Source organism: Variovorax paradoxus, from assembly GCF_022009635.1.
In the GTDB taxonomy this organism is placed as follows: Bacteria; Pseudomonadota; Gammaproteobacteria; order Burkholderiales; family Burkholderiaceae_C; genus Variovorax.
Genome location: NZ_CP091716.1, coordinates 2,131,074 through 2,355,430 on the forward strand (window position 1 = coordinate 2,131,074; position 224,357 = coordinate 2,355,430).

201 protein-coding genes, 1 tRNA gene and 4 pseudogenes (2 of these 206 cut by a window edge) are annotated in these 224,357 nt (G+C 68.0%); 112 read left to right on the plus strand and 94 right to left on the minus strand.

Annotated features, from left to right (window positions below):
• Positions 1-377: the 5' end (the start) of an AraC family transcriptional regulator gene (locus L3V85_RS09955; RefSeq protein ID WP_237679145.1), read on the minus strand. 562 nt of this gene lie to the left of the window's left edge; only the first 377 of its 939 coding nucleotides appear in the window; it begins with the start codon at positions 375-377; the stop codon falls past the left edge of the window.
• A gap of 298 nt (positions 378-675) precedes the next feature.
• Between L3V85_RS09955 and L3V85_RS09960 the strand changes: the two genes are divergently transcribed.
• On the plus strand, positions 676-1,251 hold the full coding sequence (locus L3V85_RS09960) for a helix-turn-helix transcriptional regulator (RefSeq protein ID WP_237679146.1): 576 nt from the start codon (positions 676-678) through the stop codon (positions 1,249-1,251).
• 10 nt (positions 1,252-1,261) lie between these two features.
• On the opposite strand, the gene L3V85_RS09965 is transcribed toward L3V85_RS09960, so the two are convergent.
• From L3V85_RS09965 to L3V85_RS09975, 3 genes are all read right to left on the minus strand, one after another.
• Entirely contained in the window at positions 1,262-1,609 is a 348-nt protein-coding gene (locus L3V85_RS09965) for a DUF1161 domain-containing protein (RefSeq protein WP_237679147.1), read from the minus strand.
• 118 nt (positions 1,610-1,727) lie between these two features.
• Positions 1,728-3,965 (minus strand): NADP-dependent isocitrate dehydrogenase, encoded by a 2,238-nt coding sequence (locus L3V85_RS09970; RefSeq protein WP_237679148.1) that lies wholly within the window; start codon positions 3,963-3,965, stop codon positions 1,728-1,730.
• A gap of 134 nt (positions 3,966-4,099) precedes the next feature.
• Positions 4,100-4,744 (minus strand): ABC transporter ATP-binding protein, encoded by a 645-nt coding sequence (locus L3V85_RS09975; protein WP_237679149.1) that lies wholly within the window; start codon positions 4,742-4,744, stop codon positions 4,100-4,102.
• Positions 4,745-4,768: 24 nt separating this feature from the next.
• Here L3V85_RS09975 and L3V85_RS09980 point away from each other — a divergent pair, with 24 nt between their 5' ends.
• A complete protein-coding gene (locus L3V85_RS09980; protein WP_237679150.1) occupies positions 4,769-5,569 on the plus strand; it encodes a hypothetical protein in 801 nt (266 codons plus the stop codon).
• 12 nt (positions 5,570-5,581) lie between these two features.
• Here the strand turns inward: L3V85_RS09980 and L3V85_RS09985 are convergent, their stop codons facing one another.
• Together L3V85_RS09985 and L3V85_RS09990 are read right to left on the minus strand one after the other, a co-directional pair.
• Positions 5,582-6,898 (minus strand): CynX/NimT family MFS transporter, encoded by a 1,317-nt coding sequence (locus L3V85_RS09985; RefSeq protein WP_237679151.1) that lies wholly within the window; start codon positions 6,896-6,898, stop codon positions 5,582-5,584.
• Positions 6,895-7,575: a FadR/GntR family transcriptional regulator gene (locus L3V85_RS09990; protein ID WP_237679152.1), complete on the minus strand. Its 681-nt coding sequence runs from the start codon at positions 7,573-7,575 to the stop codon at positions 6,895-6,897. Before L3V85_RS09990 ends, L3V85_RS09985 begins: the two co-directional genes overlap by 4 nt.
• A 347-nt stretch (positions 7,576-7,922) precedes the next feature.
• On the opposite strand from L3V85_RS09990, the gene L3V85_RS09995 reads away from it, so the two are divergent.
• Positions 7,923-8,816: a LysR family transcriptional regulator gene (locus L3V85_RS09995; protein ID WP_237679153.1), complete on the plus strand. Its 894-nt coding sequence runs from the start codon at positions 7,923-7,925 to the stop codon at positions 8,814-8,816.
• Between the two features lie 6 nt (positions 8,817-8,822).
• Here L3V85_RS09995 and L3V85_RS10000 read toward each other — a convergent pair whose 3' ends face one another.
• Positions 8,823-10,283, minus strand: coding sequence for a TPM domain-containing protein (locus L3V85_RS10000; protein WP_237679154.1), 1,461 nt, complete (start codon positions 10,281-10,283; stop codon positions 8,823-8,825).
• Positions 10,284-10,291: 8 nt separating this feature from the next.
• Positions 10,292-12,541 carry a penicillin-binding protein 1C gene (gene pbpC, locus L3V85_RS10005; protein ID WP_237679155.1) on the minus strand — a complete coding sequence of 750 codons (2,250 nt, stop codon included), beginning with the start codon at positions 12,539-12,541 and terminating at the stop codon, positions 10,292-10,294.
• A gap of 186 nt (positions 12,542-12,727) precedes the next feature.
• Here pbpC and L3V85_RS10010 point away from each other — a divergent pair, with 186 nt between their 5' ends.
• Positions 12,728-12,937 (plus strand): hypothetical protein, encoded by a 210-nt coding sequence (locus L3V85_RS10010; RefSeq protein ID WP_237679156.1) that lies wholly within the window; start codon positions 12,728-12,730, stop codon positions 12,935-12,937.
• 12 nt (positions 12,938-12,949) lie between these two features.
• Here L3V85_RS10010 and L3V85_RS10015 read toward each other — a convergent pair whose 3' ends face one another.
• The 18 genes from L3V85_RS10015 to L3V85_RS10100 all read right to left on the minus strand — a co-directional run bounded on the left by L3V85_RS10015 (position 12,950) and on the right by L3V85_RS10100 (position 31,546).
• Positions 12,950-13,576, minus strand: a complete 627-nt coding sequence (locus tag L3V85_RS10015; protein ID WP_237679157.1) for a LysE family translocator — start codon at positions 13,574-13,576, stop codon at positions 12,950-12,952.
• Positions 13,577-13,628: 52 nt separating this feature from the next.
• Positions 13,629-14,030 carry a GFA family protein gene (locus tag L3V85_RS10020; RefSeq protein ID WP_237679158.1) on the minus strand — a complete coding sequence of 134 codons (402 nt, stop codon included), beginning with the start codon at positions 14,028-14,030 and terminating at the stop codon, positions 13,629-13,631.
• 85 nt (positions 14,031-14,115) lie between these two features.
• The gene (locus L3V85_RS10025; protein WP_237679159.1) at positions 14,116-14,394 is read right to left on the minus strand and encodes a DUF2277 domain-containing protein; all 279 of its coding nucleotides are present in this window, start codon (positions 14,392-14,394) and stop codon (positions 14,116-14,118) included.
• 35 nt (positions 14,395-14,429) lie between these two features.
• Positions 14,430-14,924: a GNAT family N-acetyltransferase gene (locus L3V85_RS10030; protein ID WP_237679160.1), complete on the minus strand. Its 495-nt coding sequence runs from the start codon at positions 14,922-14,924 to the stop codon at positions 14,430-14,432.
• Entirely contained in the window at positions 14,921-15,523 is a 603-nt protein-coding gene (locus L3V85_RS10035) for a GNAT family N-acetyltransferase (protein WP_237679161.1), read from the minus strand. The genes L3V85_RS10030 and L3V85_RS10035 overlap by 4 nt, the downstream gene beginning before the upstream one ends.
• A gap of 68 nt (positions 15,524-15,591) precedes the next feature.
• A complete protein-coding gene (locus L3V85_RS10040) occupies positions 15,592-16,941 on the minus strand; it encodes an amidase (protein WP_414080202.1) in 1,350 nt (449 codons plus the stop codon).
• 2 nt (positions 16,942-16,943) lie between these two features.
• Positions 16,944-17,663 carry a DUF2848 domain-containing protein gene (locus L3V85_RS10045; protein WP_237679162.1) on the minus strand — a complete coding sequence of 240 codons (720 nt, stop codon included), beginning with the start codon at positions 17,661-17,663 and terminating at the stop codon, positions 16,944-16,946.
• A gap of 7 nt (positions 17,664-17,670) precedes the next feature.
• Positions 17,671-18,996, minus strand: a complete 1,326-nt coding sequence (locus L3V85_RS10050; RefSeq protein WP_414080203.1) for an MFS transporter — start codon at positions 18,994-18,996, stop codon at positions 17,671-17,673.
• A 42-nt stretch (positions 18,997-19,038) separates the two neighbouring features.
• Entirely contained in the window at positions 19,039-19,722 is a 684-nt protein-coding gene (locus tag L3V85_RS10055; protein ID WP_237679163.1) for a DUF4286 family protein, read from the minus strand.
• Between the two features lie 144 nt (positions 19,723-19,866).
• On the minus strand, positions 19,867-20,784 hold the full coding sequence (locus L3V85_RS10060) for a LysR family transcriptional regulator (RefSeq protein ID WP_237679164.1): 918 nt from the start codon (positions 20,782-20,784) through the stop codon (positions 19,867-19,869).
• Positions 20,785-20,842: 58 nt separating this feature from the next.
• Positions 20,843-21,955, minus strand: coding sequence for a serine hydrolase domain-containing protein (locus tag L3V85_RS10065; protein WP_237679165.1), 1,113 nt, complete (start codon positions 21,953-21,955; stop codon positions 20,843-20,845).
• Between the two features lie 11 nt (positions 21,956-21,966).
• A complete protein-coding gene (gene blaOXA, locus L3V85_RS10070; RefSeq protein ID WP_237679166.1) occupies positions 21,967-22,833 on the minus strand; it encodes a class D beta-lactamase in 867 nt (288 codons plus the stop codon).
• Positions 22,834-22,974: 141 nt separating this feature from the next.
• Positions 22,975-23,343: a nuclear transport factor 2 family protein gene (locus L3V85_RS10075; protein WP_237679167.1), complete on the minus strand. Its 369-nt coding sequence runs from the start codon at positions 23,341-23,343 to the stop codon at positions 22,975-22,977.
• A 60-nt stretch (positions 23,344-23,403) separates the two neighbouring features.
• Positions 23,404-23,841 carry a hypothetical protein gene (locus L3V85_RS10080; RefSeq protein ID WP_237679168.1) on the minus strand — a complete coding sequence of 146 codons (438 nt, stop codon included), beginning with the start codon at positions 23,839-23,841 and terminating at the stop codon, positions 23,404-23,406.
• 1 nt (position 23,842) lies between these two features.
• Positions 23,843-24,436 (minus strand): hypothetical protein, encoded by a 594-nt coding sequence (locus L3V85_RS10085; protein WP_237679169.1) that lies wholly within the window; start codon positions 24,434-24,436, stop codon positions 23,843-23,845.
• A complete protein-coding gene (locus L3V85_RS10090) occupies positions 24,433-24,846 on the minus strand; it encodes a VOC family protein (RefSeq protein ID WP_237679170.1) in 414 nt (137 codons plus the stop codon). Before L3V85_RS10090 ends, L3V85_RS10085 begins: the two co-directional genes overlap by 4 nt.
• 3 nt (positions 24,847-24,849) lie before the next feature.
• Entirely contained in the window at positions 24,850-25,497 is a 648-nt protein-coding gene (locus tag L3V85_RS10095) for a hypothetical protein (RefSeq protein WP_237679171.1), read from the minus strand.
• 22 nt (positions 25,498-25,519) lie between these two features.
• Positions 25,520-31,546, minus strand: a complete 6,027-nt coding sequence (locus tag L3V85_RS10100; RefSeq protein WP_237679172.1) for an alpha-2-macroglobulin family protein — start codon at positions 31,544-31,546, stop codon at positions 25,520-25,522.
• Positions 31,547-31,721: 175 nt separating this feature from the next.
• Here L3V85_RS10100 and opgC point away from each other — a divergent pair, with 175 nt between their 5' ends.
• Positions 31,722-32,864 (plus strand): OpgC domain-containing protein, encoded by a 1,143-nt coding sequence (opgC, locus tag L3V85_RS10105; protein WP_237679173.1) that lies wholly within the window; start codon positions 31,722-31,724, stop codon positions 32,862-32,864.
• Positions 32,865-32,879: 15 nt separating this feature from the next.
• On the opposite strand, the gene L3V85_RS10110 is transcribed toward opgC, so the two are convergent.
• The 3 genes from L3V85_RS10110 to L3V85_RS10120 form a co-directional block, all read right to left on the minus strand.
• Positions 32,880-33,644, minus strand: a complete 765-nt coding sequence (locus tag L3V85_RS10110) for an SGNH/GDSL hydrolase family protein (protein WP_237679174.1) — start codon at positions 33,642-33,644, stop codon at positions 32,880-32,882.
• Between the two features lie 95 nt (positions 33,645-33,739).
• A complete protein-coding gene (locus L3V85_RS10115) occupies positions 33,740-34,510 on the minus strand; it encodes an anti-sigma factor (RefSeq protein WP_237679175.1) in 771 nt (256 codons plus the stop codon).
• A gap of 28 nt (positions 34,511-34,538) precedes the next feature.
• Positions 34,539-35,114, minus strand: coding sequence for an RNA polymerase sigma factor (locus L3V85_RS10120; RefSeq protein ID WP_237679176.1), 576 nt, complete (start codon positions 35,112-35,114; stop codon positions 34,539-34,541).
• A gap of 181 nt (positions 35,115-35,295) precedes the next feature.
• Between L3V85_RS10120 and L3V85_RS10125 the strand changes: the two genes are divergently transcribed.
• Together L3V85_RS10125 and L3V85_RS10130 are read left to right on the plus strand one after the other, a co-directional pair.
• Positions 35,296-35,835: a hypothetical protein gene (locus L3V85_RS10125; RefSeq protein WP_237679177.1), complete on the plus strand. Its 540-nt coding sequence runs from the start codon at positions 35,296-35,298 to the stop codon at positions 35,833-35,835.
• A gap of 49 nt (positions 35,836-35,884) precedes the next feature.
• Positions 35,885-37,192 carry a hypothetical protein gene (locus L3V85_RS10130; RefSeq protein ID WP_237679178.1) on the plus strand — a complete coding sequence of 436 codons (1,308 nt, stop codon included), beginning with the start codon at positions 35,885-35,887 and terminating at the stop codon, positions 37,190-37,192.
• A gap of 5 nt (positions 37,193-37,197) precedes the next feature.
• On the opposite strand, the gene L3V85_RS10135 is transcribed toward L3V85_RS10130, so the two are convergent.
• The 6 genes from L3V85_RS10135 to L3V85_RS10160 form a co-directional block, all read right to left on the minus strand.
• Positions 37,198-38,631, minus strand: a complete 1,434-nt coding sequence (locus tag L3V85_RS10135; protein WP_237679179.1) for an efflux transporter outer membrane subunit — start codon at positions 38,629-38,631, stop codon at positions 37,198-37,200.
• Positions 38,631-41,801, minus strand: coding sequence for an efflux RND transporter permease subunit (locus L3V85_RS10140; protein WP_237679180.1), 3,171 nt, complete (start codon positions 41,799-41,801; stop codon positions 38,631-38,633). Before L3V85_RS10140 ends, L3V85_RS10135 begins: the two co-directional genes overlap by 1 nt.
• Positions 41,802-41,810: 9 nt before the next feature.
• Positions 41,811-43,055: an efflux RND transporter periplasmic adaptor subunit gene (locus L3V85_RS10145; protein ID WP_237679181.1), complete on the minus strand. Its 1,245-nt coding sequence runs from the start codon at positions 43,053-43,055 to the stop codon at positions 41,811-41,813.
• Positions 43,056-43,253: 198 nt separating this feature from the next.
• Positions 43,254-44,723, minus strand: coding sequence for a rhomboid family intramembrane serine protease (locus tag L3V85_RS10150; protein WP_237679182.1), 1,470 nt, complete (start codon positions 44,721-44,723; stop codon positions 43,254-43,256).
• Positions 44,724-44,750: 27 nt separating this feature from the next.
• Positions 44,751-46,148: an argininosuccinate lyase gene (gene argH / locus L3V85_RS10155; protein WP_237679183.1), complete on the minus strand. Its 1,398-nt coding sequence runs from the start codon at positions 46,146-46,148 to the stop codon at positions 44,751-44,753.
• 31 nt (positions 46,149-46,179) lie between these two features.
• The gene (locus tag L3V85_RS10160) at positions 46,180-46,335 is read right to left on the minus strand and encodes a hypothetical protein (RefSeq protein WP_237680729.1); all 156 of its coding nucleotides are present in this window, start codon (positions 46,333-46,335) and stop codon (positions 46,180-46,182) included.
• Between L3V85_RS10160 and L3V85_RS10165 the strand changes: the two genes are divergently transcribed.
• The 6 genes from L3V85_RS10165 (at position 46,280) to L3V85_RS10190 (ending at position 52,303) form a co-directional block, all read left to right on the plus strand.
• Positions 46,280-47,278 (plus strand): sensor histidine kinase, encoded by a 999-nt coding sequence (locus tag L3V85_RS10165; RefSeq protein ID WP_237679184.1) that lies wholly within the window; start codon positions 46,280-46,282, stop codon positions 47,276-47,278. The genes L3V85_RS10160 and L3V85_RS10165 overlap by 56 nt on opposite strands.
• Positions 47,279-47,280: 2 nt before the next feature.
• Positions 47,281-48,030 (plus strand): LytR/AlgR family response regulator transcription factor, encoded by a 750-nt coding sequence (locus L3V85_RS10170; protein WP_237679185.1) that lies wholly within the window; start codon positions 47,281-47,283, stop codon positions 48,028-48,030.
• Positions 48,027-49,307 (plus strand): AI-2E family transporter, encoded by a 1,281-nt coding sequence (locus L3V85_RS10175; protein WP_237679186.1) that lies wholly within the window; start codon positions 48,027-48,029, stop codon positions 49,305-49,307. Before L3V85_RS10170 ends, L3V85_RS10175 begins: the two co-directional genes overlap by 4 nt.
• Before the next feature lie 55 nt (positions 49,308-49,362).
• Positions 49,363-49,436: transfer RNA gene (locus tag L3V85_RS10180), tRNA-OTHER, on the plus strand.
• A 199-nt stretch (positions 49,437-49,635) separates the two neighbouring features.
• Complete coding sequence (locus L3V85_RS10185) at positions 49,636-51,807, plus strand: hypothetical protein (RefSeq protein WP_237679187.1); 2,172 nt, start codon at positions 49,636-49,638, stop codon at positions 51,805-51,807.
• 100 nt (positions 51,808-51,907) lie between these two features.
• Complete coding sequence (locus tag L3V85_RS10190) at positions 51,908-52,303, plus strand: tautomerase family protein (protein WP_237679188.1); 396 nt, start codon at positions 51,908-51,910, stop codon at positions 52,301-52,303.
• On the opposite strand, the gene L3V85_RS10195 is transcribed toward L3V85_RS10190, so the two are convergent.
• Both L3V85_RS10195 and L3V85_RS10200 read right to left on the minus strand, forming a co-directional pair.
• Positions 52,297-53,553 carry an MFS transporter gene (locus L3V85_RS10195; protein WP_237679189.1) on the minus strand — a complete coding sequence of 419 codons (1,257 nt, stop codon included), beginning with the start codon at positions 53,551-53,553 and terminating at the stop codon, positions 52,297-52,299. The genes L3V85_RS10190 and L3V85_RS10195 overlap by 7 nt on opposite strands.
• A gap of 8 nt (positions 53,554-53,561) precedes the next feature.
• On the minus strand, positions 53,562-54,086 hold the full coding sequence (locus L3V85_RS10200; RefSeq protein WP_237679190.1) for a GNAT family N-acetyltransferase: 525 nt from the start codon (positions 54,084-54,086) through the stop codon (positions 53,562-53,564).
• A gap of 48 nt (positions 54,087-54,134) precedes the next feature.
• Between L3V85_RS10200 and L3V85_RS10205 the strand changes: the two genes are divergently transcribed.
• On the plus strand, positions 54,135-55,058 hold the full coding sequence (locus L3V85_RS10205; protein ID WP_237679191.1) for a LysR family transcriptional regulator: 924 nt from the start codon (positions 54,135-54,137) through the stop codon (positions 55,056-55,058).
• A gap of 16 nt (positions 55,059-55,074) precedes the next feature.
• Here L3V85_RS10205 and L3V85_RS10210 read toward each other — a convergent pair whose 3' ends face one another.
• The 6 genes from L3V85_RS10210 to ppc form a co-directional block, all read right to left on the minus strand.
• Entirely contained in the window at positions 55,075-56,331 is a 1,257-nt protein-coding gene (locus L3V85_RS10210; RefSeq protein WP_237679192.1) for an MFS transporter, read from the minus strand.
• A 168-nt stretch (positions 56,332-56,499) separates the two neighbouring features.
• Positions 56,500-57,045: a hypothetical protein gene (locus tag L3V85_RS10215; protein ID WP_237679193.1), complete on the minus strand. Its 546-nt coding sequence runs from the start codon at positions 57,043-57,045 to the stop codon at positions 56,500-56,502.
• The gene (locus L3V85_RS10220; RefSeq protein WP_237679194.1) at positions 57,042-57,443 is read right to left on the minus strand and encodes a GFA family protein; all 402 of its coding nucleotides are present in this window, start codon (positions 57,441-57,443) and stop codon (positions 57,042-57,044) included. Before L3V85_RS10220 ends, L3V85_RS10215 begins: the two co-directional genes overlap by 4 nt.
• A gap of 64 nt (positions 57,444-57,507) precedes the next feature.
• Positions 57,508-65,673, minus strand: coding sequence for a GH36-type glycosyl hydrolase domain-containing protein (locus L3V85_RS10225; protein ID WP_237679195.1), 8,166 nt, complete (start codon positions 65,671-65,673; stop codon positions 57,508-57,510).
• Complete coding sequence (locus L3V85_RS10230) at positions 65,670-65,888, minus strand: hypothetical protein (RefSeq protein ID WP_237679196.1); 219 nt, start codon at positions 65,886-65,888, stop codon at positions 65,670-65,672. The genes L3V85_RS10225 and L3V85_RS10230 overlap by 4 nt, the downstream gene beginning before the upstream one ends.
• A 166-nt stretch (positions 65,889-66,054) precedes the next feature.
• The gene (gene ppc / locus L3V85_RS10235) at positions 66,055-68,898 is read right to left on the minus strand and encodes a phosphoenolpyruvate carboxylase (RefSeq protein ID WP_237679197.1); all 2,844 of its coding nucleotides are present in this window, start codon (positions 68,896-68,898) and stop codon (positions 66,055-66,057) included.
• A 103-nt stretch (positions 68,899-69,001) separates the two neighbouring features.
• Between ppc and hemC the strand changes: the two genes are divergently transcribed.
• From hemC to L3V85_RS10255, 4 genes are read left to right on the plus strand one after another with little or no spacing between them, the layout of a single operon-like run.
• Positions 69,002-69,907 (plus strand): hydroxymethylbilane synthase, encoded by a 906-nt coding sequence (gene hemC / locus L3V85_RS10240; protein ID WP_237679198.1) that lies wholly within the window; start codon positions 69,002-69,004, stop codon positions 69,905-69,907.
• A gap of 16 nt (positions 69,908-69,923) precedes the next feature.
• The gene (locus L3V85_RS10245; protein ID WP_237679199.1) at positions 69,924-70,694 is read left to right on the plus strand and encodes a uroporphyrinogen-III synthase; all 771 of its coding nucleotides are present in this window, start codon (positions 69,924-69,926) and stop codon (positions 70,692-70,694) included.
• On the plus strand, positions 70,691-71,785 hold the full coding sequence (locus L3V85_RS10250; RefSeq protein WP_237679200.1) for a uroporphyrinogen-III C-methyltransferase: 1,095 nt from the start codon (positions 70,691-70,693) through the stop codon (positions 71,783-71,785). The genes L3V85_RS10245 and L3V85_RS10250 overlap by 4 nt, the downstream gene beginning before the upstream one ends.
• Before the next feature lie 7 nt (positions 71,786-71,792).
• Complete coding sequence (locus tag L3V85_RS10255) at positions 71,793-73,076, plus strand: heme biosynthesis protein HemY (RefSeq protein ID WP_237679201.1); 1,284 nt, start codon at positions 71,793-71,795, stop codon at positions 73,074-73,076.
• Between the two features lie 6 nt (positions 73,077-73,082).
• Here L3V85_RS10255 and L3V85_RS10260 read toward each other — a convergent pair whose 3' ends face one another.
• Entirely contained in the window at positions 73,083-74,651 is a 1,569-nt protein-coding gene (locus tag L3V85_RS10260; protein ID WP_237679202.1) for an MFS transporter, read from the minus strand.
• A gap of 108 nt (positions 74,652-74,759) precedes the next feature.
• Between L3V85_RS10260 and L3V85_RS10265 the strand changes: the two genes are divergently transcribed.
• A complete protein-coding gene (locus tag L3V85_RS10265; RefSeq protein WP_237679203.1) occupies positions 74,760-75,626 on the plus strand; it encodes a LysR family transcriptional regulator in 867 nt (288 codons plus the stop codon).
• 47 nt (positions 75,627-75,673) lie between these two features.
• Here the strand turns inward: L3V85_RS10265 and L3V85_RS10270 are convergent, their stop codons facing one another.
• Positions 75,674-78,880, minus strand: coding sequence for an Rne/Rng family ribonuclease (locus tag L3V85_RS10270; RefSeq protein WP_237679204.1), 3,207 nt, complete (start codon positions 78,878-78,880; stop codon positions 75,674-75,676).
• Between the two features lie 554 nt (positions 78,881-79,434).
• Here L3V85_RS10270 and L3V85_RS10275 point away from each other — a divergent pair.
• The 4 genes from L3V85_RS10275 to L3V85_RS10290 are packed head-to-tail and all read left to right on the plus strand — an operon-like array spanning position 79,435 to position 82,607.
• The gene (locus L3V85_RS10275; protein ID WP_237679205.1) at positions 79,435-80,535 is read left to right on the plus strand and encodes an RluA family pseudouridine synthase; all 1,101 of its coding nucleotides are present in this window, start codon (positions 79,435-79,437) and stop codon (positions 80,533-80,535) included.
• Positions 80,528-81,199 (plus strand): HAD family hydrolase, encoded by a 672-nt coding sequence (locus L3V85_RS10280; protein WP_237679206.1) that lies wholly within the window; start codon positions 80,528-80,530, stop codon positions 81,197-81,199. The genes L3V85_RS10275 and L3V85_RS10280 overlap by 8 nt, the downstream gene beginning before the upstream one ends.
• A gap of 21 nt (positions 81,200-81,220) precedes the next feature.
• Complete coding sequence (locus tag L3V85_RS10285) at positions 81,221-81,589, plus strand: Rieske (2Fe-2S) protein (protein WP_237679207.1); 369 nt, start codon at positions 81,221-81,223, stop codon at positions 81,587-81,589.
• 1 nt (position 81,590) lies between these two features.
• A complete protein-coding gene (locus L3V85_RS10290) occupies positions 81,591-82,607 on the plus strand; it encodes a S49 family peptidase (protein WP_237679208.1) in 1,017 nt (338 codons plus the stop codon).
• A 4-nt stretch (positions 82,608-82,611) separates the two neighbouring features.
• Here the strand turns inward: L3V85_RS10290 and L3V85_RS10295 are convergent, their stop codons facing one another.
• From L3V85_RS10295 to L3V85_RS10305, 3 genes are read right to left on the minus strand one after another with little or no spacing between them, the layout of a single operon-like run.
• A complete protein-coding gene (locus tag L3V85_RS10295; protein ID WP_237679209.1) occupies positions 82,612-83,763 on the minus strand; it encodes an MFS transporter in 1,152 nt (383 codons plus the stop codon).
• Between the two features lie 2 nt (positions 83,764-83,765).
• A complete protein-coding gene (locus L3V85_RS10300; RefSeq protein ID WP_237679210.1) occupies positions 83,766-84,527 on the minus strand; it encodes an SAM-dependent methyltransferase in 762 nt (253 codons plus the stop codon).
• Positions 84,524-85,105 (minus strand): Maf family protein, encoded by a 582-nt coding sequence (locus L3V85_RS10305; RefSeq protein ID WP_237679211.1) that lies wholly within the window; start codon positions 85,103-85,105, stop codon positions 84,524-84,526. Before L3V85_RS10305 ends, L3V85_RS10300 begins: the two co-directional genes overlap by 4 nt.
• A gap of 82 nt (positions 85,106-85,187) precedes the next feature.
• On the opposite strand from L3V85_RS10305, the gene L3V85_RS10310 reads away from it, so the two are divergent.
• The 22 genes from L3V85_RS10310 (at position 85,188) to nagZ (ending at position 104,808) form a co-directional block, all read left to right on the plus strand.
• Entirely contained in the window at positions 85,188-85,757 is a 570-nt protein-coding gene (locus tag L3V85_RS10310) for a YceD family protein (RefSeq protein WP_237679212.1), read from the plus strand.
• A gap of 146 nt (positions 85,758-85,903) precedes the next feature.
• Positions 85,904-86,086: a 50S ribosomal protein L32 gene (rpmF, locus tag L3V85_RS10315; protein WP_007830466.1), complete on the plus strand. Its 183-nt coding sequence runs from the start codon at positions 85,904-85,906 to the stop codon at positions 86,084-86,086.
• A 61-nt stretch (positions 86,087-86,147) separates the two neighbouring features.
• Positions 86,148-87,245: a phosphate acyltransferase PlsX gene (gene plsX, locus L3V85_RS10320; protein WP_272934782.1), complete on the plus strand. Its 1,098-nt coding sequence runs from the start codon at positions 86,148-86,150 to the stop codon at positions 87,243-87,245.
• The gene (locus tag L3V85_RS10325; protein ID WP_237679213.1) at positions 87,245-88,225 is read left to right on the plus strand and encodes a beta-ketoacyl-ACP synthase III; all 981 of its coding nucleotides are present in this window, start codon (positions 87,245-87,247) and stop codon (positions 88,223-88,225) included. Before plsX ends, L3V85_RS10325 begins: the two co-directional genes overlap by 1 nt.
• 53 nt (positions 88,226-88,278) lie before the next feature.
• Complete coding sequence (gene fabD, locus L3V85_RS10330; protein ID WP_237679214.1) at positions 88,279-89,232, plus strand: ACP S-malonyltransferase; 954 nt, start codon at positions 88,279-88,281, stop codon at positions 89,230-89,232.
• Between the two features lie 26 nt (positions 89,233-89,258).
• Positions 89,259-90,002: a 3-oxoacyl-ACP reductase FabG gene (gene fabG, locus L3V85_RS10335; RefSeq protein ID WP_106935307.1), complete on the plus strand. Its 744-nt coding sequence runs from the start codon at positions 89,259-89,261 to the stop codon at positions 90,000-90,002.
• Between the two features lie 99 nt (positions 90,003-90,101).
• Positions 90,102-90,341: an acyl carrier protein gene (gene acpP / locus L3V85_RS10340; RefSeq protein WP_007830471.1), complete on the plus strand. Its 240-nt coding sequence runs from the start codon at positions 90,102-90,104 to the stop codon at positions 90,339-90,341.
• 99 nt (positions 90,342-90,440) lie between these two features.
• Complete coding sequence (gene fabF / locus L3V85_RS10345) at positions 90,441-91,685, plus strand: beta-ketoacyl-ACP synthase II (RefSeq protein WP_237679215.1); 1,245 nt, start codon at positions 90,441-90,443, stop codon at positions 91,683-91,685.
• A 127-nt stretch (positions 91,686-91,812) separates the two neighbouring features.
• The gene (locus L3V85_RS10350) at positions 91,813-92,181 is read left to right on the plus strand and encodes a hypothetical protein (protein ID WP_237679216.1); all 369 of its coding nucleotides are present in this window, start codon (positions 91,813-91,815) and stop codon (positions 92,179-92,181) included.
• A 10-nt stretch (positions 92,182-92,191) separates the two neighbouring features.
• Positions 92,192-92,869, plus strand: a complete 678-nt coding sequence (gene rpoE / locus L3V85_RS10355; RefSeq protein WP_237679217.1) for an RNA polymerase sigma factor RpoE — start codon at positions 92,192-92,194, stop codon at positions 92,867-92,869.
• 17 nt (positions 92,870-92,886) lie between these two features.
• A complete protein-coding gene (locus L3V85_RS10360) occupies positions 92,887-93,564 on the plus strand; it encodes a sigma-E factor negative regulatory protein (protein WP_237679218.1) in 678 nt (225 codons plus the stop codon).
• A gap of 27 nt (positions 93,565-93,591) precedes the next feature.
• Positions 93,592-94,680 carry a MucB/RseB C-terminal domain-containing protein gene (locus L3V85_RS10365; protein ID WP_414080204.1) on the plus strand — a complete coding sequence of 363 codons (1,089 nt, stop codon included), beginning with the start codon at positions 93,592-93,594 and terminating at the stop codon, positions 94,678-94,680.
• 109 nt (positions 94,681-94,789) lie between these two features.
• Entirely contained in the window at positions 94,790-96,271 is a 1,482-nt protein-coding gene (locus L3V85_RS10370) for a DegQ family serine endoprotease (RefSeq protein ID WP_237679220.1), read from the plus strand.
• Positions 96,272-96,793: 522 nt separating this feature from the next.
• The gene (gene lepA, locus L3V85_RS10375) at positions 96,794-98,605 is read left to right on the plus strand and encodes a translation elongation factor 4 (RefSeq protein ID WP_081271196.1); all 1,812 of its coding nucleotides are present in this window, start codon (positions 96,794-96,796) and stop codon (positions 98,603-98,605) included.
• A gap of 7 nt (positions 98,606-98,612) precedes the next feature.
• Positions 98,613-99,578, plus strand: a complete 966-nt coding sequence (gene lepB / locus L3V85_RS10380) for a signal peptidase I (RefSeq protein WP_237679221.1) — start codon at positions 98,613-98,615, stop codon at positions 99,576-99,578.
• Between the two features lie 34 nt (positions 99,579-99,612).
• Entirely contained in the window at positions 99,613-99,981 is a 369-nt protein-coding gene (locus L3V85_RS10385; RefSeq protein ID WP_237679222.1) for a DUF4845 domain-containing protein, read from the plus strand.
• 17 nt (positions 99,982-99,998) lie between these two features.
• Positions 99,999-100,685 carry a ribonuclease III gene (rnc, locus tag L3V85_RS10390; protein WP_237679223.1) on the plus strand — a complete coding sequence of 229 codons (687 nt, stop codon included), beginning with the start codon at positions 99,999-100,001 and terminating at the stop codon, positions 100,683-100,685.
• A gap of 7 nt (positions 100,686-100,692) precedes the next feature.
• Positions 100,693-101,658, plus strand: a complete 966-nt coding sequence (gene era, locus L3V85_RS10395) for a GTPase Era (protein ID WP_237679224.1) — start codon at positions 100,693-100,695, stop codon at positions 101,656-101,658.
• 136 nt (positions 101,659-101,794) lie between these two features.
• On the plus strand, positions 101,795-102,565 hold the full coding sequence (gene recO, locus L3V85_RS10400; protein ID WP_237679225.1) for a DNA repair protein RecO: 771 nt from the start codon (positions 101,795-101,797) through the stop codon (positions 102,563-102,565).
• A complete protein-coding gene (locus L3V85_RS10405; RefSeq protein WP_237679226.1) occupies positions 102,562-103,323 on the plus strand; it encodes a pyridoxine 5'-phosphate synthase in 762 nt (253 codons plus the stop codon). The genes recO and L3V85_RS10405 overlap by 4 nt, the downstream gene beginning before the upstream one ends.
• 13 nt (positions 103,324-103,336) lie before the next feature.
• Positions 103,337-103,729 (plus strand): holo-ACP synthase, encoded by a 393-nt coding sequence (gene acpS / locus L3V85_RS10410; RefSeq protein WP_081271189.1) that lies wholly within the window; start codon positions 103,337-103,339, stop codon positions 103,727-103,729.
• Positions 103,726-104,808, plus strand: coding sequence for a beta-N-acetylhexosaminidase (gene nagZ / locus L3V85_RS10415; RefSeq protein ID WP_237679227.1), 1,083 nt, complete (start codon positions 103,726-103,728; stop codon positions 104,806-104,808). Before acpS ends, nagZ begins: the two co-directional genes overlap by 4 nt.
• A 17-nt stretch (positions 104,809-104,825) precedes the next feature.
• Here the strand turns inward: nagZ and L3V85_RS10420 are convergent, their stop codons facing one another.
• The 4 genes from L3V85_RS10420 to L3V85_RS10435 form a co-directional block, all read right to left on the minus strand.
• Positions 104,826-105,341, minus strand: coding sequence for a YgjP-like metallopeptidase domain-containing protein (locus tag L3V85_RS10420; protein WP_237679228.1), 516 nt, complete (start codon positions 105,339-105,341; stop codon positions 104,826-104,828).
• On the minus strand, positions 105,341-106,615 hold the full coding sequence (locus L3V85_RS10425) for an Hsp70 family protein (protein WP_237679229.1): 1,275 nt from the start codon (positions 106,613-106,615) through the stop codon (positions 105,341-105,343). The genes L3V85_RS10420 and L3V85_RS10425 overlap by 1 nt, the downstream gene beginning before the upstream one ends.
• 2 nt (positions 106,616-106,617) lie before the next feature.
• Positions 106,618-108,165: a lysine--tRNA ligase gene (lysS, locus tag L3V85_RS10430; protein ID WP_237679230.1), complete on the minus strand. Its 1,548-nt coding sequence runs from the start codon at positions 108,163-108,165 to the stop codon at positions 106,618-106,620.
• Between the two features lie 151 nt (positions 108,166-108,316).
• On the minus strand, positions 108,317-108,961 hold the full coding sequence (locus tag L3V85_RS10435; RefSeq protein ID WP_237679231.1) for an LON peptidase substrate-binding domain-containing protein: 645 nt from the start codon (positions 108,959-108,961) through the stop codon (positions 108,317-108,319).
• 49 nt (positions 108,962-109,010) lie between these two features.
• Between L3V85_RS10435 and L3V85_RS10440 the strand changes: the two genes are divergently transcribed.
• On the plus strand, positions 109,011-109,571 hold the full coding sequence (locus L3V85_RS10440) for a YggT family protein (protein ID WP_237680539.1): 561 nt from the start codon (positions 109,011-109,013) through the stop codon (positions 109,569-109,571).
• A 69-nt stretch (positions 109,572-109,640) separates the two neighbouring features.
• Here the strand turns inward: L3V85_RS10440 and accD are convergent, their stop codons facing one another.
• From accD to L3V85_RS10495, 11 genes are all read right to left on the minus strand, one after another.
• Entirely contained in the window at positions 109,641-110,513 is an 873-nt protein-coding gene (gene accD, locus L3V85_RS10445; protein ID WP_108137867.1) for an acetyl-CoA carboxylase, carboxyltransferase subunit beta, read from the minus strand.
• A gap of 25 nt (positions 110,514-110,538) precedes the next feature.
• The gene (trpA, locus tag L3V85_RS10450; RefSeq protein ID WP_237679232.1) at positions 110,539-111,384 is read right to left on the minus strand and encodes a tryptophan synthase subunit alpha; all 846 of its coding nucleotides are present in this window, start codon (positions 111,382-111,384) and stop codon (positions 110,539-110,541) included.
• The gene (trpB, locus tag L3V85_RS10455) at positions 111,384-112,670 is read right to left on the minus strand and encodes a tryptophan synthase subunit beta (RefSeq protein ID WP_237679233.1); all 1,287 of its coding nucleotides are present in this window, start codon (positions 112,668-112,670) and stop codon (positions 111,384-111,386) included. The genes trpA and trpB overlap by 1 nt, the downstream gene beginning before the upstream one ends.
• A 48-nt stretch (positions 112,671-112,718) precedes the next feature.
• Positions 112,719-113,426: a phosphoribosylanthranilate isomerase gene (locus L3V85_RS10460; RefSeq protein ID WP_237679234.1), complete on the minus strand. Its 708-nt coding sequence runs from the start codon at positions 113,424-113,426 to the stop codon at positions 112,719-112,721.
• The gene (truA, locus tag L3V85_RS10465; RefSeq protein ID WP_237679235.1) at positions 113,423-114,235 is read right to left on the minus strand and encodes a tRNA pseudouridine(38-40) synthase TruA; all 813 of its coding nucleotides are present in this window, start codon (positions 114,233-114,235) and stop codon (positions 113,423-113,425) included. The genes L3V85_RS10460 and truA overlap by 4 nt, the downstream gene beginning before the upstream one ends.
• 30 nt (positions 114,236-114,265) lie before the next feature.
• Positions 114,266-116,995, minus strand: coding sequence for a FimV/HubP family polar landmark protein (locus tag L3V85_RS10470; RefSeq protein WP_414080205.1), 2,730 nt, complete (start codon positions 116,993-116,995; stop codon positions 114,266-114,268).
• Between the two features lie 267 nt (positions 116,996-117,262).
• Positions 117,263-118,432, minus strand: coding sequence for an aspartate-semialdehyde dehydrogenase (gene asd, locus L3V85_RS10475; protein ID WP_237679237.1), 1,170 nt, complete (start codon positions 118,430-118,432; stop codon positions 117,263-117,265).
• Between the two features lie 89 nt (positions 118,433-118,521).
• Positions 118,522-119,610 (minus strand): 3-isopropylmalate dehydrogenase, encoded by a 1,089-nt coding sequence (gene leuB / locus L3V85_RS10480; protein ID WP_237679238.1) that lies wholly within the window; start codon positions 119,608-119,610, stop codon positions 118,522-118,524.
• A 36-nt stretch (positions 119,611-119,646) separates the two neighbouring features.
• Positions 119,647-120,303, minus strand: a complete 657-nt coding sequence (leuD, locus tag L3V85_RS10485; protein WP_237679239.1) for a 3-isopropylmalate dehydratase small subunit — start codon at positions 120,301-120,303, stop codon at positions 119,647-119,649.
• Positions 120,304-120,319: 16 nt separating this feature from the next.
• Entirely contained in the window at positions 120,320-121,741 is a 1,422-nt protein-coding gene (gene leuC, locus L3V85_RS10490; protein ID WP_237679240.1) for a 3-isopropylmalate dehydratase large subunit, read from the minus strand.
• A 49-nt stretch (positions 121,742-121,790) separates the two neighbouring features.
• Positions 121,791-122,735, minus strand: coding sequence for a LysR substrate-binding domain-containing protein (locus L3V85_RS10495; protein ID WP_237679241.1), 945 nt, complete (start codon positions 122,733-122,735; stop codon positions 121,791-121,793).
• A 219-nt stretch (positions 122,736-122,954) separates the two neighbouring features.
• Here L3V85_RS10495 and L3V85_RS37545 point away from each other — a divergent pair.
• Together L3V85_RS37545 and L3V85_RS10510 are read left to right on the plus strand one after the other, a co-directional pair.
• Positions 122,955-123,056 (plus strand): annotated as a pseudogene (locus tag L3V85_RS37545) (ESPR-type extended signal peptide-containing protein); the annotation flags it as partial.
• Positions 123,057-123,116: 60 nt separating this feature from the next.
• The gene (locus L3V85_RS10510; protein WP_272934783.1) at positions 123,117-127,994 is read left to right on the plus strand and encodes an autotransporter outer membrane beta-barrel domain-containing protein; all 4,878 of its coding nucleotides are present in this window, start codon (positions 123,117-123,119) and stop codon (positions 127,992-127,994) included.
• A 79-nt stretch (positions 127,995-128,073) separates the two neighbouring features.
• On the opposite strand, the gene gltA is transcribed toward L3V85_RS10510, so the two are convergent.
• The 7 genes from gltA to L3V85_RS10545 form a co-directional block, all read right to left on the minus strand.
• Entirely contained in the window at positions 128,074-129,384 is a 1,311-nt protein-coding gene (gene gltA / locus L3V85_RS10515; protein ID WP_237679243.1) for a citrate synthase, read from the minus strand.
• 24 nt (positions 129,385-129,408) lie between these two features.
• Positions 129,409-129,723, minus strand: a complete 315-nt coding sequence (locus L3V85_RS10520; RefSeq protein WP_237679244.1) for a succinate dehydrogenase assembly factor 2 — start codon at positions 129,721-129,723, stop codon at positions 129,409-129,411.
• 29 nt (positions 129,724-129,752) lie between these two features.
• Positions 129,753-130,454 (minus strand): succinate dehydrogenase iron-sulfur subunit, encoded by a 702-nt coding sequence (locus L3V85_RS10525; protein WP_237679245.1) that lies wholly within the window; start codon positions 130,452-130,454, stop codon positions 129,753-129,755.
• Positions 130,455-130,470: 16 nt separating this feature from the next.
• On the minus strand, positions 130,471-132,279 hold the full coding sequence (gene sdhA, locus L3V85_RS10530) for a succinate dehydrogenase flavoprotein subunit (RefSeq protein ID WP_237679246.1): 1,809 nt from the start codon (positions 132,277-132,279) through the stop codon (positions 130,471-130,473).
• A 7-nt stretch (positions 132,280-132,286) separates the two neighbouring features.
• Complete coding sequence (gene sdhD / locus L3V85_RS10535) at positions 132,287-132,652, minus strand: succinate dehydrogenase, hydrophobic membrane anchor protein (protein WP_081270660.1); 366 nt, start codon at positions 132,650-132,652, stop codon at positions 132,287-132,289.
• Between the two features lie 13 nt (positions 132,653-132,665).
• A complete protein-coding gene (gene sdhC / locus L3V85_RS10540; RefSeq protein WP_237679247.1) occupies positions 132,666-133,112 on the minus strand; it encodes a succinate dehydrogenase, cytochrome b556 subunit in 447 nt (148 codons plus the stop codon).
• Between the two features lie 226 nt (positions 133,113-133,338).
• Positions 133,339-134,097, minus strand: coding sequence for a GntR family transcriptional regulator (locus L3V85_RS10545; RefSeq protein WP_237679248.1), 759 nt, complete (start codon positions 134,095-134,097; stop codon positions 133,339-133,341).
• Positions 134,098-134,281: 184 nt separating this feature from the next.
• Between L3V85_RS10545 and L3V85_RS10550 the strand changes: the two genes are divergently transcribed.
• The 6 genes from L3V85_RS10550 to L3V85_RS10575 all read left to right on the plus strand — a co-directional run bounded on the left by L3V85_RS10550 (position 134,282) and on the right by L3V85_RS10575 (position 142,793).
• Positions 134,282-135,268, plus strand: coding sequence for a malate dehydrogenase (locus L3V85_RS10550; protein WP_042578072.1), 987 nt, complete (start codon positions 134,282-134,284; stop codon positions 135,266-135,268).
• Between the two features lie 12 nt (positions 135,269-135,280).
• On the plus strand, positions 135,281-136,072 hold the full coding sequence (gene tam / locus L3V85_RS10555; RefSeq protein ID WP_237679249.1) for a trans-aconitate 2-methyltransferase: 792 nt from the start codon (positions 135,281-135,283) through the stop codon (positions 136,070-136,072).
• Positions 136,069-137,070, plus strand: a complete 1,002-nt coding sequence (locus L3V85_RS10560; protein ID WP_237679250.1) for an HpcH/HpaI aldolase/citrate lyase family protein — start codon at positions 136,069-136,071, stop codon at positions 137,068-137,070. Before tam ends, L3V85_RS10560 begins: the two co-directional genes overlap by 4 nt.
• 34 nt (positions 137,071-137,104) lie before the next feature.
• Entirely contained in the window at positions 137,105-137,677 is a 573-nt protein-coding gene (locus L3V85_RS10565; RefSeq protein ID WP_237679251.1) for a hypothetical protein, read from the plus strand.
• Positions 137,678-137,757: 80 nt separating this feature from the next.
• Positions 137,758-140,343 (plus strand): bifunctional aconitate hydratase 2/2-methylisocitrate dehydratase, encoded by a 2,586-nt coding sequence (locus L3V85_RS10570; RefSeq protein ID WP_237679252.1) that lies wholly within the window; start codon positions 137,758-137,760, stop codon positions 140,341-140,343.
• Between the two features lie 170 nt (positions 140,344-140,513).
• A complete protein-coding gene (locus L3V85_RS10575; protein ID WP_237679253.1) occupies positions 140,514-142,793 on the plus strand; it encodes an acyl-CoA dehydrogenase in 2,280 nt (759 codons plus the stop codon).
• Here the strand turns inward: L3V85_RS10575 and L3V85_RS10580 are convergent.
• The 3 pseudogenes from L3V85_RS10580 to L3V85_RS10590 form a co-directional block, all read right to left on the minus strand.
• Positions 142,678-143,106 (minus strand): annotated as a pseudogene (locus L3V85_RS10580) (transcriptional regulator); the annotation flags it as partial. The gene L3V85_RS10575 and the pseudogene L3V85_RS10580 sit on opposite strands and share 116 nt — an antisense overlap.
• A 67-nt stretch (positions 143,107-143,173) precedes the next feature.
• Positions 143,174-144,900, minus strand: a pseudogene (locus tag L3V85_RS10585) (IS1634 family transposase).
• A 156-nt stretch (positions 144,901-145,056) separates the two neighbouring features.
• A pseudogene (locus L3V85_RS10590) lies at positions 145,057-145,497 on the minus strand (helix-turn-helix domain-containing protein); the annotation flags it as partial.
• 120 nt (positions 145,498-145,617) lie between these two features.
• Between L3V85_RS10590 and L3V85_RS10595 the strand changes: the two are divergent.
• Together L3V85_RS10595 and L3V85_RS10600 are read left to right on the plus strand one after the other, a co-directional pair.
• A complete protein-coding gene (locus L3V85_RS10595; protein WP_237679254.1) occupies positions 145,618-146,031 on the plus strand; it encodes a hypothetical protein in 414 nt (137 codons plus the stop codon).
• Between the two features lie 115 nt (positions 146,032-146,146).
• Positions 146,147-149,014: an aconitate hydratase gene (locus L3V85_RS10600; protein ID WP_237679255.1), complete on the plus strand. Its 2,868-nt coding sequence runs from the start codon at positions 146,147-146,149 to the stop codon at positions 149,012-149,014.
• A gap of 17 nt (positions 149,015-149,031) precedes the next feature.
• On the opposite strand, the gene L3V85_RS10605 is transcribed toward L3V85_RS10600, so the two are convergent.
• The gene (locus L3V85_RS10605) at positions 149,032-150,495 is read right to left on the minus strand and encodes a C13 family peptidase (RefSeq protein ID WP_237679256.1); all 1,464 of its coding nucleotides are present in this window, start codon (positions 150,493-150,495) and stop codon (positions 149,032-149,034) included.
• Between the two features lie 71 nt (positions 150,496-150,566).
• Between L3V85_RS10605 and L3V85_RS10610 the strand changes: the two genes are divergently transcribed.
• From L3V85_RS10610 to L3V85_RS10650, 9 genes are all read left to right on the plus strand, one after another.
• Positions 150,567-151,028, plus strand: coding sequence for a metallophosphoesterase family protein (locus L3V85_RS10610; protein ID WP_237679257.1), 462 nt, complete (start codon positions 150,567-150,569; stop codon positions 151,026-151,028).
• 156 nt (positions 151,029-151,184) lie between these two features.
• The gene (gene efeU, locus L3V85_RS10615; RefSeq protein WP_237679258.1) at positions 151,185-152,021 is read left to right on the plus strand and encodes an iron uptake transporter permease EfeU; all 837 of its coding nucleotides are present in this window, start codon (positions 151,185-151,187) and stop codon (positions 152,019-152,021) included.
• Between the two features lie 8 nt (positions 152,022-152,029).
• A complete protein-coding gene (gene efeO, locus L3V85_RS10620; RefSeq protein ID WP_237679259.1) occupies positions 152,030-153,220 on the plus strand; it encodes an iron uptake system protein EfeO in 1,191 nt (396 codons plus the stop codon).
• A gap of 19 nt (positions 153,221-153,239) precedes the next feature.
• Complete coding sequence (gene efeB / locus L3V85_RS10625; RefSeq protein WP_237679260.1) at positions 153,240-154,565, plus strand: iron uptake transporter deferrochelatase/peroxidase subunit; 1,326 nt, start codon at positions 153,240-153,242, stop codon at positions 154,563-154,565.
• Positions 154,566-154,617: 52 nt separating this feature from the next.
• Positions 154,618-155,454 carry an iron uptake system protein EfeO gene (gene efeO, locus L3V85_RS10630; RefSeq protein WP_272934785.1) on the plus strand — a complete coding sequence of 279 codons (837 nt, stop codon included), beginning with the start codon at positions 154,618-154,620 and terminating at the stop codon, positions 155,452-155,454.
• 147 nt (positions 155,455-155,601) lie between these two features.
• On the plus strand, positions 155,602-155,901 hold the full coding sequence (locus tag L3V85_RS10635; RefSeq protein WP_237679261.1) for a FeoA family protein: 300 nt from the start codon (positions 155,602-155,604) through the stop codon (positions 155,899-155,901).
• A complete protein-coding gene (gene feoB / locus L3V85_RS10640; RefSeq protein ID WP_237679262.1) occupies positions 155,894-157,789 on the plus strand; it encodes a ferrous iron transporter B in 1,896 nt (631 codons plus the stop codon). The genes L3V85_RS10635 and feoB overlap by 8 nt, the downstream gene beginning before the upstream one ends.
• A gap of 29 nt (positions 157,790-157,818) precedes the next feature.
• Positions 157,819-158,121 carry a DUF6587 family protein gene (locus tag L3V85_RS10645; RefSeq protein WP_237679263.1) on the plus strand — a complete coding sequence of 101 codons (303 nt, stop codon included), beginning with the start codon at positions 157,819-157,821 and terminating at the stop codon, positions 158,119-158,121.
• 4 nt (positions 158,122-158,125) lie between these two features.
• Positions 158,126-159,310 carry an FAD-dependent monooxygenase gene (locus L3V85_RS10650; protein ID WP_237679264.1) on the plus strand — a complete coding sequence of 395 codons (1,185 nt, stop codon included), beginning with the start codon at positions 158,126-158,128 and terminating at the stop codon, positions 159,308-159,310.
• A gap of 10 nt (positions 159,311-159,320) precedes the next feature.
• Here the strand turns inward: L3V85_RS10650 and L3V85_RS10655 are convergent, their stop codons facing one another.
• The 8 genes from L3V85_RS10655 to L3V85_RS10690 all read right to left on the minus strand — a co-directional run bounded on the left by L3V85_RS10655 (position 159,321) and on the right by L3V85_RS10690 (position 166,609).
• Positions 159,321-160,571 carry an SMI1/KNR4 family protein gene (locus L3V85_RS10655; protein ID WP_237679265.1) on the minus strand — a complete coding sequence of 417 codons (1,251 nt, stop codon included), beginning with the start codon at positions 160,569-160,571 and terminating at the stop codon, positions 159,321-159,323.
• Between the two features lie 100 nt (positions 160,572-160,671).
• Positions 160,672-161,532: a tryptophan 2,3-dioxygenase gene (gene kynA / locus L3V85_RS10660; protein WP_237679266.1), complete on the minus strand. Its 861-nt coding sequence runs from the start codon at positions 161,530-161,532 to the stop codon at positions 160,672-160,674.
• Entirely contained in the window at positions 161,529-162,806 is a 1,278-nt protein-coding gene (gene kynU, locus L3V85_RS10665; protein WP_237679267.1) for a kynureninase, read from the minus strand. The genes kynA and kynU overlap by 4 nt, the downstream gene beginning before the upstream one ends.
• A gap of 10 nt (positions 162,807-162,816) precedes the next feature.
• Entirely contained in the window at positions 162,817-163,467 is a 651-nt protein-coding gene (gene kynB, locus L3V85_RS10670) for an arylformamidase (RefSeq protein ID WP_237679268.1), read from the minus strand.
• Between the two features lie 77 nt (positions 163,468-163,544).
• Positions 163,545-163,859, minus strand: coding sequence for a YkgJ family cysteine cluster protein (locus L3V85_RS10675; protein ID WP_237679269.1), 315 nt, complete (start codon positions 163,857-163,859; stop codon positions 163,545-163,547).
• Positions 163,856-164,413 (minus strand): hypothetical protein, encoded by a 558-nt coding sequence (locus tag L3V85_RS10680; protein WP_237679270.1) that lies wholly within the window; start codon positions 164,411-164,413, stop codon positions 163,856-163,858. The genes L3V85_RS10675 and L3V85_RS10680 overlap by 4 nt, the downstream gene beginning before the upstream one ends.
• 28 nt (positions 164,414-164,441) lie before the next feature.
• Entirely contained in the window at positions 164,442-165,404 is a 963-nt protein-coding gene (argF, locus tag L3V85_RS10685) for an ornithine carbamoyltransferase (RefSeq protein ID WP_237679271.1), read from the minus strand.
• Positions 165,401-166,609 (minus strand): aspartate aminotransferase family protein, encoded by a 1,209-nt coding sequence (locus L3V85_RS10690; RefSeq protein WP_237679272.1) that lies wholly within the window; start codon positions 166,607-166,609, stop codon positions 165,401-165,403. Before L3V85_RS10690 ends, argF begins: the two co-directional genes overlap by 4 nt.
• A gap of 161 nt (positions 166,610-166,770) precedes the next feature.
• On the opposite strand from L3V85_RS10690, the gene L3V85_RS10695 reads away from it, so the two are divergent.
• Positions 166,771-167,181: a DUF3579 domain-containing protein gene (locus tag L3V85_RS10695; RefSeq protein WP_237679273.1), complete on the plus strand. Its 411-nt coding sequence runs from the start codon at positions 166,771-166,773 to the stop codon at positions 167,179-167,181.
• A gap of 96 nt (positions 167,182-167,277) precedes the next feature.
• Here the strand turns inward: L3V85_RS10695 and rpsT are convergent, their stop codons facing one another.
• Entirely contained in the window at positions 167,278-167,592 is a 315-nt protein-coding gene (gene rpsT, locus L3V85_RS10700) for a 30S ribosomal protein S20 (protein WP_007831346.1), read from the minus strand.
• A 129-nt stretch (positions 167,593-167,721) separates the two neighbouring features.
• Here rpsT and murJ point away from each other — a divergent pair, with 129 nt between their 5' ends.
• The 7 genes from murJ (at position 167,722) to L3V85_RS10735 (ending at position 174,623) form a co-directional block, all read left to right on the plus strand.
• Positions 167,722-169,275, plus strand: coding sequence for a murein biosynthesis integral membrane protein MurJ (gene murJ, locus L3V85_RS10705; protein ID WP_237679274.1), 1,554 nt, complete (start codon positions 167,722-167,724; stop codon positions 169,273-169,275).
• 77 nt (positions 169,276-169,352) lie between these two features.
• Positions 169,353-170,204 carry a SirB1 family protein gene (locus tag L3V85_RS10710; protein WP_237679275.1) on the plus strand — a complete coding sequence of 284 codons (852 nt, stop codon included), beginning with the start codon at positions 169,353-169,355 and terminating at the stop codon, positions 170,202-170,204.
• Between the two features lies 1 nt (position 170,205).
• The gene (locus L3V85_RS10715) at positions 170,206-170,634 is read left to right on the plus strand and encodes a bleomycin resistance protein (RefSeq protein WP_237679276.1); all 429 of its coding nucleotides are present in this window, start codon (positions 170,206-170,208) and stop codon (positions 170,632-170,634) included.
• Between the two features lie 142 nt (positions 170,635-170,776).
• Positions 170,777-171,208: a YciI family protein gene (locus tag L3V85_RS10720; RefSeq protein WP_237679277.1), complete on the plus strand. Its 432-nt coding sequence runs from the start codon at positions 170,777-170,779 to the stop codon at positions 171,206-171,208.
• Positions 171,209-171,245: 37 nt separating this feature from the next.
• The gene (locus L3V85_RS10725; RefSeq protein WP_237679278.1) at positions 171,246-171,671 is read left to right on the plus strand and encodes a YciI family protein; all 426 of its coding nucleotides are present in this window, start codon (positions 171,246-171,248) and stop codon (positions 171,669-171,671) included.
• A 56-nt stretch (positions 171,672-171,727) separates the two neighbouring features.
• Positions 171,728-172,960, plus strand: coding sequence for an RNA polymerase sigma factor (locus L3V85_RS10730; protein ID WP_237680541.1), 1,233 nt, complete (start codon positions 171,728-171,730; stop codon positions 172,958-172,960).
• A 52-nt stretch (positions 172,961-173,012) separates the two neighbouring features.
• Complete coding sequence (locus L3V85_RS10735) at positions 173,013-174,623, plus strand: M14 family metallopeptidase (protein ID WP_237679279.1); 1,611 nt, start codon at positions 173,013-173,015, stop codon at positions 174,621-174,623.
• 10 nt (positions 174,624-174,633) lie between these two features.
• On the opposite strand, the gene L3V85_RS10740 is transcribed toward L3V85_RS10735, so the two are convergent.
• The 5 genes from L3V85_RS10740 to purM form a co-directional block, all read right to left on the minus strand.
• A complete protein-coding gene (locus L3V85_RS10740; RefSeq protein ID WP_237679280.1) occupies positions 174,634-175,638 on the minus strand; it encodes a GlxA family transcriptional regulator in 1,005 nt (334 codons plus the stop codon).
• Complete coding sequence (locus L3V85_RS10745) at positions 175,599-176,225, minus strand: DJ-1/PfpI family protein (protein WP_237679281.1); 627 nt, start codon at positions 176,223-176,225, stop codon at positions 175,599-175,601. The genes L3V85_RS10740 and L3V85_RS10745 overlap by 40 nt, the downstream gene beginning before the upstream one ends.
• On the minus strand, positions 176,222-176,782 hold the full coding sequence (locus L3V85_RS10750; RefSeq protein ID WP_237679282.1) for a cysteine hydrolase family protein: 561 nt from the start codon (positions 176,780-176,782) through the stop codon (positions 176,222-176,224). Before L3V85_RS10750 ends, L3V85_RS10745 begins: the two co-directional genes overlap by 4 nt.
• Before the next feature lie 125 nt (positions 176,783-176,907).
• On the minus strand, positions 176,908-177,999 hold the full coding sequence (locus L3V85_RS10755; RefSeq protein ID WP_414080206.1) for an AI-2E family transporter: 1,092 nt from the start codon (positions 177,997-177,999) through the stop codon (positions 176,908-176,910).
• 51 nt (positions 178,000-178,050) lie between these two features.
• A complete protein-coding gene (purM, locus tag L3V85_RS10760) occupies positions 178,051-179,091 on the minus strand; it encodes a phosphoribosylformylglycinamidine cyclo-ligase (RefSeq protein ID WP_237679283.1) in 1,041 nt (346 codons plus the stop codon).
• Positions 179,092-179,230: 139 nt separating this feature from the next.
• Here purM and hda point away from each other — a divergent pair, with 139 nt between their 5' ends.
• The 5 genes from hda (at position 179,231) to L3V85_RS10785 (ending at position 184,004) form a co-directional block, all read left to right on the plus strand.
• Entirely contained in the window at positions 179,231-179,917 is a 687-nt protein-coding gene (gene hda, locus L3V85_RS10765; protein WP_295173997.1) for a DnaA regulatory inactivator Hda, read from the plus strand.
• 28 nt (positions 179,918-179,945) lie between these two features.
• Positions 179,946-181,577 (plus strand): polynucleotide adenylyltransferase PcnB, encoded by a 1,632-nt coding sequence (pcnB, locus tag L3V85_RS10770; protein WP_237679285.1) that lies wholly within the window; start codon positions 179,946-179,948, stop codon positions 181,575-181,577.
• Complete coding sequence (folK, locus tag L3V85_RS10775; protein WP_337250115.1) at positions 181,574-182,212, plus strand: 2-amino-4-hydroxy-6-hydroxymethyldihydropteridine diphosphokinase; 639 nt, start codon at positions 181,574-181,576, stop codon at positions 182,210-182,212. Before pcnB ends, folK begins: the two co-directional genes overlap by 4 nt.
• A gap of 123 nt (positions 182,213-182,335) precedes the next feature.
• Entirely contained in the window at positions 182,336-182,980 is a 645-nt protein-coding gene (locus L3V85_RS10780) for a DUF47 domain-containing protein (RefSeq protein ID WP_012746613.1), read from the plus strand.
• A gap of 13 nt (positions 182,981-182,993) precedes the next feature.
• The gene (locus tag L3V85_RS10785; RefSeq protein WP_237679286.1) at positions 182,994-184,004 is read left to right on the plus strand and encodes an inorganic phosphate transporter; all 1,011 of its coding nucleotides are present in this window, start codon (positions 182,994-182,996) and stop codon (positions 184,002-184,004) included.
• A 19-nt stretch (positions 184,005-184,023) separates the two neighbouring features.
• Here the strand turns inward: L3V85_RS10785 and L3V85_RS10790 are convergent, their stop codons facing one another.
• Positions 184,024-184,470: a TM2 domain-containing protein gene (locus L3V85_RS10790; protein ID WP_237679287.1), complete on the minus strand. Its 447-nt coding sequence runs from the start codon at positions 184,468-184,470 to the stop codon at positions 184,024-184,026.
• 7 nt (positions 184,471-184,477) lie between these two features.
• Entirely contained in the window at positions 184,478-185,002 is a 525-nt protein-coding gene (locus L3V85_RS10795; RefSeq protein ID WP_237679288.1) for a GNAT family N-acetyltransferase, read from the minus strand.
• Between the two features lie 180 nt (positions 185,003-185,182).
• Between L3V85_RS10795 and rpsP the strand changes: the two genes are divergently transcribed.
• From rpsP to L3V85_RS10835, 8 genes are all read left to right on the plus strand, one after another.
• Positions 185,183-185,446: a 30S ribosomal protein S16 gene (gene rpsP, locus L3V85_RS10800; protein ID WP_007831311.1), complete on the plus strand. Its 264-nt coding sequence runs from the start codon at positions 185,183-185,185 to the stop codon at positions 185,444-185,446.
• A 16-nt stretch (positions 185,447-185,462) separates the two neighbouring features.
• Positions 185,463-186,017, plus strand: coding sequence for a ribosome maturation factor RimM (gene rimM / locus L3V85_RS10805; RefSeq protein ID WP_237679289.1), 555 nt, complete (start codon positions 185,463-185,465; stop codon positions 186,015-186,017).
• Between the two features lie 16 nt (positions 186,018-186,033).
• Entirely contained in the window at positions 186,034-186,780 is a 747-nt protein-coding gene (gene trmD / locus L3V85_RS10810; protein WP_237679290.1) for a tRNA (guanosine(37)-N1)-methyltransferase TrmD, read from the plus strand.
• Positions 186,781-186,889: 109 nt separating this feature from the next.
• On the plus strand, positions 186,890-187,270 hold the full coding sequence (gene rplS, locus L3V85_RS10815) for a 50S ribosomal protein L19 (protein WP_237679291.1): 381 nt from the start codon (positions 186,890-186,892) through the stop codon (positions 187,268-187,270).
• Positions 187,271-187,438: 168 nt separating this feature from the next.
• Positions 187,439-188,158, plus strand: a complete 720-nt coding sequence (locus L3V85_RS10820) for a CoA pyrophosphatase (RefSeq protein ID WP_237679292.1) — start codon at positions 187,439-187,441, stop codon at positions 188,156-188,158.
• Positions 188,159-188,210: 52 nt separating this feature from the next.
• Complete coding sequence (locus tag L3V85_RS10825) at positions 188,211-189,212, plus strand: CobD/CbiB family protein (protein WP_237679293.1); 1,002 nt, start codon at positions 188,211-188,213, stop codon at positions 189,210-189,212.
• Between the two features lie 25 nt (positions 189,213-189,237).
• The gene (gene hisC, locus L3V85_RS10830) at positions 189,238-190,332 is read left to right on the plus strand and encodes a histidinol-phosphate transaminase (RefSeq protein ID WP_237679294.1); all 1,095 of its coding nucleotides are present in this window, start codon (positions 189,238-189,240) and stop codon (positions 190,330-190,332) included.
• On the plus strand, positions 190,329-191,372 hold the full coding sequence (locus L3V85_RS10835) for a hypothetical protein (RefSeq protein ID WP_237679295.1): 1,044 nt from the start codon (positions 190,329-190,331) through the stop codon (positions 191,370-191,372). Before hisC ends, L3V85_RS10835 begins: the two co-directional genes overlap by 4 nt.
• A 6-nt stretch (positions 191,373-191,378) precedes the next feature.
• Here the strand turns inward: L3V85_RS10835 and rsgA are convergent, their stop codons facing one another.
• Genes rsgA through L3V85_RS10850 form a run of 3 tightly spaced genes read right to left on the minus strand, consistent with a single transcriptional unit; the run spans position 191,379 to position 194,000 of the window.
• A complete protein-coding gene (gene rsgA / locus L3V85_RS10840; RefSeq protein WP_237679296.1) occupies positions 191,379-192,338 on the minus strand; it encodes a ribosome small subunit-dependent GTPase A in 960 nt (319 codons plus the stop codon).
• 12 nt (positions 192,339-192,350) lie between these two features.
• Positions 192,351-192,710, minus strand: coding sequence for a 4a-hydroxytetrahydrobiopterin dehydratase (locus tag L3V85_RS10845; RefSeq protein ID WP_237679297.1), 360 nt, complete (start codon positions 192,708-192,710; stop codon positions 192,351-192,353).
• Between the two features lie 30 nt (positions 192,711-192,740).
• Positions 192,741-194,000, minus strand: a complete 1,260-nt coding sequence (locus L3V85_RS10850) for a M48 family metallopeptidase (protein WP_237679298.1) — start codon at positions 193,998-194,000, stop codon at positions 192,741-192,743.
• Between the two features lie 60 nt (positions 194,001-194,060).
• Between L3V85_RS10850 and orn the strand changes: the two genes are divergently transcribed.
• The 6 genes from orn to L3V85_RS10880 all read left to right on the plus strand — a co-directional run bounded on the left by orn (position 194,061) and on the right by L3V85_RS10880 (position 200,751).
• On the plus strand, positions 194,061-194,657 hold the full coding sequence (orn, locus tag L3V85_RS10855; RefSeq protein ID WP_237679299.1) for an oligoribonuclease: 597 nt from the start codon (positions 194,061-194,063) through the stop codon (positions 194,655-194,657).
• Between the two features lie 248 nt (positions 194,658-194,905).
• Positions 194,906-196,789 (plus strand): DEAD/DEAH box helicase, encoded by a 1,884-nt coding sequence (locus L3V85_RS10860; protein WP_237679300.1) that lies wholly within the window; start codon positions 194,906-194,908, stop codon positions 196,787-196,789.
• A gap of 213 nt (positions 196,790-197,002) precedes the next feature.
• Entirely contained in the window at positions 197,003-198,076 is a 1,074-nt protein-coding gene (locus L3V85_RS10865) for an NAD/NADP-dependent octopine/nopaline dehydrogenase family protein (protein ID WP_237679301.1), read from the plus strand.
• Positions 198,066-199,070 (plus strand): 3-hydroxybutyryl-CoA dehydrogenase, encoded by a 1,005-nt coding sequence (locus L3V85_RS10870; protein WP_237679302.1) that lies wholly within the window; start codon positions 198,066-198,068, stop codon positions 199,068-199,070. Before L3V85_RS10865 ends, L3V85_RS10870 begins: the two co-directional genes overlap by 11 nt.
• A complete protein-coding gene (locus L3V85_RS10875) occupies positions 199,067-199,870 on the plus strand; it encodes an alpha/beta fold hydrolase (protein ID WP_237679303.1) in 804 nt (267 codons plus the stop codon). Before L3V85_RS10870 ends, L3V85_RS10875 begins: the two co-directional genes overlap by 4 nt.
• A complete protein-coding gene (locus L3V85_RS10880) occupies positions 199,867-200,751 on the plus strand; it encodes a quinone oxidoreductase family protein (RefSeq protein ID WP_237679304.1) in 885 nt (294 codons plus the stop codon). Before L3V85_RS10875 ends, L3V85_RS10880 begins: the two co-directional genes overlap by 4 nt.
• A 41-nt stretch (positions 200,752-200,792) precedes the next feature.
• On the opposite strand, the gene L3V85_RS10885 is transcribed toward L3V85_RS10880, so the two are convergent.
• Positions 200,793-201,269, minus strand: a complete 477-nt coding sequence (locus tag L3V85_RS10885) for a MarR family winged helix-turn-helix transcriptional regulator (protein ID WP_237679305.1) — start codon at positions 201,267-201,269, stop codon at positions 200,793-200,795.
• 144 nt (positions 201,270-201,413) lie between these two features.
• Between L3V85_RS10885 and L3V85_RS10890 the strand changes: the two genes are divergently transcribed.
• The 20 genes in view from L3V85_RS10890 to L3V85_RS10985 are tightly spaced (at most 49 nt apart) and all read left to right on the plus strand, a layout consistent with a single transcriptional unit that may run on beyond the window.
• The gene (locus L3V85_RS10890; protein ID WP_237679306.1) at positions 201,414-203,606 is read left to right on the plus strand and encodes an indolepyruvate ferredoxin oxidoreductase subunit alpha; all 2,193 of its coding nucleotides are present in this window, start codon (positions 201,414-201,416) and stop codon (positions 203,604-203,606) included.
• A gap of 4 nt (positions 203,607-203,610) precedes the next feature.
• On the plus strand, positions 203,611-205,116 hold the full coding sequence (locus L3V85_RS10895; protein WP_237679307.1) for an indolepyruvate oxidoreductase subunit beta family protein: 1,506 nt from the start codon (positions 203,611-203,613) through the stop codon (positions 205,114-205,116).
• Positions 205,117-205,129: 13 nt separating this feature from the next.
• Positions 205,130-206,122: a PDR/VanB family oxidoreductase gene (locus tag L3V85_RS10900; RefSeq protein ID WP_237679308.1), complete on the plus strand. Its 993-nt coding sequence runs from the start codon at positions 205,130-205,132 to the stop codon at positions 206,120-206,122.
• A gap of 20 nt (positions 206,123-206,142) precedes the next feature.
• On the plus strand, positions 206,143-207,456 hold the full coding sequence (locus L3V85_RS10905; RefSeq protein ID WP_237679309.1) for an aromatic ring-hydroxylating dioxygenase subunit alpha: 1,314 nt from the start codon (positions 206,143-206,145) through the stop codon (positions 207,454-207,456).
• Positions 207,456-207,947 carry an aromatic-ring-hydroxylating dioxygenase subunit beta gene (locus L3V85_RS10910; RefSeq protein WP_237679310.1) on the plus strand — a complete coding sequence of 164 codons (492 nt, stop codon included), beginning with the start codon at positions 207,456-207,458 and terminating at the stop codon, positions 207,945-207,947. The genes L3V85_RS10905 and L3V85_RS10910 overlap by 1 nt, the downstream gene beginning before the upstream one ends.
• Positions 207,948-207,961: 14 nt before the next feature.
• Complete coding sequence (locus tag L3V85_RS10915; protein ID WP_237679311.1) at positions 207,962-209,590, plus strand: AMP-binding protein; 1,629 nt, start codon at positions 207,962-207,964, stop codon at positions 209,588-209,590.
• Positions 209,587-210,762 carry a thiolase family protein gene (locus L3V85_RS10920; RefSeq protein WP_237679312.1) on the plus strand — a complete coding sequence of 392 codons (1,176 nt, stop codon included), beginning with the start codon at positions 209,587-209,589 and terminating at the stop codon, positions 210,760-210,762. The genes L3V85_RS10915 and L3V85_RS10920 overlap by 4 nt, the downstream gene beginning before the upstream one ends.
• On the plus strand, positions 210,759-212,012 hold the full coding sequence (locus L3V85_RS10925) for an SDR family NAD(P)-dependent oxidoreductase (RefSeq protein WP_237679313.1): 1,254 nt from the start codon (positions 210,759-210,761) through the stop codon (positions 212,010-212,012). Before L3V85_RS10920 ends, L3V85_RS10925 begins: the two co-directional genes overlap by 4 nt.
• Before the next feature lie 16 nt (positions 212,013-212,028).
• Positions 212,029-212,841, plus strand: a complete 813-nt coding sequence (locus L3V85_RS10930) for a cyclase family protein (protein ID WP_237679314.1) — start codon at positions 212,029-212,031, stop codon at positions 212,839-212,841.
• The gene (locus L3V85_RS10935) at positions 212,838-213,572 is read left to right on the plus strand and encodes an SDR family NAD(P)-dependent oxidoreductase (RefSeq protein ID WP_237679315.1); all 735 of its coding nucleotides are present in this window, start codon (positions 212,838-212,840) and stop codon (positions 213,570-213,572) included. The genes L3V85_RS10930 and L3V85_RS10935 overlap by 4 nt, the downstream gene beginning before the upstream one ends.
• 49 nt (positions 213,573-213,621) lie before the next feature.
• Complete coding sequence (locus L3V85_RS10940) at positions 213,622-214,788, plus strand: ABC transporter substrate-binding protein (protein WP_237679316.1); 1,167 nt, start codon at positions 213,622-213,624, stop codon at positions 214,786-214,788.
• A gap of 1 nt (position 214,789) precedes the next feature.
• Complete coding sequence (locus L3V85_RS10945) at positions 214,790-215,935, plus strand: ABC transporter substrate-binding protein (protein ID WP_237679317.1); 1,146 nt, start codon at positions 214,790-214,792, stop codon at positions 215,933-215,935.
• Between the two features lie 28 nt (positions 215,936-215,963).
• Positions 215,964-217,289 carry an aromatic ring-hydroxylating dioxygenase subunit alpha gene (locus L3V85_RS10950; RefSeq protein WP_237679318.1) on the plus strand — a complete coding sequence of 442 codons (1,326 nt, stop codon included), beginning with the start codon at positions 215,964-215,966 and terminating at the stop codon, positions 217,287-217,289.
• On the plus strand, positions 217,286-217,750 hold the full coding sequence (locus tag L3V85_RS10955; protein WP_237679319.1) for an aromatic-ring-hydroxylating dioxygenase subunit beta: 465 nt from the start codon (positions 217,286-217,288) through the stop codon (positions 217,748-217,750). The genes L3V85_RS10950 and L3V85_RS10955 overlap by 4 nt, the downstream gene beginning before the upstream one ends.
• Before the next feature lie 43 nt (positions 217,751-217,793).
• The gene (locus tag L3V85_RS10960) at positions 217,794-218,957 is read left to right on the plus strand and encodes an ABC transporter substrate-binding protein (protein WP_237679320.1); all 1,164 of its coding nucleotides are present in this window, start codon (positions 217,794-217,796) and stop codon (positions 218,955-218,957) included.
• Positions 218,958-218,991: 34 nt separating this feature from the next.
• On the plus strand, positions 218,992-220,047 hold the full coding sequence (locus L3V85_RS10965; protein ID WP_237679321.1) for a branched-chain amino acid ABC transporter permease: 1,056 nt from the start codon (positions 218,992-218,994) through the stop codon (positions 220,045-220,047).
• Positions 220,044-221,831, plus strand: coding sequence for an ABC transporter permease subunit (locus tag L3V85_RS10970; RefSeq protein ID WP_237679322.1), 1,788 nt, complete (start codon positions 220,044-220,046; stop codon positions 221,829-221,831). The genes L3V85_RS10965 and L3V85_RS10970 overlap by 4 nt, the downstream gene beginning before the upstream one ends.
• Positions 221,828-222,559, plus strand: a complete 732-nt coding sequence (locus L3V85_RS10975; RefSeq protein WP_237679323.1) for an ABC transporter ATP-binding protein — start codon at positions 221,828-221,830, stop codon at positions 222,557-222,559. Before L3V85_RS10970 ends, L3V85_RS10975 begins: the two co-directional genes overlap by 4 nt.
• Entirely contained in the window at positions 222,549-224,138 is a 1,590-nt protein-coding gene (locus L3V85_RS10980) for an ATP-dependent acyl-CoA ligase (protein ID WP_237679324.1), read from the plus strand. The genes L3V85_RS10975 and L3V85_RS10980 overlap by 11 nt, the downstream gene beginning before the upstream one ends.
• Positions 224,139-224,142: 4 nt before the next feature.
• Positions 224,143-224,357 carry the beginning of an SDR family NAD(P)-dependent oxidoreductase gene (locus tag L3V85_RS10985; RefSeq protein ID WP_237679325.1) on the plus strand. The gene runs 532 nt beyond the window's last position, so 215 of the gene's 747 nt are visible here — the first part of the coding sequence; it begins with the start codon at positions 224,143-224,145; the stop codon falls past the right edge of the window.

The window sequence follows — 224,357 nt, forward strand, 5'->3', positions numbered from 1 at the left end:
GGCACGAAGAAGCTCAGCACCCGGCAGGCGTTGCGATGCATGCGCACCGGCTGGCCCATGTCGAGCGCCACGAGCTTCGCGGCGGCCGGTGCGTCGCGCTGCGCGGACGAGCGCACGGTCACGCTGTCGACATCGCCTTCGGCGAACACATGGAAGGCGAAGTTGCGGACGTTGTCGGTGGAGATGCGTGCGAGGGAGCGCTCGAGCAGCATGGCGTCGGAGCGGCAGTCGGTGAAGACGATGTCGCCGACTTCGTAGCGGTCGATGGCTGCCTGGAAGGGCTTGCCGATGCCGGCAGAGGAGGGCACCACGTCGATCACGTGGCCGACGCGCTCCCGCCAGGCCTCGAGCTGCCTCTGCGGGGGTTCTGCAGCCACGTCGAAATGACTGTGGAAGATGCCGTTCCGGAGCGTGGAACGGACACCGGTTTCTAGCTCGCGCAAGCCCATCAAAAATGCTCCGAATCAGGCGGAGAGGCTCTCGAAAAATCTGAAAATAATTCTAAAGTGCCAAAAAGTAACGCATTTGAGGCGGATTCTCGCAAGAACTGAGACGCACGGTCAAGACCGTTTGTCATACGAAAGCAATCTTGGGGGTGACGTGGTTGCAGGGCCACGCGGAGACTCCGAGCCAGGGGGTCTCGCAGATTTCCACCCTTCTCGAGCGAGCGCCCACATGCTGTCCAATAAAAAGACGAAGAGGATCCCCACCGAGCCGATGTCGATGCGCGAGGGTCAGCGCGGCACCGAGCCGGCCGCGCTGTCCATGGCCGCGCAGGCACTGTATGCGGATTCGGTGGCGGCGGCGAGCGCCGTGGGTTCGCTGTTTTCCGAGGCCAACGAGGTCGAGCTGGCCTTCCTGATGCGGCTGGTTTCGGAGGGCGATACGGCGACCGCGTTGCGGATCGCGCGGCGGATTCTGGATCCACGCCGGATGCCCGAGACAGGTGCGGTGGCAGAAGTGGCGCCGACGCCGGCGCCCGCCAAGCCGAGGCGCATGCGCAACCTGCAGCCGCCGGGCCTGGACCGGGCGCGGTCTTCGCTGTCTCCGCGCGAGCTGAAGGTGCTGCGGATGGTGTCCCAGGGCCTGAGCAACCGGCAGATCGCGGAGACCAGCTACCGCTCGCTCCACACGGTCGATGCGCAGGTCAAGAACATCTACCGCAAGCTGGCGGTGAAGTCGCGCGCACAGGCGGTGCGCGAAGGCATGCAAAGGGGCCTGCTCGACCCGGAGGCCCGGGGTAGCGCCTGAGCGAAGGCGCCTACGGCTGCTTCTTGCAGTCGCCGCCGACCGACACGGTGCCGTCCTTGCATTCGGTGAGGATCGGCTCGCTGCTCGAAGATGATGGCGAACCCGCGGCCGCGGGAACGCCCTCCCGCATGGGGCCCACGTCGCGCTCGTACACGACCTTCTTGCTGCCGAGTTCGCAGCTGCCCACGACCTGGCCGGCCGCCGTTGCATTGGCATCGACGACCGTGACGGTGAAGCGCGCGACACCGGCCGCGGCGATCTTCGATTCGATCCGGGTGCGCAGCGCTTCGCAGTCTTCGGCGCCGTGGGCGGCACCTGCGAAGGCCAGCATGAGAGAAATCAGCAGACGGTATTTCATGGGGAGCCTGCCTGGAAGAGGTGAGGGGGCGGACAGTCTATTGCCGTCCCTCACGCTCGGCGAGTGAGCCGGGGACGGCGCTTGCCGCCGTCCCGTGGCTCATCGCTTCGTCAGCGCATCAGCCTTGCGCGGAAGCCAGCGCCGCGTTCAGCGTGGCGCTCGGGCGCATCACCGTTTCGAACTTCGCCTTGTCGGCCAGGTAGTAGCCGCCGATGTCCACGGCCTTGCCCTGCACGGCGGCCAGCTCGTCGACGATCTTCTTCTCGTTGCTGGTGAGCGAGTCGGCCAGCTTCACGAACAATGCCTGCAGTTCCTTGTCGTCGGTCTGCGCCGCGAGTTCCTGGGCCCAGTACATGGCCAGGTAGAACTGGCTGCCGCGGTTGTCGAGCTGGCCGGTCTTGGGCGACGGGTTCTTGTTGTTGTCCAGCAGCTTGCCGGTGGCGGTGTCGAGCGTCTTGGCCAGGATGGCGGCTTTCTTGTTGCCGGTCTTCAGGCCCAGGTCTTCCAGGCTCACGGCCAGCGCGAGGAATTCGCCCAGCGAGTCCCAGCGCAGGTGGTTTTCTTCCACCAGTTGCTGCACGTGCTTGGGGGCCGAGCCGCCCGCGCCGGTCTCGTACAGGCCGCCGCCGGCCATCAGCGGCACGATCGACAGCATCTTGGCCGAGGTGCCCAGTTCCATGATGGGGAACAGGTCGGTCAGGTAGTCGCGCAGGATGTTGCCGGTGGCGCTGATGGTGTCCAGGCCGCGGACCACGCGCTCCAGCGTGTAACGCATGGCGCGCACCTGGCTCATGATCTGGATGTCCAGGCCCGAGGTGTTGTGCTCGTGCAGGTACATCTTGACCTTGGTGATCAGTTGCGCCTCGTGCGGGCGGTAGGCGTCCAGCCAGAACACCACGGGCATGCCCGAATTGCGCGCGCGGGTGACGGCCAGCTTGACCCAGTCGCGGATCGCGGCGTCCTTGACCTGGCACATGCGCCAGATGTCGCCTTGCTCCACGTCTTCGCTCATCAGCACTTCACCGGTGTCCAGGTCGGTGATGTTGGCGACGCCGTCTTCGGGGATCTCGAAGGTCTTGTCGTGCGAACCGTATTCCTCGGCCTTCTGTGCCATCAGGCCCACGTTGGGCACCGTGCCCATGGTCTTGGGGTCGAAGGCGCCGTGCCACTTGCAGAAGTTGATGATCTCCTGGTAGATGCGGGCGAAGGTCGATTCGGGCATCACGGCCTTGACGTCCTTCAGGCGGCCATCGGCGCCCCACATCTTGCCGCCGTTGCGGATCATCGCGGGCATCGAGGCGTCGACGATCACGTCGTTGGGCGAGTGGAAGTTGGTGATGCCCTTGGCCGAGTCGACCATCGCCAGCTCGGGGCGGTTCTCGTGGCAGGCGTGCAGGTCGCGCTTGATCTCGTCCTGCGTGCTCTGCGGCAGCGCGGCGATCTTGGTGTACAGGTCGACCATGCCGTTGTTGACGTTGATGCCCAGCTCGTCGAACAGCTTGCCGTGTTTCTCGAAGGCTTCCTTGTAGAAGATCTTCACGCAGTGGCCGAACACGATGGGGTGCGAGACCTTCATCATGGTGGCCTTGACGTGCAGCGAGAACATCACGCCGGTCTTGTGCGCGTCTTCGATTTCCTTTTCATAGAAGGCCAGGAGGGCCTTCTTGCTCATGAACATGGAGTCGATGACTTCGCGGTCCAGCAGCGCGACCTTGGGCTTGAGCACGATGGTCTTGCCGCTCTTGGTGATCAGCTCCATCTTGACGTTGCGCGCGCGGTCCAGCGTCATGGACTTTTCGCCGTGATAGAAGTCGCCGCCGTGCATGTGCGAGACGTGCGAGCGCGAGGCCTGGCTCCAGTCGGCCATGCTGTGCGGGTTCTTGCGGGCGTATTCCTTCACGGCCTTGGGCGCGCGGCGGTCGGAGTTGCCTTCGCGCAGCACGGGGTTCACCGCGCTGCCGGTGCACTTGTTGTAGCGGGCGCGGATGTCCTTGTCCTCATCCGAGGTCGGGTTTTCCGGGTAGTCGGGGATCTTGTAGCCCTTGCCTTGCAGTTCCTTGATCGCCGACTTGAGCTGGGAGACCGAAGCGCTGATGTTGGGCAGCTTGATGATGTTGGCTTCGGGCTTGAGCGTGAGCTTGCCCAGTTCGGCCAGGTTGTCGGGCACCTTCTGGTCGTCGCTCAGGAATTCGGGGAATTCGCCCAGGATGCGGGCTGCCACCGAGATGTCGCTGGTTTCGAGGTTGATGCCGGCCGGTGTCGTGAACGCGCGCACGATGGGCAGAAACGCGTAGGTCGCCAGCAGGGGCGCCTCGTCGGTGAGGGTGTAGACGATGGTGGGTTGCTTCGTGCTCATGCGCTTGCGTCCGTAAATCCTGGGTTGTCGGGTGGCGTGAACTTCAGGGATGAATCAGTTCACGAGGTGGCGATTGTCGCCGGGCGGAAGGGGGGTGGCCGATCCGGGGTGCGATCTCCCCGCAGCAGGCTCTGTCAATCCAGCGGCAGAGCGATGGTAGCGGCCAGCGGCACGGTGTCGATCCGCGCCGCGCTGGCGACCAGAACGGCCCTGCGCTCCTGCGCCGCCACGCCCGTGAGCGCCTGCCAGAGACAGCGGGTCGAGCCGGCGTCGAGCCCGGCCGTGGGCTCGTCGAGCAGAACCAGCGGCCGGCCCGAGGCGAGCCCGGCCGCCATCCAGACCTTGCGCCGGGAGCCGGTGGACAGCATGAACAGCTTCTTGTCGAGGTGCGGCTCGAGCGAAAAGCCGTCGGCCAGCGCCTGCCAGGCGGCGGGGTCGAAGCCGGTGTCGCCCTCGGTCAGCTGCCGCGTGCACTCGCGGGCGGTGAGCTGGTCGAAGCGGTCGGTGGTCGGGTCGACGAAGAAGACCTGGCGCCGGTAGGCCTCGGGCGAGGCGTCCAGGCGCGTGCCGGCCACCGTCAGCCGGCCGCCGCCGGCTGGCAGCACGCCAGCGATCACCTGGAGCAGGGCCGACTTGCCGGCGCCGGTGTCGCCATGAAGCAGCGTCACGCCGGGGCCGATCGAGGCGGTCCAACCGGATGCGATGGCGCTCTGGCCGGGGTAGGCGAAGCCGATGTCCTGCAGCTGCAGGATGGGTGGGAAGGGTGGGGTGGTGTTCACGGCCCGGGTTTTACCATCGGCCCCATGAAGAAAATGCCTATTGCCGCGGTGCTGCTGGCTGCACTGCCGTTCGCGGCGCCCGCCGTTGCCGCGCCGGCGGCGCAGGTGCTCGTGGAGGTCAAGCAGCCCGAGTCGGTCGATGCCGACTGGCGTGCCCACCTGTGCGCGCTGCTGCCCCAGCCCTGCGATGCCGCCGCGCTGACGCTCCATCGTCCTCGCGGTGGCGCACCGGGCGACTACGTGGTGCTGTCGCAGGCGCCGCTTGCCCTCGGCCGGCTGAAGCGCGCGGCGGACGCCACGGAATGGAAGCTTGATCGCTTGTACGACTTCACCGGGTACGCCGGCTCGGTCAAGGAAGGCGAGGCAGGCAACGGCGAGGTCCAGCGCACGCTCGCGCCGGCGCTCTATCCGCTGGCCGACGGGCGCTGGGCCGTGGCTGTGCTGCAGCGCCAGTTCGAGAGCTACTCGGGCGGCGGCGCGTCGTTCTCCACCGCCGACTTCGTGCCGCTCGACGCCGAGCCCGCGTCCGCCAAGGCCGCGTACGAGGGCATTCCCTTCTCATGCAGCAAGATGATCCGCGCCTGCTTCACCGAGAAGGAATACAAGACCTCGAAGCATTGCCATGAAGAAAGCAACGGCAGCCTGCGCATCGCCTACGGCGAGCCCGCAAAGACCGGCGGCCCTTACGGCTGGCAGTTCACCTGGCTGCAGAGCGATTGGGCGGCGCATGTGCCGGCCAGCGCCACCGTCAACACGCGCTCGCGCTTTTCCGGCGACGGCAGCGGTGGAGGCTCGGCCGACTTCTGCGGCGGCGGGCCGCAATAGGCGGCAAAAAGGTCAGGCGCCGCGCGGCACAGTCACCGCGCCCACGTGCTTGGTGCGCCCCGCGCCGAGGCCCGCGATCACCAGCGCGATGCCCAGGCCGATGAACAGCCACGACGAAGCGCGAAAGCTCCCCGTCCATCCGTGCAGCAGCCCGGCCACCAGCGGGCCGAAGGCCGCCACCATGTAGCCCACGCCTTGCGCCATGCCCGACAGGTGCGCGGCCACGTGCGAATCGGGCGAACGCAGCACGATCATGGTGAGCGCCAGCGCGAAGGTGCCCCCCTGCGCAATGCCCAGCAGAACCGCCCACAGCCACACGCCGCCCAGCGGCGCGAACAGCATCGCCAGCATGGCCGCGACGGTGAGCATCGCCAGCGCCACGGCCAGCCCGCGCTGGTTGCGCAGCTTCACCGCCAGCGCCGGCACCACGAGGCAGGTCACCACCTGCGTCATGACCGACAGCGACACCACGTAGCCCGCCGTCTCGCTGCCGAGTCCGCGCTCGCGCAGGATCGGCGCGAGCCAGCCCATCACGATGTAGGCCAGGGCGGACTGCAGCCCCATGAAGAAGGTGACCTGCCAGGCCAGCCGGTCGCGCCACAGCCCGCGCACCGTGAAGCCCGATTCGCTCGCCACCGGCCTGACCGGCAGCGCCTGCGGCGCCCAGACCAGCGTGACCACCGCTGCGGGCAGCGCCCACATGGCCAGTGCCATGGTCCAGCCGCCGCCCAGCGCATGCTCGATGGGCACCGTAAGGCCCGCCGCGCTGGCGGCACCGCCGCACACCGCCATGGTGTAGAGGCCCATCATCAGCGCCGCCTGCTTCGCGAAGTCGCGCTTGACCAGCCCCGACAGCAGCACGTTCGACACCGCGATGCCGCTGCCCGCGATGGCCGACGCCAGGAACAGCAGCGGGATGTTGCCGGTGCCGCGCAGCATCGTGCCCAGCAGGATCAGCACCATGCAGCCGAGCAGCGTGCGCTCGGTGCCGAAGCGGCGTCCGAGCCCGGGCGCCAGCGGCGCGAACACGCCGAGGCAGACGATCGGCAGCGTGGTCAGCAGGCTCGCGGCGGTGGCCGACAGGCCCGTGGCCTTGATGATTTCCGGTAGCACCACCGAGAGGCTGGCGAACACCGGCCGCAGGTTGAACGCGATCAGCACCACGCTCGCGCCGAGCAGGATGCGCCGGCCCAGGTTGGGGGTGGGCGTGGGGAGCGGCGCGGGCCTGTTGTCGGCCTCGGTGTCGATCAACAGGTCTTCGGTGGCGCCGGGTTGCGCGGGCTGCGTACGTTGAACGGTGGCGTCGCGCGTGATGGCTGCGGCGCTCATGCCGTGCCCAGCGCCAGCGCGTTGATCATCGGCGCCATGAAGGCGCGCACCGCCGCGGCGGCGACATCGGGGTCGCGGCTCGCGATGCCTTCGATGATGGAGCGGTGCGCGGCCTCGTCGGGCTCGGGCAGCACGGTGCCCAGGGTGCTGACGATCGTTTCCTTGATGTAGCCGGTGATGAAGCGGCAGGTCTCGGCCAGCGCGAGGTTGCCCGATACGTCGACGATGGCTAGGTGAAAAGCCAGGTCGCGTTCGATGAAGCTGGCGCCGTCGTCGCTCTCGTCGGGCACGCCGCGCTTGTCGAGCAGCGTGTTCAGCCGGCGCAGGTCCTTGGCCGTGTGGCGCACCGCGGCGAGCCGGGCCGCCTCGACCTCGAGCGCGCGGCGCACTTCGAACTGGTCGCGCAGGCTGGCGCGGCGCATTTTCTGCAGGCTGGAAGAGGGGTCGAAGCCGGAACGCACATAGGTGCCTGAACCCTGGCGCACTTCGAGCAGGCCGCGCGACACCAGCGTCTTGACCGCCTCGCGCACCGTGCCGCGGCTCACGCCCAGCAGCAGGGCGAGTTGAGGCTCGATGGGAATTCGGCTGCCGACAGCCCAGCGGCCGCCGGAGATTTCGGCGCGGATGCTTTCGGCGGCGGCGTCCGCCAGGGAGGTGCGAGGGGCTTGAGCAAGCATCTGAAAGGGCCTATTCATTCAATGATTGGACGAATTTTGCCCGCTGCGCAAAGCCCGGGCCAGGAGCGCGGTGGTTGCTCGCTTTCGCGGCGCGCGACTGTCTGACCCTTGTTCGCTCGATTGTGCAAGCTGGATTCGAAGATTTGCAGCAAAAAGGTGAACTTTTCCCCACCTTCACGAAACGTTGATTCGAACGTTACCAATTGTCTGTGAGCTGCCGGAAAATGAAACTAAAGGTCACTTATGAATCTTTAAGTTGCTTTGCTCGGCGTTCGGCCCTCCCGCCGGCACGCCTCTGGGGAGCGCCCCGGGAGAGAACAGGAAAAACGGATCACGTCGAATCTGAAATGAAGGACTTTTCTTTGTCGGACGTGCGGCTGTTCACGAAAGCCGCGCAGTTGGGAGGACTGACCCCCGCCGCCGATGTGCTGAACGTACCCAAGGCCTCCGCCTCGCGCCAGCTCCAGCGGCTGGAAGCCACGGTGGGCCATCTGCTGCTGCACCGCGGCTCCACGCGCTTCGCGCTGACCGAGGAGGGGCGCGAATTCCTGGTGGCGGCGCAGCATGTGCTGACCATCCTGGACGACGTCATGCTCAACCTGTCTTCCGGCGGCGACGCGGTGACGGGCCGGCTGCGCATCGTGGTGCCGCACTACTACGGCAGGGAGCTGCTCATGAGCCATCTGCCGCCGTTCATGACAGCCCATCCGCGGCTCGAAGTGGTGGTCGAGACCGGCAACGACCGCGCGGACCTGTTCCGCGACGAGGCCGACGTGGCCATTCGCCGCGGGCGAGACGGCTGCGACGAACTCGTGGCGCGTCACCTGAAAGACGAGCCGCTGATGCTGTGCGCCGCGCCCGACTACCTGGCGCCGCACCCGGCCATCGAGAACCTGCAGGACTTTTCACGGCATGTGTTCCTGACCACCGGCGAGGAGCGGCGCAAGCGGGAGGTGAACCTCGCGACCCTCGACAAGACCCACCGCATTCGCGTGGAGAGCGTGTTCCAGTCGGACGACCTCGAGTTGATCCTGCAACTGGCGCTGTCGGCCCGCGGCATTGCCCTGGTGCCGGTGTCGCTGGCGCAACCGCAGTTGGACATGGGGCTGCTGCTGCCGGTGCTGCCGCAAGTGAAGCTGAAGCCGCAGGAAATCAACCTGGTCTATCTGCCGTCGCGCCGCAATTCCCCGAAGATCAAGACCTTCGTCGACTACGTCCTGAGCATCTTCAGGTCGTTCTAGCAGGGGCTACCAGCTGCCGGAAGCACCGCCGCCGCTGCTGGAGCCGCCGCCGCTGTCAGAGGACGAGGAACTGCTGTCCGACGAACTGCTGCTGCTGCTGCTCGAGGAACTGCTGCTCCAGCCGCTGTCGCTGTCGTCGTCGTCTCCGTTGCCGCTGCCGCCGCCGGTGGCGGGAAAGAAGCCGAACACCAGCGCGATGAAGCTCACGAGCGCCATCACGAGCCAGATTTCGTCAGGGTCCGGGCCCGGGCGCAGTTGCACGAACGCGAAACCGATGACGCCCGTCACCAGCGCCAGTCGCACCATGAAGCCCAGCACGCCGCGCTGCCAATGGACGCGCACGCCCACCACGATCGCCGCAATGCCGATGGCGATGAAGCCGGCGACGAACACGCCCGCGATGATCAACGGCACCTTGTCGGCGCCCAGGTAGAAGCCGAGCGCGATGAGCCCCGCGATCGCCAGCGCGATGCAGATGAACACATAGCGCGCGGTCTTGAACCGGCCCGACAGGTAGCCGACCCCGTACATGAAGCCGACCGGCATGAAGAGGATGAACGGCATCGCGAGGTTCATCAGCGCCAGCGTCGCGGCCACCGGGCCGGCCGCGAGCAGGCCCAGCACGGTCGGCCAGCGCCGCCGCGCCGGCGAGGCGGGCTCGGTCTTCAGGTCGGCCCAGAGAGCGCCTTCGCGCTGTGCCCGATGCGCGTCCATGCGCCGGCCTTTCCGTCCCCGCTTGCCGGTGCCGTGCGACACCACGCGCGGCGCGACAGGGCGAGGCCGGCTGCCGTGCCACACGCCCACGCCGATGGTCCAGAGCATCACCGCGAGCAAGGCCAGGTTGATGCGCGACTGGCTGGATTCGGTCGAGAACGCATCGATCACGCGGTGCAGCGGCGACGATTCCTCGTTGCGCGGTTCGGCCGGCGGCTCTTCTTCCACCGCCTGCAGCTGAGGCGCGCTGATCAGCTGCGACAGCGACTGCACCGCGGCCTTCACGCCGCCCGCGAAGTCGCCCTGGCGAAAGCGCGGCGTCATCTCGCCGTCGATGATGCGGGCCGCCTGGATGTCGGTGATGCGGCCTTCCAGGCCCGTGCCCACCTCGATGCGCATGCGGCGGTCCTTGAGCGCAACCAGCAGCAGCACGCCGTCGTTCTCGTCCTTGCGGCCGAGCTTCCACTGCGCGAAGACGCGCGTGGCGAACTGCTCGATCGAGTCTTCGCCCGTGGTCGGCACGATCAGCACCGCCAACTGGGCCTGCGTGAGCTGCTCGATGACGGAGATGTCGTAGCGCAGCGAGCTGGCGTCGTCGGCGCTCAGCGTTTTCGTGAGGTCGACCACGCGCGAACTCATCGCGGGCACGGGCACCGGCTTGGCCTGCGCGGGAAGGCCCAGCGCGAACGCCATGGCCATCAGCAACATCAAGGCGACCTGGCGAAGCCAGCCGTGCGCAGCGGAATTCGGCAAGGCCGTCCTCATCGCTTCGCGCTCTTGGTCACGACGCCCGCGCCGCGCACTTCGATGCGGCGCTGATCGACCACCTTGCCCGAGCCGTCGACCAGTTCGATCACGTGACGCCCCGGCCAGGGCAGCCACTGCGCGCTGTTGCCGCGCGCGAAATGCTTGCCGTCGATGCGCCACTGCACGCCGCGCCCTTCGGATTCGAAGCGCACGCGCTGGCGCAGCGGCGGAATGTCGGGGTCGACCGCGATGATGGTGCCGTCGGCCGGCGCGGTGATGCGCGCCGACGCGGCGCTGCCGGCCATGCCGGTGTCGAGTGCGAACAGGGGCTGCTCGGTGCCTTGCAAAAACCATTCGTCGCGCGCAGCCTCCAGCGGGCCGCCGTCGGCGCCGGGGCCGAATTCCACATGCGCCTGCACCACGCCGGCAGGCGGCGCCGGCGCGCGGCTGGGCTCGCGCGCGTGCAGGAAGCGCATCACCTCGGCCCACACCGGCGCCGCGCCGCTGGTGCCGCTCACGTCCCACATCGAAGCGCCGCTGGCGTTGCCCACCCACACGCCGACCGTGTAGCGCTGCGACCAGCCCACGGCCCAGTTGTCGCGCATGTCCTTGCTGGTGCCGGTCTTCACGGCGGTCCAGAAGCGGGTGGAGAGGATGCTGTCCAGGCCGAAGGTGCGGGTGCGCGCGTTCGGGTCGGAGAGGATGTCGCCGACGATGAAGGCGGCGCGCGGGTCGAGCAGGGGCGGCTCGGCGGCCCTGGCCTTGTCGGCGGCCGTGGGGGCCGTGGGCGTCGGCCGCGCGGTCAGCGTCGTCGTGCCGTAGCGTCCGCCGTTGGCCAGCATGCGGTAGGCGTTGGTGAGCGACAGCAGCGACACCTCGGCGCTGCCGAGCGCAAGGCTGTAGCCGTAGTAGTCGCCGCTTTCGCGCAGCGGCAGGCCGGCGGCGCGCAGCTCGCGCGCGAAGGCTTCGGGCGACACCATCACCAGCGTTCGCACGGCCGGCACGTTGAGCGAGGCGGCCAGCGCGGTGCGCGCCGACACCGGGCCCTTGAAGCGGCGGTCGTAGTTCTGCGGAATGTAGAGGCCGCTGGCGGTGCTGATCTGCGCCGACGAGTCCTCGATCAGCGAGGCGGCGGTGATGCGCCGCTCGGCAATGGCCTGCCCGTAGAGCAGCGGCTTGAGCGTGGAGCCGGGCTGGCGCAGCGCGGTCACGCCGTCGACCTCGGCCGCCTGGCTCAGCGGGCCCGAGGAGCCGACCCATGCCAGCACTTCGCCGGTGGCGTTGTCGAGCACGACGAGCGCGCCGTCCTCCACATGGCGGTCGCGCAGTTCGCGCAGGTGGCGCTGCAGCGTGTCGAGCGCAAAGCGCTGCAGCGGCGCGCGCAGTGTGGTTCGCACGCTGGCTTCCTTGTCCTTGCCTTTCTTCGCCGGGTCCGCCGCCGCGTTCGCATCCCGCATCTCGCGCAGCACCCGCCTCGCCGCGTGGGGCGCGATGCCCTCGTTCGGCTCGAAGGCCCGGCGCTGCACCGCGGCGCTGGTGAACATGTCCAGCGCCTCGCAGTCGACCTTCTGCTGCGGCTCCATGGTGCGCAGCACCTCGCAGGCGCGCTGCGCCACCAGCGCGGGCTTGGCATTGGGCGCGCGCACCAGCGCCGAGGCCACGGCGGCTTCGCGCGCGTCGAGCCCGCTCGGCGCCTTGCCGAAGAGCGTGCGCGAGAGCGCGTCGATGCCCACGATCTCGCCGCGGAACGGCACGGTGTTCAGGTAGGCCTCCAGGATCTGGTCCTTGCGCCAGTTGCGCTCCAACTGCGCGGCGGCCACCGTCTGGCCGATCTTCTGCGTGAAGCTGCGGCCACCCGAGGCGCGTCGCAGATCGTCGTCGAGCAGGCCGGAGAGCTGCATCGTGATGGTCGAGGCGCCGCGCGTGCGCGTGTTCCAAAGGTTGCCCCAGGCCGCTGCGGACACGGCGCGCCAGTCGATGCCGCTGTGTTCGTAGAAGCGCTTGTCCTCGCTCAGCACCATCGCCGTGCGCAGGGCCGGCGACACGTCGGCCAGCGGCGTCCACTGGCCGCGCCGCACGGTGGGGTCGGTGCGCACGCGCTGCAGCAGTTCGCCGTTGCGGTCGAGCACGGCGGTGTCCGACGAGCGGAAGTCACGCTTCACTTCCTCGAAGCTCACGAGGGCCAGCGCCGGTTGCGCGCAAACCGCCGCGAGCAGGGCGAAGGCCAGGGCCTTGCGGTCGAAGGAGGGAGGCGCGAACTGCATGAAGAAGGACGTCGTTTCGGGAAGTATGTGGCGGTGACATTCTCCGCGAAGCACCTCGGGATGCCGGCCTACCCGGGGACGGGGCGCGGGCCTCATGGCAGAGGTGTGCGCTTCATTCCAAAGTTCGCACACGCCGGCTCGCAGGAGGCGATCGCCGGTCCCACAACCACTATCAGGAGAACTCTCATGACGACGAAGACACTGGCGCTACTCCTGGCCGCCTCTGCCATCCTGGCCGGCTGCGTGACCCCGGTCTACGACCGCCCGCCGCCGCCGCGCGCTCAATACGGCGACCGCGACCGCGACGGCGTGCCGAATCGCTACGACCGCGACAGGGACGGCGACGGTGTGCCCAACCGCTACGACCGCGCGCCGAATAATCCGTACCGCAACTGATTACGCGCCGCTTCAGCCGGGCCTGCGCGCCATCAGCGCCCAGATGCCCGCCGCGCTCAGCAGCGAGCCGCCCGCGAGATTGAAGCGCCTCTGCGCGCGCGGCGAAGAAAGCAGCTTGCGCGCCGATGCCGCGAACACCGCGTAGAGCGTGGCGTTGGTCGCGGCCAGCGCCACGAAGGTCAGGGCCAGCACCCACATCTGCCGCGTCACGTCCACGGTCGGGCTGATGAACTGCGGCAGGAAGGCCACGAAGAAAACGATGCCCTTGGGGTTCAGCGCCGTCACCAGGTAGGTGTTGGCGAACAGCCGCCAGCGCGAAACGGGCGCCGCAGGCTTGGCGATTTCGCTCGGCGAGATGCCGGCCCGCAGCAGCTTGATGCCCAGGTACAGCAGATAAAGGCCGCCCGCCCACTTCACCACCGTGAACCAGAAGGCCGAGGCCGAGAGCAGCGCGCCAAGGCCCAGCAGCGACACCACCAGCGCGGTGGAGTCGCCGAGCGCCACGGCCGCCACCAGCGGCACGTTGGCGCGGCGGCCGTGCGACATCGAATAGCTGATGACCGTGAGGATGGTCGGCCCCGGAATGATCAGCAGGACGACGGAGGCCGCGACGAAGGCGAGCCAGAGTTCGATGGGCATGTGCTTGTCTCCAGATGGTGGTTGTTCTTGCGGAAAGCTTTTCTTCTCTTGCTCAGGTGCCGATGGCCGTTCGCGCCACGTGCCAGGTGCCGCGGTGTCCGTCCACGTAGCTGATCGGCGAGTTGGCGAGGTCGTCGAGGTCCACGTCGTCCAGGCAAGTCACGTTCACGCCGTAGGCGCTCGCGCCGGTCTCGGGCGAATGGCCCACGCCGAAAGAGCGCACGCTGCAGTGCTTGCAGACGATGTAGTGGCTGTTGCGGGTGTCGAGCATCTGCTCGCTGAGTTCGGATTCGCCTTCGATCAGCCGGAATGCGTCGGTCGCGACGATGGCCGGCCAGAAGCGGGTTTGCGTGCAGATGGCGCAGTTGCAGCGCAGGGTGCCCAGGCTGAGGTCGATGTCGGCTTCGAATCGCACGGCGCCGCAGTGGCAGCCACCGGTGTAGGTCTTTTTCATGTGCTTTTTCTCGCCGCTCCCGATCGATGGAGCAGCCGGCAAGCACCATATCAAATGCCGTGCCGTCGGGCAGCGGCGGGGTTTTTCAGCCGGGCACGGCGCCGAAGCGCGCCGCCGAGCGGGCCTTGGCGCGCTCGGCCTCGACCGCGCGGTCCTTGGGTTCGGCCGTCGTGACCATCGACTCGATCAGCCGGGCCGCGGTTGCCGCCACCTCGTCGACCGCGCGCTCGAAGGCTTCTTCGTTGGCCTTCGACGGCACGCTGAAGCCGCTGAGCTTGCGCACGAACTGCAGCGCGGCGGCGCGGATCTCCTGCTCGGTGGCGGGGGGCTCGAAGTTGTAGAGGGTCTTGATGCTGCGGCACATGGGAGCTCTCCGTTCGAAGTCGAGATCGCGCCAGTCTAGCGAAGCAGGGCCATCGCATGGGCGTCGTGATAGACGCCGTCGATCAGGCTGGCGCGGCGCACGATGCCTTCGTGCTCGAAGCCGAGCCGCTCGTACAGCGCCTTGGCGTTGAGGTTGTCCGCGCGCACGTGCAGCGCGATGCGGGTCAGCCCGCGCGCCCACGACCGGTCGATGGCGGCCTGCAGCAGCCGGGCGCCCAAGCCCTGTCCGCGCGCCTCGGGCAGGAGCGCGATGCCCAGCACGCCGATGTGCGCGCGCGAATGGCCGAAGAGGGGCGACACGTCGCACCAGCCGACCACCCGCTCGCCATCTACCGCCACGAGGTGCGGAAAGCCGCTGGCGATCACGTTGCGGTAGAAGGCGACCGATTGCGCCAGAGGCGGCGCCTCGGTCAGCGCGAGGTACTTGTGCTCGCGGGCGACGACATCGAGCGCACGGTGCAGGCTTTCGAAATGGGATTCGTCCGTGGGGACGACCTCGATCTGGCTCATGGCTTGGGCTCCTGCGATGCGTGAAGACGGGCCTCGAGCCGGGCTTTCACTTCCGGCCACTCGTCGTCGATGATGCTGAAGCGCACCGAGTTGCGCTTGCGTCCGTCCGGCATGATCCGCTCGTGGCGGACGATGCCTTCCTGTTTGGCGCCCAACCGCAGGATGGCCGCGCGCGACTTCGCGTTGATCTCGTCGGTGGTGAGCTGCACGCGCACGCAGGCCATCTCTTCGAAGGCGTGGCGCAGCATGAGGTACTTGGCCTCGGTGTTGACGAAGGTCTTCTGCCAGGAAGCCGAGATCCAGGTGCTGCCGATTTCGAGCTTACGATTGATCCGGTCGATCTTCCAGAAGCGGGTGGAGCCGATCACGCGGCCGGTCTCTCGGATCAAGGTGGCGAACGGCATCACGCTGCCCGCGGCGCGGCCGTCGAGCGCGGTTCGCAGGTAGGCGTCGACCGTCGCGGCCGAGGGCACGACCGTGAACGGCAGGTTCCAGAGTTCGCCGTCGGCGGCGGCATCGACGAGGGCGGCCGCGTCGGAGGCGAGCAGCGGGCGAAGAGCGATCCGGGGGCCTTCAAGGGTGGGCTGTGAGTGCGACATGCGCAAGACCATAGCCGATGACGGCCCCGCGGACCTGACTCCCCGGCCCGGAAAAGCGGCGCGCGCGTCTACCGGCGCTGCGCCGACAAGGCCGCCTCCACCGCCAGCGCCACCGCCGCCAGCCGCGCGTCGTCGCCGCGTACCGAAGCCAGCATCAGCCCGACCGGCAGTTCGCCCGTCGCATGGCAGGGCAGGCTGAAGGCGCAGCCGTCGAGCAGGTTGATCGCGAAGGTGTTGCGCAGCAGCAGGCCGTTGGCCTTGAAGAAGGCCGCGTCTTCCGCCAGCGCGGCGATGGGCGGTGCGACGATGGGCACGGTCGGGCACACGAGGGCGTCGAAGCCTTCGATGGCATGTTCGACGCGGCCGATCCAGTCGCGCCGACGATCCTGCATGGCGATGTAGTCGGCGGCGCGCACTTCGGTGCCGAGCGCGATGCGCGCGGCCACGCGGGCGTCGAAGCCGTCACGCTTGGCGGCAAAGCGCTCGCGGTGCACGGCGGCGGCTTCTACCGGCGAGAAACCGCCGGGTGCGTTGACGGTCGCGATCTCGGCGAGCTCGGCCAGCGTGATGTCCACCACCTGCGCGCCGGCTTTCGACAACGCCTGCAATGCGCGTTCGAAGGCGGCGGCCACTGCCGGCTCGATGTCGTCGAACATCAGCGTGCGCGGCACCGCCAGGCGCATGCCCTGCAGCGGGCGACGGCGCACCGCGAGCGGCGCGTCGGCAATGGCGGCATCCGCTGTCAGGCAGTCTTCCACGCTGCGGGCCATGGCGCAGACGGTGTCGAGCGAGCGCGCGAGTTCGAAGGCGCCGGTGCGCGGCACGCGCGACTGCGTGCTCTTGAAGCCGACGATGCCGCACAGCGCGGCGGGAATGCGGATCGAGCCGCCGGTGTCAGAACCCAGCCCGGCCACCGCGAGACCGAGCGCGACCGACACCGCCGCTCCCGACGACGAACCGCCCGGAATGCGCGGCGTCTGCGCGTCGGCCGGATTGCGCGGCGTGCCGTAGTGCGGGTTGATGCCCACGCCCGAGAACGCGAACTCGGTCATGTTGGTCTTGCCGACGATGGCCGCGCCCTGCGTGCGCAGCCGCGCGACAGCCGCCGCGTCGTGCGCGGCCGCCGGTTCGCCCGCGCACACGGCGGAGCCGGTCATGGTGGTCTCGCCGGCGATGTCGTAGAGGTCCTTGACCGACACGGGCAGGCCGGCGAGTGTTGGCAGCTCGAGGCCGGCCTTGCGCGCCGCGTCGGCATGGCGCGCGGCGGCGAGTGCCGCGTCGGCGTAGAGCCGGGTGAACACGTGCTGTGCGGCGGGCTGCCCGGCCGCTTCGAGCACCTGCTCGACCAGCGCTTCGTGCGACAGCTCGCCGCGCGCGATGCGTGCGCGCAGGAAGGAGATGGTGAAGTCGTCGTTCATCGTCAGGCCACCACGGGCAGTGCTTCGACCGCATAGCGATGCACGATGCGCCGGCGCAGCAGCGGGTCGTGCAGTTCGATTTCCATCTGCGCGGCGGGGCGGATGCCTTCGCCCTTCGCGTTGGGCAGCGCGCCGAGCGTGCCGCAGGTCATGAACAGGCCTTCGGGCGCGATGTCGGCATGGGCCATGCCTTCGCGCAGTGCGGCCAGCGGGCGGATCGATGCGAGCGTGCCGCGCTGGTAGTCGACCCAGCGGCCGTCCTCGAAGATGCGCGAGCGCAGCTCCAGCGAGTCCTGGTGCGCCGCGATGTCGGACCAGCGCCAGGCGGTCTCGGCCACCGGCTTCGCGCACATCTGCTTCGACACGGCCACGGAGTAGCTCTCGACATGCCGGTCGGTGTGGTCCGAGGCCACGCTCAGCCACCACTCGCCGCGCGAGAAGAAGAACACCGGCTCCGCCTCTCCCGAGCTCTGGTCGCCCAGTGCCTCGATGGCGGGCGACTGGGTCAGCAGTTGCGTGGCGACGCGGTAGTACAGCGGCACGCTCGAAGGGCGCGGCACGCCGAGCGCGGCCAGCTCTTCGATGTGGTGTTCGATGGCCGCGACGTCGCGGCCGGTCCAGCCGGCCACCACCAGCGCGCTGGGCGCGACGGTGTGCAGGGCGGTGGTGCGGTTGCCGTCGGCTTCGACGGTCTCGCAGGCAAAACGCAGATTCAAGCTCATGTGTGTCTCAGCTTTCCAGGGGGCGCTTGGCGGTTTCGCGGGCCACCAGCAGGGCGATCAGCGTCACGCCCAGTGCGGCCACCACGTACAGCGACACGGCGGCGGTGCTGCCCCACGACTTGAACAGGCTCGCGATGATCAGCGGCGCGAAGCCGCCGCCCAGGATGCCCGCCAGCGTGTAGGCGAGCGAGGCGCCGGCATAGCGCACGCGGCCGGGGAACTGCTCGGTCACGAAGGCGGCCTGCGGGCCGTACATCATTGCGTGGATCAACAGGCCCACCACCACCGCCGCGCAGATGGCGATCGGGTGCGCGCTGTCCATCAGCACGAAGAACACGAAGGCCCACACCATGCCCAGCAGCGCGCCGGCAATGTAGACCGGGCGGCGGCCGATGCGGTCCGACAGGCTGCCGAACCACGGCACCGCAACCGCGTTGCAGGCCGCGCCGATCATGGTGGCGGTGAGCGCCAGCGGACGCGACAGGTGCAGCACCGTGGTCACGTAGGTCAGGGTGAACACCACCACCAGCGCATACAGCACGTCGGAGCCGATGCGCGAGCCGCCGGCCACCAGCAGGCTGCGCCAGTGCTGCGTGAACACTTCCTTGATGGGCGTCTTGGCGGTGGCCTTCCTCTCTTCCATCTCGCGGAACACCGGCGTCTCGTCGACACCGCGGCGCAGCCACAGGCCGAACAGCACCAGCGCGACGCTGGAGATGAACGGAATGCGCCAGCCCCAGCTCTGGAAGTCTTCCGGGCTCAGCCAGGCCGACACGATGGCGATGAAGCCGGTGCCGATCAGCGTGCCGCACGACGGGCCGACCTGCGTGAACGAGGCATTGCGGCCGCGCTCGTCGGGTTTGCCGTGTTCCATCGACAGCAGCACCGCGCCGGCCCATTCGCCGCCGAGCGCCACGCCCTGCACGAAGCGCAACGCGACCAGCGTCACGGGCGCCCAGATGCCCCATGTCGCGTAGGTGGGCAGGAGGCCCATCAGGCCGGTGGAAACGCCCATGATGACCAGCGTGGCCACCAGCACGAAGCGGCGGCCCAGCCGGTCGCCCAGGTGGCCGAATACCACGCCGCCCAGCGGGCGCGAGATGTAGCCGACCGCGTAGGTCGAGAAGGCCAGGATGGTGCCGGTCAGCGGGTCGAACGACGGGAAGAACACCGCGTTGAAGACCAGCGCCGCCATGATGTTGTAGACGGTGAAGTCATACCACTCCAGCGTGGTGCCGATGGAGCTGGCCATGGCCAGCCGGCCCATCTTCGGGGGCGGCGCGGCGGGCGCGGCGCCAGCGGTGGCCGGCGAGGGAAGAACATGTTCGGTCATGGAGATACCTTTGTTCGGTGGAGACATGAAAGTCGGATCGGGTCAGCGCAGCTCGGCCGCGCTCAGCTTCCAGCCGAGCGCGAGCAGCCAGCCGGTGGCGGGGTCGGCGTCGAGCGCGGCGGCCGCCGTGGCGCGCGCGGCGCGGGCGGCGTCGGCGCTGCTGGTCTCGACGACCAGCATGGGCTGCAGCACGCGGCCTTCGGTGGCTTCACGCGGCAGCGGCGTGCTGAGCGTGGCGTCGGGCACGAGCAGGTACGACTGCACGAAGCCTGCCTGCTCGGCCAACTGGCGTCCGGCGCGTTCCGCGCCAGCGACAGGCGCTTCGGCTGCCGCTGCCAGCGGCAGCACCACGGCGTGGCTGCCGCTGCCGAAGCCGGTGACGGCCTGCACGGCGCACACGCGGCGGATCGGCTGGCGCATGCGGTCGAGGTTGGCGACCGACCAGGGTGTCTGCTTCTCGAATGCGGCGCGGTAGCCGGCGGAACGGAACACGGCCAGCGATTCGGTGCGGTACAGGCCCAGGTACTTGCGTCCGCCTTCGAGCGAGAAGTAGCGCGCGCCCGAGAGAAAGCCGGGGATGCGCACGCGCTCTTCCACGTGCTCGCGGTCGTACCAGCGGTTGAAGTCGGCGTCGTCGGCGGGATCGACGTCGGAGGCGACGAACAGCAGGCCGTTGATGTTCGCCGTGGCGGTTTCAGTAGAGAGGATGGAGTCGGTTGCGGTCATGGCGGCACAGGGGCGGGCGGGCCTTCGAAAAATGAAGGCGCGATCTTCCGCCGCGGGGCCGTGCTGTCACAAACGAGTTTTTCTGGGCGACAGCCACAAGAATTACTGGCCCCTTCATGGGGCATGAATGCGCTGTTTTGAGGGTTAACCCTCTGTCGTTCCGCGCCAGGTTGGTGCGACGGCGGAGGCCGTGAACTGGTCGGACGCGCGGCAGGCCAGCTCGGCCACGAGGCGGATGGCGTCGGAATCGGCCGCCTCCAGGTGGCTCACCACCAGTCGTTGCGGCGAGATGAGCGCGTCGCACTCGACGATGCGCACGTCCCCGGCCGCCACGTATTCGTACACCGGCGGCAGCGGCACCAGCGCGTTGCCGAAGCCCGCCTTCACCAGCCGCGCCAGCGCGGAGATCGAGCTCACGCAGTGCACCTTGCCCAGCGGAATGCCGACGGCGCGGTAGAGGTTCTTGAGCGCCTCGTGCGGTTGCGAGCCGGGGCTCATGGTCAGCACGGGCTGGCGCAGCAGCTGGTCGACGGTCTGCACCGGCTCCGCGCCCGGTGCGCCGACCCAGCCCATCGGCATCGGAAGGCAGGGCGTGCTCACGATGCCCGCGCCGGCGATGTGGTCGGTCTGCAGCGCGATGTCCAGCGCGCCTTCGCGCAGGCCGCGGTGCAGCGCCAGCGTGGTCTCGGAGGTCAGCTGCACCTCGATGCCCGGGTAGGTGGAGCGCAGGTTGGTGAGAAAGCCCAGCAGCCAGGTGTGGACCACGGTCTCGATGGCGCCGATGCGCACGAGGCCGAGGAGGTCTTCGCGCGGACGGCCGAGCGAGACGATCTCGCGGCGCAGCTCGAGCAGCCGTTCGCCGTAGTCCATGAGCCGCACGCCCACCGGCGTGAGCCGCAGCTCGCGCGCGTCGCGTTCGAACAGGCGCGCGCCGATGTCTTCTTCGAGGGAGGCGACGCGGTTGGACACCGCCGCCTGCGTGATGTGGAGCCGGTCGCTGGCCGCGCGGAAGCTGCCGAGCCGCGCGGCCCAGAGGAAGGCTTCGACAAATCTTGTATTCATGAGGGCACCTGCGGGGCATTTTGCCGGTATTCGATCCGGCCGCCCTCGGCAAGTGCACTTACGGTTGGCCGTGGCTGCGCCGCGGTCGATATCGCCGAACTGGCGGTTCCGCCGTGATGTCGTCCGCCATGCGCGCAGCTCCCGCCGATGCATTGCTGGCCACCATCACCGCCGCCTCCTGCGTGGCCGGCGCGAACACCAGCAGCGCGCGATAGCCGCCCGTCTGACCGGTATGAAAGTAGAGCGTGCGGCCGGCCTTCTCGCGGATGCGGATGGCGTAGCCCAACTCGTACTTGTCGTCATGGCCCAGCGGCGCGAGCGCGCGTTCCGCCGCCGCGCCCAGCGGACCCTTGCGGCCGGCCATGAGTGCGCGCGCGAACACCAGCAGGTCGGCCGCCGTGGAACGCAGGGCGCCGGCACCCGCGAGCGCGTCGAAGTCCCATGGTGCGCGCGGCGCCTTGTCCTCGTAGCCGGGCGCGAGGCGGGTGGTCTCCGAGCCGAGATGCTGCATCGTGTCCTTCATGCCCAGCGGCGCTGCGATGTTCTCCTGCACCAGCATTTCCCAGGGCTTGCCGTAATGGTCCGCGAGCACCTGCCCGAGCAGGCCCAGTCCCAGGCTGCTGTAGGGGCCATTGCAGGGCGGTGCGCGGTCGAGCTTCAGCGTCGACAGGCCCGTGAGCAAGCGATTGCGATCGGTGCGCGCGAACGGGTTGCCGTCGGTCATCGAGGGCGAACCCGGCAGCATGCCGGGCAGGCAGGCGGTGTGCGTCACCAGTTGCCGAAGCGTGATGGAGGCGACCTCGGACGGCAGCGTCACCTGGCCGGCCAGCAGTGTGCCGAGCGTGTCGTCGAGCGACAGGTCGCCGCGCTCGACCGCCTGTGCCAGCAACACGCCGGTGAAGAGCTTGCTGATAGAGCCGACTTCGAAGATCGGCTGCCCGTCCGCCGCGATCTCCCGCACCGGGCCGACCTGCGCGACGCTGTTGTGCTGCATCGCGAAGCGCGCATTGCCCTGGCGCGAGACGCCGACCACGATGCTGCCGGGCGCGTCGTGCATCACGCGCGCGGCGATCTCGGCCGGCGGCGTGGCGAAGCTCAGCGGTTCCGCCTGCGAAGAGACCGTGGCGAGCAGTGCCGCAACGGCGCATGCGATGAAGCGGGGGCGGAGCATGCTGCGCCGCATCAGCGTGTCGTGTCCGGCATCACGCCCAGGTCGGCCAGCAGCGCGCGGCCGATTGTCAGGCGCTTCGGCGCATCTTCGTCGCGGCGCATGTCCATGTTGAGCGCGAAGCTCTTCACGTTGCCGTCCGCGCCCGTGACCCATCCCACCCACCAGCCGAGCGACTCCGGCGGCTTGTAGTACCAGCCCGTCTTGGCGTGCAGCGCATGCGTCGGCGTTTTCTCGATGAGGGTGATGTCGTGCACCATGTCCTGCGTGCGTGCGGACAGCGGCAACTGGCGCTGTCCGAGCCGCGCGAGAAAGCGCGCCTGCTCTATCGCGGAAATCTTCAGCGGCCCGTCGAGCCAGAAACGGTCGACCACGTCGCCCAGCGCTTCGTTGCCGTAGTGCAGGCGCGCGATCCACTCTTTCATGCGCGCCATGCCGATGCGACGCGCCACCCCCTGGTAGACAGGCAGGTTCGACACGCGAATCGCATCGCGCAGGTTCATGTCGTGCGCCCACTCTTGGCGGCGCTGCGGCTTGCCACCGTAAGGAAGCACTTCGTCGATGTTCTTCACCGCGCCGGTCTCGAGCGCGATCAGGCTGTTGGGAATCTTGTAGGTCGAGGCGGGCACGAAGCGCTGGCCCGCGCGCTTGGCGTCGACCAGCGTGAGCTTGGTCGTGGCGGCGTCGAACAGCGCGAAGGTGCCGGGCATGCCCGCGGCGGTGAAATGCCTGGCCAGATCCGCTCGCTCTTCGATGGCTGCATCGGGCGTGGTGGCCGCATGGGCCAGGCCGCCGTGCCAGGTGGTGGCGAGCGCGGCGATGGTTGCGCCGCCACGAAGCAGCAGGGCGCGGCGTTGTTCGTCGGGTGTGAAAGAGGGCATGGAAGCGCGGGAAGCGGAAGTTGAGACGACGCGAATCTTCCGGCCACCCTCGCGCCGCGACAACGCGGGCGGCAATGCTTGTCGTCACTGCCGTAACCGGCGTAACCGTTACGCCGGTTACGCCCGTAATGGAAGGGGTGGCTAACCGCCCATCGAATAGAAAAATTCTTCCCGCACGATCGCGCCATTGCGCACCGTGTACAGGCCGGCTTCTTCCATCTTGAAACGCTGGCCGGTGGCCTTCATGGTCACGTCGAACTCGAAGCCGACGATGAAGCGGTCGTCGTGCGGCCAGGGACCCGTGATCTTGAACGAATGCACTTCGTGGTTGTCGGTCCACCACTTGCCCTTGGCCTCGATGGCCGCCAGGCCCACCGCCTCTCGCTGGCCGCCCGGCGGCGCGCCCGCCTCGACGCTCACGGCGTCATCGGCATAGAGCGATTTCGCGTCTTCGAACTTTCCCTGCCGGCACAACGCGACGAGCTGGTTCGCGATTTCAAGCGTGGTCATGGCCTGTCTCCTGAGGAAGAGGGGACAGGCAGTTTAGGCCGATGCGATGGATTCCGGCGGTTACCAACTGCACTTCTTGCCGTCGTCGGAGCCGATGTCCTGCGAGAACGAATACTGCTTGCCGTTGCGCAGATTCTTGTAGTCGAAGCCGTAGATGTTCGCGCCCTGGGTCGTCACCACGTACTGGCCTGCGATGCGCCCGTCGACGATCTCCGCCCAGGTGGTGATGTATTCCCACGGCCGCCCTTCGGGCTTGTCGCCGACCTCGCTCTTCACCGGCACGATCGGTATCACCTTCGACGAACCCTTGTACCTGACGTAGCCACCGGACCAGTTGCTGTTGGGGTCGGAAAAGATGCGCCATTCCAGGCGGATCGTCTGCGCGGCCGATTCCGTCAGGCAGCGGTAGTCGACCGACACAGGCGCATCGCCCGATGCGGCCAATGCGGACAAGGGCAGCAGCAGAAGGCCGGCGAGCGCGAAGCGCATGTCTTTCATTTCAAAGTCCTGACAGCGAGGGCGCTTGCACGTCGTACAGGTGGGCGGCGAACTCGTACTTGTATTCGTAGTCGCCCGTGTAGGCCAGCGCGATCCTGCCGGTCCAGGTGATGTTGAAGCGGTCGCTGCCCGGAATGCGGTCGAAGCGCACGCGGTGCGCCGCGGCCGCGTCGTGGCCCAGCAGGTAGATGTGGAAGACGTTGTCCTCGATGTCCTCGGGCGGCGGCTCGTCCACGACGATCTCCAGGCCGTCGAGCTTCTCGAGGCTGTAGTCGGCCAGCGCGAAGACAGCGAAGCCGTCGCCCTGGCCCCAGTGCGTCGACGAAAGCGTGCAGCGGTGGTAGTTGGTCCAGACGGAAGCGGACTGCCAGTCGCCGCGGTATTCGCCGTCTTCGGTCTCGTCCTCTTCCTCGGGGTCTTCGATCTCGCGCTCGGCCTCGTAGTCGTCGCTGCGCAGATGCAGGTCGAACCACACCTGGCCGTCGCGCACGGCGGCGGTCCAGCGAAATTCCTTCACCGGATGGCCCTCGGGCCAGGGGTTGCCGGTGAAGAAGATGCGGGCTTGGCTGGTGCCGGTGGTGCTGCTGTCGCTCATGCGTTGTCTTCGGGTTGGATCAGGTCCCACTTGTTGCCGCACAAATCCTGGAAGACCGCCACGATGCCGTGCGGCTCGTGGCGCGGCTCCTCGAGAAAGCGAACGCCGTGGGACGTCATGTGGGCGTGGTCGGACGCGAAGTCCGAGGTGTGCAGGAACAGGAAGACGCGGCCCCCGGCCTGCCTGCCAATGCTGGCTTCCTGATCGTCGGTGACCGCCTTGGCCAGCAGCAGCGCGGCACCCGCGTTGCGCGCGGGGGCGACGACCACCCAGCGCTTGCCGGGGGCGCGCGGTGTGTCTTCAATCAGCTCGAAGCGCAGCGCCTCGGTGAAGAAGCGGATCGCTTCATCGTAGTCGCGCACGAGCAGGGTGACGGTGGCGAGCCGGCGCGCGATGGGGGAGGGGTTCATGGTTCAGTTGAAGACGATCGCCGTCTTGTGCGCGATGCTCAGCCGGGCCGATTCGTAGAGCCGCAGCCACGACACGTACTCCCGGTAGAGGCCTTGGTCGGCATCGATCAGCTTGCCGATTCGCTCGGCCTCCGCGTCCGACAGCTGGCCGTCGACGAGGCTGATGCCGAGCGCGGGCGCCACCAGCACGAGTTCGTCGAGCAGGCGGTAGGAAGAGCCGAGCATGCCGCCGGCCAGTTGCTCGTCGCCGTCGGGTTCGGAATACAGCACCTCGTCGAAATCGACCGGCACGTAGAAGCCTTCCGCGTCCGAGTGGCAGACCAGGTGGCTCTGCGAGCTATAGAGCACGTCTTCCACCACCGGATCTTCCGAGGGGTCGACACCGTCCTCCACCGGCGTTGCCATCCAGCCGGGCGAGTTCGCGCGGTGCGCGTAGGCCCGGCGCAGGTAGTGGATGAACGAGTACGGAAAGCTGCCGATCCGCGCGCGCGATTGCAGCGGCGGCAGTTCACGGGGCTCGGCGTGCGGCGGAAGGCCCGCCGCCGCCAGCACCTTGTTCACCACCGCCAATTCCTCCTGGAGCCATTCGGCCCCTTCGGGATCATGTTCGAGCAGATCGGCGAGCACGCCGATGCTGATAGCGAGGCCCACGGTGTTCTCCCTTTCGAAGCGGCTACTTCGCCGCCTCGACCTTCACCCGCGCGTTCGGCGTCTCGCCGAACATCTCGGGCGCGTACATGGCTTCGACGCGGCTCGGCGGCAGTGCGAAGTCGCCGACGTTGTTCAGGCGCACGGTGTATTCCATCTTCACCACGCCCTTGGGCAGATACTCGTAGTAGCTGCGGAAGGCCTCGAAGCTGCGCTCCTCGAACGCGGGCCAGCCGGCGCCGGTCTTCTTCTCGCCCTGCGTGGCGATCTGCGAGTCGCGGCCCAGGCCGCTGCCCAGGATGGTGGCACCGCCCGGGATCGGGTCGCTGATGACGACCCAGGTCATGTCGGCGCTGGCGTTCACCTCCAGCGTCACGCGCAGCACGTCGCCGCGCGTGTACTTGCCGGCCACGGCCTGCTCGACCGGGGTGACGGTCTTCTTGATGGCGTAGCCGGCCGCGAACGGCGCCTTCAGCTGCACGGCGGCAATCGACTGCAGCGTGAGCCACGGCTTGCCGGTGCCCTGCTGTGTCACCAGCAGCGTGTCGCGCACCGGAGCGCCCGAAGGCGAAGCGGCCCACGGCAGGAACATCGTGTTGTTCTTCAGGTTGCCCGGCGAGGCGGGCGCGCCGAAGAAAGTGGTCTGGTTGGGCGCGCCGGCCGGGTCGCTGGCCTTCACGCGCTCCACCTTGCTCCAGTCGACCTGCGCCTTCACCGCGCCGAGCGTGGCGGCGGTGATGCCCGACACCGGCGTGCTCTCGAACACCTTGCTGAATTTCTCCAGCGCCAGTCCGCCCCACAGGTTGGCGGTGGTGGTGTGCCAGGCACCGTTCTGCTGGCGGCCGATGAAGCCGTTGGCCAGCTTGCCGATGTCGTCCTTCCAGCTCGGGTCGTCCATCACGCTGAGCAGCAGGCGGGCGGTGTTGACGTCGCCGTTGGTCATCAGCCACCACCAGTAGTCGTCCTGCTCGGTGCTGAAGATCAGCTTGGTGCCCTGGTACGACAGGCGCGCCTTCAGCACGTTGTTGGCTTCGTCCAGTCGCTGCTGGCGCTGCGGCACGTCCTGCACGCGCTTGAGGATGTTGAGCCAGTCGATCACCGCGCTGGTGGGCCACTGGTTCGGCGCGATGGTGATGCTGCCCAGCATGCTTCCCTTGGCCTTGCCGTAGCGCGAGAGCGCTTCGAGCGCGGCGAGCTTGCGCACGTCCAGGTCCTTGCGCGGGCTCCAGAAGTCGCGCGTGATGCGGCCTTCGACGAAGGCGATCAGGCCCGACTCCATCGGCGCGCGCACGTCGTCGGCCAGCGCGAAGGCGGGGTCGAGCGCGGCGGCTTCGTTGGTGGCCGCGAGCAGGTACGAGGTGAGGATGTCGCTGCCGCGGTTGGCCTCGCCGTCGCGCGGCGGGAAGTAGTTGGCCAGGCCGTCGCTGTCCAGGTAAGTGGGCAAGGTGGCCAGCACGCCCTGCCACATCTTCGCGTCGCGCAGGCCGACCGACTTGCTGGTCTTCTGCTCGAGGCAGATGAAGGGGTAGTTCGCGAACCAGTCGCGCACACCCGGCAGGCCTTCGGCCAGCTTGGGCTGCAGAGAGAGCTTCAGGCCGCCGCGGCCGGGCAGGGCGTCGGCGGGCGGTGCCACGTCGAGCGTGAACGGCCCGTCGAGCTGCACCAGCGTGGCCTGCTGCACCGTGAGCGGCACCGAGGGCACGATGCGCTGGCGCACCTTGAGCGCGTCGCGCGCGCCGCCGATGGTGTCCTTGGCCTCGATTTCCCACAGGATGGCTTCGGCGCGCGTCTGCGCGAGCTGCGCTGGCGCGGTCACGTTCCAGGCGACTTCACGCGCCTCGCCGGCCGGGATGTCCACGGTCTGCGGCTCCAGCGTGAGCAGGGTGGCGCGCGGCGTGGCCTCGACCTTCATCGGCTTCTGGGTGGTGTTGCGCAGCGTGATCTGCGCGCGGAACTGGTCGTCCTCGCGCACCAGCGGCGGCAGGCCGCTGATGATCTGCAGGTCCTGCGTGGCCTGGATGCTCGCCTGGCCGGTGCCGAACAGGCCCACGCCCGAGTCGGCCACGGCCACGATCTTGAAGGTGGTGAGCGCGTCGTTCAGCGGCACCGTCACCACGGCCTGGCCGTTGGCGTCGAGCATGACCTTCGGGTTCCACACCAGCAGGGTGTCGAGCAGTTCGCGCGTCTGGCCCTTGCCGCCGCCGCCGCCCGCGGGCACGGCCTTGCGCCCGTAGTGGCGCCGGCCGACGATTTCCATCTGCGCGGTGGATGTGCTCACGCCCCAGCTGCGCCGCTGAAGCATGGCGGTCAGCAGGTTCCAGCTGTCGTTGGGCATCAGCTCCAGCAGGGCCTGGTCGACCGCGGCCAGCGCCACTTCGGCGCCTGCCGCCGGCTTGCCGTCGGGCAGCTTGGCGCTGATGGTCACCTGCGCCTTGCTGCGGATCGGGTAGCTGGGCTTGTCGCTGGTGACGGTCACGTCCAGCTGGTGGGCCTGCGTGCCCACGCGGATCTCGGCCATGCCCAGGCGGTAGGCGGGCTTGCTCAGGTCGACCATGGCGGTAGGCGCCACGTATTCCTTGCCTTCGTACCAGAAGGCCGTCCACCACTCGCGCGGCGACTTGAAGCCCCAGGTGAAGAAGCTGTACCACGGCACTTCGCGCAGGCGGCCGCGCAGGGCGAGCACGCTCACGTAGGCGTTGGGGCCCCATTCGGGCTTCACTTCGAGCGTGACGGTCGGGTCCTTGCCGTCGAGCTGCACCACGTGCGTCTCGATGATGCCTTCGCGCTCCACCGCGACCAGCGCGGTCGCGAAGCGGAACGGGCTGCGCACCTGGAACTTGGCGACCTCGCCGGGCTGGTAGCTCTTCTTTTCGGGAAGCACGTCGATGCGGTCGTTGTCCTCGCCGCCGAACCAGAGTTCGCCCTGCTTGGTCACGTAGACCGAGCTCACGGCCTTGGCGTCGCGGCCGTCGCTGTCGGTGGCGCTGGCGATCAGTTCGACCTCGCCGGCTTCCTTCAGCTCCGACTCGCACAGCAGCAGGCCGCGCGCGTCGCTCTTGCCGCTGCACACGGTGCCGATGTCCTTGGTCTCGGTCTTGTTGTCGTAGGTGTAGAAGCCGCCCACCATGCGCTTGCGGCTGGTGGTGGTGATGCGCGCCACGGCGCGCACGTTCAGCGTCACGCCGGCCTGGGGCTTGCCCGTGAGGTCGAGCGCGAGCGCCTGGAACTTCAGCTTCTGGCTGGTGGAAACCCAGCCTTCGGTCTTGATGCCCGCGATGACGGAGGCCGGCCACAGCGTCTGCGTGCTGCGGATGGTCTGCACTTCGCCGTTCGGGTCGGCGTAGGTGGCTTCGAGCAGCAGCTCGCGCGCGGACTTGACCTTGGGCACCTTGTCGATCGTGACCTTGCCGGCGCCGTCCTTGTTCAGCGTGAGCGGCAGCTTGTCGGCGATCACGCGGGTGTCGCTCACGCTGTTGATGTCTTCCTCGCCGGCGTTCGAATCCGACGCGGGCGTTGCAGCCTCGGTGCCGTCGCCCTGCGTGGCGCGCGGCGGGGTGAAGCTGAAGGCGTCGTAGTCGGCAAAGCTCAGGCTCTTGCCGCGCACCATGGCCGACACGCGCACCGGCAGGTTGGCCGCGCCGCCGCCGGCCACGTAGTTGATCTGCACGTCGGTCGGCACGCTGGTGGCGGCCACCAGCGGCTTCTTCTCGGTGGGCGCGATGCGGCCTTCGAGCACGGGCAGGCGGAATTCCTCGACGCGGAACATGCCGGTGCTGAAGCTGCGGGCATAGCTCCCGTCGCCGTTATCTCCGCCGTCGCCTTCGCTGTCGCCGTCCTTGCCGCCTCCGGTGCGCAGCATCACTTCGTACACGCCGAGCTTGGCGGCGGGCGGAATGGCGAAGCTGTTTTCCGCGCTCAGGCCGCCGGTAGCGGTCTTGCGCCAGTTCAGCGGCTGGGTGAAGCGCTGGCCGCTGCCCACGTGGGTGATGACCAGGGTGTCGGGGCGGTTCTCGGGCAGGCCGAAACCCTTGCTGGTCTGCGTGCGGATCAGGCTCTTCATCGACACCGTCTCGCCGGCGCGCAGCAGCGTGCGGTCGAAGATGGTGTGGGCGATGCGGTCGGGCTCGGCCTGCAGGTTGGTCGGCACGTTGAAGCGCCAGGGCTCGATGCCGCGCTGCCAGTCGCTCCAGGTGAAGGCGAGGTCTTCCACGCCCTTGTCGTCCTTGGCGCGGGCGCTGACGAACCAGGCGCCGCTGTCGTATTCGTTCGGGCCGTTGCACGACGGCGCCTGCGGCGAGATGCCGTTGAGCATGACGATGCCGTTGGCGTCGGTGGTGCCGCTGGCCACGGCCTTGCCGTCGCAGCTGGACACGCGCACTTCGGCGCCGGCCACGACCTTGCCCTTGTCGAGCGTGGTGACCCAGGCCATGGAGTTCTCGCGGCCCAGCTTGAAGTGCACCGCCAGGTTGGTGGCCAGCGCGGTGGTGCGCACGTACATCGTGCGGCCGGCGTTGTAGCGCTCGTCGAGCAGGGCCTCGCCCAGCTTCTGCGAGGCGATCTCGAGCACGTGGAAGCCCGGCGTCAGCGGAATGCCGATGACTTCGAAGGGACGCGGATCACCGGCGTCCGACTTGGGCATGTCCAGCGTCTTCACGCCCGCCTGGCCCGACAGCAGCGACAGCATGCGCGTCTGCAGCGTGGTGCGGTCGTCCTTGTCGATCACCGGGGGCAGCGGGCCCTTGACGTCCTTGCGCGCCTGTTCGCGCGAGATGGTGTAGTTGTCGTAGCGGCGCACCTTGCGGAACCACGCGATGATTTCCGCGTCGGTCTTCGGGTTCATGTCGCTGACCTTGCCGGGCGTGAGGGCCTGCACCATCAGTTGCGGTTCCACGCGGCGCACCGTGACCGGCATCATGGCCGGGGTGTCGGGCTCGGCCAGGCGCTCGACCACGCCGAAGGGCGAGGCGGCGAACTTGGCCAGCGGCGGCATCATGCCGGTGCCCACCTTCATGGGGAAGCTGCCGGGCGAGGCCAGCGGGCGGCCCGAGGCGTCCTCGAACTTGGAGGGCAGCTCGATGCTGAACTGCGTGCTCTCGGCCAGCGGCGGGCCGAAGTACACGTCGTTGACCACGTCGTCGTCGCTCTGCGTGCCGCCGCCGTCCGACAGCTGGGCCTTGACGGTCTTGTCCCCGCCCTTGAGCTCGATCTGCGCGGCCAGCTTGCGCGTGACCGGCGCGTTGAAGTTCAGCTGCATCGGGCGCAGCGGCAGGCAGGCGGCCTGCGCGTTCTCGCGCTCGCAGGTGAACGATGCGGCGAAGGGCTCGCGCACCTGGAATTCGAGGCGGCGCTCCACGTTGTTGGGCACGCCCGAGGGCGTGGCCACGCCCTTGCCGTAGACGATCTGCACCTTGGCGCCGGGCGTCAGCGTGCGGTTGCACTGCATGGTGATGAAGCGCAGCGGTTCCTTCTCGGCGGCCTTGTCGCGGCCGAAGGCCTTGAGCAGGCCGGCGCGCTGGTCGCCGTCGAGCAGCTTGACCGGAATGCGCTCGCCCACGCCGTCGGCCGAGCACCAGACGTTCTGGCGCACGCTGTCGAGCGTGGCCGCGCCGTTGAGCTCCAGCACGAACATCTGCTGCTCGTCGATGCGGCTGTAGCTGCCCGGCATGTAGCCGCGCACGAACGGGCCGCCGCTGTTGAACTGGTAGCGCTCGGGGCCGGTCAGTTCGCCGCTCGCGGGCTTGAACGTGGGGATGCGCGTGACGGTGCAGCGCACGCCGGGGGGCAGGTCGTTCTCGAAGTCGTAGACCCAGGCCTTGGCGTCGGTCCAGCGGCCGGTGCCCTTGCCGGCCTGCGCGTCGGTGCAGCTCACGGCGAGCGGCGCGGGGGCCTTGGGGTCGCCGAAATTGACGGCGGGCTGGTCGAACTTGGCAACGATCTGGCGCACGCGCGCCACCTCGCCTTGAGGCGTGAGGCTGGTGATCTGAAGGGCATGGCCCGGACCGGACAGGAGCGCGCCGCCGGCCAGGAGCAATGTTGGAAGGAAACGGTTCACTTTTTTGTATCTCCACCTAGAGGCAGCGCGCAGCGTAGCCGATTTGAACGACGATTCGACAGTGCCAAGGGTCATATGCCCTTCGTGTCCCCGGCGCGGGTACGCCGGTCTTCTTACAATCGAGGCCCTCGTGCGTGTGCCGCGCGGACCGCCACCAAGACCTCGCCGCCGACCGATGAAACGCTACTGGGAAATAGACGCCTTGCGCGGGCTGATGCTCGTGCTCATGACCGTCACCCACCTGCCCACGCGACTGACCGATCCGCTGGGTCAGCCTTTTGGTTTCGTTTCCGCCGCCGAGGGCTTCGTGCTGCTGTCGGCTTTCGTGGCCGGGCTGGTGTACAGCCGCATCGGTTTTGCGCGCGGGGTGGACTCGATGCGCCAGGCCTTCTGGCGCCGCGTGCTGAAGGTCTACCTGTGCCAGGCGGCGATCCTGCTGTTCCTGTTCACCGTGATCGCCGCGCTCGGCCTGCACATCGACCAGCCGGCGGTGAAGAACCTGGTGTCCTACTACCTCGCGGAGCCGCGCGAGGGCTTCATCTACGGCCTGCTGCTGATCTACGAGCCGGCGCTGCTCGACATCCTGCCGATGTACATCTTTTTCATGCTCATGAGCCCGTGGGTGCTGGCCTTCGCCATGCGCCACGGCTGGTCATGGGTGATGGCGGTGAGCGCGACCGTGTGGGCCGCGGCGCAGTTCGGTTTGAGCGAATGGGTGTACGGCCTGGCCGTGCACTACCTGGGCGTGCCGGTGCCTTTCCACGAGATGGGCGCGTTCAACACCTACGCATGGCAGTTCCTGTGGTTCGCGGGGCTGTGCATCGGCGCCACGCGCAACGGGCCGGGCGCGAAGCCCCTGAAGTTTCCGGCGTGGCTGCTGCTGCTGGCGGCGGGCATCGCCCTGTACGGCCTCTACTGGCGCCACCACGGCATCAACGGGCAGGCGCCGTTCGGCGGCGACGTGGAGCTGAACCTGCTGTTCGACAAGTGGCAGCTCGGCCCGCTGCGGCTGGTGAACCTGGTGGCGCTGGGCATCCTGGCGGTGCGCTTCGGGCCATGGCTGATGCGCCGCATTCCGCGGATGCACTGGCTGGAGGCGATGGGCTCGGCCTCGCTGCCGGTGTTCTGCGCGCACCTCGTGGCGGTGCTGCTGGTGCTGGCCTTCTACGGCGACAGCCAGACCGCGCGGCCCTGGTGGGGCGACGGCCTGCTGCTGCTGGCGGTGTTCTCGGGGATGTACCTGGTGGCGCGCTTCACGCGCGGGGCCGACGTGCCGCCGCCCGCCGACGACGTCCCGACGGAGCCGGCGCGGGCCTGAGCGGCCCGGCCAGGTTCAGGGCTGCGCGGCGACGGGCGCCGCCGGCAGCGGCGGCACCGGCAGGTGCGGTGCGATCACCGAGTGCCACAGCCTGTAGCCCTCGTCCGTCATGTGCAGCCTGTCGCTGCGGAATAGTTCCATGCGCGGGCGGCCGTCGGCGCCGAGCATGGGCGTGTAGATGTCGATGTACTCGCTGTTGGGCAGCAGGTTGAGGTAGGCCGAGATCACGTGGTTGGTCTCGCGGATCTGCGGCAGCAGCTGCTCGCGAGAGGGGCTGGGCTTGACCGACACGAAGCTGATGCGCGTGTCGGGCAGCTCGGCGCGCACCGCGTTGGCAAAGCGCGCGAAGCTGTCGAGCACCTGCAGCGGCGTGCGGCCCTCGGCCAGGTCGTTGTCGCCGGCGTACACCACCACCTGGCGGGGCTTGTAGCGCACCACGAGGTCGCGCGCGAACAGGCTGCAGTCGTTCAGCGTGGAGCCGCCGAAGCCGCGGTTCACGACGCCGCCGGGCACGCGTGCGAAGTCCTGCGCGAGGCGGGTCCACATGCGCACCGTGGAGCTCCCGACGAACACCACGCCGCCGGGCGCGGGAAAGCGCTCCTGGTCGGCGCGCGCGAAAGCCGCGAGCTCGTTGTGCCAGCGCTCCTTGGCGGCCAGGTAGTCGCGCGCGGAAGCGGCTTCGGCCGCGGCCGTCTCGGACTCCTGGGGAAAGAAAGCGGGCTGGGCGTGAGCGGCGAGCGTCGCCGTCAGCAAGGCGACCGCGGCGAGCGCGGTTTTCATCGAGGGCATCGGAATGACGGGAAGAAGGACGAAGGGCAGGCGGCTTTTCTAACACGACGCCTCAAGCGCCGTGGCCGTTGACAGGCAAGCCCCGCCTAGATGGTTTTCTCGATCAGCGCGCCCTTGAACAGGATCGGGCCCTTCGGACCGCTGCCCGCCGGCACGCCGCCCTTGGCCTCGAGCGAGATGGCCAGTGCAGGCACGGCATGCACGTCGGACTCCGACGCCGCCAGCCGCAGGCCCGGCGCATTGTCGAGCACGCCCAGCGAGCGCGGTGCGCCGCCCGGCGGCAGGGCCCAGAGCTGCAGCGACTTGTCGTCGCCTTCGCTGAAGCCGCCCACCCGCTGCAGCACGAGCTGCTTCTTCTTGGGATCGAAGGTCACGAGCATCGAGGCCGCGTCCTTGTCGTCGCTCAGCACGGCCACGTATTGCACCGCCGGAGCGTTGTGCAACTGGTCGCGCAGGTTGAGGCCGATCGTCACGGCCAGCACCGTGGCCAGCGCGCCGGCGGCCGTGGCGCCGCGCCAGAGCGCGAGGCTGCGCAGCCAGCCGCCTTGTTGCGGCTGCTGTGCCTTGTCGGCGGCGCGCGCGTTGGCCGCGTCGCGCTGGCGCTCGATGGCGAGCTTGCTCTGCTCGGCGTCGATCATGTTGCGGATGCGGGTCCACACGGCGGGGTCGGGCGTGATGGAGGGCTGCAGCTCGGTCATGCTGGCGAGCCGGCCCTGCCAGACCAGCGCCGCGGCGCGCACCGGCGCCTGCTCGCGGGCCAGGGCCTCGAAGCGGCGGCGGGCGCCGCCGCGCAGGGTGCCCAGGGCATGGCTCGCGGCCAGCAGCTCGAGCAGTTCGGGATGTGCGATGAGATTCATAGGGGGACCGCCTTCGTCGTCATCGCCTTCATGCAAAGCGTCCCATGCAGACGCGCAGTTTCTCCAGCCCGCGCCGGATCCATGTCTTGACCGTGCCGAGCGGCAGCTTGAGCTGGTCGGCCAGCTCGCCGTGGCTCATTTCGCGCAGATAGGCCAGGCTGACCACCTCGCGCTGCCGGCCCTCGAGCTGGCTGAGGCATTGATGCAGCGCCCAAGCCTGCTCGCTGGCATCGGCGGTGTCCGCCGGGTTGGGTGCGTCCGATTCGAGGGTGTCGGCCATCAGCTCGTCGAATTCCTGGGTGAGCTGGGCGCGGTCGGCGGTGCGCCGGCGCAACAGGTCGAGCGCCCGGCTGCGCACGATCAGACCCAGCCATGCCAGCGGCGGACTGAGCGAGGAGCGATAGTCGCCCGCGACTCGCCAGACAGTCAGAAAGGCTTCCTGGAGAACGTCCTCGGCCCACTCGCGTTGCCGCACGACGCGCATCGCCAGGCCCATGAGCTTGGGCGAGGTCCGGTCGTAGAGCAGGCGCAGTGCGGCTTCGTCGCGATGGCCGATCCTGTCGATCAGCGCCATCAGTTCGGCGTCGGGGCTGGGTGCTGTCATCCACGGATTGTCGGGCATCGGTGCGCATGCCTGATATACGGGCGGTTCCCCGGGTCGGATTCAGACAAAAGGCCGCCTGTCTGTCAGCTCCACGGAAGCAAGCACTCGAAACTTTTGTGTGCTTGTGTGACCGTATACTGCCCCGAAAAACCGAGGGGCCGCACGCGGTCGGGGAAGAGAAATGAAGCAAATCGCGATCGTCTTGGCGCTCTGCGTGGGGGCCTGGTATTTCTTCATCGGTGGCCGCAAGCTCGACGAGTCGATGGTGCGCGACTACTACCGTAAAGAAGCCATGGCCATCGCGGCCCATGACGCCGACAGGCTGTGCAAGCAGCTCAGCCGCAAGGTGGTGATCGAAAGCAGGACCACCGTGATGGGCCGCACCGAAGAGCAGACGCACGACCGTGAAAGCGCCTGCGCGGGGGCGCGCAAGACCATCGAGAACCTGCGCGCCGTGAGCGACCGCATGGGCGCCATCCTCAGCGTCGAGTACGACTACCACCTCGATTCCGTCGAGATCGCCACCGACCGCAAGAGCGCGACCGTCAAGGGCACCAGCGTGCTGAAGATGGGCGAATCGGCGGTCCAGCTCAAGACCAGCTTCAACCAGCGTCTGGAAAGCGAACTCGGCCAGACGCGCCTGGTTCACGCCGAGGACGCCACCGTGCTGCGGCTGGGCGGGCGCGGAGCCATGAGCCAGGGCGAGTTCTTCCGCAAGTAGAAGAAGACAGACAGACACCGAAGAAAACCAAGCAAGGGAACTCGTTGCCATGATCGCCAGGGATTCGCTGCCGCCGCCTCCGCCGTTCTGGCATCGCCTCAACAGCTTCTTCGCCTTTCCCTTCCAGCTGCGGCCGCTGGCCTACGGCCTGGTGCTGTCTTTCTGCAGCCTGCTGTTCGAAGGGGTGTTCTTCCTGCCCGATGCGCTGGCGCTGGTCATCATCGAGATCGGCATCATGCTGGCGGCCAGCCGCTACAGCTTCAAGATCATCGCGCTGGGCGCGCGCGGCATCCGCGATTCGGCCGACTTCGGGCGCGAATCCAGCGACGAGTGGACCTACCTGCCTTGGAAGCTCTTCGCCATCACGCTGGTGCAGGCCCTCCTGATCGGCTGGCTCGGCTGGTATGCGCCGATCCTCGGCACGGTGGGGCTGTTCGTCATGTCCTTCACCTTTCCGGCGGCGGTGATCGTGCTGGTGCAGTCGGGCAGCTTCTTCCAGGCCATGAACCCCGGCCACGTGATGGACGCGATGCGCATCATCGGCTGGCCGTATGCGCTGCTGTGCTTCTTCCTGTTCCTGCTGAGTTCGGGCGCGCAGGTGGCGCTGGCGCTGGTGCTGCCGATGTTCGACGGGCGCATCGTGCTGCCGATCGCCAACTTCGCGTTCATCTACTTCGGCTGGGTCATGGCCAGCCTGCTGGGCTACGTGATGTTCCAGCACCACGACGCCTTCGGCTTCGACGCCGTGCCCGGCAGCGAACTGAACGACGGCGCTCCCGTGGACCGCCGCACGCCCGAGCAGATCGCGGCGCAGCGCACCGACGCCGAGGTGGCGCAGCTGGTCACCGAGGGCGACCTGATCGCCGCGCTGGGCATCGCCTACGAGGCGCAGCGAACCGCCGCCCATGACGACCTCGCCGCGCAGCGCCGCTACCACCGCGTGCTGGCCCTGATGCCCGAGAAGAAGGACACCATGCTCGACCAGGCGCGGCGCTTCATTCCGCTGCTGATGCGGCGCGACCTTTCCTCCGAGGCGCTCAAGGTCTTCAAGGCCTGCCGCGCGCAGGACAAGGCCTTCTCGCTCGACGACCCGGCCATGGTGATCGCGATGGCCCGCGCCGAATGGCGCAACGGCGACGCGCACGCCACGCTGGCGCTGCTGTCGGGCTTCGACAAGCGCTTCCGCGGCAGCGAGGCGATTCCGCAGGCCTACGAACTGGCCGCGCGCGCACTGGTGCAGGGGCTGGGCCGCTCCGACATGGCCCAGCCCATCCTCACGACCATGGAAGCGCGCTACCCGAACAGCGAGCAGACGCAGGAAGTGCGATGGCTGCTGCGGCCCGCGCCGGTTGCCTGACTCGCCTAACTCTCTTCCCAGCCGCCCCCCAGCGTCTTGTAGATCGTCAGCCGGTTGGTCTGCTCCGTGAGCTGCAGGCCGATCAGCGCCTGCTGCGCCGCGTAATAGGCGCGCTGCGCGTCGAGCACGTCGAGATAGCTGCTCGCGCCGCTCCTGAACAGCGACTGCGACAGCTCGAAGCTGCGCGAGGTGGCGCCCAGCAGCGAGCGCTGCGCGTCGAGCCGCTCGGCCAGCGTGCGGCGTTCGGCCAGCGCGTCGGCCACTTCGCGGAAGGCGGTCTGCACCGCTTTCTCATAAGTGGCGATCTGGATCTTCTGCTGCGCCTCGGCCACGCGCAGGTTGGCGCGATTGGCGCCGCCGTCGAAGATCGGCACGCTGATTGAAGGCGCGAAGCTCCATGCCTGGCTGCCGCCCGCGAACAGGCCCGACAGCGTGCTGCTCGCGGTGCCCGCCGACGCGGTGAGCGCGATGCGCGGGAAGAACGCAGCGCGCGCGGCGCCGATGTCGGCATTGCTCGCGCGCAGCGCGTGTTCGGCGGCGCGCACGTCGGGGCGCCGGTTCAGCACGCTCGACGGCAGGTCCGGCGGCGGCACGAGCAACCGGGCGGCATCGGCCGGCGCCGCGGTGTCCGAAGCGGGCGCGGCGGGCAGCAGGTCGGCCGGCGGCATGGCGCCGACCAGCAGCGCAAGCGCATTGCGGTCCTGCTCGACTTGGCTGTCGAACGCGGCCGCGTCGGCGCGCGCCGAATCGACCGTGCTCTGCGCCTGCGCGAGCGCCAGGCCCGATTGCGCGCCGAGCCGGTGGCTGCGCTGCACCAGGTCGAAGGACTTGCGCTGGCTCTCGAGCGTGTTGCGCGCGAGCAGCAGCCGCTGCTCGTCGGCCGCCAGTTGCAGCCACGCGGTCGCGACCGATGCGATCAGGCTGATCTGCGTGCTGCGCCGTGTTTCCTCGGTCTGGAAGTAGCTCTGCAGCGCCGATTCGCCGAGGTTGCGCACGCGGCCGAACAGGTCGATCTCGTAGCTCGTGAGACCGAGGTCGGCACTGTACTGGGAGCCGATGCGCGCCTCGCCGCCGGTCGACAGGCTGCCGGGCGTGCGCGAGCGGCTGCCGCCCGCGCCGGCTTCCACCGTGGGGAACAGGCTGGCGCGCGCAATGCCGTACTGCGCCCGCGCGCGCTCGATGTTGAGCGCCGCCACGCGCAGGTCGCGGTTGTTGGCGAGCGCAAGCTCGATGGTGCCGCGCAGCCGGGGCTCGACGAAGAAGCTGCGCCAGCTCACGTCGATCGGCGTCGGCGCCTCGACGCCGGAGGAGGGCAGCGCCTGCGGCACCGGCGATGCGGGCGCCGTGTATTCGGGCGCCAGGTTGACGCAGCCCGCGAGCACGGCCGAGGCCATGGCCGACAGGGCCAGCGAGCGAAGGGGGAAAGCGCGCTTGAACATCAGTGGCCTCCCTGTCCGGCGGTCGTGCCGGAGGAGATCTCCTGCACCGGCTTAGCCTTGCGCCTTCCGGCCAGCCAGCCGCGAATCAATGCGAAGAACAGCGGCACGAAGAAGATGCCCAGCGCGGTGCCCACCACCATGCCGCCGAGCACGGCCGTGCCGATCGACTGGCGGCCACCAGCGCCCGCGCCGGTGCCGATGGCCAGCGGCAGCACGCCGAAGCCGAAGGCCAGCGAGGTCATGAGGATGGGCCGCAGCCGCAGGCGCACCGCCTGCAGCGTCGCCTCGACCACGCCCTTGCCCTGCTCCTGCAGCTGCTTGGCGAACTCCACGATCAGGATCGCATTCTTCGACGACAGCCCCACCGTGGTCAGCAGGCCGACCTGGAAGTACACGTCGTTGCTCAGCCCGCGCAGGCTGGTGAAAAGCAGCGCCCCCACGATGCCCAGCGGCACCACCAGGATCACCGAGAACGGCACCGACCAGCTTTCGTACAGCGCGGCCAGGCACAGGAACACGAACAGGATCGATATGGCGTAGAGCAGCGGCGCCTGCGCGCCCGACAGCCGCTCCTGCAGCGACGCGCCGGTCCACTCGTAGCCGATGCCGGGGGGCATCTGCTTCATCACCGCGTCCACCGCGGCCATGGCGTCGCCCGAACTCACGCCGGGCGCCGCGTCGCCCACGAACTCGTAGCTCGGGCTGCCGTTGTAGCGCTGCAGCTGCGGCGAGCCGTAGCTCCAGCGCGAACTGGAGAACGACGGGAACGGCACCATCTGGCCCAGGCTGTTGCGCACGCTCCAGCGGTCGATGTCGGCGGGCAGCATGCGGAAGTCGGTGTCGCCCTGCATGTACACGCGCTTGACGCGGCCCTTGTCGAGGAAGTCGTTGATGTAGGTGCCGCCCATGGCGCTCGAAAGCGTGCTGTCGATGTCCGACGTGGCCAGGCTCAGCGCGCCGGCGCGCGCGTCGTCGATGTCCACCGCGAACTCCGGCGTGTCGTCGAGGTTGTTGCTGCGCACGTTGGCCACCTCGGGCCGCTGGCCCAGCAGCTCGATGGCCTGGTCGCGCGCCTTCACCAGCGCATCGTGGCCCAGGCCGTTGATGTCCTTCAGGTGGAAGTTGAAGCCCGCGTTGGCGCCCAGCCCGCGCACCGCCGGCGGCAGCAGCACGAAGATGCGCGCGTCGCGCACCGTCGACAGCTCCTTGTTGGCGCGCCGCGCCAGCTCGGCCGCCGACTGGCCCGCGCCGGTGCGCTCCGACCAGTCCTTGAGCTTGACGAAGGCGCGCGCCGAACTCTGGTCGCCGTTCTGGCCGGTGATGACGTTCACGCTCAGCACCTCGGCCTGCTTGCCGAAATACTGCTGCACCTGCTCGACCACCGGCTGCAGCCGCGCGTTCGAGGCGCCCGGCGGCAGGGTCACCTGCACCTGCAGGAAGGCCTGGTCCTCGTCGGGCAGGAAGGAGGTGGGCAGGCGCATGAACAGCAGCGCCATCACGCCCGCGATCAGCAGGTACACCACCAGGCTGCGCTTGCCGCGCCGCACGATGCCGCCGACGATGCCTTCGTAGCGGTTCGCGCTCTTGTCGAAGCCGCGGTTGAAGGCCGCGAAGAAGCGGTCGACGCGCCCGAGCAGCCCGCGGCGCGGCACCGGATGCTCGCCCTTGTGCACCGGCTTGAGCAGGGTGGCGCACAGCGCCGGCGTAAGGGTGAGCGCCACGAACACCGACAGCGCCATCGCCGAGACGATGGTGATCGAGAACTGCCGGTAGATGACGCCCGTGGAGCCGCCGAAGAAGGCCATCGGAATGAACACCGCCGACAGCACCAGCGCGATGCCCACCAGCGCCGGCGTGATCTCGGCCATCGACTTGCGCGTGGCTTCCTTGGGCGAGAGGCCTTCCTCGTGCATCACGCGCTCGACGTTCTCCACCACCACGATCGCATCGTCCACCAGGAGACCGATGGCCAGCACCATGCCGAACATGGTGAGCGTGTTGATCGAATAACCCGCCAGCGACAGCACGCCGAAGGTGCCCAGCAGCACCACCGGCACCGCGATGGCCGGGATCAGCGTGGCGCGCATGTTCTGCAGGAACACGTACATCACCAGCACCACCAGCAGCATGGCCTCCAGCAGCGCCTTGACCACCTCGTCGATGGAGGCGCTCACGAAGGGCGTGGTGTCGTAGCTCACGAAGGTCTGCAGCTGGTTGGGAAAGAGCGGCTTGAGCTCCTCGATCCTGGCCTTCACCGCCTCGGCCACCTGCACCGCGTTGGCGCCGTCGGCCAGCACCACGCCCAGGCCGGCGCCGGGCCGGCCGCCGAGCTGCGAGCGCACCGTGAGGTTCTCCGCGCCCAGTTCCACGCGCGCCACGTCTTTCAGGCGCACCACGGCGCCGTCGGGCGTGGAGCGCAGCACCACGTTCTCGAACTGCTCGGCCGTCTGCAGCTTGCTGCGCGCGGTGATGGTGGCGTTGAGCTGCTGCCCGGCGGCCGCGGGCAGCGCGCCCAGCTGGCCGGCGGAGACCTGCGCGTTCTGCGCGGTGATGGCGGCGCTCACGTCGGAGGGAATCAGCGCGTACTTGCGCAGCTTGTCGGGGTCCAGCCACAGGCGCATGGCGTAGCCGGTGCCCAGCGTCTGCACTTCGCCCACGCCGTCGATGCGGCTGATCACGTCCACCAGGTTGCTGGAGATGTAGTCGCCCACGTCCACCGCCGAGGCGCTGCCGTCGCCGGAGTACATCGAGACGATCATCAGGAAGTCGTTGCCGCCCTTGGTGACGGTGACGCCGCGGCTTTGCACCTGCTGCGGCAGGCGCGACATAGCCTGCTGCAGCTTGTTCTGCACCTGCATCTGCGCCACGTCGATGTTGGTGCCCGCGTCGAAGGTGAGCGACAGCCGCGCCACGCCCGACGAGTTGCTGGTCGACTGCATGTACAGCAGGTTGTCCAGCCCCTTCATCTGCTGCTCGATGACCTGCGTGACGGAGTCCTCGACCGTCTTGGCCGAGGCGCCCGTGTAGGTGGCGTTGATGGACACGCGCGGCGGCGCGATGTCGGGGTACTGCTCCAGCGGCAGCGTGCGGATGGCCATCAGGCCCGCGAGCATGACGACGATGGAAAGCACCCACGCGAAGATGGGCCGGTCGATGAAGAACTGAGCCATGGCCGGACCTCAGCGCGCCACGGTGTTGGAAGCCGCATCGGCGGCGTCGGGCTGCGCGCTGGCCACCGGGCCGGAGGGAGTGCCGTTGGCGGCCTTGGCGCCGAGGTCGACCACCTTTACCTTCTCGCCCACTTTCACCCGCTGCGAGCCCTCGGTCATCACCCGGTCGCCCGCGGCCAGGCCCTCGAGCACCTGCCAGCGCGTGCCGACCGCGCGGCCGACCTGGATGGGGCGCTTGGCGACCTTGTTCTCCGCGTCGACCACCAGCGCCGACGCGCTGCCGTCGGGCGCGCGCGTCACCGCCTGCTGGGGCACCAGCAGTGCGGTGGCGTCGGTGCCTTCCTGCAGCACGGCGCGCACGTACATGCCGGGCATCAGCAGCTTGTCGGGGTTGGGCACCACGGCGCGCAGCGTGACGCTGCCGGTGCCGGCATCGACGGTGACGCCGCTGAAGGTGAGGCGGCCGGCATGCGGGTACTTGCTGCCGTCTTCCAGCACCAGCTGTATGCGTGCCTCGGCGTCGCTCGCGCGCTGCAGGCGGCCGCTGGCGAGTTCGCGCTTGAGCCGCAGCAGCTCGCGGCTGGACTGGGTGACGTGCACGTGGATGGGGTCGAGCTGCTGCACCGTGGTCAGCGCCGCCGCCTGGTTGGCCGTGACCAGCGCGCCGGGCGTGACGGTCGACAGCTCGGCCCAGCCGGCGATCGGCGAGGTGATGCGCGTGTAGCCGAGCTGGATGCGCGCGGTCTGCTCGGCGGCGCGGGCCACGCCGAGATCGGCCTCGGCTTGTTGCTCGGCGGCCTGCGATTCGTCGAACACCTGGCGGCTGATCGCGTCGATCTTCACCAGCTCCGCATTGCGGCGCGCCACGGTGCGCGCGGTGGCCAGGGCCGACTCGGCCTTGCGCACGCTGGCCTGCGCGCTGGCGTGTGCCGCCTGCAGCGGTGCCGGGTCGAGCTGGTAGAGCACCTGGCCGGCCTTGACCTGCGAGCCTTCGGTGAAGAGCCGCTCCTTGAGGATGCCGCCGACCTGCGGCCGGATCTCGGCGATGACCGGCGCGGCGGTGCGGCCGGGCAGTTCGGTGCTTTGCGCCAGCGTCTCGTGCTTGAGGGTGACGGTGCCGACTTCCTTTCCCGGTGCGGCGGCCGCTTTCGATGTGCCGGATGTCTCCACGCTGGTGCGCGAGCAAGCTGCGAGCGCGGCGATGGCCATGGCCGTGAACAGCAGGGCGAAGCGGGAGCGGGTTTGGTCAGGCATCAGACAGGTTATGGAAGTAAGGAATCGGAGAAAAGCCTCCGGATGGAGCAGGCGAGCGCTCTCAAGTTCAACGAGACCTCGGGCGTGGAGGGCGGCTTTACACGCGGTTTACTGCAATTGCAGTGCCATGGCCGGAGATGGCGTGACAGCCCCGTGACAGGGCGTGAGTTGGCGGCCGAAACCGCCGCCGTGCCGTCTTCAGGCGCGCTGCAGGGCGCGCGTCACCATGTCGTTGGGCGCCAGGCGCAGCAGGTCGGGCAGCAGGCTCACGGCGCGGTCGCGTTCGCCCGCGTGCAGCAGGCCGTTGGCGCAGGCCGAGAGCGTATCGGGCAGCTCGGCGTGGTCGGGCGCGGTCTTCAGCAGGATGCGGCAGAGCTTGTCGGCATCGCCGAACTCGCGGATGCGCGCGAAGCGTCGCGCGAGCCGCGCCATGTCGTCGGGCTTCAGGCGCGCGCCGGGCTTGGCCTGGTCGAGGTAGGTCTTGTAGCTGGCGTGCTGCAGCGCGAGCGTGGCCGGATCGGTGGCGGGCAGGCGGAAGATGCGGCGCGCGGCATGGTGGAAGTCGTCGCTCGCGGGCTGCAGCCGCGCGGTGTTGAACCAGGCGCGCAGCGTGCCGGTGTCGCCGGGGCGCAGGGCCGCGGCGGCGCGCCATTCGGCGCAGGCGCGGTCGAACTTCATCGCGGCGCCGTACTTCTGGGCGGCGGCCACGTGCTCGTCGAAGCGGTCGGGTTCCGGGGCGGAGGCCGTTTCAGGGGCTTTCACCCGGCGCAGCAGCAGCGCGCCGGCCATCAGCGCGGCGCCGGTCAGCAGCCCGCCCAGGTGGGCCATGTAGGCGATGCCCTGGCCGCCCAGCCAGTGCTGCATCAGCTCGTTGGCGATCCATGCCGGCAGCAGCAGGAGCGCCGGCGCGGTGACGTAGTTGAAATAGAAGAACAGCTGGTAGAAGAAGCGGATGCGCCTGAGCCGGTACATCACCGCGTACATGCCCATCAGCGCCGAGATCGCGCCCGAGGCGCCGAGCCCGTAGCTGCCCTTGCCGGCATAGGCCCAGCCGGCCAGCAGCGAGGCGCCCAGCGCGCCCAGCAGGTAGAAGCTCAGGTAGGTGCCGCGCCCCAGCGCCAGCTCGACCGAAAAGCCGAACAGAAAAAGGAACAGCATGTTGCCCAGCAGGTGGCTGGTGCTGCCGTGCAGGAAGGCCGAGGTGATCCAGGTCCAGGGCCTGAACTCGGCGTCCTTGCCGTGGTCGTGCGACCAGCGCCGGGTGAACGGCTCGGGAAGCATCGCCTCGTAGTGCTGGCGGTCGCGCTTCCACTCGCCGTATTGCGGGTCGGTTGGCGTGACGACTTCGTCGGCCTGCAGTTTCCGCATGAACTGCTTTTCACCCTGCATGCCTTCGAGCAACTGCGGATAGGCCTCTTCGTGCGGCAGCATGCGGCGGGCCAGCTTGCCGCGCTTGGGATCTGCCTTTTCCAGCCATTCGACGAAGGGCGGCAACTCCAGCGCGGGCAGCACGCTCTTGACGTAATAGTCGGCGGCGCGCTCCCGCGCGTTCTCTTCGCTGCGCTGCGGCCCCCAGAACACGATCATGTTCAGGAGGATCAGCAGCACCGTCATCCACGGTGGGTTGCGCCAGCTCGGTCTGTTCTCGAGCGGGATGGCGTAGAACACGGTGCCGCTTCGATCGCGACCGGCCGATCAGCCAAGACGGGCGCGGTGGCGGGCGACCTGCGCCTTCACCTGCGCCGGGGCGGTGCCGCCCAGGATGTTGCGCGCGTTGAGCGAGCCGCGCAGGCTCAGCACGTCGTACACGTCCTTCTCGATGCTGGGGTTGAACTGCTGCAGCACGGCCAGCGGCAGTTCGGCCAGGTCGACCTGGTGCGAGGTGGCGGCCTTGACGGCATGGGCCACGGTTTCGTGCGCGTCGCGGAAGGGCAGACCCTTCTTCACCAGGTAGTCGGCCAGGTCGGTGGCGGTGGCGTAGCCGCGCAGCGCGGCGGCTTCCATGGCCTCGGGCTTCACGGTGATGCCGCCGATCATCTCGGCGAAGATGCGCAGGGTGTCCTTGAGCGTGTCGACGGTGTCGAACAGCGGCTCCTTGTCTTCCTGGTTGTCCTTGTTGTAGGCCAGCGGCTGGCCCTTCATGAGCGTGATGAGCGCCATCAGGTGGCCGACCACGCGGCCGGTCTTGCCGCGCGCCAGCTCGGGCACGTCGGGGTTCTTCTTCTGCGGCATGATCGACGAGCCGGTGGTGAAGCGGTCGGCGATCTGGATGAAGCCGAAGTTCTGGCTCATCCACAGGATGAGTTCTTCGCTCATGCGGCTCACGTGCACCATGCACAGGCTGGCCGCGGCGGTGAATTCGATGGCGAAGTCGCGGTCGCTCACGGCGTCCAGGCTGTTCTGGCACACGCCGTCCATGTTCAGCGTTTTGGCGACCAGCTCGCGGTCCAGCGGGTAGCTGGTGCCGGCCAGCGCGGCGGCGCCCAGCGGCAGGCGGTTGACGCGCTTGCGCACTTCGCCCATGCGCTCGGCGTCGCGGCTGAACATTTCCACGTAGGCCAGCATGTGGTGGCCGAAGCTCACCGGCTGCGCCACCTGCAGGTGGGTGAAGCCCGGCAGGATCACGTCGACGTTCTTCTCGGCGATGTCCACCAGCGCCTTCTGCAGCTCGACCAGCAGGTCGCCGATGAGGTCGATTTCGCCGCGCAGCCACAGGCGCACGTCGGTGGCGACCTGGTCGTTGCGGCTGCGGCCGGTGTGCAGGCGCTTGCCGGCGTCGCCGACCAACTGGGTCAGGCGGGCCTCGATGTTCAGGTGCACGTCTTCGAGGTCGAGCTTCCACTCGAAGGCGCCGGATTCGATTTCGGCGCGAATCTGCGCCATCCCGCGTTCGATCGCGGCGTGGTCCTGCACGCCGATGATGCCCTGCGCGGCCAGCATGCCGGCATGGGCCAGGGAGCCCTGGATATCGGCTTGCCACAGGCGCTTGTCGAAGAAGACGCTGGAGGTGTAGCGCTTGACGAGGTCGCTCATCGGTTCTGAGAACAGGGCCGACCAGGCTTCGGATTTCTTGTCGAATTGGTTTTGGGTCATGGGAGCCGTCCAGGAGGCAATAATGGGTTGGTCACCCGATGTAACTGATGTCTGCGATGCGCAACCCGGCGATTTTATCGGCCAGCTCTTCACCCACGTCCCCGCCATCGTCGGAAAGGGCGCGCAATGCCTTGCGCGGGGGGCCGTCGCTGTTCGACGCCTGCCGCATCGGCGTGGTTCTGCGCACGGTGGTGTTCGTCGAGGCGGTGGTGGCCATTGCCACGCTGTTCGTGGTTTCCACGCCGACCGAATGGCTGGTGCAGGCGGCCACCGTCACCGGCGGGGCCTTGCCCGCGACCCTGCTGTGGCTGGTGGCGACCTGCGGACTCAAGAAGCCGCTGCGGCGGCTGCCGCGCCAATGGCAGTACGGGGCGGGCGGGGCGCTCGGGGCCATCGCGGCGCTCTATGGTTGCGGGCTGCTGCGGCTCACCGGGGTGCTGTCGAATGCGCCGTGGCTGGCCAGCGCGCTGACCGGCGCCCTGTTCGCGGGACTGGTGATGGCCGCGATGGTGCTGCGCGCGCGCGGCCAGACGCCCGCCGCCACCACGGCCCGGCTGGAGGAACTGCAGTCGCGCATCCGTCCGCACTTTCTGTTCAACACGCTCAACAGTGCCATCGCGCTGGTGCGCGAGGAGCCGGCCAAGGCCGAGACCATGCTGGAAGACCTGGCCGAGCTGTTCCGCCAGGCGCTGGCCGACCCGGGCGAATCGGGCACGCTGGCCGACGAGATCGCGCTGGCCGAGCGCTACCTGGCCATCGAGCAGGTGCGCTTCGGCGACCGGCTGCGCATTCGCTGGGACCTGGATGCCGCCGCCAGCACTGCCCGGCTGCCGCCGCTTCTGTTGCAGCCGCTGGTCGAGAACGCCATCAAGCACGGCGTGGAGCCCAGCCCCGAGGGCGCCAAGCTGCGCATCCGCACCGAGCGGCGCGGTTCCATGGTGGTGATCGAGGTGGTCAACAGCCTGCCGCCGCTGCGCTGGGCCGACGAGCCGCTGCCGCGCGGCCACGGTATCGCGCTGGCCAATGTGAGAGACCGCCTGCGCCTTCTGCACGATATGCAGATGCAGTTCAGCGCCGGCATGGACCAGAAAAACTACCGGGTGCGTATCGCGATCCCGGCTGAATCATGAACATGAGCACACTGAAGACACTCATCGTCGACGACGAAGCCCTGGCCCGTTCCCGCCTGCGCACCCTGCTGCGGGACTGCAACTCGCCGGGCGCCGAGGTGGTGGCCGAGGCCGCGCAGGGCGCCGAGGCGCAGCAGCAGCTGGCCACGCTGGCGCTCGACCTGGTGCTGCTCGACGTGCACATGCCCGGCATTGACGGCATCGAGGTGGCGCGCGCGCTGCGAAGCCGCGCCGATGCGCCGGCGGTGGTGTTCGTCACCGCGCATGCGGCGCATGCGGTGACGGCCTTCGACCTCGACGCGGTCGACTACCTCACCAAGCCCGTGCGCGCCGAGCGCCTGCAGCAGGCGCTGCAGAAGGCCGAGCGCTTCCTGAAGGAGCGCCGCGCCCTGCAGGCCGAGGCCGCGCCGGAAACCGTGCTCATCCAGGACCGCGGCCGTGCCGAGCGCGTGCCGCTGTCCGAGGTGCTCTATCTCAAGTCCGAATACAAATACCTCACCGTGCGCACCGCCACGCGCAGCCACATCCTCGACGGCTCGCTCAACGAGTTCGAGGAGCGCTATCCGCACCGCTTCCTGCGCGTGCACCGCAACGCGCTGGTGGCGCGCGCGGCCATTCGCGCGCTCGAGAAATACGACGACGGCGAAGACGCCGAAGGCTGGGCACTGAGGCTCGACGCCATTCCCGAGCCGGTCGCGGTGTCGCGCCGCCAGCTGGCGGCCGTGCGCGAAGTGATCAAGGAAGCGCGATGAGCGGCGAGCGCGACGCATCCGCCGGCCAGACCCCGGCCTCCGACGCTCCGGAGGCGCCGAAGCCCCTGGAACCTGCCGCCGAGCCTCCGGCCGCCGAGCCCGCGACCGCTGCCGCCGCGGTGCCCGCGCCCGAAGCGCCAGCCGCCTCGCCTGCCCGCAAGCGAGAGCGCGAGCGCCTGCTGCTGCACATGCCCGTCGACGTGCGCAGCGCCTCGCTGGTGGTGCTCGCGGTGCTGGCCAGCGTGTTCGCGCTGCAGTGGGGGCAGGCCGTGTTCATTCCGCTGATGCTGAGCCTGCTGCTGACCTATGCGCTGTCGCCGCTGGTCGACCTGCTGCATCGATGGAAGCTGCCGCGCTGGATCGGCGCGGCGCTGATCCTCATGGGGCTGTTCGGCGGGCTGGGCTGGACCGGCTATTCGCTGTCGGGCAGCGCCTCGCAACTGCTCGACTCGCTCCCGGTCGCCGCGCAGAAGCTGGGCCAGGCCATGCGCCGCGACAAGAACGCCAGTGCCACGCCGCTGGAGAGCGTGCAGGCCGCCGCCGCGCAACTCGAGAAGGCCGCCGAGGAAAACTCGGCCAAGGTCGCATCGCGCCGGGGCGTGGCGCGCGTCATCATCGAGCGGCCCGGCTTCAACGTGCGCGACTACCTGCTCAGCGGCACCGTCGGCCTGCTGAGCGCGATGGGGCAGCTCACGCTGGTGGCCTTCCTCACTTACTTCGCGCTGTGTTCGGGCGACACCTTCCGCCGCAAGCTCATCAAGATCACCGGATCGAGCCTGCAGAAAAAGAAGGTCACGGTGCATGTGCTGGACGACATCACCCGCAACATCGAGCGCTACCTGCTGGTGCAGATTCTGGTGAGCGCGGTGGTGGGCGTGGCCACCGGCCTGGCGTTCTGGGTCATCGGGGTCGAGAACGCGGCCGTCTGGGGAATCATCGCGGGCGTGACCAACCTCATTCCATACATCGGCTCGGTGATCGTGCTGGTGGCGGCCGGGTTGGTTGCCTTTTTGCAGTTCAACAGCCTGCAGATGGGCATCGTGGTGGCCGGCGTGTCGCTGGGCATCCACACGCTCATCGGCAACCTGCTGATGCCCTGGCTCACCAGCCGCACCAGCCGCATGAACCCGGTGGCGGTGTTCGTGGGCGTGATCTTCTGGGGATGGCTCTGGGGCATCTGGGGGCTGCTGCTGGGCATTCCCATCACCATGGTGATCAAGTCGATCTGCGACCGGGTGGAAGATCTGCAGCCGATCGGGGAGCTGCTGGGGGAATAGGGCGGGGCGCAACGGGTGCGTGATAGAAACACGCCAAGGTTTTTCTTTTTTCTGTTCCGGGGTAGTTCAGTGGCAGAACGCTCGGCTTGGACCGAGAAGGCGCTGGTTCAACCCCAGCCCCCGGACCCACCCACTCTGCATGACCATGGACGTCGACTCGACCGGATCTCCCGGCGGCTATGCGGGCTTCCAACTGGCCCGCGCGCTGGCCGCGGCGGGGAGCCGCCAGGCATCGGTCCGCGAGGGCGCGGCCAAGCGGCTGCGTCAATGGCTCTCGGTGATCGACGGCCATCGCGACGGCTCCATCACCACCGGCTCGCGCACGCCGGTGAAAGACACGCCCGCATGGGCCACGCTCGAAGTGGTGACGGGCGGTTTCGCGACTGGCGCCTTGTTGGCAGGCGGGCCGCTGCAGCCGCATGAGCGCGCGTTGCGCACAGAGCTCGCGCCCGACGCGCCGGATGCCGATACGCGGCTCGCGCTGAACAGTTTCTTCCTCTCGGACCCGGGCCTCGAAAGGCTCCAGGCAATGCTTGCCACCGGTCGCTTCGACATCGAGCTGCCGGAAGAAGGCGCGCTGCTCGTTGTGGCTTGGCTGGTGCAGGCGGGCCATGCCGAAGATGCCTGGGAGTTGGTCGCCAAGCTGCTGCCCTGGTTCTCGAGGCTGCGCTTCTACCCGCACGAGCGCGCCGAGGCCCCAGCGGACGACGAGCGGCTTTGGGTGGACGACGCGGCGACCGCCGCCCGCGGCTTGCGGGCGATGAAGCCGAATCAGCGCATCCTGGCGCAAAAAGAGGCCATCGAAATCTGGGCGCCGATTCACGACCGAATGGCCGGGCTGATGCTCGAAACTGTGTCTGGCGACCTCCCCATCGCGCAGCGAACCGCCGCCGGCGCATGGCAGCACGGCGAGGCCGGCAAATTCGTCGTCACCGGCGGCTGGCCGTGTGCGCATTACCCCGACGGCTGGCGTGAGCGAGCGTTGGCGTTGCTCGCTCAATTCGAGGCGGCGCGTGAGGCACACCCGCACTGCAACCGCCCGGAACGCAAAGGCGACAGCTTCAGCACGTTGCGCGAGGGTCTGCTGCGCTGTGTCGATGCACCCGATGCGTTGACTGGCAGGGATGTGGGGCGCATCCGGCTGGTTCTCGCGCGCTACGTGGCCAAGCACGGCCCGTCGGAGTCGGCGGCGCGCATTGCGTGGCGCGAGCAACAACGCAGCCAGATCTCCGGCGCCACTTTCGCGCAGATCGCCGGCCAGATCGCGCAACGCCTCGACCGCCTGCCGCCCGACGAAGGGCTGGACGACGTGGCGCCCGTGCTTGCGCCGATCGACGACGCCGAACCGAGCGGCATTCCGTCGGGCATGCCGGTGCCGCCCACGGTGCGGCGCAAGGTCGGCCGTGCGCTCAAGGGCACGGCCGCCGAGTTGGTGGAGCGCGGCATCATTCCCTCGGGTGAGGTGCTTGCCAGGGTGCTGCCACGGTGGGCCGCGACGCTGAGCGTCGCGGACGTGGCCGACCCGGCATTGCGCCGGCTCCATGCGGCCATCTACCGCGCATTTCGCCGTCGGCGTTCGCTGCTGCTGGTGAACCTGCAGCACCAGGTGCGCATCGGCGAGTTGCCGTGGGTGGCCGCTATCGAGAGCTTCCGTGCACAGGACGAAGCCTCGCGCCGCGCCGCGCACCGGGCGCTGACCGAGGTATCGCAGCTCGCGCTGGGCGCGTTCCCGCAGGCCGTACTGCCGAACAAGCTGCTGCAGGAGATGACCGCCCTGGGCGAAGCCGCCGGGTTGCGGCTGCCATTGACCGAAGAGGTGGCGGCCGACATCTTCATGGGGCGCTTCTCGCCCAAGTTTCTTTCTGCCGCAAAAGTAGCGGCGAGCATGTTGCGGGCCAGACTCTATGCGCGCTATTACGACATCGACTGCGATGCGCTGATCGCCACGACCGAGCCGGCAGCGATGAAAACCGAGATGCGCTGGGACAGCAAGCCCGACGCACTGGCGCGGCTCTGCGCATCGCGCGCGGGCGTTGTTCCGGGCAGTGGCGGCACGGTTGCCAACGGCATGCTGATCGAGCAGGCGCAGATATTGACGACGCACAACCTGGCCGTGCTGTTCACTTCGCTCGATCTGGGCGAGCAGCTCGCGCCGCGACTGCCCGACATGGCGCGCCGATGCTTCAACTGGATATGCCTGCAACTGCAGATTCCCGTCGAGGGCCGGCATGCCCGGTTGATCCAGATCAAGAACTCGGCTTATGCCTGGCGGCAGATGATCTTCTTCCTGTCGCTCTGCGCTCCGGACGAGATCGATACGTTCATGGGCTGGGCAAAGGGGCACCTGGATGCACAGGGCCACGAATTCAAGCGGGTCTTTGCGCCGGCCTTGTCGGACCTCGCATTGGTCGCCGCTGCACATCTTGCCGGCGAGGTCCGCCCAGACATCCAGCCCTTCTTTGGTTGGAGCCAGGAAAAGCACTGGCTGATGCTGGACTGAAGACTCAGCAGAGTTTTTTCCGCATGATCCAGATGTCGATCAACTGTGGGCGAAGCTCGATTTCCCATTCGCCGCGTCTATCTGAAAACGGAGCCCCCTCATGCCCTACCTCCAACTCGACGTGAACGGCCACCACCCCGTGGCTGACAAGAAGCGCCTTGCCAGGCAGCTCAGCGAAACCTACGCACGGATGATGAGCGTCGACATCCGCCGCATCAGCATCGCGATCCGCGAAGTGGGCGAGGGCGGCGTGTGGCGCATGGTCGATGGCGAGCCGGTCGAGGTGTCGGTGCTGATGTGCGACATCCGGCGCGGCCGCTCCGCCGAGCTGCGGCTCGATGTGGCCAAGGCGCTGTGCCGCGACTGCATCGACATCCTGGGCCTGCGGGAGGACCGGCTCAATGTCGAGTTCACCCAGCATTCGGGCGACGAGATGTACCACCCGACGCTGGGCGGCTACAGCCCCGAGTGGTCGGAAGACGAATCGCCTCAGTGAACCGCCACGCGCGCGCGGTGCAGCCGTGAGAAGCGCGCGATCATCCACGGCCCCAGCAGCGCGCCCAGGCCGACCGAGCTCCAGGCCGCCACCCAGCCCTGCGTGCTGCCGATGCCGAAGCGCGTCTGGCCCCAGTCGAGCGCGAGGCCGAACACCCAGGGGCTGAGGGCGCCGGCGCCGAAGCCCATCACCGATCGCACCGAGAACGCGACGCCCAGCCGGTGCGGCGCCACCACATCGGCCAGCGCGGTGGAGTAGACCGACGAATCGGCGATGGCGCAGAGGTTGTAGACGGCGGCCATCGCGGCCAACAGCCACAGCGGCCAGGTCCACATCCAGCCGAACGCGAAGGACATGAAGAGGCTCGCGAGCGTCGCGGCCATCATCACCCGCGCCCGCCCGAGCCGGTCCGACGCTGCACCGCCCGCCACGCTGCCGAACACGCTGACGAGGTGGGCCAGCGCCGCCAGCGCGACGCCCGCGCCCTGCCACGACGACGATGCCTCGCCCGACGAGGCCATCAGGTAGGCCGGCAGCCATGCCCACAGCGCCATGAGTTCCCAGCAGTGGAAGGCGTAGGCCCAGTTGCCGGCCATGGCCGGCTTGTCGTGCACCGTGGCGCGCAGCGCCTGCCAGGTGCCTTCGCGCTCGGCGTGCGGCAACGGCGCGGAAGGCGGGCGCATGCGCCGCAGTGCCAGCACCGTGAGCAGCGCGCCAGCCACGGTGCAGCACGCCGCCGCCAACAGCCCCAGCGGCCAGTGCCGCGCATGGCTGAACGCGGCCACCACCGCGAGCGACAGCGCATAGCCCATCGACGATGCGCCGATGAACAGCCCCATCGCCCGCCCGCGCACCGCCGGCTGGGTGTTGCGCGCCAGCAGCTGCAGGCCCGGCGTGTACGAGGCCCCGGCGCACAGGCCCGCCAGGCCGTAGAGCAGCATGGCCGACAGGTGGTCGTGCGCGAACAGCGCGAAGGCCAGCGCCGCCATCGAACTCACGGCGCTGCCGGCGAAGAAGATGCGGTGCGGCCCGTAGCGGTCGGCCAGCAGGCCCACCGCGAACAGCGAGCTCATGTAGCCGATGTGCCATGCGCTCTGTATGGAGCCGGCCTGCGCCGCCGTCATGTGCCAGTCGGCCATCATGAAAGGCAGCACGCCGGAGTAGGCCGTGACGATCATGGCCTGCAGCAGGCGGCTCGCGCACAGCAGCGCGAGCCACCCGCGTATGGGGGCGTCGTTGTCGCCGGGCATGCGCGGGCTCAGCGCAGCGCGCGCTGCATCAGCACGGTGTCCATCCACTGGCCGAACTTGAAGCCGACCTCGCGCAGCACGCCCACTTGCTCGAAGCCCAGGCTGCCGTGCAGCCGCTGCGAGCCGAGGTTGGCGCTGTTGCCCACGCACGCGACCATCTGGCTGAAGCCGCCATCGGTGCAGCGCTGGATCACGGCGCGCAGCAGGGCGGTGCCGATGCCGTGGCCGTGCATGCCCTGCGCGACATAGACCGAGTCTTCCACCGTGTGCCGGTAGGCCGAGCGCGCTCTGTAGGCGGTGGCGTAGGCATAGCCGGCCACCTTGCCGTCCTTCAGCGCGACGAGGTAGGGCAGGCCGCGCGCGGCCACGTCGGCGCGGCGCGCCAGCATCTGCTGGGTGGTGGGCACTTCTTCCTCGAAGGAGCACAGGTCGTGCAGCACGTAATGGCTGTAGATGGCCTGCACGGCGGCCATGTGATGGGGCTCGGCGTCGATGACCGTGACGGCGGTGGATGCAATGGATGGCGATGACATGGCCCGATCTTGACGAGCCCTCATCGATAAGTGAAGCTTGGGTGAGCTATGCAAGGCATAAGAAATACTTTGGAAAAAACGCTCAACCTCGACCAGCTTCGCTCCTTCGCGCTGGTGATCGAAACCGGCAGCTTCTCCGCCGCGGCCGACCGGCTCGGCATCTCGCAGCCGGCCGTGAGCCTGCAGGTGCGCCAGCTCGAACGCCGGCTGTCAGTGCGGCTGATCGAGCGCGTCGGCAAGCGCGCCAAGGCCACGCCGGCGGGCATGGAGCTGCTGCGGCATGCGCAGCACATCGCAACCGCCGTGGACAACGCTGTCGATGCGCTGGCCGATCACGCCAGCGGCGTCACCGGCCGCGTGCGGCTGGGCACGGGCGCGACGGCCTGCCTGCACTTCCTGCCGGCGGTGCTGCGCACGCTGCGCGAACAGTTCCCGGCGCTCAGCGTGGTGGTGAGCACGGGCAACACCGAAGACCAGGCGCGCAAGGTCGAGGAAAACAGCCTCGACCTCGCGCTGGTCACGCTGCCCGTGGCGGGCCGCGCGCTGGAGGCGATGCCGGTGCTGGAGGACGAGTTCGTCGCCATCGGTCGCGCGGATGTCGCGCCGCTGAAGGCGCGCGTGACGCCGGCCGACCTGGGCGCGCTGCCATTGGTGCTGTTCGAGCCCGCGGCCAACACGCGCAAGCTGGTCGACCGCTGGTTTGCCGCCGGAGGGCTGCAGCCGCAGCCCGTGATGGAGCTGGGCAGCGTCGAGGCGATGAAGGAAATGGTGGCGGCGGGGCTGGGCCATGCCATCGTGCCGGGCATGTCGATGACGGGGCGCGGCGCCCACCCCGACCTGAAGACCAGCCGGCTGAACCCCCGCATGCACCGCACGCTGGCCGTCGTGCTGCGGCGGGACAAGCCCGTGAACAAGGCCCTGCGCGTGGTGCTCGATGCCATCGTGGCGGCCGGCAAGCCCGGCCGCCGCTAGAGCAGAAGAGAAGAAGTCATTCCGGAATCGCGGCCAGCGGCGCGCCGCCGCGCGCGCGGCCCAGCGTGCCGACGATCAGCGCCGCGATCAGCACCAGAGCGCCGCTGAGCACCATCGCGCTCGAGATGCCGTGGTTGTCGACCGTCACGCCGCCGATCAGCGCGCCGGAGGCAATCGCCACCTGGAAGCCGCTCACCAGCAGTGCCTGGCCGGCCTCGGGCGCGTCGGGCACGGCTTCCATCATCCAGCCGGTGAGCGCCACCGGGATCAGGCCGAAGGCCACGCCCCAGATCACCACCACCACCGCGCCCGGCACGAAGCCGGTGCCGATCACGGTGGACAGCAGCAGCGCCGTCGCGAGCATCAGCGCCGCCAGCAGGGTGGTGGCGCGCACGCTGCGGGCCACCAGGCTGCCGCCGAGGAAGGTGCCGATGAAGCCCACCGCGCCATACACCAGCAGCAGCGTCGACACCGAGTTGGGCGCCAGGCCGAACACCTGCTGCAGCAGCGGCTTCAGGTAGGTGTAGGCCGCGAAGTGGCCGGCAATGAAGAACAGCACCGCGAGCAGCCCGACCTGCGCCATGCGGCGCGTGAGCGGCGTGAGCAGGTCGCGCGCGCCGATGGCGCGCACCGGCGGAATCGCGGGCAGCAGCCACAGCTGCACCAGCAGCACCACGGTGGCGAGCGCGCCCGTCACCGCGAACGAGGCGCGCCAGCCGAACAGCGTGCCGAGGAACGACCCCGCCGGCACCCCGAGCACGGTGGCGGCCGACACGCCCGCCAGCACGTAAGACATGGCACGGGCCTGCGCCGCATGCGGCACCAGCTGCGTGGCGGCTGCGGGTGCAAAGGTCCAGAAGCCGCCCACGCACAGGCCGAGCAGCAGGCGGGCGACCAGCATGGTGGCGAAGTTGGGCGCGAACGCGGCCAGCAGGTTCGACGCGATGAGCAAGGTGGTGAGCGCGATCAGCACGGTGCGCCGGTCGAGCTTGCCCGAGGCGACGATCAGCGCCGGTCCGGCGAAGGCGGCCAGCACGCCGGGCATCGTGACCATCAGGCCGGCCGTGCCGTCCGATACGTTGAGGCCGCGCGCGATGTCTGTCAGCAGGCCGATGGGCATGAACTCCGTCGAGACCATCGCGAAAGTACCGACCGCGATGGAGCCGACCGCGAGCCATGCGGAGCGGGTGGCCGCCGCTGCTGGAGCCGCCGAAGCCGCGGGCACGGCGCCCACGTCGTCGATGCACGGGTTGCTGCTGGGTGAATTCATCATGGATGCTGTCCTGGAGAAGCACCGGCGACGCACGCGCCAATGCTGTTGAGAGGGCATTGGAGTGTGCGAGGCGTCGCCTTCGCGACAAAGGGGCCGGCCAGCAGTAGTCAGTTTCCCTGCGGCGAACAATCGGCACTTTTGGCGGCTATCGCCACCCGGTTGCAGGCGCTAGGAGTACGCCTGCAGCACCCGGCCGTCGGCAATGAACGAATCGCCGATCAGCACGCGGAAGACAGTGCCTTCGGGAAAGCGCGGCCGTGCCAGGGCCGGCGAGAGAAATTCGACCGGCAGCGCGGCGGGCAACCCGCGCTCCAGGGCGTCGCCGGGCGGCACCACCCAGCGCGCCGAAAACCCTTCCTTGTCGAGCACCAGCGCGCAGCGGTATTCGCCCGGCGCCACCGGCACGTCCTGCGACGGAATGGCCGGCTTGCGGAAGGTGAGCTCGACCAGCGCATGCGGCGTGAAAGCGCCCAGCGTGTCGAAGCTCGGCGGCACGTCGGCCACCGGCCTGGGCGCACGGCGCGGCCGCTTGCTGATAAGCCACGCGATGACGTTGCCGATGATCGGCACCCACAGCACCATCAGCAGCGTGGCGATGTCGCGCGTGGTCGTGCCGGGCGCCGCGTAGTGCCGCACCACCGCGCCGCCGACGGCCACGCACAGCAGGATGGCGACGATGAGCTTGCGGCGGAACTGGATCTTGGTGGTGCTCATGCCTTGGGCGGTGCCGCTTCCGGGAACGATGGAATGGCGGCGGTGTGGTCGAGCCACGGTTGCTCGTGCGAGGTCCAGATGTGCATCGACGGCCGCTCGCCCGGGTCGTCGTCGAGCGACCCCAGGCGCAATATCACCTGCGGCTGCGCCACCCATTCGGCGATCAGCTGCGTGCCGCAGCGGGTGCAGAAGTGGCGCAGCTTGCCCGGCGTCGATTCGAAGGCGCCGATCGCTTCCTCGCCCGCGGTCCAGCGGAAGTCGCCGCGGTCGACGCGCGCGGTGGTGGTGAAGGCCGCGCTGTGCGCCTTGCGGCAGGTCTGGCAATGGCAGTGGACGATGGGGCCGGCAAGGCGCGTGGCCTCGTACCGGACGGTGCCGCAGAGGCAGGAGCCCTTCATGGCTTTTCCTTTATCGGTCGCAGGATGGGAGTGGGGTTGCGAGTCTAGGCCAGCGCGGGGCCCGTCACGCGACCCGCAGCACCGCACCGGCCGGCAGCGCCTGCCAGTCGATCCATTCGCCCGCCGCCAGATGCTGCGTGGGCGCGGCGGCGCCCGGCAACTCGCCCCATTGCAGCGTGAGCGTGCGTGCCCCGAGTCGCAGTGCGATCTCGAAGCCCGGCCAGTGCGCCGGCACGTGCGGCGCGAGCGAAAGCCGGCTGCCCTTCACGCTCAGGCCCAGCAGCGTCTCGACCGCCGCGCGGTGCAGCCATGCGGCCGAGCCGGTGTACCAGCTCCAGCCGCCACGGCCGATGTACGGCGCGGCGCCGTAGATGTCGCCCGCCATCACGTAGGGCTCCAGTTCGTAGACCGGTCCGCGCTCGGGATGCTGCGCGCGGTGGGCCGGGCTCAGGCCTTCGAAGCTCTGCCACGCTGCCTCGTGGTCGCCCTGCAGCGCCTGCGCCATCAGCGCCCATACCGCGCCGTGCGAATACTGGCCGCCGTTCTCGCGCACGCCCGGCGGGTAGGCCTGGATGTAGCCGGGGTTGTTGGTCGAATTGGCGAAGGGCGGCGCCAGCAGCCGCAGCAGGCCGGCCGGTTCGTCGTGCAGCAGCTTCTTCACCGACGCCATCGCCGGACCGGTGTGGGCTGCGTCCGAGGCGCCCGAGAGCACCGACCACGCCTGCGCGATCAGGTCGATGCGGCATTCGTCGTTGGCCGACGAGCCCAGCGGCGCGCCGTTGTCGAAGAACGCGCGGCGAAACCATGCGCCGTCCCAGCCCGCGGCATGCAGCGCGGCGATCCAGCCGGTGCGCGCCGCGGTCCAGCGCGCGGCGCGCTCGTGCTCGCCGCGGGCCTGGGCGATGGGCGCGAACTGCTCGACCACGCGGCACAGGAACCACGCGAGCCACACCGATTCGCCGCGCCCCTCGTTGCCCACGCGGTTCATGCCGTCGTTCCAGTCGCCGGTGCCCATCAGCGGCAGGCCGTGCATGCCGGTCTTCAGGCTGCGGTCGATGGCGCGCGCGCCGTGCTCGAACACGGTCGCGGTCTGGCCGCTGCGCTGCGGGGCGTAGTAGGCGTCTTCGGCGCCGTCGGGAATGGCGGGGCCTTCGATGAAGCCGGCCGTCCGGTCGAGCAGCGAAGCATCGCCCGTCACTTCGACATAGTGCGCCGATGCATAGGGCAGCCACAGCAGGTCGTCGGAGAAATGCGTGCGCACGCCGGCGCCGCCGGGCATGTGCCACCAGTGCTGCACGTCGCCTTCGGGGAACTGCCGCGCCGCGTTCAGCAGGATCTGCTCGCGCAGCCGCGCCGGATCGGTGAGGGCGAAGGCCATCGCGTCCTGCAGTTGGTCGCGGAAACCGAAGGCGCCGCCCGCCTGGTAGAAGCCCGCCTTGGACCAGAGCCGACAGGCCAGCGTCTGGTACACGAGCCAGCGGTTGACCAGCGCGTCGAACAGCGGATCGGGCGTGCGCACCTGCAGGCGGCCGAGCAGCTCGTCCCAGAAGGCGTGCACCTGTGCCAGTGCCTCGGGCACGTCGCGCTGGCGCCAGCGGCGCGCGAGGCCGAGCGCGGCATCGGCGTTGTCGGCATGGCCCAGCACGAAGCTGAAGCTCGCCATCTCGCCCGCCGCCACCACGAATTCGCCGCTGATGGCCGCGCATGCGTCGAGCCCGCTGCCCGCGCGCTGGGCCAGCGTGTCGGGCACTTCGACGATGCCGCGCCCGGCGAAGAACTCGCTGCGGTCGCAGGTCCATTGCGTGGCGCCCGGCAGGCCCGCGAGCAGCAGGAATGCCGCGCTGCCGCCGAAGCCCGCGCTCGACTCGCGCTGCTCGCCGAACACGGCCGGCTGGTCCTCGGGCTTCCAGCAATGCACGGTGCGGCGCTCGCCGCGCGCCGCGCCCATCTGCCACTCGACCATCGCCAGCGCGCGCAGCCGGCGCTGGCCGGCGCCTTCGTTGCGCATGCGCACATGCACCAGCTTGACCGCGTCGTCGCGGTCCGCGAAGAAGGTGGTTTCGATCGCGAGCTCGCCCTGGCGGCACTCGAACACGGTATAGCCCTGGCCGTGCCGCACATGGTGCACGGCCTGGCCGGCGCTGCCGCCGGCGGGCGTGAGAGGCAGCATCTCGCGCGTTGCCACATCCTGCAGCAGGTAGTGCTCGAAGGCCGGGTCCTGCACCGGGTCGTTCGACCACGGCGTGACCTGGTGCATGCGGCTGTTGCCGGCCCAGGTGAAGCCGGTGCCCCACTCGGACACCTGGAAGCCGAAGTTCGCGTTGGCAATGACATTGACCCAGGGGCGCGGCGTATGCCGGCCCGCGCCGACCTCGAAGTGGAACTCGCCCGTTTCCGCGTCGAAGTCGCCCGTGGGCGCGCCGGTGGCTTGCGTCGCCGTGGCGTGCGACAGCAGCGGCACGCCGCGCGGCGCGGCCGCATCGTCGGTGCCCGGCGTCGTGTCGTTGCGTGCTTCGTGCAGCGCCGCCACCTGCACTTCGAGCGGGCGCCCCTCGGCGGTGAACACCACCCGCGCCAGGCTGGAGAGCGCGGCTTTTTCCGACGGCACCACGTCCTGGTCGCGCAGCAGGTAGAAGCCCGCGGTGTCGTTGCGCGGAAAGCTGTTCTGCGTCTGCTGCGTCACGCGCGAGCGCAGGGCCTCGATCTCTCGCTGCAGCGGCATGAGGTACGAGTTGGGCTCGCTGTTGAGCACCACCAGGTCGCAGGCCACGCCGCCGAAGCCCCACCACGGCTGCGCGCGCAGCAGCGTGTTGATCAGGCCCATGCCGATCATCGAGTGGATGTGCACCAGCACGATGGGCTTGTCGCCCGAGATGCCGAAGCGCCAGATCTGCCGCAGGTCGATCAGCCCGCGGTCGCTCATGACGCGCGGCGTGGTGTAGGTGAGGATGGTCGTCAGGTCCTGCAGCGCCACGTTCTGCGCGGGCGCGATGCTCAGGTCGCGCAGCCGCACCTGCGCCAGCGTGGCGGCCATGCGGGTGGCGCGCTCCACGTGCATTGGCTGCATGTAGCGGTCGATGCCGGGCATCAGCGCCTCGATGCTCTCGCCGGCGGCGGTGGCGAAGCTCAGGCGCGCGGTGGCGCCCGGCGCGAGCGACAGGCGCACGCGCAGGCAGGCGATGGGGTCCAGGCCGTTCACCTGCTGGCCGTTGGGCGCGAGCGGCTGCGCGTCGAGCGCCGGGTCGGCCAGCGTGCGGTTGCGGCCGATGAAGGCGCGCCGGTCGGTCATGCAGTCGATGGACAGCACATGGGCGTCCGCCGAGGCCAGGAAATGCGCGGCGGCCGCCACCGCGTCGCCGTGCAGGCGCGGCTTGCGCGACATCAGCAGCGCGCGCCACGCGGGCTCCCAGCGCGACTCCACGAACAGGTTGGCGAAGGCCGGGTGCGCCTCGTCGGCCTTGGGGTTCGACAGCACCGGCTCGAAGTACGACAGCAGCTCGAGGGTGCGCGTCTGGTCGCCGCCGTTGTGCAGCGTGATGTTGCGCAGCTCGGTGTCGTCCTCCGGGCTGATGAGCACGGTGGTGCGTACCTGCAGGCCGGGGCCGGTGGCATCGAACTGCACCTGGTCGGCCAGGAAGCGCGCGCGGTAGCGCCAGCCTTCGCCGGGCGCGGGCAGGGCGGTGAGGGAGGTCAGCGCCTGCTGCCCTTCGTCGCGCACATAGAAGAAGGTGCCGTAGCTGTCGCGCAACGGGTCGTCACGCCAGCGCGTGACGTTGAACGCGTGCCAGCGGCTCACCCCGGCGCCGTTGGCGCGCAGTGCCACGGTGTAGCGGCCGTTCGACAGCAGGTGCGTGGGCTGGAAGCCCGGCGCCATCGGGTCGACCACGCGGGGCTGGAACAGCGGCGCCAGCTCGGCCTGGCCGGGCTCGGGCGGCGTGCGCGGGTCGGCGCTGCCGATGATCTGGCGCGGCGTGCGCTCGTGCAGCAGCGACTCGTGCGCCTGCACCAGCGCGGCGCTGCCGAACCAGCGGCGCGGCGCATCGGCGCACAGCACATTGCACAGCGCCACCAGCGACATGCCCTGGTGGTGCGCCATGAAGTTGCGCACCACGGTGAAGTCCTGGCCCTCGGTCTGGCGCGAGGCGGTGAAGTCGACGGCGTCGTGAAAGCCGAACTCGCCGCGCGCGCCGAGCGATTCGAGCAGCTCCAGGTTGACCACCGCGGCCTCCGGCGTGAACGGCGCCGCCATGACGCTGGCATAGGGCGCCACCACGCGGTCTGCCGGCGGCGTGCGCCGCAGCGCGAGGCGCGGCACGCCGAAGGGCGAGTACTGGTAGGCCAGCGAATGGTCCTGCCCGAAATAGGCCGACTCCGAAACGCCCCACGGCAGGCCTTGCGCGCGGCCGAAGGCCTGCTGCTCGGCCACGGCGGCGGCGTTGGCCACCTGCAGCAGGCCGTCTTCAGGCTCGGTCATCACCAGCGCGGGCATGACGTACTCGAACATCGAGCCCGACCACGACTTCAGGCTGGGCTGGAAGCCCACCAGCAGAAAGGGCCGGCCGAGCGCCATCCAGTGGCGGCGCGGCACGTCGCCCTTGGCGATCGCCAGGAAGCTCAGCAGCCGCGACTCCGAGGCCAGCAGGTCGTAGTAGCTGGCGTCGAGCACGTTCTCTTCCACGCGCAGGCCGATGTGGAACAGGTGGCGCTTGGCGTCGTAGAGGCCGCTGAAGTCCATGCCGTCGTGCAGGGCGTCGCAGCGCCGGGCCAGTGCCTCGAGCGCCGGCGCTTCTTGCGGATGGCCGCCTTCGGCCGCGAACGCGCGGCAGGCCTGAGCCACGGCCACGAGGTGGCCCGCGAAGTTGCCGCTGTCCACGCTGGACACATAGTCGGGCGGCAGCGGGGCGAGTGTCTGCGTGTCGTACCAGTTGAAGAGGTGGCCGTCGTGCTTCTGTAGGCGGTCGACGGTGTCCAGCGTGGCCGTCAGGCGTGCCAGCAGCGCGGCGGTGTCGATCCAGCGGAACTCGCGCGCGCAGCAGGCGGCCAGCAGGTACATGCCGATGTTGGTCGGCGAAGTGCGGTGCGCAATGGTGGGCTGCGGCTCCAGCTGCAGGTTGTCGGGCGGCAGATGGTTGTCTTCCGGGCCGACCACATGCTCGAAGAAGCGCCAGGTGTCGTGCGCAAGCTTGTCGAGGTAGCTGCGCCTTTCGGCGCTGAGCGGGTCGGCTGCCTTGGGCTCGACGCGGCTGCTCCACCAGGCCGCGACCGGCGCGAGCGCCCACAGCAGGAACAGCAGGGGCCCGAGCACCGGGTAGGCGCTCCAGTGCGCCGCCACCGCGAGCGCGAGGCACAGCACGCTGCTTGCGGCCGCATTGCGCAGGAACGGCGCCAGTTGCTGGCTCGCCTGTGCCTGGGCCTGCGCCGCCGTGGTCCATTCGAGCAAGTGCCGCCGGCTCACGACCAGCCGCCACGTCGCGCGGAACCAGGCGTCGAGCAGCAGGCGCGTCTGCGCCGCCAATTGCACGAACTGCCATGCGGCACCCGCCATCGAACGCAGCAGCTCGACCGCGCCCACGTCGAAGAAGTGCCGCAGCTCGATGGCGCGGCGCGTGGGCACCAGCCCGGCCAGCGCGCCGAGCAGCGGGCCTAGCGTGAGCGCCGAGGCCACCGCGGCCAGCGCCCAGCCCAGCGGCATGGCCTGCGTGAAGATGACCAGCGCCAGCAGCGCGAAGGAGGCGGGCACGACCAGCGAGCGGCGCAGGTTGTCGCCCATCTTCCACAGGCCCAGCGCGTCGATGCCGAAGCGGCGCGCGCGCCACATCAGCGGCAGCAGTTGCCAGTCGCCGCGCACCCAGCGGTGCACGCGCGATGCCGCAACGCCGGCATGGTGCGGATGGTCCTCGACAAGCACCACGTCGCTCACCATCGCGCAGCGCGCGACCGTGCCTTCGAGCAGGTCGTGGCTGAGCACCGCGCCGTCGGGCAGGCGGCGGTCTAGCGTGGCGTGCAGGGCGCGCACGTTGAGCAGGCCCTTGCCGGTGAAGGAGCCGCTGCCGAACACGTCCTGGTAGATGTCCGATGCGCCGCTGCCGTAGGGGTCGAGGCCGCACTGGCCCGCGAACATCCAGTGGTACGGCGAGCGCTCGTTGCGTGTCGGGAACGGCGTCACGATGCGCGGCTGCAGGATGCCGAAGCCCGCCACCACGCGCCGGCTGCCTCCATCGACCTCGGGCGTGTTGAGCGGATGGGCCGCGATCGACACCAGGTCGCGCAGCGCGCCGGGCGGCAGCCCGGTGTCGCTGTCGAGCGTGAGCACGTAGGGCGTGCGGCCCACGGCGAGTTGCTGGCCCGGCGCGAGTGGCAGGAAGCCGCTGGCGTCGCCGGTCGCGAGCAGGCGCACCAGCATTTCGAGCTTGCCGCGCTTGCGCTCCCAGCCCATCCAGCGCTGCTCCGTGTCGCTCCAGGTGCGTGGGCGGTGCAGCAGCAGAAAACGCGGTGCGGCGCCATCGGCCGACGGGTACTTGGCGTTGAGCGCGGCGATGCGCTGCAGTGCGTCGTCGAGCAGCGGTGCGTCGGTGGGCAGCGTGGCTTGCGCGGCATCGGCCCAGTCGGTCAGCAGCGCGAACTGCGCGTGGTCTTCGCGGTTGGACAGCCAATGCAGTTCGAGGCGGTGCGCGAGTTGCGCGTTGTTCGCTGTCGAACTCAGCAAGGTGGGAATGACGACGAGGGCGCGGTGCCGCTCGGGAATGCCGCTGGCAAAGTCCAGGCGCGGCAGGGCCTGCACGCGCACCGACTCCGCCATGATGCGCTGGGCCAGCGCGATCAGCGCCTCGGACAATGGCCATGCCAGCAAGACCAGCGCGAGTACCGTGGTCCAGTCTCCGCGATGCGGCAGGCCGTGCACCACGGCCGTCAGCAGCAACGCGGTGCCGAGCGCCACCGAGCCCACGTACACGGGCAGGCGCCAGCCGCGATGGCTGCGTGCCTGGCCCATGCCCGCGGTGCGCGTGGCACGGCCCGTGGGGCTGTCGGCCTGCAGCGCGGCAATCAACGCGGGGCGGCCCTGGCCGAAGAGGTAGTAGCCCGCCGTGCCGTCGGCCCGGTCGGTCTCGGCCCCGGCGTCCTCGGCCGGCGCGGCGGCGGCCAGCCGCACCACGGCCTGCGCCACTTCGCGCTCGGGCCGCTCGGTGCCGCGCGCCACCTGTTCCATCGCATGCGTGATCTGCTGGCGCGTGATTTCGCTTTCGTTCGCGAAGCTCGGCAACTCGCGCAGCACGCGCAGCGAACGGCTTACCGGTTCGATCAGGTCGCTCCATTCGACCTGGCCGATCATGCGCAGCGTGGTGATGATGTTGCCGACCGTGAGGTTGGCGGCGGCCTGCGCGTTCTGCGCTTCGCCGATCAGCGCCGGGCCGTTGGGGCAGTGCTGCTCGGTCCAGCGCACCAGTGGGGGCATGTCTTCGCTGCGCTCCACCGGCAGGCGCTGCCACAGTTGCGTGAGGTAGTTGTCCTGCAGGCCGTGGCTCTGCAGCGCGCGGTAGAGCACGTCGAGGTCTTGCGTGGAGAGCTTGGCGGCGGCGTCCCAGGCGGCATGCGCGATTTCTCGCGCGACCTTGTTCTCGGCAATGCTCTCGGCCATGCGCCGCAGGTTCTCCAGCAGTACCACGCGCAGGGTGGTGGGCAGCGCCCACAGCTCGCCCAGCGTGAGTTCGTCGACGTCCTGGTAGGCGTTCAGAAAGGCGGTGAAGAGCGTCTTGTTGAGCACGCTGTCGGTGTGCGCCACATAGGCCCAGGCAATGCCGTACACGCGCGGCAGGCCCGCGAGCGGCGGCGTGGCGAGCTTGGGAAGCCGCGCGTAGTAGCTGCGCGGCACGCCGTCATGGATCTGCTGGAGCTGCGCCTCGACCAGATGGAAGTTGTCGAGCAGCCACTCGGCCGCAGGCGACACATAGCGACCGCTGAGCGAGGTCAGCGCGATGTAGTCGAAGGCACTGCGCAGCGAGGCCAGGTTCTCGTCCACGCGCGGAAAAAAGGGCGCTCCCTGGCGCGCGTGGTGGTGCTCGTCTTGCACCGGCTGTGCCTGGGCCAGGCTGCGGCCGTGCTGCTCGAAGCGTTGGACACCGAAGAGTTCGGCGCGGATCGGAAGCGCTACCGGGTCGTGCGGACCCAGCAAAAGGGTCCGGGCGTAGTGACTGAGCCCCTCGAGGCGGTCGACAACGGCTGCGGCGCTCAAGTGAGGGCGAACAGGCCGACGCCGAGGACGACGGCCACGCAGGCCATCGTGACGATGCGACCCGCAGCCAGTGCGCGCACGCGCTGCATGTGGCTGCGCACCGAGAACCATCGCCCGTGGGCGCGCGCGCAGTGGCGCATGTGGGAGGCCAGCGCTTCGAAATCGCTGCCGACGAAATCGATCTGCGAATGGGTAAGGGACTGCGGGACTGGCATGGCAACGGGCTCCTTGTAACGACTTCGAGCTGCCGCGCGATTGCGAGAACTTTGACCGTCTCCGACCGTACCCTTTTAAATGACCTTACAGGTGCCTCATTGCCGCGTGTTCACGTAGGAAGGGGCGCACAAGGCGCCCCTTTCGACATTCAGGCTCAGCGGCCCGTCAACCCGTGTTGCGCAGCCCCGCGGCCACTCCGTTGATCGAGATGTGGATGCCGCGCTGCAGCCGCTCGCCGCCGTCGCCCGCGCGGTAGCGGCGCATCAGTTCGACCTGCAGGTGATGCAGCGGGTCGATGTACGGGAAGCGGTGGCGCACCGAGCGCTGCATTTCCGCATTGCCTTCGAGCCGTTGCCTGGCGCCGGTGATGAGCGTGAGCGCGTCTGACGTGCGATGCCATTCGGCATCGATCATCGAGAACACCTTCTGGCGCAGCTTGCGGTCGGTCACCAGCTCGGCATAGCGCGAGGCCAGCGCGAGGTCGCTCTTGGCCAGCACCATGTCCATGTTCGACAGCAGCGTGCGGAAGAACGGCCATTGCTCGTACATGCGCTGCAGCAGCGCCTGGCGCTCCTTCTTGCCCGCGGCGTTGCCGGCCGCGGCCAGGAACTGCTCGACGCCCGAGCCGAAGCCGAACCAGCCCGGAATCGTCAGGCGGCACTGGCCCCAGCTGAAGCTCCACGGCACCGCGCGCAGGTCGTCGATCTTGTGGCTCGGGTTGCGCGAAGCGGGGCGCGAGCCGATGTTGAGCTCGGCGATCTCGCGAATGGGCGTGGCGCTGAAGAAGTATTCGCCGAAGCCCGGTGTCTCGTAGACCAGCTTGCGGTACGCGGCCATGCTCGCGGCCGATAGCTCGCCGGCCGCCGAAAGGAAAGCGGCAGGCGCCGACTTGCCCTGCGGCAGCAGGGTGGCCTCCAGCGTGGCGGCCACCAGCGTCTCGAGGTTGCGCCGGCCGATCTCGCGGTTGGCGTACTTCGAGCCGATGACTTCGCCCTGCTCGGTCAGGCGGATCTGGCCGCGCACCGTGCCGGGCGGCTGCGCCAGGATGGCCTGGTAGCTCGGGCCGCCGCCGCGTCCCACTGTGCCGCCACGGCCATGGAACATGCGCAGGCGGATCGGGTTGGTCTTCTTCTTGTTGAGTTCGTCGAACAGCGCCACCAGCGCGATGCCGGCGCGGTACAGCTCCCAGTTGCTGGTGAAGATGCCGCCGTCCTTGTTGCTGTCGGAGTAGCCGAGCATCACGTCCTGTTCGGCGCCGGAGCGTTCGATCAGTGCCTGGATGTTCGGCAGTGCGTAGAAGGCACGCACGATGGGCGCTGCATTGCGCAGGTCTTCGATGGTCTCGAACAGCGGCACCACGATCAGGTCGCAGGTCGCGTTGCTGTTCATCGCGCCGCGCAGCAGGCCCACTTCTTTTTGCAGCAGCAGCGCCTCGAGCAGGTCGCTCACCGTTTCGGTGTGGCTGATGATGTAGTGGCGGATGGCCGCCGCGCCGTAGCGCGCACGCGCGGCACGGGCGGCGGCGAAGATGGCCAACTCGCTCTTCGCGAGCGGCGAGTAGTCGGCGTCGGGCACGCGCAGCGGGCGGGCGTCGTCGAGCAGCTTGAGCAGAAGCGTCTGCTTGGCCTCTTCGGCCAGCGAGGCATACGAAGGCTCGATGCGCGCGGTGGCCAGCAGCTCGGCGATCACGGCTTCGTGCTTGTCGGAGCTCTGGCGCAGGTCGACCGTGGCCAGGTGGAAGCCGAACACCTCCACCGCGCGGATCAGCGGACGCAGGCGCGGCGCCGCGAGCACGCTGCCGTGCTTTTCGTCGAGCGATTCCTCGACGGTGCGCAGGTCGGCCAGGAACTCTTCGGCCGTGGCGTACGGGTTCTGCGGCGCGACCGCGTGGCGCGCGGCCTCGCCGCCCGTGAGCTCGCGCAGCGTGGCCGCCAGTCGCGCGTAGACGCCGGTGAGGGCGCGGCGATAGGGCTCGTCCTTGCGGTGCTCGCTGGTGTCGGGCGAGCGCTCGGCCAGCGCCTGCATCTCGACCGTCACGTCGACCAGCGTGGCCGACAGGGAAAGCTCGCCGCCCAGGTAGTGCACTTCGGTGAGGTAGTGGCGCAGCGCCAGTTCGCTCTGGCGGCTGAGCGCGTAGTTGAGCGTCTCGGCCGTGACGTTGGGGTTGCCGTCGCGGTCGCCGCCGATCCACTGGCCCATGCGCAGGAAGGGCGCGACCGACGGGGCATGGCCGCCTTGCGCCAGCGCGTTCTCGAGGTCGGCATACACGCGCGGGATCTCGCGCAGGAAGGTGGCTTCGTAGTAGCTCAGCGCGTTCTCGATCTCGTCGGCCACGGTGAGCTTGGAAAAGCGCAGCAGCCGCGTCTGCCAGATCTGCGTGACGCGGATGCGCATCTGCGTTTCGTTCTCCGCGAATTCGAGTGGCGAGAGAGCGTCCTTGCCGCCGGCGTAGGCGCTCTGGCGCAGCTTGATCTCGTCGCGCGTGGTCAGCAGCAGCGCGATGGCGCGCTCGGCGTCGAGAATGCTCTTGCGCTGCACTTCGGTCGGGTGCGCGGTGAGCACCGGCGACACATAGCTGTGGGCCAGCGAGGCGACGATTTCGTCGGGCTTCACGCCGGCCTTGCGGATGCGGGCCAGCGCAGTCTGCAGATCGCCTTCGGCGCTTTCGCCGGCGCGCTCGGCCTCGGTGCGGCGGCGGATCTGGTGGCGGTCCTCCGCCAGGTTGGCCAGGTGGCTGAAGTAGGTGAAGGCGCGAATGACGCGCACGGTTTCCGCGGCGCTCAGGCCCTTGAGCAGGTTCTTCAGCGCGCGGTCGGCGGCATGGTCGGCATCGCGGCGGAACGCCACCGACAGCGTGCGCACCTTCTCGACGAGCGCATAGGTTTCTTCGCCTTCCTGCTCCCGGATCACGTCGCCGAGGATGCGGCCCAACAGTCGGATATCGTCGATCAGCGGCTGGTCTTCGGCCTGGCGGCGCTTGGGAGGAGCAGTTGTCTTGCTGGCTTTCATTCGATTTTTTTCCTGATCTCTTGAATGGGTGCGCCGCCTGCGTTGTTGCGGCGCAACATGCTAGCATTCCGGCGGTTTGAAACATGTACTTTTGGGAACGGCCTTGAGCAATATCGTGATCGCCACGCGCGAAAGCCGGCTGGCCTTGTGGCAAGCCGAACACGTGCAGGCGCTTCTGCAGGAAAGAGGCCACACGGTCAGCCTGCTGGGCATCACCACCACCGGCGACCAGATCCTCGACCGCACGCTGAGCAAGGTGGGCGGCAAGGGCCTGTTCGTGAAGGAACTGGAACTCGCGCTCGAAGAAGGGCGCGCCGACATCGCCGTCCATTCGCTCAAGGACGTGCCGATGGATCTTCCCCAAGGCTTCGCGCTGCCTTGCGTGCTGGAGCGCGAAGACCCGCGCGACGCGCTCGTCTCCCCCCGTTTTGCCTCGCTCGACCAACTGCCGCGGGGCGCGGTGGTCGGCACCTCCAGCCTGCGCCGTGTGGCGCTGCTGCGCGCGCTGCGGCCCGACCTGCGCATCGAGCCGCTGCGCGGCAATCTCGACACCCGCCTGCGCAAGCTGGACGAAGGCCAGTACGACGCCATCGTGCTGGCGGCCGCCGGACTCAAGCGGCTGGGGCTCGAAAGCCGCATCCGCGTGGCCTTCGATCCCGACACCATGCTGCCCGCAGCGGGGCAGGGCGCCCTGGGCGTCGAGGTGCGGGCGGACCGCGCCGACCTCATCGAACTGCTTGCTTCCATCACCCACAGGGGCGACTGGCTTTCCACCGCCGCCGAGCGCGCCGTGAGCCGTGCCATGGGCGGCAGCTGCTCCATGCCGCTGGCGGCCCATGCCCGCTGGCAGGCCGACGGCGCGCTGCGCATCGATGCCGCCTGGGGCGACCCCGAAGGCAAGGCGCCGCTGGTGAAGGTGCATGCATTGGCGCAGGCCGGCGACTTCACGCAAGCCGACGCGCTCGGCCAACACGCCGCCGCCTTGCTGCGCGAGGCCGGGGCCCACTGATTCCGGTGGTCATCGCATGACCGCCCGTCCCGTCATCGTCACCCGCCCCGAGCGCGAGGCGGCGCAGTGGGTGAGCGAGCTGCGCGCCGCGGGGCTCGACGCGGTGGCATTGCCGCTGATCGTGATCGCGCCGGTGGCGGATGCGCAGCCGCTGCGCGCCGCCTGGCAAAGGCTGGGCAGCTATGCGGCGCTGATGTTCGTGAGCGCCACCGCGGTCGAGCATTTCTTCCAGCATGAAGCACCGGGCATGACGGCCGGCCGCCGCTTCTGGGCCACGGGCCCGGGCACCACGCGCGCCTTGCTGCGCTCGGGCGTGCCGCCGGAACAGATCGACGCACCGCCGCCCGAAGCCACGCGCTTCGATTCCGAGGCGCTGTGGGAGCGCGTGCAAGGCCAGGTGACGGCCGGCGTGCGCGTGCTGATCGTGCGAGGCGGCGACGACTCCGGGCAGCCCGCGGGCCGCGACTGGCTGGCCAGGGAAATCGACGCCGCGGGCGGCTTGCGCGACACCGTGGTCGCCTACCGGCGCCTGCCGCCGTCGCTGGACGTCGTACAACTGCGGATCGCAACGGACGGTGCGCAAGGCCGCGCGATCTGGCTCTTCAGCAGTTCCGAAGCCATCGGCAATCTGCAGCGCGCGATGCCCGGCACCGACTGGCATGCGGCAAGCGCTGTCGCCACGCATGCACGCATCGGCGAAGCCGCGCGCGCCGCGGGTTTCGGGGCGTTGCGTGTGTGCACACCGTTGCAGGATGCGTTGATCGCGTCGATAGAATCCCTCGCATGAGCGCCGCGTCCCCGTCCGACGACCTTTCTCCCCCTTCCGCCGCAACGGTGCCCGTGCCTGCCACTGTCGCCCCCCATCAAACCCCTGCCGCCCAGGCTGCGGGCGCGGTGATTTTGTCGCGTCTCGGATTCGGCCTCGTGGCCTTCATCGCGCTGGTGGCGCTGATCATGGCTATCGCGCTGTGGCAGAAGGTCAGCGGCATGAAGGAGCAGCTGGCGCGCCAGAGCGCCGATGCCCTTTCGCAGTCGATGGAAGCGCGCACGCTGGCGCGCCAGGCCAGCGACACCGTGCGCGACGCCTCGGCCCGCGTGGCACTGGTCGAGACGCGCGTGGCCGAAGTCGCGCTGCAGCGTTCGCAGCTCGAAGAACTCATTCAAAGCCTCTCGCGCTCGCGCGACGAGAATCTCGTGATCGACATCGAATCGGCCGTGCGCCTCGCGCTGCAGCAGGCCCAGGTGACGGGCAGCGTCGAGCCGCTGCTGGCCGCGCTGAAGGCCGGCGACGTGCGCATCTCGCGCGCCGCGCAACCGCGTCTCGCACCCCTGCAGCGCGCCATGCAGCGCGACGCCGACCGCCTGCGCAGCAGCGCCAGCACCGACAACGCCGAGGCACTGCAAAGGCTCGACGAACTGATGCGCGGCGTGGACGACCTGCCCACGCTCAACGCGGTGGCCCTGCGCGGCACCGGTGCCAACGCATGGCAGGCCGAGCCGATTCCCGCCGACGCGCCCTGGTGGCAGCGCATGCTGCTGGCCATTCGCGGCGAGGCGCGCTCGCTGGTGCGCGTGGGCCGCATCCAGAGCCCGGAAGCGGTGCTGCTGGCGCCCGAACAGTCTTACTTCCTGCGCGAGAACCTCAAGCTCAAGCTGCTCAACGCGCGGCTGTCGCTGCTGTCGCGCCAGGTCGATGCCACGCGCACCGAGTTGTCCCAGGTGGCGGCATCGCTCAACCGTTACTTCGACCCCGCGTCGCGCCGCACGCAGGCGGCGGCCACGCTGCTGCAGCAACTGCAGCAACAGGTGAGGACGACCGAGCCGGTGCGCATCGACGACACGCTGGCCGCCCTGGCCACGGCCGCCGCAGGACGTTGACCCGCAAATGCGCGCAGCAATCTGGCTCCTCGCACTGTTCGCCGTCGCCGCGGCAGTCGCTCTTTTCGCAGGCAACAACCAGGGCACCATCACCGTGTTCTGGCCGCCGTGGCGTGTCGATCTCTCGCTGAACCTGGTGCTGGTGATCCTGCTGGTGGCCTTCGTGCTGCTGCATGCCGCGCTGCGGGCCCTGGCGGCGCTGTTCTCGCTGCCCAAGCAGGCGCGCCAATGGCGGCTGCAGCAGAAAGAGCGCACGCTGCATGCGGCGCTGCTCGACGCGATGGTGCAGTTGATCTCGGGCCGCTTCTCGCGTGCACGCAAGGCCGCGCAGGCCGCGCTGACGCAGGAGAAAACGCTGTCGGCGCTCGGCGCCAACCTGCCGCAGGCGCAGCAGGTGCGCGTGCTGTCGCACCTGCTCGCGGCCGAAAGCGCGCAGGCCCTGCAAGACAAGCCGGCGCGCGATGCCCATCTGCAGCAGGCGCTGAACGAAAGCGCCGACCGCACCGTGCTGGCCAGCCCTGAAACGCGCGAAGGCGTGCAACTGCGCGCGGCGCGCTGGGCGCTCGAAGACCGCGACGCGGCCGCCGCACTCGCGCGCCTCGAAGAACTGCCGCAGGGCGCGCAGCGTCGCACGCTCGCGCTGCGGCTGCGCCTCAAGGCTGCTCGCCAGGATCGGCGCACGCTCGAAGCGCTCGAAACCGCGCGCCTGCTGGCCAAGCACCGCGCCTTCTCGGAAGCCGCCGCGCAGAGCATCGTGCGCGGCCTCGCGACCGAACTGCTGGCGGGCGCGCATGACCCGGCGCAGCTGCTGCGCGCCTGGTCCGAACTCGACGCCAACGAACGGCAGATGCCCGAAGTCGCGATCCACGCGGCGCAGCGCATGGTGGCGTTGCGCGGCGACTTGGCGCTGGCACGCGGCTGGCTGTTGCCGGCATGGGAGCACATGGTCGCGAATCCGCGCAGCCTGGGTGATGCCTTGCGCGTCAAGCTGGCACGCGCGCTGGAAGCGGGGCTCGACTCGGTCGACGCCGAATGGCTGGCGCGCATCGAGAGTGCGCAACGCAACAATCCGCGCGACCCCAATCTGCAGTACCTCGCGGGCATGGCCTGCATGAAGCGCCAGCTGTGGGGCAAGGCCCAGCAGCTGCTCATGCAGGCCGGGCTGGGGCTGCAGGACACCGACCTGTACCGTCGTGCCTGGCTTGCACTGGCCCGCCTGGCCGAAGACCGCAATGACACGGCGCAGGCCGCCGAAGCCTGGAAGCGCGCGGCGCAGGTCGAGAGCGCCTGAGCGCACTCAGGAACAGGCGGATTCCTTCGCCGCCTTCAATCCGCAGGCCGGCACCGGCAGCCGGCCATTGCCGAAGACCAGCAGGCTGACCCCGGCCAGCACCCACACGCCGATCGCACCGAAGAGCATCACCCAGCCGAAGCTGTGCATCAGCGCCGCGTGCACGGTGGCGCCTGACGGGTCCACCTGCGACAGCACCGGAAAGCTCTCGCCGAGTGACGCGAAGCTGCCGGCCGCGACCTTCTCCGCCAATGCGCGCAGCTGCGGCGCGTCGAGCGATGCGGACAGCGCGGCCTTCAGGTGCGAATGGACGCCTTCGAGCAGGATGAAGCCCATCACCGCGATGTTGATGGCCAGCGTAATCAGCCGTGCGCTCATGTCCATGCCCGAGGCCATGCCGGCGCGCGTGCTCGGCACCGAGCCGGTCGCGGTGTTGGTGACGGGCGTGTGCGTCAGGCCCAGCCCGATGCCGGCCAGCAGGCAGCCGGGGAGCATGGTGATCCAGCTCGCATCCGCCATGCCGCTGCCCAGGCGCATCGCCATGAAGCCCAGCCCGATGACGAAGAGGCCCAGGGGAATGACCACGCCGGGTCGCCAGCGCAGCGACATCCGCTCCGCCACCGGCGGCATTACCAGCGTGGGCAGCGTGTAGGCCAGCAGGGCGGAGCCGGCGGTGACCGCGTCGTAGCCCAGGGCGCCCTGGAAGTAGATCGGCAGGTAGATCATGAAAGGCCAGAAGCTGAAGTTCATGCCGGCCGAGCCGATCAGCGCGCCCGAGAAATTGCGGATGCGGAACACCGAGAAATCGAACATCGGATGCGGATTGATGATCTCGACCCAAACGAAGACCGCGAAGCTCGCGGCCGACGCGCCGAGGATGCCCAGCGCCAGCGGACTGCCGAAGCCGATGCCCGGCCCCTGCGTGATGAAGTAGGTCAGCCCCAGCACCGCGAGCGACAGCGTGACGATGCCCGGAAGGTCGAGCCGCTGCGCGTCGGGGTCGCTGGACTCGCTCACGCTGCCGAGCACCAGGGCGAGCGCCACGGCGGCCAGCGGAGCGTGGACCAGGAACACCCACTGCCAGTTCGACAGCGCGACGATGGCGCCGCCGACGATCGGCCCGAAGCCCAGCCCCATGCCGAAGACCACGCCCCAGATGGCGAAGGCCTTGCTGCGCTCCTTGCCCTGCTGGAACTGGTGGGAGAGCACCGCGAGCTGGCTGATCAGCATCGCGCCGCCGCTCAGGCCCTGCAGGAAGCGGCTGACGATGAGCAGCCACGCGCTCTGCGAGAGCCCGCAGATCAGCGAGGTGATGCCGAACAGCACGATGCCGATGATGAGGATGCGCTTGCGGCCGTAGCGGTCGGCCAGCGTGCCCGCGGCCATCAGCACCGTGGTGCAGGCGATGGTGTAGGCGTTCATGATCCACTGCATGTCGCTGAAATCGCCCTGCAGTTCTTTTTCGAGCGTGGGAAGAATGACCGGCACGCTGGAGATTTCCAGGCCGAACATGAGGGCGATCAGCGAAATCGCGGCCAGCGCGACCCGGTTCCTGCCGGTGTGGGAGAGAGACATCGAAGCTTTCCGAAAAATGGTTTCGGGGCGATTCTGGTGAAACCCGCTTCATGATGGAAATGATTTAATTTCCTAAAATTCATTAGGATCAATCATTTATCGGATGCCATGGACTTCGACCCCACGCTGCTGCGCGCCTTTGTCGCCGTCAAGGAAACCGGCGGCTTCACGCGCGCGGCGCAGCGGCTGCACCTGACGCAATCCGCCGTCAGCCACCAGATCCGGCGGCTCGAGGAGCAGGTGGGCCGGCCGCTGCTGCACCGCACGACGCGCCGCCTCACCGTCACCGAAGACGGGGAGGACTTTCTTCGCTACGCGCAGCAGATTCTGGACACCCTCGACGAAATGACCCGGCGCTTCCAGCCCTCGCCGATCTCGGGCGTGGTCCGTTTCGGCGCGCCGGACAACTTCATGGGCGACAGGTTGCCGCCGCTGCTGTCGCAGTTCGCGCGCGCCTTTCCGGCCACGCGCATGGAGGTCAGCGTCAGCATGCACCTGGACTTGCGCGCGATGATCCGCGCGGGCGAGCTCGACCTGGCAGTCGTGATGTCGCCGCCCGATTGCGTGGAAGGCACGCGGCTGCGGCGCTCGCAGCTGGTCTGGGTGGCGGCGGAAACCTTCGAGCCGCCGCCCGGCGCCTCGCTGCCGATGGCCTTTTCTCCGAAGCCCTGCGTGAACCGCGAGGTGGCGGGCGCCGCGCTCGATGCCGCGCCCTTCGAATGGCACGTGGTCTTCACGTCGGTGAGCCCGCACGGCATTCGCGCGGCGGTGCTGGCTGGGTTGGCTGTCACGGTGCTGGCGCGCGAGGACGTGGAGCCGGGCATGAAGATCGTCGACGGCCGCTATGGGCTGCCGCCGCTGCCGAGCGTCGATTTCTCGCTGATCTGGAGCGAGAGCGGGCGAACCGAATGCGCCTGCCGCTTCGGCCAGTTGATCCTCGAAATGCCGGACCTGCCGCTTTACGAGAAGGCATAAAAAAACGGCGCCCTGAGGCGCCGTTTTCATTTCCGGGCGGGTTCCGCTCAGAGGGGCTGTTGCTGTTGCTGCTGTTCGAACGGCAGCGACATCGAGCCGAGATCGCGGCGGGTTTCGACCAGCACCAGCGGGCCTTCGTCGAGCACCACCAGCGGCGGGCGCTCGCGCGGCACGTGCACCGGCTTCGGCTCGGCGGCGATGGCGGCGCGTGCTTGCGCGATGCGCTCGGCGTCGGAGTTGACCCACTGCAGGCCCGAGTTCTGGGCGATCTGCGCGAGTTCGTCCAGCGGCAGCTCGAAGGGCTGGACCTTCGGCAGCGCACGGCCGTTGGCGACGGGCGCCGGGGCAGCCACGGGCGCGGCAGCGACCGGCGCGGCGACGACGGCTTCGGCCACGACGGCCTGTTGCTCCGACGCGAGCGGCAGTTGCTGTTGCGGCTGGTGGCGGGGCGCCGGGGCTTCTTCCTGCACGTCGGCCGTCGTCGTTGCGGCTTCCGCCACGGCGACTTCGGCGACTTCGGCGGCTTGTGCGCCGGCTTCGTTTTCGTCGCGCGGACCGCGTTCACGGCGATCGCGGCCGTAACGGTCACGCGAACGGCCACGGCGCTCGTCGCCTTCGCGGCGGGGTGCCTGCTCGTTGCCGGCGTCGTTGGTCTGCTCTACGTCGGCTGCCGCCGCTTCGGCACCGCGTCCGTCGGCTTCGGCTTGCGGTGCGTCGTTGCGGCGCTCGCGGCGGCCGTCGTTGCGTTCGCCGCGCTCGCCGCCACGTTCACCGCGCGGAGCGCGTTGTTCGTCGCGGCCGTTGCGCGGCTGGCGCTCGCCCTGGGCTGCTGCGTCTTCGCCGGCAAGGGCGGTTTCGCCGCGCGGCTGCTGGGCGTCGCCGTTGCGTTCGGCGCGGTCGCTGTTGCGCTCGCCGCGTTCGCCACGCTCATTGCGCTCGCCACGTTCACGGCGTTCGCCGCGGGCGCGCGGTGCGCGTTCGCCTGCATTGCCTTCTTCGCCCGAAGCCAGTTGCTGGGCTTCGAGGTTCAGGTTGCCGTCGAGTGCTTCTGCCGGTGCGTTGCGGCCGTCGCGGCCTTCGCCTTCGCGGCGCTCGCCACGGCCGTTGCGGCGTTGTTCGCCGTCGCGCGGTGCGCGCGCTTCACGCGGCTCGCGGGGTTCACGCTGTTCGCGCGGCTCGCGTTGTTCACGCGGTTGCTGCGGGGCGCCGTCGGCGCGCAGTTCGCTGCTGTTGCGACCTTCACGGCCTTCGCGTCCTTCACGGCGCTCGCCGCCGCGGCCGCCGCGGCGTTCGCCGTCGCGACCACCCGAACGTCCGCCGCCTTCGCCGCGGCCTTCCGCGTTGCGGCCTTCACCGCGACCTTCGCCGCCACGGCCGCCACGGCGCTGTTCGCCGTCGCGCGAGCCGCCGCGTGCTTCACCGTCGCGGCCGGGACGGCCATCGCGGCGGGGCTTCGGCGGTTCGACCGGAATCGCGGCGGGGGCCGGCGCCGGAGCGGGGGCCGGCGTGCCGCCGAACAGGTTCTTGATCCAGGAGAAGAAGCCGGTCTGCGCCGGAACCGGCGCGGTAACCACAGGCGGAGCGACCGGTGCGGGTGCCGCGGCAGCGGGTGCGCGCACGGCTTCGGGCTTGGGCGGCACCACGGGCGCGGGCGCGTCGGGCAGCACGCCCTTGATGACCGGCGTCTGCTTGTTGGTGGGCTCTTGCGAACGGCGGGTGACGGAGGTCGGGTCTTCGATCTCGTCGGCCATCTTGTAGCTGGCTTCGATGTGGTCGAGGCGCGGGTCGTCGTGCTTCAGGCGCTCGAGCTTGTAGTTCGGCGTTTCGAGCGTCTTGTTGGGCACCATCAGCACGGTGACGCGCTGCTTGAGCTCGATCTTGGCGATTTCGGGGCGCTTTTCGTTCAGCAGGAACGAAGCGACTTCCACCGGCACCTGCACATGCACGGCGGCCGTGTTGTCCTTCATGGACTCTTCCTGAATGATGCGCAGGATCTGCAGCGCGCTCGATTCGGTGTCGCGGATGTGGCCCGAGCCGCCGCAACGGGGGCAGGGGATCGACGAACCTTCGGAGAGGGCCGGCTTCAGGCGCTGGCGGCTCATTTCCATCAGGCCGAACTTGCTGATCGAGCCGAACTGCACGCGGGCGCGGTCCTGCCGCAGCGCGTCGCGCAGGCGGCTTTCGACTTCGCGGCGGTTCTTCGACTCGTCCATGTCGATGAAGTCGATGACGATCAGGCCGCCCAGGTCGCGCAGGCGCATCTGGCGGGCGACTTCGTCGGCGGCTTCGAGGTTGGTGCGGGTGGCGGTCTCCTCGATGTCGCCGCCCTTGATGGCGCGGGCCGAGTTCACGTCGACCGAAACCAGCGCTTCGGTGTGGTCGATCACGATGGCGCCGCCCGAAGGCAGCTGCACGGTGCGGGCGTAGGCCGACTCGATCTGGTGCTCGATCTGGAAGCGGCTGAACAGGGCTGCGTCGTCGCGGTAGCGCTTCACGCGGGCGGCATGCTCGGGCATGACGTGCGCCATGAACTGCTGCGCCTGGTCGTAGATGTCGTCGGTGTCGATCAGGATGTCGCCGATGTCGTGATTGAAGTAGTCACGGATGGCGCGGATGACGAGCGAGGATTCCTGGTAGATCAGGAAGGCGCCCTTGCCGCCCTTGGCCGCGCCGTCGATGGCGCTCCAGAGCTTGAGCAGGTAGTTCAGGTCCCACTGGAGTTCGGGCGCCGAGCGGCCGATGCCGGCAGTGCGCGCGATGATGCTCATGCCCTTCGGGTACTCGAGCTGGTCCATCGCCTCCTTGAGTTCGGCGCGGTCGTCGCCCTCGATGCGGCGCGAGACGCCACCGCCACGGGGGTTGTTCGGCATCAGCACGACATAGCGGCCGGCCAGCGAGATGAAGGTGGTGAGGGCCGCGCCCTTGTTGCCGCGTTCTTCCTTTTCGACCTGGACGGTGAGTTCCTGGCCTTCGCGGATCGCGTCCTGGATGCGGGCCTGGCTGGCCGACACGCCTTCGGCGAAATATTGCTTGGAGATTTCCTTGAACGGCAGGAAGCCGTGGCGGTCTTCGCCGTAGTCGACGAAACAGGCTTCGAGCGAGGGCTCGACGCGCGTGACGACCGCCTTGTAGATGTTGCCCTTGCGCTGTTCGCGCCCTTCGATTTCGATTTCGTAGTCGAGCAGTTTCTGCCCGTCGACGATGGCCAGGCGGCGTTCTTCGGCCTGCGTGGCATTGATCAGCATCCGCTTCATGATGCGTTGTCCTTATATGTATCGTTCTACCGGCTCTTGACGAGCCAACGATGCACGGACGACGCCCGCGAAACCAGGGAATTGCCGCTTCGGCCCCGGATGCTGTCACTGCCGCGCCAGGCGCGAGCAGGCCTCTCGAGCGTTAGCTCAAGAAGACAGCCGGGGTGGGGGCGCGTGGATGGGCGCGAGCCAGATTCGGTGTTGAGTAGCTATCTTTTTGATAGCCGGTTGCGCAATGGTGGCGCGCGCTGCGGGCGATCCAATGCCTGAGGCCACTGGCATCAGCCAGCGCAGGCACATTTGAATCAGCAGCATCAACACAACAAGGGACTCGCTTCGATCCGCCGGCAGCTTGGTCAGCTGCAGGCTGGGGTATTCCGTATCGGTGTTTCGTGGGTGTCGGCTTGACTCGGGTGCCGGGCCTGCCACTTTGCGCAATTGCGCGGGGTTTGCAGCTCGGCGCCAAAGCGGCATCGACCTCACAGCGCCGCCCTGGGTATTTGATGGCAGTGGACTAAACTTCTGTCTAATCAAGCACTTACATGACCGCGCTGGTGAAAAACATTATAGGTGCGAAGCAGAGCCCCGCGGCTGCTCCAAATCCCGCAGACCAAAATGCCTCAGGTGAGCCCGGGGCACCGAATGCGGCCATCAAATTCCTCACGGTCGATGCCGAATCCGCCGGGCAGCGGCTCGACAATTTTCTGTTCCGCCATCTGAAAGGCGTGCCCAAGACGCATGTCTACCGGATCATCCGTTCGGGCGAGGTGCGCATCAACAAGGGCCGCGTGCAGGCCGAAACCCGCATCGAGGCGGGCGACGTGCTGCGGCTGCCGCCGATCCGGATTTCCGCGCGCGCGGAAGATGGCGCCACCCCGCCCGCGCCAGCGCGCGAGTTCCCGGTGCTGCTGGAGGACGACGCCGTCCTGGCCATCGACAAGCCGGCCGGCGTGGCCGTGCACGGCGGCAGCGGCGTGAGCTTCGGTGTGATCGAGCAATTGCGCACGGCGCGGCCGGGCGCCAAGTTCCTGGAACTGGTGCACCGGCTCGACCGCGAAACCTCCGGCATCCTGCTGGTCGCCAAGAAGCGCAGCGCGCTGGTCGCCTTGCAAGACCAGTTCCGCGAACGCGAGACCGGCAAGACCTATCTGGCGCTGGTCGAGGGCGCGTGGCCCGCCAACAAGAAGGTGCTCGACGCGCCGCTGGCCAAGTACCTGCTGCCCGACGGTTCGGGCGCCGGTGCGGGCGAGCGCCGCGTGCGCGTGGTCGCCAAGGACCATCCGGACGCGATGCGCGCCGTGACGCTGGTGCGCGTGCTGGCGCGGCTCACGCTGCCGGGCGATGCCACGCCGATGTCATTGCTGGCCGTGACCATCAAGACCGGGCGCACTCACCAGATCCGCGTGCACCTCGCGTCGGCGGGCCATCCGATCGCCGGCGACGACAAGTACGGCGAATCCGATCGCCAGCGCGCCCTGCAGAAAATCGGCCTCAAGCGCATGTTCCTGCATGCCTGGCGCCTGCAATTCAACCATCCGGCCAGCGGAGAACGCGTGGCGCTGCAGGCCGGCCTGCCGCCCGAACTGAATACGCTGATGCCGCCCACCGCCCTCGAGGCAATGGCCCAACACCCCACTCCCACGGCCCATGACTGACGCTTCCCGACCTCTACGCTTCGACCTGATCGCTTTCGACTGGGACGGCACCCTCTACGACTCCACGCGCCTGATCGTGCGCTGCATCCAGGCGGCGGTGATCGACGTCGGCGGCGCCAAGCCGAGCGAGAACGACGCCGCCTGGGTCATCGGCCTGGGCCTGGCCGAGGCGCTGGCGCGTGCGGCGCCCGACGTGCCGAAGGAAAAGTATCCCGAGCTGGGGGCGCGCTACCGCTATCACTACCTGCAACACCAGGACGACCTGGTGCTGTTCGACGGCGTGCTGCAGATGCTCGATGCGCTGCGCGCGCGCGGCCACAAGCTGGCCGTGGCCACCGGCAAGTCGCGCCGAGGCCTGAACGAGGCGCTGAAGTCGGTCGCGCTGCGCGACCGCTTCGACGCCTCCCGTACTGCCGACGAGACCTTCGGCAAGCCGCATCCGCGCATGCTGCTGGAGCTGATGGAAGAGCTCGACGTGACGCCCGAACGCACCCTGATGATCGGCGACACCACGCACGACCTGCAGCTGGCGCAGAACGCCGGCTGTGCCAGCGTGGGCGTGAGCTACGGTGCCCACGAGCCCGCCAGCTTCGACGAATTCAAGCCACTGCACGTCGCACACTCGGTGGCCGACCTCGAAGCGTGGCTTATGGGCAACGCCTGAACAACACACCAAAGTGCCGCCATGAGCGAAGAACGCATCCCGCTGTGCAATGCCTCGGACCTGGTCGAGGGCGGCCTCGCCGTGCCTTTCGACGTGATTCATGGCGGTGAAACCTGCCGCGCGTTCGCGGTGCGTTTCGAGGGGTTGCCGCACGCGTTTCTCAATCGATGCAGCCATGTGGCGATGGAAATGGACTTCCAGCCCGACCGCTTCTTCGACGACACAGGCCAGTGGCTGCTGTGCGCCACGCACGGCGCCGTCTACAGGCCCGACACCGGCGAATGCGCGGGCGGCCCCTGCCGCGGCGGCCTCGTGAAGATCGCACTCAGCGAGCATGACGGCGTGGTGCACTGGCATACTGACTGGAACCTCCACCCCCTGACTTTCTGACATGACCGACCCGAACAGAACAGAACCCGCCGGGTTCGAGCCATTTGAGCCGGCCACCCCCAGCAACATGGCCAAAGATCCCACGCAGCGCCCCGGATGGGAGCGCGCCACCCTCGAGAAACTCGCCTTCGCGTCGCTGAACGAGCAGAAGGCCACGCGGCGCTGGAAGACCTTCGTGCGGCTCTCGTGGCTGGCGTTCTTCATCTTCCTGGCCTGGCTGGCGCTGTCGCGCAGTGCGCCGAGCACCGCCAAGACCACGGCCCACACGGCGGTCGTCGAGATCAAGGGCGAGATCGCCAACGGCGGCGACGCCAGCGCCGAGTTCGTGGTCGCCGCCATGAAGACGGCCTTCGAGGACGAAGGCGCCAAGGGCGTGATCCTGCTGATCAACTCGCCCGGCGGCAGCCCGGTGCAGGCCGGCATCATCAATGACGAGATCAAGCGCCTGAAGGCCAAGTACAAGAAGCCGATCTACGCCGTGGTCGAGGAGACCTGCGCTTCGGCCGCCTATTACATTGCCGCCGCCACCGACAAGATCTACGTCGACAAGGCCAGCATCGTGGGCAGCATCGGCGTGCTGATGGACGGCTTCGGCTTCACGGGCGTGATGGAAAAGGTCGGCGTCGAGCGCCGCCTGCTGACGGCCGGCGAGAACAAGGGCTTCCTCGACCCGTTCAGCCCCATGAGCGACGCGCAGCGCGCCCATGCGCAGACCATGCTGAACCAGATCCACGCGCAGTTCATCAACGTGGTCAAGACCGGCCGCGGCGATCGTCTGAAGCTGGACACCCCAGGCCTGTTCAGCGGCCTGTTCTGGAGCGGCGAGCAGGCGGTTGAATACGGCCTGGCCGACCAACTGGGCAACGTCGACTACGTGGCGCGCGAAGTGATCAAGGCCGACGAGGTGATCGACTACACCCGCCGCGACAACGTGGCCGAGAAGCTGGCCAAGAAGTTCGGCGCCTCGATGGCCGAAACCACCGTGCGCCTCATGCACACGGCTCCGGCCCTTCGCTGAGCTTCTATTTGCTTTCGCTGCTGGCGGTGTAGCGCGCGGACGCTGCCAGCGCCACGGCGAAGGCCACGACCACATAGAGCGCGGCGGTCAGCGAGGTCGCCCGTGCCAGCAGGCCGATCACCGCGGGGCCTGCCATGAACCCCAGGTAAGCCACGGCCGAGACCGACGCAATGCCGCGTGCGGGCTCGACGCCCGGCACTCTTGCCGAGGCCGAGAACAGGATCGGCACCACGTTCGCAAAGCCCACGCCCACGCCTGCAAAGCCCACCAGCGCAAGCCACGGCATGTCGGTGACGAGCACGAGCGTCATGGCAGCAGCGGCCAACAGGCCACTGCCTAGCAGCAAGGTGGCCGGGGCGAAGCGGGCACGCATGGCGTCCCCACCGAAGCGCGCTGCCGCCATCGCCGCCGAGAAGCTCGCATACGCCAGCGCCGCCTGCTGCTGCGGGCTGCCGATTTCCTGCTGCATGTAGAGCACGCTCCAGTCGTAGATGGCGCCTTCGGCGATCAGGCCCAGCGCGGCGAGCACGCCCAGCACCGCCAGCGTGCCGCGCGGCAGCAGGAAGCCATGGTCGGCCTCGGTCGCGCCGCTGGTGGCGGGGCGGGGCAGCATGCGCCGCGAAGCCACGGCGACGAGCAGCACCATTGCCGCGGCGACCAGCAGCAGGTGCGCCTGCGGGCCGAGCCCGGCCGCGAGCGCCGCGCTGCCGCTCGCGGCACCGGCCATGCCGCCCAGGCTGAACATGCCGTGCATGCCGCTCATCAAGGGGGTGTCGCCGTGCAGTTCGAGCTGCGCCGCTTCGGTGTTGATGGACACGTCGAACACGCTGGTCACGAGGCCGAAGGCGGCCAATAGTCCCAGCAGCGCCGCATAGCCCGGCATGGCGATGAGGCCAGCCAGCAGCAGCGCGTAGATGCAGCCGCAGACGCCGGCCATGCGGCGCGGGCCGTAGCGGCCGATCCAGCGGCCCGCGCTGGTCAGTCCGACCATCGCCCCGGCGCCGGCTGCCAGCATGGCGAGGCCCAGTTGTGCTTCGTCGATGCCGTAGTGCGACTTGACCGTGGGCACGTGCACGCCCCAGGTCGCGAAGATGAAACCGGCGGAAAAGAATTGCGCGCGCGATGCCCAGCGCGTGGCGGCGGTGATGGCCACCATGGTCAGCGCCCGATCGCGAACACGGCGGGCAGGCGTTCGTCTGTCGTGGGTTGCGGCTTGGCGCGCCAGGATTTCACGGTTTCGCTGCGCACCTGGGCCGTGGCCAGCGTGAGGCCGCGAGCCACCGCGAGGCGGGTGTTGTGCTGGAGCGTCTGTATCAGTGCCTGCAGCAAGGCGGCGTTGCGGTAGGGCGTTTCGATGAAGAGCTGTGTCTGGCCCGACTTGAGCGCCAGGGCTTCGAGTTCGCGGATGCGCGTCTGGCGTTCGACGGCGTCCTGCGGCAGGTAGCCGACGAAAGCGAAGTTCTGGCCGTTGAGCCCGCTTGCCGCGAGGGCCAGCAGCAGCGATACCGGGCCGGTCAATGGAACGACCGAAAGGCCCAGGTCGTGCGCGGCGCGCGCGACCGAGGAACCCGGGTCGGCCACCGCCGGCATCCCGGCTTCGCTGAGCAGGCCGATGTCGTGGCCCTCGAGCGCGGCGGCGAGCAGCGGTCGCGCGTCGAACTGCCCGGCGTGATCGCCTTTCTTGTGCACTTCGCGGGGTAGTTCCTGGATGTTCTGCGCCTGCAGCGGCGCGGCCAGCGGCGTCACCGCGTCGATGCGCTTGAGGTAGGCGCGCGCGGATTTCGCGTTCTCGCAGATCCAGTGGGTGATGCCGGCGGCCGCCTGCAGCGTGCCCAGGGGCAGGGCGTCCTGCAGGGGCGCCTGGGTGTCGCAGCCGAAGTCGAGCGGCGCGGGAACGAGGTAGAGCTTGCCGTGCGTCACAGGAGTTCGACCCCCGCGGCGCGCAGCATGCGGCAGGTGCGGATCAGCGGCAGGCCGACCAGCGCGGTCGGATCGTCGCTGTCTATGGAGTCCAGCAGCGCGATGCCCAGGCCTTCGCTCTTGGCGCTGCCGGCGCAGTCGTAGGGCTGTTCGGCCAGCAGGTATTGCTCGATGGCGGCGTCGCTGAGGTCGCGAAACACCACGCGCACCGGGGCAACATCGCGCTGGACGAAGTCGGTGGCGCGGCAGACGACGGCCACCGCGGTCTGGAAGATCAGCGTCTGGCCGCGCATGCGGCGCAATTGCGCCGTGGCGCGCTGGTGGTCGCCGGGCTTGCCGAGCGCTTCGCCGCCGAGGTCGGCCACCTGGTCGGAGCCGATGACCACGGCTTCGGGAAAGCGGGCGGCGACGGCGTTGGCTTTCTCCAGTGCCAGGCGGGTGGCCAAGGCGTGCGGCGTTTCGCCGGGCAGCGGCGTTTCGTCGACTTCGGGCGACTGCACGTCGAAAGGCAGTCGCAGGCGGGTGAGCAGCTCGCGGCGGTAGCGCGAGGTCGAGGCAAGAATCACAGGGCGTTGCATGGGGATGATTGTGCGTGAGTCGAATGGAATCCTCAGGCATGCACCATGCCGGTGAATCGCCGGGCGCGCTAGACTGGCGCGGATGAAGAGAGAATTTGCCCCCGAACGGCTCAACGTGCCCGCCTTTGCCGCGGCCGCCGCAACCATTGAAGCCGCCGACCCGGTTCCGAACTACGCGCGCCTGACCGCCGAATTGGCAGCGCCTGCGCCCGATGCGGTGGTCGATTGGGTTGCCAGCGGAGAAGAGCGCCCCGGCGCCGACGGCAAGGCCGTTCCCTGGCTGCATCTGGACGCTGAAGCCACGGTGCCGCTGGTCTGCCAGCGCTGCCTGTCGCCGGTCGACACCCTGCTGTCGGTCGACCGCTGGTTCCGTTTCGTGGCCGACGAGGCTGCGGCCGAGGCGGAAGACGAGGAATCGGAGGAAGACCTGCTCGTCGTGAGCCGCGATTTCGACCTTCATGCCCTGATCGAAGACGAGCTGCTGATGGAAATCCCCGTCATGCCCGTCCACGACGTCTGCCCGACGCCCGTCCAGCTGTCGTCCAGCGACGAGGACTTTCAAGCTGCCGAAGAAGCCAAGCCAAACCCGTTCGCGGTGCTCGGCGCGTTGCGTTCGCGCAAGCCCGAAGACGGGTCGGACGAGGGCAAGTAGCCCTTTTCCTCAGGCTGGGCTATAATCATGGGCTTCGCGCGCGCCGCCGTGAGCAGCAATGCAAGTTCTGGGATGCCAGCCATCCTTCTTCATTGCCACCGCTTGAGCCCGCATCCCATCACTCACCTAACAGTCCAGGAGCCATCATGGCCGTCCAGCAAAACAAGAAGTCGCCTTCCAAGCGCGGCATGCACCGTTCCCACAATGCGCTGGTCGTGCCCGGCATCGCCGTTGAGCCGACCACCGGCGAAACGCACCTGCGCCACCACATCAGCCCCAACGGTTTCTACCGTGGCCGTCAGGTGCTCAAGAACAAGTCTGAAGCCTGATCTCGCATCCCAAGGCCAAGGCCCGAAGCTACTTCTGCCGTAGCGTCGGGCCTTTGTTTTGATGGCTACGCCTTCTTCCCCCGAATTCACTGCTGCGCCCGCCGCAATCACGCTCGCCGTCGATTGCATGGGGGGCGATCATGGGCCGCGCGTCACGCTTGCGGCCTGCCGCGCGTTTCTCGAGCGGCACAGCGAGGCTTCGCTGCTGCTGGTCGGTGCGCCGGCCGCGCTCGCGGGCTTCGCCGCGCATCCACGTGCCCGCATCGTCGCCGCCAGCGAGGTGGTGGGCATGGACGATCCGATTGAAATCGCCCTGCGCAAGAAGAAAGATTCTTCGATGCGTGTCGCGATCCAGCAGGTCAAGGACGGTGTCGCCCAGGCGGCTGTTTCGGCCGGCAACACCGGCGCGCTGATGGCCATTGCGCGCTACCTGCTCAAGACCCTCGATGGCATCGACCGGCCTGCAATCGCGCCGCAACTGCCCAACGTCAAGGGCGGGGCGACCACCGTGCTCGACCTGGGCGCGAACGTCGATTGCGATGCTGAAGACCTGCTTCAGTTCGCCGTGCTCGGCTCGGCGCTGGTGTCGGCTCTGACCGGCAACGAGGCGCCTTCGGTCGGTCTGCTCAATATTGGCGAAGAGGCCATCAAGGGCAGCGAGACGATCAAAAAAGCCAGTCAACTGCTGCGTACGGCTGCCAACTCCAAGGATTTGAACTTCTACGGCAACGTGGAAGGTAATGACATTTTCAAGGGCACGACCGACATCGTCGTTTGTGACGGTTTTGTCGGAAATGTGGCGCTGAAGGCCAGCGAAGGTGTGGCTTCGATGATCGGCGAGTTCATTCGCGTCGAATTTTCGCGAAGCGTTTTTACCAAGCTGGCGGCAATTGTTGCTTATCCGGTTCTAAAAGCGTTCAAAAGTCGCTTGGATCATCGTCGGTACAACGGCGCAGCCCTCCTGGGCTTGCGCGGCCTGGTTTTCAAGAGCCATGGCTCGGCCGACGAAGTGGCTTTCGGTCATGCGCTGGATCGCGCTTATGATGCCGCTCGCAACAACCTGCTCGATCGCGTGCGGGCCCGCATCGCCCACGCCGCGCCTTTGCTCGCGCGGCAGGAACCGGCGGCGCCGGTCGACGCGACGGCCCTTCACGTTTGATGACGACCCCTTACTCACGCATTACCGGCACCGGCAGCTATCTGCCCCCACGCCGCGTGACCAACGACGATCTCGCCAAGGAACTGGCGACACGCGGCATCGAGACTTCCGACCAGTGGATCGTCGAGCGCACCGGCATTCACGCGCGTCACTTCGCCGCGCCGGAAGTCACGAGCAGCGATCTCGGCTACGAAGCCGCCAGGCACGCCCTGGAAGCCGCCGGCCGCAAGGCCAGCGATGTCGACCTGATCATTGTCGCGACCTCGACGCCCGACATGGTGTTTCCGTCGTCGGCGGCCATCCTCCAGCACAAGCTCGGCATTGCCGGCTGCCCGGCGTTCGACGTCCAGGCGGTCTGCAGTGGCTTCGTCTACGCGCTGACTGTCGCCGACGCGATGATCCGCACCGGCACCGCGCGCTGCGCGCTGGTGATCGGCGCCGAAGTGTTCTCCCGCATCCTCGACTTCAACGACCGCACCACCTGCGTGCTGTTCGGTGACGGCGCGGGCGCGGTGGTGCTCGAGGCGAGCGAAGAGCCGGGCATCCTGGCCAGCGACCTGCACGCGGACGGCAAGCACGTCGGCATTCTTTGCGTGCCGGGCCATGTCTCCGGCGGCAACGTGCTGGGCACGCCCTTGCTGCACATGGATGGCCAGGCCGTCTTCAAGCTCGCGGTTCGCGTGCTCGAAGAGGCGGCGCGCGCCACGCTGGCCAAGGCCGGCAAGACCGAGGCAGACATCGACTGGCTCATTCCGCACCAGGCCAACATCCGCATCATGGAAGGCACGGCCAGGAAGCTGAAGCTTCCGCGCGAGAAACTGATCGTCACGGTGAACGAACACGGCAACACCTCCGCCGCGTCCATCCCGTTGGCGCTCGACGAGGCCGTGCGCTCCGGCAAGGTGAAGAAAGGCGAAACGCTCATGCTCGAAGGCGTGGGCGGCGGCTTCACCTGGGGCGCGGTGCTATTGAATCTGTAGTGCGTTGCACCGCTCCGAAGAGGGTGGCTGCAATGCGAGACAACGCATAAACAATGAAATCCTTTGCTTTTGTTTTCCCTGGTCAGGGCTCGCAGGCTGTCGGCATGCTCGACGGCTGGGGCGATCATCCGGCCGTGGTCGAAACCCTGCGCGAAGCATCCGAAGCGCTCGGCGAAGACGTCGGCGCGCTGATCAAGAACGGCCCCAAGGAAGAACTGGCGCTCACGACCAACACCCAGCCGGTGATGCTGGTCGCCGGTGTTGCTGCGTGGCGCGCATGGCTGTCCGAAGGCGGCGCAACGCCCGCCGTGGTGGCGGGCCATTCGCTGGGCGAATACTCGGCACTGGTCGCTTCCGGCGTGCTGACGCTGGCGCAGGCCGCGCCGCTGGTGCGCTTCCGCGCGCAAGCGATGCAACAGGCTGTGCCTGTGGGCGTCGGCGCGATGGCGGCCGTGCTCGGCATGGAATCCGGCAAGGTGGTCGCGGGCTGCGCGGAAGCTGCCGCGAGCTTCGGCGCAGGCAGCGCCGAGATCGTCGAGGCGGTGAATTTCAACGACCCGATGCAGACCGTGATCGCCGGCAGTAAGGCCGCCGTCGACAAGGCCTGCGAGCTGCTCAAGGCCAACGGCGCCAAGCGTGCGCTGCTGCTGCCGGTGTCGGCGCCATTCCATTCGAGCCTGATGAAGCCGGCCGCCGAAGCGCTGCGCGAGAAGCTGGCCTCCATCACGCTGTCGGCGCCGCAGATTCCTGTGCTGAACAACATCGACGTCGCCGTCGAAACCGATGCCGACCGCATCCGCGACGCTCTGGTGCGCCAGGCGGCCGGCCCGGTTCGTTGGGTCGAGAGCGTTCAGGCCTTGAAACTGCGCGGTGTAGCCGCCATCATCGAGTGCGGTCCCGGCAAGGTGCTGGCCGGCATGGTGAAGCGCATCGCCCCCGATCTGGAAGCCGCGTCTGTGTACGACCCGGCCACGCTCGCGGACACCCGACAATCGCTCGCCGGCTGACCGGCAAGGCCTCGATACTTTTTCTTATGAGCATTCCCAAATTCGAAGGGCAAGTCGCCCTGGTCACCGGCGCGACGCGTGGCATCGGCGCAGCCATCGCGCTGGAGCTGGCTCAGCGCGGCCTGAAGGTCGTGGGCACCGGCACCACCGACGAGGGCGCGGCCAAGATCACTTCGGCCCTGAGCGCGTATGACGGCCGCGGCCGTGCGCTCGACGTGAACGACGGTGCGGCGGTCGAAGCCCTGGTCGACGAAATCGTCAAGGCTTACGGCGCGATCCACGTGCTGGTGAACAACGCCGGCATCACGCGCGACACGCTCGCTATGCGCATGAAGGACAGCGACTGGGATGCGGTGCTCGACACCAATCTCAAGGCCGTCTTCTCGCTGTCGCGCGCCGTGATTCGTCCGATGATGAAGCAGCGCTATGGCCGCATCATCAGCATCACCAGCGTGGTCGGCGCCTCCGGCAATGCCGGGCAGGCCAACTACGCGGCCGCCAAGGCCGGTGTCGCGGGCATGACCCGCGCCCTGGCCCGCGAACTCGGCAGCCGCAACATCACAGTCAACTGCGTCGCACCCGGTTTCATCGAGACCGACATGACGGCCAGCCTGCCCGAAGCCCAGCAACAGGCGCTGCTGCAGCAGATCCCCCTGGGCCACCTGGGCAAGCCCGCCGACATCGCGCATGCAGTGGCTTATCTCGCATCGCCCCAGGCGTCCTACGTCACGGGGCAGGAGCTGCACGTCAACGGCGGCATGCACATGTAGCCGCAAGGCGCAATCTTTTCCCGTACCGGGTGCGCGGCAAATGCCACAATGCGCCCGGCTAAAATCCACCGATTACCTACAACCCTCAGAGGGAACCAAATGAGCGATATCGAAGCACGTGTCAAGAAAATCATCGCCGAGCAACTCGGCGTGGAAGAGTCCCAAGTGACGAATGAAAAGGCTTTCGTGGCCGACCTCGGCGCCGACTCTCTCGACACGGTCGAACTCGTGATGGCACTCGAAGACGAATTCGGCATCGAAATTCCCGACGAAGATGCCGAGAAGATCACCACGGTGCAAAACGCCGTCGACTACGCCACCAAGAATCAAAAGGCCTGATAGGCCAGCTGACAAGATTGCAACTGCGGCCGGCGGCTTTTACTTGAACCGCACGCGCCGACAGGCAACTGTTCAGCGCTTCCAGAAAGGTTTGCCGGCATGACCAAACGCCGCGTCGTCGTGACCGGGCTCGGTTGCATCGCTCCTGTCGGAAACACCGCAACCGAATCCTGGGCCAACCTGTTGGCCGGGAAGTCGGGCATTGCGAACATCACCGCGTTCGATGCAAGCGCCTTCGCTTGCAAGTTCGCCGGTGAAGTCAAGGGTTTCGACATCACCCAATACATCTCGGAGAAGGAAGCGCGTCACATGGACCGCTTCATTCATCTGGGGCTCGCCGCCGCCATGCAGGCGGTGCAGGACAGCGGACTGCCGACCGGCGAAGCGCTGTCCTATGAAAAGGCCGTGCGCATCGGCTGCAACATCGGCTCGGGCATCGGCGGACTGCCGATGATCGAAGAAACGCACGGCGAGTACGCGAGCCGCGGCCCGCGCCGCATCTCGCCGTTCTTCGTGCCGGCGTCGATCATCAACATGATCTCGGGCCACGTCTCGATCAAGTACGGCTTCAAGGGCCCGAACATCGCGGTCGTCACGGCTTGCACCACCGGCCTTCATGCCATCGGCACGTCGGCACGCATGATCGAGTACGGCGACGCCGACGTGATGATCGCGGGCGGTGCGGAATCGACCATCTCCCCGCTCGGCATCGGCGGCTTCACCGCGCCTCGCGCGCTGAGCACCCGCAACGACGACCCCGCCACGGCTTCGCGTCCCTGGGACAAGGACCGCGACGGTTTCGTGCTGGGCGAGGGCGCCGGCGTGCTGGTGCTCGAGGAGTACGAACACGCCAAGGCGCGCGGCGCCAAGATCTACGCGGAAGTCGCGGGCTTCGGCCTGACCGGCGACGCGTATCACATGACCGCGCCCGACGTCGACGGCCCCCGCCGCTCGATGGCCATGGCACTGGCCAACGCCGGCGTCAATGCCGACCAGGTGCAGTACCTCAACGCGCACGGCACCTCGACGCAGATCGGCGACCTCAACGAGACCAATGCGGTCAAGCTGGCGTTCGGCGACCACGCGAAGAAGCTCGTCGTCAATTCGACCAAGTCCATGACCGGCCACTTGCTGGGCGGCGCGGGCGGCATCGAATCGGTGTTCACGGTCATGGCGCTGCACGAGCAGAAGAGCCCGCCGACCATCAACATCTTCAACCAGGATCCGGAGTGCGATCTCGACTACTGCGCCAACGAGGCGCGCGATCTGAAGATCGATGTCGCGGTCAAGAACAACTTCGGCTTCGGCGGCACCAACGGCACGCTGGTGTTCAAGCGCGCTTGAGCATTGCTCCTTCATGCACAGCGCACCGTCGGTGAACTATCCGGTGGGGCGCTCGCGTGGCGCAACCCGGATTCTCGTTGTCCTGTGGGCCCTGGGCGCCTGCTGCGCGGGCGCGTCCTGCTATCTGTTGGATAGCGCCGGATGGCGCCACCTGCTGCTGGTGCTCAGTGTCGTGTTCGCGGGCGTCGCGGCGGGTTTCGGCCTGCGGCGCGACGGTGCGGGCGTGCTGCATTTCGACGGCCTGCACTGGTCGTTGTCGGGTGCCGATCCGGTGCGCGGCATTCGCAACGCGCGCGTGCTGGTGGCGCTCGATTTCCAGTCGCTGATGCTGCTTCGGCTCACCGAGCCGGGCCGCGCCCGGCGTTGGATCTGGATCGAGCAGCGGGCCATGCCGGAGCGCTGGCGCGACGTGCGCCGTGCGGTATATTCGCGCCCCCCGTCCGCGGAGCCCGCGGGCGACCCGTGGCGCGCGACGGCACCCGCCGACGCGCCCTGAACCTCTGTCGATGACCACCTCTCCGCCGCCAGTGCCGCCGGATTCCGGCCTGACCGACGCGTCCGCCGCGGAAGCGCCGCGTCCGGGCGAGGTCGATTTCCAGCTGGTCCAGCGCACGGTCGCGGGCGACCAGAAGGCGTTCGAGCTGTTGGTCATCAAGTACCAGCGCCGCATCGAGCGCCTGATCGGGCGCATGGTGCGCGATGTCGACCTGATCGAGGATATCGCGCAGGAAACCTTCATTCGTGCCTACCGCGCGCTGCACCAGTTCCGCGGAGAAGCGCAGTTCTACACCTGGCTCTACCGGATCGCCGTCAACACCGCCAAGAAGGCGCTGGTGGACATGAAGCGCGACCCGACCGTTTCCGAGGCCGCCCTGAGGCCTTCTTCTGAGGACGAAGATGAAACTTACCGTCCCGGAAACGAACCAACCACCGACGAAACCCCCGAATCGGTCCTGGCGGCGAACGAAATCGCCAGGGCTGTCGAAGCTGCCATGGAAGCACTCCCCGCCGAGTTGCGCCAGGCGGTCACGCTGCGCGAAATCGAGGGCATGAGTTACGAAGAGATCGCCGAGGTCATGGATTGCCCTATCGGCACGGTGCGTTCGCGTATTTTCCGGGCGCGCGAGGCCATTTCGGCCAGGGTCAAGCCGCTGCTGGACAACCAGTCCGGCAAACGTTGGTAAGTAAGCAGGTGAATGAAATGAATCAGACGATGACGGTTCGGGAACAGGTGTCCGCACTTGCGGATGGTCATTTGCAGGGCGAGTCGTTCGCGCAGGCGATCGATGCAATCTGCGCCGACAGCGAGTCGCGCGCGGCCTGGCAGGCCTACCACGTGGTGGGGGATGTGCTGCGTTCGGGCTCTCATTCGCCGTGCAGCGACAGTTCGGCCTTCCTGGCGCGCTTCCAGCAACGGCTGGCCGCCGAGCCGGTGGTGCTCGCCCCCGTCGCGGCGCCGGTAGCCGCGCCTGTGGCGATTCCCGTGCAGCGCAGGGCCGAAGCGGCCAACGAGCCGGTATTCCGCTGGAAGCTGGTGGCCGGCGCGGCCTCGCTGATGGCGGTGGCCGCCATCGGCTGGACGCTGGTCGGCAACGGTGCGGCGATTCCGCAACCCGGCGCGCAAATCGCGTCGGTCCAGCAACAACAACAGCCGGCCGTCAACTCGGTGCTGGCCGCGGCGGCCCTGAGCGGTCCGCAGCAGCCCGCCGGCGCCACGCTGACGCCCACGCGCGTGATCGTCGGCAACGGCAGTCCGCAAGTCATGCTGCGCGACCCGCGGCTCGATCAACTGCTCGAAGCGCACCAGCAAGCCGGCGGCGCTTCGCAAATGCCTTCGGGCTTCCTGCGCAATGCCACTTTCGAAGGGCCCACGCGCTGACCGCGCGCGCCTAGCCGCCTGCCCGTAATGACCGTTCAGATGCCGATCTCCGCACGCGCCTGCGTGCTTGTGTTTGCTGCTTTCTGCCTTGCGCAGGTTTCCACCGCGCAGACTCGTTCAGGCGCGGCGAATGCGAAGAGCGCAACCGCGGCGCAGACGGACGAGCCGCCGGCAATGAGCGTCACCGAGTGGCTGCAGCGCATGCATGCGGGCGCCAGGCAGCGCAATTACGTGGGCACTTTCGTGGTGTCGGCGCCTGGCGGTGACCTGTCGAGCGCGCGCATCTGGCACGTGCGCGACGGCGATCACCAGATCGAGCGCATCGAGGCGCTGTCGGGGCCGCCGCGCTCGACCTTCCGGCGCAACCGCAACGTCATGACCTTCCTGCCGGAGGCGAAGGTCGTCAAGGTCGAGAAGCGCGAGAACCTCGATCTCTTCCCGAACCTGCCGGACAAGCCCGATTCGTCGATCGGCGATTTCTACGACGTGCGCGCGATCGGCAAGGACCGCGTGGCGGGCTTCGATGCCGACGTGGTGCAACTGGTGCCGCACGATGGGCTGCGCTTCGGCTACCGTGTCTGGAGCGAGCGCCGTTCGGGCCTCGTGGTGAAGCTGCAGACCGTCGACAGCGAATCGCGCGTGGTGGAGCAGTCGGCGTTCTCCGAACTGCAGCTCGACGCGCCCGTGAAGGCACAGGCGCTGGCGCAAATGATGGCCAACACCTCCGGCTATCGCATCGAGAAGCTCGAACTCGAGCGCTCCAGCGCGCAGGACGAGGGCTGGACCCTCAGCACGCCGGTGGCCGGCTTCAAGCCCCGCAGCTTCTTCCGTCGTCCGCCGAGCGGCGACAGCAACAACAACGGCGGCAAGCAGAAACAACAGGACGCGACCACGGTCCAGTGGACCTTCTCCGACGGGTTGGCTTCGGTGTCGCTCTTCATCGAGCGCTACGATGCCGCGCGCGCGCCCCGCGACGGCGTGCTGACCATCGGCGCGACCAACGCGATCCGCCGGCGCCTGCCCGAGCCCGCCAGCGACTGGTGGCTGACCGCGGTCGGCGAAGTGCCGCAACAGACACTCAACGCATTCGCCCAGAGCCTTGCCCGCACGCGCTGATTCGACGGATTCGCCGCGCATGCCGAGGGCCGGTTGCGCTGAACCAAGCCTGTGCGGCAGACTCATAGCACTTGTTTTTTAGCCGCTCTGCTCTTTTGAAAGAAAACCGATGATCTTCAAAGTCGAGGGACACAAGCTTCGTTCCGGTGTGCTGGCTTTCGCGCTTGCGCTCACGGCGGGCGCCACATTCCTGCCAGTGGAGCCCGTGCATGCGCAGACGCGCACGCTGCCCGATTTCACCGACCTGGTCGACCAGGTCGGCCCCTCCGTCGTCAACATCCGCACCGTCGAGAAGGTCACGCCGCGCGCAGGCAACGGCGAGATGGACGAGGAGATGCAGGAGTTCTTCCGCCGCTTCTTCGGTCAGCCGCTGCCGGGTGCGCCGCGCTCCGGCCCGCGCCCGAACCGGCCGCAGCAACCGCAGGAAGAAGAGCGTCCGCGCGGCGTCGGGTCAGGCTTCATCCTGACGGCCGACGGCTATGTGATGACCAACGCGCACGTGGTGGAAGACGCCTCCGAAGTGCTGGTCACGCTGCCCGACAAGCGCGAGTTCAAGGCCAAGATCGTGGGCGCCGACAAGCGCTCCGACGTCGCTGTAGTGAAGATCGAGGCCACGGGCCTGCCCGCCGTGAAGGTGGGTGATATTTCCAAGCTGCGTGTCGGCGAATGGGTCATGGCCATCGGCTCTCCCTTTGGCCTCGAGAACACGGTCACCGCGGGCATCGTGAGCGCAAAGCAGCGCGATACCGGCGAATACCTGCCGTTCATCCAGACCGACGTGGCCATCAACCCCGGCAACTCGGGCGGCCCGCTGATCAACATGCGCGGCGAGGTGGTCGGCATCAACAGCCAGATCTACTCGCGTTCGGGCGGCTTCATGGGCATCTCGTTCTCGATTCCGATCGACGAGGCGATTCGCGTGAGCGACCAGTTGCGTACCTCGGGTCGCGTGTCGCGCGGCCGGATCGGCGTGCAGATCGACCAGGTAACGAAGGACGTGGCCGAGGCCATCGGCCTTGGCAAGGCGCAAGGCGCGCTGGTGCGCGGCGTCGAGGCCGGGTCGCCGGGCGAGAAGGCCGGCGTGGAGCCGGGCGACGTCATCACCAAGTTCGACGGCAAGGCCATCGAAAAGCCGAGCGACCTGCCGCGCCTGGTGGGCAACACCAAGCCCGGCACGAAGAGCACGCTCACGGTGTTCCGCCGCGGCGCATTGCGCGACCTCAACGTGACCATTGCCGAGATCGAGCCCGACAAGCCCAGCAAGCGCGCGAGCGATCGCGACGAAACGCCGGCCAAGCCGCCGGCATCCGCTGCCGCCAAATCGCTCGGGCTCGCCGTGAGCGACCTCACCGATGTCCAGAAGAAGGAGCTCAAGCTCAAGGGCGGTGTGAAGGTCGATGCCGCCAGCGATGCCGCCGCGCGTGCGGGCCTGCGCGAGGGCGACATCATTCTGGCCGTGGGCAATTCGGACATCTCGAACGCACGCGAATTCGAGTCCGCCATTGGCAAAGCCGACAAGAGCAAGGCGCTCAGCGTGCTGTTCCGCCGCGGTGACTGGGCGCAATACGCCCTGATCCGCCCCGCACGCTGATCTGACGCTGGCGTCAAGTGGCCCCACCCGGCAGTCGGGTTTGGGGCCATTTTTTTGAGGTGTTTACGACGTTCTGGGGTCGTGCCTCAAAAAAATCTGCGGCCTCGAAAGCCTCAAAAATTGTTGGCACCTACTAACTTATAAAAAGGCTAAGGACGGATTTCGGTAGAATAGAGCACCCTCGACGGCCGGTCAGCGCATAAGGAGTGCCCTGACCTTCACGATGCGAGATGTCAGACAGCAGTCCACCGGTGCTCCACAGATCGCCCACAAGTTGTTCAGTAACTGCTCCACCGATCCTGTTGATAACCTGTTTATATCTTTGATGTTGTGGACCTGCAACGACCCCTTTGGAGCCTGTTCCCGGATGTACGTGCTTCCCTTTTTGCCTACAATGAAGTTCCAACTACTGCAGTTGCCATTGCTTGTTGGTTCAGGGCGCGTCTCCAGAAGACGCGCCCTTTTTTCTTGCCTGTCGCCCTCTGCGCGCGAGCCAATTCAAGTACTTAAGCGTTCCCGTTGATGAATCACATCAGAAATTTTTCGATCATTGCGCACATCGACCATGGCAAGTCGACACTCGCAGACCGTTTGATCCAGCGCTGCGGCGGCCTCGCGGAACGCGAGATGGAAGCGCAGGTGCTCGACTCGATGGACATCGAGAAAGAGCGTGGGATAACCATCAAGGCACAGACCGCCGCGCTGCACTACAAGGCACGCGACGGACAGGTCTACAACCTCAATCTGATCGACACGCCGGGCCACGTCGACTTCTCGTATGAAGTGAGTCGCTCGCTGTCCGCATGCGAAGGCGCGCTGCTCGTGGTCGACGCATCGCAAGGCGTCGAAGCGCAGACGGTGGCCAACTGCTACACCGCGCTCGACCTCGGCGTCGAAGTGGTGCCGGTGCTCAACAAGATCGACCTGCCCAACGCGGACCTCGAGAACGCGCGCACCGAAATCGAAGACGTGATCGGCATCGACGCGACCGACGCGATTCCGTGCTCCGCCAAGACCGGCGTCGGCATCGACGACATCCTCGAAGCCATCGTCGCGCGCATGCCCGCGCCACGCGGCAACCCCGACGGTCCGCTGCGCGCGATGATCGTCGACAGCTGGTTCGACCCGTACGTCGGCGTCGTCATGCTGGTGCGCGTGGTCGACGGCCGGCTCGTGAAGGGCGAGCGCATCAAGATGATGGCGTCGGGCGCGATGTACAACGCCGACAGCGTCGGCGTGTTCACGCCGGCCAACGAGCCGCGGCCCTCGCTCGAAGCGGGCGAGGTGGGCTACATCATCGCGGGCATCAAGGAACTGCAGGCCGCCAAGGTCGGCGACACGGTCACGCTGATCAGGCCGGGCACCGGCGGTGCCGCAGCCACGGCCACCGAAGCGCTCCCCGGCTTCAAGGAAATCCAGCCGCAGGTGTTCGCGGGCCTGTACCCGACCGAAGCCAGCGAGTACGACTCGCTGCGCGATGCGCTCGAAAAACTCAAGCTCAACGACTCCTCGCTGCGCTACGAACCCGAGGTGAGCCAGGCGCTCGGCTTCGGCTTCCGCTGCGGCTTCCTGGGCCTGCTGCACATGGAAATCGTGCAGGAACGGCTGGAGCGCGAGTTCGACCAGGACCTGATCACGACCGCGCCGAGCGTGGTCTACCAGGTGGTCAAGAACGACGGCGAGGTGATCATGGTCGAGAACCCGTCCAAGATGCCCGACGTCGGCCGCATGGCCGAAATCCGCGAACCGATCGTCACCGTGCACCTGTACATGCCGCAGGAATACGTCGGCTCCGTCATGACGCTGGCCAACCAGAAGCGCGGAGTGCAGATGAACATGGCCTATCACGGCCGCCAGGTCATGCTGACCTACGAGATGCCGCTCGGCGAAATCGTGCTCGACTTCTTCGACAAGCTGAAGTCGGTGAGCCGCGGCTACGCTTCCATGGACTACGAGTTCAAGGAGTACCGCGCGTCCGACGTGGTCAAGGTCGACATCCTGCTGAACGGAGACAAGGTCGACGCGCTGTCGATCATCGTGCACCGCAGCCAGTCGCAGTACCGCGGCCGGGCGGTGGTCTCGAAGATGCGCGAGATCATTTCGCGCCAGATGTACGACGTGGCGATCCAGGCCGCCATCGGGGTCACCATCATTGCGCGTGAGACAATCAAGGCCCTTCGCAAGAACGTGCTGGCCAAGTGCTACGGCGGCGACATTTCCCGCAAGAAGAAGCTGCTCGAGAAGCAGAAGGCCGGCAAGAAAAGAATGAAGCAGATCGGATCCGTCGAGGTCCCGCAAGAGGCCTTCCTCGCGATTCTGCAAGTCGAAGACTGATCAAAAAATGGCATTCATCACCTCCCTGGTACTCGCGATCTTCGCCGGCTACGTCGGTGCCTGGTATTTCGGCGCGATCGAAGGCAACTTCGCACTGCTGCTGTTCCTGGCGACGGTGGTCACCGGCCTCTACTGGCTGGCCGAACGCTTCTATTTCCTGCCGAAGCGCGAGCAGGCGGCCGCCAGGCTCGAGGCCTCGCTGGCCGAGCGCAACGAGCGGCTGGCAGGGCAGGGCATCAAGCAGGTCGATACCGCCGACGCCAAGGCGAGCGAACGCCTGCTGATGCAGCCCTGGTGGCTCGACTGGACCGCCGGCCTGTTTCCGGTGATCCTGGTGGTGTTCCTGCTGCGCTCGTTCCTGTACGAGCCCTTCAAGATTCCTTCGGGCTCGATGATGCCCACGCTGCTGACCGGCGACCTGATCCTGGTCAACAAGTTCACCTACGGCCTGCGCCTGCCGGTGATCAACACCAAGATCACCGACGGCACGCCGCTGGCGCGCGGCGACGTGGTGGTGTTCCGCTACCCGCCCAAGCCCAGCATGGACTACATCAAGCGCGTGGTCGGCGTGCCCGGCGACGAGGTGTCCTACCTGAACAAGAAGCTCATGATCAACGGCCAGCCGGTGTCCAAGGCACCGGACGCCGACTACCTCGACGGCGAGTCGATGCGCCTGCTCAAGCAGTTCACCGAGGACCTCGGCGGCAAGCAGCACAAGATCCTGAACGACGACGCCGCGCCCAATTTCGTGCCGGGTGCCAGCGACTTCCCGGGCCGCGAAAACTGCCGCTACTCGGTCGAAGGCGTGGTCTGCAAGGTGCCCGCCGGCCAGTATTTCATGATGGGCGACAACCGCGATAATTCGGCGGATTCGCGTTTCTGGGGCTTCGTCCCCGACCAGAACATCGTCGGCCGGGCGTTCTTCGTCTGGATGAATTTCGGCGACCTGGGACGCATCGGTCCGTTTCAATAAGCCGTCATCGGCATCGTTCGAGGGGTAAGAGGGCATGAGAACACATCGGTCTGTCGGTAGCAGGGCGTCGCGGCAGCGCGGCATTTCGTTCATCGGCCTGGTGTTCGTCGCGGTGGTGCTTGCCTGCGTGGGCGTGGTCATCGCGCAGGTCATTCCGACGCTGATCGAGTGGCAGGCGATCGACAAGGCCGCCAACAAGGCCAAGGAAGGCACGACCGTGCCTGAAGTGCGCGCCATCTTCGACCGCGCGCAGGCCATCGACGACTTCAAGTCGGTCAGCGGCAAGGACCTGGACATCAAGAAGGTCGGCGACAAGGTGGTCGTCTCGTATGCCTACGAGCGCGAGATCCCCCTGTTCGGCCCGGCCTACCTGACGCTCAAGTACAAAGGCGAGACCCGCTGAACGCGGCGCTTAAAAAGGTGGACGGCAGCCTCGTCGCGCTGCAGGCGCGTCTCCAGCACACCTTCTCCGATCAGCGGCTGCTCCAGCTCGCGCTCACGCACCGCAGTTTCTCGGCCGACCACAACGAGCGCCTCGAGTTTCTCGGCGACTCGGTGCTGAATCTCGCGGTTTCCCACCTTCTCTATATCCGTCTTTCGGCGCTGCCCGAGGGCGACCTGTCGCGCGTGCGCGCCAACCTCGTCAAGCAGGACACCCTGCACCGCCTGGCGGTGGGGCTGGCGCTGTCGCCGCTGCTCAAGCTCGGCGAAGGCGAGGCCCGTTCCGGCGGCCCCAACCGTCCGTCGATCCTGGCCGATGCGCTCGAGGCGCTGATCGGCGCGGTCTACCTCGATGCCGGTTTCGCGGCTGCCCAGGCGCTGGTGCACCGGCTCTACGAGGCGGTCGAGATCAACCCGCGCATGGAAGCGGCGGCGAAAGATCCCAAGACCGAATTGCAGGAATGGCTGCAGGGTCACAAAATGAAGCTGCCGGTGTACCGCGTGGCCGCCACACTGGGCGCGGCGCACAAGCAGACTTTCGATGTCGAGTGCGAAGTGCCCGAGTTGGGTCTTCGCGAACGCGGCATCGGCGGCTCGCGCCGCGCCGGCGAGCAGGCTGCCGCGGCCGCCATGTTGATCCGGCTCAAGGCACGCGGCGCCGCGTGAAATCACAATGAACGATGCTATCAATCCCGTAGCGGGACCCGAAGACCCCGCAGGCGATGCGCCTGCAACCGGGCCGCAGCACTGCGGCCTCATCGCCATCGTCGGCAAGCCCAACGTGGGCAAGTCGACGCTGCTCAATGCGCTGGTCGGCCAGAAGATCAGCATCACCTCGCGCAAGGCCCAGACCACGCGCCACCGCATCACCGGCATGCGCACCCTGGGCGCCACGCAGTTCGTGTTCGTCGACACGCCGGGCTTCCAGACCCTGCATGCCAACGCGCTGAACAAGTCGCTCAACAAGACCGTGCAGGGCGCGGTCGGCGACGTGGACCTGATTCTTTTCGTGGTCGAGGCGGGCAGCTTCACGCCGGCCGACGAGCGCGTGCTCAAGCTGCTCGGCAAGGGCATCCCGACGGTGCTGCTGGCCAACAAGCTGGACAACGTGCACCGCCGCGGCGACATCGCGCCCTGGCTGCAGACCATGCAGGAGAAGCACAGCTTCGCCGAGTTCGTGCCGATGTCGGCCAAGAACGCCAAGGACGTCGAGCGCCTGTTCGACATCTGCAAGAAGTACCTGCCCGAGCAGCCCTGGTTCTACGACGAGGACGAGCTCACCGACCGCAGCGAGAAATTCCTCGCGGGCGAACTGGTGCGCGAAAAACTGTTCCGCCTCACCGGCGACGAGCTGCCCTACACCTCGACCGTCATCATCGACAAGTTCGAGGAAGAGCCGCCCCAGAAGAAGGGCCAGAAGCGGCTGCTGCGCATTGCGGCCACCATCGTGGTCGAGCGCGACGGCCACAAGGCCATGGTGATCGGCGACAAGGGCGAGCGCATCAAGCGCATCGGCATGGAAACCCGTGTCGAGCTCGAGAAGCTGGCCGATGCCAAGGTGTTCCTCGAACTGTGGGTCAAGGTGCGCTCCGGTTGGGCCGACGACGAGGCGCGCGTGCGCTCCTTCGGCTACGAATAACAAACAGGCAAACCCCCAGGCTCGCTCGCTTCGCGTAGCCGCCAACCCCCTTGCAGGGGGCAGCGCCAGTGGCCCGGCCAAGCCGGTTCCGCGGCGTTTGCCGGCCTCAAGCCTCGTTGCTCCATAGCGCACTGACATGGCCACCCACCGCGTTTCGCACGAACCGGCTTATGTGCTCCACCGCTACGACTGGAGCGAGTCGAGCCTGATCCTCGAGGTCTTCACCCGGCACCACGGGCGCATCGCGCTGGTGGCCAAGGGGGCGAAGCGGCCGAGTTCCAATTTCCGGCCGGTGCTGCTGCCGCTGCAGCCGCTGCAGCTCAACTACGGCGGCGACGCCGAGATCCGCACGCTCAAGGGCGCCGAGTGGATGGGCGGCCACGTCATGCCGACCGGCGAGGCGCTGCTGTCGGGCTACTACGTCAACGAACTGCTGCTGCGCCTGCTGGCCCGCGACGACGCCCACGAAGCGCTGTTCGACGCCTATGCCGGCGTGGTGCAGGTGCTGGCGGGCGAGCATGCCGGCGCCCAGGCGGCCACCCATGCCGCCGCGCTGCGGGCCTTCGAACTGCTGCTGCTGCGCGGAGTCGGGCTGCTGCCGTCGCTCGAGGTCCAGACCCTGACGCTGGAGCCGCTGGCGGCCGATGTCCGCTACAGCCTCGTGCCCGAAGCCGGCCTGCGCCAGGCCACCGGCAAGGAGGCCGCGCTGACGGGCGCCGACTGGCAGGCGCTGCAGTCGGTGCTCGACGACCGGGCCCCCTTCACCGCCACGCTGCGCGAAGTGGCCACCATGAATGCCGGCAGCAACAGCGCCCTGCGGAACCAGCTGCGCGCCTTGCTCAACTACCATTGCGGCGTGTCCACGCTGCGTACGCGGCAAATGATGAGAGATCTGCAAGCACTATGAGCACCTCAGGCAACGTCACCTCGCTGTCCGTCAACCTCAACAAGGTGGCCCTGGTCCGCAACACGCGCCACCTGGGCATTCCGAGCGTGGTCAAGGCCGCGCAGGCCTGCCTGGCCGCCGGCGCGCAGGGCATCACCGTGCACCCCCGGCCCGACGCCCGCCACATCCGCGCGCACGACGTGAGCGACCTGTCCGAACTGCTCGCCAAGGACTGGCCGGCCATCGAGTTCAACATCGAAGGCAACCCGTTTCAGAACCTGATGGACTTCGTGCGCGCGCTGAAGCCGCACCAGGCCACCTTCGTGCCCGACAGCGAAACCCAGTCGACCAGCGACCACGGCTGGACCTTCCCCGACGACGCCGAGCGCCTGCGCCCGCTGATCGCCGAGGCCAAGGCGCTGGGCGTGCGCGTCAGCCTGTTCATGGACCCGATTCCCGAGATGATGGCCGCCGTCAAGGCTGTGGGCGCCGACCGCGTCGAGCTCTACACCGAAGGCTATGCCGCCTCGCGCGGCACGCCCGACGAGCAGGCCGTGCTCCAGCGCTATGCGGACACCGCCCGCGCGGCCCATGCCGCCGGCCTGGGCATCAACGCCGGCCACGACCTGAGCCGCGACAACCTGACGGCCTTTCTGCGCGCGGTGCCCAACGTGCTGGAGGTGTCGATCGGCCATGCCTTCGTGGCCGACGCCCTTGAACTCGGCTACGCCGCCGCCACCCGCGACTACCTGCGCTGCATCAGCGAGGCGCAGCAATGAGCGCCGGCGCCGAATGATCTACGGCATCGGCACCGACATCTGCGACCTGCGGCGCATCACCGCGACCTTCGAGCGCCAGGGCGAACGCTTCGCCCGCAAGGTGCTGAGCGACGCCGAGTTCGCGGTCTGGAAGGCACGCAGCGCGCGCTGGCCCAAGCGCGGCATCAGCTACCTCGCGACCCGCTTTTCCGCCAAGGAGGCCTTCAGCAAGGCGATCGGCATGGGCATGCGCATGCCGATGAGCTGGCGCCTGTGCGAGATCGCCAACCTGCCCAGCGGCAAGCCCGTCATCGTGCTGCACGGCGGCCTGAAGGACTGGTTCGAGGCCCAAGGCCTCACGGCCCATGTGACCGTGACCGACGAAAACGAATACGCCGCGAGCTTCGTGGTGGTGGAGAAGGTATGACCCCCGAGCTTGCTGCTCGCCCGCATGCGCCGCTGATCATCGACGTGGCCGCGACCGAACTCAACGCGGCCGACCGCCGGCGCCTGGCCAACCCGCTGGTCGGCGGCGTGATCCATTTCGCCCGCAACTGGCGGGACCGGGCGCAGATGACCGCGCTCAACGCCGAGATCAAGGCGATCCGCCCGGACCTGCTGATCTGCGTCGACCACGAAGGCGGCCGGGTGCAGCGCTTTCGCACCGACGGCTTCACGCGCCTGCCGTCGATGCGCGCCTTGGGCGAGCTGTGGATGCGCGACGCCATGCGCGCCACGCAGGCCGCGACGGCGGCCGGCCAGGTGCTCGCGGCCGAGCTGCGTGCCTGCGGCGTCGACTTCAGCTTCGCGCCGGTGCTCGACCTGGACCACGGCGGCAGCGGCGTCATCGGCGACCGCAGTTTCCACCGCGACCCGCGCGTGGTGGCGCTGCTGGCCAAGAGCGTCATGCACGGCATGTTGCAAAAGGGCATGCGCAACTGCGGCAAGCATTTTCCGGGGCACGGTTTCGTCACCGCCGATTCGCATGTCGAGATCCCGGTCGACAAGCGCAGCCTCAAGGACATCCTGAACGACGACGCCCGGCCTTACGACTGGCTGGCCGGCACGCTCACGGCCGTGATGCCGGCGCACGTGATCTATCCGAAGGTCGACAAGCGGCCGGCGGGGTTCTCGTCGAAATGGCTCAAGGCGGTGCTGCGCCAGCGCTTCGCCTTCGACGGCGCTGTCTTCAGCGACGACCTGAGCATGGAAGCAGGGCGCTACATCGACGGCGAACTGCTGAGCTACACGGATGCCGCATTGGCGGCGCTGGCGGCGGGCTGCGACCTGGCCCTGCTGTGCAACCAGAGCATCGGCGACGGGCAGTTGCTCGACCAGTTCCTCGAAGGCTTGGACGCGGCTTCGCGCAACGGGCAATGGCAGCCCGATGCGGCAAGCGAGGTGCGCAGGCTCGCGCTGCTGCCGCAAGAGGCCGCGCCCGACTGGGACACGCTTTCCGCGTCGCGCACTTACCGCGACGCGCTGCGCTTGCTGGCGGCCGTCTGAGCTGAGCGCTCTTTGCCTCAGGCGGCCGGGGGGCGCCAGAGCCGTTCCCCGCCCGTTTCCAGATGGGTCAGGTACAGCCGCAGGTCGAATTCGAGCTGCTGATACTCCGGCTCCATGTGCATGCACAGCGCATAGAAGGCCTTGTCGTGCTCGCGCTCCTTCATGTGCGCGAGTTCATGCACGACGATCATGCGCAGCCAGGGCAGCGGTACGTCCTTGAACAGGCTGGCCACGCGGATCTCGCGCTTGGCCTTCAGCTTGCCGCCCTGCACGCGCGAGACCGTGGTGTGCGTGCCCAGCGCATTGCGGATTACGTGCAGCTTGCTGTCGAACATTACTTTGGACAGCGGCTCGGCCTTGCGCATGAAGTCGCTCTTGAGCTCGTTCACGTAGGTGTAGAGCGCGCGGTCGGTCTGGATGTCGTGCGAGCCTTCGGGGTAGCGCTTGAGCAGCAGCCCGCCGAGCCTGTCGTCGGCCATCAACTGGCGGACTTGGTCCAGCAAGGGTGCCGGATAGCCCGCCAGGTACTTCATCAGCGCGCCGCGCGTGCGGTTCGCGCCACGCAGGCCAGGCCGGTGGCGACGCCGCCGAACAGGTCGCCCTCGACCAGGTTCACGCCCGCGAAGCTCTTGCGCAGTGCGTGCTGGAACGGGCGCAGGGCCGACGAACCGCCGGTCAGGTAGATCGCGTCGAGGTCGCCGCTGCGAAGGCCGGCGCGCTTGACGCAGGCGTGGGCGCAGGCGATCACGTTCTCGAGCGGGCCGGCCAACTGCTGCGCCATGTCGGCGGGCGACAGCGACGCCACCAGGCCGCGCTCGGCGCAATCGAGGTCGATGGCCGTCTCGGCGTCGGTCACCGAGGCGTCGATCTTGGCCGCTTCCACCGCGCTCGCGATGCGGTGGCCGTGCCGCTCTTCCAGCACGTTCATGAGCCGGTCGTGCAGCCGCGTGTCGCTGTAGCTGGTGCGCAGTTCCTTTGCCTGGCGCACCGCCTTGGCGGCATAGAGCCAGTTGATCAGGTGCCAGGACGACAGCTCGAAGAACACCTTGCTCGGCACCTCGCGCCCCTGCGGGCCGTGGTGGCGAAAGCCGAAGTGCGGCATCACGCGCTCGAGGTTCAGGCGCTGGTCGAAGTCGGTGCCGCCGATGTGCACGCCGCTGGTGGCCAGCACGTCGTCGCTGCGGTCCTCGCGCGCCGCGCGGTCGGGGCCGACGCGCACCACGGTGAAGTCGGAGGTGCCGCCGCCGATGTCGACGATGAGCACGATCGATTCCTTGGCAATGCGCTGCTCGTAGTCGAAGGCCGCGGCGATCGGCTCGAGCTGGAAGGCGATCTCGCGGAAGCCCGCGGCGCGCGCCGCGACACGCAGGCTTTCCTCGGCGCGCTCGTCGCGCTTCGGATCGTCGTCCACGAAGTGCACGGGCCGGCCGATCACGACGCGCTCGGGCAACTGGCCCAGCTCACGGCCGGCACGCACGGCCAGCTCGCGCAGGAAGCGCGCGATGATGTCCTCGAAGCTCACGAGGCCGTCGTAGATGGCGGTCTTCTCCTGCATCAGCGCACTGCCGAGCAGGCTCTTGAGCGAGCGCATCAGGCGGCCTTCGGTGCCCGAGAGGTATTGCGCGATGGCGTCGCGGCCGAAGTGCGTCGTGCGGTCTTCCGAGTTGAAGAAGATCGCGGTCGGGAGCGTGGTGGCGGCGCCTTCGATGGGCAGCAGGCGGGCGGCGCCGTCGACCCGGCAGGCCACGGCGGAGTTGGAGGTGCCGAAGTCGATGCCGATCGTCGGCAGCGACGACGGTGACGACACGCTCAAGATTCCCTGCGCAGGGCGGGGAACAGGATCACGTCGCGGATGCTCGGCGAATCGGTCAGCAGCATCATCAGCCGGTCGATGCCGATGCCGCAGCCGCCGGTGGGCGGCATGCCGTATTCGAGCGCGCGCACGAAGTCGTGGTCGTAGTACATGGCTTCGTCGTCGCCGCCATCCTTGGCCGCGACCTGCGCGTTGAAGCGCGCTGCCTGGTCCTCGGCATCGTTCAGCTCGCTGAAGCCGTTGCCGAATTCGCGGCCGGTGATGTACAGCTCGAAGCGCTCGGTGACTTCGGGGCGCTCGTCGTTGGCGCGCGCCAGCGGCGAGATCTCGGTCGGGTGCTCCATGATGAAGGTCGGCTGCCAGAGCTTCTCTTCGACGGTTTCCTCGAAGTACATCACCTGCAGGCTGGCCAGGCTGCGCTGCGAGAGCTTGTCCTTTTCTTCGCTCAGGCCGATCTTGCGCAGGGCGGCGATGAGCCAGGCGGTGTCGTCCACGCCCTGCGCCACGCCTTCGGCATCGGTGTACTTCAGGATCGCTTCGCGGATCGTCAGGCGCTCGAAGGGCTGGGTCAGGTCGACCGGCTTGCCGCCATAGGTGAGCTGCTGCGTGCCCACCGCCTTGTCGGCGATGGTGCGGATCAGCGTCTCGGTGAAGTCCATCAGGTCGCGGTAGTTCCAGTAGGCCGCGTAGAACTCCATCATCGTGAACTCGGGGTTGTGCCGCACCGAGATGCCCTCGTTGCGGTAGCTCCGGTTGATTTCGAACACGCGCTCGAAGCCGCCGACGATCAGGCGCTTGAGGTAGAGCTCGGGCGCGATGCGCAGGAACATTTCCTGGTCGAGCGCGTTGTGATGCGTCTTGAACGGCTTGGCGTTGGCGCCGCCGGGAATGGGGTGGAGCATGGGCGTTTCGACTTCGAGGAAGTCGTTGGCCACCATGAACTCGCGCAGCGCGCTCACGGCCTTGCTGCGCGCGGTGAAGCGCACGCGTGCCGATTCGTCTGTGATCAGGTCGACGTAGCGTTGGCGGTACTTCTGCTCCTGGTCGGCCATGCCGTGGAACTTGTCGGGCAGCGGGCGCAGGCTCTTGGTAAGCAGGCGCAGTTGCGTGACCTTGATCGACAGCTCGCCGGTCTTGGTCTTCATCAGCGTGCCTTCGGCGCCGACGATGTCGCCCAAGTCCCAGCGCTTGAATTCGGCATACGCCTCTTCGCCCACCGCGTCGCGCGTGACGTAGAGCTGGATGCGGCTGGTGGCGTCCTGCAGCGTCGCGAAGCTGGCCTTGCCCATGACGCGCTTGAGCATCATCCGGCCCGCCACGCTCACGGCAACGGCTTGTGCCTCGAGGGCTTCGGCTTCGGTGGCGCCATGTGCCTCGACGAGTGCCGCGGCGCGGTGGCCAGGCTTGAAGTCGTTAGGGAACGCAACGCCTTTGCCCTCGACCTGCGCGGTGCGCAGCAGCTTGAGTTTTTCGCGGCGTTCGGCGATGAGCTGGTTTTCGTCGACGGCGGGCGTGGGAGGCGTAGGGGTCTTTTGATCGGACATGGGGGGCGGATGGCGCGCAACCGGGAGCGTGCGCGGGGCTGGCATTTTAGCCCATCGGGTTTGAACGGAGACCGCGCCCGAGTGCCCGTCAATCCTGCATAAAGCGCTACAAAAAATATAGCTGCCAGATGCGGTGTCTGTTCAGCGGCGCCTATTCGGCGATGCCCGTGCGCGCCAGCAGGTCGCTCACCAGCTCCAGCCGCATCAGCGGACTGTCCAACTCCATCAGCCGCTGCCGCAGCTCCAGCTGCATCGGCACCAGCTCGCACCAGCGGTTGGCGACCCAGCCGCAGTCGTCGAGCCGGTAGGGTGCGCTGATGGGCAGCCGCACCGATTCGCCTTGCGCACGGCGCCGTTCCTCGAGGGTGTCGAGCAGGCGCCGCAGCGCGGTAGAGGTGTGCTTGAGGTCGTCGGGGATCTCGAGCGCGACATCGTCGTTCACCGCCTCGACCTCGGCCACCCACAGCCCGTGCTTCTGCAGTTCGGTATGGCGTACGCGAAAGCGCTGCGTGCCGATGCATTCGATCTGCAGCAGGCCGCTTTGCGGCGACTCGAACTCGCGGATCATGGCCAGCGTGCCGATGCCGGCAAAGCTCTCGGTGTCGGCGCCGGCCTTGCGCACTTCGCTGCCGCTGGTGAGGCTCACCACGCCGAAGGGTGCGTCGGCCTTGCGGCACTTGCCGATCATGTCGAGATAGCGCACCTCGAAGATGCGCAGCGGCAGCAGGCCGCCCGGAAAAAGAACCGTGCCGAGCGGGAACAATGGCAGTGAATGCAAAAGGGGTTGTGTCGTCATCGAAGGACCTTGCGTGGCTATCATCGCATTCCGCTCACGGCTGCGTCCCATGCTCTATCAGATTCCCTCGTTCCTTCTCGACGTGATCGTCGGCCTGCTCGGCGGCGCCTGCCTGCTGCGCCTGTACATGCAGTACCACCGCGTGCCTTTCGGCAATCCGCTCGGGCGCTTCATCTTCGCCATCACCGACTGGATCGTGCTGCCGCTGCGGCGCATCGTGCCTTCCGTGAAGCGCTGGGACCTGGCGAGCCTGATCGCTGCGTGGCTGCTGGTGCTGGTGAAGTTCCTGCTGCTCTGGTTGCTGATCGGCAACCTCGGGCGGCTCGCGACCTTGCCGCTGGTGTCCCTGGTGGGGCTGATGCAGCTGGCGGTCTCGGGGCTGACGGCGCTGCTGGTGGTCTATGCCGTGCTGTCGTGGATTCCGGGCGCGTCGCCGATGCTGCTCGACCTGATCTCCCGCCTGGCCGAGCCGCTGGTGCGGCCGTTCCGGCGCTTCATTCCGCTGATCGGCGGCATCGACCTGTCGCCGCTGGCCGCCATCGTGGTGCTGCAGGTGATCGCCATCGTGCTGAGCAACCTGTTGGTGCTAGCCTATCAACTGACGTTCTGAGCAAACCCGACGAAAAAAGGGCCCGGGTGCATTGCACCCGGGCCCTTTTCTTTTGGACGCTTGATTTTTTCAGCTGACCGCGTCGGCCGGCTGGCGCAGCAGCATGGCCAGCGTGCTGGCAATGGTCTTGCGCAGTTCGCGGCGGTCGCTGATGAAGTCGATCGCGCCCTTGGTCTGCAGGAACTCGGCGCGCTGGAAGCCTTCAGGCAGCGTCACGCGCACGGTCGATTCGATCACGCGCGGGCCGGCAAAGCCGATCAGCGCCTTGGGCTCGGCAATGACTACGTCGCCCACGAAAGCGAAACCGGCGGACACGCCGCCCATGGTCGGGTCGGTCAGCACGCTGATGTAGGGCAGGCCCTTCTTCGCCAGGCGCGTGAGCGCGGCGTTGGTCTTGGCCATCTGCATCAGCGAGAGCAGGCCTTCCTGCATGCGCGCGCCGCCGGTGGCGGTGAAGCAGATGAAGGGCACCTTCTGCTCGATGGCGGTCTCGACGCCGCGCACGAAGCGCTCGCCGACCACGCTGCCCATGGAGCCGCCCATGAATTCGAACTCGAAGCAGGCCACGACCACGCTGATGCTGTGGACCGAGCCGCCGAGCACGACCAGCGCGTCGGTCTCGCCGGTGTTCTCCAGGGCTTCCTTCAGGCGCTCGGGGTACTTGCGGCTGTCCTTGAACTTCAGGGCGTCGACCGGCAGCACTTCCTGGCCGACTTCGTAGCGGCCCTCGGCATCGAGGAACGCGTCCAGGCGCGCGCGGGCGCCGATGCGGTGGTGGTGGCTGCAGCTGGGGCAGACATTCTGGTTGTGCTCGAGGTCGGTCTTGTACAGAACGGTCTCGCAGGCGGGGCATTTGATCCACAGGCCCTCGGGCACCTGGCGGCGCTCGGACGGGTCGGTTTGCGCGATCTTGGCGGGTAGCAGTTTTTCAAGCCAGCTCATAAGGGGCTCCTTGTGTTGGCGGTGATTATCGACCAGCCGCGTTCTTGGCCGTCGCGGCGGGCAGCGCGTCGAGCGCCTCGCGGATGCCCGCGAGGAATTCACGCACGGCCGGCACGACCTTGTCGCGGGGCTGGTCTTCGATGAGTTGAATGATCTTGGTGCCGATGATGACCGCGTCGGCGGCCGATCCCACGGCCTGCGCGGTGCGTGCATCGCGGATGCCGAAGCCCACGCCGACCGGAATGCCCACGTGCTGGCGGATGCGCGGAATCATCTGGCCGACCGCTTCGGCGTCGAGATGGCCGGCACCCGTCACGCCCTTGAGCGACACGTAGTAGACGTACCCGCTGGCGATGCGCGCGACCTGCGCCATGCGCTCGTCGGTGCTGGTGGGTGCAAGCAGGAAGATCAGGTCGATGCCGGCGGCCTTGAGGTCGGCGGCAAAGGCTTCGCACTCTTCGGGCGGGTAGTCGACGACCAGCAGGCCGTCCACGCCGGCGGCGGCCGCGTCGCGGATGAAGGCCTGCTTGCCGTGCACGAGGTCGTAGCGCTCGACCGGGTTCGCATAGCCCATCAGCACCACGGGCGTGGTCGCGTTCTTCTGGCGGAAAGCGGCGACGATGGCCAGCACCTGCTTCATGCCGATGCCCAGCGCCAGCGCGGCCTCGCCGGCCTTCTGGATCACGGGGCCGTCGGCCATCGGGTCGGAGAAGGGCACGCCGAGTTCGATCACGTCGGCGCCGGCCTCGACCATGCCGTGCATCAGCTCGGGCGTGATGTCGGCGAAGGGAAAGCCCGCGGTGACGTACGGAACGAGGGCGCGGCGGCCGTCTTTCTTCAGCGCGTCGAAGGTTGCTGCAATGCGGCTCATCACTTGCCTCCCTTCACGCTCAGACCGCGCATCGAGGGGCGGTCGTAGAAATCGACGCCCGACAGGTCGGCCACGGTGCCGATGTCCTTGTCGCCGCGGCCCGAGAGGTTCACCAGGATGGATTGGTCGGGGCGCATGGTCTTCGCGAGCTTCATCGCATGGGCCAATGCATGGCTGGATTCGAGGGCGGGGATGATGCCCTCCGTTCGACACAGATAGTGAAAGGCTTCGAGCGCCTCGGTGTCGGTGATGCCGACGTACTCTGCGCGGCCGATGTCCGCCAGGTAGGCGTGCTCGGGGCCCACGCCGGGGTAGTCGAGGCCCGCGCTGATGCTGTGGGTCTCGGTGATTTGGCCGTCTTCGTTCTGCAGCAGGTAGGTGCGGTTGCCGTGCAGCACGCCGGGGCTGCCGCGCAGGATGGAGGCCGAGTGCTTGCCGCTGTCGAGCCCTTCGCCCGCCGCTTCCACGCCGATCAGGCGCGTGCCCGTGAACGGAATGTAGGGGTGGAAGATGCCCATGGCGTTGCTGCCGCCGCCCACGCAGGCGATGACCACATCGGGCTGCTTGCCTTCTGCCTCGCCGGTGATGCCGTCGGCCGCGAGCATGGCCGGCATCTGCTCGATGCACTCGGTGCCGATCACGCTCTGGAAGTCGCGCACCATGGTCGGGTAGGGGTGCGGGCCGGCGACGGTGCCGATGATGTAGAAGGTGTTTTCCACGTTCGTGACCCAGTCGCGCATCGCCTCGTTGAGCGCGTCCTTCAGCGTCTTGCTGCCGGATTCGACGGGCACCACGGTCGCGCCGAGCAGGTTCATGCGGTAGACGTTGGGGCTCTGGCGCTTCACGTCCTGGCTGCCCATGTAGACCACGCATTCGAGGCCGTAGCGTGCGCAGATGGTGGCGGTGGCCACGCCGTGCTGGCCGGCGCCGGTCTCGGCGATGACGCGGGGCTTGCCCATGCGTCGTGCGAGCATCGCCTGGCCGATCACGTTGTTGATCTTGTGCGCGCCGGTGTGGTTCAGGTCTTCACGCTTCAGGTAGATCTGCGCGCCGCCCATCTCGCGGCTGGTGCGCGCCGCGTGATAAATCGGAGAGGGGCGGCCGACGAAGTGCTTCAGCTCGTAGTGGAATTCGGCGAGGAAGGCCGGATCGTCCTTGAACTTCGCGTATGCGTCGCGCAGCTCGTTGATCGCGTGGGTGAGCGTTTCGCTCGCGAAGGTGCCGCCGTAGTTGCCGAAATGGCCGGTGGCATCGGGTTGCTGGTAATCCTGGAATTGGCTTTGCATGGTTCTCGATCGGTGGGCCGCAGCCCGACAAACGATCGGCTGCGGCGGCTAACTTGAGAAGGACGCGTCGGCGGCCCTGACGGCTGCGACGAACTGCCGGATCTTTCCGGCGTCCTTGAGGCCCTTGTTCCCGGGACCGTCGATTTCGACGCCCGAGCTCACATCAACGGACAGCGTCTTGCAGCGTGTCCGCAGGATGCGAATGCCATCGCTCACGTTTGCAGGTGTGAGCCCACCACTCAAGACGAGGTGAGCGTCGACGGCGGGTGGAAGAAGTGACCAATCGAATGCCTTGCCGCCACCGCCATAACCTTCGACATGGGCGTCGAGCAGGATGGCCTGGGCGTGGGAGTAATCGGACGCGTATTTTACGAGGTCGAAGGCGGCTCCGGCAGCCCCCAGGGGAATCCGGGCCGCGCGCATGTAACGAAAGCGCTCCGGGCCGGTCGATTCCTCGCACTGTTCGGGCGTTTCCTCGCCGTGGAACTGGGCGATGGCGCCCCGAACGCGGGCGAGCGACGCCATGACCGTGGCCGCGTCTTCGTTGACGAACAGCAGCACCGGCGTGATGAAGGGGGGCAGGCGCGAGGCCAGCTCGGCGGCGCGTTCCGGCGTTACCGCGCGGGGGCTCTTGGGGTAGAGCACGAAGCCGATGGCGTCGGCACCGGCGTCGACCGCCGCGTCCACGTCGGCCTCACGGGTCAGGCCGCAGATCTTGATGCGGGTACGGTTGGCTGCTGCGCGCGGGGAAGTCATGGCGGGCCATCATAAGGAGCCCCGCCGGCCTGCAGCGTGGCATCGGCCGGCAGACCCCACTTCGCGTCGTACAACGGACCCAGGAAATAAAGGCCGTCGGCGGAGAAGGTGGGCGCCGCGACCTTGCGGCTGCGCGCCTCCAGCACCTGCGAGATCCATTCGACGGGCTCGTCGCCCCGGCCGATGCGCACGAGGCAGCCCATCAGGTTGCGGATCATGTGGTGCAGGAAGGCGTCGGCCTCGAACTCGAAGTGCCAGCGGCAGCGCTCGCCTTCGCCGACGCGGGTGATCTCGATGCGCCGCAGGTCCTTGACCGGCGAGCGGGCCTGGCAGGCCGAGGCACGGAACGAGCTGAAATCGTGCCGGCCGACCAGCAGCGCGGCGGCCGCGCGCATCGCGTCGCCGTCGAGCGCATGCATCGACCACCCGACCCGGCCCGTATCCAGGCTGGGCCGCACCGGCGACTGCGACAGCACGTAGAGGTAGCGGCGCGCCAGGGCGCTGGCGCGGCAGTGGAATTCGTCGGGCACCGGCTGCGCCCACTGCACCGCGATGTCGTCGGGCAGGAAGCGGTTGGGGCCGCGCATCCAGGAGAAGGGTTCGCGCTCGACGGTGGTGTCGAAGTGCACCACCTGCATCAGCGCGTGCACGCCGGCGTCGGTGCGGCCCGCGCACAGCGTGCCGATGGGTTGTGCCGCGAACTTCGAGAGGGCGGCCTCGAGCTTGTCCTGCACCGTGCGGCCCGAGCGCTGGCTTTGCCAGCCCTCGTACGCCTGGCCGTTGTAGCGGATGCCTAGCGCCAGCCTCACGAATTCAGGAACAGGAACAACGACAACCGCTCAGCGCAGTTCCGCGAGCAGTTGACGGGCTTGCGACTTGAGGTCGCCAGCGCTTTCGGCTTCGACTTCCTCGACCAGCGAGCGGGCGCCTTCGACGTCGCCGATGGCTTGCAGCTCGCGGGCAAGCGAGAGCTTGACAGCGTGGGGGCTGTCATCGCCTTCGTCGTCGTGCGTGGCGACCGAGGGGCGTGCCACGGGCGCTTCGGCGGCGCGAGCGGGCAGGCCGGCCAGCGCGCTCATGTCGAACTCGATGAAGCCCGAATCGGCCGGCAGCGTGTTGCGCAGCATGGCGGGGCGGGTGTTGTGTTCGGCGTCGCTCAGCGAAGAGGGGCGGGTGTCGGGCGTCAGTGCGGTCAGGGCGCCGGGCGCGGTGTCGAAGTCGTTTTCGAGATCGACAGGCGTCGCGGCGTGGCCGTTCGACAGCGGTGCGGCGGGGCGAGCGGTCGTCGGCGCGGGGGCGTAGGCCGACTTCGGCAGGCTGGCGCCGACCGGTGCATGGCTCGGAGCCGGTGCCGGAGCGGGCGCAGGGGCCGGCGGCGTGGTCAGGTCGAGGTCGAAGTCCAGCGGTGCCACCGACGGAACGAAGGCGGGCGGAGCGACAGCCACGGGTGGCGAAGCAGGAGGCGCTGCCACCGGCTTGGCGGCCGCGGCCAGGGCGCCCGCGAAGGCGGCTGTTTCAGCGGCGCTGGCACCGCCACCGCTGCGGCTGGTGCCGGATTCGTACAGCGGGTTGCCCGGATCGAGGTCCTTGCCCATGTCGACCACGCGCGTCCACTCGGAGCCCAGGCCGCCGGTCAGCTTGTGCACTTCGGTGGCGAGGCTTTCATAGGCTCGCACGTCGCGGCGCTTGGCGTGGATTTCGAGCAGCTTGAGGTGGATCGCGGTGCGGTCGGGGTTCAGGCGCAGCGCTTCGCGCAGGATTTCCTCGGCCTGCAGGTCGCGGCCGTAGGCCAGGTAGACGTCGGCTTCGGCCACGGGGTCGACATCGCCCGCGTCGAGCTGGCTCGGCGAGTACGACAGCGACGACACGGTGGAATCGCCGCGGTTCTTGGTGTCGACCGATTCGCCGCCGCTGGCGCCGAAGAACGAGTCCTTGGGAATGCGGCTCTCGAGGAAGACGCTTTCGCTCATTTCCTCGCGGCGGCGACCCAGCACGCGGTACAGCAGGAAACCGACCAGCAGCGCGATCAGCGCGGCACCGGCCAGCATCAGCGGGTTGTCCAGCAGTTCTTCGAGGAAGGTGGGCTCCGGTGGGGGCGGGGGCGGTGCCACCACTTTCTTCGGGGCCGGCTTCGGCGCTGCGGGGGCCGCAGCGTCGGCCGCGGGGGCGGCAGGAGGCGTGGCTGCGGCATCGGCCGCGGGCGTCGTCGCCGCTGCCGCGGGTGCGGCGGCTGCAACAGGTGCGGCTGCGGTTGCTTCTGGCGTGGGGGCGGCGGGGGCTGCAGCTGCAGGTGCAGCGGCGGGCGTTGCAGCAGCGGCTGGTGCGGCGGCCGCCGGAGCGGCTGGAGCTGGCGCTGGCGCCGCAGCGGGTGCCGGTGCGGGGCTCGCTGCCGCAGGTGCCGTCGTGGCAGCGGTGGATGGTGCCGGAACAGGGATGCCCGGCGTGGCGGGCGCGGCGGCCGGCGCGCCTGCGCCAGTACCTGCCTTGAGCTTGTTCAGGTCCTCGATGTTCTTCGACAGCTCGGCGACGCGGTTGCTGCTGTCCTGCGCCTGACGGGCCTGTGCAACCTTTTCGTCGGCGGCGCGGGTGGAGGCGCTGCCTTGCGAGATGGTGAGCTTGTCGGGGGCGCTGGCCGCCGCGTTGCGGTCTTCGACGTTGGCCTGCAGCTTGCCCGAGGCATTACGGCTGGCGCTGGCGACGTTCGAGGTCGGCGCGTTCTCGGCCAGGCGTTGGCGGTAGGAGCCGAAGTCGCGGCTCTGGGCCGTGACCGTGCGGCGCGCCTCGGCCGCTGGCGTGGCTGCCGCTTCGGCGGCGGTCGGCAGGTCGAGCACGGCGCCTGCGCGCATGCGGTTGACGTTGCCTCCGATGAAGGCATTGGGGTTGGCGGCCAGCAGGGCCACCAGCATCTGGTCGAGCGAAACGTCGGCCGGCTTGTGGGCGCCGGCGATCTTGCTGGCGGTGTCACCGCGCTGCACCGTGACCTGTTCGCCGCTACCGCTGCCGCCGCCGGTACGGACGGGTGCGCTGGCGACGGCAGGGGCCGGGGCAGCAGCTGCCGGTGCGGGCGCCGCGGCGACTGGAGCCGAAGGCGCTGCGGCCACGGGTGCACGCTCGCGGCGTGCGCTGGCGGCCGGCCGCTCGACGGGCGTCGTGATCTGCGGGGCAATCGGGGCTGCCGGCGGGATCGCTGCAGCGGCCTGGCGCGTGGCCGGCGGATCGAGCAGCACGGTGTAGTCGCGCACGATCCGGCCCGACGAGCCGTTGGCTTCCAGCAGCAGGTCGATGAACGGGTCGTTGAGCGGGCGGTTGCCGCTCAGGCGCACCACGTACTGGCCGCCCGCGCGGCGCTGCAAGGTCGCCCGTACGTCGCGCAGCGCCGGGTTGTACGGCACGCCCGCGTTCTTGAAGGCCTCGGCCGTGGCGATGTTGATCTTCAGGCCGTCCGCCTCGTTGGCGGCGATCTCGGTCACGTCGATCTCGGCGCGCAACGGCTCGCCAAGCGCAGACTGAACCTTCAACTGGCCCAGCGCGAAGGCGCTGGCGTCGGTGCTGGCGAGGCCAAGTGCCACGGCCGCCGCCGCGCCCAGGATGGAAAGGCGCCAACCGTTCGATGGCAGAGGCGGGCGAGCGGCCGATGGACTGGCCGCAGGCAACAGATGTCTTGTCATGCTGATAGGGGCGGCTCAGGCCCAGAATTTGTAAGAGGACGTTAGCATCATCACCCGACACTGACAAGGCAATGCGCCTGTTCTACCCAGTGCGCGCATACTTACGATCACATCTTATGTCGCCTTTCGGCAACAATTTGTGTTTCAAAAGGGCCTGAGCAACCCGCATCAGGCTTCGAGCAGGATGCGCAGCATGCGGCGCAGCGGTTCCGCGGCGCCCCAGAGCAGTTGGTCGCCGATGGTGAAGGCGCCGACGTATTCAGGGCCCATCGCCAGCTTGCGGATGCGGCCGACCGGGATGTTCATGGTGCCCGTCACCGCCACCGGCGTGAGGTCCTTGACGGTCGCTTCGCGCGTGTTCGGCACGACCTTCGCCCAGGAGTTGTCGGCGGCGATCATCGCTTCGATGTCGGCCAGCGGGACGTTCTTCTTGAGCTTGAAGGTCAGGGCCTGGCTGTGGCAGCGCATGGCGCCGATGCGCACGCAGAAACCGTCGACCGGCGTGGCGGCGGTACCGAAGCCCGCGCCCTGGCCGAGGATCTTGTTGGTCTCGGCGCCGCCCTTCCATTCTTCCTTGGACATGCCCCACTCGGCGTCGTCCTGGCTCTTGCCCAGGCCCAGGTCCTTGTCGATCCAGGGGATCAGCGAGCCGCCCAGCGGCGCGCCGAAGTTGGCGGTTTCGGCGGCGCTCAGGTTCTGCTGCTTGTGCAGCACCTTGCGGTCGATTTCGAGGATGGCCGACTTCGGGTCGTCCAGCAGCGCGCGCACTTCGGCGTTCAGCGTGCCGAACTGGGTCAGCAGTTCGCGCATGTGCTGCGCGCCGCCGCCCGAGGCGGCCTGGTAGGTCATGCTGGTCATCCACTCGACCAGGCCGGCCTTGTAGAGGGCGCCTACGCCCATGAGCATGCAGCTCACGGTGCAGTTGCCGCCGATCCAGTTCTTGCCGCCCTTGGCCAGTGCGTTCTCGATGACCGGCAGGTTCACCGGGTCGAGCACGATGATGGCGTCGTCCTTCATGCGCAGGGTGGACGCGGCGTCGATCCAGTGGCCGTTCCAGCCGGCGGCGCGCAGCTTGGGGAACACCTCGCTGGTGTAGTCGCCGCCCTGGCAGGTGATGACGATGTCGCACTTCTTCAGTGCTTCGATGTCGTTCGCATCCTTCAGCGCGGTCTCGTTCTTGGCCATGGCCGGGGCCTTGCCGCCGGCGTTGGAGGTCGAGAAGAAGATCGGCTCGATGAGACCGAAGTCGCCTTCGGCCTGCATGCGGTCCATCAGGACCGAGCCGACCATGCCGCGCCAGCCAACGAGGCCGACCAGAGGTTGAGATGCGTTCGCCATTTCAGTTTGCCCTTATGAAAAAAGAAAAGTTGTCTTTTTTTGCCCCCGACTCGTCGAGCCGGGGAGGGGCGTGACGAAGCGGGCTGCGGTTAGCCGGTAATCGTCTTTTTGGTGATTGCTGCAACGACCGCGTCGCCCATTTCGCGGGTGCCGACGCGCTTCGTACCTTCTGACCAGATGTCACCCGTGCGCAGCCCGGAGGCCAGCACGTCCTTGACCGCCGACTCGATACGGTCGGCAGCCTCGGCTTGGTTGAGTGAGAAGCGGAGCATCATGGCAGCGGACAGTATTGTAGCCAAAGGATTGGCAACCCCTTTGCCGGCAATGTCGGGCGCGCTGCCGTGGCTGGGCTCGTACAGGCCCTGGTTGCTCGAATTGAGCGAGGCCGAGGGCAGCATGCCGATGGAGCCGGTGAGCATCGCGGCCTCGTCCGAGAGGATGTCGCCGAACATGTTGCCAGTGACCACCACGTCGAACTTCTTGGGCGCCTTCACGAGCTGCATGGCCGCGTTGTCGACCAGCATGTGGTCGAGTTCGACATCCGGATATTCCTTCGCGATGTCGAGCATCACGTCTTTCCACAGCTGCGAGGTTTCCAGCACGTTGTTCTTGTCCACGCTGGTCACGCGCTTGCTGCGCTTGCGGGCGGCCTCGAAGGCGACGCGGGCGATGCGCTCGATCTCGGGGCGCGAATAGCGCATCGTGTCGAAAGCCTCTTCGGCGCCGGGGAAGTGCCCGTCCGTCGCGATGCGACGGCCACGCGGCTGGCCGAAATAGATGTCGCCGGTCAGCTCGCGGATGATGAGGATGTCGAGGCCGGCGATCAGCTCGGGCTTCAGGCTCGATGCGTCCACCAGCTGCTCGTAGCAGATGGCCGGGCGGAAGTTCGCAAACAGGCCCAGGTTCTTGCGCAGCCCCAGGATGGCCTGCTCGGGGCGCAGCGGCCGGTCGAGCTTGTCGTACTTCCAGTCGCCGACGGCGCCGAACAGCACCGCGTCGGATTCCTTGGCCAGCTTGAGCGTCGACTCGGGCAGCGGGTGGCCGTGCGCCTCGTAGGCCGCGCCGCCGACCAGCGCCGATTCCATCTCGAACTTCAGGTCGAGCACGTTGAGCACCTTGACCGCTTCGGCCACGATTTCGGTGCCGATGCCGTCACCCGGAAGAACTGCGATTTTCATTTTTGTCGTGTGTTGAAGAGAAAGAACGGAACGCATTCAGGCGTTGGCCAGCATCGTATGCGCGAGCCAGGGCTTCTGCGCCAGGCGCTCGGCCTCGAAGGCCTTGATCTTGTCCTGGTGGCGCAGCGTGAGGCCGATGTCGTCCAGCCCGTTGATCAGGCAGTACTTGCGGAAGGCCTGCACGTCGAACGCGAACTCCTGGCCGTCGGGCTTCACCACCACCTGGCGTTCCAGGTCGATGGTCAGCGAGTAGCCGGGGAAAGCGAAGGTCTCGTCGAACAGCTGGGCCACTTGCGCTTCGGACAGCACGATCGGCAGCAGGCCGTTCTTGAAGCTGTTGTTGAAGAAGATGTCGGCGTAGCTCGGCGCGATGATCGCGCGGAAGCCGTACTGGTCGAGCGCCCATGGCGCATGCTCGCGCGACGAGCCGCAGCCGAAGTTCTTGCGCGCCAGCAGCACCGAGGCGCCTGCGTAGCGCGGCTGGTTCAGCACGAAGTCGGGGTTGGGCTTGCGGCTCTTCGGGTCCTGGCCGGGAAAGCCGGCGTCGAGGTAGCGCCACTCGTCGAACAGGTTCACGCCGAAGCCGGTCTTCTTGATCGACTTGAGGAACTGCTTCGGAATGATCGCGTCGGTGTCGACGTTCTCGCGGTCCATCGGTGCCACGAGGCCCTTGTGCACGGTGAATTTCTGCATGTGATGTCTCCTCTGGTCAGGCGAAGGTGCGCACGTCGACGAAGTGGCCGTGCACGGCGGCGGCGGCGGCCATGGCCGGGCTCACGAGGTGGGTGCGGCCACCGGCGCCCTGGCGGCCTTCGAAGTTGCGGTTGCTGGTGGATGCGCAGCGCTCGCCGGGCTCCAGGCGGTCGGCGTTCATGGCCAGGCACATCGAGCAGCCGGGCTCGCGCCATTCGAAGCCGGCGGCCTTGAAGATCACGTCGAGGCCTTCGCGCTCGGCCTGCTCCTTCACCACGCCCGAGCCGGGCACGACCATCGCGAGCTTCACGTTCTTCGCGACCTTCTGGCCCAGCTTCTTCACCACGGCGGCGGCTTCGCGCATGTCCTCGATGCGGCTGTTGGTGCACGAACCGATGAACACCTTGTCGATGAAGATGTCGTTCATGGCCTTGTTGGGCTCCAGGCCCATGTAGACCAGCGCGCGCTCGATGGCGCCGCGCTTGTTGGCGTCCTTTTCCTTGTCGGGATCGGGCACGCGGCCGTTGATCTCGACCACCATCTCGGGCGAGGTGCCCCAGGTCACTTGCGGCGGGATGGTCGCGGCGTCGAGCTCGACCACGGCGTCGAACTTGGCGCCGGGGTCGGACTGCAGCGTGCGCCAGTAGCTCACGGCCTGGTCCCACTCCACGCCGGTGGGCGCGAGCGGGCGGCCCTTGACGTAGCTGATGGTCTTTTCGTCTACCGCCACCAGCCCGGCGCGCGCGCCGGCCTCGATGGCCATGTTGCAGACCGTCATGCGGCCTTCCATGCTCAAGTCGCGAATGGCCGAACCCGCGAATTCGATGGTGTAGCCCGTGCCGCCGGCGGTGCCGATCTTGCCGATGATCGCCAGCACGATGTCCTTGGCCGTGCAGCCCAGCGGCAGCTTGCCGTCGACCTTCACGAGCATGTTCTTCGCCTTCTTGCCCAGCAGCGTCTGCGTGGCCATGACGTGCTCGACCTCGCTGGTGCCGATGCCGTGCGCCAGCGCGCCGAACGCGCCGTGCGTGGAGGTGTGCGAGTCGCCGCACACCACCGTCATGCCCGGCAGCGTCGCGCCCGACTCGGGGCCGATCACGTGCACGATGCCCTGGCGCTTGCTCAGGAAGGGGAAGAACGCGGCGGCGCCGAATTCGGCGATGTTGTGGTCCAGCGTGGTGACCTGCTCCTTGCTGGTCGGGTCGGCGATGCCTTCGTAGCCGCGTTCCCAGCCGGTGGTGGGCGTGTTGTGGTCGGCGGTGGCCACCACGGAGCTAATGCGCCACAGCTTGCGGCCGGCCTCGCGCAGGCCTTCGAAGGCTTGCGGGCTGGTCACTTCGTGCACCAGGTGGCGGTCGATGTAGAGGATCGCGGTGCCGTCTTCCTCGGTGTGGACGACGTGTTCGTCCCAGATCTTGTCGTAGAGGGTGCGTGCCATGTCGGTCTCTTTGTCTTTCGTGGGGAAATGGATTGTCTGTTGCCGCTGCCTAGGCCGCGAGCTGCTCGCCGGTGTCCGCGGCCGCGTGCAGGTGATTCACCAGCGAGCGCGCCGCCACCGGCAGCGTGGAAAAGTCGCGCGCCACGAGGCGGATCTCTCGCGCGGCCCAGGCGTCATTCAGGGCGACGCTCACCAAGCCGCGGCCGATGCCGTTCTGCATCAGCTCGAAGGCGCGCTGCGGCATCACGCCGATGCCCAGGCCGTTCTCGATCATGCGGCACATGGCGTCCAGGCCGGTGACGTGGATGCGCAGCTTGATGCTGCGCCCTGCGTTAAGCGCCGCCTCGTGCATGGCGACATAGATCGAGCTGTTGGTGTGCAGCCCGACGTGGTCGAAATCGAGCGAATCGATGAAGTCGATGGCGCCCTGCGGTGCCAGCGCATGGCCCGTTGGAACGATGAGCGCCAGGCGGTCGTGCCGGTACGACAGGCTCTGCAGCTCGCCCGCGCCGCCGGCCACGTGGCACACGCCGAGGTCGGCCGCGCCTTCCTGCACCGCGCGGATCACTTCGCTGCTCAGGTGCTCCTCGAGGTCGATCTTGATGGCCTCGTGCGCCCGCGTGAACACGCCCAGGTCTTCAGGCAGGAACTGCACGATGGCCGAGATGTTGGCGTGCACCCGCACATGGCCGCGCACGCCGTCGGCGTATTCGCTGAGTTCGCCCTGCATCTTCTCGAGGCTGTAGAGCACCGAGCGGGCATGGTGCAGCAGGCTTTCGCCGGCCGGCGTGAGGTCGACCCCGCGGGCATGGCGGTAGAGCAGGGTGGTCCCGAGCGTGGCTTCGAGGTCGGACAGCCGCTTGCTGATGGCCGATGCCGCGATGAACTCTCGCTCCGACGCGCGGCCGATGCTGCCCAGTTCGCACACGGCCACGAACAACTGCAACGACGTGAGGTCGATGCGGCGGGCGAAGTTGCGTTCTGACGTGCTCATGGGGTTCTGGCATCGCGGTTGGCGATGGGAATGCCTATTTTCCCGCTTTTTTTACCCTGATCCATCTCAAAGGGCGATGGGTAGGCTGCCTGCTGGCGATGGGCCGCATGCACCTGAATGATGCAAATCGCTCGCCGAATAGCCGGTTTCAGGGATAGAACCCGAGTGTTACTACACGTATCATTCGCGCCAAAATTGTTAAAGTAAAACTAAATTCGCATGAACATTTCTTTTCGCAGCCTCTGGAATGACGCATTGGGGGCTTGGATTGCCGTTTCTGAAATTTCCAGGAGCCATTCCGGTTCGCGCAGTACGTCGAGGCTCGATAGCGCCGCCAAGCCGGGTGAGCCGGCACGCCGGCTGTTCCGGCTCAGTGCCCTGATGAGCGTGGTGGCCGTGCTCGGCGCGGCACCGTTCGTTTCCGCATCGGCGCAAAGCGTGGTGATCGGCACCACGGGCAGCGGCGGCCTCGGCGTGGGCATCGGTGGCGACGGCGGAGCCGGCGGCATCGGCGGCGGTGGTGGCGGCGGCAGCGGCGGCGCGCCCGCGGGCGGCGGCGGCGGCGGCTACGGAGCGGGCGGCGGTGGCGCCGGCTTCACGTACGGTTCCAACAGCGGTGGCGCCGGCGGCCCGGGCAAGGGCGGCGATGGCGGCTCCGACACATGGGGCCAGGGCGGCGCGGGCAGCAACGGTGGCGCATCGGGCACCAACGGCGTCCAGGGGGCGGACGGCCCGTTCGGTCCGAAGAACGGCGGCAACGCCCTGGCCGCCATTGCGGAGGGCTCCACGTTCGGCGGCCTCACCAGCGCGACTTTCTCGGCAGACAGGACGGTGAACGGCTCGCTGGGCATCGGCGGCGGCGGCGGCGGTGGTGCCGGCGCCAGCGGCACGGCCGCGGGTGGTGACGGATCGAGCGGCGGCGCGGGCGAACTCACGATTTCGGCCGGAACCACGACCGTGACCGGCGCCATCGTCATCGGCGGCTCGGGCGGCGGCGGCGGTGGCGGCAGCGGCAACGCGAACGGCGGCAGGGGCGGCGATGGCGGCAACGGGCAGCTGACCGTCAGCGACGGCAAGTTGGTCGCCGACAGCATCGTCATCGGCGGCAGCAGCGGCGGCAAGGGCTCTGGAGGCGCGACCAGCGGCCTGGCCGGAGCGGGCGCCACCGGAACGCTGACGGTCACCGGCGGCAGCATGAACGTGGCGCACGGTGTCACCGTGAACGGCAACGGGCAGGTCGACTTCAAGCCGGACGCCGGAACCCAGGTCACGGCCGGCTACGCCATCTCGGGCGCCGGCAGCGTCTCGCAGACGGGCGCCGGCACCACGGTGATGACCGGCGACAACACCTACACCGGCGGCACCACGATCAGCGCCGGCACCCTGCAGATCGGCGCGGGCGGCACGACCGGCAGCATCGTCGGCAAGGTCAGCAACGCCGGCACGCTGGTGTTCGACCGCTCGAACACACTCACCTTCAACGGCACCATCAGCGGCACCGGCCAGGTGCAGCAGATCGGCAGCGGCACGCTCGAGCTGACGGGCGCCAACAGCTACGAGGGCGGCACGCTGATCGGCGGCGGCACGCTGAAGGTGGCCGGCGACGGGGCGCTGGGCGCGGCCACGGGCGCGCTCACCTTCAACGGCGGCGGCACGCTGCAGAGCACGGGCGCCTTCACCAGCGCGCGCGACGTGACGCTGGCCGGCGCCGGCAGCATCGTGAGCAAGGGTGCGCTGTCGATGAGCGGCGTCTTCACCGGCAACGGTGCGCTCGACGTGCAGGCGGGTTCGGGCGACATCACCCTGACCAATGCCGGCAACGACTTCGGCGGCGCCGTGAGCCTGAGCGGCGCCACGGTGCAGATCAACGACAAGAACGCGCTGACGCTGGGCACGCTGAATACCGGCGCGCTCACCGCCACGAGCCACGGCAACCTGCAGTTCCAGGGCGGCGGCTCGGCATCGTCCATCGATGTCCGCAGCAACGACGGCGCGGTGACGCAGACCGGCGCGTTGTCTGTGATGGGAAAACTGTCGGTCGATGCAGGCACGGGCAGCATCGCGCTGAACAACACGAGCAACAGCTTCCAGGGCCCCGTCTCGCTCGCCGGCCAGAACATTTCCGTTGCCTCCAGCGGAGATCTTTCGGTGACAACGCTGGCCAACGGCATCGACGGTGCCGTCAGCCTGGTGGCCGGCGGTGCGCTGGCGCTGCCCAACGCGGCGATCGACACCGGCACGGCCGCGCTGACGCTGGCCGCCAACGGTGCCGCGCTCGGCATCGCGCATGAGCTGAGCGGCGGCAACATCTCCATCACCGGCCGCAAGGGCGTGACGCTCCAGGCCGACGTGAGCACCAAGGGCACGCTGACCCTGGCGAGCGACGGCAGCGTGATGCAGACCGCGGGCGTCGTGACCGCCGGCACGCTGACCGGCAGCGCGGGCAGCGTCTCGATGAACCAGGCCAACCAGATTGGCGCGCTGGGCGACTTCACGGCCGTCGGTGCCTTCAGCCTCAGGAACGCGCAGGCGCTGCAGGTGACGGGCAACGTCGCCGCGTCGAGCGTGGCGCTCGATGTAGCCCAGGGCGTCGTGGTCACCGGCTCCATCAGCGCCACCGGCAACAAGGGCGAAGTGATCTCGGTGGCCAGCGACACTCGCCTGCAGGTCGGCAACGGCGGCACTACGGGCGTGCTGGCAGGCAACGTGAGCAACGACGGCACGCTCGCCTTCAACCGCTCCGACGCATTGACTTTCGCGGGCGCCATCGGCGGCAAGGGCGCGCTGGTGCAGCAAGGCCAGGGCACGCTGGTGCTCACCGGCGCCAACAGCTACACCGGCGGCACCACCGTGAAGGCCGGCGTACTGCAAGGCAACGCCACGAGCCTGCAGGGCGACATCGTGAACGACGCGACCGTCGTCTTCGAGCAGACCAAGGCCGGCGGCGGCGGCACCTATGCCGGCACCATGAGCGGCACCGGCAGCCTGCGCAAGATTGGCGACGGTGAACTCGTGCTCGCCTCGGTCAACAGCTACAGCGGCGGCACCTCGGTCGAAGCCGGCACGCTGAACGCCAGCGTCACCGGCGCACTGGGTAGCGGACCGGTCTCGGTCGCCAACGGCGCCGCCGTGCTTTTCAGCGGCAAGGCCGACATGGGCGCGGTAACGCTCTCCAACGGTCCCGACGGCCTCATCAACTTTGTCGGCAGCGTGACCGCGGGGCAGGCCGCCATCGTGAACGGCAAGGGCGGCACCGTCCGCATCAGCGAACTCACGGCCAACGGCACATCGATCGGCTCGCTCGGCGGCGCGGGCCAGGTGGTCCTCGGCGCCAAGACGCTGACCACCGGCGGGCTGAACGCCGACACGGAGATCTCGGGCGTCGTCTCCGGCACCGGCGGCTCGCTGGTGAAAGTGGGCACGGGCGCGCTGACGCTGTCGGGCGCCAACACCTACACGGGCGGCACGACGCTGCGCCAGGGGCGCCTGAACGTCGGCCACAGCCAGGCCCTGGGCGGCGGCACGCTGTCGATGGACGACGACACGACGCTGGGCTTCAGCGCCGACGGCCTGACCATCGCCAACACCATCCATCTGACTGGCCAGCTCGATCCGATCATCGACACCGGCGCGTTCTCGGGCACGCTGAGCGGCGCCATCTCCGGCGGCGGCTTCATCACCAAGGAAGGCACGGGCACGCTGACGCTGTCGGGCGCCAACACCTACACCGGTGCCACCAACGTGGCGCAGGGCACGCTGAAGGCCGGCGCCGCCAACACCTTCAGCGCGGCCTCGGCGCACAGCGTGGCCGCGGGCGCGACGCTGGACCTGGCCGGCTTCAACCAGACGCTCGCCTCGCTGGCCAACAGCGGCACCGTCTCGCTGGCGGGCGCGGCGGCCGGTACCACGCTGACCGTGAACGGCAACTACGTGGGCAACAACGGCGTGCTCAAGCTCGGCACCGCGCTCAACGGCACGGGACCGTCGGACCGCCTGGTCATCAACGGCGGCACCGCCAGCGGCAAGACCAGCGTGCAGATCGCCAACCTGGGCGGCCTGGGCGCGCTGACCACCGGCAACGGCATCGAGGTGGTCACCGCGCAGAACGGCGCGAAGACCACCGCGCAGACCACCAGGGACGCGTTCTCGCTGGCAGGCGGCCATGTGGACGCCGGCGCCTACGAGTACCGCCTGTACGCCGCCGACGCCAGCGGCGCGGGCGAGAGCTGGTATCTGCGCTCCAGCATCAACGCAGTCACGCCGACCAACCCGGCGGGTGTGCCGGTGGTCACCTACCGGGCGGAAGCCTCGCTCTATGCGGCGCTGCCGGGCCAGCTGCGCCAGGGCAACCTCGCGATGCTGGGCGACCTGCGCAAGCGCGTGGGCGACGACGACGTGAAGGGCACCGCGCCCAGCGCGACCGGCGCCGAGCGCCGCGCCTGGGCCCGCGTGCTGTCCACCGACATCGACATCCAGCAGGGCGGCGCCGTCTCGCCCACCAGCAAGGGCCGTTTGACCGGCTTCCAGGCCGGCACCGATCTGCTGGCCACGCCCAACTGGCGCGCCGGCATCTACGTCGGCCAGCTCGACGGCGATGCGCGCGTGAATGGCTTTGCCAGCGGCATCCAGAACCTCGGCGTCGGCCGCAATGATTTGCGCAGCCAGTACGTGGGCGTGTACGGCACCTACACCAGCGACAGCGGCTTCTATGCCGACGCCGTGGTGCAGTCGGGCCGTCACCGCTACACGGTCGAGCCGCTCATGGGCCTCGGCGCGGCCGGCAAGGGCAACAGCCTGCTGGGCTCGATCGAGGTGGGCCAGGCCTTCCCGATCGGCAGCAGCGGCTGGACCGTCGAGCCGCAACTGCAATTGATCCACCAGCACATGGACCTGAGCAACTCGGCCATCGTCGGCGCCATCGCGCAGCCGCAGGCCGACAGCGGATGGGTCGCGCGTGCAGGTGTTCGGGTGAAAGGCCAGATCGATACCGGCATGGGCGCGCTGCAGCCGTACGGCCGCTTCAACGTCTACAAGACCTCGAGCGGCGCCGACATCGCGCGCTTCGTGAACGGCGCGACGACGACGGACATCGCGGCGCCCACGGGCGGCACGAACACCGAGCTGGCCGGCGGCTTCACGCTGGGCCTGAATGCGTCGACCAGCCTTTATGGCGAAGTCGGCAAGCTGTGGTCCTCGGGCGGCGACGCCAAGGTAAAGAGCGGCATCAGCGGCTCGCTGGGCGTGCGCGTGAAGTGGTGATGCCGCCGGCCTGACGCCGGAACGAAAAAAAGCTGCCCGAGGGCAGCTTTTTTATTGGGCGAAGCAGTTGCCTCGTCGATCAGCGAGCCGTGATCGGCTTCACGTCACGCTTGGGCGAGCCTTCGAACAGCTGACGCGGGCGGCCGATCTTGTACTCGGGGTCGCCGATCATTTCGTTCAGCTGGGCGATCCAGCCGACCGTGCGGGCCAGCGCGAAGATCGCGGTGAACAGTGGCACCGGGATGCCGATGGCGCGCTGCACGATGCCCGAGTAGAAGTCGACGTTCGGGTAGAGCTTGCGCGACACGAAGTACTCGTCTTCCAGGGCGATCTTTTCCAGTTCCTTGGCCAGCTTGAACAGCGGGTCGTTTTCCAGGCCCAGCTCGGTCAGCACTTCGTTGCAGGTTTCCTGCATCAGCTTGGCGCGCGGGTCGTAGTTCTTGTACACGCGGTGGCCGAAGCCCATGAGCTTGACGTTCGAGTTCTTGTCCTTGACCTTCTTGATGAACTCGCCGATCTTCTCGACGCCGCCTTCCTTCTGGATGTCGTACAGCATGTTCAGTGCTGCTTCGTTGGCGCCGCCGTGGGCAGGGCCCCAGAGGCAGGCCACGCCGGCCGCGATGGCCGCGAAGGGGTTCGTGCCCGACGAGCCGCACAGGCGCACCGTCGAGGTCGAGGCGTTCTGCTCGTGGTCCGCGTGCAGGATGAAGATGCGGTCGAGCGCGCGCTCGAGCACCGGGTTCACCTTGTACTCTTCGCACGGCGTGGCGAACATCATGTGCAGGAAGTTGCCGGCGTAGCTCAGGTCGTTCTTCGGGTACATGTACGGCTGGCCGATCGTGTACTTGTACGCCATGGCCACGAGCGTGGGCATCTTCGCGATCAGGCGGATCGCGGCGATCTCGCGGTGCTCGGGATTGTTGATGTCCGTGCTGTCGTGATAGAAGGCCGACAGGGCGCCCACGAGGCCGGTCATGATGGCCATCGGGTGGGCATCACGGCGGAAGCCGCGCAGGAAGAACTGCATCTGCTCGTTCACCATGGTGTGGTTCGTCACGACCTTGGTGAAGTTTTCCTTCTTGGCCTGGTCCGGCAGTTCACCGTACAGCAGCAGGTGGCAGGTCTCGAGGAAGTCGCAGTTGGTGGCGAGTTGCTCGATGGGGTAGCCGCGATACAGCAGTTCGCCCTTGTCGCCATCGATGTACGTGATGGCCGACTGGCAAGCGGCGGTCGACATGAAGCCCGGGTCGTACGTGAACATGCCGGTCTGTGCGTACAGCTTGCGGATGTCGATCACGTCGGGGCCCACGGTGCCCTTGTAGATCGGCAGGTCGACGCTGTCGCCGCCGTTGCTGAACGACAGCGTGGCCTTGGTATCGGATGCTTTCATTTCGGTTTACTTTCAGAGGTGGATTCAGGACGAAGGAGAAATTGCGGGCCGCTGCGCACCGTCGGTGCGCATCAGCTGCAGCAATGCGACCACCTCGGCCCCGGCCCATTCGGGCTCGGGCTCCTTTCTGCAAAGAAGGAGGTCGAGGAGATCGTTGTCCGACAGGTCCATCAGTGTCTCCATCGCTCCCGCTTGACCCACGGTCATGCGGGATTCGTGTCGCTCGAAGAAGCGGGCGATGAACAGGTCGTTCTCGAGCAGTCCGCGCCGGCAGCGCCATTTCAGCTTGCTCAGCGCACGTTCGCTGATCGGCTGGTCGAGGTCGGCGGCGGGTTGCATGGTGGCGTCTCTAGGCAATGGATCAGGGATTAGATGGCGCGGCGCACCATCAATTCCTTGATCTTGCCGATGGCCTTGGTCGGGTTCAGGCTCTTCGGGCACACGTCCACGCAGTTCATGATCGTGTGGCAGCGGAACAGGCGGTACGGGTCTTCCAGGTTGTCCAGGCGCTCGGCGGTGGCTTCGTCGCGGCTGTCGGCGATGAAGCGGTAGGCCTGCAGCAGGCCGGCCGGGCCGACGAACTTGTCGGGGTTCCACCAGAAGCTCGGGCAGCTCGTGGAGCAGCTCGCGCAAAGAATGCACTCGTACAGGCCGTTGAGCTCTTCGCGCTCTTCGGGCGACTGCAGGCGTTCCTTCTCGGGCGGCACGTTGTCGTTCTGCAGGTACGGCTTGATCGAGTTGTACTGCTTGAAGAACTGCGTCATGTCCACGATCAGGTCGCGGATGACGGGCAGGCCCGGCAGCGGCTTGAGCACGACGGTGCCCTTGAGCGTGTTCATGTTGGTCAGGCAGGCCAGACCGTTCTTGCCGTTGATGTTCATCGCGTCGGAGCCGCAGACGCCTTCGCGGCACGAACGGCGGAACGACAGCGTGGGGTCCTGCGCCTTGAGCTTCATCAGGGCGTCGAGCAGCATGCGCTCATGGCCGTCGAGTTCGATCTCGACGGTCTGCATGTAGGGCTTGGCGTCCTTGTCCGGGTCGTAGCGATAGATCTGGAATGTGCGCTTCATCGTATGTTCCTAATTTTTAGAATGTCCGGACCTTCGGAGGCACCGAGGCGACCGTCAGGGGCTGCAGCTTGACCGGCTTGTACGAGAGGCGGTTGTCGTCGCTGTACCAGAGCGTGTGCTTCATCCAGTTGGCGTCGTCGCGGCCGAGCGGCGCGACCGGATCGTCGGCCGGGCGTTCGTAGTCTTCGACCGTGTGGGCGCCGCGGCATTCCTTGCGGGCAGCGGCCGAGACCATGGTGGCCTGCGCCACTTCGATCAGGTTGTCGACTTCCAGCGCTTCGATGCGGGCGGTGTTGAACACCTTCGACTTGTCCTTCAGGCCGATGGCCTTGACGCGCTCGCGCACGGCGGCGATCTTGACCACGCCTTCGTCCATCGAGGCCTGCTTGCGGAACACGGCGGCATGCTGCTGCATGACGGCGCGGATCTCGCCGGCCACGTCCTGCGCGTACTCGCCGCCGGTGGTGGCTTCGAGGCGGTTCAGGCGCTCCAGCGTGCGGTCGGCCGCATCGTTGGGCAGGGGCTTGTGTTCCTTGAGCTTGTCGGCGAACTCGACGATGTGGTTGCCGGCCGCGCGGCCGAACACCAGCAGGTCGAGCAGCGAGTTCGTGCCCAGGCGGTTGGCGCCGTGCACGCTCACGCAGGAGCATTCGCCCACCGCGTAGAGGCCGTTCACGACGGCGCTGTTGTCCTCGCCCTTCTGCACCACGACCTGGCCGTGGATGTTGGTGGGGATGCCGCCCATCTGGTAGTGGATGGTCGGCACGACGGGAATCGGTTCCTTGGTGATGTCGACGTTGGCGAAGTTGACGCCGATTTCGTACACCGAGGGCAGGCGCTTGTGGATGGTGTCGGCGCCCAGGTGGTCGAGCTTGAGCAGCACGTAGTCCTTGTTGGGACCGCAGCCTCGGCCTTCCTTGATTTCCTGGTCCATGGAGCGCGAGACGAAGTCGCGCGGCGCCAGGTCCTTCAGCGTGGGCGCATAGCGCTCCATGAAGCGTTCGCCGTTGCTGTTCAGCAGGATCGCGCCTTCGCCGCGGCAGCCTTCGGTCAGCAGCACGCCCGCGCCGGCCACGCCGGTCGGGTGGAACTGCCAGAACTCCATGTCCTGCAGCGGAATGCCCGAGCGAGCGGCCATGCCGAGGCCGTCGCCGGTGTTGATGAATGCGTTGGTCGAGGCCTGGAAGATGCGGCCCGCGCCGCCGGTGGCCAGCAGCACGGTCTTGGCCTGCAGGATGTGCAGGTCGCCGGTTTCCATTTCGAGGGCGGTCACGCCGACCACGTCGCCTTCTTCGTCACGGATGAGGTCGAGCGCCATCCATTCGACGAAGAACTGGGTGCGGGCTTCCACGTTCTTCTGGTAGAGCGTGTGCAGCATCGCGTGGCCGGTACGGTCGGCCGCGGCGCAGGCGCGCTGCACGGGCTTTTCGCCGTAGTTGGCCGTGTGGCCGCCGAACGGACGCTGGTAGATGGTGCCGTCGGGGTTGCGGTCGAACGGCATGCCGAAGTGCTCGAGCTCGTACACGACCTTCGGTGCTTCGCGGCACATGAACTCGATCGCGTCCTGGTCGCCGAGCCAGTCGGAACCCTTGATCGTGTCGTAGAAGTGGTAGTGCCAGTTGTCTTCGCTCATGTTGCCGAGCGATGCACCCACGCCGCCCTGGGCGGCGACGGTGTGCGAACGGGTCGGGAACACCTTGGAGAGCACGGCCACGTTGAGGCCGGCACGTGCGAGTTGCAGCGAGGCGCGCATGCCGGAGCCGCCGGCACCGACGATCACGACGTCGAACTTGCGCTTGGTGATTTTTTCTTTTGTGTAGGTCATGGTGGGGTCAGATCTTCCAAAGCACTTGAATGGCCCAACCCGCACAACCGACAAGCCAGACGATGGTGAAAATTTGCAGCACGAGACGGATGGCGACGGGCTGGACGTAGTCCATCCAGACGTCGCGCATGCCGACCCACACGTGGTAGAGCAGGGCGACGATCACGGAGAACGTCAGCACCTTCATCCACTGCGCGGCAAAGATGCCGGCCCAGAGGTCGTAGCCGATGGGGCCGCGGGTGAAGATCAGTTGTGCGAGCAGCACGATGGTGAAGAGGGCCATCAGGCCGCCGGTGATGCGCTGGCTGAGCCAGTCGCGAAGACCGTAGTGCGCGCCGACGACGATGCGCTTGGAGCCGTAATTCACAGACATGGTTGGCTCCTTCTCAGTACAGGCCGAACAGCTTGGCGCCCAGCACCAGCGTGAGGATGATGCTCGCGCCCAGCGTGAAGAGGGCGGAGGTGTGGCCGAATTCCTTGGTCACGGCGGAGTGGCTCACGTCCATCCAGAGGTGGCGCAGGCCGGCGATGAAGTGGTGCAGATAGGCCCAGATCAGCGCGAGCGCGACGAGCTTGAAGAACCAACCCGGAGCGAAGCCGATGCCGACGTTGAAGGCGCTCTTGAATTTCGCGAACGAATAGTCAGATGACAGCGACGTGTCGAACATCCAGATGATGAACGGCAGCAGCAGGAACATGATCACGCCGCTCACGCGGTGCAGGATCGACACGATGCCCGCCGGCGGGAGCCGGTAGGTCGTGAGATCGGTGAATGCATTGATGTTCCGGAATTCGCGGCGCGGTGGCCGGGGAGGATTTGCAAGCTCTGTCATGGGGGGAGGGCTTTCGTGGCTTGGATGACTTGTTCTGAGAGCGAACGCTTTTGTTTCTTATGCGGAAGTGCAAACAACGCAAAATTCTATTGCAATGCACCATCGGGCAGCGGACGCGCACGAGTCAGCGCACCGTTGCAGTCGGATGCTATTGACTTCGTAGCACGTCGTGCGTGTTTCGTGCGCACGCTGGCGCACCGGGATTCGGCCTTCGTCTGCATCGGGATCAGCCCAACTGGTTCCTGTAGTGGTGCGTGTCGGTGCGGTAGAGCCCGCGGCGCAGTTCCATGGGCATGTCATGGTAGGTGTGCGCCACGCGTTCCACGCTCAGCAGGGGCATCTGCAGCGTGACGTCGAGCAGCGCGGCCTGTTCGGCATCGGGCAGCACGGCGCGGATTTTTTCTTCGGCCCGCACCATGCGCACGCCGAATTCCGTTTCGAACAGCGCGTACATCGGCCCCGGCCACGCGCGCAGCCGCTCGGCCGTGAGGCCCTTGAAGGGCGTGCCGGGCAGCCAGAGGTCTTCAAGGATGGTCGGCACGCCGGCGTAGGCCAGCACGCGGCGCACCTGCAGCACGGCGTCGCCGGTGCGCAGGCCGAGGGCGCGCGCCACGTCGGCCGACGCGCGCAGGCGCTTGCAGTCGACGATGGTGCGCACGGCGGGGCCTTCGCTGCTCGGGTCGCCGGCATCGGGCACGAGCTTGAGGAAGCGGTACTGCACATGCTGCTCGGCATGCGTGGCGACGAAGGTGCCCTTGCCCTGGCGGCGCACCACCAGGTTTTCGGCAGACAGCTCGTCGATGGCCTTGCGCACCGTTCCCTGGCTCACGCGAAAACGCACGGCCAGGTCCATCTCGCTGGGGATGGGCTCGCCCGGCTTCCACTCGCCCGCCTGCAGGCTCTGCAGGATCAGGGTCTTGATCTGCTGGTAGAGCGGACTGAAGGACGGCGTGGGGGGCTCGTCGAGTGTTGTGGGCGTGTTCATGGCAGCGGTGGGGTGCGCCGTGGCGGCGCCCCCGAGGATATCTTATATAAGACATAAGACGGGGCTTATTGAATCGGCTTAAAATGCTGCGGGTCTCGCGCTGCGGGAGGGTATTTCACCCCGCAGAACCCTGGCGCCCCACGAGAGCGCCGACACCGTTTTCATCACCTTCTGGAGTCTTCCCATGAGCAAAAAACCCGTCCGCGTTGCCGTCACCGGTGCCGCCGGCCAAATCGGTTACGCCCTGTTGTTCCGCATTGCTTCCGGCGAAATGCTCGGCAAAGACCAGCCGGTCATCCTGCAACTGCTCGAAATCCCCGACGAGAAGGCCCAGAAGGCACTCAAGGGCGTGATGATGGAACTCGACGACTGCGCGTTCCCGCTGCTGGCCGGCATGGAAGCCCACGGCGACCCGATGACCGCCTTCAAGGACGCCGACTACGCGCTGCTGGTCGGTTCGCGTCCTCGCGGCCCCGGCATGGAACGTGCCGAACTGCTGGCCGTCAACGGCGCCATCTTCACGGCACAGGGCAAGGCCCTGAACGCCGTCGCCAGCCGCAACGTCAAGGTGCTGGTGGTCGGCAACCCCGCCAACACCAACGCCTACATCGCGATGAAGAGCGCACCTGACCTGCCGCGCAAGAACTTCACCGCCATGCTGCGCCTGGACCACAACCGCGCCGCCAGCCAGATCGCCGCCAAGACCGGCAAGGCCGTGGCCGACATCGAAAAGCTCACCGTGTGGGGCAACCACTCGCCCACGATGTACGCCGACTACCGTTTCGCCACCATCAACGGCGAAAGCGTCGCCAAGATGATCAACGACCAGGAATGGAACGCCAACACCTTCCTGCCGACCGTCGGCAAGCGCGGCGCCGCCATCATCGAAGCACGCGGCCTGTCGTCGGCTGCCTCGGCCGCCAACGCCGCCATCGACCACATGCGCGACTGGGCCCTGGGCACCAACGGCAAGTGGGTCACCATGGGCATCCCGTCGGACGGCCAGTACGGCATTCCGAAGGACGTGATGTTCGGCTTCCCCGTCACCTGCGAAAACGGTGAGTACAAGCTGGTCGAAGGCCTCGAGATCGACGCATTCAGCCAGGAACGCATCAACAAGACGCTGGAAGAGCTCGAAGGCGAACGCGCCGGCGTTGCCCACCTGCTGTAAGCCACCCGCAGCATGCTCGACTGGAACCCCGCGCTCTATCGTCGCTACGAGGACGAGCGCACCCGGCCCGCGCAGGAACTCCTGGCGCGGGTGCCGCTGACCGAGGCGGCCCGCGTGGTCGACCTCGGTTGCGGCCCGGGCAATTCCACCGAGCTGCTGGTTCGCCGGTTCCCGAAGGCGCAAGTCACCGGGACCGACAACTCCGAAGCCATGCTGGCCAGCGCGCGCGAGCGCCTGCCGCAGGCCCGCTTCGAGTTGAGCGACATCGCGACCTGGGCGCCGCGTTCTCCGGAAGAAGCGCCCGACCTCATTTATGCCAATGCGTCGCTGCAGTGGGTGCCCGATCACGAAAAGCTGATCCCGCGCCTGTTCGACGCGCTGGCGCCGGGCGGCGTGCTCGCCGTCCAGATGCCCGACAACCGCCAGGAGTCCACGCACCGGCTGATGCGCGCCGTGGCCGCCGAAGCGCCGTGGGCCGAGCCCATCGGCGACGCCGACAGGCTTCGCACCCGGCTGCTCGACCTGGCCGGCTACTACGACCTGCTGGCACCGCGCGCCGCGCATGTCGACGTGTGGCACACCATCTACCAGCACCGCATGGCCGACGCTGCGTCCATCGTCGAATGGGTGCGCGGCACGGGGCTGAAGCCTTTTGTCGATCGCCTGGAGCCCGCATTGCAGGCCAGCTATCTCGCCGAATACGAACGCCGGGTGAACGAGGCCTATCCGGCCCGCACCGACGGCAAGAGGCTGCTCGCGTTCCCGCGCATGTTCATCGTCGCGCAGAAGGGCGGCAACGCATGACCGGCAAAGCCGTCCATCCCGCCGAAGTGCTGCTGGGCGCGCAGGCCGGCGCCGTGACGCTGCCCGTGTGCGACCACTACAGCGGCGTCGAGGCGCGCATGAAGAAGAGCCTCGCGCTCCAGGCCGAGATGGCCGAGGAGTTCGGCGCCTGCGTGTTCGACGTCACCCTCGATTGCGAAGACGGCGCCCCCGTGGGCGGCGAGGCGGAGCATGCCGCGCTCGTCACCGAACTCGCGCTGGCCGCCAGGCCCGGCATGCGCGTCGGCGTGCGCGTGCACCCGGTCGACCATCCGGCCTTTGACGGCGACGTGATCACCATTGCCGGACGCGCCGGTCATCGCCTGAGCCACCTGATGGTGCCCAAGGTCGAATCGGTGGCCGATGTGTTGCAGGCTGTTTCCGCGCTGGAGGCCGCCGATGCCGCCGAGTTGCCGCTGCACGTGCTCATCGAATCGCCGCTGGCGGTGCACAACGCCTTCGAAATCGCCGCGCACCCGCGCGTGCAGTCGCTGAGCTTCGGCCTGATGGATTTCGTCTCGGCCCACGCCGGCGCCATTCCCGCCGACGGCATGGGCGCGGCGGGGCAGTTCAGCCATCCGCTGGTGGTGCGGGCCAAGCTGGCCATCGCATCGGCCGCGCATGCCTATGGCAAGGTGCCATCGCACTGTGTGGTCACCGAGTTCAACGACACCGATGCCATGCGCACGGCGGCCCGCAAGGCGGCCACGGAATTCGGCTACACGCGCATGTGGAGCATCCACCCGAACCAGATCCGGCCCATCCTCGAGGCCTTTGCGCCGGACGAGGCGCAGATTCAAATTGCCACAAAAATCCTTGTAAAGGCGGCGGCCGCGGATTGGGCCCCGACACAAATTGATGGCACATTGCACGACCGCGCGAGCTACCGCCATTTCTGGCAGGTTCTGACACGTGCCCACGCAACAGGGCGCGCGTTGCCCCCCGAGGCGAAAGCCTGGTTTGCGCTCGCGGCCTCCTGAAACCACCCGTACCCAGCCTCAAGGAAACCCACACATGAAGAAAATCGCCCTGATTGCAGCTGTCGCACTGGCCCTGCCCCTGGCCGCGATGGCCCAGGACGCTGCCAAGCCGGCAGCCAAGCCCGCCGCCAAGGCAGCTTCGTCCAACACGGCAAAGGCCCCTGCCAAGAAGCACCAGGTCACCCGCAAGGCCGCCAAGGCCGTCGAGGAAGTCACGCCCGTCGCCACCGACACCGACGTGACGCTCTCCGAAGCCGACCTGGCCGTGGCCCAGCGCGTGTCGGTCGGCAAGGCCCAGTGCGAACTCGGCGCCGACGTGACCGTCACCGCCGACGACAAGAAGCCCGGCTTCTTCACCGTCAGCACCAAGGGCGCGAAGTACCGCATGCACCCGGTCGAAAGCCGCACTGGCGCCATCCGCCTCGAAGACCCGCGTGCCGGCGCCATGTGGCTCCAGCTCGGCAACAAGTCGATGCTGATGAACCAAAAGGCCGGCCTGCGCCTTGCCGACGAATGCCAGACCGAAGCCCAGGTCGCGTTCGCAGCAGAAATGAAGAAGAACCCACCGAAGGCGCTGTTCGACGGCGCTGACGGCGAAAAGAAGTAAGCGTACCGAGCGCGGGGTGCGGTGCGGCTCTTGCTTGACCGCTCCGCATTCCCGCAAGACCAGTTTCCGGAGAAAAGAAGATGTTGCAAGCCTACGTTGATCATGTTGCCGAACGCGCCGCGCTCGGTATTCCGCCGCTGCCCCTGAGCGCCAAGCAGACCTCTGAAGCGATCGAGCTCCTCAAGAGCGCGAATGCCAAGGACGGCGCCTTCCTGCTGGACCTGCTCACCTATCGCGTGCCCGCCGGCGTCGACGACGCGGCCAAGGTCAAGGCGAGCTACCTCGCGGCCGTGGCCCACGGCACCGAGAAGAGCGAGTTCATTTCGCGCGCCCGCGCGACCGAACTGCTCGGCACCATGCTCGGCGGCTACAACATCAGCCCCATGATCGACCTGCTGGACGACGCCGAAGTCGGCGCCGTGGCGGCGGAAGGCCTGAAGAAAACCCTGCTGATGTTCGACCAGTTCCACGACGTCAAGGAAAAGGCCGACAAGGGCAATGCCAACGCCAAGGGCGTGCTGCAGAGCTGGGCCGATGCCGAGTGGTTCACCAGCCGCCCCGAAGTGCCCGAGAGCATCACCGTCAGCATCTTCAAGGTGGCCGGCGAAATCAACACCGACGACCTGTCGCCCGCGCCCGACGCGACGACGCGTCCCGACATCCCGATGCACGCCCTGGCGATGCACAAGAACGCACGCCCCGGCATCGTTCCCGAAGAAGACGGCAAGCGCGGCCCGGTGAAGTTCATCGAAGACCTGCGCGCGCGCGGCCACCTGGTGGCCTACGCCGGCGACGTGGTCGGCACGGGTTCGTCGCGCAAGAGCGCCACCAACTCGGTGCTGTGGTTCACGGGCGAAGACATTCCCTTCGTGCCCAACAAGCGCTTCGGCGGCGTCTGCCTCGGCGGCAAGATCGCTCCCATCTTCTACAACACGATGGAAGACTCGGGCGCGCTGCCGATCGAACTCGACGTCACGCAGATGAACATGGGCGACGTGGTCGAGCTGCGTCCCTATGAAGGCAAGGCGCTGAAGGACGGCAAGGTCATCGCCGAATTTCAGGTCAAGAGCGACGTGCTGTTCGACGAAGTGCGCGCCGGCGGCCGCATTCCGCTGATCATCGGCCGTGGCCTGACCACCAAGGCACGCGAAGCGCTGGGCCTGCCCGTGTCGACGCTGTTCCGCCTGCCGCAGAGCCCTGTCGACACCAAGAAGGGTTTCTCGCTCGCGCAGAAGATGGTCGGCCGCGCCTGCGGCCTGCCCGAAGGCCAGGGCGTTCGCCCGGGCACGTACTGCGAACCCAAGATGACCTCGGTCGGCTCGCAGGACACCACCGGCCCGATGACGCGCGACGAGCTGAAGGACCTGGCCTGCCTGGGCTTCTCGGCCGACCTCGTCATGCAGTCGTTCTGCCACACGGCGGCCTACCCCAAGAAGGTCGACGTCAAGATGCACCACGAACTCCCCGAGTTCATGGCCAACCGCGGCGGCGTTTCGCTGCGTCCGGGCGACGGCGTGATCCACAGCTGGCTCAACCGCCTGCTGACGCCCGACACCGTGGGCACGGGCGGCGACAGCCACACCCGTTTCCCCATCGGCATCAGCTTTCCGGCCGGCTCCGGCCTCGTGGCCTTCGCGGCCGCCACCGGCGTGATGCCGCTGGACATGCCCGAGTCGGTGCTCGTGCGCTTCAAGGGCAAGATGCAGCCCGGCGTCACGCTGCGTGACCTGGTCAATGCGATTCCGCTGTACGCCATCAAGTCGGGCCTGCTGACGGTGGCCAAGCAAGGCAAGAAGAACATCTTCTCGGGCCGCATCCTCGAAATCGAAGGCCTGCCCGAACTGAAGGTGGAGCAAGCCTTCGAGCTGAGCGACGCCTCGGCCGAACGCTCGGCCGCCGGCTGCACGGTGCACCTGAACAAGGAACCGATCATCGAGTACATCAACAGCAACATCACGCTGATGAAGTGGATGATTGCCGAAGGCTACGCCGACGCCCGCACGCTGCAGCGCCGCATCGCCGCGCAGGAAGCCTGGCTCGCGAACCCGCAGCTGCTCAAGGGCGACGACGATGCCGACTACGCCGCCGTCATCGAGATCGACCTGGCCGAGATCCACGAGCCCATCGTGGCCTGCCCGAACGACCCTGACGACGTGAAGACGCTGAGCGACGTGGCCGGCGCCGCGATCGACGAAGTGTTCATCGGTTCGTGCATGACCAACATCGGCCACTTCCGCGCCGCGTCGAAGCTGCTCGAAGGCAAGCGCGACATTCCGGTCAAGCTGTGGATCGCTCCGCCGACCAAGATGGACGCGCAGCAGCTCACCGAAGAAGGCCACTACGGCGTGTTCGGCAATGCCGGTGCCCGCACCGAAATGCCGGGCTGCTCGCTGTGCATGGGCAACCAGGCACAGGTGCGCGAAGGCGCGACGGTCATGTCGACCAGCACCCGCAACTTCCCGAACCGCCTGGGCAAGAACACCAACGTGTACCTCGGCTCGGCCGAACTGGCCGCCATCTGCTCGCGCCTGGGCCGCATCCCGACGCGCGAGGAATACATGGCTGCTTCGGGCGTGCTCGAAGCCTCCAGCACGCAGATCTACCAGTACCTGAACTTCGACAAGATCGAAGACTACAAGGGCGTGGCGGACTCGGTCACGGCCTGATCTTCTCGGCCAGGCCCGAGCGCCAATGAGGAAAAGCCCCGCTGGTCGGGGCTTTTTCTTGCGCGCTCGTCTCCGACACGCGGCTTCGCCCTTTGCCGGCCCGCGCGACCGGTTACAAGCCTCAAGAATGGTGTCAATCCGCGCACGTCCGTCGCGGAAGGAGACGCACCATGCCGCTGGCGACACTGATCGGCCGATGGGCCATGAAGCCATTCTCGAAGGCGCTGCCGCCGCTCGGGGATACCGAGCGGGCCGCGCTCGAGGCCGGCACCGTCGGCTTCGAGGGCCGGCTGTTCGCGGGGCGTCCCGATTTCGACGTGCTCGCGGCCATGGGGCCGAACCAGCTCACCGAGCGCGAGCAGGCCTTTCTCGACAACGAAGTGCGCGCCCTGTGCCACATGCTGGACGACCACGCGATCGACCAGGCGCGCGACCTGCCGCCTGAGGTGTGGCGCTTTCTGCGTGAAAAGCGCTTCTTCGGAATGATCATTCCCGAGGAGTTCGGCGGCCTCGGCTTCAGCCACTTCGCGCACGCCACCGTGGTGACGCGCATCGCCACCATCAACACCGCCACGGCCGTCACGGTCATGGTGCCCAACTCGCTGGGGCCGGCCGAACTGCTGCTGCGCTACGGCACCGACGCGCAGAAAGACCACTACCTGCCGCGCCTGGCCGATGGCCGCGAGCTGCCGTGCTTCGGCCTGACCTCGCCTTATGCGGGCTCGGACGCGGCATCGATTCCCGATCGCGGCGTGGTGGTCGAGCGCGAGTTCGAGGGCCGCATGACGCGCGGCTTCCTGGTCGATTTCGACAAGCGCTACATCACCCTCGCGCCGGTGGCCACCGTGGTCGGCTTGGCCTTCCATGCCGTGGACGAGAGCCGGCCCGAGGGCCAGCGCGAGCTGGGTATCACCTGCGCGCTGATTCCCGTGCCGCATGAAGGCATGGAGATCGGCCGGCGCCATCGCCCCATGGACAGCGCCTTCATGAACGGCCCCATCCACGGGCGGCAAGTGTTCGTGCCGATGGACTGGATCATCGGCGGCGACAAGCAGGTCGGCCAGGGCTGGCGCATGCTGATGGAATGCCTGGCCGCGGGCCGCGCCATCTCGCTGCCCGCACTGGGCTCGGCCATGCAGCAGACAGCGCTATACGTGAGCAACGGCTACGGCCAGATCCGCGAGCAGTTCGGCATGCCGGTCGGCAAGTTCCACGCGGTGGCGGGGCTGGTGGCGCAGATGTCGGCCGAGCTGTATGCGACCGACGCGGCGCGGCGCTTCACCGCCGCTGCGCTCGACAAGGGCGAGCGGCCCAGCGTGGCCAGCGCCATTCTCAAGGTGCAGCTGACCGAGGCGGGGCGACGTGCCGTGAACCACGGCATGGACATCCTGGGCGGCAAGGGCATCATCTACGGCCCCTCGAACCTGCTCGGCGTGGCCTACCGGCAGGCGCCGATCGCGATCACGGTGGAAGGCGCGAACATCCTCACGCGCGCGCTCATCGTGTTCGGGCAGGGCGCGGTGCGTTGCCATCCGCATGTGCTCGACGAAATGGCGGCCGTGCAAGCGGGCGACGAAACCGCGCTCGGCAAGGCGCTGATGGCGCACGGCAGGCACGTGGCCACCAACCTGTGGCACAGCCTGTTCGGCGCGCCGGTGCTGGGCGAGCCGCCCGAAGACCTACTGCCGGAGGCGCGGCTGGTGGCGCGCATGAGCGCCAAGTACGCGCTCACGGCCGATCTCGCGATGGGCATGCTCGGCGGCAAGCTCAAGCGCATGGAACTGCTGTCGGCGCGGCTCGGCGATGTGCTCGCCCACCTGTATCTGGCCAGCGCGAGCATCTGGCGCTACCGCGTCGACGGCGCGCCCGAGCTGCTGCCGTTCGCGCAGGCCGCGATCCGGCTGCAACTCGACGAGGCCGGCAAGATCCTGCGCGACCTGTACGCCAACCTGCCGACGGCTGGCCGGCGCGTGATCGGGGCGCTGGTGCTGCGCCGCACCGCGCATCTGGCGCCGCTGCGCGATGTGCAGCTGATCGAGTTGGCGGAGTTGCTGCGCAAGAACCCGCGCATCGTCGAGCGCCTCGCGCCCGACCTCAGCGAGCCTGCGGCCGGCGGCCTGCGCGACCTGATGCATGCGATGGAGCTTTCGGCGCAGCTCGGCGACACCACGGCCGCGCTCAACAAGGTGCTGCGCCGCACGAATTCGCTGGAGGAGGCGGCCAGCTCGGCGCTCGACCCCGAGCTTGCGCTGGCTTACCTGAAGGCGGCCGACAAGGTCATCCAGGTGGACGACTTCAAGGGCCCGCCGCGCGGCGCGGACGGCAAGGCCGACCTCAACCCGCCTGCTGCGGCGTCGACTGCGCCAGTTGCGCCGCCAGTGCAGCCAGCGCCGCCGCCGTCTGTTCGTCCGCCGGAAAGAACGATTCCACCGCGAGTTCCTGCAATGTGACGTCGACCGGCGTGCCGAAGATCGTGATGGTGCTGATGAAGCTCAGCACGCCGCTCGGCATGACCACCTGGAATGGCACGGCCACCGCCGACAGCGCGGTGTCGAGCACCGGCGCGTCGTGGCTCACGGCAGGCGCGGGGTAGGCCGCGAGTTCGTCGTGCAGCGATTGCAGCACCGCGTCGCCGGTGGCCGCGATCTGCTGCTGCAGTCGTTCGAGCAGATGGGTGCGCCACTGCGCCAGGTTCGCGATGCGCGGGGCCACGCCGTCGGGGTGCAGGCTCAGGCGCAGCACGTTGATGGGCGGCTTCAGCAGTTCGCCCGAGTTCGACACCAACCGCGCTAAGTGCTTGATTTGTATGGGCCAAGACTCTCGGCTGCCACTACAGCAGGCTCAATTGGGTGTCTTGCTGGGGTTTTTTGATCTTCAGTGCGGCCAGCACATCGGTCTGGCGTTGGACGATGGAAGAGACGCCCGCAATGGGCGCGGCATTGTTGATGCTCACACGGTGGCGCTGAATTCGCCGCAAGTCCGCCAGGGCAGCCTCCGGTGACAAATCGCTGCCACTCATCTTCAGGCGCTGGCGCATCACGCGGTACAGGATCAGGGCCAGCATGCAAATGCTCGCATGCGCCTTGATGCGCTCGGGCAGGCGGTGGAACACCGGCGCAATCTCGATCTCCGACTTCAGCACCCGAAATCCCCGTTCGATGTCTGCCAGTGCCTTGTAGCGCTGCACCACCTCTTTGGGTGTCAAGTCCGCCACGTTGGTCACCAGCAGCAGCTTGCCATCCATCGCCTGGGCGCGGGCCAGAGCTGCCTGGTCGATGTCATACGTGAACAGATCGGCATGCAAATCGACCTTGATGATGCGCTTGAGGTGCGCCTCGCTCACCTCATGGAAGAAGCGTGCCGTCACACCCGCATCAGACAGCTTTCTACCCCGGTGTGCCTTGCCTGCATCTTGCGAATCGAGCTTGCCCACCAGCTGGTCGGCGCGCTGGCGCAATTGGTCAATGCGCGCCTGACGACTGGCAGTCTGCTCGGCCGCCTGCTGCGGGTTATGGGCCGCCACCAGACGAAGACCCTGCCATTGCGCCTCATCGATAGTCTCTTCTGTCGTTTCTTGCTCTGATGCGCGGGCTCGGGCTCGGGCGTTGATCGGCTCCAGTATGTCTGCGAACTCGCCATAGCGCCGCCCCGGCACTGCCAGGATGAACTCCAGCGCTTGATCGGTTGATCCGCTGGCCCCACCCGACAAGCGCAACTCGGACAAGGCCTCTATGTTGTCCAGCGAAAGCAGCCCACGGTCAGCCACCACCACCAGGCGGCGGATGTGCGGGTAACGCGCCATCACCTTCTTCAAGGTCGGCTCCAACGTCGGTGCCTCGGCTGTGTTGCCCGCAAACACCTCGTGATAGATAGGCATGCCGTCGGCTGTTTGCACCACGCCGAGCATGAATTGGCGCACCACCATGCCTTCCTTGGACATCCCATAGCGGCGCACGTCACCCTCTTGCTGGCTCAGTCCTTGGGCGCGGATGGTGGTCAGGTCGTAGAACACCACCGACAGATCCTCATCAATCAGCGGGCGCAAAGGCCCGCCACGCATTCATCCACCGCGTCCTGGTGGTCCATGAGCGCATCCATGCTGCGCAGCAGTTGCTGGTGGGTGAGTGCCTCTGCATCGATACCCGGCATGCTGACGGTTTGCAGCCAGCGCAGCACCCCGAGCTTGGAGTCGGGGTCGCACAGCCGGTTAAAGACCATCACCCGCAGGGCATGCTCGATGGGGTTGGTAAAGCGTGCGCGGCGAAAGACAGCAGCCAAGCCATCGAAACCCAACTCGTGCCAGAGTTGATCCAGCGCCCAGACATCGCCCAGGGCCAGTGCGGATTCAAAACGCACCTGGGGAACGGATGTCTCACTCAGTGAGCGACCCTTGGCGCGAAGCAGACCGCCCAGCAGTGAGTCGACTTGTCCATCTGTTTCGTCCACCCGCCCGATGGTGGCCAGCGTGCGCTGGCGGGGTTTGCCGTGTTCGTCTCGGAAGGACTCCACCAACTGGGCGTAGGTGTGGCCGCCTGAGCGGGTGAGCTTGATGAACATAGAAGAAGTGTAGCAAAAAAATACGGGCAATTGCCAACACATCAGCAATAAAACATTGCCACTACATAAAAATCAAAACGCCTCAGCTAAGTGCTTGATTCATATGGCACCGGTCCGCGAAAACATCGGAAAACGGCGGTTTGGTGTCGAACTCGGGAGTTCGGGCGCGGCGCCTTCCATCAGGAGCGGCACCAGCGCGTTGTGCGCGACCAGGTTCCAGTGACGGTCCACGGCCAGCGCCGGAAAGGGCTCGTGCCCCTTCAGCACCAGGTCGATGGCGCGGCGCGCGGAGGCCATGGCCGGGTCGTCGAGCGAGCGCTGCCGGTACATCGGCGCGAAGCCCGCCGCCACCAGCAGCGCATTGCGCTCGCGCAGCGGCACTTCCAGCCGTTCGGCCAGCCGCAGCACCATCTCGCGGCTGGGGGCTGCGCGGCCGGTTTCCACATAGCTCAGGTGGCGGGTCGAGACCTCGGCCTCCTGCGCCAGGTCGAGCTGGCTCAGGCGGCGGTGGGTGCGCCAGTGCCGCAGGTGGACACCGAACGGGTCACGTGCGCCGGGTCGGTCGGCCTTGGACGAATGGGAGCGGAGGGTGTTCATGGAGCCGCATTCTGGCGCGGCGGCGGCGCGGCGCCATGACCTCGGAGGTCATCGACGCGATGCAGCGCCGCCGGAATCATTGGCGCCGTACCACCCCGGTACTACACCAAGGAGAACCGAATGTCCGTCTTCGCATCCCCTCGTTTCCTGCCCCGCGTGATGTGGGCCGATGCCGCCTCGTGCGCCGCGACCGGCGCGCTGCAGGTGGCCTTCACCGACGCGCTGGCGCGGCTGACCGGCCTGCCGGCGCCGCTGCTCTTGGGCACTGGCGTCTTCCTGCTGGCGTATGCGGCGATGGCCGCCTTCATGGCCGGCCGCCGCACGCCGCCGCGCGGGTTGATCGGCCTTGTCGTCGTGGGCAATTTCGGCTGGGCCGCGGCCTGCATCGCGCTGCTGGTGAGCGGCATGTTCGCGGTCACTGCGCTGGGCATGGCATGGGCGCTGGCGCAGGCGGCTTGCGTGGTCGTGCTGGCCGAGCTGCAATGGACCGGCCTGCGCCGCACGCGTGGCAGTGCGCGAATGGCCATGGCCTGAAAGACCGTGCTGCTCATTCGGAAAAACGGGGGCGAGCCGAGTCCCCCGACTACAGCGATTGACATTGATCCCTGCTATCTTTGAGAGGCTTCCACGAACAAACAGGAGTCCCTCTATGGCCAAAGCACCGGCGCATGCCTTTGCGTCCACCCTCAAGACCTTCAAGACAGCATCGGGCAAGTCCGGCAAGTACTGGTCCCTGAAGGAGCTGGCCAAGCAATACCCGACCGTCGACAGGCTGCCGGTTTCCATTCGCATCGTGCTCGAATCGGTGCTGCGCAATTGCGACGGGCAGAAGGTTTCGGCCAAGCACGTCGAAGAGCTGGCGCACTGGGCGCCCAACGCGGAGCGCACCGACGAGATTCCGTTCGTCGTCACCCGCGTGGTGCTGCAGGACTTCACCGGCGTGCCGCTGCTGGCCGACCTGGCCGCCATGCGCAGCGTGGCCGCCAAGCTGGGCAAGTCGCCCAAGACCATCGAGCCGCTGGTGCCCGTCGACCTGGTGGTCGATCACTCGGTGATGGTCGACTACTACGGCACGCCCAAGGCGCTCGACCTGAACATGAAGCTGGAGTTCCAGCGCAACAACGAGCGCTACCAGTTCATGAAGTGGGGCATGCAGGCCTTCGATACCTTCCGCGTGGTGCCGCCGGGCTTCGGCATCGTGCACCAAGTGAATCTCGAGTACTTCGCGCGCGGCGTCTACCAGAGCCCGTACGACAAGGGCGACAAGCCCACTTACTACCCCGACTCGCTGGTCGGCACCGACAGCCACACCACCATGATCAACGGCATCGGCGTGGTCGGCTGGGGCGTGGGCGGCATCGAGGCCGAGGCCGCCATGCTGGGCCAGCCGGTCTACATGCTCACGCCCGACGTGGTGGGCTTCGAACTCACCGGCAAGCTGCGCGAAGGCGTCACGGCCACCGACCTGGTGCTGTACGTCACGGCCATCCTGCGCGCCGAGAAGGTGGTGGGCAAGTTCGTCGAATTCTTCGGTCCCGGCGCCGCATCCATCGCCGTGCCCGACCGCGCGACCATCGGCAACATGGCGCCCGAGTACGGCGCGACCATGGGCTTCTTCCCGGTCGACGAAATGACCGTGGCCTATTTCGAAGGCACCGGCCGCACCAAGGAAGAGGTCGAGCGCTTCGAGGCCTACTACAAGGCGCAGGGCCTGTTCGGCATGCCCGCGCCTGGCGACATCGACTACACCAAGGTCGTGCGCCTGGACCTCGGCACCGTGTCGCCCAGCCTGGCCGGACCGAAGCGCCCGCAGGACCGCATCGACCTGGGCCACCTGGCCACCAAGTTCTCGGAGCTGTACAGCAAGCCCAACGATGCCAACGGCTTCAACCAGCCGGCCGACAAGCTCAAGCTGCGCTACCCGCTGGCCGCGGCCGGCAAGAGCGGCGACGACGAAGCCGCGCCGCCGCCCGCCGGCGCGCCGCTCGACGTGGTCGAGATGGTGGCCAACCGCTCCACCAAGGCGGCAGCGCACGTGAGCGCCACCGCGCCGTCGGCGCCCAAGGGCCAGGTGACCATCGGCAACGGCGACGTGCTGATCGCTGCCATCACCTCGTGCACCAACACCTCGAACCCGAGCGTGATGCTCGCTGCCGGCCTGCTGGCCAAGAAGGCGGTGGAAGCCGGCCTCACGGTCAAGCCGCACGTCAAGACCTCGCTGGCTCCCGGCTCGCGCATCGTGACCGAATACCTCGAGAAGGCCGGGCTGCTGCCGTACCTGGAGAAGCTGGGCTTCTACCTCGCGGGCTACGGCTGCACGACTTGCATCGGCAACGCCGGCGACCTCACGCCCGAGATCAACGAAGCCATCACCAAGAACGACCTGATCGGCGCGGCCGTGCTCTCGGGCAACCGCAACTTCGAGGCGCGCATCCACCCGAACCTGAAGGCCAACTTCCTGGCCTCGCCGCCGCTGGTGGTGGCCTTCGCCATTGCCGGCAACGTGATGACCGACCTGATGACCGAGCCCGTGGGCAAGGGCAAGGGCGGCAAGGACGTGTACCTGGGCGACATCTGGCCGACGCCGAAGGAAATCGACGACAACCTGCGCTACGCGATGAACGCCAAGTCGTTCCGCGCGAACTACGACAAGGTCAAGACCGATCCGGGCAAGTTCTGGACGAGCATCAAGGGCACCAACGGCCAGGTCTACGACTGGCCCAAGTCGACCTACATTGCCGAGCCGCCGTTCTTCGAGGGCTTCAAGATGAAGCCGCACGCGTCGGACGCGGGCTTCAAGGGCGCGCGCATCATGGCGCTGTTCGGCGACTCGATCACCACCGACCACATCTCGCCGGCCGGCTCCATCAAGGAAAGCTCGCCCGCGGGCATCTGGCTCAAGGCGAACGGCGTGGCCAAGGCCGACTTCAACAGCTACGGCTCGCGCCGCGGCAACCATGACGTGATGATGCGCGGCACCTTCGCCAACGTGCGCATCAAGAACCTCATGATTCCGCCGGACGCCAACGGCACGCAGGAAGAGGGCGGCGTCACGCTGTTCCAGCCCGGCAACGAGAAGATGTTCATCTACGACGCCGCCATGAAGTACATGGAAGCGGGCGTGCCGACGGTGGTGTTCGGCGGCGAAGAGTACGGCACCGGTTCTTCCCGCGACTGGGCCGCCAAGGGCACGCAGCTGCTGGGCATCAAGGCCGTGGTGGCGCGCAGCTTCGAGCGTATCCACCGCGCCAACCTGGTCGGCATGGGCGTGCTGCCGCTGCAGTTCCGCGGCGCCGATTCGTGGCAGACGCTGGGCCTCACGGGCGACGAGAAGATCGACGTGGTGATCGGCAGCGAGCTGAAGCCGCAGATGGACGTGAAGCTGGTGGTGCACCGCCCCGACGGCACGCATCAGGAGGTGACGGTGCGCCTGCGCATCGACACGCCGATCGAGGTCGACTACTACAAGCACGGCGGCATCCTGCCGTTCGTGCTGCGCCAGCTGCTGGCGGCCTGATCGTTGGCTGCGCCGGCCTACTTGCCGGCGGCGTCGAGCCGCCGCGCAAGCTGGTCGAGCACGGGGCGGATCTTCTCGCCCATGCTGATCTGCGGGTTCGAGAAGCCGTCGTCCTTGCCGGCGTCGATTTCGCGCTGCCTGATCAACGGCACGGCAGCCGCGAAGGCGGCCTCGAAGGAACGGGTCTTGCGCAGTTCCTCGTTGAACATCGCGCGGCCGAAGAAGGTCAGCTCGGACAGGCGGCCGCATCCGTACGAGGTGTGCGTGGCGTCGGCGGCGGTCATCACCAGCGTGTCGTCGTTGGCCAGCGGCTCGATCCATCCCCCCGAATAGCAGGCCGAGACCGCGACCACCCGGTGGCGGATGCCGGCCTTGTCGAGCGCCTCGCGCAGTTCTTCCGGCGTGAGCCAGGGCACGCTGAGCGGCCAGTGCGCGGCGGCCAGCTTGTGGTCGCGCGCGCCGTGCGAGGTGAGATAGACCACCAGCACGTCGTTCTCGCGGTCCATGCGCTCGGCCAGCGCGGCGATGGCGCGCTCCAGGTTGAGCGGTGTGGCCCAGGGCAGCGTCTCGGCGGTGGTCGCGTGGTTCATGAGGTGGATCACGCGGCCCTTGGCGTCGAAGCGCTCTTCCAGCAGCGCGGCGACCATGCGGCTTTCACGCAGGAACACGTCTTCCGACGCGTAGGGCGCGAACACCAGACCGTAGACATTGGCCTGTCCGGGCGTGCCGGCGGCAAGGGTCTCGACCGTGTGGTCCCACAGCGCCTGCTGTTCCTCGAAAAGCTCCTGCGTCAGGCGCATGCGCGGACGCTCGGGTTCGGAGGACGCGCTGGCATCGGCCTGCCAGACGCGCTCTTGTGTGTAGAGCGACTGCCAGAAAGTCAGCGCAAGCATGGCCGTGAACGCCGGTACGAAGATCGCGAGCCGCCAGCGCGCACCGGCTTCGCGCGCGGTGAAGCGCGCGAGCGCCAGCACGATCCACGCGCAGCCCAGTCCGAAGGCGATCCAGTAGCCGGGCGAGCCGGCGAGCGTTGCCGGCAGCCAGCCGCGCGTATAGCCCAGGGCCAGCAGGCTGAGCGCCAGATTGGCCGGAAGCATCGCCCAGGTGGCCAGCACGAACCAGCGCGCCAGCCCGTTGTTGCCGGCCCGGCCGGACAGCGCGAACCAGCCCAGCCAGGCAAGCACGCCCAGCGACCAGAGAGTGTTCAGGTTGACGGTGGCGTAGAGCCGCGCCGGGCCGTCGATCTCCAGGCGCGCCAGGCCGGTCCATGCGAGTTCGGGCAGCAGCACGAGCAGCAGCAACTGCCAGGGCGCGGGCCGCGCGTCGACGCGCGGATCGAGCAGCGCGGAAGCGCGCAGGCCGCCGGCAATCCAGCGCAGCAGGCCCGCGCGCGGCTGCGGCGGCGTGGAAGCGGGTAGCTCTTCGGCGCTCTCGAGAGGCGTCGGCGGTGCGATGATGTCTTCGGGCATGGCGCCGATCATGCCTTTGCGTTCCGTGCTTTTCGCGGGCCTTCCGGCCCACCCGGGTTAGCCTCGATAACTTTCTTCTTCCCATGATCCGCATCGGTCTCGTCTCCGACACGCACGGCCTGTTGAGGCCGGAAGCGCTCGCGTTCCTGAAGGGCAGCGATGCCATCGTGCATGGCGGCGACATCGGCAATCCGGGCGTCCTCGATGCGCTGCGCGAGCTGGCGCCGCTGACGGTGGTGCGCGGCAACAACGACAGCGAAGCCTGGGCCGACGGCATCGCGGAAACCGAAGTCGTCGAGTTCGGCGGCGTGCGGCTTTATGCGATCCACGATCTTTCGCAGCTCGGCATCGATCCGGCGGCGGCCGGTGTGCGCGTGGTCGTCTCGGGCCACTCGCACAAGCCGAAGGTCGAGGAGCGGGGTGGTGTGCTGTACGTCAACCCGGGCAGCGCGGGCCCGCGCCGCTTCAAGCTGCCCATTGCCGTGGCCGAGTTGCGCATCGAAGGCGGCGAGGTCACCGCCCGCGTCCACGAAATCAGCGTCTGACACAGAGCTTTAATTACCATTTGGTAATCAAAAGCCCTCAAATGAGAATGGCTCTTATTTGATGGGTTATGCTCGTTGGCTCCTCCGTGGAGCCAACGTCGCACGTTGCTGATCTGCCGGCTCCGGGGGCTTTCTACGCCCTGAATCCAGAAGCCGATGCTCATTCCTTTTCTCATCATGCTGCGCGAAGGCATCGAAGCCGCGCTGATCGTCGGCATCGTTGCCAGCTACCTCAAGCAAAGCGGGCGCGGCGCGCTGATGCCCGCGGTGTGGGTCGGCGTGCTGCTGGCCGCCGCGCTCTCGCTGTTCGCGGGCGCGGGCCTGCAACTGCTCGCGGCCGAATTTCCGCAGAAGCAGCAGGAGCTGTTCGAAGGCGTGGTCGGGCTCATCGCGGTCGTCATGCTGACGTCGATGGTGTTCTGGATGCGCAAGGCGGCGCGCTCGATCAAGGGCGAGCTGCAGGCCTCCATCGACAGCGCGCTCGCCAAGGGCGCCGACGGCCAGGGCTGGGCGCTGATCGGCATGGTGTTTCTCGCGGTGGCGCGCGAAGGGTTGGAGTCGGTGTTCTTCCTGCTGGCTGTGTTCCAGCAGAGCAGCGGCTGGGAAGCGCCGGTCGGCGCGCTGGCCGGCATCGCGGTGTCGGTGGTGATCGGCTGGGGTCTTTATTCGGGCGGCGTGCGGCTCGATCTGCGCCGCTTCTTCCGTTTCACCGGCCTGTTCATCCTGCTGGTGGCCGCGGGCCTGCTGGCCGGCGTGTTGCGCAAGCTGCATGAAGGCGGCGTGTGGAACCACCTGCAGACGGTGGTGTTCGACATGAGCGACACGCTGCCGATGGACAGCCCCGTGGGCGCCGTGCTCTCCGGCCTGCTGGGCTACCAGGCCGCGCCCGTGGTGGGCGAGGTCATCGTCTACCTGGCCTTCCTGGCCGTGGCCCTGTTCTTCTTTTTGCGTTCGGCCCCCGCGCCGGCGCCACGCGCGGCCGCTGCCCGCTGAAACCTGCAATGTCTTCTTCTTCACCCGACAACAAGCCCTCCACCTCGAACCTGATGCGCGCGGCGGTGGCCGGCTCGGCCCTGCTGGTGGTCGCCGGCCTCGCGGCCTTCTGGTATGCCTCCAACGAGGCCCGCAAGGCGCCGCCCAAGACGGCCGACAACGCCGTCACCGTCACGATCCAGGGCAACGCCTGCGACCCCAACGAGATCACCGTGCCCGCGGGGCGCACCACCTTCACCATCGTCAACAAGTCGAACCGCGCGCTCGAGTGGGAAATTCTCGACGGCGTGATGGTGGTGGAAGAGCGCGAGAACATCGCGCCCGGCTTCTCGCAGACCATGACGGTCAAGCTGCAGCCCGGCGAGTTCGCCATCACCTGCGGCCTGCTGAGCAACCCGCGCGGCAAGCTGGTTGTCACGCCCTCGGCCGCGTCCGATGCCGAAGCGGCGCGGCCGTCGCTGGTCAACTACGTGGGCGCGCTGGCCGAGTACCAGACCTTCCTGCGGCTGGAGGCCGGCTCGCTCGAAGACGCCGTGAGCGCGCTGTCCGAAGCGATCAAGGCCGGCGACCTGCAGCAGGCGAGGGCGCTCTACACACCGGCGCACCAGGCCTACAAGCGCATCGAGCCGATGGCCGAGCTGTTCGCCGATCTCGACACCCGCATCAACGCGCGCGCCGATTACTTCGAGAAGCGCGAGGCCGACGCAGGCTTCACCGGCTTCCACCGCATCGAGTACGCGCTCTACAGCCAGAACGACGTGAAGGGCCTCGCGCCCGTCGTCGACAAGCTGGCGGGCGACATCGGCGCGCTCAAGGAGCGCCTGCGCGGCCTCAACATGCCGCCGGAGCGGCTCGCGGGCTCGGCCTCGAAGCTGCTGCGCCGCGTGGCCGACAACCTGCCGGCCGGCGGCGAAGACCACTACGGCCACGCCGAAGTCGCGAACCTGCAAGGCACCTACGAAGGCACGAAGAAGATTTCGGAGCTGCTGCAGCCGCTGCTGGTGAAGGCTGCGCCCGCGCTGCAAAAGAGCGTGGACGAACGCTTCGCGGCCTTCGACGCCGCGCTGGCGCCGTACCGCGAAGGCGATGGCTTCAAGTCCGCGCCGCTCGACGAGGCGCAGAGAAAGGCACTGGCCGAACCTGTGCGCGCACTGGCCGAGGAACTCGGCAAGGTGAACGCCGCGCTCGGCCTGGAATGACATAAGAGCAAGCATCCCCATGGAACAGTCGAAGAACAACGAAGCCGTCCCCGCTGAGGGACGCCCCGAATCCCCGCACCGCCGCCGCATGCTCGGCGCGGCCGGCGTCGCCTTCGCCGGGCTGGCCGCCTCGGCCCGCGCCGGCGCCGCGCCTTCGGGGCCGCCCAATTCGCCGGACAGCGGCGCGCAAGTGACCGATGCGCCGCAAAGCACCCACACGCAAGACCGTGTGCCCTTCCGCGGCAAGCACCAGGCTGGCATCGTCACGCCGCGCCCGACGGCCGGCATGATCGCGTCCTTCTACGTGCTGGCCGAGAACCGCGCCGACCTGGAGCGGCTGTTCCGCACGCTCACCGAGCGCATCGCCTTTCTCACGCAGGGCGGCCCGCAGACCGACCCCGACCCCAAGCTGCCGCCCGCGGGCTCCGGCATCCTCGGGCCGGTGGTGCAGCCCGACGGGCTCACGGTGACGGTGTCGGTCGGCACTTCGCTGTTCGACGAGCGCTTCGGCCTCGCGAAGAAGAAGCCGGTGCGGCTCAACCAGATGCAGCGTCATCCGAACGATGCGCTCGACGCCGCGCTGTGCCACGGCGACCTGTCGATCCAGTTCTGCGCCAACACGCCCGACACCAACATCCACGCGCTGCGCGACATCATCAAGAACACGCCCGACCTGCTGGTGCTGCACTGGAAACAGGAAGGCAGCGTGCCGCCGATTCCGGCGGTGCCCGGCAAGCCGGCCGAGAGCGCGCGCAACTTCCTGGGCTTTCGGGACGGTTCCGCCAACCCCGACTCGGCCGACGACAAGCTCATGGACGGCATCGTGTGGGTGCAGCCCGGCAGCGACGAGCCGGCCTGGGCCGTGGGCGGCAGCTACCAGGCGGTGCGCATCATCCGCAACTTCGTGGAGCGCTGGGACCGCACGCCGCTGCAGGAGCAGGAGGCGATCATGGGTCGCCTGAAGCCCACCGGCGCGCCCATGGACGGCGGCAAGACGGAGCACGACGTGCCCGACTACGCCAAGGACCCCGAAGGCAAGGCGACGCCGATGGATGCGCACATCCGCCTGGCGAACCCGCGCACCAAGGCCTCGGACAAGAACCTGATGCTGCGCCGCCCCTTCAACTATTCGAACGGCGTGACCAAGTCGGGCCAGCTCGAGATGGGGCTGCTGTTCATCTGCTACCAGGCCAACCTGGAGAACGGCTTCATCGCGGTGCAGACGCGTCTGGACGGCGAGCCGCTCGAGGAATACATCAAGCCCATCGGTGGCGGCTTCTTCTTCACGCTGCCCGGCGTGCGGGACGAGCGCGACTGGCTCGGGCGCAGCCTGATGGCCGCCTGAGGCGGCTTCGGGAGCACAAGTTTTTTCACCACTGCCCAGAACTAGGAGATCCATGACCGTGCAGTTCCGCCGCCACTTCCTCGCCACTTTCGTCGCTGGCTTCGCCGGGCTCTATGCCCTTGGCGCACAGGCCGCCGTGTCGCCGCTCGAGCTGGTCGGACCGATCTCCGATTACAAGATCTACGTCGCCGAGAACGTGCGCAAGCTGGCCACGGACACGCGCGCCTTCACCGCCGCAGTGAAGGCCGGCGACATCGAGAAGGCGAAGAAGCTGTATGCGCCGACGCGCACGAGCTACGAGCGCATCGAGCCGGTGGCCGAACTGTTCAACGACCTCGACAAGTCGATCGATTCGCGCGCCGACGACCATGAAAAGGCCGAGAAAGACCCGGCCTTCGGCGGCTTCCACCGCATCGAGTACGGCCTGTGGGTGCAAAAGAGCACCAAGGAACTCAACCCCGTGGCCGACAAGCTGCTGGCCGACGTGCTCGAACTGCAGAAGCGCCTGGTCGCGCTGACCTTCCCGCCCGAGAAGGTGGTGGGCGGCGCCGCGGTGCTGATGGAAGAAGTGGCCGCGACCAAGATCTCCGGCGAGGAAAACCGCTACAGCCACACCGACCTGTGGGATTTCCAGTCGAACTTCGAGGGCGCCTACAAGATCGTCGAACTGCTGCGTCCGCTGGTCGTGAAGGAAAACAAGGCCTTCTCGGACAAGACCGACGCCAACTTCAAGGTGGTGTTCGACACGCTGGCCAAGTACAAGACGGCCGACGGCGGCTTCGAGACCTATTCGAAGCTCACCGAGCGCGACCGCAAGCTGCTGGCAGGCCGCGTGAACACGCTGGCGGAAGATCTTTCCAAGCTGCGCGGCATGCTCGGGCTGAACTAGGCTCGCGCCTCGGCGGAGCCGGGCACGCGGTGTTTCCGGCTCCGCAACCCCCATTTTTGAGGGGTGGTCAGGTTTGCGTGAGTGAGAATTGCTAGCATTCGGGGTATTGCTTACTTGGCGCGCCGATATTCAGGGCGCCCCCTCACCGTGCACACCAAAGACAACGGCGCAGCGCCGGCACCCGCCGTCCTGCACCTCGACCAGCTTCCGAACAACCAGTGGGCGACCGTGCTCGACGTGGCGCGCCCCGAGAGCGCCGACGACCGCGAACTCGTGCTGCGCCTGACCGAAATCGGCTTCGTGCCCGGCGAGGCCGTGCGCATCGTGGCCAGCGGCCTTCCGGGCCGCGAGCCGCTGGCGGTTCGCCTGGGTCACACCACCTTCGCGCTGCGCCGCCACGAGGCCGCGCTCATCCACGTGACGCCGGGGGCTGCCCACCATGGTTGAGGCCGTCATCCAGGGGCCCGGTGGCTTCGCCGCCACTGCGCAGCCGGGGCGCATCGCGCTGCTGGGCAACCCCAACTGCGGCAAGACCGCGCTGTTCAACCTGCTCACCGGCAGCCGCCAGAAGGTGGCCAACTACGCCGGCGTGACCGTCGAGCGCAAGGAAGGCACGCTTCGCACGCCCTCGGGCCGCCGCGTGTTCGTGCTCGATCTGCCGGGCGCCTACAGCCTGAATGCGCTGAGCGCCGACGAGGCCGTGACCCGCGACATCGTCACCGGCCAGAGTAAGGAAGCCTTGCCCGAGCTGCTGGTGTGCGTCACCGACGCCACCAACCTGCGGCTGAACCTGCGGCTGGTGCTCGAAGCCCGGCGGCTCGGCCTTCCGATGGTGATGGCGCTCAACATGACCGACATGGCGAAGAAGCAGGGCATCGCGGTCGACACCGCCGTGCTCTCGCGCGAGCTGGGCATCCCGGTCATCGAGACCGTGGGCGTGCACACCGGCGGCGCGCAGGGCCTGCTGGAGGCGCTCGACCTGCCCGTGGCCACCGCCGCGCCGCAGCCCTGGCAGGCGCCGGGGCTGGACGACGTGCTCGCCACGCAGCGCGAGGTTCGCCGCATTCTCGGCTTGGCCGTGAAGGAGCCGGTGGGCAGCCTGGCCACCAGCGACCGCATCGACCGCGTGGTGCTGCACCCCGTGTGGGGCATGCTGGTGCTGGCCGTCACCATGTTCCTGATGTTCCAGGCGGTGTTCAGCTGGGCCAACGTGCCGATGGACGCCATCAAGGCCGGCACCGAGGCGCTGGGCGGGCTCATCAAGACGCACATGGGCGAGGGCATGCTGCAGAGCCTGCTGGTCGACGGCGTGATCGCGGGCGTGGGCGGCGTCATCGTCTTCCTGCCGCAGATCCTGATTCTTTTCCTGTTCATCCTCGCGCTGGAAGACTCCGGCTACCTGCCGCGCGCGGCCTTCCTGCTCGACCGCGTGATGGGCACGGTGGGTTTGTCGGGCCGCTCGTTCATTCCGCTGCTGTCAAGCTTCGCCTGCGCGATTCCGGGCGTGATGGCCACGCGCACCATCAGCAACTGGCGCGACCGCATCACCACCATCATGATCGCGCCGCTCATGACCTGTTCGGCGCGGCTGCCGGTGTATGCGCTGCTCATCGCGGCCTTCATTCCGGCGCGCACCGTGGGCGGCGTGTTCAACCTGCAGGGCGTGGTGCTGTTCGCGCTGTACGTGTTCGGCATCGTCTCGGCCATGGCCGTGGCATGGGTGATGAAGCGCTTTCGCGACAACACCGCGCATTCGCCGCTGATGATGGAGCTGCCCGCCTACCGCTGGCCCAATCCGCGCAACCTGGCGCTGGGCCTGTACGAGCGCGCATGGATCTTCCTGCAGCGCGTGGGCACGATCATCCTCACGCTCACGATCCTGCTGTGGTTCCTCTCGACCTTCCCGTCGCCTCCCGAAGGCGCGACCGGCCCTGCCATCCAGTACAGCCTGGCAGGCATGATCGGGCGCGGCCTGGAGCACATCTTCGCGCCCATCGGCTTCAACTGGCAGATCTCGATCGCGCTGGTGCCGGGCATGGCGGCGCGCGAAGTGGCCGTGGGCGCGCTGGGCACGGTGTATGCGCTGTCGGCCACGGGCGACGACGTGGCGGGCCAGCTGGAGCCGCTGATCGCCGGCAGCTGGTCGCTGGCCACGGCGCTGTCGCTGCTGGTCTGGTATGTGTTCGCGCCGCAGTGCATATCGACGCTGGCGGCGGTGAAGCGCGAGACCGGTTCGTGGCGGTACGTGTGGATCATGGCCGGCTACCTGTTCGCACTTGCGTATATGGCCTGCTTCATCACCTACCGCGTTGCGGTGGCACTCGGAGCAGGTTAAAACCTCCCGTTGAAAGGTTAGAGGAAGAAATGGCACAGCAACTGATCGTCGGATTCATCGTCGCCGCCGCCGCGTTCTATGCGGTCTGGCGCTGGATGCCCGCAGGCTGGCGGCGCGGTGCCGCGCAGAAGCTCGCGGCCGGCACGCACCGCGCGGGCTGGGTCGACGAAGAGCGCGCCAGGGAGCTGGCCGCCTCGCTGGCCAAGACATCGGGCTGCGGCTCGTGCGACAGCTGCGGAAGCTGCGCTCCCAAGACACCCCTCAAACCCACCGAAGCCGACAAGGCCGCGAGCCCCACGTCCAGCGCGCTGTCGTCCACGCACAGCCGCTGAGCCGATGCCCGCGCACATCCTCGTCGCCGGGGGCGGCATCGGGGGGCTGGCCACCGCGCTGGCGCTTTCCCGGCACCGGCACCGGGCCGACGTTTTCGAGCAGGCCGCCGTCTTCGGCGAAATCGGCGCCGGCGTGCAGCTCGGCCCCAACGCCACGCGGCGCCTCCAGCAGCTTGATCTGGGACAGGGCCTCGCGGCCATCGCGGCGCGGCCCGATGCGCTGGTGGTGCACAGCGCCGACAGCGGCTCCGAGCTGGCCCGCATGCCGCTCGGCGACACCATGCAGCAGCGCTACGGCGCCCCCTATTTCTGCGTGCACCGTGCCGACCTGCACGGCCTGCTGCTCGAAGCCGTGCGCGCGCGCGGCACCGGTGCGCTCGTCACCGCCGCGCGCATCGCGCAGGTGGAGACCAGCGACGACCTCGTCTGCATGTCGAGCAACGACGCGCGCGCCTGGGAAGGCGAGGCGATCGTCGGCGCCGACGGCCTCTGGAGCCTGGTGCGGCGCCAGCTCGACACCCCGTCGGCCGCGCAGTCGCCCCGCGTCACCGGCCACACGGCCTGGCGCTCGCTGATCGAGCAGGCGAAGCTGCCGGCTGCCATGCGCCGCCGGCAGGTCGACGTTTGGCTGGGCCCGCGCCTGCATGCGGTTGCCTATCCGGTGCGCGGCGGCGACTGGCTCAACGTGGTGGTGATCGCCGAATCCGCGCCCGCCGGCGATGCGCGCGACTGGGACCAGGCCAGCAGCATCGCCGCACTCAGGCAGGCGATGGGGCGCAGTTGCGCCGGCCTGCAATCATTGCTCGACGCCATGCCCGGCTGGCGCGCATGGTCGCTCGGCGACCGGGCGCCCATGACCGGCGCGGCCGAGATGGCGCACGAGCGCGTCGCGCTGGTGGGCGACGCCGCGCACCCGATGGTTCCCTACCTCGCGCAGGGCGCGGGCATGGCCATCGAAGATGCGCTGGCGCTGGCCGATGCGCTGGGCGAGGGCAGCGCGGCCGAGGTGCCCGCCGCCTTCGCGCGCTATGCCGAGGCACGCTGGGCGCGCAACGCACAGGTGCAGGCCAGGGCGCGCCGCAACGGAGAAATCTTCCACGCGACCGGCCCGGTGCGGCTGGGCCGCGACATCGCGATGCGCCTGCTGGGCGCGAAGCTGCTCGACCAGCCCTGGCTTTACGGCGGGTAGGCCAGAAGGCTCAGAGCCTGAACGCCTGCAGGTGCTCGATGCGCTCGGCGATGCCTTCCTGTCCGAGGTAGTGGCCCAGCTTGCCGTCCTGCATCTTCGCGAGCGTGGTTTCCAGTTCCTGCAGCATGGCATCGCGGTCCGCGACGAAAGCCGGCGCCACGTCGATGCCGGCCCGCTCGCAGGCCTCCGCGATCAGGTGCGCGCTCGCGGGCGCACCGCAGGCCGCGCACTTGACGATGGCCGCCACGTTGGGCTCCGCGCCGTTGGCCAGCAGCGCGGCCGTGAGTTCGGGTGCGATCTGCCCGTCGATGTTGCGAAGCGCATCGGCCGCCACCGGCGCGCCGGCGCGCACCAGTGCCGCCGCGGCGGCGAAGGCGCCATGCCCCACCGCCACATCGACTGCCAGCGCGCTGCCCTGCAGCGGCCCGTCGAAGCCCACGCCCGCGGCGGCGAGCTGCGCGATCAGGCCGGCGTCGTCCGTCGCGATGGCATGGCGCAGGGCCACGCGCGCGAGCGCAGGCTTGTGGCGCAGCGTGCCTTCGGCCAGCGGCGTACGCCAGTCGACCACGGCGCGCGAATAGAAGGCGACCAGCTTGTCCATCAGGTCGAGGTCGAGCCCGTGTTCCTCGTGCCGGTCGTCCAGGTACTCGAGCAGCGTCTGGCCCGCGAAATAGTCGCTCGTGGGAGCGAGCGGGTCTTCGTCCAGGTGCAGCGCCGCGAAGGCGCTCATCAGGTCGGAGGCGATGGTGTTCACGCTGTCCTCGTGCAGCGCGTGCGTCCAGGCCGGCGGCAGGCCCTTCTTCCAGGCGACGATCTGCCCGTGCTCGGCGCCGGGCTCGACCACCGCGTAGATGCGGTCGGTGTACTCGAAGCCGCCGAAGGGCAGGTGCGTGAGCTTGCCGCTCCACGGCTCGCCGCTTTCTTCGGCGGCTTCCTGCGCCAGTTCCTGTTCGTGGTCGATCCAGCCCTGCAGGTCGTGATAGCTGTCGCTGCCGTTCCAGAAGAGCTCGGTCCAGCTGATGCCTTCGAGGTTGCCGTTCATCTCGAGCGACAGGTCGTAGTCCAGCTGGCCGCCCGCGGTGACTTCCCACAGCGCGAGAAGCCCACCGGGAATCGGCCCCGCGCACAGCGCCTGCACCGCGGCGATCTGCGCCTGGGGCATCGGCGGCTGCGCATCGAAGATCACGCGGTTGGCGAACAGCACGACGCCGTGTTCGCGCAGGGTGGAGAGCTCGTCGGGTGTGAACCGGATGTCGTGCATGGCGGTGGCCTCCGTTGTTTCCAAAACTGTAGCGCTTTGAGCCAACGGGGCAATCCGGACCACCCCAGCTTCATGAGGGCGTTTGCCAGGTGGGGCGCGCCTAGAGGTCGGTGCGCAGCTTCCAGATCTCGGGGAACAGCACCACTTCGAGCATCTTGCGCAGGTAGCTCACGCCGCCGGTGCCGCCGGTGCCGCGCTTGAAGCCGATCACGCGCTCGACCGTGGTCACATGGCGAAAGCGCCAAAGGCGGAAGGCGTCTTCGAGGTCGGTGAGCTTTTCGCCGAGCTGGTACAGGTCCCAGTGCGCATGCGGGTCGCGGTATACGGCGAGCCATGCGGCCTCGACGCCGTCGCTCGGCTCGTAGGGCTGCGTCCAGTCGCGCTCCAGCCGGTCGGCGGGCACGGGCAGGCCGTGGCGCGCGAGCAGGCGAAGCGATTCGTCGTAGAGCGAGGGCGCGCGGTAGGCCGCTTCAACCTGCGCGAGCAGGTCGGCGCGGTGCGCGTGCGGCTTGAGCATGGCGGCGTTCTTGTTGCCGAGCGCGAATTCGATGCAGCGGTACTGCGCGCTCTGGAAGCCGCTGGAGTTGGCGAGATAGGGGCGCATCGCCGTGTACTCGGGCGGCGTCATGGTGGAGAGCACGGTCCATGCGCTCACCAGCTGTTCCATGATGCGGCTCACGCGGGCCAGCATCTTGAAGGCGTCGGCCAGTTTCTCTTCGGCGATGCAGGCGGTGGCGGCGCGCAGCTCGTGCAGCATGAGCTTCATCCAGAGTTCGCTGGTCTGGTGCTGCACGATGAACAGCATCTCGTCGTGCGCGGGCGAAAGCGGATGCTGCGCGTTGAGGATCTCGTCGAGGTGCAGGTAGTCGCCGTAGCTCATCGACACGCTGAAATCCAGCTGCGCCTTTTCTTCGTGAACGATGTTCTCGGGGCTTGTCGCGGGGCTCTTGTCGGGGCTCATGTCACTGCGTTCTTGCGGTTGAATTCAGGGCGTCGCCAATCGCCGGTCTCGAGCACCTGCACCAGGTGCTCTACCGAGTTCCACACGTCCTCGAAGCCGATGTACAGCGGCGTGAAGCCGAAGCGCAGGATGTCGGGCATTTGCGAATCGCCGGCGCGGTAGTCGCCGATCACGCCGCGCGCGATCAGCGCCTGCACGATGGCGTAGGCGCCTTCATTGCGGCTCAGGCATACCTGCGAGCCGCGCAGCGCATGGTCGCGCGGCGTGACCAGCGAGAGGCCGTGGCCGGCGCAGCGCTCTTCGACCAGCGCGATGAAGAGGTCCGTGAGCGCGAGCGACTTGGCGCGCAGCGCGGACATCGCGCCGCCGGCGCCATTGAAGGCTTCGGCCGCGAGCACGGTGTCGATTCCGCATTCGAGCCCGGCCAGCGCGATGATTGGCTGCGTGCCGCAGAGGTAGCGGCCCACGCCCGGCGCGGGGCGGTAGTGCGGCGTGAACTCGAAGGGCGCCGCGTGGCCCCACCAGCCCGACAGCGGCTGCTCGAACTGGCCGGCGTGCCGCGTGTTGACCCACGCGAAGGCCGGCGCGCCAGGACCGCCGTTAAGGTACTTGTAGCCGCAGCCGATCGCGTAGTCGGCGTCGCTGTCGTTCAGCGCAACGGGCACGGCACCCGCGCTGTGCGCGAGGTCCCACACCGTGAGCGCGCCCACGGCGTGCGCGGCGGCGGTGATTGCCTTCATGTCGTGCATGGCGCCGGTGCGGTAGTTGACGTGCGTGAGCATCAGCACGGCCACTTCGTCGGTCAGCACGCCGGGCAATTCGCTCGCGTCGATCAGCTTGAGCGTGAAGCCACGCTCGCGGCACAGCGACTCGGCAATGTAGAGGTCGGTCGGAAAGTTGCTGCGCTCGCTCACCACCAGCTTGCGGCCGCTTTCCTTCTGCTGCGAGAGCGCAGCGAACAGCACCTTGTAGAGATTGACCGAGGTGCTGTCGGTGCACACTACTTCGCCGGGCGCGGCGCCGATCAGGCGGGCCACCTTGTCGCCCAGGCGCTGCGGCAGGTCGAACCAGCTCGCGGTGTTCCAGGAGCGGATCAGGCCTTCGCCCCATTCCTTGGTCACGACTTCGGCGATGCGCGCGGGCGCGGCCTTGGGCATCACGCCGAGCGAGTTGCCGTCGAGATAGAGCACGCCCTCGGGCACGATGAATTGGTCGCGCAAGGCGCGCAGCGGGTCTTGCGCGTCGAGCGCGCGGCAGTCTGCAAGAGTCGTCATGGTGGAGGTTTCAGCGGGGGAGTTCGCGCAGTACTGCGCGGACGGGGGAGGCATCGGCGCTGACCAGCTTCAGCGGCAGCGCGATGAGTTCGTAGTCGCCCTCGGGCACGTCGTCGAGCACGAGGTTCTCGAGCACGCGCAGGTCGAGGCGGCGGATGCGTTGGTGGCTTTCCAGCGTCTTGCTGTCGGCCGGGTCGATGCTGGCGGTGTCGATGCCGATGAGCTTCACGCCCATGGCCGCCAGGCGCTCCACGGTGGCGGGCGCGTAGGCCGCCAGTTGCGGGTCCCAGTGGCCGACGGGCATGCTGTCGTAGGTACGCACCAGCACGCGCTGGGGCAGGTGGCTGTCGATGGCGTGGGCGATGTGCTCCCACTCGATCAGCGGGCCCTGGGCGATGGCGTGGATCACGCGGCAGGGGCCCAGGAAGGGCGCGAGGTCGACGTTGCCGATGGTCTGGCCATCGGGGTCGTAGTGCAGCGGGGCATCGGCATGCGCGCCGACGTGGGGCGAGAGCTTGATCTCGCTGACGTTCACCGGGCAGCCGGGCGAGATGGTCGCGGCCCAGCGCTGCTGGTAGGGCGTGTCGCCGGGGAAGACCGGCGCGCCTTCATGCACGGGCGGTGAAATGTCCCAGATGCGTTGCTGATGTGATGAAGCCATGGCGCGAAGTTAGCGCCGGGCGAGGGGTCGTGGTGTCGGTTATTTCCAACACCCTGCGTGACGAGTTGAAGCGAGGTTCAGTGAAGCGACGACAGCGCCGGCAGGCCGTGCCGGGCCCGCGCGCGTTCGCAGGCGTCGCTGCCCGACTGCAGCTCGTGGCAGGGATTGGGCCGCCATTCGTAGATGCCGCAACTCACGGACTGGCCGATCTTGCCGGTGAGGGCGGCGCAGCGCATGGGCGTGTGATCGGTGCCGCGCATGCGGCAGAGGCTCTCGTTCACCTCGACGGCGAGGCCGGAGGGCACCTTGCCGCCGTTCTCGTCGAGCTCGTGCACGCTGAAGTCGACGCGGTAGGCGGCGCAGCAGGCGCCGCATTGCTGGCAGGGGTTCATGGGGCAAGAAGGGCGGCGTCGTGCACGCGCCGCAGCAGGCGGCGGCGGATCAGCCCGCTCGCGGGGCGGATCAGCAGCCAGTAAGGGGTGAAGCGGCGGCGCGCCGCGTCGTCGCCGCACCACACGCGGGTGCGGGTGGTCAGGCGCGTGCCCCGGCCCTCGGGCTGGGCGGTGAAGTTGAGCACCAGCTTGGCAAGGCCCGTGGCGTCGAGCGCAGCGAAGGCGCCTGCATCGGCCAGCGGGACCAGCCCGTAGTCCGACTGCCAGAAACGGCCCGCGAGGCCGAAGGCCAGTTCGCGTTCGCCGTCGCGGCCGAGCAAGGTGAATTCGTCGAGGCTGAAGGCCGGCCGGTCCCGCAGGGCCGACGCGAAGCCCAGGCGCCCGGCCAGCCGGTTCGGCAGCTCGCGCAGCGCGATCAGGCGGCGGGCGACCGGGTCGTCGACCACATCGGGCCGGGCCGCCATGTCGAGCACGCGAACCGGCGAGGCCGGCACATGGAGGCTGTGTTCTTCCGCGAACTGGTAGCGCGGCAGGTAGCGGGTCATCAGCTCCATGCGCGGCGCCTCGCGGATCGAACGGCTCTCAGAGCCTGCCGAGCAGCAGGAACTCCATCAGCGCCTTCTGGGCGTGCAGGCGGTTCTCGGCCTCGTCCCACACCACCGACTGTGGGCCGTCGATGACTTCGGCCTGCACTTCCTCGCCGCGGTGGGCGGGCAGGCAGTGCATGAAGAGGGCGTCGGGCTGGGCGGCGCGCATCATGTCCTCGTCGACGCACCAGTCGGCGAAGGCCTTGCGGCGGGCCTCGTTCTCGGCTTCGTAGCCCATGCTGGTCCAGACGTCGGTGGTGACGAGGTCGGCGCCGCGGCAGGCTTCCATCGGGTCCTTGAAGACCTTGTAGCTGTCGCCCGAGCGGATGCCGGCGATCGACTGGTCGACCTCGTAGCCGCTGGGCGTGCTCACGTGCACCGTGAAGCCCAGGATCTCGGCCGCCTGCAGCCAGGTGTTGGCCATGTTGTTGCCGTCGCCCACCCAGGCCACGGTCTTGCCCTTAAGGCAAGAAAGTGCGTCGCCTCCGGCGTCGCGTGAACCGCGGTGCTCGATGTACGTGAAGATGTCCGCCAGGATCTGGCAGGGGTGGAACTCGTTGGTCAGGCCGTTGATGACCGGCACGCGCGAGTGCGCGGCGAAGGCGTCGATCTTGGTCTGCTCGTAGGTGCGGATCATCACCAGGTCGACCATGCGGCTGATGACCTTGGCGCTGTCCTCGATGGGCTCGGCGCGGCCCAGCTGGCTGTCGCCGGTGGTCAGGTGCACCACGCTGCCGCCGAGCTGGTACATGCCGGCCTCGAAGCTCACGCGGGTGCGCGTGCTGGCCTTCTCGAAGATCATGGCCAGCGTGCGGTCGACCAGCGGCTGGTGCTTTTCGTAGGTCTTGAACTTCTTCTTGATGACCGCCATGCGGTCGAAGAGGTAGGCGTATTCGTCGGCCGTGAAGTCGGCGAACTGCAGGTAGTGCCGGATGGTGTTCGCGGTGGCGGTCGTCATTGGGGTGCGGGCTCCGACAGGAAGGCTTTGACGATGGGCGCGAGGATGGCGACGATCTCGTCGGCCTCGGCGATGGTCAGGATGAGCGGGGGCACGAGGCGGATCACCTTGTCGGCCGTGACGCTCAGCAGCAGGCCGGCGTCGCAGGCGCGGTTCAGGATCACGCCGCAGGGACGGTCGAGCTCGATGCCGATCATCAGGCCCTGGCCGCGGATTTCCTTCACGCCGGGCAGGCCGCCGATTTCGCGTTCCAGCGCGGCCTTCAGGTGGGCGCCGACGGTGGCGGCGTTCTCGAGCAGCTTGTGCTCTTCCATGATGCGGATGGTCTCGACACCGGCGCGCATGGCCAGCGGGTTGCCGCCGAAGGTGGTGCCGTGGTTGCCCGGGCCGAAGATGTTGGCGGCCTTGGGGCCGGCCACCACGGCGCCGATCGGCACGCCGGAGCCCAGGCCCTTGGCCAGCGGCATGACGTCGGGCTTGATGCCGGCCCACTGATGCGCGAACCACTTGCCGGTGCGGCCCATGCCGCACTGCACTTCGTCGATCATCATGAGCCAGTCGCGCTCGTCGCACAGCGCGCGCACCTGCTTGAGGTATTCGACGCGCATCGGGTGGATGCCGCCTTCGCCCTGGATGGTCTCGAAGAACACGGCGACCACGTTCGGGTTGCCTTCGGTGGCCTTCTTCAATGCTTCGATGTCGTTCAGCGGCACGCGGATGAAGCCCTCGACCAGCGGGCCGAAGCCGGCCTGCACCTTGGGATTGCCGGTGGCCGAGAGGGTGGCGATGCTGCGGCCGTGGAAGGCGGCTTCATAGACCACGATTTCGGGGCGCTCGATGCCCTTGTCGTGGCCGAACTTGCGGGCCAGCTTCAGGGCGGCTTCGTTGGCTTCGAGGCCGGTACAGCAGAAGAAGGCGTTGGTGAGGCCGGAAATCTCGGTCAGCTTGGTGGCGAGCTGTTCCTGGCCGGTCACGTGGTAGTAGTTGGAGCTGTGGATCAGCTTGGTCAGCTGGTCCTGCAGGGCGGGCACCAGTTCGGGGTGGTTGTGGCCCAGGGTGTTGACGGCAATGCCGCCGAGGCCGTCGATGTAGGCCTTGCCCGTGGTGTCCCAGACTCGGCAGCCCTGGCCGTGCGACAGTGCGATCGGCAGGCGACCGTAGGTGTTCATGACGTGGGGCGAGGTGGGCTGGGCGGTAGCGCTCATTCGGGTTCTCCAGATAGGGAACGCGGATTCTAGGCGTGCGGTTTGACGGCTTCGTTGAGGATTCCGCATTACAGCGATGCCCCATGTTCAGGATGCAAAAAGTGGCGCGGATAGAATCGCTTGTTGCACCGCAGCACCTGCCGCGGTCGCCTCATTCAACGATGATTTCCCCCACAGCCAAAGAAATCTTCATCCAGGGCATCACCCGCGATGGACGCACTTTCCGACCCAGCGACTGGGCCGAGCGTCTGGCCGGTGTCATGAGCTCTTTTCGCCCCGGCGGCGCCTTTCCGGGCAGCTACCTCAGCTATTCCCCCTGGTGCGTGCCGACGTCCATCAACGGCGTGAAGTGCGTGATCGTGAACCGCGACCTGCGCGACGCCGAGCCCATGGCCTGGGACTTCTGCGTGAATTTCGCCAAGGACAACGACCTGCAGGTTTCCGAGGTCTCGCCGGCGCCACCCGCGCCGGCCGTGCCCAAGGCCGCGCAGACCCCGGTGGCCGCCACCGTGCGTTCGGACCCGGCCGCGCCCGTGATTCCCGTCGAGCCCCCCAAGACCGATCGCCCATGAAAAAACCGCCCGAAGGCGGTTTTTTACACTTTGCTGCAGCGCACCCCGATCAAACGGCGGACCGGAGGATTCCGGTCCGGGCTTGCCTGACAGGTGTCAGGCGGCGGCCTTTTCAGGCGCCAGGGCGAGGGCCTTGACCTTGGCCGACAGGCGGCTCTTGTCGCGGGCTGCCTTGTTCTTGTGGAAGATGCCCTTGTCGGCGACGGTGTCGACGATGCTCTGGGCCTTCGCGAACAGTTCGCTTGCCTTGGTCTTGTCGCCAGCCAGAACAGCCTTTTCGACGTTCTTGACAGCGGTACGGTATTTGGAGCGCAGCGAGGTGTTCGCAGCGTTGAGCTTGGTGTCCTGGCGGACGCGCTTACGGCCGGAGGCGAGGCGCGGGTTCTTTTTCTTGGGCTTGGCGGATGCCATGATTTAGTTCCTTAGATGTCTGAGGATGATGCAGCAAAGCCCTCCATTATAGGCCGGGTTGGCCCTTTCGCCGAATTCGCGCCCGAATCGGCCCGTTCCGGCGCCCGGCGGGGCCTACACTCGGCCCCCGTGTCCCTGCTCAAATCCGCCTCCACCGTCTCCCTGCTGACTCTCGCTTCGCGGATCACGGGCCTCGTGCGCGACGTTCTTTTTGCCTCGGTTTTCGGCGTCAGCGCGCTGACCGACGCCTTCAACGTCGCCTTCCGCATTCCCAACCTGTTTCGCCGTGTGTTCGGCGAGGGCGCCTTCAGCCAGGCCTTCGTGCCGGTGCTGGCCGGGCGCAAGACCGAGGCCGGCGAGGAGGGCGCCCGCCAGCTCATCGACCATGTCGCCACGCTGCTGACCTGGACGCTGGTGGTGGTGTGCGTGATCGGCGTGGTGGCCGCGCCTTTGATGGTGTGGGCGATGGCGAGCGGTCTGGCGGGCTTCGATTCGGCCGTGGTCATGACGCGCTGGATGTTCCCGTACATCGGCTTCATGTCCTTGGTGGCGCTGGCGGGCGGCATTCTCAATACCTGGCGCAAGTTCGCGGTGCCGGCGGCGTCGCCGGTGCTGCTCAACATCGCGCTGATCCTGTCGATTTCCGTGGGCGCGCCGCTCTTTCGCCGCTACGGCATCGAGCCGATCTATGCGCAATGCGTGGGCGTGCTGGTCGGCGGCATGCTGCAGCTGGCCCTGCAGATTCCCGCCCTGCGCTCGCTCGGGCTCATGCCCCGCGTCGGCGCCAGCTTCAGGGCGCTTCGCGCCGCCTGGACCGACCCCACCACCCGCAAGGTGATGAAGCTCATGCTGCCCGCGCTGCTGGGCGTGAGCGTGGCGCAGATCTCGCTGCTCATCAACACGCAGATCGCCTCGCACCTGGCGGCGGGCAGCGTGACCTGGGTGGTCAATGCCGACCGCCTGATGGAGTTCCCGACCGCGATGCTCGGCGTCGCCCTCGGCGTGGTGCTGATGCCGCAGCTGGCCGGCGCCCGCGCCGCCAAGGACGACGCGCGCTATTCGTCGCTGCTCGACTGGGGCCTGCGCCTGGTGGTGCTGCTTTCCGCGCCCTGTGCCGTGGCGCTGCTGCTCTTCGCGCAGCCGCTGGTGGCCGTGCTCTTCCACAACGGCGCCTATGCCGGCGACGACGTGCGGCGCACGGCGCTCGCGCTCACCGGCTACGGCGTGGGGCTGATCGGCATCGTGGCCGTCAAGGTGCTGGCGCCCGGCTACTACGCCAAGCAGGACACGCGCACGCCGATGCTGATCGCCGTGGGCGTGCTGGTATTCACCCAGGTGCTCAATTTCTTCCTGGTGCCGGTGCTGCAGCACGCGGCGCTCACCCTGACCATCGCCATCGGCGCGCTCGTCAACGCCACCTGGCTGCTGGTCGGCCTCATCCGCCGCGGCAGCTACAAGCCCGAGCCCGGCTGGGGCAAGTTCGCGCTGCAGGTGCTGGCCGGCACGCTGGTGCTGGCGGCGCTGCTGGTGTGGGGTTCGGCGCATTTCGACTGGATCGGCCTGCGCGAGCAGCGGCTGCTGCGCATCGGCCTGCTGGCCGCGCTGATCGCCGCTTCCGTGGTGCTTTACTTCGGCGTGCTGGCTGCGGTGGGCGTTCGCCTGCGCAGTTTCCTGCGCCGCTGAGCGCGCGCATCCGGAGCGGTTGGCAATCCCCGGATGCCACGCCTTGACGCCCCTGGCGGGCTCCTCTACAAAGACACATGACGTTCAGCTTTCAGGTTCCTACCGCACTGGAATATTTCGAATCGCTGGTCCGCAGCGACGATCACTTTCCCTTGCTCGAAGCCGCCGCCAGCCTGGCGCAGGACGAATACCCCGACCTGGACGTGCAGCAGGTGCTCGGCGACGTCGACCAACTGCTGGCCCGCCTCAAGCGCCGCCTGCCGGCCGACGCCGCCCCGCTGGCCCGGCTGCGCGCGCTGAACCAGTTCTTCTTCAACGACCTGAACTTCGGCGGCAACCTCAACGACTACTACGACCCCGACAACAGTTACCTGAACGCCGTGCTGCGCACCCGCCGCGGCATTCCCATCTCGCTGGCGGTGCTGTGGATGGAGCTGGCGCAGGGCCTGGACCTGCAGGCCAGGGGCATCGGTTTTCCGGGCCACTTCATGCTCAAGGTGACGCTGCCCAAGGGGCAGGTGGTGATCGATCCGTTCACCGGCAAGTCGCTGTCGCGCGAAGAGCTCGGCGAGCGGCTCGAGCCCTACAAGCGCAGCAACGGCCTGGTGGGCGACTTCGACGTGCCGCTGGGCCTGTACCTGCAGCCGGCCAGCTCGCGCGAGATCATCGCCCGCATGCTGCGCAACCTGAAGGAAGTGCACCACGCGCAGGAAGACTGGCAGCGCGTCATCGCGGTGCAGGACCGGCTGATCGCGCTGCTGCCCGGCGCCTGGGGCGAGTACCGCGACCGCGGCATCGCGCACGCCGAGCAGGGCAACACCACGCAGGCCGTGCGCGACCTCGAAACCTACCTGTCGAAGGCCGAAGACGCCCTGGACATCGATGCGATCGCCGAGCGCGTCGCCGCCTTGCGCCGCATGGCCAATTGAAATGGACACCAAGGCCGGTGTGAGCCCGGCGCCCGACCTGGGCACCCTGCACGAATTCCACGGCGTGCAGCCGGTGCTCCCGGTGTCGGACGTGTCGCGCGCCGCGCGCTGGTTTCGCGACGTGCTGGGCTTCGAGCTCGACTTCATCGCCGGCGAACCGCCCAGCTACGCCCGCGTGAAGAAGGGCGACCGCAGCTACGGCGACCCGGTCTACCTGCGGCTGTGGCAGTGCAACACCCGCGGCGCCGTGCCCTGGCGCGGCGAGATCGTGATCCACGTCGGCAAGGACATCGACGGCCTGCACGCGGCCTACGTGAAGCGCGGCGTGACGGTCATCGAGCCGCCGGTGTCCCAGCCCTGGGGCCTGCGCGAATTCGCGATCCGCGAACCCGACGGCCATGTGCTGCGCTTCTGCGGCTACCTGCCCTGAACGCCACCCTTCAATTTCAGAAACACAAAATTACAAATGGATCGATGCGAGCGTGTCGATCCGATTGCCGCCCGTGCGACGTGTGAACAGGAGCAGGCAATTTCCAGCAGCTCCCAGCCTCATCAACTTCAGGAGAAACGACATGCGATTCATGATTCTGGTCAAGGCCAATGCAGATTCCGAAGCCGGCGTGATGCCCAGCACCGAAATCCTCACCGCCATGGGCAAGTTCAACGAAGAACTGGTCAAGGCCGGCGTGCTGCTGGCCGGCGAGGGCCTGCACCCCAGCTCCAAGGGCGTGCGCGTGCGCTGCGAAGGCCCGAACAAGCGCACTGTCATCGACGGTCCCTTCGCCGAAACCAAGGAGCTGCTGGCCGGCTTCTGGCTGTTCCAGGTCAAGTCGAAGGAAGAAGCCATCGAGTGGATCAAGCGCAGCCCCTTCCAGGAAGGCGAGATCGAGATCCGCCAAGTGTTCGAGGCCGCCGACTTCGGCGACTCCATGACGCCCGAGCTGCTCGCCCAGGAAGAGCGCCTGCGCGCCGAATCCGAGGCCCGCACCAAGACGGGCGGCTGAAGCCGCTGCAACCGCAACCGGACCGAAGGAGACAGCCATGCGATTCATGCTGCTGATGATTCCCCACGGCTACGAGACCGCCGCGCCCGGCACCGTGCCCGACGACGTCGAGGCGGTGTCGGCCATGATGGCCTACAACGAATCGATGCAGAAGGCCGGTGTGCTGGTCAGCTGCGACGGCCTGCACCCGCCCTCGATGGGCGCGCGCGTGAGCTTCAAGGGCCGCAAGCCCAAGGTCGTGGACGGCCCTTTCGCCGAGGCGAAGGAAGTGCTCGGCGGGTTCTGGGTCATCGACGTGCCATCGCGCGCCGCGGCCATCGAATGGGCCACGCGCTGCCCGGGCGGCGAGAACGAGGTCATCGAGGTCCGCCAGATCCAGGAGATCGGCGACTACCCGGCTGAGGTGCAGGCGCTGACCGCCGAGTTTTCCTCGATGCAGACGGTCAAGAAGACCGGGCCGTGACCGCTGGAGAGGGCCGCCAGGACGCCATCCGCCGTACCGTCGAGGCGGTGTGGCGCATGGAGTCCGCCAAGATCATCGCCACCGTCGCGCGCATGGTGCGCGATGTGGGCCTGGCCGAGGAACTGGCCCAGGACGCGCTGGTCTCGGCCCTCGAGCAATGGCCCGATGCCGGCGTGCCCGACAACCCCGCCGCCTGGCTCACCGCCGTGGCCAAGCGCCGCGCGCTCGACCGGCTGCGTCATCTGCAACTGGCCGAGCACAAGGCCGGCGAGATCGGCCGCGAACTCGACGCGCGGCACGAAATGGCGCAGGCCGACTTCGCCGACGCCGTCGACGCCGCACTGGACGACGACATCGGCGACGACCTGCTGCGGCTGGTGTTCACCGCCTGCCATCCGGTGCTGTCGACCGAGGCGCGCGTGGCGCTCACGCTGCGGGTGATGGGCGGCCTGACCACCGACGAGATCGCGCGTGCATTCCTCGTGCCCGAGGCCACGGTGGCCCAGCGCATCGTGCGCGCCAAGCGCACGCTGGCCGAGGCGCGCGTGCCCTTCGAAGTGCCGCGCCGGCACGAACTCGAAGCGCGGCTCGCCTCGGTGCTGGAAGTGATCTACCTGGTCTTCAACGAAGGCTATTCGGCCACCGCCGGCGACGACTGGATGCGCCCCGCGCTGTGCGACGAGGCCCTGCGCCTGGGCCGCATCGTGGCCGAGCTTGTGCCGAAGGAGGCGGAGGTACACGGGCTGGTGGCGTTGATGGAAATCCAGGCCTCGCGCACCGCCGCGCGCGTCGGCGCCTCGGGCGAGCCGGTGCTGCTGCTCGAACAGAACCGCGCGCGCTGGGACCAGCTGCTGATTCGTCGCGGCCTGGCAGCGCTCGCACGCGCCGAGTCGCTCGGCGGCGCGCTCGGCCCCTACGCCTTGCAGGCCGCCATCGCCGCCTGCCACGGCCGCGCGCGCACCGCCGACGAAACCGACTGGGCACGCATCGCCGCGCTCTACGACGCGCTGGCCGGCCTCGCGCCGTCGCCCATCGTCGAGCTCAACCGCGCTGTCGCGCTGTCGATGGCCTTCGGTCCGGCGGCGGGGCTGGAGGTGGTGGATTCCCTCACGGACGAGCCGGCGCTCAAGGGCTACCACCTGTTGCCGACGGTGCGCGGCGATTTGCTCTTCAAGCTGGGCCGCCGCGACGAGGCGCGCAAGGAGTTCGACCGTGCCGCCTCGCTCACGCGCAATACGCGCGAACGTGCCTTGCTGCTCGCGCGTGCGCGGGCCTGCATCGTCGAGTGAACTGAACGGCTCCTGAAGCCTTGGCGGCATGCCCGAGAGGAGAATGCGCGCCATGCCCAGCACCCCGACTTTCCGCTTCCTCTGTGCCTTCTGTGGCCTTGCCCTGCTGTCGGCGGGAGCCGCTCAGGCGCAGTTCGAACCTTCCAAGGCGTGGACCGAGCCGGCCGCCGTCGCGGCGCGCTTTCCCGATCCGCAGGCGAGCTACGCCACACCGGGCTTTCGTGCCGGGCGCACCGACTTTCCTTCCCACGCCGAAGTGCTGGCTTTCATCGACGACCTGGCACGGCAGTCGCCGAACGTGCGCGTCGAGCGGCTCGGCAATTCGCAGCAGGGCCGCGAACTGCCGCTGGTGCTGCTCGCCGACCAGGGCCGCTTCGACCCGATGCGGCCCACGGTGATGGTGATCGGCCAGCAGCACGGCAACGAGCCGGCCGGCGGCGAGGCGGTGCTGGTGCTCGCGCAGCAGTTCGCCACCGGGGCAGGGGCCGCGCTGTTGCAGAAGATCAACCTCGTGCTGGTGCCGCGCGGCAACCCCGACGGCGCCGAGCACTTCACTCGCGTCACCGCCAACGGCATCGACGTGAACCGCGACCACCTGCTGCTGCGCACGCCGGAGGCACGCACGCTCGCGGCCATCACGCTGCGCTACCGGCCGCAGGTGGTGCTGGACCTGCACGAGTTCACCGTCGGCGGCCGATGGATCGACAAGTTCGGCGCCGTCATGAAATACGACGCCCTGCTACAGCCCGCCACCGTGGGCAACCTCGACCCCGGCATCGCGGCGAGCGCGCAGCGCGACTACGTCGATGCCATCCAGGCCGCCTTCGCGCAGGAAGGGCTGCGCGGCTTCAAGTACCACACCACCTCCGGCGGCAAGAGTTCCGACCGCACCGTGTCGATGGGCGGCGTGCAGCCCGACACCGGCCGCAACGTGAGCGGGCTGCGCCAGTCAGTGAGCCTGCTGCTCGAGGTGCGCGGCGTGGGTTTGGGCCGCGCGCACTTCGCGCGCCGGGTGCACACGCAGGTGCTGGCGGCCACCACCGTCATCGAGACGGCGGCGAGGCAGGGGCAGGCGCTGATGCAGCTCACGGCGCAGGCGGCGCAGCGCGCGCGGGCCGAGGCCTGCCACGGCGATCTGGTGGTCGAGGCCTGGCAGACGACGACGCGGCAGCGGCTGGATTTTCTCGATGCGAGGAGCGGGGAAGACAAGTCCGTCGATGTCGAATGGCGCGCGGCCGATCCGCTGAAGATCGCCAACGCCCGCCCGCGCCCCTGCGGCTACCTGCTCGCGGCCAGCGAGAGCGTGGCGGTGCAGCGGCTGCAGATGCTGGGCGTGCGCGTGGAGCGCATCGACGGCGTGGCGCCCTGGCAGGTCGAGCGCTACGAGATCCTCTCGCAGTCCGACGGCCAGCGGCAGGATGCGCGCGGCGCCATCGAGGACGGCGAGCCGATCCGCAGCTTCCGCGTGCGGCCCCGGGCCGGGCGCGCGGTGGTGCAGGCGGGGAGCTTCTACGTGTCGCTGGCGCAGCCGCTGTCGCCGCTGATCAGCGCCGCACTGGAGCCCGATTCGCAGAACAGCTACGCGGCCAACCGGCTGCTGGAGATCGGCGACGACAAGCTGTTGCGCGTGCCTGGCCCGCCGCCCGCGGGCGTCTGGCACTGAGCGCTGCCGCTCAGCCCTTGAAAGCCGGCCCGGCCTCAGACGGCGATCCCGGCAGCCCGAACTGATGCCAGGCGCGGCGCAACTGCGTGTCGGAACCGAAGCCCGACTGCTCCGCCGCCCGCGTGACGCTGGCGCCCGAGGCCAGCGCCAGCTGCGCCACCGCCAGCCGCAGCCGGCGCAGGTAGGCCAGCGGCGCCACGCCCGCATGCTCCATGAACAGCCGCGTGAGATGCCGCGCCGAGGTGTGCGCCACCTCGGCCATGCGCGGCACGCTCCAGTCGGCCTGCGGCTGCTCGCTGACCGCGTCCTGCACGCGGTGCAGCGCGGCATGCAGGTGGTTGCGGTAGGCCAGGAAGGGCGACAGCTCCGGGTCTTGCGGGCCGCGCCGCAGCGCGACCACCATGGTCTGCGCGACCTGCGCCGCCAGCGCCTCGCCGCAGAGTTCGCCGATACGGTGAAGGATCAGGTCGATGCCGGTCGTCACGCCCGCGCTGCTGTAGAGCGGCGGGTCGATCACGAACACGCGGTTGGCCACCACGTCGCAGCGCGGCTCCACCGTGCGCAGTTCGCCCAGGTGATGGTGGTGCGTGGTCGCGCGCCGGCCCGCGAGCGCGCCGGCATGCGCCGCCAGCACGGCGCCGGCGCAGATCGTCACCAGCTCCAGCCGGCCGCGTTCGAAGCGCTGGCCGCGCAGCCAGTGCAGCAGGTCTTGGGTCTCCGGGTTGTCGATGGCAATGGAGTCGCCGGGCAGTCCGAGCAGCACGACCCAGCCGGGGCCGTCCCAGCTTGTGGGCAGCGGCGCGAGGCCTGTGAGCGCGATGCCGACCGAGCCCGTCGAAGTCGGGCGGGGGCTTGCGAATTCGATGGCAAAGCGCTCGGGCTGGCCCGCGGCGCGCAGCCGCTGGTTGGCGATGCGCAGCGCCTCGGCCGGGCCGGCCCAGTCGAGCACCAGGCTGCCGGGCAGGAGGACGAAGACTACGCGGATGGGCTGCTGCTGCCGGGGTTGCGGGTCCATGCGTAGTCCATCTGGCGCGCGGTGCGTTCGGCCAGCTCGCGCCCGGCCAGCCGTTCGACGAGGTGCAGGCTCATGTCGATGCCGGCGCTGATGCCGGCCGAGCTGACGATGCGGCCCGTGTCGACCCAGCGCACGTCTTCGCGCACGTCGAGCGCGGGAAACTGCGCGCGCAGGTCGGCGATGTCTTCCCAGTGGGTGGTGACGGCCTGGTCTGTCAGCACGCCGCTTGCGGCCAGCAGGAAGGCGCCGGTGCAGACCGAGGCGACGACCTGCGCGCCGGCCGCGGTCTGCGCAATCCAGCGCAGCGTGTCGGGGCTCGCCATCGGCGCATCGACCACGCCGCCGGGAACGATCAATACATCGGCCGGCGGGCTGTCCGCCAGCGCGTGGCTGGCCAGCAGCCGCAGGCCGGCGCGCGCCTGCACCGGCTGGCCCAGGGCGACCGAGGTCACCTCGAAGTGCGCCGCCGTGCCGGAGCTCATCCGCTGGCTGACCCGGCTCGCGGTGGTGAACACCTCGAAGGGGCCGGCGAAATCGAGCGCCTCGACGCCGTCGAAGGCCAGGATCACTACGCGCAGGCTGCTCATGCCACGGCCCGTTCCAGCGCCTGCGGCACGGTGCAGACGGTGGCGAAGCGGCCGTGCAGCACGGTAGCGGTGCGGGCCTTGATGTCGGCGGCGGGAAGCGGCCTGCCGTCGGGCTGGATCATGTCGAAGGTCAGGGTGGCGTCGGTCACGTAGTCGACTTCCCAGCCCAGGTCGGAGGCGTGGCGGGTGGTGGTTTCGCAGCACTGCTCGGTGCGGATGCCGCTCACGATCAGCCGGCCGATGCCGTTCTGCGTAAGCCAGATGTCGAGCCCGCTGTTGACCAGCGCGCTGTGGCGGTGCTTGGTGAAGGTGGCGGCAGCCTCGAAGTGCGCCAGCCCGGCGATGGGGCGCACATGGCCCGATTCGACCGCGAAGGGGTTGCTCGCATCCGACGGCTCGTCGGTATGGAAGACCCGCACGATCGGCAGGCCGGCCACGGCGCAGCCTTCGATCAGGGCGTTCTGGGCGCCCAGGTAGGCTGCGGCCAGGCCTTCGTTCCAGTAGGCGCGTTGGCGGAACGACTCCTGTGCGTCGATCACAATCAGACAGGTTTTCATGGCGGCGGCTCGCAAGGTGCGGAGTGGATGATGCCCCCGATTCTTTCGCGCGGCCAGCCTGTGGGCCGCTCGGCGTCGGACCAGAATCGATCAGATCCGGACATCGCTGTCCGGATGCTTTGCCGTCAGACCAGCGCGGCCGCCTGCAGCTCTTTCTTCAGGTACGCGTAGTACAGCGGCGCCGCAACCAGCCCTGCCGGGCCGAACACCGCTTCGGCCACGAACATCACGGCCAGCAGTTCCCACACGCTCATCTGCGTGCGGGCGCCGACCACCTTGGCGTTGATGACGTATTCGGCCTTGTGGATCACGATCAGGAAGATCAGGCACGCGGCCGCCGTGACCGGCGACACCGACAGCCCCACCAGCGTGATCACCGAGTTGCACACCAGGTTGCCCACGATAGGCACCAGCCCCGCCAGGAAGGTGAGGGTGATGAGCGCGGGCGTGTAGGGCAGGTGCGCGCCCCACAGCGGCATGACGAACAGCAGGAAGATGGCCGTCAGCAGCGTGTTGAAGGCGGCGATCCAGAACTGGGCCGCGACGATCTGGCCGAAGGCCTCGCCGAAGGTCTGCACGCGCTGGTGCAGTTGGTCGGCCAGCGGCAGGCGGCGCAGCGGCGCATGCGCCACGGCCGCCAGCGCGCCGACGATCAGTCCCACATAGGAAAAGAGCAGCCCGTGCAGCCAGGCGCGGCCCGCCATGGCCAGCGAGCCGGCCTGCGCGCGCAGGTAATTGGCGATCACGCGCTGGATTTCGGCCGCGCCCTCGGGCAGGTAGGCCGCGATTTCGCCGGGTAGTTTGGAGCGCAGCTCGAGCACCGTGCGCGCCGTGTAGTCGAGCAGCTCGCGGTACTGGTCGGGTGCGTCGACGATGTATTCGCGGGCCTGCGACAGCAGCACCGTGAGCAGCGCGATCGGCCCCACCAGCACCAGGATCACGGCCAGCACGTTGGCCCAGCCGATGGCCCTTTCAGGGCGCCTGCCCAGCGGCGGAATGCGCTGCAGGCCGCCCGTCAGCACGCGCGCGAACCAGCGCGTGGCCAGGAAGCCGATGCACACGCACAGCAATCCGGGCAGCAGGTGCTCCCACATCACCAGCAGGAGCGCGCCCAGCATCAGCAGGTAGCTCGCGATCATCACGCCGCGGGAGGCCGTCGGGCGGTGGAGGGGGGCCGTCGCAACGGCGGGGGTGATGGGTTGCGGCTTCTTGGCCATCCGGGGGGTGTCGCGTGCTCTGCTCAGGTTATCGGACGGAGCAGCCGGCGGTCAGCCGACGACCACCGCGGCGCCTTCGCCACGCTCGGCGATCACGCCGATTTCATGGACCGACTCGCCGGCGGCGCGCAGGGTGGCGGCGCAGGCGGCGGCTTCGGCCGCATCGATGACCACGACCATGCCGATGCCGTTGTTGAAGGTGCGGTTCATCTCGATGTCGTCGATGCCGGCCACCTTCTGCAGCCAGGCGAACAGCTCGGTCTGCGGCCAGCTGCCCTTCTTGAGGTGGGCGGCGGTGCCTTCGGGCAGCACGCGCGGAATGTTTTCCAGCAGGCCGCCGCCGGTGATGTGGGCCAGCGCCTTGATCGGGTGCTTGCCCAGCGCTTCGAGCACCGGCTTCACGTAGAGGTGGGTGGGCTCCATCACGGCTTCGCGGAAGGGCTTGCCGTCCAGCGTGGCGGGGAGGTCTGCGCCGGCGCGTTCGATCACCTTGCGCACCAGGCTGAAACCGTTGGAATGCACGCCGGCCGAGGCCAGGCCCAGCACCACGTCGCCGGGCTTGACGTTCTGGCCCGTGAGGATCTTCGATTTTTCGACCGCGCCGACCGCGAAGCCCGCCAGGTCGTATTCGCCGGCCGGGTACATGCCGGGCATTTCGGCGGTTTCGCCGCCGATCAGCGCGCAACCCGAGAGTTCGCAGCCGCGGGCGATGCCGCCGACCACGGCGGCGGCCGTGTCCACGTCGAGCTTGCCGCAGGCGAAGTAGTCGAGGAAGAAGAGGGGCTCGGCGCCCTGCACCAGCACGTCGTTGACGCTCATGGCCACCAGGTCGATGCCGACGGTGTCGTGCATGTTCCATTCGAAGGCCAGCTTGAGCTTGGTGCCCACGCCGTCGGTGCCGCTCACCAGCACCGGCTCCTTGTAGCGCTTGGGCACCTCGAACAGGGCGCCGAAGCCGCCGATGCCGGCCAGCACGCCTTCGCGCATGGTCTTCTTCGCGAGCGGCTTGATGCGGTCGACCAGTGCGTCGCCGGCATCGATGTCGACACCGGCGTCCTTGTAGCTGAGCGGGGTGGGCGTGGAGGAAGTCATGGGTGGTCGAGGTCGGAAGGACGCGAAAGGACGCGGGGAGTAGGAGCGGAAGGCGGCCCCGGTAACCATGTTGGCCGGGCCGATAGAATTCCTCACGATTTTAAGGGCCCTCGCGGCCCCCTCCATGAACCTTCCCGGGATGAAACAGCTCGCGCTCGATATCGGCATTGCGACGGGCCCCAGCTTCGACGCCTTTTTTGCCGGCCCCAACGAGGCGGCGCTGCGACACCTGCAAGTGTGGGTGGGCGGCGCCGGCGCCCCCGCGCTGCACTCGCCGGTGCCGACCTATCTGTGGGGCGAAGGCGGCAGCGGCAAGACCCATCTGCTCGAATCGGTGCGTGTCGCACTGCGCGAGCAGGGCGCCAGCGTGGGCTGGCTGCACGCGGGCCTGCTGGAGCCGCCGGAGTTCGACGAGCGCTGGGGCGCCGTCCTGCTCGACGACGTCCACCTCTACACCGCGGTGCAGCAGCACGCGGCCTTCAACTGGTTCGTCAACGCCCAGACCCTGCAGCGCGGCGTGGTTGCCGCCGGCGCCTTGCCGCCGGCCGACCTGCCGCTGCGCGAAGACCTGCGCACCCGCCTCGGCTGGGGCCACGTCTTCCACCTGCAGGTGCTGAGCGAAAGCGAACGCCGCGCGGTGCTGCGCCAGGCGGCCGACGCGCGCGGCGTGATGCTGTCCGACGACGTGCTCGACTACATGCTTCACCGCTTCAGCCGCGACCTGGGCAGCCTGATGGAGCTGCTCTCGCAGCTCGACGGCTATGCCCTGCAGACCCAACGGGCGATCACCATTCCGCTGATCCGCTCCATGCTCGAGAACGAATAAAAGAGCGAACTAGGCTTTCAACCAACAAATGATCAAGAAATTCATCGACAAGCTGCTCGGCAAGACCGCCGGCGGCGCACAGGGCAAGAGCCGCTTCGGCAAGCGCCAGGAGGTGCCGGCAGAGGTTCACAAGATCGATCCGGCCCTGGTCGACGAACGCGCGAAAAACGTGGTCACCACGCTGCAGCAGGCGGGCTTCGAGGCCTACGTGGTGGGCGGCGCGGTGCGCGACCTGCTGCTGGGGCTGCGGCCCAAGGACTTCGACGTGGCCACCAACGCCACGCCCGAGCAGGTCAAGTCGCTGTTCCGCCGCGCCTTCATCATCGGGCGGCGTTTTCGCATCGTGCACGTGGTGTACGGCCGGGGGCGCGAGCATGAGGTGATCGAGGTCTCGACCTTCCGCGCCTACATGGACAACACTGCCGCCGAGCAGGTGTCGGGCAACGAGCGCACCAGCAAGGGCGAGCTCGCGAGCATGAAGCACGCGGTGGACGCCAGCGGCCGGGTGCTGCGCGACAACGTCTGGGGCCCGCAGGAAGAAGACGCGGCGCGCCGCGACTTCACCGTCAACGCCATGTACTACGACCCGGCCAACCAGGTCGTGGTCGACTATCACAACGGCATCAAGGACGCCCAGAAGCTCACCCTGCGCATGATCGGCGACCCGGCCACGCGCTACCGCGAAGACCCGGTGCGCATCATTCGCGCCATCCGCTTCTCGGCCAAGCTCGCGGCCCTGGGCTTCAAGATGGAAGCCAAGACGGCCGCCCCGCTGGTCGAATCGAGCAAGCTGCTGGCCGACGTGCCGCAGAGTCGCCTGTTCGACGAAATGCTCAAGTTGTTGCAGACCGGCCATGCGATTGCCACGGTCGAGCAACTGAACAAGCTGGGGCTGTCCAAGGGCATCTACCCGCTGCTCGACGTGGTGGTCGAGCGTGCCGACCAGCCCTTCGTGAAAGCCGCCCTGCAGGACACCGACCGCCGCGTCGGCGAAGGCAAGCCCGTGGCGCCCAGCTTCCTGCTGGCCTGCGTGCTGTGGGCCGACGTGCGCGACGGTTGGGCTCAGCGCCAGGAAGGCCAGCGCGGCCAGCGTCCGCAGGCGCCGTTCCCGGCGCTGCAGGACGCCATCGACGACGTGTTCAACGCCCGCATCGGTGACGTGTCCGGCCGAGGCAAGCTGGCCGCCGACATGCGCGAGATCTGGATGATGCAGCCGCGCTTCGACAAGCGTACCGGCTCCACGCCCTACAGCCTGGTCGAGCAGGCGCGTTTTCGTGCTGCCTTCGACTTCATGCGCCTGCGCGCCGACGTGGGCGAGGTCAGCGAAGCGATTGCCGAGTGGTGGCAGGAATTCAGCATCGCCGACGACGTGCGCCGGCAAGACCTGCTGGAGCAGGTGCGCGAAGAACAGAAGGTGCGCCAGCGCGTGCGGGTGCGCGACACCGCTGCGCCGGCCAAGCTGCGCAATGAGCCCGCGCCTCGGCAGAATCCGCCGCAGAACCGCGGCCAGGACGCGGAACCGGACGACGAGGCTGAGGTCGAGGCCGGCGCCGTGCCGCCCGATGGCGAAGCCGCCGCACCGCGCAAGCGCCGGCGCCGCCGCAAGCCGCGTCCCGCAGGCGGTGGTGGTGAGGGTGGCGGCAGCGCCGCTGGCGAATGAGCGCGTCCGACCAGCCGAAGGACGGCAAGAAGAGCCCCGCGGCCAAGGCCAGGCCAAAGGCCGCGCCGCCGCGCACGGGAAGCAAGCCGCCATCGGCCGGTGCCCGGAGCGGCCCGCCCGCGCGCCGTGCGCCCGGCCGTGCGCCTTCGCGAGGCCCGCGCGAGGACTACCCGACCGTGCAGGCCTTCGTCGCCATCGGCGCCAACCTGGGTGATGCCGAGGCGGCCGTGAAGGCGGCCATGGACGCTCTGGGCGCCTTGCAGCGCACGCAGGTCACGGCCCGCTCGTCGCTCTACCGCAGCGCGCCGGTCGATGCGACCGGCCCCGATTTCATCAATGCCGTGGTGGCGCTGCGCACGGGGCTCGACGCCGAGCAGCTGCTCATCGCGATGCAGCGCCTGGAAGCGCAGGCCGGCCGCGAGCGGCCCTTTCCCAATGCGCCGCGCACGCTGGATCTCGACCTGCTGATGCACGGCAATTCCGTCATCAATACCCCCACTCTGACCCTGCCGCATCCACGCATGCGCGAGCGGGCCTTCGTGCTCAAGCCGCTGGCCGAGATCGCGCCGGACAAGGTGCCGCGCGTGGCGCTGTCGCGCGTTTCTGGCCAGGTCATCGAGCGCATCCGCAAGTGACCGGTAGCGGGTGGGTATCCATCCGCCGCCGTCTGGTTCGCCCTCCCATTACACTTGCGCGGTTTTTCATGACTCTGTCACACGCCTGTGGCAGGGCGAGACCCGAGATTCCAGGAGAGCGCCATGTTCGGCAAGCTGCTGCCCCGCGAGGGGAATTTTTTTGAGATGTTCAACCAGCACGCCGAGCGCATCGTCGAAGCGGCGCGGGCGTTCGAACAACTCGTGGCCAACTACAGCGACGTGCACCTGCGCGAGCAGTACAACCGCGACGTCGACAACGCCGAGCGCGCCGCCGACCGCGTGACGCACGACGTCAACCGGCTGATCCACAAGACCTTCATCACGCCCATCGACCGCGAGCAGATCCACAAGCTCATCAACACGATGGACGACGTGGCCGACCTGATCCAGGACTCCGCCGAGACCATGGCGCTGTACGACGTGCGCCACATGACCGACGAGATCGTGCGCCTCACGGCACTGAGCGTGAAGTGCTGCGACCGCCTGAAGGACGCCGTCAAGTTCCTCGGCAAGATCGCCGACCCGGCCGTGGCCGAGGCCACGCTCAAGACCTGCGAGGAGATCGACCGCCTCGAGTCGGACGCCGACCGCGTCATGCGCAGCGCCATGAGCAAGCTGTTTCGCGAGGAGCCGGATGTGCGCGAGGTCATCAAGCTCAAGGCGATCTACGAGCTGCTCGAGACGATCACCGACAAGTGCGAGGACGTGGCCAACGTGATCGAGGGCATCGTCCTCGAGAATTCCTGAGCGGGCAGCGCCGATGGCAACGGTTCAGGTCGCCCTCTGGGTGGTGATAGTGCTGGTCGCGCTCGCGATCCTGTTCGACTTCATGAACGGGTTCCACGACGCCGCCAATTCGATCGCGACGGTGGTTTCCACCGGGGTGCTCAAGCCGGGGCAGGCCGTGGTTTTCGCGGCCTTCTTCAACCTGATCGCGATCTTCATCTTCCATTTGAGCGTGGCGGCCACGGTGGGCAAGGGCATCGCCCAGCCGGGCGTGGTCGACGTGCACGTGGTGTTCGGCGCGCTGGTGGGCGCCATCAGCTGGAACCTCGTCACCTGGTACTACGGCATTCCGAGCAGCTCGTCGCATGCGCTGATCGGCGGCATCGTGGGCGCGGTGATCGCCAAGACCGGCACCGGCGGCCTCGTGGCTTCCGGCATCTGGAAGACGGTGGCCTTCATCTTCGTGTCGCCGCTGCTGGGCTTCCTGCTGGGCTCGATGATGATGGTCGTGGTGGCCTGGGGCTTCCGGCGCGCGACACCGTCGCGCGTGGACCGCTGGTTCCGCCGGCTGCAGCTGGTTTCGGCCGGTGCCTACAGCCTGGGCCACGGCGGCAACGACGCGCAGAAGACCATCGGCATCATCTGGATGCTGCTCATCGCCACCGGCTATGCCAATGCCAGCGACGCGAGCCCGCCGACCTGGACCATCGTGAGCTGCTACGCCGCGATCGCGCTGGGCACCATGTTCGGCGGCTGGCGCATCGTGAAGACGATGGGGCAGAAGATCACCAAGCTCAAGCCCGTGGGCGGCTTCTGCGCGGAGACGGGTGGGGCGCTGACGCTGTTTTTGGCCACCGCGCTGGGCATTCCGGTGTCGACCACCCACACCATTACCGGCGCCATCGTTGGCGTGGGCTCCACGCAGCGCGCGAGCGCGGTGCGCTGGGGCGTGGCGGGGAACATCGTGTGGGCCTGGATCTTCACGATCCCGGCATCCGCCTTCGTGGCGGCGATTGCCTACTGGATCAGCATGCAGCTGTTCTGAGCGGCAGCCGCCGCTGCGGCTACTGCGAAATCTTCCGCCCCTCTTCGACCTGGTGCTCGAAGTACCGCTGAAAGCTGAACACGATGCTGGCCATCAGGATCGTGCTGCCGAAAAAGAGCGACATCACCACCGCGCCGATGGTGAACCAGTTGGTGCGGCCGGGTGCTGCGTCTGCAGGGGCGCTCGCGTTGAAGCGGGCGTTCCACTTCTCGGGCGTCATGAGGCCGTAGACGATGGCCGTCAGCGCGCAACCGGCGATGGTGAACCCCAGCAGCGGAATCAGCGCCCAGCTCGCGCCGTCGTCCACGCCGTACATGCGCACGCGCTCGATGCCGTAGACGCCCAGTGCGGTGGGAATTGGCAGCAGCCAGCCGAGCCAGTCGCCCATGCCGCGCAGGTAGAAGCGGTGCAGTCCCAGCGGGCCACCGAGGAAGGTGAGCCAGGCGGCGGTGGTCTTGTTTTTCATGCGGTTTTCATTCGGGGCGGGTGGTGCTGCCTTCGCCGAGCACTTTTTCCATCAATACGACATCGCGCCATTCGCCGAACTTCCAGCCGCAGTCCTTCAGCACGCCCACGTGCGTGAAGCCCTGGCCGCGGTGCACGCCGATGGAGCCCGCGTTGGCCGAGTCGCCGATCACCGCGATCAGCTTGCGCACGCCGGCCGCCTCGGCAGCCTGCGACAGCGCGGCCAGCAGCTTGGCGCCCAGACCCTTGCCGCGTGCTGACTCGGACATGTAGATCGAGTCTTCGGCCGAAAAACGGTAGGCCGGGCGCGGCTTGAACCAGTTGCAGTAGGCAAAACCCAACACTTCGCCATTTTCTTCTGCGACCAGATACGGCAAGTTCTTGCCCAGCACGTCGGCGCGGCGCGAAGCCATGTCGGCGGGGGAGGGCGGCTCTGTTTCGAAGGTGCCGGTGCCGTGAAGCACGTGGTGGGCGTAGATGGCCGTGATGGCTGCGATGTCTTCGTCGCGGCTGGGGCGGATGGTCAGGGGCATGAGCGAAAAACGGGCGGCGCGAGGCCGGAATTCGGAAGAAAACGCGTGTCGGGCTATAATCGCGGGCTTTTCAGCGTGTCGCTGGCCGGGTGGCCATGTCGCGTGTCTCGACGCTGGAAGAACATTGTGAGCGGGCCTTTTCTTAATCCACAAGGCTTGCTGACCACCCAAGGATAAATCATGGTCGTCATTCGACTCTCCCGCGGCGGCTCCAAAGGCCGTCCGTTCTTCAACATCGTCGTGTCGGACAAGCGCGTTCGCCGCGATGGCCGTTTCATCGAGCGCCTGGGTTTCTACAACCCGACCGCCAAGGAAAACGAAGAAAGCATCCGCATCGCCCAGGACCGCCTGGCGTACTGGAAGAGCGTCGGCGCACAAGCTTCGCCCACCGTTCTGCGCCTGATCAAGCAAGCTGCCGCGGCAGCTCCCAAGGCGGCGGCCTAAGCCGCCCCGCACGGCGATGCTGCCCACACTCGAAGCCGCCGAATTGCCGGCGGATGCGATCGAAGTAGGGCGCATCGCCGATGCATGGGGAATCAAGGGCTGGTTCAAGGTCCTTCCCCACAGCGCCCAGCCCGAGGCGCTTTTTTCTTCCAAGCGCTGGTTCCTGCAGGCTCCCGGAGCCTCCGCGAGCACAGCCTTCCGGCTCGCGATCCGCGAAGCCAAAGAACATTCCGACTGCATCGTCGCGACGTCCGAGGACGTGCCCGATCGCAATGCAGCCGAAGCCCTGCGTGGCGCACGTGTTTTCGTGCCGCGCTCCAGCTTTCCCACTGCCGGCGACGACGAGTACTACTGGGTCGACCTGATCGGCTTGTCGGTGGTCAACCGCGAAGGCGTAGTGCTGGGCACAGTGCGCGAACTGCTCGCGACCGGCCCGCAGACCACGCTGGTGCTTGCCGCCGAGGAAGACGGCAAGGCCGTCGAGCGCATGGTGCCCTTCGTTTCAGTCTTCGTCGACAAGGTCGACTTGCCCGGCCGGCTCATCACGGTCGACTGGCAGCCCGATTTCTGATCGGCGCTCGCGCGGCATGCGCTTCGACGTCATCACCCTGTTTCCCGAACTGTTCGCGCCCTTCGTGGCCAGCGGCGTGACGCGCCGCGCCTACGAGTCGAAGCAGGTCGAGGTCGTACTCTGGAATCCGCGCGACTACGCGCTGGGCAACTACAGGCGCGTGGACGACCGTCCATTCGGCGGCGGGCCCGGCATGGTGATGATGGCCGAGCCGCTGGCGGCCTGCCTCGACGCGGCCCTGGCCGCACGCGGGGAGTCGGCGCCCGTGGTGCTGTTTTCGCCCATCGGCGAGGCCTTGCGGCACGAAGCGGTCGAGCGCTGGTCGGCCAGCGAGGGCGCGGTGCTGGTGTGCGGCCGCTACGAGGGCATCGACCAGCGCTTCATCGACGCGCGCATCACTCATCAGATCAGCCTTGGCGATTTCGTCCTCTCCGGCGGCGAGATCGCGGCGATGGCGTTGCTCGACGCCGTGGCCCGCCTGCAGCCGGGCGTGCTGGGCGATGAGGCGAGCCATGTGCAGGACAGCTTCAATCCCGCGCTCGACGGCCTGCTCGACTGCCCTCACTACACCCGTCCCGAGCAATGGAACGGGCAGGGCGTGCCGGCGCCGTTGCTTTCCGGCCACCATGCGCAGATCGAGCGCTGGCGCCGTGACCAGCGCCTGGCCATCACGGCCGCCCGGCGCCCTGAACTCATCGAGACGGCCCGCGCCGCCGGCCGCCTGGGCAAGGCCGATGAAGCTGTGCTGAAAAAAAAGCTATAATCGCCGGCTCCCCGATCCTCTGCCCGGCCGCGCCCGGTCTTTTAGCGGTTCTTCCGTGAAAGCCCAAAGCGCCTTTTGTGTAGCCCGACATGATCGACATCAGGAAATCATGAACCTCATCCAGACCCTCGAGCAGGAAGAAATTTCCCGCCTCGGCAAGACCATCCCCGATTTCATGCCCGGTGACACGGTCATCGTCAGCGTGAACGTCGTCGAAGGCACCCGCAAGCGCGTGCAGGCCTACGAAGGCGTCGTGATCGCCAAGCGCAATCGTGGCCTCAACAGCGGCTTCACCGTGCGCAAGATCTCCAGCGGCGAAGGCGTGGAGCGTACGTTCCAGACCTACAGCCCGCTGATCGCCAACATCGAAGTCAAGCGCCGTGGCGACGTTCGCCGCGCCAAGCTGTACTACCTGCGCGACCGCAGCGGCCGTTCGGCACGTATCAAGGAAAAGCTGCCGAGCAAGTCGACGGCTGCGTCGGCCGCTTAATAAGCAGCCCTCCTATCGTGCAAGAAAAGCCGCCGCTCTGGCGGCTTTTTGCGTTGGTGCTCCGCGCGGGACACGGCCCGAAAGACAGCGCCGCTTTTTTACGCTCTACTCCCTCTAGCCGGTTCCCCGCCACGTCATCTCTTGATCACAACCATCACCGCCATCCCCATGCAATCCGTGCCCCTCGAACCCGTCAATGCCGTGGTGCCGCCCACGCTGCTGCAGTTCGATCCGCGCGAGGCGCCTTTCGTGGATGGCAGTGATGGCTTGCCCGCGGTGCGGCACTCGCAATTGACGGCGCAAGCCCTGCGCGCGCGTTTCGCCACCCCGCCGGCCTGGACGCCCGAGCTGCGCCGCGAGCCGCGCATGATCGACCGCGCACCCGCGCAAGCGGCCGTGCTGGTGCCGATCGTGCAGCGCCCCGAGGGCGCGACCGTGCTGCTCACCGAGCGCACTACGCACCTGTCGAACCATTCCGGGCAGGTCGCGTTTCCCGGCGGCCGCGTCGATCCGGAAGACGCCAACATCTCCGCCGCCGCGTTGCGCGAGGCCTGGGAAGAGGTCGGCCTTTCCGCTCAGTTCATCGAGGTGCTGGGCAGCCTGCCGACCTACACGACCGTGACCTCGTTCATCGTCACGCCCGTGGTCGCGCTGGTGCAACCCGACTTCGAACTCACCATCAACCCCTACGAAGTGGCGCAGGCCTTCGAGGTGCCGCTCGCGTGGCTCATGGACCCCGCCAACCACCGCCGCCACGCCGTCAGCGCGACCGACGGACGCAAGCGCGAGTGGTATTCGATGCCCTACCAGGACGGGCCCGACGAGCGCTTCGTCTGGGGCGCGACGGCCGGCATGCTGCGCAATCTCTACCGTTTTCTCGCGGCCTGAATACGCTTGCGATTCGGCCTGAACCTTCAGGCTGTCTCGCTATCATCGAAGGATGAGCTTCTTTGCCATCCTGTGCGCGCTGCTGATCGAGCAGGTGCGGCCGCTGGGCCCGCACAACCCCGTGTACGGCAGCGTTCTGGCGTGGACCCGCTGGACCAGCCGCAACTTCGACGCGGGCAAGCCGCATCACGGATGGATCGCATGGGGCCTCGCGGTGTTCGTGCCCACGCTCCTCGCGCTGGGCGTGCACTGGCTGTTGGTGCTCACGCTGGGCCTGCCGTTCGCGGTGCTCTGGAGCATTGCGGTGCTCTATGTCACGCTGGGCTTCCGTCAGTTCAGCCATCACTTCACAGACATCCGCGATGCGCTCGACGAAGGCGACGAGCCGCTCGCGCGCTCGCTGCTCGCGCACTGGCAGGGCGTCGACGCTGCCGACCTGCCGCGCAGCGAGATCGTGCGCCACGTCATCGAGCATTCGGTGATCGCCGCGCACCGCCATGTGTTCGGCGTGCTCGCGTGGTTCTCGATCATCGCGGCCATCGGCCTCGGGCCGGCCGGCGCGGTGTTCTATCGCATGAGCGAGTTCGTCTCGCGCTACTGGGCGCACAAGAACGGCGCCGCGGTGCAGCCCTCGAGCGTCTCGGTGCAAGAGGCGGCGGACCGTGCCTGGCATGCGGTCGACTGGCTGCCCGCGCGCATCACGGCGCTCGGCTTCGCGGTGGTCGGCAGCTTCGAGGAAGCCATCGATTGCTGGCGCAACGATGCACAGCGCTTCCCGAACGAGAACGACGGCGTGATCCTGGCTGCGACCTCCGGCGCGGTCAACGTGCGGCTCGGCGGCGGCTCGCTGCGGCCCATTCCCACGCTCGACCCGCTGTCGCGCGCCCAGGCCGGCGATTCCATAGCCGACGGCCGTGCGCCAGACAGCGGCAGCACGCCCGGGCGCGAACCCGAACCTGCCCACCTGCGCAGCGTCGTCGGGCTGGTCTGGCGTTCGGTCGTGATGTGGATGGTGCTGCTGGCACTGCTCACGCTCGCGCGCCTGCTCGGCTGAGCCAGTCGCTCGGCAAGGAAACTTCATGACCAACCCCGCACCGGCTTTCTGGAGCCCGCGCATCGGCGCGCTCGAACCCTACGTGCCCGGCGAGCAGCCGCGCATCGCGAATCTCGTCAAGCTCAACACCAACGAGAACCCATACCCGCCTTCGCCGGGTGTCGTCGAGGCCATCCAGCGCGCCGCGGCGAGCGGGCTTGAGCTCTACCCCGACCCGACTTCGCTCGCGCTGCGCGAAGCCGTCGCGCGGCGGCACGGCCTGAGCGTCGACCAGGTGTTCGCCGGCAACGGCTCCGACGAGGTGCTGGCTCACGCCTTCTTCGCGTTCTTCCAGCAGGCCGAGCCGCTGCTGATGCCCGACGTGAGCTACAGCTTCTACAAGGTCTACGCGCAGATCTACGGCATCGCCTGCGAGCTGCAGCCGGTCGACGAGGGCTTGCGCATCGACATCGACGCCCTCGCGGCGCGCGCCCGCGGGGGCTGCGGCGGCATCGTCATCGCCAACCCGAACGCGCCCACGGGCATGGGTGTGCCGCTCTCGCGCATCGAGCAACTGCTGCAGGCCTGCCCAGACCGCGTGTTGCTGGTCGACGAGGCCTATGTCGATTTCGGCGGCGAGAGCGCGCTGCCGCTGGTCGGCAAGTACCCGAACCTGCTCGTGGTGCAGACGCTCTCCAAGTCGCGCTCGCTGGCCGGTTTGCGCGTCGGTTTCGCATGCGGCCAGCCGCATCTGATCGACGGCCTGGTGCGCGTCAAGGACAGCTTCAATTCGTACCCGATAGACCGGCTTGCGTCGGCCGGCGCGGCGGCGTCGTTCGAGGACGAGGCTGCATTCCGTGCGGCCTGCGACACGGTCATCGACACCCGCGAGGGCCTCACGCTGCAGCTCGAAGACCTGGGCTTCGAAGTGCTGCCTTCGCAGGCCAATTTCGTCTTCGCACGTCATCCGAAGCGCGACGCGGCCGAACTGGCCGCGCTGCTGCGCGAACGCGCGGTGTTGGTGCGGCATTTCAGGCAGCCGCGTATTGCGCAATATCTGCGCATCAGCATCGGCACGCGCGAGCAATGCAGCCTGCTCGTGCAACACCTGCAAGACATCCTCCACACTTCCGCGCCATGAAGGAAACCCAGGCGATGCCGACCATCGACACCGACCCGCGCTCTGTCGCCTGCGCCAGCTTCTGGCAAGCCGTGAGCAGCCAACTGGAGAGCCTGCGCGCATTGCCTGGGCGTGAGCTGATGGAGGCCTTGAACGGCCTGCTGGAGCCGTCCTTTCCGAAACTTGCCGTGGAGGTGGCGGGTGATTCGCCCGCATTCACGCTCGTGGTCACGGCGCATGGATCGGTGGAAGACTTCGATGACGTGATGGTGCTCGTGCAGAGCGCGCCCGCGCTGCCGCAGGTGAGTGTCGAAGCCTTCCGCCAGCGCATGGGCAAGGGCTTCAGCATCCGCATGGACGACTTCGAGCTCTCCAGCGCCGACGTGCTGGTGAAGCACGAGCGCTACAAGGGCCTGGTGGCGCTGGAAATCGGCTTTGCCAAGCCCATTCCCATGGACATGCAGGACCATGCCCGCCACATGAGCCTGATCATGCTCGACCACATCCTGGGCGAGTACGACACGGCCATCAAGGTCGGGCCGGTCGACTATGTCGAGACCGCCGAGCAGGCGTCTTTCGACGGCGTGCCGCTCGATGACTTCGTACCGCTGTTCGACATCTGTTGGCGTGAGGAGCTTGGCCATACCGGCTTGTTTCCGGTGGGTGAGCACGCGTGGTCCGCGCTGAGCGCCACGCGCGACACCGAAGAAGGCGACGAGATCGAACTGGTCGTGATGCGCAACGATTCGGCCGCCGCGCTGGTCGGGCGCGCCGACCTGTGCCACCGGCTATCGGCTGCGGTGCCGGTCGAGTCAGGCGAGGAGCTGGAGGAAGCGCGTGTCTTCGGCGATCAGCTGACGGCGCTGCTGCAGACGCATGAAGACGGCTGCTGCACGCACGTCGTGTTGGAAAACGGCGTGCGCACCATCAACTTTCACGTGGCGCACCCCGAGGCGGCCATCGTGCATGCGCAATCCATCCAGGAAAACTCGGAACTGCCGGTAACGCTCGACCTGGCCTTCGACCCGACCTGGAACTCGTACCGGACCTGGGTCAGCTGAGGGGACTCAGTACCGCTTCTGGCTCAGTTCGGCGAACAGCTCGCCGTAGATCTTGTAGCGGCTCGCGCTGATGGCGCCGGTGCCGTCCGCCGAAGCGACATTCGCGATCACGCCGCAGCCGGGCTCGTGCAGATGGGTGCAGTTGTAGAACTTGCAGTCGTTCGCGTGCTCGGCGATGTCGGGCATCAGCCCCGCGAGTTGCATCGGCGCGATGTGGTTCAGACCGAATTCCTGAAAGCCCGGCGAGTCGATCAGGCCGGTGGTGCGGGCCTCGTCGATCCAATACCAGGTGGTGCTGGTGGTCGTGTGCTTGCCCGAGTTCAGCGCCTGTGAAATCTCCTGGGTCAGCACGCTCGCGCCCGGCACCAGCAGGTTGGTCAGCGTGCTCTTGCCCGATCCGGAGGGGCCGAGCACCAGGGTCGACTTGCCCGACAGCAGCTTCATCAGCGAGGCGTAATCAGCTTCGCCCGAGGCCTTAAGCGACAGCGGCAGCACGCCGTGGTGCATGCGGCGGTACGGCGCCAACTTGGCCCAGGCGCGCTCGAAGGGCTCGACCAGATCGCTCTTGTTGAGCGCGATGATCGGCTGGATGCGCTCGGCCTCCGCCGCGATCAGCGCGCGCGCCAGTTGATGTTCGGAAAACTCCGGTTCGGCCGCGATCAGGATCAGCACATGGTCGAGATTGGCCGCGAACGACTTGGTGCGGATCTCGTCCTGCCGGTAGAACAGGTTGCGGCGCGGCAGCACCTGCTCGATGGTGCCTTCGTCTTCGCTGGCCTGCCAGTGCACGCGGTCGCCGACCACGGCCTGGCTCTTCTTTCCGCGCGGATGGCAGATCAGCCGTTCGCCGGTGGGTGTCTCGACCAGGCAATGACGCCCGTGGCTGGCGACGACGAGGCCGTCCTGGAGTGCCTTTGCAGCAGATGCGGCTGCTGCCGGCGCGGCGCGGCGGCCCGGCTTAGCCAAGGGCAGGTACCGTCATGCGGCAGCGGCGGCCGGAGCGGCCACCAGCGCGTCGGCTTGGCGCGCGCAGTCGAAGTCGGTGGCGGACAGGCCGCTCACGTCGTGCGTGTTGAAGCGCACCACGCAGCGGTTGTAGTGGACCGACAGGTCGGGGTGATGGTCCTGCGTGTGCGCCACCATGGCCAGTGCGTTCACGAAGGCGATGGTCTCGAAGTAGTTGGCGAAGGTGAAGGTCTTCTCGATGGCCACATCGGCGCCGTCGCCGGTGAGCTTCCAGCCGTCCAGGCGCGCGAGGCCGGCGACGATCTCGGTGGCGCTCAGCGCCTTGCGGGGAGGAAGACTCTTCCAGTCTTTGGGCTTGAACATGCTGCTCATGAGGGACTTCTTCTGAATGAGGTGATGGGGTCAGGCGGCCGTCATGCGCGCAAGGCGCTCCGAGGCCGGCGGGTGCGAATAGTAGAAGCTGACGAACACCGGGTCCGGCGTGAGCGTCGACGCGTTGTCCTGATAGAGCTTGAGCAGCGCGGCCGACAGGTCGGCGCCGCTGGTCTGCGCTACGGCGTAGGCGTCGGCCTCGAATTCGTGCTTGCGCGAGAGCCGCGCGGGCAGCGGCGCCACGAAGAAGCCGAACACCGGCACCGCGAGCATGAACAGCAGCAGAGCCAGCGCGCTGTTCGGTGCCGCCATGTTGGGCTGCACACCCAGGCCTGTGTAGAACCAGACCTGTGTCGACACCCAGCCCAGCAGCGCGAAGCCGGCCAGGCTCAGTGCAAACATGGCGACCAGCCGCTTCACGATGTGGCGGTGCTTGAAGTGGCCAAGCTCGTGCGCCAGCACCGCCTCGACTTCGCCGGCGTTGAGCTGGCGCAGCAGCGTGTCGTAGAACACCACGCGCTTGCTGGCGCCGAAGCCGGTGAAGTAGGCGTTGGCATGCGCGCTGCGCGTGCTGCCGTCCATCACGAACAGGCCCTTGGCGGCAAAGCCGCAGCGCTTCATGAGAGCAGTGACACGGGCCTTCAGCGTGGGGTCGTCGAGCGGTTTGAACTTGTTGAACAGTGGCGCGATGAAGGTCGGGTAGATCAGCATCAGCAGCAGATTGAAGCCCATCCACGCACCCCAGGCCCAGAGCCACCACAGCTGGCCGGCGGCGCTCATGAGCCAGAGAATGAGCGCCGCGATCGGCAACCCGATCACCGCGCCCAGCAGCGTCGACTTGACCGTGTCTGCCAGCCAGAGCTTCCAGGTCATCTTGTTGAAGCCGAAGCGCTCTTCGAGCCGGAAGGTCTGCCAGAGCGTGAAGGGCAGTTCCAGCAGCCCGCCGATGGCCGCGAAAGCCGCCAGCAGCGCCAGTTGCTGCACCATGCCGCCCCCGATCCATGCCAGCAGCAGCTTGTTGAGCATGTCCAGCCCGCCGAGCAGCGTCCAACCGAGCAGCAGGGCGGTGCCCCAGGCCATTTCGATCAGGCCGAAGCGCGCCTTGGCGATGGTGTAGTCGGCCGCCTTCTGGTGGGCGGCGAGGGTGATGGTCTGTGCAAAGGCGGCCGGCACGGTGCCGCGATGCCGCGCCACGTGGCGCACCTGCCGGGAGGCGAGCCAGAACTTCACGAGCAGCCCCGCAACCAGCGCGACCGCGAAAGCAATGGTGAAGATGAGCGAATAGGACATAGGAGCGGCGAGTTTAGCCCTCGCTATCTGGGGCCGCAGCCCTTCGACGACAATCCTGCGATGCCCGAATCCCTTGACCCGACGCCCCCGGCCGCCGTGCCCACCCTCAAGAAAAGCGACCAGAACCTGGTCTGGCTCGACTGCGAAATGAGCGGCCTCGACCCCGAGAAAGAGCGCCTGCTCGAAATCGCGGTGGTCGTCACCGGCCCCGACCTCACACCCCGCATCGACGGCCCCGTGCTCGTCATCCACCAGAGCGACGTCGTGCTCGACGGCATGGATGCCTGGAACAAGGGCACCCACGGGCGCAGCGGCCTGATCGACAAGGTCAAGGCTTCCACGCTCGACGAAGCCGCGGCCGAGCAGCAATTGCTGGAATTCATCGCCAAATACATCCCGCGCAGCGGTTCGCCCATGTGCGGCAACACCATCGGGCAGGACCGGCGCTTCCTGGTCAAATACATGCCCAAGCTCGAGGCGTATTTCCACTACCGCAACCTCGACGTCAGCACGCTGAAGGAGCTGGCCAAGCGCTGGAAACCGGCGGCCTACAGCAGCTTCAAGAAGCAGCAGGCGCACACGGCCCTGGCCGACGTGCACGAGTCCATCGAGGAACTGGCGCACTACCGCGAAACCTTCCTGCGTTTGGCAGATTGATGGCGATTAGGTAAAAACCCGAATTCGTGCCATAATTGCGGGCTTCGCTGATCGGGCCATGTGTTTCAAGCCCGGCCAGCGTCTCTTGCATCTCCCTATCTTGCACACCGCGCCCGATCGCATTAGCTGATCAAAAAGGGCCGCAGCCCCAGGTGAAAGCCTGAAGCTGAATGTCGTTGGATGGTTGATGTTTTTAACCACCAACGGGGCGCCGCCTACGGCAGCGCTCGCGTTTGAGATTGACATTCATGACCGACGCTTTTGAAGCGCAGGGCGAGTTCGCGCCTGTGCAATCCGCTACCAACAACGAGTTCACCGCTGCCGTGGACACCGTTTCCGAGGCTCCCATCCTCGAGGCGCTCGACGCCGCCGCTCCCGAAGCGGCCGTGGCCGAAGAGCCCGCCAAGCCCAACGGCTTCATCAAGCTGGGCCTGGCGCCCGAACTGATCGCCGCCGTGGCCGACATGGGCTTCACCCAGCCCACCACCGTGCAGGAAAAGGTCATCCCGATCGCCATGGGCGAGCAGGCCGGCGGCGCCCAATCGGCGCGCTTCGTCGACCTGATGGTGTCCAGCCAGACCGGCTCGGGCAAGACCGCAGCCTTCCTGCTGCCCGTGCTGCACACGCTGATCAAGCGCCAGGCCGAAGCCGAAGCCGAAGCCAAGGCCGAGTTCCAGCGCCTGGCCGCCGAAGCCGCCGCCCGCGGTGAAGCCGTGCCGAAGAAGCCGAAGCGCAAGGACCCGACCAACGCCCGTCACTTCAAGGCCGCCACCCCCGGCGCCCTCATCCTGTGCCCGACGCGCGAACTCGCGCAGCAGGTCGCGCATGACGCCATCGAACTGGTTCGCCACTGCCGCGGCCTGCGCATCGCCAACGTGGTGGGCGGCATGCCCTACCAGCTCCAGATCGCCCGCCTGCAGAACGCCGACCTCGTCGTCGCCACGCCGGGCCGCCTGCTCGACCTGCAGCGCTCGATGCAGATCAAGCTCGACCAGGTCAAGTTCCTGGTGGTCGACGAAGCCGACCGCATGCTCGACCTCGGCTTTGCCGACGACCTGGCGGAAGTCAACCAGCTCACCATCGAGCGCCAGCAGACCATGATGTTCAGCGCCACCTTCGCGCCGCGCATCCAGCAACTGGCCACCCGCGTGATGCGCGAGCCGCAGCGCGTGACCATCGACAGCCCGCAGGAAAAGCACGCCAACATCAAGCAGGTGCTGTTCTGGGCCGACAACGCCCAGCACAAGCGCAAGCTGCTCGACCACTGGCTGCGCGACACCAGCATCAACCAGGCCATCGTGTTCGCGAGCACGCAAGTCGAGTGCGACGGCCTCGCCAATGACCTGCAGCAAGACGGCTTCAGCGCCGTGGCGCTGCACGGTGCCCTGAGCCAGGGCCTGCGCAACCGCCGCCTGATGGCGCTGCGCCAGGGCCAGGTCCAGATCCTGGTGGCCACCGACGTCGCTGCCCGCGGCATCGACGTGCCGACCATCACCCACGTCTTCAACTTCGGCCTGCCGATGAAGGCCGAGGACTACACCCACCGCATCGGCCGCACCGGCCGTGCCGGTCGCGATGGCCTGGCCATCACGTTCGCCGAGTTCCGCGATCGCCGCAAGATCATGGACATCGAGCACTACAGCCGCCAGCAGTTCAAGGCGGAAGTGGTGCCGGGCATGGAGCCGCAACAGCGCATGCCGCAATCGCGTCCGCAGGGTGACTTCGGCGGCCGCGGCCGTGACAACCATTCGCGCGACCGCAAGTTCGGTGGCGGCGGTGGTGGCCACCGCGGTGGCAATGGCGGTGGCTTCGGCGGCGGCAACAGCAACTACGCTGGCGCCAGCGGCTTCAACGACCGCGGTTCGCGCGCTCCCGGCCCGCGTACTGGCGGCTTCGGCGGCCAGAACGCCGGTTTCGGCGGCGGCCGTGACGAAGGCAACGGTGGCGGCGGTTACGGCCGCAAGCCGGGCTGGGGCGACAGCGCCCCGCGCGGCGGCAACGGCGGTGGTCGTGGCGACTTCGCTCCCCGCGAAGGTTTCGCGCCCCGCGGCAACGGTGCCGGCCACGGCGGCCCGGGCAAGGTGTTCGTGCCCCGCGACGCGCAAAAGCGTGCGTTCAAGCCCAGCCGCTGAACCCGCTTGCCGGGCGGCCTGACGGCCGTCCCGCTCCAAGAAAGCCCGCGCTTCTCACGAACGCGGGCTTTTTCATTTCGGGTTTCCGAGCAGGCCGGTGCCGTCGAATTTGATTGACACCGGAATCTATGAAAAGTAATGTAATGGCGCATTGCTTCCCCGGGTCCGTCCTGCGGCCGCCGGTTCATCGACACCTGCTTTTCGACTTTCGACATGAAAATTGCGATTCTTGGGGGTGGTCACGGCGCCTATGCGGCCGCCGCCGACCTGTCTGAAACCGGCCACGAAGTGCGCCTGTGGCGCCGCGACGCCGCCGCGCTGGAACCCGTTGTCCGGGCCGGATCGATCACGCTGAAAGACGCTGCCGGCGCACGGGAAGTGCCGATCGCGCTCGCCACCGCGGACATCGGCGCGGCCCTGAAAGACGCCGAACTCATCGTCATTCCCACGCCCGCGATCGCCCAGCACGACATCGCGCTCGCGATGGCGCCGCACCTAGTCGACGGGCAGGTCGTGTTCCTGCCGCCGGGCACCTTCGGCAGCTACGTGATGGCCAGGACGGTGAAAGACGCCGGCAGCCGCGCCGACGTCGCCTGGGCCGAGACCGGCACCTTGCCTTACCTGGCGCGCAAGCACGGCGAGCGCGAGGTCAACGTCACCATCCGGGCGATCCGGCTGCCCACGGGCGTGTATCCGGCCCGCAAGGAAGCGCAGGCCATCGAGGTGATTCGCCGCGCCTACCCGTCGGTGCATGGCTGCGGCGACGCGCTCTCGGGCGCCCTCATGAACGCCGGCCCCGTCATCCATCCGCCGCTGATGGTGATGAATGCCGCGCCGCTGCAGCACTTCGAACGCTGGGACATCCACAACGAAGGCACGCAGCGCGCGGTGCGCGACGTGACCGACCGGCTCGACCAGGAACGCATCGCCGTGCGCGAGGCCTTCGGGCAGGGCGCGCCGCACTATCCGTTGGCCGACCACTACAACAACGACCGTTGGATGTATGGCGACGCGCACAAGCAGCTGGTCAAGTCGGGCGACTGGCGCGAGAACATCGACCTGCACACGCACCGCTACATCACGGAAGACACCGAACTCGGCCTCGCCTTCCTGGCTTCTGCCGCGCGTCATGCGGGCGTCGATGCGCCCATCGCGCATGGCCTGCTGGCCATCGTCGGAGGCTTCCTCGGCCGCGACCTGCGGCAAGGCCCGCGCACCTTCGAAAGCCTGGGCCTCTCCGGCCTGAGCGCAACGCAGCTCAAGCAGAGGCTGCACGATGGCGAATGAGGCCGCACTGCCGCGATTCGCCGCCGTCGGCGCGGGCCGCATGGGGCGGGGCATCGCCATCGCGTTCGCCTATGCCGGGCACCGCATCTCGCTGATCGACCTGCGCCCGCGCGGCGCCGAAGCCTGGCAGCGTCTGCTCGACGAAGCCAAGGCCGAAATCGAAGCCAGCCTCTCGGGCCTGGCGCAGCTTGGCGTGATCGACGCAGCGCAGATCGAGCGCATCGCCGCGCGCGTGGATTTCGTCGATGCCGCGGCCGCACCTCGCGCGCTGGCCGCTGCCGAACTCGTGTTCGAGGGCGTGCCCGAAACCATCGAAGCCAAGCGCGAAGCCTTCGAGCACATCAACCGCCATTGCCGCGACGACGCCATCCTCACCTCGACCACCAGCAGCATCCTGGTAACGCAGCTGGCCGCGTTCGTGAGGCTGCCAGAGCGCTTCCTCAACATGCACTGGCTCAACCCCGCCTATGTGATCCCGGTGGTGGAGCTGAGCTGCCATCCCGGCACCGATGCCGCCGTGCTCGCTCGCACCAAGGCGCTGATGGAGCAGATCGGCAAGCTGCCCGTGGTCTGCGGTGCGTCGCCCGGATACATCGTGCCGCGCCTGCAGGCGCTGGTGATGAACGAGGCAGCCCGCATGATCGAGGAGGGCGCCGCCACCGCCGAGGAAATCGACAAGGCCACGCGCTACGGCCTGGGCCTTCGCTTCGCGGCGCTGGGCGTGGTCGAGTTCATCGACTTCGGCGGCTGCGACATCCTGCACCATGCGAGCCGCGAGATGTCGGCATCGCTCGACAAGGGGCGCTACACGGCGCCCGCCATCGTCGGGCGCATGGTCGAGGAGGGGCGGCTGGGCCTGAAGAGCGGCAGCGGCTTCTACGACTATGAAGGCCGCGACATCGGTGCCTATCGGCGCGACGTGCTGTCGCGCACGCTCGGCGAACTGCGACATGCGGGCCTGTGGCGCGCACCCGCCGACGAGACGCAGCCATGACCACCATCCGCCGTGCCTTTGCCGACCTGTCGGTGGGGCAGGTGCACTACGCCGAATGCGGCGGCCATGATGCGCGCGCCGTGCTGCTGTTGCACCAGTCGCCGCGCAGCTGGGCCGAGTACCGCGCAGTGCTGCCGCTTCTGGGCGCGCATCGCCGGGCCATTGCCATGGACACGGCCGGCTTCGGCGATTCCTCGGACGGCGGCGTGCCCGCGAGCATCGAGCAATGGGCGCGCGTTGCCTGCGAACTGCTCGATGCATTGGGCATCGCGCAGGTCGATGTAGTCGGCCATCACACAGGCGGCGTCGTGGCGATCGAGCTTGCGGCGGCGTTCCCCGATCGTGTTCACAGCCTCGTGCTGTCTTCGACACCCTATACCGACGAGCCATTCCGCCGTGCGCGCGCGCAACGCCCGCCCATCGACGAAGTCGCACCCAGTGAAGACGGCAGCCATCTCGCCGCGCTGTGGCGGAAGCGCCAGGGTTTCTATCCGGCCGGGCGGCCTGAGCTGCTCGAAGCCTTCGTGCTGGACGCATTGAAGGTCGGCCGTCGCGTCGAGGAAGGCCACCGCGCGGTGGCCTCCTACCGCATGGAAGACCGCATCGGCCGCATCACGCAACCCACGCTGATCGTTCGTGCCACCGAAGATCCCTTTGCCGCGCCGCATGCGGTGGAGTTGCAGCACCACCTGCCGCATGCCCGCATCGTCGACATCGAAGGCGGCATGGTGCCGCTGCCCGACCAGATGCCCGAAGCCTTCGCGCGCACGGTGCTCGGCTTTCTTTCGGACTTGCCATGAAGGCGATTCGCATCCACGGCTTCGATGCGGTGCCGGTGCTGGAAGAGATGGCCGATCCGGCTGCCAGGCCTGGCCGCACTCTCGTGCGGATGGCGGCGGCGACGGTCGGCCATATCGATCGCACGGTGTGGCGCGGCAGTTTCCTGCGGCATCCGCCATTGCCTTACACGCCTGGTGTCGAGGCAGCGGGCATCGTTGTCGCGAGCGAGCGCTACGAGGTGGGTCAACGCGTGTGGCTGCGCGGAAGCGGCCTTGGCACGCTCTTCGACGGCACATGGTGCGAGTGCATCGACGCGCCAGACGAAGCACTCGGCCTACTGCCGGACGGCGTGCCGATGCCGCTGGGTGCCGCGTTCTTCTCGCCGACGACGTCGGCTTGGGTGGCATTGCACGAAGTCGCGAAGCTGCGCGCCGGAGAGCAGGTACTGGTGACGGGCGCGACCGGTGCCGTGGGTTCACTGGTGATGCAGCTCGCGCTCGAAGCAGGCTGCGTCGCCACGGCGGTGCTCCCGGATGCCGAGCCGCCACCTGTGGCCAGCGCGGACCTGCTGATAGATACAGTGGGCGGCGATGTCCTCACGAAAGTCCTGCCCTCCGTGCGGCCGGGTGGACGCGCCGTGCTGGTCGGCTACACCGCTGGCCCGACGCTGCAGTTGGACATCGCCCACTTCCTGCAACGCGATGTTGCGCTGCTGCCCTTGAACATGTTCCGGCGCGAAGCGGCAGGCCGTGCTGCCGCGCCGGAGCTGCTTGCAAGGCTGGCCGATGGCCGTTTGCATCTCGACGTGAAGCTGTTCGCGCTTGCGGATGCCGCCCTTGCCCTCGACTGGATTGCGCAACGCGGCCATCGCGGCCGGGCCGTTCTCGTGCCTCGCCTCTGAGCCTTCGAAGAAGCGCGCGTCATTCGGCGCGCCTCCATCCTTCAGTCTTCCTCTGGCCCTTCGACGGGCACATGCACGTGCAGCTCGATCATCTGCCGCAGCGTCTGCTTGAGTTCCTCGGCGCGGCGCAGGCCGAAGGGCTCCAGCACGCGCCGCTCGTGATCACGCGCCAGTTCCATCAGATGCTCGACCGCCTTCAGGCCTTCGCGCGTGATGCGCACCAGCGTGATGCGGCGATCACTTTCGTGGGGCAGCCGCTCGACTTGTCCGCGCGATTCCATGCGGTCCAGCAGCCGCGTCACCGTCGGCTGCTTGGTGACGGTCACCTGTGCGAGCTGGCCGATGCTCAGCGGCTCGCTGCCTGCAAGAGATGCCATCACACGCCACTCCGACACCGAGAAACCCTGCTGCCGCGCGACCTCGTGGAACTCCGAGGAGATCAACTGGCTGGCCTGCGCCAGCAGCGCCGGAAGGTAGTCGTCGACGAAGCGATGCGAAGGAGGCGACGACTCAGCCATGAACGCACCCCGCGCATGTGGTGGGCACGCAGCTTGCGTGTCTAGGGTAATTCATGATTGTGGATACATTCATTTGTAAACATTATAGGAAGCGTGATGTGGCAACCGATGCCCATCCTCCCACGATAGAGAACAAGGACCCACATGGCTGAGCGTTCGTTCGTCGAAGAAGTCAAGAAGCTGCGGCTTTCTGGCGGAGAGGTGTTCCGTGGAGAGGGCATTCTGGCCGTCACCAAGGCCCTGCTCGAATCCGGGGTTTCCTATGTGGCGGGCTACCAGGGCGCGCCCATCTCTCATTTGATGGACGTGCTGGCCGACGCGCAGGACATCCTCGCCGACCACGGCATCCGCTTCGAGAACAGCGCGAGCGAGGCCACCGCCGCCGCCACGCTGGCCGCTTCCGTCAACTACCCGCTGCGCGGCGCCGTCACCTTCAAGGCCACTGTCGGCACCAACGTCGCATCCGATGCACTGGCCAATCTTGCGTCGGGCGGCGTGACCGGCGGCGCGCTCATCATCGTGGGCGAGGACTACGGCGAAGGCTCCTCGATCATGCAGGAGCGCAGCCATGCCTTCGCGATGAAGTCGCAGATCTGGCTGCTCGATCCACGCCCCAACCTGCCGAGCATCGTCGATGCGGTGAAGCAGGGCTTCGATCTCTCGGAGGCCAGCAGCACGCCCGTGATGCTCCAGCTGCGCATCCGCGCATGTCACGTGCACGGACACTTCGTCGCGGGCGACAACAAGCGCGCGAAGTTCACGCTGAAAGATGCGCTCGAGAACCCGCGGCGCGACGTCGGCCGCATCGTGCTGCCGCCCGCGAGCTTCGTGCACGAGCAGGAGAAGGTGAAGGACCGCTGGCCCGCCGCCGTGCGCTTCATCGAGGAGCGCAAGCTCAACGAGTTCTTCTCGGAAGACGCCGACGACATCGGCATCATCGTGCAGGGCGGCAGCTACAACACGCTGCTGCGCGCGCTCGAACGGCTGGGCCTTGCCGACGTGTACGGCAATACGCAGGTGCCGCTGTACGTGATGAACGTGGCCTACCCGGTCATCGAGAGCGAGGTGATCCGCTTCTGCAAGGGCAAGCGCGCGGTGATGATCGTGGAAGAGGGGCAGCCCAACTTCGTCGAGCAGAACCTCGCGACCATCCTGCGCCAGGCGGGCTCCAACACCGCGCTGCACGGCAAGGACATGCTGCCGGTGGCCGGCGAGTACACCGCCGCCGAGTTGCTCAAGGGCGCGCGCAGCTTCTGCGAACGCTACGGGCGCCTGGCACCGCTGCCGGTGCCCGCGCCGGTGCGCAAGGTGATTCCACTGAAAGAAGTGGCCGCCATCGGCGTCGACGCCGCACCCGAGCCCGTGCAGCCATCGACCGCGCTCGGCGACGTGGTGCATGCGCGTCCGCCGGGCTTCTGCACCGGCTGCCCCGAGCGTCCGATCTTCAGCGCGATGAAGCTGGTCGAGCGCGAACTGGGCCCGCACCACGTGAGCGCGGACATCGGCTGCCACCTGTTCTCCATCCTGCCGCCCTTCAACATCGGCAACACCACCATGGGCTACGGCCTGGGCGGCGCGGGTGCCGCGGCGCTCAACGCGCCGGCGGGCAAGCGCGCGATCTCGATGATGGGCGACGGCGGCTTCTGGCACAACGGCCTCACCAGCGGCGTGGCCAACGCGGTCTTCAACAAGAGCGACAACCTCACCATCGTCGTCGACAACAACTACACCTCGGCCACGGGCGGACAGGACATCCTTTCCTCGCACGCCGTCAACAAGACGCGCAGCACCGGCCACGAGATCGAGCGCGCCGTGCGCGGCGTGGGCGTGGAATGGGTGAAGACGATGCGCCGCACCTACGACATCGCCGGCATGCGCGACGCGCTCAAGGAAGCGCTGACCACGAAGGAAAAAGGCCCGAAGGTGCTGATCGCCCAGTCGGAGTGCATGCTCAACAAACAGCGCCGCGAGAAGCCGCTGGTGCGCAAGGCCATCGCCGACGGCAAGCGCATGGTGCGCGAAAAATTCGGCGTCGACTCCGACACCTGCACCGGCGACCACTCGTGCATCCGCCTCTCGGGCTGCCCGTCGCTGTCGATCAAGCCCAACCCCGATCCGCTGCGCACCGACCCCGTGGCGACCGTGCTCGACAGCTGCGTGGGCTGCGGCGTGTGCGGCGAGGTCTCTCACGCCGCGGTGCTGTGCCCCTCCTTCTACAAGGCGCAGATCGTGAGCAACCCCAGCCGCTGGGACATGCTGCGCGAGCGCGTGCGCGCGGCCGTCATCGGCTGGCTGCAGCGCGGCGAAGCGCGTCGCCGCGAAGCCTATGCCTTCTGACGCAATGACGAGCACTGCACAACCCATCAAGATCGCGATCCTCGCCATGGGCGGGGAGGGCGGCGGCGTGCTGGCCGACTGGATCGTCGACATGGGCGAGGCCAACGGCTACGTCGCTCAGACCACTTCCGTGCCGGGCGTGGCCCAGCGCACCGGCGCGACCATCTACTACGTCGAGCTGTATCCGACGGCGCAGGCCGAGGCCGATGGCGGCTTGCCGATTCTGGCGCTGATGCCGCTGCCCGGCGACGTCGACGTGGTGCTGGCCTCCGAACTCATGGAGGCAGGGCGCGCCGTGCAGCGCGGCCTGGTCACGCGCGACCGCACCACGCTCATCGCATCCACGCACCGCGTCTTCTCCATCGCCGAGAAGAGCGCGATGGGCGATGGCCGCGTCGACAGCGACCAGCTCCTCGCGCACACCGCCAAGGCCGCCAGGCGCTTCATCCGCTTCGACATGGCGCAGGCGGCGGAAGCCTCGGGCAGCGTGATCAGCGCGGTACTCTTCGGCGCCCTGGCAGGCTCGGGCGTGCTGCCTTTCAGCCGCGCGCAGTTCGAGGCAACCATCGAGCGCGGCGGCGTCGGCGTGAAGCCCAGCCTCAAGGCTTTCGGTGCCGCCTTCGCCCGTGCACAGGGCGGCGACGACGGCGAACCAACAAGCGAGGCGGCGAGTGCCGCGCCGGCGCCGCAGCCGCGCCACCCCGCCGTGCGCGCACTGGTCGAGCGTGTGCAGCGCGACTTTCCGGTGGCGGCGCAGGACCTGCTGCTCGAAGGTGTGCGTCGCCTCATCGACTACCAGGATCCGGCCTATGCCGGCCTGTACCTCGACCGCATGGCGGCCGTCGCGGCATTGCCGGCGAGCGACCACCGCCTGCTGCGCGAGACCGCGCGCCACCTCGCGCTCTGGATGTCCTACGAGGACACGGCCCGCGTCGCGGCCCTGAAGACCCGCGCCACCCGCTTCGAGCGCGTGCGCGGCGAGGCCCGCGTGCAGCCGGGCCAGGTGCTCGCCATCAACGAATACATGCACCCGCGCCTGCAGGAAATCTGCGAGACGCTGCCCGGCGGCGTCGGCCGCTGGCTCATGAACTCGACGCTGCCGAAGAAACTGGTCGAGCGCTTCACGCAGCATGGCCGCGTGATCCAGACCAGCTCGCTGCGCGGCTATCTCATGCTGCGCATGGTGGCGGCCTGCAAGCGCTGGCGTCTCTCGACCATGCGCTATGCCGAAGAAAACCGCCGCATCGAGGAATGGCTGCAGCGCATCGCCGCCACCGCGCAGCGCAACCCCGAACTGGCCGTCGAACTGGCGCAGTGCCAACGCCTCGTCAAGGGCTACAGCGACACGCACGAGCGCGGCATCCGCAACTACGACACCGTGATGCGCGCCTTCGAGCGTGCAGGCGCCGCGCTCGCACCGGCCACGTTGCGCGAACTGCGCGACGCGGCGCTGGCCGACGAACACGGCCACAAGCTGCAGGCTGCACTCGCGCAGCACGCACTGGTTTGAAGAGACAACGACGATGACCGCTCCCTCAGCCACCCTCTCGCTGCGCGTCGTGCAAGCGCGGGAACTCAACCCGCTGATCCGCATGCTGCGCCTGCACGCCGAAGACGGCCGCGCGCTGCCCGGCTTCTCGGCCGGTGCGCACATCCGCGTACAGGTGTCGCTGCCCGACGGAAAGACCGACTGGCGCCACTACTCGCTCATCAACTTCGACACGGCGCGCAATGCCACCAACGCGCCCACCGAGTACGTGATCGCGGTGCGCAAGGAAGCCGAAGGCCGGGGCGGTTCGCGCTTCATGCACGAGCAGTTGAAAGAGGGCGACACCATCGCCATCGAGCCGCCGAAGAACGACTTTCCCCTGCACACCGGGCCGGGGGGCTCCGTACTGGTGGCAGGCGGCATCGGGGTGACGCCGTTGGCCACGATGGCTGCGCGCCGTCGTGCCGAAGGCGCGGCCGTGCACATGCATTACGCCGGCCGCAGCCGCGACCTGATGGCCTTCCTGCCTGAACTGCAAACGTTGCTCGGAGACGACTTGCGCGTGCATGCGGATGCCGAAGCCGGCACCCCGCTCGATATCGACACGCTGCTCGACGGCGTGCCCGCGGGCGATCGCCTGTACGTCTGCGGCCCGAAGGTCATGCTCGACGCGGTGCTCGAGCGCACCCAGGCGCGCGGCTGGGAACACGACCGCGTGCACTTCGAGCTCTTCACGGAACCCGTCGCGGAAGAGGGCGACCAGCCCTTCGAGGTGGAGCTTGCCCAGTCGGGCCAGCGCTTCACCGTGCCGGCGGACCAGAGCATCCTCGACTGCCTCATCGAGCACGGCTGCGACCCGATGTTCGACTGCAAGCGCGGCGAATGCGGCGTGTGCGCCGTGCCCGTGCTCGAAGGCGAGATCGAACACCGCGACTACGTGCTCACCGCCCGCGAGAAGGCGGAAGGCAACGTCATGCAGATATGCATCTCGCGCGCCAAGGGTGCGCGGCTGGTGCTCGACATCTGAAGCCAGGAGCCCCAGGAACCATGACCTCCTACAGAGACAACCCCGACGCCATCCGCGCGCTGGTGCAGAACGACCGCGTGCACCGCGACCTGTACACCAGCCAGGAGCTCTTCGAGCTGGAGCAGGAGCACTTCTTCGCCAACACCTGGAACTACGTCGGCCATGAAAGCCAGCTGCCCAAGCCGGGCGACTGGATCAGCAACGAGATCGCGGGGCGGCCGCTGATCATCGTGCGCCACTCCGACGGCAGCGTGCGCGCGATGATGAACCGCTGCGCCCACAAGGGCTCGCGGCTCGTGAATGGACCCTGCGGCAACACCGGCAAGTTCTTCCGCTGCCCGTACCACGCCTGGACCTTCAAGACCGACGGCGCGCCGCTGGCGATTCCGCTGAAGACAGGCTACGAGAACACCCAACTGCACGAGTGCGAGACGGGCAAGGGCCTGACCACCGTGAAGCACGTGCGCAGCCACCGCGGCTTCATCTTCGTGAAGATCAACGATGCCGGCCCGGACTTCGACGAATACTTCGGCGACTCGCTGAGTTCCATCGACAACATGGCGGACCGCTCGCCCGAAGGCGAACTGGAGATCGCCGGCGGCTGCCTGCGCTTCATGCACCAATGCAACTGGAAGATGTTCGTGGAGAACCTCAACGACACCATGCACCCCATGGTGGCGCACGAATCGTCGGCCGGCACCGCCAAGCGCATGTGGGCCGACAAGCCCGAGAGCGAGCCCAAGCCCATGGCCGTGGAGCAGTTCGTGCCCTTCATGTCCGACTACAAGTTCTTCGAGGACATGGGCATCCGCACCTACGACAACGGCCACAGCTTCACGGGTGTGCACTTCAGCATCCACAGCAAGTACAAGGCGATCCCCGAGTACGACAACGCGATGAAGGCGCGCTACGGCGAGGAGAAGACCGCGCAGATCCTCGGCATGGCTCGGCACAACACCGTGTACTACCCGAACCTCACGATCAAGGGCGCGATCCAGGCGATCCGCGTGGTGAAGCCGATCTCGGCCGACAAGACATTGATCGAGAGCTGGACCTTCCGCCTCAAGGGCGCGCCGCCGGAGCTGCTGCAGCGCACCACCATGTACAACCGGCTCATCAACTCGCCGTTCTCCGTGGTGGGGCATGACGACCTTCAGGCTTACCGCGGCATGCAGGCCGGCCTGCATGCGAGCGGCAACGAATGGGTGAGCCTGCATCGAGACTACGACCCGGCCGAACTCAAGGGCGGCGAGATCACCACCGGCGGCACCAACGAGCTGCCGATGCGCAATCAATACCGCAGCTGGGTCCAGCGTATGACGGAGACGATGTGATGGCCAACGCCGCGGAAGTCACCCGACAGCAGCTGATCGACTTCGTCGTGAACGAAGTCCACCTGCTCGACACGCGCCGCTACGAAGAGTGGAACGCGCTATTCACCGACGACGCCTTCTACTGGATTCCGCTGGTGCCCGACCAGGAGGACGGACTCAACCACACCTCGCATCTCTACGAAGACAAGCTGCTGCGCGACCTGCGCATCGAGCGCCTGAAGAGCCCGCGCGCCTTCTCGCAGCAGCCGCCGAGCCGCTGCCACCATCTGCTGCAGATGCCGGTGGTCGAGCAGTTCGATGCGGAAGCCAACCGCTACGTGGTGCGCACATCGTTCCACTACACCGAATCGCAAGGCGACGAGCTGCAGTTCTACGTCGGCACCTTCTTTCACCATCTCTCGGTGCAGGACGGCGCGCTGCGCATGACGCTCAAGCGCGTCAACCTGCTCAACTGCGACGCGGCCCTGCCGGCCGTCCAGCTTTTCATCTGACAGGGACGAAAGCGATGCCACACGCCACCGTCCATCAAGTCTTCGCGGCCACCGCGGCGCGCACGCCGCAGGCCGAGTTCCTGTTCACCGAATCGGTGACGGCCGCCGCCTACGGCATCGAAGCGGGCGCCATCCGCTGGGGCGATGCCGCCGGGCGGATTGAGCGCCTGCGCGCCGCCTACGCGCAGGCCGGCTATGGTCACGGCCACCGCGTCGGCCTGTTGCTGGAGAACCGGCCCGCCTTCATCTTCCACTGGCTCGCGCTGAACGCGCTGGGCGTGAGCGTGGTGCCGATCAACGCGGAGATGCGCTCGGCCGAGCTGGTCTACCTGATCGGCCACAGCGAGATCGGGCTGGCCGTGACGCTGCAGGAGCGCGCCGCGGACCTGCGTGCGGCGGCTGCCCAGGCGGGCATCGAGTTCGAGACGATGGGCCCCGACGATGCGGTGCCTCCGGCGAGGACGCCAGCGCCACGCGCGCACGAGCCGGTCGGCACCGACACCGAATGCGGCCTGCTCTACACCTCGGGCACCACGGGCCGGCCCAAGGGCTGCATCCTGAGCAATGCCTACTTCCTGCGCGCTGGCGAGTGGTATGCCGCGCTGGACGGCGTGTGCAGCATCCGCCCGGACAAGGAGCGCGTCATCACGCCGCTGCCGCTCAACCACATGAACGCGATGGCCTTCTCCACCATGGTGGTGCTGGTCGCGGGCGGCTGTCTGGTGCAGCTCGATCGCTTCCATCCGAAGACCTGGCTGGCGAGCGCGAAGGAGAGCGGCGCGACCATCGTTCACTACCTGGGCGTGATGCCGGCGATGCTGCTGTCCGCGCCCGCGTCGGCGGCAGACCGCGACCATGCCATCCGCTGGGGCTTCGGCGCCGGTGTTGATCGCAAGAACCACGCGCCCTTCGAGGAGCGCTTCGGCTTCCCGCTGGTCGAGGCCTGGGCCATGACCGAGACCGGCGCGGCCGCCTGCATCATGGCCAACCGCGAGCCTCGGCTGGTGGGCACCAGCTGCTTCGGCCGCCAGGAAGACTTCGTCGAGATCCGCCTCGTGGGCGAGGACGGCGGGGACGCAGCCGTCGATGCGCCGGGCGAACTGCTGGTGCGATCGGCCGGCTCCGACCCGAGGCGCTATTTCTTCTCCGGCTATCTCAAGGACGAGGAAGCCACCCGCGAAGCCTGGGCCGATGGCTGGTTCCATACCGGCGATCTGGTGCGCCGCGACGCGCAGGGCAACTTCTTCTTCGTCGATCGCAAGAAGAACGTGATCCGCCGCAGCGGAGAGAACATCTCCGCCGTCGAGGTCGAGAGCGTGCTCAACCAGCATCCGGCCGTGAAGGCATCCGCCGTGGCCGCCACGCCCGACGCCGTGCGCGGCGACGAGGTGCTGGCATGCGTCGTGATGCGCGAAGACGCCGGCGCGGTGCATCCCGAACAGATCGCGGCGAGCATCGTCCAGCATGCGCTGGCGCAGCTCGCCTACTACAAGGCGCCGGGCTACGTTGCCTTCGTCGACGCGCTGCCGCTCACGCCGTCACAGAAGATCCAGCGTGGGCAACTGCGCGAGATGGCCCGGGCGCTGCCCGGCCAGGGCCATTGCATCGACACGCGCGCCATGAAGAAGAGGCAGCAGCCATGACGAACGCAAGGCGGCTCTCCTATGAAGGCGTCGCGGTCGCGGTGCCGGTGACCGTGCCCTATGTGCGCTATTCCACGCGCACCGCGCACTGGTTCATCGGGCAGGCGCTGCAGGCACTGGTCGAAGCCAGCGGCGTGACCAAGGAGCAGATCGACGGTCTGTGCCTCAGCAGCTTCTCGCTCGCGCCCGACACGGCCGTGGGCGTCACGCAGCACTTGGGCCTGTCGCCGCGCTGGCTCGACCATGTGCCGACCGGCGGCGCCTCGGGCGTGATGTGCCTGCGCCGCGCGGCGCGGGCGGTGCAGGCGGGCGATGCCGACATCGTGGCCTGCGTGGGCGCCGACACCAACCATGTCGACTCCTTCCGCCAGACGCTGGGCAGCTTCAGCAACTTCGCGCGGGACGCGAGCTACCCCTATGGCTCGGGCGGCCCGAACTCGATCTTCGCCTTCATCACCGCCAACTACATGCGCACCTATGGCGCGAAGCGCGAAGACTTCGGCCGCATCTGCGTGGACCAGCGCACCAACGCGCTGGGCAACCCCAACGCCATGTTCAAGAAGGCGCTGACGCTCGATGAATACATGGCGGCGCGGCCCATTTCCGACCCGATCCATTTGTTCGATTGCGTGATGCCCTGCGCTGGCGCCGACGCCTTCCTCGTGATGAGCGAGGAGCGAGCGCGCGACCTGGGCCTGGCGCACGTGGTGATCCGCGGCGCCATCGAGCGCCACAACGCCTATGCCGAAGACCCGGTGATGGTGCAGGGCGGCTGGCGCAAGGACCGCGAGGACCTGTACGCGCAGGCCGGCATCAGGCCCGCGGAACTGGACTTCGTGCAGACCTATGACGACTACCCCGTCATCGCGATGATGCAGTTCGAGGATCTGGGCTTCTGCGAGAAGGGCGAGGGCCCGGCCTTCGTGCAGGCCAACACCATGACCTTCGACGGCAGCTTTCCGAACAACACCAGCGGCGGGCAGCTCTCGGCGGGGCAGGCCGGTGCGGCCGGCGGCTTTCTCGGCATGGTCGAGTCGATCCGCCAATTGACGGACGAGGCCGGCGCACGCGCGGTGCCCGATGCGCGATTGGGCCTCGTCGCCGGCTTCGGCATGGTGACCTACGACCGCTGCCTGTGCACAGGCGCCGTCATTCTCGGGAGAACCGCATGACGATGCCCCTGATACGCCCCCCGCGCAAGAACCCGGTTCTGCGCACCCGGCAGATGAACCTGCCGCCCGGCGCGCGCGGCCGCGTGGCGCTCGGCCTCACGGCGGCCGCCGCAGAAGGCCGCTTCGAACTGCAGACCTGCGAAGACTGCGGCGCGGTGCAGTACCCGCCGCGCGAGGTCTGCCACAAGTGCCTCTCGGCCGCGCTGCGCTGGCGCGAGCAGGGCGGCGAAGGCGAGCTGCTCGGCAGCACCACCCTGCATCACAGCAACGACCTGTTCTTCCGCGAGCGGCTGCCCTGGCGGCTGGGCCTGGTGCACCTGGATGCCGGCCCCACGCTCATGGTCCACCTGCACGGCGAGGTCGGCGATGCGCCGCAGCGCGTGCGCGTGGGCGCCCGGCTCGACCGCGCGGGCCAGGCCGTTCTCATTGGTTTTCCGAATGAAGGGAGTCCCCACATGGCCGACGACAAGATGCTGCGCGAAATGACCAGCGACCCCAAGTTCCGAAAGGTGCTGGTGACCGACGGCAAGACCGAGACCGGACAGGCCATCGTGCGTGCGCTGGTGAAGGCCGGCGCCGACATCGTCTGGGTCGGCCATGCCGAGCCCTGGAAGAAGATGGGCGACGGGCTGGACGACATCTCCGCGCTGCCCCAGGTCACGCTGGTGCCGCTGGATTTGACCAACGGCCGCCAGGTGACGGAGCTCGCGGGCTCCATCGGCGGCAAGGTCGACATCGTCATCAACAACGCCGAGGTACACCGCACCTTCGGCATCGGCGCACGGCGCGGCACCGACGTGGCCAGGGCCGAGATGGACATCAACTACTTCGGCCTGCTGCGCCTGGCGCAGGAGTTCGGCCCCGCGCTCAAGGGCCGCTCGGCCGACGGCGTGACGGGCGCGACGGCCTGGGTGAACCTGCTGTCGATCTACGCGCTGAGCAACTTCCCGCCGCACGGCACCTTCAGCGCATCGAAGGCGGCGGCGCATTCGCTCGCGCAATGCCTGCGCGCAGAGATGCGACCGGCCGGCATCCGCGTGATCAACGTGTTCCCTGGCCCCATCGACGACGAATGGAACCAGCACACCCCGCCGCCCAAGCTCGCGCCCACCGCGCTGGCCAATGCCATCGTGAAGGCGCTGCGAGATGGGGTGGAGGACGTGTACCCCGGCGACGTGGCGCAGGAGTGGCTGGAGCGCTGGCGCGACAACCCCAAGGTGCTCGAGCGCGAGCTGGCCGCTGGCGGCTGAGACAGGAGCCACACGAATGACCACGACAACCGAACTGATGTCCACCGCCGAAATCCTCGGCGGCCTCGTGACTGCCATGGCCAGCGGCCGCATCCGCGTGATCGACCTCACGCAGACGCTGACACCCGAGTTCCCGCAGATCGCGCTGCCGCCCGAGATGGGCCAGTGCTGGCCCTTCCGCATCGAGGAAGTGTCGAAGTACGACGAGCGCGGACCGGGCTGGTACTGGAACAACTTCTCCTGCGGCGAGCACACCGGCACGCACTTCGACGCGCCCATTCACTGGATCTCGGGCCGCGACCTGCCGAACAACTCCGTGGACACCATTCCCGTGCAGCACTTCGTGGCGCCGGCCTGCGTGATCGACTGCTCTCCGCAGGTGAAGGACGACCCCGACTACCTGCTCACTCTCGAGGACATCGAGGCCTACGAGGCGGCGCACGGCCGCATTCCCAAGGGTGCGTGGGTGCTGATGCGCACCGACTGGTCCAAGCGCACCGACCCCGAGGCCTACCAGAACTTCGACGAGACGGGTCAGCACACGCCGGGCCCGAGCACCGCGGCCGTGCGATTCCTGGTCGAGCAGCGCGATGTGCTGGGCTTCGGCTCGGAGGCCATCGGCACCGATGCGGGGCAGGGCTATCACCTTCGTCCACCTTATCCGTGCCACTACTACATGCATGGCGCGGGCCGATACGGCTTGCAGTGCTTGAGCAACCTCGACCTGCTGCCGCCGGCCGGCGCGGTGCTGATCTGCCCGCCGCTGAAGATCGAGAAGGGCAGCGGCAGCCCACTGCGGGTGCTGGCGCTGGTGGGAGCGCGGGCATGAGCGCGGCACCCGGCAAGGTCGCGGCCGTCACGGGCGGCAGCGCGGGGATCGGCAAGGCGATCTGCGAAGACCTGCTCGCGCAGGGCTACGAAGTCGTGTCGCTGGCGCGCCGCAAGGCCGAGATCGATCATCCGAAGCTCCACAGCATCGAGGTCGACCTGAGCGACCGCGCCGCCACGGGCGAGGCGGTGCAGGAACTGGTGGAGCGCTTCTCGCCGACCACCATCGTCCACAACGCGGGCGTCATCCGTGCCGCGCTGCTGCCCGAGGTGAAGCTCGACGACCTCGACGCGCTGGTCGACCTGCACCTGGGCTGTGCGATCCAGCTCGTGCAGGGTTCGCTGCCCGCGATGCGTGCGCAACGCTTCGGCCGTGTGGTGCTGCTGTCTTCGCGCGCCGCGCTGGGCCTGGCCACGCGCACCAGCTACTCGGCCACCAAGGCCGGCATGCTGGGCATGGCCCGTACATGGGCGCTCGAGCTGGCCGCTGACGGCATCACGGTGAACGTGGTCGCCCCGGGGCCCATCCGCACCGACATGTTCTACGACGTGGTCGAGGCCGGCAGCGAGAAGGAACGCGCGCTCGCCGCCTCGGTGCCCGTCAAGCGCCTGGGCGAGTCGGCCGACGTGGCACGCGCCGTGCGTTTCTTCGCCGATGCCGACAACAGCTTCGTCACAGGCCAGGTGCTGTATGTGTGCGGCGGCACCAGCGTCGGAAGCCTCGCCCTCTGAGTTCGCAGTTTTTCTCACGTCCAACCAAAACCACCTCTGGAGCATCGCCATGAAAGTCATGAACCGAATTCGCACACTCGCGGCCGTGGCCGTGGGACTCGGCGCGCTGAGCGCCGCGAGCGCCTGGGCCGCCGATCTCAAGGTCGGTTTCATCACTTCGCTGTCGGGGCCGGTGTCGTCGCTGGGCATTCCCTACGACAAGGGCATGAAGGCGGCGGTGGCCTACAAGTCGGAGGTGGGCGGCCGCAAGGTGCAGGTGATCCAGCTCGACGATGCGTCCGACCCGTCCACGGCCGCGCGCAACGCACGCAAGCTGATCGAGGAAGACAAGGTCGACGTCATCATCGGCACGGCCGGCGCGCCGGGCTCGCTGGCGATTGCCGGCGTGGCGCGCGAGACCAAGACGCCGCTGATCTCCATCGCCAACGCCGACCTGGCCGGCGAGGAGGGCGCATGGATGGTGACGCTGCCGCAGCCCGCGCCGCTGATGATGGGCGCGATGGTCGAGAAGATGAAGCAGGCCGGCGTGAAGACGGTGGCCTACATCGGCTACTCCGACGCCTGGGGCGACCTGGTGTACGACGCGCTCATGAAGTCGGCGCCCGCCGCCGGCATCAAGGTGGTGAGCAACGAGCGCTATGCGCGCAGCGATTCGTCGGTGGCCGGCCAGGTGCTGAAGATCGTGGCGCTGCGGCCCGACGCGGTGATCACCGGCGCCTCGGGCACGCCCGGCGCGCTGCCCTACCTGGCGCTGGCAGAGCGCGGCTACAAGGGAAAGATCTACGGCATGCATTCGCTGATCAACCCCGACTTCATCCGCGTCGGTGGCCCCTCGGTCGAAGGCCTGCTGGCGCCCACCGGCCCGGTGGTGGTGGCCGAGCAGTTGCCCGACAGCAACCCGATGAAGAAGATCGCGATGGACTTCCGCACCGCCTACCAGAAGGCCAACGGCGCGCCGCCCACGGACACCTTCTCGGCCTACAGCTTCGATGCATGGCTGATCTACCTCGACGCCGCGCAGCGCGCGCTGGCCAGCAAGGCCGAGCCGGGCACGCCGCAGTTCCGCCTTGCCCTGCGCGATGCCATCGTCAGCACCAAGGAGCTGGTGGGCACGCACAGCGTCTACAACTTCAAGCCGACCGACCGCTACGGCTCGGACGACCGCTCGCGCGTCGTCGTGAAGCTGGAAAAGGGTCAATGGAAGCTGGTGCCCTGACATGAAACTGAAGCTCACACACATCCTCGGCGCCACGGCGCTCGCACTGACCGCCGCGCAAGCCATGGCGGCGGACCTGAAGATCGGCTTCATCAGCTCGCTCTCGGGCCCGGTGGCCGCACTCGGCATTCCGTACGAAAAGGGCATTCGCGCCGCGATCGCCGAACACCCCGAGATCGCCGGGCGCAAGGTGCAGCTGATCGTGCTCGACGACGCTTCCGACCCCACCACCGCCGGGCGCAATGCGCGCAAGCTGGTGACGGAGGACAAGGTCGACGTGCTCATCGGCACCTCGGGCGTGCCCGGCGCGATGGCCATCGCCGCGGTGGCCAAGGAGCTGAACACGCCGCTGATCTCGCCCACCCCCGTGACCATTGCCGGCCCCGAGGGCGCGTGGACGGTGACGGTGTCGCAGCCGTTCCCGCTCATGGTGGCGGGCGTGGTCGATCGCATGAAGAAGTCGGGCGTGAAGACGGTGGCCTTCATCGGCTTCTCCGACGCGCTGGGCGACCTAGCCTACGACTCGCTGATGAAGAGTGCCGATGCCGCCGGCATCAAGGTGGTGGCGAACGAGCGCTATGCGCGCAGCGATTCGTCGGTGGCCGGGCAGGTGCTGAAGATCGTCGCGGCGCGGCCCGACGCGGTGTTCGCGGGCAATTCGGGTACGCCGGGCGCGCTGCCCTACATCGCGCTGGCCGACCGTGGCTACAAGGGAAAGATCTACGGCACGCACGGCCTCATCAACGCCGACTTCGTGCGCGTGGGCGGCGCTTCCATCGAAGGACTGCAGGTGCCCAGCGGCCCAGTGCTGGTGGCCGACCAGCTGCCCGACAGCAACCCGATCAAGAAGGTGTCGATGGGCTTTCGCAGCGCCTACCAGAAGGTCAACGGCGCGGTGCCGACCGATGCTTTCTCGTCGTACACCTACGACGCCTACCTGCTGTTGGCCGATGCCGCATCGCGCACCAAGGGCGAGCCGGGCACGCCGGCCTACCGCACGGCGCTGCGCGATGCCATCGTGAGCACGAAGGAGCTGGTGGGCACGCACGGCGTCTACAACTTCAAGCCCGACGACCGCTATGGCTCCGACCAGCGCGGCGTGGTCATCGTGCAGATGACCAAGGGCCAGTGGAAGCTAGTCCCGTAGTCCCGGACCGGCCACCGAGCACACAGCCATGACCACCTACCGCAACCGCCCCGATCTTGTCGCGGCGCTGGTCCGGGACGACCGGGTGCACCGCGACCTGTACCTCAGCGAGGAGCTTTTCGCGCTGGAGCAGGAGCACCTGTTCGCGAACACCTGGGTCTTTCTCGGCCATGCGAGCCAGGTGCCCGAGGCCGGGGACTTCGTCACGCAGGAGATCGCGGGCCGGCCGTTGCTGATGGTGCGGCAGCCCGATGGCGACGTGCATGTGCTCTACAACCGCTGCGCCCACAAGGGCACGCAGCTGGTGACGGACGAGTGCGGCAACACCGGCCGCTTCTTCCGCTGCCCGTATCACGCATGGACCTACAAGCTCGACGGAGCGCCGCTCGGGCTGCCGCTGAAGAACGGCTACGAAGGCACGCAGCTCAAGGCCTGCGAGTCGGGGCAGGGGCTGTCGGTGGTGAAGAACGTGAAGGTGTACCGCGACTTCGTGTTCGTGCGCCTCTCCGAAACCGGGCCTTCCTTCGAGGACTACTTCGGCGAGGTGCTGGGCGCGCTCGACAACATGGTCGACCGTTCGCCCGAAGGCAGGCTGACGGTGGGCGGCGGCGTGCTGCGCAACATCGTCCACTGCAACTGGAAGATGTACCTGGAGAACATCAACGACACGGTGCACCCGATGTCGACGCACGAGTCGGCCACCAAGGCGGCCGAGGCGCTGTGGGAGGGCCATGCGCCCACGGACCCCAAGCCGATGGCGATGGAGCAGATACTGCCCTTCGGCTCGGGCTACGAATTCTTCGACAAGATGGGCGGCCGGGTGTTCGCCAACGGCCACAGCGTGCTGGGCGTGAACTTCAGCATCCATTCCAACTACGCACAGTTGCCGGAGTACGAGGCAGCGATGCGCGCCGCGCACGGCGAAGAGCGTGCCGCGGAGATATTGCAGCGCTCGCCGCAGAACTCGGTCTTCTATCCGAGCCTGTCGGTCAAGGGCTCGCCGCAGGCCATCCGCGTGATCCGCCCGCTGGCGGCCGACCGCACGCTGATCGAGGCCTGGAGCTTCCGCGCGGCGGGCGCGCCCGCGCTACTGTTCGAGCGGGCCATGAGCTACAACCGGCTCGTGTTCTCGCCGATGTCGGTGGTCGCGCACGACGACGTGCACCTGTTCGAGAGCATCCAGCAGGGCCTGCGGGCCGGCGGCAACGAGTGGGTGAGCCTACACCGCAACTACGACCCGGCCGAGACGCAGCAGGCGACGGTCACCACCAACGGCACCAACGAGCTGTTGATGCGCAACCAGTTCCGTGCCTGGGCGAAGTCCATGGCCGCGGGCATGGAGGCCTCGCCATGACGGACCCGCGCGATTTCGTCGCCCATGAAGCGGCACTGCTCGACGAGCGCCGGCTCGATGAATGGCTGGCCCTGTTCGCCGAAGACGGCCACTACTGGGTGCCGCTGCTCGGCGCGGCGCAGGCCGACCCCTTCTCGCACAACTCGCTGGCCTACGAAGACCGGCTGCTGCTGCAGTTGCGCGTGGACCGCCTGAAGAACCCGCGCGCGCATTCGCAGCATCCCGCCAGCCACAGCCAGCACGTGCTGCAGCCTTCGCGCGTCGAACGCGAGGAAGGCGACGAGGCATGGCTGCGCACCCCCTTTCTGTACGTGGAGGCACGCGGCGGGCAGCAGATCCTGCTGAGCGGCACCGCCCGCCACCACCTCGTTCGCACGCCCACCGGCTGGCTGATCCGCGAGAAGCGCATCGACCTGCTCGATGCCGGGCGCGCATTGCCGGCCATCCAGTTGTTCATCTGAGTTACCTGTCCATTCCAACAACCATCCTCACCGGAGCTACGACATGAAGAGCCTGATGCAGACCTTGACGCGCGGCACACTCGCCGCGGTGCTGACCGCCTGTGGCGTTGCGAGCGCGTTGGCGGCCGACCTCAAGGTCGGCCTCAGCGTGTCGCTGTCGGGGCCGAATTCCTCGCTGGGCGTGCCCTACGCCAAGGGCATGCAGGCCGCACTGGCCTACAAGGGTGAGGTGAACGGCCGCAAGGTGCAGCTCATCGTGCTCGACGACGGCTCCGACCCCACCACGGCCGGGCGCAATGCGCGCAAGCTGATCGAGGACGAGAAGGTGGATGTGCTCATGGGCACCTCGGGCGTGCCCGCGGCCATCGCGATGGCGCAGGTCGGCAAGGAAGCGAAGACGCCGATGATCGGCCTCACGCCCATCCTGCTCGACCCCAACGAGAACCCGTGGGTGATGACGGTGGCGCAGCCCACGCAGTTGATGATCGACGCGGTGGTCGAGCGCATGAAGCGCAACAACGTGAAGACCGTGGGCTACATCGGCTTCTCCGACGCCTGGGGCGACCTGGTCTATGACGCGCTCATGAAGGCCGCGCCCGGCGCCGGCATCAAGGTGGTGAGCAACGAGCGCTATGCGCGCGCCGACGCCTCGGTGACCGGCCAGGTGCTGAAGATCGTGGCGCTGCGGCCCGACGCGGTGATGACCGGCGGCGCCGGAACGCCGGGCGCGCTGCCGTTCCTGGCCCTGCAGGAGCGCGGCTACAAGGGCGGCGTGTACGGCCAGCATGGCCTGATCAACCCCGACTTCGTGCGCGTGGTCGGCGCGGCCGGCCAGAACGCGCTGATGCCCACAGGCCCGGTGATCGTGGCCGAGCAGTTGCCCGACAACTATCCGACCAAGAAGATCGCGACCGACTTCCGCGCCGTGTTCCAGAAGGTCAACAACGCGCCGACCAGCGATGCCTTCTCGGCCTACTCTTTTGACGGCTGGCTGGTGTTCGCCGACGCCGCATCGCGCGCCATGAAGAAGGCCGAGCCCGGCACGCCCGAGTTCCGCGTGGCGCTGCGCGACGCCATCTTCAGCACCAAGGAAGTGGTGGGCACGCACGGTGTCTACACCTTCAAACCCGGTAGCCTTTACGGCGTGGATGAACGCGCCCGGGTGATCGTCAAGCTCGACAACGGCCAATGGAAGCTCGCACCTTGAACCTCATGCATTCGACTTTCCGGAGGGCCGCGCGATGACGTGGGACGTGGCGCTGATCCTCCTCACCGACGGCCTGGCCAACGGGGCCGTCTACCTGCTGGCCGGGCTCGGGCTGGTGCTGATCTTCTCGGTCACGCGGGTGGTGTTCGTGCCGTTCGGCGACATCGCGGCCTTCGCGGCGCTGTCGCTCGCGGCCTTCGAGACCGACCGCGTGCCGCCGACCATCGGCATGGTCGCGGTGCTGGCCGCGCTGGCATTGGCCACCGAGGTCGGCAGCCTGCTGCGCCGCGGCGAGGCCAAGCGCATCCCGAAGGCGGTGCTGATGTGGGGCGTGCTGCCAGCCATTCCGTGCGTGTTGGCGTGGCTGGCCGCGCGGCCCGGCGTGCCGGTGGCTGTGCACATCGCGGTGGCCGTGCTGCTGGTGGTGCCCATCGCGCCGCTGCTGGCGCGGGTGGTGTTCCAGCCGATCGCGGATGCGTCGGTGCTGGTGCTGCTGATCGTTTCGCTGGCGCTGCACTTCCTGCTGTCGGGGTTGGGCCTGCTGTTCTTCGGGCCTGAAGGTTCGCGCACCACGCCGCTGACCAGCGCTGTGTTCACACTGAGCGATGGTTTCACCGTCAGCGGGCAGGTGGTGCTGATGGTGGGAGCGGCCATCGTGCTGAGCGGGCTGTTCTTCCTGGTGTTCGAGCGCACGGTGGCCGGCAAGGCGCTGCGCGCCACGGCGGTGAACCGGGTGGGCGCGCGGCTGGTGGGCATCCGGCCAGTGCGCACGGCGCTGCTGGCCTACGGCTGCGCCTCGCTGCTGGCCGGGCTGATCGGCGTGCTGATCGCGCCGGTGACGACCATGTATTACGACTCGGGCTTCATCATCGGACTGAAGGCCTTCGTGGCCGCGATCATCGGCGGGCTCGTGAGCTACCCGATGACGGCCGTGGGCGCGCTCGCGGTCGGCGTGGTGGAGAGCTTTGCCTCGTTCTGGAGCGGCGCGCTGAAGGACGTGATCGTGTTCAGCCTGCTGATTCCGGTGCTCATGCTGCGCTCCTTCATGGCGGCGCACGCGGAAGAGGAAGAAGACGAGGTGGACCAATGAACGGCAATCGCAAACGCATGGCGTGGATCGCCGGGCTGGTCGTGGTGCTGGCGCTGGTGCCGGCGGTGGCGGGCAGCTTCACCGTCTCGCTGCTCAACGACATCGGCATCGGTGCGCTGGTGGCGCTGGGGCTGGTGCTGCTGACCGGCGTGGGCGGCGCGACCTCGTTCGGGCAGGCGGCCTTCGTGGGCATCGCGGCCTATGCGACGGCATGGCTCACGACGACGCAGGGCATGTCGCCCTGGATCGGGCTGCTGTTCGCGCTGCTGCTCACGGGGGTGTCGGCGCTGGCCATCGGCATGCTCACGCTGCGGCTGGGCGGACACTTCCTGCCGCTGAGCACCATCGCCTGGGGGCTGTCGATCGCGATGCTGTTCGGCAACGTCGATGCGCTGGGCCGGCACACGGGGCTGTCGAACATTCCGCCGCTGCAGGTGGCGGGCTGGTCGCTGGCCGATCCGCGCGCGATGTACTACCTGATCTGGGTGGTGGTGGGGCTGGCCTGCCTGTTCAGCCACAACCTGCTGCAGTCGCGGCCGGGGCGTGCCATTCGCGGGCTGCGCGGCGGCGCGACGCTGCTGGCGAGCGTGGGGGCGGATGCGTACCGCGTGCGGCTGTCGCTGTTCGTCACGGCCGCGCTGTTCGCGGGGCTGGCGGGCTGGCTCTATGCGCACATGAACCGCTTCGTGAGCCCGTCGCCATTCGACGTGCGCGCCAGCATCGAGTACCTGCTGATGGCGGTGGCCGGCGGCCTCGGCCAGCTTGCGGGCGCGCTGGTGGGCGCCGCGCTGGTGCTGGTGCTCAAGAACGGCCTGCAGGACGTGCTGCCCATGCTCACGCAGCGGGCAGGGCAGCTGGAGGCGGTGGCCTTCGCGGCGCTCTTCATCCTGCTGCTGCACTTTGCGCGCGGCGGTGTGATGGGCCTGCTGCGCCGCTGGACGCGCAGGCGCGGTTCGGCGCGAGAGCCGTCGCGCCACGATGCGCCGCCGGTCGAGCCTCTGCCGCACCGCACGCTGCCCGAGCGCGGCTCGCAGGTGCTGTCGGTGAACGGCGCGGTCAAGCGCTTCGGCGGGCTGGTGGCGGTGAACGACGTGAGCTTCGACGTGAAGGCCGGAGAGATCGTCGGGCTGATCGGGCCCAACGGCGCAGGCAAGTCGACCATGTTCAACCTGCTGACCTGCACGCTGCCGATGAGCTCGGGCCAGGTGCGCTTCCTGGCGCACGACATCGCCGGCATGCCGCAGCGCGAGGTGGCGCGGCTGGGTCTGGCGCGCACCTTCCAGCATGTGAAGCTGCGCCCGCACATGAGCCTGCTGGACAACGTGGCGCTGGGCGCGCATTCGCGCACGCGCTCGGGCATCCTGAAGGCCGGGCTGCGGCTGGACCGCACGGAAGAGCGGCAGATCCTGCAGGAGGCGCAGCGACAGCTCGACCGCATCGGCCTGGGCGACCGCGCGCATGAACTCGCGGGCAGCCTGCCGCTGGGCACGCAGCGCATTCTGGAAATCGCACGCGCGCTGGCTGCCGACCCCGTGCTGCTGGTGCTCGACGAGCCCGCCGCCGGCCTGCGCCGCAAGGAAAAGATGGCGTTAGGCGATCTGCTTCGCAAGCTGCGCGAGGAGGGCGTGACCATCCTCATCGTCGAACACGACATGGACTTCGTGATGAAACTGGTAGACCGGTTGGTGGTGATGAACTTCGGCTCCAAGCTCGTGGAGGGCGTGCCGTCCGCGGTGCGCGCGGACGAGCGCGTGCAGGCGGCCTACCTGGGGAGCGTCGTATGACCGCGATGCTCGAGATTGGCGACCTGCACGTGTCGTACGGGCAGGTGGAGGCGGTGCGTGGCGTGTCGCTCGACCTGCAGCCGGGGCAGATCATCTCGGTGATCGGCCCGAACGGCGCGGGAAAGACCACGCTGCTGGCTGCCGCCATGGGCCTGCTGCCCTGCAAGGGCACGCTGCGCTTCGAGGGCGAAGACCTGCAGGGGCTCGACGTGGAAGCGCGCGTGGAGCGCGGCCTGTGCCTCGTGCCGGAGAAGCGCGAGCTGTTCGGCGAACTCACCGTGCTCGACAACCTGCAGCTCGGCGCCTATGCCAAGCGGCTGCGCGGCGATGCGATGAAGAAGCGGCTGCAGTCGGTGTACGACCGCTTTCCCCGGCTGGCGGAACGGCGGACGCAGCGCGCCGACACGCTCTCGGGCGGCGAGCGGCAGATGCTGGCGGTGGGCCGCGCGCTGATGTCGGCGCCCCGGCTGCTGATGCTCGACGAGCCCAGCCTGGGCTTGGCGCCGCTGATCGTGCGGGACATCCTGACCATCGTGCGCAAGCTGCGCGATGACGGCGTGTCGATCCTGCTGGTGGAGCAGAACGCGCGCGCGGCGCTGGAAAGCTCGGACCAGGGCTACGTGCTGGAGACCGGCGAGATCGCGCTGTCGGGCGCCTCGGCCGAACTGGCGAGCGACCCGCGCGTGCAGGCGACCTACCTCGGCGGAGGCACGCACGATGACGACTGATGTTCGCGCCGTGCCGCCTGCCCGGCGCACGCTGCCTGCAATGCTGCTGCGGCAGGCCGATGTGTTCGGTGCGCGCGCGCTGCTGCGCATCGGGGCGCACGCCTGGACGCATCGCGACGCGGCGCAGGCCGCCGCAGTCCGTGCCGGTGCGTTGGCGGCCGCGGGCGTGGCGCGCGGCGACCGCATCGCGGTGATGTGCGGCAACCGCATCGAGTTTCTGGAGAGCTTTCTCGGCGCGGGCTGGCTGGGGGCGTCGACCGTTCCGGTCAACACCGCATCGATGGGGCCGCAGGTCGAATACTTCCTGGCGAACAGCCAGGCGAAGCTGCTGGTGATCGAGGCGGCGTTCGTCGAGCGGCTTGCGACAGCCGACCTGGCGCGCACGTCATTGCGCGAGATCTGGGTGGTAGGAGGCTCGGAGGCTGTCGAATGGCAGGTGCCCGCCGGCGTGCGCGTGGTGCCGTACCCCGAAGCAGGAGACGCCCTGGAGCCGGCGCCGGTGCAACCCGGCGATCCGCTTGCCATCCTCTATACCTCGGGCACTACAGGGCCCGCCAAGGGCGTGATCTGCCCGCATGCGCAGTATTTCTGGTGGGGCGTGAACAGCGCGGAAGTGCTCGGCGTGGGAGCCGATGACGTGCTGTGCACCACGCTTCCGCTGTTCCATATCAACGCGCTCAACACCTTCGCGCAGGCTGCGCTGACGGGTGCCGAGGTGGTGTTCGAATCGCGCTTCTCGGCGTCGGGCTTCTGGCCCGCGATGCGTGCGAGCCGCGCGACGGTGGTGTACCTGTTGGGCGCGATGGTGCCGATTCTGTTGGCGCAGCCGGAAGGCGCGGGGGAGCGGGAGCATCGGGTGCGCATCGGGCTCGGGCCTGGCGTGCCTTCCGCCGCGGGTGCGACGTTCAAGGCGCGCACGGGCGTGTCGCTGCTCGAGGGCTACGGCTCGACCGAGACCAACTTCGCCATCGCCACCGCGCCCGATTCGCCGCGCGGCGGCGTCATGGGCTGGTTGCGGCCAGGTTTCCAGGCGCGCGTGGCCGATGAAGACGACGTGGCGTTGCCGCCTGGCGAAGCCGGCGAATTGCTGCTGCGCGCGGACGAGCCCTATGCCTTTGCGAGCGGCTACTTCAACATGCCGGAAAAGACGGTCGAGGCCTGGCGCAATCTCTGGTTCCATACCGGAGACCGCGTGGTGCGCGATGCCGACGGGGCCTTTCGTTTCGTCGACCGCATCAAGGACGCGATCCGGCGGCGGGGCGAGAACATCTCTTCGTTCGAGGTCGAGCAGGTGCTGCTGAGCCATCCGGGCGTGGCCGCGTGTGCCGTGTATCCGGTGCGCTCCGAACTGGCGGAAGACGAGGTGATGGCGGCGCTGGTTGCGCGCGAAGGCGTGCCGGTCGATCCTGCCGAACTGGCGCGTTTCTGCGAAGGGCGCTTGCCTTACTTCGCGGTGCCGCGCTACATCGACGTGCTGGCCGATCTGCCGCGCACCGAGAACGGCAAGGTGCAGAAGTTCAAGCTGCGCGAGCGCGGCGTGGGGCCGCTGACGTGGGACGGCCGGCCCGCGAGGAGCTAGACGCATGATGGACGCAGCGTCGACCCTTTCCGGCCGCGTGGCGTTCGTGACGGGGGCAGGACGCGGGCTTGGCGAGGCCATTGCCCGCGGGCTGTCGGAGGCGGGAGCGAAAGTCGCGTTGGCGGATGTCGATCTTGCAGGCGTGGAGGCGGTGGCAAAGGAGATCGGCGGCCTCGCGCTGCGGCTCGATGTGCGTAACGAGGCCGGGTTCCGCGCCTG

Excerpts from the sequence above, each read along its gene's own strand:
- L3V85_RS09960 (WP_237679146.1), top strand. The coding sequence starts at position 676 with ATGCTGTCCAATAAAAAGACGAAGAGGATCCCCACCGAGCCGATGTCG.
- L3V85_RS09965 (WP_237679147.1), bottom strand. The coding sequence starts at position 1,609 with ATGAAATACCGTCTGCTGATTTCTCTCATGCTGGCCTTCGCAGGTGCC.
- L3V85_RS09970 (WP_237679148.1), bottom strand. The coding sequence starts at position 3,965 with ATGAGCACGAAGCAACCCACCATCGTCTACACCCTCACCGACGAGGCG.
- L3V85_RS09980 (WP_237679150.1), top strand. The coding sequence starts at position 4,769 with ATGAAGAAAATGCCTATTGCCGCGGTGCTGCTGGCTGCACTGCCGTTC.
- L3V85_RS09985 (WP_237679151.1), bottom strand. The coding sequence starts at position 6,898 with ATGAGCGCCGCAGCCATCACGCGCGACGCCACCGTTCAACGTACGCAG.
- L3V85_RS09990 (WP_237679152.1), bottom strand. The coding sequence starts at position 7,575 with ATGCTTGCTCAAGCCCCTCGCACCTCCCTGGCGGACGCCGCCGCCGAA.
- L3V85_RS09995 (WP_237679153.1), top strand. The coding sequence starts at position 7,923 with ATGAAGGACTTTTCTTTGTCGGACGTGCGGCTGTTCACGAAAGCCGCG.
- pbpC (WP_237679155.1), bottom strand. The coding sequence starts at position 12,541 with ATGCAGTTCGCGCCTCCCTCCTTCGACCGCAAGGCCCTGGCCTTCGCC.
- L3V85_RS10010 (WP_237679156.1), top strand. The coding sequence starts at position 12,728 with ATGACGACGAAGACACTGGCGCTACTCCTGGCCGCCTCTGCCATCCTG.
- L3V85_RS10015 (WP_237679157.1), bottom strand. The coding sequence starts at position 13,576 with ATGCCCATCGAACTCTGGCTCGCCTTCGTCGCGGCCTCCGTCGTCCTG.
- L3V85_RS10020 (WP_237679158.1), bottom strand. The coding sequence starts at position 14,030 with ATGAAAAAGACCTACACCGGTGGCTGCCACTGCGGCGCCGTGCGATTC.
- L3V85_RS10025 (WP_237679159.1), bottom strand. The coding sequence starts at position 14,394 with ATGTGCCGCAGCATCAAGACCCTCTACAACTTCGAGCCCCCCGCCACC.
- L3V85_RS10030 (WP_237679160.1), bottom strand. The coding sequence starts at position 14,924 with ATGAGCCAGATCGAGGTCGTCCCCACGGACGAATCCCATTTCGAAAGC.
- L3V85_RS10035 (WP_237679161.1), bottom strand. The coding sequence starts at position 15,523 with ATGTCGCACTCACAGCCCACCCTTGAAGGCCCCCGGATCGCTCTTCGC.
- L3V85_RS10040 (WP_414080202.1), bottom strand. The coding sequence starts at position 16,941 with ATGAACGACGACTTCACCATCTCCTTCCTGCGCGCACGCATCGCGCGC.
- L3V85_RS10045 (WP_237679162.1), bottom strand. The coding sequence starts at position 17,663 with ATGAGCTTGAATCTGCGTTTTGCCTGCGAGACCGTCGAAGCCGACGGC.
- L3V85_RS10050 (WP_414080203.1), bottom strand. The coding sequence starts at position 18,996 with ATGACCGAACATGTTCTTCCCTCGCCGGCCACCGCTGGCGCCGCGCCC.
- L3V85_RS10055 (WP_237679163.1), bottom strand. The coding sequence starts at position 19,722 with ATGACCGCAACCGACTCCATCCTCTCTACTGAAACCGCCACGGCGAAC.
- L3V85_RS10060 (WP_237679164.1), bottom strand. The coding sequence starts at position 20,784 with ATGAATACAAGATTTGTCGAAGCCTTCCTCTGGGCCGCGCGGCTCGGC.
- L3V85_RS10065 (WP_237679165.1), bottom strand. The coding sequence starts at position 21,955 with ATGCTCCGCCCCCGCTTCATCGCATGCGCCGTTGCGGCACTGCTCGCC.
- blaOXA (WP_237679166.1), bottom strand. The coding sequence starts at position 22,833 with ATGCCCTCTTTCACACCCGACGAACAACGCCGCGCCCTGCTGCTTCGT.
- L3V85_RS10075 (WP_237679167.1), bottom strand. The coding sequence starts at position 23,343 with ATGACCACGCTTGAAATCGCGAACCAGCTCGTCGCGTTGTGCCGGCAG.
- L3V85_RS10080 (WP_237679168.1), bottom strand. The coding sequence starts at position 23,841 with ATGAAAGACATGCGCTTCGCGCTCGCCGGCCTTCTGCTGCTGCCCTTG.
- L3V85_RS10085 (WP_237679169.1), bottom strand. The coding sequence starts at position 24,436 with ATGAGCGACAGCAGCACCACCGGCACCAGCCAAGCCCGCATCTTCTTC.
- L3V85_RS10090 (WP_237679170.1), bottom strand. The coding sequence starts at position 24,846 with ATGAACCCCTCCCCCATCGCGCGCCGGCTCGCCACCGTCACCCTGCTC.
- opgC (WP_237679173.1), top strand. The coding sequence starts at position 31,722 with ATGAAACGCTACTGGGAAATAGACGCCTTGCGCGGGCTGATGCTCGTG.
- L3V85_RS10110 (WP_237679174.1), bottom strand. The coding sequence starts at position 33,644 with ATGAAAACCGCGCTCGCCGCGGTCGCCTTGCTGACGGCGACGCTCGCC.
- L3V85_RS10115 (WP_237679175.1), bottom strand. The coding sequence starts at position 34,510 with ATGAATCTCATCGCACATCCCGAACTGCTCGAGCTGCTGGCCGCGAGC.
- L3V85_RS10120 (WP_237679176.1), bottom strand. The coding sequence starts at position 35,114 with ATGACAGCACCCAGCCCCGACGCCGAACTGATGGCGCTGATCGACAGG.
- L3V85_RS10125 (WP_237679177.1), top strand. The coding sequence starts at position 35,296 with ATGAAGCAAATCGCGATCGTCTTGGCGCTCTGCGTGGGGGCCTGGTAT.
- L3V85_RS10130 (WP_237679178.1), top strand. The coding sequence starts at position 35,885 with ATGATCGCCAGGGATTCGCTGCCGCCGCCTCCGCCGTTCTGGCATCGC.
- L3V85_RS10135 (WP_237679179.1), bottom strand. The coding sequence starts at position 38,631 with ATGTTCAAGCGCGCTTTCCCCCTTCGCTCGCTGGCCCTGTCGGCCATG.
- L3V85_RS10140 (WP_237679180.1), bottom strand. The coding sequence starts at position 41,801 with ATGGCTCAGTTCTTCATCGACCGGCCCATCTTCGCGTGGGTGCTTTCC.
- L3V85_RS10145 (WP_237679181.1), bottom strand. The coding sequence starts at position 43,055 with ATGCCTGACCAAACCCGCTCCCGCTTCGCCCTGCTGTTCACGGCCATG.
- argH (WP_237679183.1), bottom strand. The coding sequence starts at position 46,148 with ATGACCCAAAACCAATTCGACAAGAAATCCGAAGCCTGGTCGGCCCTG.
- L3V85_RS10170 (WP_237679185.1), top strand. The coding sequence starts at position 47,281 with ATGAGCACACTGAAGACACTCATCGTCGACGACGAAGCCCTGGCCCGT.
- L3V85_RS10175 (WP_237679186.1), top strand. The coding sequence starts at position 48,027 with ATGAGCGGCGAGCGCGACGCATCCGCCGGCCAGACCCCGGCCTCCGAC.
- L3V85_RS10190 (WP_237679188.1), top strand. The coding sequence starts at position 51,908 with ATGCCCTACCTCCAACTCGACGTGAACGGCCACCACCCCGTGGCTGAC.
- L3V85_RS10195 (WP_237679189.1), bottom strand. The coding sequence starts at position 53,553 with ATGCCCGGCGACAACGACGCCCCCATACGCGGGTGGCTCGCGCTGCTG.
- L3V85_RS10200 (WP_237679190.1), bottom strand. The coding sequence starts at position 54,086 with ATGTCATCGCCATCCATTGCATCCACCGCCGTCACGGTCATCGACGCC.
- L3V85_RS10205 (WP_237679191.1), top strand. The coding sequence starts at position 54,135 with ATGCAAGGCATAAGAAATACTTTGGAAAAAACGCTCAACCTCGACCAG.
- L3V85_RS10210 (WP_237679192.1), bottom strand. The coding sequence starts at position 56,331 with ATGATGAATTCACCCAGCAGCAACCCGTGCATCGACGACGTGGGCGCC.
- L3V85_RS10215 (WP_237679193.1), bottom strand. The coding sequence starts at position 57,045 with ATGAGCACCACCAAGATCCAGTTCCGCCGCAAGCTCATCGTCGCCATC.
- L3V85_RS10220 (WP_237679194.1), bottom strand. The coding sequence starts at position 57,443 with ATGAAGGGCTCCTGCCTCTGCGGCACCGTCCGGTACGAGGCCACGCGC.
- L3V85_RS10230 (WP_237679196.1), bottom strand. The coding sequence starts at position 65,888 with ATGCCAGTCCCGCAGTCCCTTACCCATTCGCAGATCGATTTCGTCGGC.
- ppc (WP_237679197.1), bottom strand. The coding sequence starts at position 68,898 with ATGAAAGCCAGCAAGACAACTGCTCCTCCCAAGCGCCGCCAGGCCGAA.
- L3V85_RS10245 (WP_237679199.1), top strand. The coding sequence starts at position 69,924 with ATGACCGCCCGTCCCGTCATCGTCACCCGCCCCGAGCGCGAGGCGGCG.
- L3V85_RS10250 (WP_237679200.1), top strand. The coding sequence starts at position 70,691 with ATGAGCGCCGCGTCCCCGTCCGACGACCTTTCTCCCCCTTCCGCCGCA.
- L3V85_RS10255 (WP_237679201.1), top strand. The coding sequence starts at position 71,793 with ATGCGCGCAGCAATCTGGCTCCTCGCACTGTTCGCCGTCGCCGCGGCA.
- L3V85_RS10260 (WP_237679202.1), bottom strand. The coding sequence starts at position 74,651 with ATGTCTCTCTCCCACACCGGCAGGAACCGGGTCGCGCTGGCCGCGATT.
- L3V85_RS10265 (WP_237679203.1), top strand. The coding sequence starts at position 74,760 with ATGGACTTCGACCCCACGCTGCTGCGCGCCTTTGTCGCCGTCAAGGAA.
- L3V85_RS10270 (WP_237679204.1), bottom strand. The coding sequence starts at position 78,880 with ATGAAGCGGATGCTGATCAATGCCACGCAGGCCGAAGAACGCCGCCTG.
- L3V85_RS10280 (WP_237679206.1), top strand. The coding sequence starts at position 80,528 with ATGACTGACGCTTCCCGACCTCTACGCTTCGACCTGATCGCTTTCGAC.
- L3V85_RS10285 (WP_237679207.1), top strand. The coding sequence starts at position 81,221 with ATGAGCGAAGAACGCATCCCGCTGTGCAATGCCTCGGACCTGGTCGAG.
- L3V85_RS10290 (WP_237679208.1), top strand. The coding sequence starts at position 81,591 with ATGACCGACCCGAACAGAACAGAACCCGCCGGGTTCGAGCCATTTGAG.
- L3V85_RS10295 (WP_237679209.1), bottom strand. The coding sequence starts at position 83,763 with ATGGTGGCCATCACCGCCGCCACGCGCTGGGCATCGCGCGCGCAATTC.
- L3V85_RS10305 (WP_237679211.1), bottom strand. The coding sequence starts at position 85,105 with ATGCAACGCCCTGTGATTCTTGCCTCGACCTCGCGCTACCGCCGCGAG.
- L3V85_RS10310 (WP_237679212.1), top strand. The coding sequence starts at position 85,188 with ATGAAGAGAGAATTTGCCCCCGAACGGCTCAACGTGCCCGCCTTTGCC.
- rpmF (WP_007830466.1), top strand. The coding sequence starts at position 85,904 with ATGGCCGTCCAGCAAAACAAGAAGTCGCCTTCCAAGCGCGGCATGCAC.
- plsX (WP_272934782.1), top strand. The coding sequence starts at position 86,148 with ATGGCTACGCCTTCTTCCCCCGAATTCACTGCTGCGCCCGCCGCAATC.
- L3V85_RS10325 (WP_237679213.1), top strand. The coding sequence starts at position 87,245 with ATGACGACCCCTTACTCACGCATTACCGGCACCGGCAGCTATCTGCCC.
- fabD (WP_237679214.1), top strand. The coding sequence starts at position 88,279 with ATGAAATCCTTTGCTTTTGTTTTCCCTGGTCAGGGCTCGCAGGCTGTC.
- fabG (WP_106935307.1), top strand. The coding sequence starts at position 89,259 with ATGAGCATTCCCAAATTCGAAGGGCAAGTCGCCCTGGTCACCGGCGCG.
- acpP (WP_007830471.1), top strand. The coding sequence starts at position 90,102 with ATGAGCGATATCGAAGCACGTGTCAAGAAAATCATCGCCGAGCAACTC.
- fabF (WP_237679215.1), top strand. The coding sequence starts at position 90,441 with ATGACCAAACGCCGCGTCGTCGTGACCGGGCTCGGTTGCATCGCTCCT.
- rpoE (WP_237679217.1), top strand. The coding sequence starts at position 92,192 with ATGACCACCTCTCCGCCGCCAGTGCCGCCGGATTCCGGCCTGACCGAC.
- L3V85_RS10360 (WP_237679218.1), top strand. The coding sequence starts at position 92,887 with ATGAATCAGACGATGACGGTTCGGGAACAGGTGTCCGCACTTGCGGAT.
- L3V85_RS10365 (WP_414080204.1), top strand. The coding sequence starts at position 93,592 with ATGACCGTTCAGATGCCGATCTCCGCACGCGCCTGCGTGCTTGTGTTT.
- L3V85_RS10370 (WP_237679220.1), top strand. The coding sequence starts at position 94,790 with ATGATCTTCAAAGTCGAGGGACACAAGCTTCGTTCCGGTGTGCTGGCT.
- lepA (WP_081271196.1), top strand. The coding sequence starts at position 96,794 with ATGAATCACATCAGAAATTTTTCGATCATTGCGCACATCGACCATGGC.
- lepB (WP_237679221.1), top strand. The coding sequence starts at position 98,613 with ATGGCATTCATCACCTCCCTGGTACTCGCGATCTTCGCCGGCTACGTC.
- L3V85_RS10385 (WP_237679222.1), top strand. The coding sequence starts at position 99,613 with ATGAGAACACATCGGTCTGTCGGTAGCAGGGCGTCGCGGCAGCGCGGC.
- era (WP_237679224.1), top strand. The coding sequence starts at position 100,693 with ATGAACGATGCTATCAATCCCGTAGCGGGACCCGAAGACCCCGCAGGC.
- recO (WP_237679225.1), top strand. The coding sequence starts at position 101,795 with ATGGCCACCCACCGCGTTTCGCACGAACCGGCTTATGTGCTCCACCGC.
- L3V85_RS10405 (WP_237679226.1), top strand. The coding sequence starts at position 102,562 with ATGAGCACCTCAGGCAACGTCACCTCGCTGTCCGTCAACCTCAACAAG.
- acpS (WP_081271189.1), top strand. The coding sequence starts at position 103,337 with ATGATCTACGGCATCGGCACCGACATCTGCGACCTGCGGCGCATCACC.
- nagZ (WP_237679227.1), top strand. The coding sequence starts at position 103,726 with ATGACCCCCGAGCTTGCTGCTCGCCCGCATGCGCCGCTGATCATCGAC.
- L3V85_RS10420 (WP_237679228.1), bottom strand. The coding sequence starts at position 105,341 with ATGAAGTACCTGGCGGGCTATCCGGCACCCTTGCTGGACCAAGTCCGC.
- lysS (WP_237679230.1), bottom strand. The coding sequence starts at position 108,165 with ATGTCCGATCAAAAGACCCCTACGCCTCCCACGCCCGCCGTCGACGAA.
- L3V85_RS10435 (WP_237679231.1), bottom strand. The coding sequence starts at position 108,961 with ATGACGACACAACCCCTTTTGCATTCACTGCCATTGTTCCCGCTCGGC.
- L3V85_RS10440 (WP_237680539.1), top strand. The coding sequence starts at position 109,011 with ATGCTCTATCAGATTCCCTCGTTCCTTCTCGACGTGATCGTCGGCCTG.
- accD (WP_108137867.1), bottom strand. The coding sequence starts at position 110,513 with ATGAGCTGGCTTGAAAAACTGCTACCCGCCAAGATCGCGCAAACCGAC.
- trpA (WP_237679232.1), bottom strand. The coding sequence starts at position 111,384 with ATGAGCCGCATTGCAGCAACCTTCGACGCGCTGAAGAAAGACGGCCGC.
- trpB (WP_237679233.1), bottom strand. The coding sequence starts at position 112,670 with ATGCAAAGCCAATTCCAGGATTACCAGCAACCCGATGCCACCGGCCAT.
- L3V85_RS10460 (WP_237679234.1), bottom strand. The coding sequence starts at position 113,426 with ATGACTTCCCCGCGCGCAGCAGCCAACCGTACCCGCATCAAGATCTGC.
- asd (WP_237679237.1), bottom strand. The coding sequence starts at position 118,432 with ATGGCGAACGCATCTCAACCTCTGGTCGGCCTCGTTGGCTGGCGCGGC.
- leuB (WP_237679238.1), bottom strand. The coding sequence starts at position 119,610 with ATGAAAATCGCAGTTCTTCCGGGTGACGGCATCGGCACCGAAATCGTG.
- leuD (WP_237679239.1), bottom strand. The coding sequence starts at position 120,303 with ATGCAGAAATTCACCGTGCACAAGGGCCTCGTGGCACCGATGGACCGC.
- leuC (WP_237679240.1), bottom strand. The coding sequence starts at position 121,741 with ATGGCACGCACCCTCTACGACAAGATCTGGGACGAACACGTCGTCCAC.
- L3V85_RS10495 (WP_237679241.1), bottom strand. The coding sequence starts at position 122,735 with ATGAGCACGTCAGAACGCAACTTCGCCCGCCGCATCGACCTCACGTCG.
- L3V85_RS10510 (WP_272934783.1), top strand. The coding sequence starts at position 123,117 with ATGAGCGTGGTGGCCGTGCTCGGCGCGGCACCGTTCGTTTCCGCATCG.
- gltA (WP_237679243.1), bottom strand. The coding sequence starts at position 129,384 with ATGAAAGCATCCGATACCAAGGCCACGCTGTCGTTCAGCAACGGCGGC.
- L3V85_RS10520 (WP_237679244.1), bottom strand. The coding sequence starts at position 129,723 with ATGCAACCCGCCGCCGACCTCGACCAGCCGATCAGCGAACGTGCGCTG.
- L3V85_RS10525 (WP_237679245.1), bottom strand. The coding sequence starts at position 130,454 with ATGAAGCGCACATTCCAGATCTATCGCTACGACCCGGACAAGGACGCC.
- sdhA (WP_237679246.1), bottom strand. The coding sequence starts at position 132,279 with ATGACCTACACAAAAGAAAAAATCACCAAGCGCAAGTTCGACGTCGTG.
- sdhD (WP_081270660.1), bottom strand. The coding sequence starts at position 132,652 with ATGTCTGTGAATTACGGCTCCAAGCGCATCGTCGTCGGCGCGCACTAC.
- sdhC (WP_237679247.1), bottom strand. The coding sequence starts at position 133,112 with ATGACAGAGCTTGCAAATCCTCCCCGGCCACCGCGCCGCGAATTCCGG.
- L3V85_RS10545 (WP_237679248.1), bottom strand. The coding sequence starts at position 134,097 with ATGAACACGCCCACAACACTCGACGAGCCCCCCACGCCGTCCTTCAGT.
- L3V85_RS10550 (WP_042578072.1), top strand. The coding sequence starts at position 134,282 with ATGAGCAAAAAACCCGTCCGCGTTGCCGTCACCGGTGCCGCCGGCCAA.
- tam (WP_237679249.1), top strand. The coding sequence starts at position 135,281 with ATGCTCGACTGGAACCCCGCGCTCTATCGTCGCTACGAGGACGAGCGC.
- L3V85_RS10560 (WP_237679250.1), top strand. The coding sequence starts at position 136,069 with ATGACCGGCAAAGCCGTCCATCCCGCCGAAGTGCTGCTGGGCGCGCAG.
- L3V85_RS10565 (WP_237679251.1), top strand. The coding sequence starts at position 137,105 with ATGAAGAAAATCGCCCTGATTGCAGCTGTCGCACTGGCCCTGCCCCTG.
- L3V85_RS10570 (WP_237679252.1), top strand. The coding sequence starts at position 137,758 with ATGTTGCAAGCCTACGTTGATCATGTTGCCGAACGCGCCGCGCTCGGT.
- L3V85_RS10575 (WP_237679253.1), top strand. The coding sequence starts at position 140,514 with ATGCCGCTGGCGACACTGATCGGCCGATGGGCCATGAAGCCATTCTCG.
- L3V85_RS10595 (WP_237679254.1), top strand. The coding sequence starts at position 145,618 with ATGTCCGTCTTCGCATCCCCTCGTTTCCTGCCCCGCGTGATGTGGGCC.
- L3V85_RS10600 (WP_237679255.1), top strand. The coding sequence starts at position 146,147 with ATGGCCAAAGCACCGGCGCATGCCTTTGCGTCCACCCTCAAGACCTTC.
- L3V85_RS10605 (WP_237679256.1), bottom strand. The coding sequence starts at position 150,495 with ATGATCGGCGCCATGCCCGAAGACATCATCGCACCGCCGACGCCTCTC.
- L3V85_RS10610 (WP_237679257.1), top strand. The coding sequence starts at position 150,567 with ATGATCCGCATCGGTCTCGTCTCCGACACGCACGGCCTGTTGAGGCCG.
- efeU (WP_237679258.1), top strand. The coding sequence starts at position 151,185 with ATGCTCATTCCTTTTCTCATCATGCTGCGCGAAGGCATCGAAGCCGCG.
- efeO (WP_237679259.1), top strand. The coding sequence starts at position 152,030 with ATGTCTTCTTCTTCACCCGACAACAAGCCCTCCACCTCGAACCTGATG.
- efeB (WP_237679260.1), top strand. The coding sequence starts at position 153,240 with ATGGAACAGTCGAAGAACAACGAAGCCGTCCCCGCTGAGGGACGCCCC.
- efeO (WP_272934785.1), top strand. The coding sequence starts at position 154,618 with ATGACCGTGCAGTTCCGCCGCCACTTCCTCGCCACTTTCGTCGCTGGC.
- feoB (WP_237679262.1), top strand. The coding sequence starts at position 155,894 with ATGGTTGAGGCCGTCATCCAGGGGCCCGGTGGCTTCGCCGCCACTGCG.
- L3V85_RS10645 (WP_237679263.1), top strand. The coding sequence starts at position 157,819 with ATGGCACAGCAACTGATCGTCGGATTCATCGTCGCCGCCGCCGCGTTC.
- L3V85_RS10650 (WP_237679264.1), top strand. The coding sequence starts at position 158,126 with ATGCCCGCGCACATCCTCGTCGCCGGGGGCGGCATCGGGGGGCTGGCC.
- L3V85_RS10655 (WP_237679265.1), bottom strand. The coding sequence starts at position 160,571 with ATGCACGACATCCGGTTCACACCCGACGAGCTCTCCACCCTGCGCGAA.
- kynA (WP_237679266.1), bottom strand. The coding sequence starts at position 161,532 with ATGAGCCCCGACAAGAGCCCCGCGACAAGCCCCGAGAACATCGTTCAC.
- kynU (WP_237679267.1), bottom strand. The coding sequence starts at position 162,806 with ATGACGACTCTTGCAGACTGCCGCGCGCTCGACGCGCAAGACCCGCTG.
- kynB (WP_237679268.1), bottom strand. The coding sequence starts at position 163,467 with ATGGCTTCATCACATCAGCAACGCATCTGGGACATTTCACCGCCCGTG.
- L3V85_RS10675 (WP_237679269.1), bottom strand. The coding sequence starts at position 163,859 with ATGAACCCCTGCCAGCAATGCGGCGCCTGCTGCGCCGCCTACCGCGTC.
- L3V85_RS10680 (WP_237679270.1), bottom strand. The coding sequence starts at position 164,413 with ATGGAGCTGATGACCCGCTACCTGCCGCGCTACCAGTTCGCGGAAGAA.
- argF (WP_237679271.1), bottom strand. The coding sequence starts at position 165,404 with ATGACGACCGCCACCGCGAACACCATCCGGCACTACCTGCAGTTCGCC.
- L3V85_RS10690 (WP_237679272.1), bottom strand. The coding sequence starts at position 166,609 with ATGAGCGCTACCGCCCAGCCCACCTCGCCCCACGTCATGAACACCTAC.
- L3V85_RS10695 (WP_237679273.1), top strand. The coding sequence starts at position 166,771 with ATGATTTCCCCCACAGCCAAAGAAATCTTCATCCAGGGCATCACCCGC.
- rpsT (WP_007831346.1), bottom strand. The coding sequence starts at position 167,592 with ATGGCATCCGCCAAGCCCAAGAAAAAGAACCCGCGCCTCGCCTCCGGC.
- L3V85_RS10710 (WP_237679275.1), top strand. The coding sequence starts at position 169,353 with ATGACGTTCAGCTTTCAGGTTCCTACCGCACTGGAATATTTCGAATCG.
- L3V85_RS10715 (WP_237679276.1), top strand. The coding sequence starts at position 170,206 with ATGGACACCAAGGCCGGTGTGAGCCCGGCGCCCGACCTGGGCACCCTG.
- L3V85_RS10720 (WP_237679277.1), top strand. The coding sequence starts at position 170,777 with ATGCGATTCATGATTCTGGTCAAGGCCAATGCAGATTCCGAAGCCGGC.
- L3V85_RS10725 (WP_237679278.1), top strand. The coding sequence starts at position 171,246 with ATGCGATTCATGCTGCTGATGATTCCCCACGGCTACGAGACCGCCGCG.
- L3V85_RS10730 (WP_237680541.1), top strand. The coding sequence starts at position 171,728 with ATGGAGTCCGCCAAGATCATCGCCACCGTCGCGCGCATGGTGCGCGAT.
- L3V85_RS10735 (WP_237679279.1), top strand. The coding sequence starts at position 173,013 with ATGCCCAGCACCCCGACTTTCCGCTTCCTCTGTGCCTTCTGTGGCCTT.
- L3V85_RS10740 (WP_237679280.1), bottom strand. The coding sequence starts at position 175,638 with ATGGACCCGCAACCCCGGCAGCAGCAGCCCATCCGCGTAGTCTTCGTC.
- L3V85_RS10745 (WP_237679281.1), bottom strand. The coding sequence starts at position 176,225 with ATGAGCAGCCTGCGCGTAGTGATCCTGGCCTTCGACGGCGTCGAGGCG.
- L3V85_RS10750 (WP_237679282.1), bottom strand. The coding sequence starts at position 176,782 with ATGAAAACCTGTCTGATTGTGATCGACGCACAGGAGTCGTTCCGCCAA.
- L3V85_RS10755 (WP_414080206.1), bottom strand. The coding sequence starts at position 177,999 with ATGGCCAAGAAGCCGCAACCCATCACCCCCGCCGTTGCGACGGCCCCC.
- purM (WP_237679283.1), bottom strand. The coding sequence starts at position 179,091 with ATGACTTCCTCCACGCCCACCCCGCTCAGCTACAAGGACGCCGGTGTC.
- hda (WP_295173997.1), top strand. The coding sequence starts at position 179,231 with ATGAAACAGCTCGCGCTCGATATCGGCATTGCGACGGGCCCCAGCTTC.
- pcnB (WP_237679285.1), top strand. The coding sequence starts at position 179,946 with ATGATCAAGAAATTCATCGACAAGCTGCTCGGCAAGACCGCCGGCGGC.
- folK (WP_337250115.1), top strand. The coding sequence starts at position 181,574 with ATGAGCGCGTCCGACCAGCCGAAGGACGGCAAGAAGAGCCCCGCGGCC.
- L3V85_RS10780 (WP_012746613.1), top strand. The coding sequence starts at position 182,336 with ATGTTCGGCAAGCTGCTGCCCCGCGAGGGGAATTTTTTTGAGATGTTC.
- L3V85_RS10785 (WP_237679286.1), top strand. The coding sequence starts at position 182,994 with ATGGCAACGGTTCAGGTCGCCCTCTGGGTGGTGATAGTGCTGGTCGCG.
- L3V85_RS10790 (WP_237679287.1), bottom strand. The coding sequence starts at position 184,470 with ATGAAAAACAAGACCACCGCCGCCTGGCTCACCTTCCTCGGTGGCCCG.
- L3V85_RS10795 (WP_237679288.1), bottom strand. The coding sequence starts at position 185,002 with ATGCCCCTGACCATCCGCCCCAGCCGCGACGAAGACATCGCAGCCATC.
- rpsP (WP_007831311.1), top strand. The coding sequence starts at position 185,183 with ATGGTCGTCATTCGACTCTCCCGCGGCGGCTCCAAAGGCCGTCCGTTC.
- rimM (WP_237679289.1), top strand. The coding sequence starts at position 185,463 with ATGCTGCCCACACTCGAAGCCGCCGAATTGCCGGCGGATGCGATCGAA.
- trmD (WP_237679290.1), top strand. The coding sequence starts at position 186,034 with ATGCGCTTCGACGTCATCACCCTGTTTCCCGAACTGTTCGCGCCCTTC.
- rplS (WP_237679291.1), top strand. The coding sequence starts at position 186,890 with ATGAACCTCATCCAGACCCTCGAGCAGGAAGAAATTTCCCGCCTCGGC.
- L3V85_RS10820 (WP_237679292.1), top strand. The coding sequence starts at position 187,439 with ATGCAATCCGTGCCCCTCGAACCCGTCAATGCCGTGGTGCCGCCCACG.
- L3V85_RS10825 (WP_237679293.1), top strand. The coding sequence starts at position 188,211 with ATGAGCTTCTTTGCCATCCTGTGCGCGCTGCTGATCGAGCAGGTGCGG.
- hisC (WP_237679294.1), top strand. The coding sequence starts at position 189,238 with ATGACCAACCCCGCACCGGCTTTCTGGAGCCCGCGCATCGGCGCGCTC.
- L3V85_RS10835 (WP_237679295.1), top strand. The coding sequence starts at position 190,329 with ATGAAGGAAACCCAGGCGATGCCGACCATCGACACCGACCCGCGCTCT.
- L3V85_RS10845 (WP_237679297.1), bottom strand. The coding sequence starts at position 192,710 with ATGAGCAGCATGTTCAAGCCCAAAGACTGGAAGAGTCTTCCTCCCCGC.
- L3V85_RS10850 (WP_237679298.1), bottom strand. The coding sequence starts at position 194,000 with ATGTCCTATTCGCTCATCTTCACCATTGCTTTCGCGGTCGCGCTGGTT.
- orn (WP_237679299.1), top strand. The coding sequence starts at position 194,061 with ATGCCCGAATCCCTTGACCCGACGCCCCCGGCCGCCGTGCCCACCCTC.
- L3V85_RS10860 (WP_237679300.1), top strand. The coding sequence starts at position 194,906 with ATGACCGACGCTTTTGAAGCGCAGGGCGAGTTCGCGCCTGTGCAATCC.
- L3V85_RS10865 (WP_237679301.1), top strand. The coding sequence starts at position 197,003 with ATGAAAATTGCGATTCTTGGGGGTGGTCACGGCGCCTATGCGGCCGCC.
- L3V85_RS10870 (WP_237679302.1), top strand. The coding sequence starts at position 198,066 with ATGGCGAATGAGGCCGCACTGCCGCGATTCGCCGCCGTCGGCGCGGGC.
- L3V85_RS10875 (WP_237679303.1), top strand. The coding sequence starts at position 199,067 with ATGACCACCATCCGCCGTGCCTTTGCCGACCTGTCGGTGGGGCAGGTG.
- L3V85_RS10880 (WP_237679304.1), top strand. The coding sequence starts at position 199,867 with ATGAAGGCGATTCGCATCCACGGCTTCGATGCGGTGCCGGTGCTGGAA.
- L3V85_RS10885 (WP_237679305.1), bottom strand. The coding sequence starts at position 201,269 with ATGGCTGAGTCGTCGCCTCCTTCGCATCGCTTCGTCGACGACTACCTT.
- L3V85_RS10890 (WP_237679306.1), top strand. The coding sequence starts at position 201,414 with ATGGCTGAGCGTTCGTTCGTCGAAGAAGTCAAGAAGCTGCGGCTTTCT.
- L3V85_RS10895 (WP_237679307.1), top strand. The coding sequence starts at position 203,611 with ATGACGAGCACTGCACAACCCATCAAGATCGCGATCCTCGCCATGGGC.
- L3V85_RS10900 (WP_237679308.1), top strand. The coding sequence starts at position 205,130 with ATGACCGCTCCCTCAGCCACCCTCTCGCTGCGCGTCGTGCAAGCGCGG.
- L3V85_RS10905 (WP_237679309.1), top strand. The coding sequence starts at position 206,143 with ATGACCTCCTACAGAGACAACCCCGACGCCATCCGCGCGCTGGTGCAG.
- L3V85_RS10910 (WP_237679310.1), top strand. The coding sequence starts at position 207,456 with ATGGCCAACGCCGCGGAAGTCACCCGACAGCAGCTGATCGACTTCGTC.
- L3V85_RS10915 (WP_237679311.1), top strand. The coding sequence starts at position 207,962 with ATGCCACACGCCACCGTCCATCAAGTCTTCGCGGCCACCGCGGCGCGC.
- L3V85_RS10920 (WP_237679312.1), top strand. The coding sequence starts at position 209,587 with ATGACGAACGCAAGGCGGCTCTCCTATGAAGGCGTCGCGGTCGCGGTG.
- L3V85_RS10925 (WP_237679313.1), top strand. The coding sequence starts at position 210,759 with ATGACGATGCCCCTGATACGCCCCCCGCGCAAGAACCCGGTTCTGCGC.
- L3V85_RS10930 (WP_237679314.1), top strand. The coding sequence starts at position 212,029 with ATGACCACGACAACCGAACTGATGTCCACCGCCGAAATCCTCGGCGGC.
- L3V85_RS10935 (WP_237679315.1), top strand. The coding sequence starts at position 212,838 with ATGAGCGCGGCACCCGGCAAGGTCGCGGCCGTCACGGGCGGCAGCGCG.
- L3V85_RS10940 (WP_237679316.1), top strand. The coding sequence starts at position 213,622 with ATGAAAGTCATGAACCGAATTCGCACACTCGCGGCCGTGGCCGTGGGA.
- L3V85_RS10945 (WP_237679317.1), top strand. The coding sequence starts at position 214,790 with ATGAAACTGAAGCTCACACACATCCTCGGCGCCACGGCGCTCGCACTG.
- L3V85_RS10950 (WP_237679318.1), top strand. The coding sequence starts at position 215,964 with ATGACCACCTACCGCAACCGCCCCGATCTTGTCGCGGCGCTGGTCCGG.
- L3V85_RS10955 (WP_237679319.1), top strand. The coding sequence starts at position 217,286 with ATGACGGACCCGCGCGATTTCGTCGCCCATGAAGCGGCACTGCTCGAC.
- L3V85_RS10960 (WP_237679320.1), top strand. The coding sequence starts at position 217,794 with ATGAAGAGCCTGATGCAGACCTTGACGCGCGGCACACTCGCCGCGGTG.
- L3V85_RS10965 (WP_237679321.1), top strand. The coding sequence starts at position 218,992 with ATGACGTGGGACGTGGCGCTGATCCTCCTCACCGACGGCCTGGCCAAC.
- L3V85_RS10970 (WP_237679322.1), top strand. The coding sequence starts at position 220,044 with ATGAACGGCAATCGCAAACGCATGGCGTGGATCGCCGGGCTGGTCGTG.
- L3V85_RS10975 (WP_237679323.1), top strand. The coding sequence starts at position 221,828 with ATGACCGCGATGCTCGAGATTGGCGACCTGCACGTGTCGTACGGGCAG.
- L3V85_RS10980 (WP_237679324.1), top strand. The coding sequence starts at position 222,549 with ATGACGACTGATGTTCGCGCCGTGCCGCCTGCCCGGCGCACGCTGCCT.